Origin of the sequence: Salmonella enterica subsp. arizonae, from assembly GCF_008692845.1 — a bacterium.
Lineage (GTDB): Bacteria > Pseudomonadota > Gammaproteobacteria > Enterobacterales > Enterobacteriaceae > Salmonella > Salmonella arizonae.
The window spans coordinates 1-230,686 of the sequence record NZ_VXJW01000007.1 but is presented as its reverse complement, the minus strand read 5'-3'; the positions used below and the strand labels follow the sequence as shown (position 1 = coordinate 230,686).

Here is a 230,686-nt window from a genome sequence, read left to right as displayed (position 1 = left end):
GAAGTCGCCGCTTTCGACCAGGGCGCTCAGGTGACTTATCTCGGCCCAAGCGGCTCGCAGATTGGCCACAAAGAGTCCATGAAAGATACCGCTCGCGTCCTGGGACGGATGTATGACGGCATCGAATATCGCGGTTTTGGTCAACACATTGTGGAAGAACTGGGGGAATACGCTGGCGTTCCCGTCTGGAACGGCCTGACCGATGAATTTCATCCTACGCAGATCCTGGCCGATCTGATGACCATGCTGGAACATGCGCCGGGCAAAACGCTGCCGGAACTGAGCTTCGCCTATCTGGGCGACGCGCGCAACAACATGGGCAACTCGCTGATGGTGGGCGCGGCGAAGATGGGCATGGATATCCGTCTGATAGCGCCAAAGTCCTTCTGGCCTGATGCCGAGCTGGTCGCGCAGTGCCGGGAAATCGCCAGCGTTACCGGCGCTCGTATCACCTTAACGGAGAGCGTTGAAGACGGCGTTCACGGTGTGGATTTCCTCTATACCGACGTCTGGGTCTCGATGGGAGAGCCCAAAGAAGCCTGGGCGGAGCGCGTCAGTCTGATGACGCCATATCAGGTCAACCAGCAGGTGGTAAACGCTACCGGTAATCCTGATGTGAAGTTTATGCACTGCCTGCCCGCCTTCCATAACGAGCACACCAAAGTGGGACGCGAAATCGAAATGGCTTACGGCCTGAAAGGACTGGAGGTCACGGAAGAGGTGTTCGAGTCCGCAGGCTCGATCGTCTTCGATGAAGCGGAAAACCGGATGCACACCATCAAAGCGGTCATGGTGGCGACGCTCGGCGACTAATCCCACAGGATATGCGCCCTCGCGGCGCATATCCGTGATATCAGGAGAGAACATCATGGGTAAATTTAAATTTCCCACCGCTTATACCATCCTGTTTATTCTTATTGCCCTGGTCGCGGTGATGACCTGGATTGTGCCGGCGGGAAAATACCAAATGGCGATGAACGCCACGCTGGGAAAAGAGGTGCCGGTGGCGGGAACGTATGCTCCCGTGGACGCGCATCCGCAAGGGATTACCGCTGTTTTACTGGCGCCGATTGACGGCCTCTATAACCACGAAACCTACACCGCCGGCGCCATTGACGTCGCGCTGTTTGTCTTGATTATCGGCGGCTTTCTGGGCGTGGTGAATAAAACGGGGGCGATTGATGCCGGTATCGAACGGGTAACGGTCAGGCTCAACGGCAAAGAGGAGTGGATGATTCCCATTCTGATGGCGCTGTTCGCCGCAGGCGGCACTATCTATGGCATGGCGGAAGAGTCGCTGCCCTTCTACACACTGCTGGTGCCGGTCATGATGGCGGCCCGCTTCGATCCGTTGGTGGCGGCGGCAACCGTACTGCTCGGCGCGGGGATAGGCACGCTTGGTTCGACCATAAACCCTTTCGCCACGGTGATTGCCGCCAACGCCGCCGGCATCCCTTTTACCCAGGGAATGCTGATGCGCGTACTGCTGTTAATTATCGGCTACGTGCTGTGCGTGGTTTGGGTGATGCGCTATGCGCGCAAAGTCCGCGCCCATCCTGAGCTTTCTATCGTGGCGGATAAAATGGAGGAAAATCGCGCCCATTTCCTCGGCAATCGCGCCAATACACTGCTGGAGTTTACGGCTACCCGGAAATGGGTGCTGCTGATCTTCGCCGCCTCTTTCGCGGTGATGATTTACGGCGTGGCGGTACTCGGTTGGTGGATGGCGGAAATTTCCGGCGTCTTTCTGGCCGCGGCGATTATCGTCGGCGTGATAACGCGGATGGGCGAGGAAGCGTTCACCAGCACCTTTATCGACGGCGCGCGGGATTTACTCGGCGTGGCGCTAATTATCGGTATCGCGCGCGGCATTGTGGTAGTCATGGATAACGGAATGATTACCCATACCATTTTACAAAGCGCGGAAAATCTGGTTTTCGGTCTCTCTACAACCATTTTCATTAACGTAACCTACTGGCTGGAAGTATTGCTCTCCTTCCTGGTGCCCTCCTCTTCCGGTCTTGCTGTACTGACGATGCCCATTATGGCGCCGTTAGCGGATTTTGCCCACGTACAGCGAGATTTGGTCGTAACGGCCTACCAGTCGGCTTCCGGGATTGTAAACCTGATTACTCCCACCTCCGCCGTGGTGATGGGCGGTCTGGCGATCGCGCGGGTTCCCTATGTCCGCTATCTGAAATGGGTCGCGCCGCTGTTGCTGATCCTGACATTGCTGAATATGACGGTACTGAGCATCGGAGCGATGATGTAACGAGCCGGATGGCGACGCGTCTTATCCGACATGGCTGATAAACGCAACGCTATCAGGCACGCCGCCACCTTTTTTGATCGGCTTCTCATTTTCCTGCAAAACCGTCCAATTGATCCGCAATCAACGTGACAAATGTGATGAATTTCGCCAGTCCGTTGATATCAATAATAAAGATAAGGTGCATTTATGAAGGAATACGATGATTACTCCGCCAAAGAACAACAGCAACTGGCGGTTTGTCAGCGCCTGATTAGCGAAAAAAGTTACCTGTCCCAGGAGGAGATTCGCCGCGATTTACAAAATGAGGGTTTTGAAGGTATCAGTCAGTCTACGGTCTCGCGCCTGCTCAAGCTACTTGGTGCAATAAAAATCAGAAATACGAAGGGACAAAAGATTTATTCCGTAAATCCCCAGCAGCGTCCCTCGCCGGATGCCGGACGTTCAATAGCCGAAATGGTGGTCAGCGTTGAACATAATAGCGAATTTATCCTTATCCATACGGCAGCAGGCTATGGCCGTGCCGTCGCAAGGATTCTGGATTACCACGCATTACCGGAAATTCTGGGCGTCGTTGCCGGTAGCAGTATTGTCTGGGTCGCGCCACGGGTCGTTCAGCGCACGGCGCTGGTACACAAACAGATTAATTATTTGCTTAAAATGAATTTAAATTCATAAGAACCGTTTGCGATGAGTAAATCATGCATTAATCGCTTGATCCCAAAACAGAGCTGCGTATAATCGCGGGCAATTTGCCGGGAGGAAGCATGGTTCAGTGTGTACGACATTCTGTCTTACCGCGTCTGAAAAAGGACGCAGGCCTGCCGTTTTTCTTTCCGTTGAAAACCAATCCCAAGCCCCTCAATTGAGGGGCTTTTTTTTGCCCAGGCGTCAGGAGATAAACATGGCTAACCCGCTATATCAAAAACATATCATTTCCATAAACGACCTCAGCCGCGACGATCTTAATCTGGTACTGGCGACGGCGGCGAAATTAAAAGCCCACCCGCAGCCGGAGCTATTAAAACATAAAGTGATCGCTAGCTGCTTTTTTGAAGCTTCTACGCGTACTCGCCTGTCGTTTGAAACGTCGATGCATCGCCTGGGCGCCAGCGTAGTGGGCTTCTCCGACAGCGCTAACACGTCACTGGGGAAAAAAGGAGAAACGCTGGCCGACACGATCTCCGTGATTAGCACTTACGTAGACGCGATTGTGATGCGCCATCCGCAAGAAGGCGCAGCTCGTCTGGCGACAGAGTTTTCCGGTAAGGTACCAGTGCTCAATGCTGGCGACGGTTCGAACCAGCATCCGACGCAGACCCTCCTGGACCTGTTCACCATCCAGGAAACGCAGGGCCGTCTGGATAACCTGCATATCGCGATGGTCGGCGATCTGAAATATGGTCGCACCGTGCATTCGCTAACCCAGGCGCTGGCGAAATTTAGCGGCAACCGTTTTTATTTTATCGCGCCGGAAGCGCTGGCGATGCCGCAGTACATTCTGGATATGCTTGACGAAAAAGGGATGGACTGGAGTCTGCATGGTTCTATTGAAGAGGTTATGGCCGACGTCGACATCCTCTATATGACCCGCGTACAGAAAGAGCGTCTCGACCCGTCGGAATACGCCAATGTGAAGGCGCAGTTTGTTCTGCGCGCCAGTGACCTGAACGGCGCGCGTGAAAATATGAAAGTGCTGCACCCGCTGCCGCGTATTGATGAAATCACCACGGATGTAGATAAAACGCCGCATGCCTGGTACTTCCAGCAGGCGGGCAACGGTATTTTCGCTCGCCAGGCGTTACTGGCGTTGGTACTGAATAGCGAACTGAGTTTGTAAGGGAGAAATAGAGATGACACACGATAATAAACTGCAGGTAGAAGCCATTAAATGCGGCACCGTGATTGACCATATCCCTGCGCAGGTAGGCTTTAAGCTGCTGAGTCTGTTTAAACTGACCGAGACCGAGCAGCGGATCACTATCGGCCTGAATCTACCGTCTGGCGAGATGGGGCGTAAGGACTTAATCAAAATAGAAAATACCTTTCTCACTGATGAGCAAGTTAACCAGCTTGCTCTGTACGCGCCGCAGGCCACCGTTAACCGCATTGATAACTACGATGTCGTAGGGAAGTCACGCCCCAACCTGCCGGAACGTATTAATAATGTGCTGGTTTGCCCGAACAGCAACTGCATCAGCCACGCAGAACCGGTGTCTTCCTGCTTCGCAGTGAAAAAGCGCGCCAATGACATTGCCCTCAAATGCAAATACTGTGAAAAAGAGTTTTCGCATAATGTGGTGCTGGCCAACTAATTAGGGTTGGTTAACAATTACTGGCTCCCTATAATGACGGGACATCAGGCTGCGTCCCTTAATCATAGATGCAGTCTTACTTACCGCTGTAATTCAGGAGAAATCATGAGCAAAACTATTGCGACGGAAAATGCACCCGCAGCTATCGGTCCATACGTTCAGGGCGTAGATCTGGGCAGCATGGTAATCACTTCCGGCCAGATCCCGGTTGATCCGAAAACCGGCAGCGTACCGAAAGATGTGTCCGCACAGGCGCGTCAGTCGTTGGAAAATGTGAAAGCTATCGTGGAAGCCGCAGGCCTGAAAGTAGGCGACATCGTGAAAACGACCGTATTCGTAAAAGATCTGAACGACTTTGCGACCGTCAACGCCACCTACGAAGCCTTCTTCACTGAGCACAATGCGACCTTCCCGGCTCGTTCCTGCGTGGAAGTCGCGCGTCTGCCGAAAGATGTAAAAATTGAGATCGAAGCGATCGCCGTTCGTCGCTAAGCGATAAAAACGCCAGTGCCGGATGCGGCTTCGCCTAATCCGGCATTTGTAGGCCCAGTAAACGCAAGCGCCACCAGGCAACGATCACAATGGTTATTGCCAGCCATAACGCCGGCTATAAAACCCTTTCACTAGTTGGGTCAACGTCATATAGCCTGCCAGAATCGCAATCAGCCACGGGAAATAGCTTAGCGGCAGCGCCTGCAATTGCAGGTAAGACGCCAGCGGCGAAAACGGCAACGAGATCCCTACCACCATCACCAGCAGCGTCATCGTCATCAGCGGCCAGGCGGCACGACTTTGAATAAACGGCAGACGACGGGTACGGATCATATGCACAATCAGCGTTTGTGACAGTAACCCCACCACAAACCAGCCGGACTGGAACAAGGTTTGCGCTTCTGGCGTATTCGCATGAAATACCCACCACATCAGACAAAATGTCAGGATGTCGAAAATTGAGCTGATCGGACCGAAAAAGACCATAAAGCGCCCCAAATCCGCCGGATTCCAGCGCTGCGGTTTCTGAATTTGTTCTTCGTCGACATTATCAAACGGAATCGCCACTTGGGATACATCGTACAGCAGGTTCTGAATCAGCAAGTGCAACGGCAGCATCGGCAGGAACGGCAAAAAGGCGCTCGCCACCAGCACGCTAAATACGTTACCGAAGTTTGAGCTGGCGGTCATCTTGATATATTTCAACATATTAGAAAAAGTACGACGACCTTCAATGACGCCTTCTTCCAGTACCATCAGGCTCTTTTCCAGCAGAATAATATCGGCCGCTTCACGGGCGATGTCCACCGCGCCATCCACCGAAATACCAATATCCGCCGCCCGCAACGCCGGGGCATCGTTAATCCCGTCGCCCATAAAGCCGACCACATGCCCCTCGCGTTTGAGCAGAGTGACGATGCGCTCTTTATGCATCGGCGTCAAACGCGCAAACAACGTCGTACGGGCGGCCAGCGCCGCCAGCGCGTCGTCGCTTAACCCTTCGATATCGCTACCGATGACGACATCGCCCGCATCCAGCCCGACTTCATGGCAGACTTTCGCCGCCACCAGCTCGCTGTCGCCGGTGAGAATTTTCACCGTAATCCCGCTCGCCTTCAGCGCTTTTAGCGCTGGCGCGGTGGTCTCTTTCGGCGGATCGAGAAAAGCGATATAGCCTTCCAGAATCAGGTCAGACTCATCAATACGCTGGTAATCGCCTTCACGCGCAGGCAGGTATTTGGTCGCGACGGCAACCACGCGTAGCCCCTGACGGTTCAGCGTGTCGGTAACGCGTTTAACCCGACGCAGCATATTGTCGTCCAGCGGCACAATATCGCCGTTATGACGCACTTGCGTACACACATTCAGGATTTCCTGTAACGCGCCTTTACAGACCAGTTGATGCACGTTCGAATCTTCGGCGACCACCACCGACATCCGACGACGCTCAAAATCAAAAGGGATCTCATCAATTTTCTGCCAGCGTCCGGAGAGCTGACGCGCGTCGGTTTCGTCTACTCCTTCCAGTACCGCCGTATCCAGTAAATTTTTTAGTCCGGTCTGATAGTGACTGTTCAGCCAGGCGCAGTGCAGGACATGCCCGCAGGGCTTACCAGAAATATCCGTGTGATTCTCCAGCACAATTTTGTCCTGCGTCAGCGTGCCGGTTTTATCGGTACACAGAATATCCATCGCGCCGAAGTTCTGAATCGCGTCGAGGTGCTTCACAATAACTTTCTGTTTCGATAGCTTCACCGCCCCGCGCGCCAGGGTAGAGGTAACGATCATCGGCAGCATTTCCGGGGTTAGCCCTACCGCGACCGAGAGCGCAAATAGCGCCGCTTCCCACCAGTCGCCTTTGGTGTAACCATTAATAATCAGTACTATCGGCGCCATTACCAGCATAAAGCGGATCAGCAGCATACTGACGCGGCTAATCCCTTTCTGGAAAGCGTTCTGCTCGTTCTCTTGTTCCGAGACGCGTCCCGCCAATTGACCAAACCAGGTGTCGGCGCCGGTCGCCATCACGATGGCCTGCGCCGTTCCGCTTACTACGTTCGTCCCCATAAAGCACAGCGTGTCGCACTCAAGCGGATTGTTTTGCCGGGGCTCGCGGGTCGTGGCGACTTTCTCGACCGGCAGCGATTCGCCGGTCAGCGACGCCTGGGCGACAAACAGATCGCGCGCCTGGATAATCCGTAAATCTGCCGGGACCATATCTCCCGCCGCCAGCTTAATAATATCGCCGGGCACCAGTTGATCGATGGGTAATTCCAGCCAACCGTTTTCGCCATTTTCATTAATAACCCGCAGTACAGTGGCGGTATTGCTGACCATCGCTTTTAGCGCATCCGCCGCTTTCGTCGAGCGCGCTTCCTGCACAAAATTCAGCAGTGTTGAGATACAGACCATCAGGGCGATAACGCCTGCGGCAAACAGATCCTCCGTGGCATAAGAAATGCCGCCAAGAATCGTGAGTAAAATATTGAAAGGATTGCGATAACATACCCACAAATGAACCCACCACGGCGATGGTTTCTGTGCGGGAAGGCGGTTTTCACCATATTTTTCACGCGCGCGCGTCACCTCGGCGGCGTTTAATCCCTCCGGATGCGTATCAAAGACGCGCCAGAGAGCCTCCTGTTCCATTGCCGCGACTTTCAGGCAGCGTTCGCTCAGTGAAGGCGGGATAGGCGCGTTTACGGCGGTCTGCGCGCCGGGCAGCGGATCACGGTGAACCAGACGATAAGGCAAGTGCCGGTTAAGCCGGGCAAAAAGCTGGCGGGTAATGGTTTTTAGCATAGGTAATCCCTCCGCGCCGAAGTCAGGCGCAGAAAATTATTCAGGCGCGGCAAAGCCTTGCCCGATGAGCAATTTTTTAATAAAAACAGGGACGTTATCGTGTCACTGTCTTACAAACCGGTAAGACAGCAAAGGCAGACTTACCGGAAAAGGAAAACTCTCCATCGCGGGAGAGGGGTGGGTTCAGGGTCCATATCGCCTCCGGTAAGTAAATGATTTGCGACGCGGATTATATACATAAATCCATAAGTTTTGTGGCAATTATGGCGGTATCATATCGTTACGTAATTAAACAAAATATAAACCAGACTTTGCCCATTGCCCTTCGCTTGAGTAAAGTTACTCTTTTTATCACCATCAGCTTCGCGCCACGGGAAAACAGGATGGAAAATCGGCTCACTATCAAAGACATCGCCCGCCTGAGCGGTGTAGGAAAATCAACAGTTTCCCGCGTGCTTAACCATGAAAGCGGCGTAAGCGAACGTACCCGCGAGCGTGTCGAAGCGGTGATGAATCAATACGGTTTCTCCCCGTCCCGCTCCGCCCGTGCGATGCGGGGACAAAGTGATAAAGTGGTCGCGATCATCGTCACTCGCCTCGATTCGTTATCTGAAAACCTCGCGGTTCAAACCATGCTGCCTGCGTTTTATGAGCAGGGCTACGACCCTATTATGATGGAAAGCCAGTTCTCACCGACGCTGGTAGCGGAACATCTGAGAATGCTCAGGCGACGCAATATTGACGGCGTGGTGCTGTTTGGTTTTACTGGCATCACCGAAGAGCTGATCGCCCCCTGGAAAGCCTCGCTGGTGTTGCTGGCAAGAGAGGCGAAAGGTTTTGCCTCCGTCTGCTACGACGACGAGGACGCGATTCATATCCTCATGCGGCGGCTGTATGAGCAGGGGCACCGCAACATTAGCTTTCTGGGCGTTCCTCATAGCGACGTTACGACCGGCAAACGTCGGCATGACGCCTATCTGGCGTTTTGTAAAAAACATAAACTTCATCCCGTCGCCGCCCTGCCCGGTCTCGCCATGAAGCAGGGCTATGAGCATACGGCAAGCGTCATAATGCCGGATACCACCGCGTTAGTTTGCGCCACCGATACGCTGGCGTTGGGCGCCAGTAAGTATTTACAAGAGCAACGTATTGAGACGCTGCAACTGGCAAGCGTCGGGAACACGCCGCTGATGAAATTCCTGCACCCGGAGATCGTCGCCGTCGATCCTGGTTATGCGGACGCCGGACGACAGGCGGCTTCGCAGCTGATCGAACAGATCAATGGTCGCTGCGATCCGCGCCAGATCGTCATTTCTTCTACCCTCGCCTGAGTCGCTGATTAAATCGAATACTGCGGGTAATTTGTGATCGTCGCCGAATTCCGGGAACGTTCCTACTCTTAAGCGAACGTTGAAGAGATACTCTTGCGCCAACCAATAACATCTCTTGGCTTTACGATGAGCGAAGTAAAACAAGCCGATATCGACCGGCTGATTGAACGGGTCGGCGGGCGCGACAACATCGCCACAGTGAGCCACTGTATTACTCGCTTGCGCTTTGTGCTCCGCCAGCCGGCGAACGCCAGGCTAAAAGAGATCGAACAATTACCGATGGTTAAAGGCTGTTTCACCAACGCCGGGCCGTTTCAGATGGCGATCGGCACTGAAGTGGGCGATTACTATAAAGCGCAGCTGGACGCCACCGGTAAAGCGCATACTGATAAAGAACAGGCGAAAAAGCCGCTCGTCAGAACATGAAGTGGCATGAGCAGTTCATTTCCCACTTCGCGGAGATCTTCTTTCCGCTACTACCGGCATTGATCAGCGGCGGTTTGATCTTAGGCTTTCGTAACGTGATTGGCGATGTGCCGATGAGCAACGGCCAAACGCTGGCGCAGATGTATCCGACGCTAAAAACGCTTTACGATTTTTTATGGCTGATCGGCGAAGCGATCTTCTTCTATCTGCCGGTGGGGATCTGCTGGGCCAGCAAACGCCAGGCGTCTGGAACTTCGGCTTGTCTAGCATTGAGAAGGTGGGCTATCAGGCGCAGGTAATCCCGGCGCTACTGGCGGGACTGACGCTTGAGTTTATTGAAGCGCGCCTGAAGCGCATCGTGCCGGATTATCTCTACCTGGTTGTCGTCCCGGTCTGTTCGTTGATACTGGCCGTCTTTCTCGCCCACACCGTTATCGGCCCGTTTGGTCGTATGATCGGCGACGGTGTGGCCTTTGCGGTACGTTATATGATGACCGGCAGTTTCGCCCCGATAGGCGCGGCGCTGTTCGGCTTTCTGTATGCCCCGCTGGTGATTACCGGCGTCCACCAGACGACACTCGCTATCGATATGCAGATGGTACAGAGCATGGGCGGTACGCCAGTCCGGCCGCTGATTGCGCCGCGCAGGCCTCCGCCGTGGTGGGCATCATCATTTCCAGCCGTAAACACAATGAACGCAAGATCTCCGTTCCTGCCGCCATTTCCGCTTATCTTGGCGTCACTGAACCGGCAATGTACGGTATCAACCTGAAGTATCGTTTTCCGATGCTGTGCGCGATGATCGGCTCTGGCCTGGCAGGACTGCTCTGCGGCCTGAACGGCGTCATCGCCAACGGTGCCTGCAGGGCATCCTATCTATACCGCCGCGCTACTGGCAGGTGTACGGCATGGCGATGGTTATCGCAATCGTTATCCCAATGATTCTTACCGCCTTTATCTATCAGCGTAAGCATCGTCAGGGCACATTACAAATTGTCTAATGCTTCTTCTTCGGGGCGCAGTTGCAGGAAACTACAATGACTATTCCCCTCTGGTGGCAAAACGGCGTGAGTTACCAGATCTACCCGAAAAGTTTTCAGGATACCACCGGCAGCGGCACCGGCGATTTACGCGGCGTCACCCAGCGCCCTGGCTATCTACAGCAGCTCGGCGTGGATGCCATCTGGCTCACGCCATTTTATATTTCGCCGCAGGTGGATAACGGTTATGACGTCGCAAACTATACGGCTATCGACCCGGCCTATGGCACGCTGGATGATTTTGACGAGCTGGTGGCGCAGGCGAAAACGCGCGATATTCGTATCATCCTGGATAGGGTGTTTAACCATACTTCAACCCAGCACGCCTGGTTTCGCGAAGCGCTGAACAAAGAGAGTCCATACCGTCAGTTTTACATCTGGCGCGATGGCACGCCGGATGTCTACCCGAACAACTGGCATAACCAGAGCGAACAGTATTATTTACACCTTTTCGCGCCTGAACAGGCCGATCTGAACTGGGAAAACCCCGCCGTGCGCGCCGAGCTGAAAAAGGTTTGCAAATTCTGGGCCGATCGCGGCGTGGATGGCTTACGTCTGGACGTGGTGAATCTGATCTCCAAACATCAGGATTTTCCTGACGATCCGGCGGGCGATGGACGCCGCTTTTATACCGACGGGCCGCGCGCGCGTTTTTACGCGAAGTGAACCGTGACGTTTTTACGCCGCGTAATCTGATGACGGTAGGCGAAATGTCCTCTACCACCCTGGAAAACTGCCAGCAATATGCCGCGCTTAACGGCAACGAGCTATCAATGACCTTCAATTTTCATCATCTGAAGGTGGATTACCCCGGCGGTGAAAAGTGGACGCTGGCAAAACCTGACTACGCGCCGCCGGGCGCGATCCCTATGACCTGCTGGCCATTCTGGCCAGTAAATCCCGCGACAACAGCCGCAAGCCGATGCAATGGGATAACGGTAAAAACGCTGGTTTCACCCAAGGCGAACCGTGGATAAACCTGTGCAATAATTATGCGAATGTTAATGTCGCGGCGGCATTGAGCGATGAAAACTCGGTGCTCTACACCTATCAAAAACTGATCGCGCTGCGTAAAACACAGCCTGTACTGATCTGGGGCGATTATCAGGCTCTCCTCCCGGATAGCCCATCGCTATGGTGTTATCGCCACCAGTGACAGGGGCAAACTCTGCTGGTCGTCGCTAATCTGAGCAAAACGTGTCAGGAGTGGCATCCCCCGCATACTAAAGGACAGTGGCAGGCGCTAATGCACAATTATGGCGAGGTCGCCAGCCAGTTGCGATGACGCTCCGCCTATTTGAAGCCATCTGGTGGTTACAACGCTAGCACGTTGTCCATATACGGATAAACGCCGTAGCCCTATTGACACGGGCTGCGGCGTTGTTCCAACTTACTGCCTGTTTTTGTTGAATAATTAATCAGATTTTTCTTGCTATCTTTTACAAACGCTACAATGCCCGCCATCTGTACGCTCTGGTTTTTACCTTGTTCTACGTCAATAAAATTGCAAACATCCTTGATGCAAATCACTACATATAGACTTTAAAATGCACGCCGACCCAATATGTTGTATTAATTGACTACAATTGCTACAACACCCGTTCACCCGACACAAGGTGAATTGTGGATAACCTGGGTCAGGATTGCGGGAAGTTATTGGAAAAGAGATGAATAAACCTGTTATGACTTCCCCGGCCTCTGTGGATAACCTGTTCTTACAAATATGGAGTGATCATGACACCGCATGTGATGAAACGAGATGGCTGTAAAGTGCCATTCAAATCAGAGCGCATTAAGGAAGCCATTCTACGTGCAGCTAAAGCAGCGGGAGTCGATGACGCAGATTACTGTGCCACCGTCGCAGAAGTCGTTAGCAGCCAAATGAACGCGCGCAGTCAGGTCGATATTAACGAGATCCAGACTGCGGTTGAAAACCAACTGATGTCCGGCCCGTACAAACAGCTTGCCCGCGCCTACATCGAATACCGTCACGATCGCGACATTCAGCGTGAAAAGCGTGGCCGTCTGAACCAGGAAATTCGCGGCCTGGTAGAGCAAACTAACTCCGCGTTGCTCAATGAAAACGCCAACAAAGACAGTAAAGTCATTCCCACCCAGCGCGATTTGCTGGCCGGGATTGTCGCCAAACACTATGCCCGCCAGCACCTGTTGCCGCGTGACGTGGTGCAAGCGCATGAGCGCGGCGATATCCACTATCACGATCTCGACTATTCGCCGTTCTTCCCGATGTTCAACTGTATGTTGATCGACCTGAAAGGCATGTTGACCCAGGGCTTTAAGATGGGTAACGCCGAGATCGAACCGCCAAAATCTATCTCTACCGCCACTGCCGTTACCGCGCAGATTATCGCTCAGGTTGCCAGCCATATTTATGGCGGTACAACGATTAACCGTATTGATGAAGTGTTGGCGCCGTTTGTTACCGCCAGCTTCAATAAACACCGTCAAACCGCCGCGGAGTGGCAGATTCCGGATGCCGAAGGGTATGCGCGTTCCCGCACCGAAAAAGAGTGCTACGATGCCTTCCAGTCGCTGGAGTACGAAGTTAACACGCTGCACACCGCTAACGGCCAGACGCCTTTCGTGACCTTTGGTTTTGGCCTCGGCACCAGTTGGGAGTCGCGTCTGATCCAGGCGTCTATTTTGCGTAACCGTATCGCCGGTCTGGGTAAAAATCGCAAAACCGCCGTGTTCCCGAAACTGGTCTTCGCCATCCGCGACGGTTTGAACCACAAGTTTGGCGATCCGAACTACGACATTAAACAACTGGCGCTGGAGTGCGCGAGCAAGCGCATGTATCCGGACATCCTCAACTACGATCAGGTGGTCAACGTCACCGGTTCGTTCAAAACGCCAATGGGCTGCCGCAGCTTCCTCGGCGTGTGGGAGAACGAAAACGGCGAGCAGATCCACGACGGGCGTAACAACCTGGGCGTGATTAGCCTTAACCTGCCGCGCATCGCGCTGGAAGCAAAAGGCGACGAAACCGCATTCTGGAAACTGCTGGATGAGCGTCTGGCGCTGGCGCGGAAGGCGCTGATGACCCGTATCGCCCGCCTTGAAGGCGTGAAAGCCCGCGTCGCGCCTATCCTGTATATGGAAGGCGCCTGCGGCGTGCGGCTGAAAGCGGACGACGACGTGTCTGAAATCTTTAAAAATGGTCGTGCGTCCATCTCTCTGGGCTACATTGGTATCCATGAAACCATTAACGCGCTGTTCGGCGGCGAACACCTGTACGACAGCGAGCAGCTTCGCGCTAAAGGCATCGCGATTGTGGAGCGCCTGCGCCAGGCCGTGGATCAGTGGAAAGACGAAACCGGCTACGGCTTCAGCCTGTACAGCACGCCAAGTGAAAACCTCTGTGACCGCTTCTGCCGTCTGGATACCGCCGAGTTCGGCGTGGTGCCGGGCGTAACCGATAAAGGTTACTACACCAACAGCTTCCACCTCGACGTGGAGAAAAAGGTCAACCCGTACGACAAAATTGATTTCGAAGCGCCGTATCCGCCGCTGGCGAACGGGGGTTTCATTTGCTACGGCGAATACCCGAACATTCAGCACAACCTGAAAGCGCTGGAAGATGTCTGGGATTACAGCTATCAGCATGTACCGTATTACGGCACCAACACGCCGATCGATGAATGCTACGAGTGCGGCTTTACCGGCGAGTTCGAATGTACCAGTAAAGGTTTCACCTGCCCGAAATGCGGCAACCACGACGCCGCGCGCGTCTCGGTCACCCGCCGCGTGTGCGGTTATTTAGGCAGCCCGGACGCGCGTCCGTTTAACGCCGGTAAGCAGGAAGAAGTGAAGCGCCGCGTGAAGCATTTAGGAAACGGTCAGATCGGTTAATTTCGACAGTATTATTGCCCGGCGATGCGACGCTTTTCGGGCCATTTTTTCCGCAACGCAATTCACGTCATAGCAAGGCAGCAAATGAGTGGGTCCCGGGGAGCTTACATAAGTAAGTGACTCGGGCGCATGAATGCAGCTAACGCAGCTATGGCGCGAATTGATAAGCGGATGAGAAGCAAAAATGAGATTTCACCAATATTACCCCGTCGACATCGTCAACGGCCCCGGTACGCGCTGCACGCTATTTGTGTCAGGATGCGTGCATGAATGCCCCGGCTGCTACAACAAAAGCACCTGGCGGCTTAATTCCGGTCAGCCATTCACCAAAGAGATGGAAGAGCGGATCATTGCCGATCTGAACGACACGCGAATTAAACGTCAGGGGCTCTCGCTTTCCGGCGGCGATCCGCTCCATCCGCAAAACGTGCCAGATATCCTGAAACTGGTACTGCGTATTCGCGAAGAGTGCCCAGGAAAAGATATCTGGGTCTGGACCGGTTACAAAATGGCTGAACTCAACGCCGCGCAAATGCAGGTGGTGGATTTAATCAGCGTGCTGGTCGATGGCAAATTCATGCAGGATCTCAAAGATCCTATGCTTATCTGGCGCGGCAGCAGTAACCAGGTGGTACATTACCTGCGTTAGTCCAGCGTTCTAAAGCCGTTTGTCTGCCTGGCGATAACCGGCCGATTTCTCTCTCTTGCCGATAGTAATCACCACCACCAATACCACGTCGTCCTGCACCTGATACACTAAACGATAGCCTGAGGTCTTCAGCTTGATTTTGTAGCAATCTGGCAGTTCACGCAGCCGCGCAGACTCAACCCGCGGATTTGACAACACGTCGACAAGTTTCTTGCGGAACTGTTTTTTTACCGTTTCACCCAGCTTTTGCCACTCTTTTAGCGCGCGTGGATCAAACTCCAGCTCATAGGTCATCCAGACTAACTCTGATTCCTTTCTGTGGGTTAGCCAGTCGTTCCCGGACTGTCTGTAGCAATGCGTCTTCGCTGTCGCTAATCGTAACGGTTTTAACAGGCATACGCCCGTTTTCCGCCACATATTGAAACAACAGCCGGACAGCTTCTGTGGGGGTAATATTGAGTTTTTCCAGCACGGCATAAGCCTCGTTTTTGAGTTTGTCATCCAAACGGACGTTAAGTGTGGCCATTATGTCTCCAGAGTATAATATTATTGTAATGCATTATAGCATTACATATGCATTACATTCTATTCTGGAAAACGCCTCTCAAAAGCGGCTCACGCACTCCATCGCCACCGTTTTAAATTGCGTAAAATTCTGACATGCGCAGAGGCGCGTCATAGCGCGTTCGCGTAGAAACGTGACGAAAATATTGTAGATAGCCATCGCCTCTTCATATTCGCTTTTGCTGATGGCGAGTAAAAAAATAACGTGCGCCGTTTCGTCACCCCAGACAATCCCCTGCGGCGCGAGCACCGTATAAACCACCGTTTTCTTCGCCAGCAGCCCCAGCGCCCACCCCTACGCCGACCAGTACGCCGATAATGAGCGATTTAATTAGTATTATCAGGAACATAACTATGCCTTTTTAACAAAAATCAGCGTTTCGCGACGAAATCCACTCTGTCGAGATTGATGGCGGTCACGTTGACGGTCACATCCAGCTCCACGCTGTAGGTGCGTCGTTCCCGGCGCAAAAAGAAAAACAGAAAGGCCTCTTTACGCACCGATTCATGCGCCTGAACAATCCGCACATCCTGTGGCTCAATACGCAGTAAGATATGCGGCAACTCTCTCATCACCGCCGACTGAGCATGGTTCAGCGCATCGGCAAAGGCGCGTGCTTTGGCATCGCCCTTGCCTTTTACTCTCACCGTGGTGGTGAATTGCTCTTTCATCATCAGGCGCCGCATTTCTTTTGCCACGCCTGCACCAGGCGCTCGCCGAGCTCTTCTTTATCCATAAAGCCGAAACCCAACACGTTGCAGCCCTCATTGATAGCGGTGACGCCTTCATCCACTGACCGCATCCCATATTTGGCTTTGTAGCCATGCTTGTTTTGCGCGGTGATAGCGCCCGCGCCGCCCCTGCCGCTGCCGCTGCCGCAAAATGAAATGCCGAAGGTGGCGTTTTCCGCTTTCATCACATCGCCCAGCTTCATGTCTGCCGCGACGCCTGGTACAACAACCGCACATCCGCCCGCTTTTTCCACGCCTGCCGCCACTTTCTGGCCTTTACCCAGGCGATCGCCAATCACGACGGTAATCTGTTCCATTTTTTGCTCCTTAGAAGTTGTCTTTCGCGACTTCAAAATGTACCGATAATAGCCAGGCTTCTTCGTCAGGAAGGTTGCCAAACGCCGCCACGATTTCGCGGGCGAGCGCCATTGATTCGGCTGAGATTTCATCAAACAAGCTCGCATCGACTTCCGGCAAAGGCTCGCCGGTAATTGACCGATGCGCCATCGCGCGAACGTGAGAGGTCAGCATTTGCGTCTGTACCGCATTGGGGACAATGTGATGCCGCCCCAACAGGCCATCCTCCTGCGTTAACACCTGTTCAGCCAGTGCGTTAATTCGTTCCCCGGCGTTGTGTTTTACTGCTCCGTTATCCACGCGTCTCACCCCGTTAATGGCAATGAGATAAAACTAACGGCAGGGGTTAAATGTTTGTAGCGAGTTATTTTCCACCTCGAAGTGGAAAGGCGAGTGGGGAGGGTGATCTGTTACACAGAAAAGGCGGCATCGCGGGGTTATCGTCGGGAAAGTGTGAGGTGAATCGCGGCGTAAAGAGAAAATGGCATGTCTGAAATAGACAATGACGTTGCCGTATAAAGTGAGAAAGTGTGATGGGTACTACGTTTTGCCGGATGGCGGCCTACTGATAAGACAAAGCCGCCATCCTACAAAAATTAGCGATACTTCTTATGATACGTATTGCGGGTGTTTTTTAGCGCTTCCGCCGCCGCTTTCGCTTCTTTGACTTTACCGTCGTTCGCCAGTTTCAACGCGCCGTCAATTTGACCAACCAGGAGATCAAAACCGTGACGAAAATCCTTCATTTCCGGGCTATCCGGCGCTTTATCTTCCAGCTTCGGCGGCGTAGCTTTTTGGGCGTCCAGCGCGGCCGCGCGCATTTTGGTTAACGCCGCTTTCAGTTCAGGGGCGCTATCCGTTTTCTCAACGACTTTCAGGTTATCATTGAGAATATTCATATTATCTTCAAGATCGGCTGCAAACGCAGAAGAGCCAAGAGCCAGCGTTGAAGCCGCGACGAGCGCTAACAGGTGTTTACGCATTGCTCACTTCCTTTTTTATTATTAAAGAATTAATGCCTTAACAAGTATCTATTGCCCGGCGATTTTCATCTCCGGTAACAGTACCGAACCACACTGGATATTACTACGCGTTTCAATATCGTCACCGACGGTGACAATATTACGCCACATCTCTTTTAAGTTGCCGGCAATGGTGATTTCACTCACCGGATACTGGATTTCACCATTCTCAACCCAGAATCCGGCAGCGCCGCGGGAGTAGTCGCCGGTAATCCCGCTGACGCCCTGCCCCATCAGTTCCGTCACCACCAGGCCGGTGCCCATCTCTTTCAGCAACTGCTCAAAATTCAGCCCTTGCCCGGCGATACGCCAGTTATGGATGCCGCCCGCATGACCGGTACTTTTCAGCCCCAGTTTGCGAGCAGAATAGTTGGTCAACAGCCATTGGGTCAACACGCCGTCTTTCACAATGTCGCGACGTTCCGTGCGCACGCCTTCGCTGTCGAACGGTGAGGAGGCCAGCCCTTTTAGCAGATGCGGATGTTCTTCGATGGTCAGCCATTCCGGCAGAATTTGTTTGCCCAGCGAGTCGAGCAAAAACGTGGATTTCCGGTATACCGCGCCGCCAGCAATCGCCCCGACCAGATGACCAAATAACCCTGTCGCCACTTCATTAGCGAAAATTACCGGCGCTTTCATGGTGGAGAGCTTACGCGGCGCCAGGCGGGATAACGTGCGACGCGCGCACTCGGCCCCGACCCATTCCGGCGCTTGCAGATCCGCCATCGCCCGACCGATGGTGTAAGCGTAATCGCGCTCCATATCGCCGTTCTCTTCCGCGATGACGCAGCTTGAAAGCGAATGGCGCGTGGAGCAATATCCTTGCAACATACCGTGGCTGTTGCCGAACACTTTAATGCCGTAATGGCTGTTAAAGCTGCCGCCTTCGGTATTGGTGATGCGTTTATCGGCCTTTAGCGAAGCCTGCTCCGCGCGGGCGGCCAATTCAATAGCCTCATCCGGAGAAACGTCCGCCGGGTGGAACAGGTCCAGATCCGGCGCGTCAAACGCCAGCAGCTCTCTGTCCGCCACGCCTGCGCACGGGTCCGGCGAGGTATAACGGGCAATATCCAGCGCGGCCTGCACGGTGCGGGCAATTGCCTGCGGACTTAAGTCCGTCGAGGAGGCGCTGCCTTTGCGGTTCTGGTGATATACCGTAATCCCCAGCGCGCCGTCGCTATTAAATTCGACATTCTCTACTTCACCATAACGGGTACTGACGCTAATGCCGGTAGTCTTGCTTACGGCGACTTCCGCCCCATCTGATTTGCCCGAGGCTAACTCCAGCGCTGTCGAAACTGCTTCTTCCAGAATCTTACGCTGCGCTTCAACTTGTGAGATTACTTTCATTGCAAATGCCATAATGTAGAGAGAGTTTCTCTGAAGTCTAACAGAGAACCGTTTTTCAGTGCGCATCTTAACTGGTAACATTAGCCTCTTTTTTTAAGGAGCCTGACATGACAAAGCAGCCCGAAGACTGGCTCGACGACGTTCCCGGTGATGACATCGAAGACGAAGACGATGAAATTATCTGGGTCAGTAAAAGTGAAATTAAACGCGATGCCGAGGAATTAAAACGCCTGGGCGCGGAACTAGTGGATCTGGGGAGAAACGCGCTGGATAAGATCCCGCTGGACGCCGATCTGCGCGACGCCATCGAACTGGCACAGCGTATCAAAATGGAAGGACGCCGCCGCCAGCTACAGCTTATCGGTAAGATGCTGCGCCAACGCGACGTTGACCCTATTCGCCAGGCGCTGGACAAGCTGAAGAACCGCCATAATCAGCAGGTGGTGCTGTTTCACAAGCTTGAGCACCTGCGCGATCGCCTGATCGTCGAAGGCGATGACGCGGTAGCCGAAATACTGAACCTGTGGCCTAACGCCGATCGTCAACAGCTTCGTTCATTGATCCGTAATGCGAAGAAAGAGAAAGAAGGCAACAAACCGCCGAAATCGGCGCGTCAGATCTTCCAGTATCTGCGCGAGCTGGCGGAAAACGAAGGGTAATTTCGCACGTTGATAGCGCTTGCCAGATGGCGGCGCTGGCACCTTATCGGGCCTACGGCAAACAACATCGCAGGCCGGTAAGCGTAGCGCCACCGGGCGTTTTTTTACTCCGTAGCGTGCGCTTTTTTCGCCAGTCTATCCAGCAGTTTCTGATGGATGCCGCCGAAACCGCCATTGCTCATCACCAGAATATGGTCGCCGGGCTGTGCGGTTTTCACCACCATATCCGCCAGAGTATCGACATCCCCGCTCCAGTGAGCAGGCTGTACGCAGGCGTCCGCTACTTCTGAAACCTGCCACGGAATATGCGGCGGCTGCAGCAGGAAAACTTCATCCGCACGCCCTAACGACGGCGCCAGGTCATCCTTACATAATCCCATCTTCATGGTGTTAGAACGCGGCTCCAACACCGCAATGATACGCGCCGTACCGCCGACTTTACCGCGTAAGGCCGCCAACGTGGCCAGAATCGCCGTTGGGTGATGGGCGAAATCGTCATATACCGTTACGCCGTGAGCTTCACCGCGCAGCTCCAGGCGACGGCGGGCATTAATAAATGACCCCAGCGCGCTGGCCGCTTCAGCGGGCGCGACGCCAACGTGGCGCGTGGCGGCAATCGCCATCAGCCCGTTATGCATATTGTGCTCGCCCACCAAGCCCCATTTCACATCGCCGACTTTCTCACCGTCCAGCCACACTTCCCACTCGGAAGCATCGGTAGTCAGCTTCTTCGCCTGCCAGTGCCCCTGCTCGCCCACCAGCTCCTGCTCGCTCCAGCAGCCCAGCGCCATGGTCTGTTTTAGATTGATATCGTTTTCTGGCCAAATGATCCGCCCCTGCCCTGGCACAATGCGCACCAGATGGTGGAACTGCTTCTGGATCGCTTTCAGATCGTCGAAGATGTCGGCGTGATCAAACTCAAGGTTATTGAGGATCAGCGTTCGCGGACAGTAATGCACAAATTTAGAACGTTTATCAAAGAACGCGCAGTCGTACTCATCCGCTTCGATAACAAAGAATAGACTCTCGCCAAGGCGCGCGGACACCTCAAAGTTGCCAGGTACACCGCCGATAACGAAACCAGGCTTGTACCCACACGCTTCCAGTATCCAGGTTGCCATGCCTGCGGTAGTGGTTTTACCGTGCGTACCAGCGACTGCCAGCACCCAGCGATCTCGAAGTACAAAGTCGTGCAGCCACTGTGGGCCGGACATAAAGGGAATGTTTTTTTCCAGCACCGCCTCCACGCATGGATTCCCGCGCGTCATCGCATTGCCGATAATCACCAGATCCGGCTGCGGATCGAGCTGGCTGGCGTCATAACCCTGAATCAGATCAATCCCTTGCTTCTCAAGTAAAGTACTCATCGGCGGATACACATTGGCATCCGAACCCGTTACTTCATGACCAAGCGAGCGAGCCAGCATCGCCAGCCCCCCCATGAAAGTGCCACAAATTCCCAAAATATGAATGCGCATACGTCACTATCCTTTTTTTATCTGCGCGCCATTTTACGCACATGTCTGGCAAGTGAGAAACGCATTTCAGGTAAATCTGTACTTTGCTGGCGCGATTCACCTGAGCGCATCGTCTGAAATGTTTGTTAAGATTGTTACGGTCGCTTTACTCCAATCAATTGCAGGGAAAGTGTTATGAAAACGTTAGGTGAATTTATTGTCGAAAAGCAGCACGAGTTCTCTCAGGCTACCGGTGAGCTCACTGCTTTGCTGTCGGCAATAAAATTGGGCGCCAAGATCATCCACCGCGATATCAACAAGGCCGGTCTGGTCGATATCCTGGGTGCCAGCGGTGCTGAAAACGTACAGGGCGAGGTTCAGCAAAAGCTCGATCTGTTCGCGAACGAGAAACTGAAAGCTGCACTAAAAGCGCGTGATATTGTCGCGGGCATCGCGTCGGAAGAAGAGGACGAGATCGTCGTCTTTGAAGGCTGCGAACACGCAAAATATGTGGTGCTGATGGACCCTCTGGATGGCTCCTCCAACATCGACGTTAACGTCTCTGTCGGTACGATTTTCTCAATTTATCGTCGCGTGACCCCTGTCGGCACGCCAGTTACTGAAGAAGATTTCCTGCAACCCGGCAACAAACAGGTCGCTGCGGGCTATGTCGTGTATGGCTCTTCCACCATGCTGGTTTACACCACCGGCTGCGGCGTACACGCTTTCACCTACGATCCGTCGCTGGGCGTGTTCTGCCTGTGTCAGGAACGTATGCGTTTTCCAGAAAAGGGTAAAACCTACTCCATCAACGAAGGTAACTACATTAAGTTCCCTAATGGTGTGAAGAAGTACATCAAATTCTGTCAGGAAGAGGATAGTTCAACAAGCCGCCCTTACACCTCGCGTTACATTGGCTCTCTGGTGGCCGATTTCCACCGCAATCTGCTGAAAGGCGGCATCTATCTCTACCCGAGCACCGCCAGCCACCCGCAGGGAAAACTGCGTCTGCTGTATGAGTGTAACCCGATGGCGTTCCTTGCGGAACAGGCCGGCGGCAAAGCCAGCGATGGTAAAGAGCGTATTCTGGATATCATTCCGGAAAGCCTGCACCAGCGCCGCTCGTTCTTCGTCGGCAATAGACATATGGTTGAAGACGTGGAACGTTTTATCCGCGAATATCCGGACGCGTAACCCTTCCCCCTGGCGGGATAAAATGTGAAGCCGCCATCGGGCAATGAAATGCCGGATGGCGGCTTTGCCTTATCAGACCGGCTATTTTTCCGTTTCTTAACCCTGCCGGTTATTCTTCTCCACCAAGCGTCGGGCGAGGCAGAAGCGAAAACAAGCGAAGACTTTCAGCGTGAGTTGGCTATAATACTCGCCACTTGTTTGTCATAAATTCTAAGGAAACAGACATGAGCTTACTCAACGTCCCGGCGGGTAAAGAACTGCCGGAAGATATCTACGTCGTTATTGAGATCCCGGCTAACGCAGATCCGATCAAATACGAAGTTGACAAAGAGAGCGGCGCGCTGTTCGTTGACCGCTTCATGTCCACCGCGATGTTCTATCCGTGCAACTACGGCTACATCAACCATACCCTGTCTCTGGATGGCGACCCGGTAGACGTTCTGGTCCCGACGCCGTATCCGCTGCAGCCCGGCTCCGTCATCCGTTGCCGTCCGGTTGGCGTACTGAAAATGACCGACGAAGCAGGCGAAGATGCGAAACTGGTTGCCGTACCGCACACCAAACTGAGCAAAGATTACGATCACATTAAAGATGTGAACGACCTGCCGGAACTGCTGAAAGCGCAGATCGCTCACTTCTTCGAACACTATAAAGACCTCGAAAAAGGCAAATGGGTGAAAGTTGACGGTTGGGACAACGCCGAAGCCGCTAAAGCGGAAATCGTTGCTTCCTTCGAGCGCGCTGCGAAGAAATAAGTTCGCTTTCTAAGGTCAGCATAACTTATTGAAGCCCCTCACTTTATGAGGGGCTTTTTTTGATGCTACTCTAAACGAATAGTTTCAGTGCAGGCTTCGTTTCAAAGAAACATTCCTGCTCCTGAAAATCTATTAACCTACTAGCCCCTTCGGGTATTTTGGTTCTCGAAACCTTTACTCCTGATTTACAGGTTTCACACCAAATAACTTTCCATCCAATATCACTATTATCGAAACCAAAGTATTGATAAGAAAGTCCTTTTTTACCACATACTGGGCATTCACATGAGGTGTAACTACCATCATCTTTTGGTAAGTACTTCATCCATTCAAGATAGGTCAAAGAGTTCATCTATTTGTACTCCTCTAGCTTTCCAGTCTTATTATTGAGGTAAAATTGCCAAAAACTATCCTCAATACTATGGGCGGCTTTTTCATTCAATATCAATTCTCTATTCATCTTGATTGCATCATCAGCATATGTATTTGGATGCTTAAAGAGATAGATTTGCATAGTATGCGTTCTTTCATGGCCTAATGTTTTTATTAATTGCTCAATATCCGTAGAAGCATCTGGGTACAAATCAATATCACCATTAGGGTGAGTATAACCATAGATATTCTTACCTTTCAGGTCAGAATCCCTGATAATTTTCACTTTAACTCCCCCTAAGCCTACCCCACCTTCACGTGCAGCCTGTTCAACAAAGCGCATCTGCATAGGCACTTTTAGATCTGAAAAGACTTCAGTATTGCTAGTCCGACGATATAAATTATCAGCGGTGGCACTACGCCCTAATGATACGCCCTTGGTTTCAATCCGCCTCAGCTTTTCAAGACTTCTTATCGTCGAACTTAATCCCATCCTCCCAAGCCCATAACCTGCGGCAATTGAGGCCGCTATAATGGCAGTACTGACCGTTTTCTCATTAAGAATCTGATCGTAACCTTTGACGGCATCACCGCCCAGTTTTTCTGCAGTGTCCCTGAATCCCTCGATGTTGCCATTATAAATTCCTCCGGCCGCCAGCAGTCGGCCTACACCAGCGCTGTTAAGGGTTTGAGTCTGTGGTTTCGGCGCAGGAACAAACAGCTTATTGTACTCCGCAGGTAGAGCAAGATAACTAAACTCGGTATTACTTATCAGGTGTTTACTGAGGATATAATCATAATTGACAGATATTGTTTCTGTATGGATTTCGTCTTCTATAATGCGAAGCTGAATGCTTGATATTGAAGCACCTCTGAGCTGAATATAATAATACTTCTCCCATTGACCATATCTATTTATGCGGTAAAACCAAAACTCAAAAAACAGGTTCTCATTGTTATTAATAGCATTCATTAATAGCGGTGAGCTTTTATCTATTTGTTTACTGAATGTTAATCCCTGTAGGTTCGTACCTTTGCCTGTATTCGTTACCCCTGCCCCCAAAGAAAAAACAAATATTTCATTCACATGGTTCTGTTGCCAACGATTACCGACTGAAGCAATTGTGCCACCCCCATCAGAAATATCGCCTTGTTGTTCACCAATGAGTTTAAGATAAACAATATTACTCATTCCATTACTATCCTTACCTGGATAATTACTTTACAGAATGAGAATGCGACTTAAATAAAATAACTTCCGCTAGCGGGATCATATAATTCTATAATTACACAAAGTGATATTTTAAGAAAAATTATAATCACCACTAATTAGTGCTTCACTAAATAAGCATTTTAGCGCAATAGTAAAAAAGAGAAATGCGTCCTGATAACCCGGAATTAAAGCTGCCACTGCATAAAACAACGCCACCCGAAGGTGGCGTATTATACCTCTCGTCTTTCAAACTGCCTCGGTGTTGGCTTTCCTCGCTCCCCCCAGTCACGTACTGATGTACGCTCCTGGGGATTCTCTGCGTCGCCGCCTTGATGCAACCCGAAATCCATCAGGTATATGTTATATGTTAGTGCTGGTTTCTGTCTAACCAGTCACCGCTTTCAATCAGAGTTAAACCATCAACAGGACGTTGGTACACATACATCCATGCGCTGCCGTACGGCGTCTGGATTAACTGGCGTGCGTATTCACCGCCCCTGGTGCGCAAGGCATCAAGTTCGGCCAGCGTGGCGTTATCAATTCGATAAACTTCACCGTATACTGATCCGTTTCCCGGAACGGCACCTGGATAGTGGCCCAGACTATACAACTGGTAGTTATCGATACTGTAATCGCCAAGCAATTGAGCATTGGTCATCCAGTGACTGTTGCCTTGTTTCTGTCGTAAACTGCCGTAGACAAATATTCGCATTGCTAAAACTCAAACTGATAGAGCAAATCAAGTGCCTGATCTACGCCAGACACTGCTTCCAGATATAGCTTTGGCATCAGGCGATAACGTAACGTTAGCGTCGCCAGAGAGTCAAATATCCCTATACCATACTTCACCTGTAGACCTGGCAGTACATAGCCGCTGACCACGACCTGAGACGAATCGCCCACCCCTTGCGTGTCCAGCGCCAGATTACTTACGCCAAATGTCTCTCCGATTTTACCCACAACCTGACCACTTTGCGCAACCCCCAGGCCAATAAGCATGGAGGTCATTGCCGCGCTATCGCTCTGATTGCTGTCCAGCCCCTGTCCACGCAGCAGATAAGAGAGCGCTTCAGCCTGCGGCATCGCCGGATCGGAGAAGATTTCCGCTTTGGGTTCATCAGCAGTGCCCGTGACGCGCACACCCGCGATGACATCATCTTCGGTGGCGTCAGGGTTACGGATCGCTTCGATATTGAGTAGCGGCTGATCCGGCGGCCCGGAGAACAGCAGCTCGCCTTTACGGACAAGCAGATCCTGACCGTAAGCGCGGAATCGCCCGTCAGGAATATTAATTTGACCATTAAGCCCCAGCCCCTGTTTATCCTGCGCGACTTTTAAATCGCCGGTCAAACGCGCTTTAAGCCCGAAAGCGTCGATGCGCACATTGTTGCCGACGTGTACTGTCAGATTGCTGTTGATGGGGATAGAAGCCGTCTGCGGCGTTTCTGGTTGCAGGTTATTGTTGAGCATGACCACATCGCTGGAGACGCCGACCGCGCTTTCCGGCAACTCATGCACCACAATCCGCGCCCACGGAACGTCTACACGCCCATCCAACGTAAACAGCGAAGGTGTCGCATCAAAGACGACATCCGGCGAGACATCCAGACGCACCATCGGCGGAACGGTAATCCGCACCCGACTGCCTTTCGCCGTCACCCGCGCGCGCCAGTTATCAATCTGGCTCCAGTCGGCGTTGCCGTTCAGGTTAATTTGTCCTTGTTGCGTTCGCACAATACCGGCGAGCGTTGAGCGCGTACCGCTAAAGTTCATGGTGAGCTGGCTCGGCTGCATTTCAAACGGCATAAAGTTACCGTCAATATCCAGCGCGCTAAGTTGCAACTGACCAAACAACTGCGGGCTTTGCACATCGCCGCCCAAGCGTAACCTGGCGTTCAACATTCCCGCCGCTTTTTCGCCGCGCGAAAAGATGGGGTTGACCATCGCCAGATTGACATTACGCATGTTAACGTTACCGCCGAGATTGCGCCGCCCCTGAGGATCGCTTACCTGCACCTTGCCATCAAATTGACCATTGTTCGTCAGGCGAATCAGCCATCCCAGCTCGGCGCGATTATTGTGCAAATCGGCGCTGAGGTTCAGCGTCTCAAACGCGACCGGCAACGGTGCGTCATTGACAGTTTGCGTGACCTTCACGTTACGACCGGAAAGCGTGACGTTCCCCTGCGGCAATCCCTCTTTGGTCGTGTCCCATGAAACGTCCGCTTTTCCGCTAAAGATCCCGCTGGCCTGGGTGGTGTCAGGCATAAATGGCTTCAGCATCGCCAGATCAAAACGGTTGAGATTAACCACCGCCCGCCCTGCTGCGCCCGCATCAATGGTTTGCGGTACGCACAGCTCGGCGTTCGGGTTCAGCCAACAATGCGGACCGATACTGATTTTTTGTTCTTTATTGCGGTAGTCCAGCGTAATCGCGCGAGTCAACGACCATGGTCCCACTGGCGTCTGGAAGCGGGTGTCGCTTAACGTCCCTTTCCAGCGCTCCGCGCCGCGATCGAAACTGCCGTTCAGGGAGAGTTGGCCGGATACTGGTTCTCCCTGAACGCGTAGCTGTAGCTGATGCTTCTTCTCGCTGCCTTTGGCGTCGAGCGTCACCAAATTGATGTTAACGTCGGGCTGCGAAATCCGCTCTACGCGCACGTTGAGATGGCCCGCTATCTGATCGGTGGATTTAATATCGCCTTCGATGCGCGCCTGGGCGATAGACAACGCCTGCCAACGCAGACCGCGGGCGGTGATATCCGCCAGCAACTGCGGCGCTTCCACCGTACCGCGGACTTTAACGATTCCTTTTGCGGTGCCGCCCAGCCCCGGCAGCGCGTTATCCAGTCCTGGCGCATCGATTGTGGCGTCAAGATTCAGATCCTTAACGCCAAGCTCGCCTTTGACATCGGCGCTGTTTGGGCCCAGCGCAAGATGCAGTCCCGGAATCGTCCATTGCATGTAGCTGTTGCCTTTTAGCGTCCCGTTGACGTTAACGTTATTCTGCTTCACATTGCCGGTCAGTTTGAGCTCCGGAACGTCCATCTGCCAGGTGCCGCCGTAGAGACTGCCTTTGGTTTTCATCACACCGTTAAGCTTCGCAGGCCAGTCCGGGATCTCTTTAGCGGTATTGATGTCATTCAGCGTCAGTTCGCCACGCCAGCTAAACGCCTGCTGCCAGTCCACCAGCGCTTTCAGTTCAGTTTTGCCTTCCAGCGCGGCGACGGTGAGTTTGTCGAGATTGATCTGCCGCTCATTCCCTTTGGCATCCAGCGTGATGGTCGCCGGCGGGATATCTTGCCCTTTCACGGCGGTTCGCATCGACAGCGTATAGTCGGTCATCTTGCCGCTAAGTTTGAGCTTCAGATCGTCAGCCTGAAACTGTGTATTGCCCGTGAACGGCCAGGCAATGCGCTGACTGACGACTTCAAGATTGAGTGGTAAACCGGCCTCCGCCAGCCGCGTCTGGGCGCGAAGCGCGACATCCATCGGCCCGGAAAGGTTCACCCCGACCTCCAGTTGTTCGCGTAGCGCGCCGCCGACCTTGAGTTTTATCTTTTCACCCTTTAGCGGATCGATATTCAGCGTACTGTTGAGCGTAATATCGACCGGCCAGTTATTGGCGAGCTGCGCCGTACCGGAGGCTTTCACCGTACCCTGGTTGGCGTCGATATCCAGAGTATCCAGCTTCATATTACCGTCGATACTGCTGACTTTAAGCAGCATCGTGCGCACCGTCAGATCGGTATCGCCGGTGACGCGTAGCTGCTCGCCGCGAAATGACTCGATATTCAGATTGAGCGGCAGGTGAACATCGGTCATCTCCGGCATTACCGGTTTTGCAAACAGATCTTTTAGCGTTTCGCCAAGCGGCTTTTCATCCGGTTGAGGTTTCTCGATTTTGGGTTCAACCACCTCTTTCTGCGCCACATCAGCGACCTTCGGCAGCGCAATCAGCAATCCCTGAAGCCGCGTCGGTTTCAGGGTCAGGTTTTTATCCTGCCATGCCAGCCCGGAGGTAAAATCCAGCACCGAAACGGTAGTGTCATCAATCTTGATATTGATGTTATTCAGCGCCACGCGCGACAACGTGACGGGCCAGGGCGTAGAGAGGTTCAGCGGCCCGCTATCTTCCTCTTCTTGCGCCTGTTCGGAAGGCGGCATTTTTTTACTGTCGATAGCGACATTAATGTCTTTTAGCGCCAGGTCATTAACGCACAGGGTACTGTGCCACAAGCAATCAAGCCCGACAGCCAGATGAATTTCGCCCGCATTCACCGCGACGCCCGGCTGCTCATAGCGGATATTTTTTAACGATAAATCCCGCCAGCCGCCGGTGACCTGCCCAATCTCCAGCCCCGGCACCCAGCGGTTCGCCGCACTAAATACCAGATGCAGCCCCGTCATCGTCCCGACCAGAAACGCGACGCTCGCCAGTAGCAGCACAATGAAAATCAACACGCCGAGGCTTATTTTCTTCCATAAACTCATAATTCAGGCCCCAGACCGATGTAAAACTGTAAACCGTGTTCGTCTTTATCGCCAACCGGTACGGCAAAATCGAGTTTGACAGGCCCAACCGGCGACTCCCAGCGCACGCCGACCCCGGTCCCGGTTTTGAAATCGCTACGGCGAATATCACTCACCGCCTCGCCGCTATCGACAAACACCGCCCCCCACCATTTGCCGGTGACGTTATACTGGTACTCCAGCGATCCGGTCGCCAGTTTTGAGGCGCCTTTAAGATTGCCATCGCTATATTTAGGCGAAATGGATTTGTATTTATAGCCGCGAATACTGCGATCGCCCCCGGCGAAGAAACGCAGATCCGGCGGAACTTTGTCGAAATCACCGGTTTCGATCCAGCCCACATTGGCGCGCATCACAAAACGATGGCGATCGTACAAAGTACGAATCCAGACGTTTTGCGCCTGCAGCACGGAGAAATCCACGTCGGAACCCCAGGCCGTATTCGAGTAGTCCACCGAGTAGCGCTGCGAATCGCCCCAGGTCGGCATCAGCCCCCCTCGCGAGCGGGTTCGGCTGATCATCACGCCTGGGTAAAATAGCATGGTGGTATTGGTGACGTTCCCCTGGGTAAAGTGGTCGAAACTCCAGCGCAGGTTAATCGCGCGCTGCCAGCCGCTGGAAAGATCCCAGTAACGCGAAACGGCAAGTGTGGTCGAGTCCTGCTCCGTATCATTCAAATCGGTACGTTTAAAACCACCCTGTACCAGATAGTATTGCTCCAGCGGATTTTTCAGCAGCGGCATTTTATAACTAAAATCCAGCACCTGTTCCGGCGCAGAAATGCTGGTACTGGTGATCAGGCTATGACCGTAAGAATTCATCCACGGCTTTTTCCACGACGCTTTCACGCGCGGCCCGACGTCGGTAGAGTACCCCACCCCAGTTTCAATCGTGTTTTCGGTTCGCGGCGACACCACGCCTTTTAACGGCAGAATTTTCGTTTTACGGGATTTCTCAAATTCCGGCGCCACTACGACAGAATTGAACCATCCGGTGGCGGAAAGTCTGCGGTTTAGTTCCGCCAAATCTTTCGATTCGTACTCATCGCCCTCTTTAAACGGCAGCAGATTTTGTAAATATTCATCACGAATCTGCGAACCTTCGAAGGTGACATGTCCGAAGCGATAGCGCTCACCGCTATTATAATCAATATCCCAGAACGCCTGATGACGGCCCAGCGCAATTCCTAACTGGCTTTTAACGAATTCGCTGTCGAAATAGCCTTTACGGAGAGACACGCTGGTTAACGACTTTTTAAAATTGTCATAGTCTCCCTGGTTCAGCACGGTGCCGATTGCCGGTCGCGTTTTCAGTAACGCCAGATAATCTTTATCCGTACGCGCGCCGCCGCGTAAAATCACTTCTGTACCGCCAATCAGCACCGGCTGGCCGGGCGTAACTTTGGCGATTAATACCTGCCGCCCTTTCGCAGGCGGCGGAAGCAAGTCGAAATTGATGGTGGGTTCGTAATAGCCTAACGCTTTGAGCCCTTCGCGAATCGCATCATCAACCCGAGCGCGAAAACGCCGATCCGGCGTCACCTCATCGCTTTGAATCGTAGAAAGCTGCGCGCGAACGTTTTTTTCCAGCTCTCCGGATAGCCCTTCGACTTTCAGACGAACATTCGCGGCTACCGCAGAACTGCTCAGACACAGTAAGCTAACCCAACATAACTGACGGATTTGTGGCACATTTTCTCCTGAATATCCCCTATTCCCACCCCTGGAAAAAAATCACACTACCGCTCCGCGGCTTAACATAAAATCAACAATTGCGTTTGAAAAGCAGACGACCGCCCAAATATTTCTTATGTTTAGATCCAGATACATTAATGTTGTTATTGTGTGCAAAGATGCGTCTCGTTACAACCTTAACGCCAATTAACGCTTTCGGGAGAATCGCTCATGAGTTTATTTGATAAAAAGCATCTTGTTACTCAAGCAGATGCATTACCAGGACGTAATACCCCGATGCCGATCGCCACTCTGCATGCGGTAAATGAACACTCTATGACCAATGTCCCTGCCGGGATGGAGATCGCCTACTTCGCTATGGGCTGTTTCTGGGGCGTAGAACGTTTATTCTGGCAGTTGCCCGGCGTATATAGCACCGCGGCAGGGTATGCGGGCGGTTACACGCCTAATCCAACCTACCGGGAAGTCTGCTCCGGGCAGACCGGTCATGCCGAGGCGGTGCGGGTAGTGTACGATCCTGCCGTTATCAGTTATGAGCAGCTTTTACAGGTCTTCTGGGAGAATCACGATCCGGCGCAGGGGATGCGACAGGGTAACGATCACGGTACGCAATATCGTTCTGCGATTTATCCCTTAACGCCGGAACAGAGTACCGCTGCCCACGCCAGTCGCGAGCGCTTCCAGTCGGCAATGGCCGACGCCGGAGACGAGCGCCCCATCACTACGGAAATCGCCCATGCGACGCCGTTTTACTATGCCGAAGATGAACACCAACAGTATCTGCACAAAAATCCGTACGGTTACTGCGGGGTTGGCGGGATAGGCGTTTGCCTACCGCCTGACGCGTAACAGCGCGGGCAGGGAGGGCGTTTGCCGGGGTTGCAAATGAACCCTCTGGCGAGTTTACAGTAGCTTACGCTATACTAGCCCTGAACTTATCGGCTCACTGCTACGAGCCGATTTTCATTAAACATTACCACACGGATTTATAAACTTCCCTTCCGAGGATCTGGCGTTTCGCCGGATAAGATATGTTAAACAGTATATTCATTATATTCTGCCTGATCGCTGTAAGCGCGTTCTTCTCCATCTCCGAGATCTCGCTTGCCGCATCACGTAAGATTAAGCTTAAATTATTGGCTGATGAAGGCAGTATCAACGCACAACGTGTATTGAAAATGCAGGAAAATCCCGGCATGTTTTTCACCGTTGTGCAAATTGGCCTGAATGCAGTCGCGATTCTTGGCGGCATCGTCGGCGATGCGGCATTTTCGCCCGTCTTCTCCGCCCTTTTCTCGCACTATATGTCGCCTGAACTCTCCGAGCAGTTGAGCTTTATCCTCTCTTTCTCACTGGTGACGGGGTTGTTTATCCTGTTCGCGGATTTAACCCCGAAACGCATCGGTATGATTGCGCCAGAAGCTGTGGCTTTGCGTATCATCAACCCGATGCGCTTCTGCCTGTTCCTTTTTCGCCCACTGGTGTGGTTGTTTAACGGCATGGCAAACAACATTTTCCGCCTGTTCAAGATTCCAATGGTGCGGAAAGACGACATCACTTCCGATGATATTTACGCGGTAGTGGAAGCCGGCGCGCTGGCGGGCGTTCTGCGCAAGCAAGAGCATGAACTGATCGAAAACGTGTTTGAACTTGAATCCCGCACCGTACCGTCTTCTATGACATCGCGCGAAAGTATCATCTGGTTTGATCTGCACGAAGACGAACAAAGCCTAAAGAATAAGGTCGCCGAGCATCCGCACTCAAAATTTTTGGTATGTAATGAAGATATCGACCACATCATCGGCTATGTAGACTCCAAAGATCTGCTGAATCGCGTGCTGGCGAACCAAAGTATGGCGCTGAATAGCGGCGTGCAAATTCGCAATACCTTAATTGTACCGGATACGCTGACCCTTTCAGAGGCGCTGGAAAGCTTTAAAACGGCGGGCGAAGATTTCGCGGTCATCATGAATGAATACGCGCTGGTCGTCGGCATAATTACGCTAAACGATGTGATGACCACGCTAATGGGCGACCTGGTCGGCCAGGGGCTGGAAGAGCAAATTGTGGCGCGCGATGAAAATTCCTGGCTGATTGACGGCGGCACGCCGATTGACGACGTCATGCGTGTGCTGGATATCGACGAGTTTCCACAGTCCGGCAACTATGAAACCATCGGCGGCTTTATGATGTTTATGCTGCGTAAAATCCCGAAACGTACCGATTCGGTGAAGTTTTCCGGCTACAAATTTGAAGTGGTGGATATCGACAACTACCGGATCGATCAGCTGCTGGTAACGCGTCTCGACAATAAAAGCAACGTACCGGCGCCGAAACTGCCCGATGCGAAAGGGAAAGAAGACGGCGCGGCCTGAAATCTGTTTGCCAGAAACATCAACGGCCCCTGATTCAGGAGCCGTTTTTTTTTACTTTTTTAACCTACTGCATAGCACTTTGAGTTATGCCATCTCAGTTTGCAGACGCATAACCTGACGGTTAACTTCAGACATCACAGATAGATGCTGCTTGTCTCTCACTTTTGGGATAAGAATCTTCCCTTTATCGAACTCAAAAGCGCCAACATCCTTGATATATAACCGTCCACGGAACAGGATCTTCACGTACTTCGCCACCTGTAGCGGGTTGTAGCGTTGGAAAATTTTCATTGTTGTCTCCTGCTGAGTATTACGCCCTTGCGGTGCCACAATCGGCCCAACAGTTTTAAGGCGCAAATTTTAATGCCATATGACTATAGACCATATCTATGTCGTTTCCAGTATGCATAAGTATATTTACCTTTTGATTACAGTTATTCAGAATTATCTAAACATCAGCTCATTTTCGTCAGTATATGCCTTCATTTTTCACAGGAAGTGTGCGCCCGCCCGCAAACTGGCATTCCCTTTGCGGAAAAAGTCTCTATCGCACATATGATTAAATGTCGACCCAAAGTGGTCGGATCACCTGCAAAAAAATAAAGAAGGAATGACCATGATCCTACGTAAAATTCTGGCAATGTCGTGCCTGCTGCTCCCGATAATGACCTCCGCGCATAACCTTGAAGTTAACCAACGGGTTCCGCCGGTAGGCATTGCCGATCGTGGCGAACTGATGCTGAATAAGGATGAGTTTAGCTATAAAAACTGGAATAGCGCGCAACTTGCAGGAAAAGTGCGCGTCCTGCTGCATATTGCCGGGCGAACGTCAGCAAAGGAGAAAAACGCCACGCTGATTGAAACGATTAAATCCGCCAGGCTTCCGCACGACAGATACCAGACGACCACAATTGTAAACACCGATGATGCGATCCCGGGCTCCGGTATGTTCGTGCGTAGCAGCATAGAAAGTAATAAAAAACTCTATCCATGGTCGCAATTTATTGTCGACAGCAATGGCATAGCGCGCAACGCCTGGCAGTTAAAAGAAGAGGGGTCCGCCGTCATCGTGCTTGACAAAGACGGTCGGGTTCAATGGGCGAAGGATGGCGCGTTAACCCAACAAGAGGTACAGCAGGTGGCCGACCTGCTGCATAAACTCCTCAGTAAATAGTCACCCGGAAGCCGGGGTTAAGGAACGATTCACGAGGGGTATAATCCAGCGTTTTTCCCTGCCAGTCGTGAACGTGCGCCCCGGCAGCAACGGCAATGGCATGACCAGCGGCAGTGTCCCAAACGTTGGTCGGCCCAAATCTGGGATAAAGCTGGGCCTGACCTTCCGCCACCAGACAAAACTTCAGCGAGGAGCCAATAGAGGTCGTCTGATGTTCGCCGAGCTGTTGGAGATATTCGATGAGTTCATCATCGGTATGCGAACGGCTAATCACCACCAGCGGCGGGCGGGCATCCCGAACCTGAATCTGCTTACGCACCCCGCACTCTTCTTTCCAGGCCTTACCATCCGCTGCGCAGTACATCACTTTCAGCACTGGCGCATAGACTACGCCCAGCACTGGCTTTCCCTGCTCAATCAATGCAATATTGACCGTAAATTCTCCATTACGCTTAATAAATTCTTTGGTGCCATCGAGTGGATCGACCAGCCAATAACGCTGCCAGTGCTGGCGCACTTCCCAGGCGGGCGGGTCTTCCTCTGAAAGCACCGGAATATCCGGCGTGAGCGTACGTAACCCTTCGAGAATCACGGTATGTGCGGCGATATCCGCCGCAGTGACTGGAGAATCGTCCTGCTTGCGGACGTACTCCATCGGTTTGGCTCCATCATAAACCTGCATAATGGCATCGCCCGCGTTCCGTGCAAGCTGGCATACTTGTTCTAACATTCTCCACCTCTTTATGACAGGGGCGTTAACTCGTTGTTTTACTTATACCCGATCGTTAAGGGTTCCGACAACTGTGATACTGTCTGCAGTTTTGATAATACGTTTCATGGCATGATTCACCGTTCTGTGAACAATCGCAAAAAACCTGTCAGATGGGGCGGTTCCGCCTTCTCCGGCCAGATCGATTGTCAACCCGATATCGGGTTTCACTGTTTGTCATCGCTATTTTTCACTATCCGGCTTCTATATTGCGTTCTTAAAAGGTGCCTCTGATGATTAAGTTTAGTGCAACGCTTCTGGCTACGCTGATCGCCGCCAGCGTGAATGCGGCCACCGTCGATCTCCGTATCATGGAAACTACTGATTTACATAGCAACATGATGGATTTCGATTATTACAAGGATACCGCAACCGAAAAATTCGGATTGGTACGTACCGCAAGTTTGATTCAAGCCGCCCGAGATGAAGTCAAAAACAGCGTGCTGGTGGATAACGGCGACCTGATTCAGGGGAGTCCTCTGGGCGATTATATGGCGGCAAAAGGGCTCAAAGAAGGTGATGTTCACCCGGTCTATAAAGCGCTCAACACTCTGGATTACGCGGTTGGAAACCTCGGCAACCATGAGTTTAATTATGGTCTGAACTATCTGCATAACGCGCTGGCCGGCGCGAAATTCCCTTACGTTAACGCCAATATTATCGACGTTAAAACCCAAAAGCCGCTCTTTACGCCTTATCTGATTAAAGAGACGAACGTTATTGATAAAGACGGCAACCCGCAAACCCTGAAAATAGGCTATATCGGCTTTGTGCCGCCGCAAATCATGATCTGGGATAAAGCGAATCTGAGCGGAAAAGTCACCGTAAATGACATCACGGAAACCGCCCGAAAATATGTGCCCGAAATGCGCGAGAAAGGCGCTGATATAGTGGTAGTAATTGCTCACTCAGGCCTTTCTGCCGATCCGTACCACAGCATGGCAGAAAACTCGGTTTATTACCTCAGCGAAGTTCCCGGCGTCGACGCTATTATGTTTGGCCACGCCCACGCCGTCTTCCCCGGTAAAGATTTTGCCAATATTAAAGGCGCGGATATCGCCAAAGGTACGCTTAACGGCATTCCTGCGGTAATGCCTGGCATGTGGGGCGACCATCTGGGAGTGGTCGATCTGGTGCTCAATAACGACAGCGGCAAATGGCAGGTTAGGCAGGCGAAAGCGGAAGCGCGGCCCATTTACGACGCCGCCGCTAAAAAGTCGCTGGCGGCGGAAGACAGTAAGCTGGTCGGTATTCTGAAAGCCGACCACGATGCCACCCGCGAGTTTGTCAGCAAGCCCATCGGCAAATCCGCCGATAACATGTACAGTTATCTTGCTCTGGTGCAGGACGATCCTACCGTACAGGTGGTGAATAATGCGCAAAAAGCGTATGTGGAACACTTTATTCAGGGCGATCCGGATCTGGCGAAACTGCCAGTGCTTTCCGCCGCCGCGCCGTTTAAAGTAGGGGGGCGTAAAAACGATCCTGCCAGCTTTGTCGAAGTGGAAAAAGGCCAGTTGACCTTCCGTAATGCCGCCGATCTTTATCTCTATCCGAATACGCTGGTGGTGGTGAAAGCCAGCGGCAAGGAGGTAAAAGAGTGGCTGGAATGCTCCGCCGGGCAGTTTAAGCAGATTGATATTCACAGCAACAAACCGCAATCGTTGATCAATTGGGATGGCTTTCGCACCTATAATTTCGATGTCATTGACGGCGTGAATTATCAAATCGATGTGTCACAGCCCGCCCGCTATGATGGCGAATGCCAGATGGTGAATCCGCAGGCGGAACGTATTAAAAACCTAACCTTTAACGGTAAGCCTGTCGACCCGAACGCTACGTTCCTGGTCGCCACGAATAACTATCGCGCTTACGGCGGCAAGTTTGCCGGCACTGGCGACAGCCATATCGCCTTTGCGTCTCCGGATGAAAATCGAGCCGTGCTGGCGGCATGGATTGGCGCAGAGTCAAAACGCGCGGGCGAAATCCATCCGGCGGCGGATAATAACTGGCGTCTGGCGCCAATCCACAGCAATACGGATCTGGATATCCGCTTTGAAACATCGCCAGCCGATAAAGCTGCCGCCTTCATCAAAGAGAAAGGACAGTATCCGATGAATAAGGTCGCCGCCGATGATATCGGTTTTGCCATTTATCAGGTGGATTTAAGCAAGTAATGTTAGTGCCGGATGGCGCTGCGCTTACTCGGCCTTGCTTGCCGAGTAAGCGCTAACAGCCATCTGGCTGACGGTCCCGCAACGCCAATACCTGTGGCAAATTCAGTTCTATCCAGTCCGCCAGCGCGGCGACTTTATCGCTCACCTGCTCGCCAAGCGGCGTCAGGCTGTACTCCACATGCGGCGGAGCAACTGGATATGACACCCGGTTGAGAAATCCGTCCTGCTCAAGCGCCTGTAACGACTGCGCCAGCATCTTTTCACTCACGCCCCCCATCTTGCGGCGCAGGTCGCTAAAACGGTGTGTACCATCGCGTAACGCCACCAGGATCAGTACGCCCCAGCGACTGGTGACATGTTTTAACACTTCACGGGACGGACACTGTTCAGCAAAGAGATTACCTTCGCGCAACCGCCGGGAAAGAGAATGAGCGCGCATTGATACTTACCTTTTTGTACGTACTTACTAAAAGTAAGCTTAGGTGGTAGCGTAATAAAACACAAGACTAACACAGAGGAGCTCACCATGATTGCTATCACCGGCGCAACGGGCCAACTGGGCCAACACGTTATTGAAAACCTGCTAAAAACGACGCTCGCCAGTCACCTCGTCGCGATTGTCCGTAACCCGAAAAAAGCCGCCCCTCTCAGTCAGCGCGGGATCGCCGTTCGCCAGGCGGATTACGCTAACGAAGCTGCGCTGACCACCGCCTTACAGGGCGTTGATAAACTGCTGCTCATTTCATCCAGCGAAGTGGGACAACGCACCGCGCAGCACCGCAACGTTATTCAGGCCGCCATTGCCGCGAAGGTGAAATTCATCGCCTATACCAGCCTGCTACATGCGGATAAATCGCCGCTGGCGCTCGCCGATGAACATATTGAAACTGAACAGATGCTGGCTGAGTCAGGTATTCCTCACACTTTATTACGTAACGGCTGGTATACGGAAAACTACCTGGCGAGCGTCCCTGCCGCGCTGAAGCGTGGCGTCTTTATTGGCGCGGCGGGAGAAGGGAAAATCGCCTCCGCAATGCGCGCTGACTATGCCGCCGCCGCCGCGCGCGTCATCAGTGAAGAGGGTCACGCCGGGAATGTTTACGAGCTAGCGGGTGATGACACCTGGACATTAAGCCAGTTGGCGGATGAACTTACTCATCAGAGCGGAAAAAAAATCGTCTACCAGAACCTGAGTGAAAGCGATTTTGCCGCCGCGCTGAAAGGCGCAGGCCTGCCTGACGGACTGGCGGATATGCTGGCCAATTCTGACATTGGCGCGGCGAAAGGCGGCCTGTTTGATGACAGCCATACGCTGCGTAAACTCATTGGTCGCCCGACGACGACGCTCACAGAAAGCCTTCGCTCTGTACTGTAAGTGTTAAAATTTAGTTAATTTATGTGGCATCCTCATAGACCTTCTCTGATAATGACGGAACGGTTTATGAGGAGAATCTGATGATTAGCGGCGTGCTATACGCCCTGCTGGCAGGGCTAATGTGGGGATTGATTTTCGTCGGCCCGTTAATCGTGCCGGATTACCCGGCCCTCTTACAGTCAATGGGACGCTATCTGGCGCTGGGGCTGATTGCCCTGCCGATTGCCTGGTTAGGCCGCACGCGGTTACGCCAGTTGACGCGCAAAGACTGGTCCACCGCCCTGTCGCTGACCCTGATGGGCAATTTAATCTATTACGCCTGCCTCGCCAGCGCCATTCAGCGAACCGGAGCGCCGGTTTCGACGATGATCATCGGGACGTTGCCGGTTGTCATTCCGGTTTTTGCTAACGTTCTCTATAGCCAACGAGACGGCAGATTATCCTGGCTACGCTTGGCCCCCGCGCTGGCGTTTATCGGTTTTGGTCTGCTGTGCGTCAATATTGCTGAGCTTAGTCAGGGGTTGTCCAATGTTAGCGGCTGGCGCTATGGTTCAGGCATTGTGCTGGCGCTGATTTCCGTAGCGTGCTGGGCATGGTATGCGCTGCGTAACGCCCGCTGGCTGCGGGAAAATCCCGACAAGCATCCCATGATGTGGGCAACGGCACAGGCGCTGGTCACACTGCCGGTCTCGTTAATCGGCTATGCGGCGGCCTGTCTGTGGTTGAGTATCCAGAAACCGATGTTTACCCTGCCCTTTGGCCCGCATCCCGCGCTGTTTATCGGTCTGATGATCGCCATCGCGGTGCTGTGTTCCTGGGTAGGCGCGCTGTGCTGGAATATCGCCAGTCAAAAATTACCCACCGTTATTTTAGGGCCGCTGATTGTTTTTGAAACGCTGGCGGGACTGCTCTATACCTTCATTCTGCGCCAGGAAATTCCCCCATTACTGACGGTAAGCGGTATTGCGCTCCTGGTAGCAGGCGTGGTCATTGCCGTGAGAGCGAAACCGAAAAAAGCGACCGTCGTTCCGGTCACGAAACGCTAATCTCATGCTGGCTTAACTCACACGTGCCCCGAAAGAGTTATAGCTCGCCCTTAAAGATACATTTAAAATACACCTTATATTATGGCAAATGAGGTAACGGCTATGGCTTATCGCGATCAACCTTTAGGCGAACTGGCGCTCTCTATTCCACGCGCATCGTCGCTGTTTCGCCAATACGATATGGATTACTGCTGCGGCGGTAAACAGACGCTGGCGCGCGCAGCCGCGCGTAACGACGTCGATATTGACGTCATTGAAGCGCAACTTGCGCAGCTCGCTGAACAGCCCATCGAAAAAGACTGGCGCGCCGTTCCGCTGGCGGACATTATTGACCATATCGTTGTGCGCTATCATGACAGACACCGCGAACAACTGCCGGAGCTTATCCTGCAGGCGACCAAAGTGGAACGCGTTCACGCTGATAAGCCAAACGTCCCGCGCGGCCTGACAAAATATCTCACCGCGCTGCATGAAGAGCTTTCCAGCCATATGATAAAAGAAGAACAGATCCTCTTCCCGATGATCAAACAGGGTATGGGTCGCCAGGCAACGGGCCCGATAAACGTAATGGAAAGCGAGCATGACGAAGCGGGAGAGTTGGTGGACGTCATCAAACACGTCACCCAAAATGTGACGCCGCCGCCGGAAGCCTGCACCACCTGGAAAGCGATGTATAACGGCATTAATGAGATGATTGATGATCTGATGGAGCACATCAGTCTGGAGAATAATGTGCTATTCCCACGCGCATTAGCCGGGGAATAGCTGTTGCCGGATAGCGATGACCAATCTGCAAGCCCGGTAAGCGCCAGCGCTACCGGGCAAGACCATTAACGCATTCCCGCCATCCGTTTCTTACCTATTAACAGCCAGCCTAAACCCAACGCAATAAACCACAGCGGCGTCACCATCAACGCCTGACGCGTATCGTCTTCCAGCGTCAGCAATACCAGCACGAATACAAAGAACGCCATGCAGACCCAACACATCAGCTTACCAAGCGGCATCTTATAGATGGATTTTTCATGCAGATGAGGACGCTTTTTGCGGTATGCCAGGTATGAACACAGAATAATGGTCCAGACAAACATAAACAGGATGGCTGAAACCGTAGTGATCATCGTGAATGCGCCAATCACGCTCGGGTTGACCATCAGCATAACCACGCCGCCCAGCAGACAGATACAGGAGAAGGTCAGCCCTTTCGCCGGTACCGCGCGTTTTGACAGCTTAGCGAACGCTTTCGGTGCTACTCCCTCTTGCGCCAGGCCAAACAGCATACGGCTGGTCGAGAAGACGCCGCTGTTGGCGGAAGACGCCGCCGAGGTCAGCACGACAAAGTTGATCACGCTCGCGGCGGCAGGGAGCCCCACTAGCATAAACAGCTCAACGAAAGGACTCTTATTCGGCACGACCGAACTCCACGGCGTCACGGACATAATGACGATCAGAGCAAAGACGTAGAACATGATGATACGAATCGGAATCGAGTTAATCGCACGCGGCAACGATTTTTCCGGATCTTTGGTTTCTGCAGCGGTGGTACCGACCAGCTCAATCCCTACAAAAGCGAAGACCGCAATCTGGAAACCGGCAAAAAACCCGCTGATGCCTTTCGGGAACCAGCCGCCGTCATTCCACAGATGCGCGAAAGACGCTTCAACGCCGGTCGGCGACTTAAAGTGCATCGCAATCATCACCAGCCCGACCACAATCAACGCCACGATGGCGACGATTTTGACCATAGCAAACCAAAATTCCATCTCACCAAACATTTTAACGGTGGCGAGATTGAGGCTTAGCAGCAGGATCACCACCGCCAGCGAGGCGACCCAATCCGAAAGACCGGGGAACCAGAACTGCGCGTAGGCGGTAATCGCCACCACGTCAGCCATACCGGTCACTACCCAGCAAAACCAGTACGTCCAGCCAGTGAAATATCCCGCCCAGGGGCCAAGCAGGTCTGAGGCAAAATCGCTAAACGATTTGTATTCCAGATTCGAGAGCAGCAACTCCCCCATTGCGCGCATGACGAAGAAAAGCATAAAGCCGATGATCATATAAACAAAGATGATCGACGGTCCGGCGAGACTGATCGTTTTACCCGATCCCATAAACAGACCAGTACCAATAGCGCCGCCGATGGCGATAAGCTGTATATGACGGTTTGTAAGATTGCGCCGTAGCGACTGTTCAGCCGTAGCCTGTTCGTCGGCTGCGACTTTTACCTGATCTACCATGTGTTTCTTCCTGTACCTGTCTGTGTTGTGCGGGCTCTACGGCCTTTTGTCTATGATACGACGATCCTGTTATCAGGACTCATCGATATTAGGTAAGAATCGGCGGGATGAATACTAAGATTTAAATATAATGTTAATTATATGTTTAAAATGAGTGTCATATCACTTTGGTAACGCGAATTAGCTCACAAAAATACACATAACGACGACATTTTCAAAATAAAATATCGACATTAGTCGAATCAAGCCTGTTCCCCTTCACCAGAAGAGGAACAGGAGTCGCTGCTTAGAGAATTTCCAGCAGCTCCACCTCAAACACCAGGGTGCTGAATGGCGGAATAGATGCCCCGGCCCCACGCTCGCCATAGGCCAGCTCCTGCGGGATCGTCAGCTCCCATTTGGAACCTACCGGCATCAGAGTCAGCGCTTCAATCCAGCCGGCGATCACGCCATTTACCGGGAATTCAGCCGGTTCGCCGCGCGCAACGGAGCTGTCAAATACGGTGCCATCAATAAGTTTACCGGTATAATGCACGCGCACGCGATCGGTACGCGCCGGAATCTCACCTTCGCCCTGCGTCAGAACGCGGAACTGCAAACCGGATTCGGTGCTGTTCACACCGTCTTTTTCGCGGTTTTCTTCCAGATATTTCACCCCTTCGGCCGCCATCGCTTTGAAACGCTCACGACGCACCGCGTCCGCACGTTCATGAATTTCACGCAGCGCACGATGCACCACATCAACAGGAACCGCCGGGTGTTTACCTTCCAGCGCATCAGCAATACCTGCAACCAGCGCTTCAGGCAACAGCCCTTCAAGACCGGATTCGCTGAGTTGCTGCCCTACCTGCAAACCAATGCCGTAGCTCGCTTGCGCTTCGATAGTGTCAAAAGTCGGGGTGGCCATTATTTTTCCTTTATCGGATAACAAAAAAGTAGCGGGCAGCATAACAGCCACGCTTCTTCTGGTAAAACGTTGTCTCAGGGAGGATGACAAATCGCAGGGAAAAAGAAACAATAGATTATCCGTATTGACGTCACGAAAGCGGATAGCACGACCAGTATCATAGTTAGCCATCTATACTCTATGATTAAGGAGCGAGATGCGGAGCAGGAGGTAAACCATGCCCGGGCACTTTGAACTAAAACCAACCCTGGCGAAAATCTGGCACGCGCCGGATAATTTTCGCATCTTGGAGCCACTGCCGCCGATGCATCGTCGTGGCATTATCATTGCCGCTATCGTAATGGTGATTGGTTTCTTGCTGCCTGCCAGTGAGACCAGCGATGTGCCTGTCGTCACGCGGGAAGCGCAATTGGATCTGCAATCGTCTTCCCGGGCGCCTGACGAAGCGCAGATTCAGGCGCAACTGGTCGCGCCGCAAAACGCTCCGGATCAGGCGGCGCCTGTTGCGCCTGAGCCTATCCAGGAGGGCCAACCGGAAGAACAAAGCCAACCGCAGACGCAACCTTTCCAGCAGGATAGCGGCATCGGCCAGCAGTGGCGCTCGTATCGGGTAGAGTCTGGTAAAACTCTGGCGCAACTGTTCCGCGATCACGGACTGCCCCCGACAGACGTTTATGCAATGGCGCAGGTAGAAGGCGCTGGCAAACCGCTGAGTAATCTCAAAAATGGTCAAATGATTAAAATTCGCCAGAATGCCAGCGGCGTGGTGACAGGTTTAACGATAGATGGCGATAATGGTCAGCAGGTGCTGTTTACGCGTCAGCCTGACGGCAGTTTTATTCGCGCGCAGTAACGCCGACTGCGCCTTACCCCGCCTACACCGCATTCGTTCAGGTGAAGCATTACCGCTTCGCCTGATTTACCCACCAGATCCCTGAACATACCAGCACCAGCGCAACCATGTATTTCCACTGCAGAATATTCTCGCCGAGAAAAATAGCTGAAAGAGTCGCGCCGGACACCGGGATCAGAAAGTTAAACGGCGCAATCATCCCCACGCGATTATATTTGAGTAAAATGCTCCATAGCGCAAAAGCGACCGACGAGAGCAGCGTCAGGTAGCCCAAAATCGCCACCGACGAGAAGCCATGTATCGTCAGCGTACCGCCAAAAACGTAACCGCCAATGACCAGTACCAGACCGCCAATCCCCAATTGATAGCCAGTCATGACCATCGGATCGACCGTCTGCGAGAGCCGTTTACCATACAACGTGGCCACAGAAAGAATAAACGCCGCCAGTACTACGGAGCCCTCTCCCGGCAGATTAAAGCTGAAATCCAGGCCGCTACTGACGTTCACCGCCATGACGCCCGCAAAGCCCAGAATACAGCCGAGCGTTTTGTTGTAGCTCAGTCGGTCGTTCTGATAAATAAAGTGCGCCAGCAAAACGCTGAAGAATGTGCCCGTGGCGTTCATGATTGAGCCTTTCACGCCAGTGGTGAACGCGAGGCCGATATAGAAAAAGAGATATTGCAGCGACGTCTGGGTCAGCCCCAGTAACGTCAACTGACCAAACTGGCGCGGGCGAAACCGGCCAATCGGTTTACGCTGAAGCAGAGCGAACAGTAGCAGCAACCCACCCGCAAACAAAAAACGATAACCAGCAAAAACAATTTTAGAAGGGATATCGTCGGTGGCTATCTGAAAGAGGTCATAACCGCTTTTGATGGCCGGATAGGCGCTGCCCCACAGCAGGCAACAAAATGCGGCACACAAATAAACGACGTTTTTGCGGGCAAACGGAGAGGCCTGGCGTTGGGTATCCATTCTGTCACCAAGAAATTAAAATAATGTTTTATTTTTTGATTATCGCGAAAAGAGGGGGAGATAGCCAGTCGAAAAACGATAGGGTAAAAAAAGCAAAACGCCGGCGCTGGGCCGACGTTTCGTTGCTAGCAAAAACGAGAATGACTGATTACTCAGCAACCACGTTGATGATAACTTTAGCGAATACTTCGCTGTGAACCTGGAAGTTCACTTCGTGTTCACCAGTGGTACGCAGAACGCCGTTCGGCAGACGAACTTCGCTCTTAGCCACGTCAACGCCAGCCGCAGTAACAGCGTCAGCGATGTCGCGAGTACCGATGGAACCGAACAGTTTACCTTCGTCGCCTGCTTTAGACGCGATAGTAACGGTTTCCAGGGCGTTGATTTTCTCTGCGCGTGCATTTGCAGCAGCCAGAACGTCAGCCAGTTTAGCTTCCAGTTCAGCGCGACGTGCTTCGAAGTATTCAACGTTTTTCTTGGTAGCCGGAACAGCTTTACCCTGTGGTACCAGGAAGTTACGAGCATAGCCCGCTTTAACGTTAACCTGATCACCCAGGCTACCCAGGTTTGCTACTTTATCAAGCAGAATAACTTGCATTACCTTATCCTCTCAAAGTCGTATTAATGGACCGTGACCGATTACTGATGGCGATCAGTGTACGGCAGCAGAGACAGGTAGCGAGCGCGTTTGATAGCGCGAGCCAGCTGACGCTGGTATTTTGCACGGGTACCGGTGATACGGCTTGGGACAATCTTACCGCTTTCGGTGATGTAGTTTTTCAGCGTAGCGATATCTTTATAGTCGATCTCTTGAACGCCTTCCGCGGTGAAACGGCAGAACTTGCGACGACGGAAATAACGTGCCATATGGCTAGTCTCCAGAATCTATCAATTCAATCTGCTCGGCATGCAGAACCATTTTGCTCAGACCGTTCTTTGCCTTATGGCAAGAGATAAACCCCTGAACGGTTATGCGGCTGCCGACCGTTATACTGTGAGTAATGGCCTGGTTTTCGTGTCCGCTAACAATAACGGGCATTTGGCACCATGCCTGCCGGTGAAAGCCGGCTTCCTCTTGCACAGAACGATGCTCAAGCATGAACTGGCAATGCGGAATTCCTGATGGACTGACCTTTCGAAGGGGGGCCCTGCACACGGTGCCGGACAACGCCAGACGGTTGGTCATCAGAAATTACTCTTCAGAATCCCCAGCTTCAGCATCATCTGCGGTTTCGTTAGCGAAATCATCGCGACGCTCACGGCGCTCGTCTTTCGCTTTAACCATCGGAGAGGCTTCGGTAACAGCGTGCTTAGTACGCATAACCATGCTGCGGATAACGGCATCGTTGAAGCGGAAGGTAGTTTCCAGCTCATCGATAACTTCCTGCGGCGCTTCAACGTTCATCAGAACATAGTGCGCTTTGTGCAGTTTGTTGATCGGGTAAGCCAGCTGACGGCGGCCCCAGTCTTCCAGACGGTGGATCTTGCCTTCTGCGCCAGTGATGGCGGCAGAGTAACGCTCGATCATGCCCGGAACCTGTTCGCTCTGGTCAGGATGGACCATAAAAACGATTTCGTAATGACGCATCGAATTGCTCCTTACGGATTATTCAGCCTCCTGTCTGGGTCAGCCGCGGCCCATGGAGGCAAGGAACGTGTTAAAGGTCGGCTGAAAAATGACGCGTTATAATACTGGCGCCTGCGGGCAAACTCAAGGTGATTGTACAATTATTTATCGTGCCGAACGTAACGCCTATCCCGTCGCATTTTGCTGCTGAGATATTAACTTCATATCGCACACCACTATAAACGGCCTGTTCCGGCAGAGAAATTGACACTGTGGTCAGCGCACTTTTTTGCCACACAGGGTTTCTTAAACATAGCGGCATACATCAACGGGTTGTTAATCAGGCAAAAAACGACAATGCGATAATTTTTTGAACAACAGCATCAGAAAAGGTCGCCATCTCTGCGGCGGGTTATGGTTAAAATTAAACCAGAAGCGATTCACTAACGGGAGATATCGCCAACCAGACCGCGCTGCTGAGGAGGTACACTATGCGAGCCCGGATAATGCTATTTCTGGCTGCGCTTTTGCTTAGCGTAACGGCAACGGCAGCCATCGAGTTAAATAATCACCAGGCCAGAAATATGGATGATGTGCGCAGCTTAGGCGTGATCTACATCAACCATCACTTCGCCACGGAAAGTGAAGCCCATCTGGCGCTGAATGAAGGGGCCGAAGCGCGAAACGCAATGTATTATCACGTCATACTTATCCGGGAACCGGGTAGCAACGGCAATATACACGCCAGCGCGGATATTTATCGCTAGCATCAGGAAAACCAACGAAAAAGCCATAGTTTGATTTGCCCCCTGAACAGGGGGCTTTTTTCTCTGAAAGATGGCTCCGGAATTAGACCTGTGACATCCCGATAATATTCACATTCCGGAGCACATATTTCACTTTTGTCCGTAATACGCATTCGGGCCATGCTTACGCATGAAGTGTTTATTCATCAAATAATCGTCGATGGGATTGAGGTCAGGGTTAATACCGCGGGCAATCCACGCCATTCGCGCAACTTCTTCCATGACGACCGCGTTATGTACCGCATCGTGCGCATCTTTCCCCCAAGCGAACGGCCCGTGTTGATACACCACAATGCCTGGCGTATGCAGCGGTTCCACGTCACCCAGCGTTTCGATAATCACCTTGCCGGTGTTTAGCTCATATTCGCCCTGCACTTCCTCTTCGCTTAACGCTCGGGTACAGGGAATATCGCCAAAGAAGTAGTCGGCATGGGTCGTACCCAGCGCCGGAATCGCCTTCCCTGCCTGCGCCCATGCCGTGGCGTGGGTTGAATGGGTATGAACGACGCCGCCAAGCGACGGATAACGTTGATACAGCGCCAGATGGGTAGCGGTATCGGAAGAAGGACGATAACGCCCTTCCACTACTTTGCCATCCATATCTACCACCACCATGTCATCTACTTTCATGGTTTCATAGGCGACACCGCTTGGCTTAATCGCCACCAGTCCGCGTTGGCGATCGATAGCGCTGACGTTGCCCCAGGTAAACGTCACCAGTCCGTAACGGGGCAAATCCATATTAGCGTCAAATACCTGCTGCTTGAGCTTTTGCATTAGGCGGCCTCCACCAGACCAACGCTGGCCATGCGCGCTTTCACCCAGTCACGCGCTTTCGCTACCTCTGCTGCCGGGTTCTCTGCTGTTTCGCTCCACATCTCAATCAGGTATGGCCCGCAATACCCACTCTGCCTGAGCGTTGCAAAACAGCGTTCGAAATCGACAACGCCTTCGCCAAACGGCACATTCTTGAATACGCCGGGTTTAGCATCTTTGACGTGTACCGCGACGATATGGCCTATTCCGGCCTGCAGTTCCATCTGTACATCGTTATCCCATGCCGACAAGTTGCCGATATCCGGATAGAGCTGGAACCACGGGTTGTTCAGATAATGGGCGTAACCCAGCGCTTTACTGATGGAGTTCATCAATGGATAGTCCATGATCTCCATCGCCAGCGTCACCTGGGCACGGCTGGCCATATCAACGCTCTCTTTTAACCCATCGCGGAAGCGGCTGCGCGTTTCATCGTTGGCCTGCTGATAGTAAACGTCGTACCCCGCCAGTTGAATGACGCGAATCCCGACGTCTTGCGCAAACTGAATCGCTTTACGCATAATCTCCAGCCCCTGCGCCCGCACCGCGTCATCTTCGCTACCGAGCGGAAAACGACGATGCGCGCTCAGGCACATGGACGGCACGCGTACGCCGGTTTCAGCAACCGCGTTCACCAGCGCCAGACGCTGCTCGCGACTCCAGTCAAGCCGCGCCAGGCGGGCGTCGGTCTCATCTACCGACATTTCGACGAAGTCAAAACCCAGCGTTTTGGCCAACCGCAGGCGCTCCAGCCAGCACTCCCCGGCAGGGAGCGCTTTTTCATAGATGCCGAGCGGAATTTGTTTCGACAACATAGCCGCTCCTTAGCCCCACAACTGGGCAATGGAGCGTTTGAACTGACGCGCGGCTTCTACCGGAGATTCGGCATCGCGAATGCTACGGCCCGCGATAAAGACATGAATCGGGATGCCTTTGAACAGCGGCAGATCTTCCAGCGCCAGGCCGCCGGTCACGGTCACTTTAAAGCCCATATCAGACAAGCGTTTGATCGCGGTGATATCCGCCTCGCCCCACGCCACGCCTGCGGCCTGCGCATCGCGGCTACGGTGATAAACGACCTGCCCAATGCCCGCATCGCGCCACTGCTGCGCTTGTTCCCAGGTCCAGTAGCCTGTCAGTTCGATCTGCACGTCGCCATTGAACTCTTTCGCCACATCCAGCGCGCCTTTCGCGGTATTGATATCGGCGCAGCAAATGACTGTTACCCAGTCTGCATTGGCTTCGAAACACATACGGGAGAGGATTTTACCGGCATCGGCAATTTTAGCGTCCGCCAACACGATTTTATGCGGATAGAGCGCTTTCAGGTCGCGAACGGCACGTACGCCTTCGCCAACGCACAGAATAGTGCCCACTTCGATAATATCCACCTCTTCGGCAATCAGGCGGGTGGTTTCATAGGCGCTATCCATGGTCTGGTTATCCAGAGCGACCTGCAGCATCGGTAATGACATTTTGTTTCTCCCTTAAACAGCCGCCGCAGTGGCGTTATCAATTAAATCCAGTACATCCTGCTCGGTGCGGCAGGCGCGTAAACGGTCAAAATTGGCTTCATCTTCAAACAGATTGACGATCTGCATGATGCCCACTTCCTGATGGGTATTCGCGTCGACTGCCGCCATGGTGATCAGAATATCGACCGGATCGTTATCTTCGTGGTTAAACGCCAGCGGCTTTTTCAGCGTCACCAGAGCAAAACCGGTTTTCTTGACCCCTTCTTCCGGGCGGCCATGCGGCATCGCCAGGCCGGGGGCAATCACAAAATAGGGGCCAAACTGCTCAACGCCATCGAGAATGGCCTGGTAATAGCGCGGCTCCACCACGTCGGCAGCCACCAGCAAATCGACGCCGATCTTGACAGCTTCTTGCCAGGTGTCGGCTTCCGCCTGTAAACGAATGGAATGGTTTTGCGCCAGCGAATCACGTAATTTCATGTTGCGTCCTTACTTCTTCACGTCCTGTGGAAAATGCGCTCTGATCACTTCCAGCAGTTTTGGGCCAAAGTCAGCGGGCGATAGCATGTTACGCACGCCAACCACATATTTGTTGCCCGTCACGCTGATTTCGCCTGCAATGTGGGTGGAAGCGATGATGATGTCCGCGCCGTTCAGCTCACTTTTGTACTCGCCCACCGCGCAGCTATTTACCGTGTGGTCGATATTGGACTGGGTTAAAAACTGATCCACTTTCATTTTCATGATCATGGAACTGCCTTGCCCATTGCCACATACAGCCAGAATACGTACGGTCATAATCCAAACTCCTTATTGAGCAGAAACCTCTGCCAGTTGCTTTTCTGCATCTTCTTCAGCACGCAGCGCGCGTCCTGCGAAGACCATATAAACCAGTGCAATGACGATGATGACGGCTATAAAGACGATGCCTAGGGAGAAGAAGCCCTGCATCATCGGCGGCGCCAGAATCGACCAGTCCGCCATGCCCATCCAGGCGCTCATACCGGTGAGTTTTACCGCCCAGACGCAGCCAAAAATTTCAATCATACCCATCACCAGACAAATCTTGAGCGCCGCGCGCCAGCCGCCAAAGTGGTTGGCAAAGACGCCGATGGTCGCGTTAGAGAAGAACATCGGAATGAAACCAGGAATGATCAGAATGGAAGAACCGCAACCGACCAGGATGCCAACGGCAATCAGTTGTCCGATGGTGCCCCACATAAAACCCCAGACCACAGCGTTAGGCGCGAAGCTATAAATAGCGGCGCAGTCAATCGCCAGTACCGCGCCCGGAATCAGACGCTGGGAGATACCGTTAAAGGCCTCAGAAAGTTCGGCGACGAACATACGCACGCCCTGAGTAATGATGAAAATCGCCACGGCGAACGAGAAGCCGGTTTGCAGGATATAGATTGTCCAGTGGGTTTTACCCGCCATCGCCTGTACGGTATCGATACCAAAGGAGAGTAGGATCGCACCAAAGAAAATAGTCATCACAATCGCCGTAGAGACGATGTTGTCGTGGAAGATATTCAGCCAGCCCGGCAGTTTGAGATCTTCAACGCTCTCCTCTTTTTTGCCCAGATATGGCGCAACCTTGTAGGCAATCCAGGAAGCAAATTGCTGCTGGTGGCCAATAGAGAAACCGCAGCCATCGGTCACTTCCTGGGTGGGCTTATACATCATGTTGGAGGTGATGCCCCAGTACAGGGAAACCAGTATCGCCGTGCAGATAATGGTGGTCCACATGGAATAGCCGAAGATATAGAAAGAGACCGCAATCAGCCCCACCTGCTGGAACATGATGTGTCCGGTCAACATGATGGTGCGAATACCGGTAATGCGTCGCAACAAGACGTAACAAATATTCAGCGCCAGCGCGAGTAATACCGCGTAGCCTACCCAACTATACGCATCCCCCATCCGTTCGATCGTTGCCATCATCGAAGCATAGGTATCGGAAATCGCGCCGTTGATGCCATAGACCTCGGACATCTTCTCCACTACAGGCTTAAAGGTGCTGGTCAGAATACCGGACCCGGCCTGTAGCAGCATGAAGCCAATGATGGTTTTGATCGTTCCTTTGATGACCACGCTGACGCTTTTGCGCAGCAGGATATAGCCCAGACAGGTCACAATACCCAGTAATAGCGGGGCATTGGTCATTACCTGATTGAAGAAAACGGTAAAGATGTTGTAGAGGATCTCCATAACGATCTCCGGTAGACAAGGTTGCTGAGTCGCAGGCGCTCAGGATAGTGTCCCTTCACTGTAATTTTCAAAAGTAATCACGACAAGATTGAATTTGATTAAATGTGACGTAGCGCGCAAATAATTAGCGCACTTAATACATGGTTTACTTATAGATAACTCGTTTTTTCATTAAAATAAGTAAAATCATAAAGATATATACATCCACATGACGCCAGACCAGATTAAATTTTCTCCAGACTGCGTTCTCACCTGCCAAAAAGTCAAAAAATAGCCCATTGCCTTCTTGAAAAAATAGTGTCAGGATTAATCAAAACAAATCATAATCTGAACTATTTTGAACAAACATGAAGGTAAATGCGATGAGTAAAGTACAAAGCATCACGCGTGAATCATGGATTCTGAGCACGTTTCCGGAGTGGGGAAGCTGGCTGAATGAAGAGATTGAGCAAGAGCAGGTCGCGCCGGGCACGTTCGCCATGTGGTGGCTGGGCTGTACCGGTATCTGGCTAAAATCTGAAGGCGGTACTAACGTATGCGTCGATTTCTGGTGCGGTACCGGTAAACAAAGCCACGGTAATCCGCTGATGAAAACCGGCCATCAGATGCAGCGTATGGCCGGCGTCAAAAAATTACAGCCTAACCTGCGTACCACGCCGTTTGTTCTCGATCCTTTCGCTATCCGTCAGGTTGACGCCATACTGGCGACCCATGACCATAACGATCACATTGACGTCAATGTGGCGGCGGCCGTAATGCAGAATTGCGCCGATGATGTTCCGTTTATCGGCCCGCAGACCTGTGTGGACTTATGGGTTGGCTGGGGCGTCCCGAAAGAACGCTGCATCGTGGTAAAACCGGGCGATGTGGTGAAAGTAAAAGATATTGAAATTCATGCGCTTGATGCTTTTGACCGTACCGCATTAATCACACTGCCCGCCGATCAGAAAGCCGCAGGCGTACTGCCGGACGGCATGGATGTACGCGCGGTTAACTATCTGTTTAAAACGCCAGGCGGCAGTCTCTATCACAGCGGCGATTCTCACTACTCCAACTATTACGCGAAACACGGCAACGAGCATCAAATCGATGTCGCGCTTGGTTCCTACGGCGAAAACCCACGCGGTATTACGGATAAAATGACCAGCGCGGATATTCTACGCATGGCGGAATCGCTGAATACCAAAGTAGTGATCCCGTTCCATCACGATATCTGGTCGAACTTCCAGGCCGATCCGCAGGAGATCCGCGTGCTATGGGAAATGAAGAAAGATCGCCTGAAGTATGGTTTTAAACCGTTTATCTGGCAGGTTGGCGGCAAGTTTACCTGGCCGCTGGATAAAGACAATTTCGAATACCACTATCCGCGCGGTTTTGACGATTGCTTTACGATTGAGCCCGATCTACCGTTTAAATCCTTCCTGTGAGTCGATATCATGCCGGGATTACCCGGCATTTTTTCCCATTTACTTTAGTATTTCCAGGCTATTTCAAATATCATCTTTTCAAATCAATTTGTATCGGAATAGCTCATGACTGAAGCACAAAGACATCAGATACTGCTGGATATGCTGGCACAGTTGGGCTTTGTTACCGTCGAAAACGTGATTGAGCGTCTGGGGATCTCCCCGGCGACAGCGCGCCGTGACATCAACAAGCTCGACGAAAGCGGCAAACTTAAAAAAGTTCGCAACGGCGCAGAGGCCATCACTCAACAGCGGCCTCGCTGGACGCCGATGAATCTGCACCAGGCACAAAACCACGATGAAAAAGTGCGCATTGCGAAAGCGGCGTCGCAACTGGTGAATCCGGGTGAAAGCGTGGTGATTAACTGTGGCTCCACCGCCTTCCTGTTAGGGCGTGAAATGTGCGGGAAGCCGGTACAGATCATTACCAACTATCTGCCGCTGGCGAATTACCTGATCGATCAAGAGCATGAAAGCGTAATTATCATGGGCGGTCAGTACAACAAAAGCCAGTCAATTACCCTGAGCCCGCAGGGAAGTGAAAACAGTCTCTATGCTGGCCACTGGATGTTTACCAGCGGAAAGGGCTTAACTGCGGATGGTCTGTATAAAACCGATATGCTGACCGCCATGGCGGAACAAAAAATGCTCAGTGTAGTCGGGAAACTGGTCGCGCTGGTCGATAGCAGTAAAATTGGGGAACGCGCGGGAATGTTATTCAGCCGCGCCGATCAGATAGATATGCTGATTACCGGCAAAAATGCCAATCCGGAGGTTTTACAACAATTGGAAGCCCAGGGCGTGAGCATACTCCGCGTTTAAAGATGCTGTCGGAAAAACGTTACCGTCGCCGACAACGCTTCTGGCGTAATGCGGTGCCGGACGCCTGCGGCCCACAAACAGGTCACATGCTTATCCAGCTTCGCCCCGGCGAGTGCCTGCTGGAGCCGGAAGGTTTCGATAGCAGGCACCACGTCATCCTCCTGACCGTGCCACAACAGAAGCGGCCTGTCGGCCAGTCGCTCCAACTGGTGCGTAACTTCCCATTCACGCAGCGGCGCAATGATATTGTCGAATTCCGCCTGCTGCGCCGGGTTCTGCGGGGATAGCGGCGGGAAAAGCGTCCGGGCAAGCTCGGTAAAATAGCCTGACCCCATTAAACTGGCGCCGCATTTTACCTCACGGTGACGTGTCATAATGCCCAGCGCCGTCATACCGCCCATGGAAGCGCCGCCTACCGCCAGACGATCGTCAGGCAGCCAGTTTTCCGCCTGAATCGCCGCACGTAACGTCGCAAACTCCTGCATGTTTTGCTGCAGAATTTGCCAGAATCGGTGTATCCGTCCCTGTGAGTCGCCGCCGAAGCGAGCCCCATGTTCCGGCGCATCCGGCATGATCACCCGGAACCCTGCCTGCGCCAGGGCAACGGCAAAATAACTATAAACCAGGCTGGAGGAAGTGAAGCCATGATAGAACACCACACAGGGAAGCGGCGCGTCGCGGTTCCCTTCCGGGAAGGCGTGCAATACAGCGCGCCCGGCTAATTGTCGTGTTTCAATCGCTATCATTATTCTCTCCTTTTTATCCGGTATGCCACGGAGAAATACTTAACGCAAGTTTATGGATAGCGCAATAATTCATAATGTTTGAGAACTGGGTTACGCTTTCGCAACATTTTCATTCGAAAATCGCGTGACAGGTAACACTTCGGGAACATTCCCCCTAAAGGGAAATCAATAAGGCATTACACTATGATTATCAGGAAACGAGATAGAGTTATGCGTCGGTTTGCTTCATTAATAGCAGCACTGTTATTAAGCGCGTGTAGCGTGCTGCAAGGTACGCCGCAACCTGCGCCGCCTGTCGCCGATCACCCGCAGGAAATCCGTCGCGATCAAACGCAGGGACTACAGCGGATGGGAACCGTAAGCGCGCTGGTTCGGGGTTCCCCGGATGATGCAATAGATGAAATCCGCGCAAAAGCCGTCGCTGCGAAAGCCGATTATTACGTTATCTTAATGGTGGATGAAACGGTTGTAACCGGACAGTGGTATTCACAAGCCATTTTATATCGTCAATAACAGTAGATTGATTTTTAGTCAGTTTTACATTGCTTTGCGCCCCTATGCGTTTACCTGTGCACAATACACAAACAGGTTTACCGTGATGGAGCGTCCTGTTAACTGCGGGATATGTAATAAGGAGCTGACGATGAAACAAGAACTTGCCTTATCCTCACTGCTGCTTTCTGCCGGACTGGTGAGTACGACGGCACAGTCTGCCGAATTCGCCAGTGCTGACTGCGTAACCGGTCTGAATGAAATCGGCCTGATCTCGGTCAGTAATGTTGCAGGAAACCCACAGGATGTAGAGCGGATTATCGCCCTGAAAGCCGATGAACAGGGTGCGTCCTGGTACAGAATTATTCAAATGTATGAAGAACAACAGCCGGATAACTGGCGCGTACAGGCGATACTCTACGCCTGACTCGCGACGGAAGGCGGCTACCTCTTATTCGGCCTGTTGCGGTCTCATCCGGATCAGGTCGACACGTTCGCGTTGCCGGGTCAAATATTACCGCAATCCCCCTGTTGCCCGTAACAGTAAATCATTTTGCACCTGTGCGGACAACGGCATTTCGCCGCGCGTGTCCAGCATCATCTGACACCACGCCTGCGCCAGCGGCGGCGAGGCATGACGAAGCATTTCCGCCCCGCATCCCAGCAAGAAAAGCTGCTGCGTAATCTCTCTGCCCATGACTTCGTCCGGTTTGCGTAAACGTTGCTGTAGCTGGCGTACCGCACGGTCATAATGGCGATCCTGACCTTTGACTTCCGCAAAAACTTCACCCAACACGTCATAGACGCCATGTTGTTTTGTCAGCACCCGGAGTACATCCAGGCACATGATATTGCCGGAACCTTCCCAGATGCTGTTCACCGGCATTTCACGGTACAGACGCGGGAGTTCGCTCTCTTCGCAATACCCCATCCCGCCGAGAACCTCCATCGCTTCAGCCACAAAAGGAATTCCCTGCTTACAGATGGCGAATTTCGCCGCCGGTGTCAATAATCGCGCCCATAATGCCTCTTTCGCCTCGCTACGTTGCTCCCAGGCGCGCGCCAGCCGAAACAAAAGCGCCGTCTGCCCCTCCAGGCATAACGCCATACGGCTTAAGGTTTGCCGCATCAACGGTTGATCGATCAGCGGCTTACCAAAAGCCTGACGCTGATGAGCATGGTAAATCGCGACTGAAAACGCGCGTCGCATTAAGCCATGACTCCCAAGCGCGCAGTCAAAACGCGTCATACCGCCCATCTTTAAGATATGCCGAATCCCTTCCCCCTCTTCTCCCAGCAGCCAGCCAACAGCATCCTGAAACTCCACTTCGGCGCTAGCATTAGAGCGATTACCCAGTTTATCTTTCAGACGCTCAAGACGAACAGCGTTCCGTTGCCCGTCAGGCAGAAAACGCGGCACAAAGAAACAGGATACCCCCCCCTTTGCCTGCGCCAGCACCAGGTGCGCATCGCTTTGTGGTACAGAGAAAAACCATTTATGCCCCACCAGCCGATATGAACCATCCGCCAGTCGATCCGCGCGGGTTGTATTACTGAGCACGTCAGAGCCGCCCTGCTTTTCCGTCATCCCCATACCGATGAGCAGACCTCGTTTTTGCCCGCCCGGCAGCAAATGCGAATCGTAACGATCGCTGCGCAGCGGCGCGAGCCAGTCGTGGAATGTGGCGGGAAGCATCTGCAATAGCAACGGAGTCGCGGCAAAGGTCATCGTGACAGGACAGAGTGTTCCCGCTTCTACCTGAGCATGTAATACAAAACGCGCCGCCCTGGCGACAAAACTCCCCGCCCTTGCGTCCTCCGTCCAAGACAGATTATGTACCCGATTAGCGCAAAGTCCCTGCATCAGCAGATGCCAGGCGGGATGAAAGCGAACATCATCCAGACGCTGTCCCTGTGGATCATAACGCTGCAACTCAGGAGGATACGCGTTCGCCAGACGTCCCAGTTCCAGTGATTCCGCCGTTCCCAGTTGCTGGCCAATACTGGCGAGAAGGTCGCTGTCCCATCCCGCGCCTTCGCGGGAAACCGCTTCACACAGCGCGCCATCAGACAGGAATAAGTTACTGTTATTGAGCGGAGTCGGTTGATTAAAAACGGTATGTGTTTGCCAGGGCATGGTGTCTCCCTCCTTCAATGGCGGTGAAGTCAAGTATGGTCATGACCGCGCCATTAACGCCGGAGGAAGATCACAAAAGCATGATTAACCGGCAATATAATGTGGGACGAAACGGGAAGTGTTTTTGGTAATCAGCGTATTGTCCTCGCGAATCCCCATTCCGGAGGCTTCATCGTCAATGATCCAACTGCCAATCAGCGTATAGCTATCGCCAAAGCGCGGCAAAGGCTGAAACGCCTGGTAAATCATCGGCTCGTCAGCGTAGGGATGTATAACCTTACGCAGCCATAAATCAGCAACTGAATAACCAGCGCAATGCCGCCCCAGGCGAAATAGTCCGGAATGCTGACCGAGTTTATCGCCGCACTGGACAAGGGGATAACATAACCCAACAACGTACCGCTAAATGCCAGCGATGCCGCGGTATTGTTATTTTTTATCAACTGCCATTCATTATACGGCGTTATCTTTGAGTAAATAAAAAGGAATATAATAATCATTGCCGCGCCAATAAAAAGTTTCAAGGCTGGCTTTACGTTCACGTAAATCATTCAGCTTGTCATGGCTTAACTTCACACGCGCCAACAAATCCACTCTGGATTTACCTGCTTTATCCAGTTCGGCTTTTGCATCGCGAATATGTTGCTCCAGCATACGTACACCCTGCGCTTCATCAATGGCTTCTTCTGCCTGAGCAACGAATGATTTACCTAACGTGAACAAACTTTTTAAAATTCCCCTGAAGGCCGCCTGTATTATTCCTGAGAGTAATCTTGTATTATTTCAGCGACATCCAACGCATTTTCTACAAGCGTGGTGATTTCCAGTGTCACATCGTCAAGTGAAGAATTTAACGACAACGCGCCAAAAGCAACATAATATCCTTCCTGTTTCACCCAGGTAATACCCACCGAAGACAGCGGTAAAACCTTCTGATCTCTAAGCAAGTAAAGGTTAAATTCAGAAGTATTTCTAATAGCATTTACCGGACATGTATAAGCCTCGATAATTACTTATTGCGAGGTAAATAAAACAGTCACGAGTAAAATGTCATAATTATTCACTTTATTATTAATAAATATTTATTATATCAATATCTATTTCGGCGAGGTTGTTTAATGCATCAGCCAACGTCCGTGGAGTCCATGCCATATTCTTATCTCTATCTCATTTTTTATAAATAAAAGGAACTACAGGTAAGTTTTGCCTTTTATATTACCAGTCAAAGATAAAAAAAAACCATCCGATTATGGATGGTTTTTGTGAAAAAAATAATGTTAACGTCAGATTCGCTGGCGAACAGCTTCAAACAGACAAATCCCCGTCGCGACCGAGACATTCAGCGACGACACGCTACCAGCCATAGGAATACTGATCAGCTCATCGCAGTGCTCACGGGTCAGACGGCGCATACCTTCACCTTCTGCGCCCATGACCAGCGCCATACGGCCAGGCATTTTACTCTGGTACAGCGTATGGTCAGCCTCGCCCGCCGTCCCGACAATCCAGATATTCTCTTCCTGCAACATACGCATCGTGCGCGCCAGGTTAGTGACCCGGATTAGCGGCACGCTTTCCGCTGCGCCGCAGGCAACTTTCTTCGCCGTCGCATTGAGCTGTGCGGAGCGGTCTTTCGGCACGATTACCGCATGTACGCCTGCGGCATCGGCGCTACGCAGACAAGCGCCAAGGTTATGCGGATCGGTGACGCCATCGAGGATCAATAAAAAGGGGCGCTCATGCAACGCGATCAGATCCGGTAGATCGTTTTCCTGATATTGCCGGCCGGGTTTCACACGGGCGATAATGCCCTGGTGTACCGCGCCTTCGCTTTTCTCATCCAGAAACTGACGGTTTGCCAGTTGAATAACAACGCTCTGCGCTTCTAATGCATGGATCAACGGCAGCAGGCGTTTGTCTTCACGCCCTTTTAGGATAAAGACATCCTGAAAACGTTCAGGAGCACGCTCCAACAGGGCCTGCACCGCGTGGATGCCGTAAATCATTTCACTCATTGATGATTCTCATTCATGGCTTTTGCCGGGAGCGCTACGCTTACCCGGCTTATAAGGGGAAATTTACTCCGCGGATTTCTTTTTCGCGGCGCGTTTTGCTTTGGTAGCCGCGGCGATTTTTAGCGTTTTTGCCGATGGTTTTTTCGCTTTTTTATCGCCTTTTTTCTCTGCTTTCGGCTTTGCTTTACCTTTTTTCTCGCCGCGGAAAGCGCTATCAGGCTCGAAGTTAACTTTTTTACCGACCTGGCGACGCTTACCGGCATTTTTACTTTCGCCTTTTTTCGCTTTTTCACGCGCCGTTTTGCCGACGTTACGCGGTGCGCGCTCACTGGAGATCAGGCTAAAGTCAATTTTTCGCTCGTCCATATTTACCGCTTCGACGCGTACCTCGACCCGGTCGCCCAGACGATACGTTTGTCCGCCGGACTCGCCAATCAGACGTTGCCCGACCTGATCGAAGCGATAATAATCGTTATCCAGTGAGGAAACGTGTACCAGCCCATCAATAAACAGTTCATCAAGACGGACAAAGAAGCCGAAACCGGTGACGCTCGCAATCACGCCCTTAAAGACGTTACCCACCTGATCCAGCATAAAGTCACACTTCAGCCAGTCGGAGACATCGCGCGTCGCTTCATCAGCGCGGCGTTCCGCCATTGAACAGTGTTGGCCGAGCTGCAACATCTCTTCCATCGAATAGTGATAGCCGCCCGTTTCTGTAGTGTTACCCTTGTTCCCTTGTTCTTTCGCCAGCAGGTACTTAATGGCGCGGTGCAAAGAGAGATCCGGGTAGCGGCGAATCGGCGAGGTAAAGTGCGCATAAGACTGCAACGCCAGGCCAAAGTGCCCACGGTTTTCCGGATCGTAAATCGCCTGCTTCATTGAACGCAGCAGCATCGTTTGCAGCATTTCCGCGTCCGGTCTGTCGGCAATCGATTCAAGCAGTTCGGCATAATCGCGCGGCTCCGGTTTATTTCCGCCCGGCAACTCCAGCCCCAGTTCCGCCAGTACAGAGCGGAATGAGGTAATCGCTTCGGTGGTTGGCTTATCATGGATACGAAATAGCGCCGGCTCTTTGGCTTTTTCGACAAAACGCGCTGCCGAGATATTCGCCATGATCATGCACTCTTCGATAAGCTTATGCGCGTCATTACGCTGGGTCTGTTCGATACGCTCAATACGGCGTTCGGCGTTAAAGATAAACTTCGCCTCTTCGCTCTCAAACGAGATCCCCCCGCGCTCTTCACGCGCTTTATCCAGCACGTTGTAGAGGTTGTGCAGCTCTTCGATATGCTTCACCAGCGGCGCATATTGTTCCCGCAGCTCCTGGTCGCCCTGCAACATATGCCAGACTTTGGTATAGGTCAGACGCGCATGGGAGCTCATCACCGCTTCATAGAATTTGTAGCCGGTCAGCCGACCTTTCGCCGAGATGGTCATTTCACAGACCATACACAGCCTGTCAACCTGCGGGTTCAGCGAACACAGGCCGTTGGAGAGTACCTCCGGCAACATTGGGACAACCTGTGACGGGAAGTAAACCGACGTGCCGCGATTGCGCGCCTCACGATCCAGCGGCGTTGGCGGCCGTACATAATAGCTCACGTCAGCAATAGCGACCCACAAACGCCAGCCGCCGCCGCGTTTTTTCTCACAGTAAACCGCGTCGTCAAAATCACGCGCATCTTCGCCATCAATAGTGACTAGAGGTAAATCGCGTAGATCGACACGACCTGCTTTCGCCTCTTCCGGCACCTCTTCTTTCAGTCCGGCGACCTGTTGCTCTACCGCCTGCGGCCAGATGTAAGGAATTTCATGGGTGCGCAGCGCCATATCAACCGCCATACCGGTGCCCATATTGTCGCCCAGTACTTCAACGATTTTCCCTACCGCTTTGGTACGGCGGGTTGGACGTTGGGTCAGTTCAACCACGACCACGAATCCCATGCGCGCGCCCATGACATCTTCTGGCGGGATAAGAATGTCGAAACTCAGACGACTGTCGTCCGGCACCACGAAACCAACGCCCGCATCAGTAAAGTAACGCCCTACTATCTGGCTGGTTTTCGGCACCAGAACACGGACGATACGCGCCTCGCGGCGACCTTTACGATCGGCGCCCAGCGGCTGCGCCAGCACCTGATCGCCGTGTATACAGGTTTTCATCTGCTCGCTGGAAAGATACAGATCGTCTTTACGGCCTTCGACACGCAAGAAACCGTAACCGTCACGATGACCGATCACGGTGCCTTTCAGCAGGTCGAGGCGTTCCGGCAGCGCATAACACTGGCGGCGGGTAAAGACCAGTTGTCCGTCGCGCTCCATCGCGCGCAGGCGGCGACGTAAGGCTTCAAGCTGCTCTTCGCCTTCAATATTCAGTTCTATGGCCAGTTCTTCGCGACTGGCCGGTTTTTCACGTTTCGTTAAATGTTCGAGGATAAATTCCCGGCTCGGGATAGGATTCGCGTATTTTTCTGCTTCGCGTTCCTGGAAAGGATCTTGTGACATTGAGGTTCCTCCATTGTCATCTCTAATGAAGTTTACTTCACTCCACCAGTAATAATTTATAAAGTGGTTGATTCTCTTCAACCAAATCGGCAAGCGTGTAGTTATCCAGCTCCTTGAGAAAACTCCGCACGGCCTTAGAAAGCGCCTGTTTCAGACGACAGGCAGGGGTGATGTGGCAAAATTCGCTGCTACAGTTGACCAGTGATAAGGGCTCCAGCTCACGCACCACATCGCCAATACAAATAGTATTAGCCGGTTTACCCAGGCGGATACCGCCATTTTTTCCTCGAACGGCAGTGACAAAGCCCGCACGGCTAAGCTGATTGATAATTTTGACCATATGATTACGGGACACGCCGTAGACTTCTGTCACCTCAGAAATACTGGTCATACGTCCTTCGGGCAGCGACGCCATGTAGATTAGCGCACGTAATCCGTAATCGGTGAAACTCGTTAACTGCACATCAACCTCAGGAAAAGGGAAAACGGGATATAACTTATCTGTATTGATGATAAACCAGCCACCTGTCAGGCTGCTAATTTATTTCGGTTCAGGAAGGAAAAAAGCGAGGAACAATGACGCATTTGAGCCGGATGGCAATGCAAAGCATCTTATCCGGCCTACAAACGCGTACTCACCGTAGGCCCAGTAAGCATAGCGCCACCGGGCATAACCCATCAATTACGCGTCGAACGGGTCGCGCAGAATCATCGTCTCAGTACGATCTGGGCCAGTAGAGATAATATCAATCGGCACGCCGGTCAGTTCTTCGATGCGTTTGATGTAGTTCAGCGCAGCAGCCGGCAGACCGCTACGATCTTTCACGCCAAAAGTGGACTCAGACCAGCCAGGCATGGTTTCGTAAATCGGCTCGATGCCTTGCCAGTCGTCCGCCGCCAGCGGAGTGGTGGTCACTTCTCGGCCGTCCGGCATACGATAAGCCACACAAATCTTCACCTCTTTCAAACCGTCCAGAACGTCCAGTTTGGTCAGGCAGAAGCCAGACAGAGAGTTGATCTGCACCGCACGACGTATGGCAACGGAGTCCAGCCAGCCGGTACGACGACGGCGACCGGTAGTGGCGCCGTATTCATTACCCTGCTTGCACAGAAACTCGCCGGTTTCATCAAACAGCTCAGTCGGAAACGGACCCGCGCCTACGCGCGTGGAGTAGGCTTTGATGATACCCAGAACGTAATCTACATAACGCGGCCCCAGGCCGGAACCGGTCGCCACGCCGCCCGCAGTGGTGTTAGAGGAGGTGACGTAAGGATAAGTACCATGATCGATATCCAGCAGCGTACCCTGCGCGCCTTCAAACATCACGAAGTCGCCACGCTTACGCGCCTGATCCAGCAGATCGGAAACATCAACTACCATGCCGGTCAGGATGTCGGCAATCGCCATCACATCATCCAGTACTTTCTGATAGTCAACCGCGTCGACTTTATAGAAGTTCACCAGTTGGAAGTTGTGATATTCCATCACTTCTTTCAGTTTTTCAGCGAAGGTGGCTTTATCAAACAGATCGCCAACGCGCAGCCCACGACGCGCTACTTTGTCTTCGTAAGCCGGCCCGATACCACGACCCGTGGTGCCGATCGCTTTTGCGCCGCGCGCTTTTTCACGCGCATTATCCAGCGCAACGTGATAATCCAGGATCAGCGGACAGGCTTCAGACAACAGCAGGCGCTCACGGACAGGGATACCACGGTCTTCCAGTTCCTGCATCTCTTTCATCAGCGCGCTCGGAGACAGCACAACGCCGTTACCGATGATGCTGATAACATTCTCACGAAGAATACCTGATGGAATAAGATGGAGGACGGTTTTTTCACCGTTGATTACGAGAGTATGGCCTGCGTTGTGACCGCCCTGATAGCGTACAACATATTTAGCCCGTTCAGTCAGAAGATCGACGATCTTTCCTTTACCTTCGTCACCCCATTGGGTGCCCAGTACGACGACGTTGTTACCCATTTTTCAAAATCACCGTTTGCTTAAAAATGGATTCTACCATCGCTTTTTCAGATATACAGCACTTTTTGCACTCAATCTGCGGCAAACCCGACTACTTTTTGGTCAGCCAATCGTTTTCCTCAACATGTAGTAGACCACAACTCCCGCAACCACAAGTCCTCCGCCAAAACGACGTAAAATATTTTCCGGCAATTGCGCCAACGCCGAAACCATTTTTTTCCATGCGCCGGGATATAGCATCGGCCCCAGCCCTTCGAGGACTAACACCAGAGCAAGCGCCAGCCAGATTGTTGAATTCATTTATCGCCCTTATAAAAGAAAACCACCGGCATCTTCTGGATGCGGTGGTTTTGTTGGTCTAAAACCGCTGACGCTATTTTAGCGTGCCGTCGAACTCGGTGTCTTCATGTAGCGGAAGAAATCGCTGTCCGGGCTCAGTACCATGACGTCCTGATTACTTTCGAAGCTCTTTTCATAAGCACGCAGGCTACGAATGAACGCATAGAAATCAGGGTCCTGACTGAACGCGTCGGCAAACAGCTTCGCAGCTTCGGCATCGCCTTCACCACGCATGATACGCCCCTGACGCTCGGCTTCCGCCAGAGTTTTCGTCACTTCATAGTCGGCTGCCGCGCGCAGTTTTTCCGCTTCTTCCTGACCTTGTGAACGGTGACGACGCGCTACCGCTTCACGCTCGGCGCGCATACGGTTGTAAATCGCCTCAGAAACCTCGGTCGGCAGGTTGATCTGCTTAATACGCACATCGACCACTTCGATACCCAACGCCGCCATACTGTTCGGGTTGACGACCGGTACTTTACCTTTGGTTTCCGCCGTAACGCGTTCCGCCGCTTCGGCAATGGCGTCATCCGCCGCCGGGGTCGCCACTTCATCGTCCGTACCGGCTGAACCGGAGTTCAGCGCGTCGCGCACTTCCAAAGTCAGACGACCACGAGAATCGGTCACGATATCTTTTACGTCCAGGCGACCAATCTCAGAACGCAAGCGGTCCGAGAATTTACGTTTTAACAGCACTTCGGCTTGCGAAATATCACCGCCGCCGGTCGCCAGATAGTAACGGCTAAAGTCGCTGATACGCCATTTGATGTAGGAGTCGACAATCAGGTCTTTCTTCTCTTTAGTGACAAAGCGATCGGCCTGGTTGTCCATCGTCTGGATTCGCGCATCAAGCATTTTCACTGATTCAATAAACGGGATCTTAAAGTGCAGACCCGGCGCGTAAACCAGCGGCTTGTTCTCATCGTCACGCAGAACTTTACCAAAACGCAGCGTAATGCCGCGCTCGCCCTCTTTGACAACAAAGACGGACATGTAGAGCACTACCAGCACGATGATGATAATCGCAATAACTGACTTACGCATCGTTATTCCCCCTGACGCTGGTAGTCGTTACGCTGCGCATTCGCGCGGCGTTGGTCCATAATATCGCCCTGATTTGAGGACGACGTGTTGCTTGCTCCGCTGGCGTTAGACTTTGTAGACGGTGGCAGGCGCAGCAGATTACTGGCGCTATTGTCGCTCTTTGCCGCCGGCGTATTCCCACCTTTCAGCATCTGATCTAACGGCAGTACCATTAAATTACCGCTCTTGTCGTTAACCAGTACTTTACGGGTATGACTCAGCACTTTTTCCATCGTTTCAATATACAGACGCTCGCGCGTAATCTGCGGCGCTGCTTTATATTCCGGTAAAATCTTCGCAAACCGGGCGACTTCACCCTGCGCTTCCAGGATAGTCTGGGTTTTATACGCGCGTGCTTCTTCCAGAATACGCTGCGCCTGACCATTGGCACGCGGCTGAACTTCGTTGGTATACGCTTCCGCCTCACGGATGTACTGCTGCTCGTTTTCACGTGCGGCAATCGCATCGTCAAAGGCGGCTTTTACCTCCTCCGGCGGACGCGCAGCCTGGAAGTTCACGTCCAGCAGGGTAATCCCCATATTGTACGGTTTGATGGTTTCTTCCAGCTCGCGTTGGGTATCGCTACGAATAACGGTACGACCTTCGGTCAGGATGCGATCCATCGTGTATTTACCAATAACGCCGCGTAGCGCGCTGTCGGTGGCCTGACGCAGGCTATCGTCCGGGCTGGTCACGCTAAACAGATATTTCTGCGGATCGGTGACGCGGTATTGCACGTTCATTTCAACGCGCACGACGTTTTCGTCAGACGTCAGCATCACGCCTGACGCTGCCAGTTCTCGCACCGCTTCGACGTTCACCGGCGTGACGTTGTCAATAAATGTCGGCTTCCAGTTCAGACCTGGCTCTACCAGATGGCTGAATTTACCAAAACGCGTCACAACGCCGCGCTCGGCTTCTTTAATGGTATAGAAACCGCTGGCCGCCCAGATAATGACTATTGCCGCCACAGCGATAGCGACAATACGGCCGCCCAGTTGCGGACGCGGGCCTTGCGATGAGCTGCCGCTGCCGGAACCGGCGCCTTTACCGCCCCCAAAACCACCGAGTTTTTTACTCAGTTTACGGAAGATATCATCCAGATCAGGAGGTCCCTGATCGCGGCCACCTTTGTTTCCATTTCCCCCAGAGTTGCTGCCAGGCTTGCTGCTTCCCCACGGGTCGCGGTCCTGTCCGTTATTACCGGGCTGATTCCACGCCATGTTTGTGCTCCATATTTGTTATGCGGTGATCCCCGTTGTCTTTCGACTCCAGAGGATAAGGCGAAATTACTCCATGCTTCAGACGAGCCGCCGTTGCAGGCATCATCTTTCAGGCCGCTCCTTGAATGGCTGCGTCGTTACCCCAGTCACTTTACAGATGTAAGCTTCCGAGATTCTCTCAGCTACCGCTTCAATGCGACTTGAATGACTCTGCGTCTAGATCACGTATTCGATCAACGCCGGTTCTTGTTTACAGAGGCGACGCCAGTCGACAATCGGCATTCGTACCTGCAGACTGACGCTACCGTCTTCCTCCATCCACTCTTTTTCTATTGCCTGAAGCTGATAAAACCGACTTCTCAGACGCCCCTCCTGCGGCGGCAAACGCAGCGTGCGCTGCGCCACCTCGCCGGAAAGACGCTCCGTCAAAGCCTGAAAAAGCTGTGGTATTCCCACGCCGGTTTGCGCTGAAAGCCAAACGCGGATGGGTTTATTCTCTTCATCTCTGTCGATACGTGGTTCAAAGTTGTCCAGCATATCGATTTTGTTCATCACCATTAAGGTGGGGATTTCGTGAGCGTCAATCTCTTCGAGAACGGTATTTACCGCCTCAATGTTTTCCTGTACACGAACATCCGCCGCATCGACCACATGCAGCAGTAGCGTCGCCTGACGCGTCTCCTGCAGGGTAGCTTTAAAGGCAGCCACCAGATCGTGCGGTAAATGGCGGATAAAACCTACCGTATCCGCCAGCACCGTTTCACCGACATCCGCCACATCAATACGACGTAACGTGGGGTCCAGCGTCGCAAATAGCTGATCTGCCGCATAAACTCGCGCTTCAGTGATCTGATTAAAAAGGGTGGATTTTCCGGCGTTGGTATAGCCCACCAGCGATACCGTCGGAACGTCGGCCTTGATGCGCGATTGCCGCCCCTGCTCACGTTGCTTTTCAACTTTCTCCAGACGCGACTGAATCTGCACAATGCGATTACGTAGTAAACGACGGTCGGTTTCGAGCTGGGTTTCACCCGGACCGCGCAAACCAATCCCGCCTTTCTGGCGTTCAAGGTGGGTCCAGCCACGCACCAGACGCGTAGCCAGATGGCGCAACTGCGCCAGCTCAACCTGCAACTTACCTTCATGGGTACGCGCACGTTGGGCAAAAATATCTAAGATAAGACCGGTGCGATCGATAACCCGGCACTCGCACAAACGTTCCAGGTTTCGCTCCTGGGCTGGACTCAATGCATGATCAAACAATACGACCGCTGCGCCAGTCGCTTTCACGGCTTCCGCAATTTCAACTGCCTTACCTTCACCTACAAAATACTTAGGGTGCGGTGCTTTACGGCTACCGGTAATCACCTGCATTGCTTCGACACCGGCGGAAGAGACCAGAGATTCAAACTCCAGGAGGTCTTCCATATCTTTGTCTTGCGAAAAATAGATGTGTACCAGTACCGCCTGCTCACCGGCATCATAACGGTCAAACAAGCGTAAACCCTCTTAATAACCAGCGGGGGCGATTATCTGACGCCCCCGACATGGATAAACAGCGCGTGAAATTATTCAGTCTCTTCGCTGTCCTGTTGCGCACCAGAACCCTGCGCGTTGCTACCGTGATGGTAGTTATTGCTGGTGCCGCCACCAGCATTGTTGCTGTGATGGGAAACCGGGCGAGACGGGACAACAGTAGAAATCGCGTGCTTATAAACCATCTGGCTGACCGTGTTTTTCAACAGGATCACAAACTGATCAAAAGACTCGATTTGACCTTGCAGCTTAATACCATTCACCAAATAAATAGAAACTGGAACACGTTCCCGACGCAATGCGTTCAGGAACGGATCTTGTAAAGATTGCCCCTTAGCCATTCTCTTTTCCTTATATGCTTATTTGTACTTTGAACCTTTCGATTCTGAAAAATTGCGCACGATACGTCTCAATTGTACACATTCAGTCTGCGATAGCACCAACAACCTGTAATACTTCTTTTCGCGCCCGATCGGGATTTTCACTGTCAAGCCAGCGCACCCCTTCCCAACCGCGCAACCAGGTCATCTGGCGCTTCGCCAACTGTCTCGTGGCGCAAACACCTCTATAAACCATTTCATCATATGAAATTTCGCCTTCAATGTATGACCACATCTGGCGGTATCCCACACAACGGATGGAAGGCAAGTCCGTATGCAAATCTCCACGGGCAAAAAGCGCCCGGACTTCTGCTTCAAAACCTGAAGCCAACATCTGATGAAAACGCAGCTCAATGCGCTGATGAAGCAATTCACGGCTCGCCGGGGCGATAGCGAACTGATGCACCTGGTACGGTAGCGCGTCTCCTGACGTTTGCGTCAGCTCCGTTAAAGTTTTACCCGAAATGAAAAAAACTTCCAGTGCCCGGGAAAGTCTTTGCGGATCATTTGGATGAATTCGCGCGGCGGCAACCGGATCTATCTCCTGAAGTTGCTGGTGCAATACCTCCCATCCAAGCTCCGCTGCTTGCTGTTCAATCCGGGATCTGACCTCCGGATCTGCCGAAGGCAGCGGCGATAACCCTTCAAGCAATGCCTTAAAATACAGCATGGTACCGCCCACTAATAGCGGGATACGTCCCGCCGCGGTGATCTCCGCCATTTGCGCTAACGCATCGCGGCGAAAATCCGCCGCCGAATACGCCTGCGACGGATCGCGTATATTCAGCAATCGATGCGGCGCCGCTTTCAGCTCATCGGCACTCGGCTTGGCCGTACCAATATCCATTCCCCGATAAATGAGGGCGGAGTCAACGCTTATCAACTCTACTGGCAAAACTTTACGCAGTTCTATCGCCAGCGCCGTTTTGCCGGAAGCCGTCGGCCCCATCAAAAATATCGCCTTAGGCAGGCTCGCCTTACTTACATCATTCATGCTTCAGGGCGTTCATCGCCGAATGTAAATCAACAGGTTGTAACAGGCCGCCCGGCGGCGCTTTTACCAGTTGCGGACATAGCCGCTCAACATCCGCCAGGAGGGATATGGCCTGCGCCATCGACCACTGCGGATGTTCGCTCTGCACATTACGCGCTATCCACTGTGCAATATTGACCGTTGCAAATGTGGTCTGTTGCGCCAGGTAGCCTATCAGTTCAGGAATCAAGATTTGTAAATTTTGTTGTCGTAAGGGTAAAGGCACTGCACGAATGGTCACATGCTGCGCATCTGACTGAAATTCAATGCCTAATTCCCCTAACAAAGGTTGGGCTTTTTGTAGTGAGGCTTTTTCATCGGCGCTTACTTTTAAACGCAGCGGAATCAGCAGCGGCTGCGCGCAAACCGGACTTTGCCCCGGCGTAAGCTGCGCCTGACGCAGCCAGCGCTCCGCAACCGGCAGCGACAAGAGCTGAATATTCCCTCCGTGCTCCAGCAACGCGCAGTCACCGCCGACTATCGTCAGTACGCGGCCAAAACTCTGGCTATGTCCGTCAAGCACAGGCGCAACCGGTTCTGGCGTTGAGCTCGCCGCAGGCGTCTGTAAAAGCGCGCGGTAAACCTCGCCTTGCTGCTTCTTATAGCCCGGCTGCGCGTGAGACCAACCGCCAACGGACTGACGCCCGCCGCTACCGCCCGATGCGCCGCCGGAATAACGTGGTGTCGCGGGCTCGCGCGCCGCAGTTGGCACAACGGGCTCAGCAAAATGGTTACGCCCGGCGGCGATACGGTTTTCCGGAACATGCCGTGGCGCTGGCGCAATCTCCTCCAGCGGCAACGTCGTTTCCGTCTGCTGTTGCAGGACGCTCAATACCCCTTGATAGATGAAGTCATGCACCAGCCGGGATTGATGAAAGCGCACTTCGTGTTTGGCGGGATGAACATTGACATCCACCTGATGCGGATCAATCTCCAGATACAGTACAAACGCAGGTTGCTGGTCCGCGCCTAGTTTTTCTTCGCACGCCTGGCGGATAGCGTGGTTGATCAGCCGATCGCGCATCATACGCCCGTTGACGTAGCAATACTGAATTTCCGCCAGAGCGGTGGTGGTGTGATTCGGATCGGCGACCCAGCCGCGCAGGTTCAGATCGCCATGCTGCCATTCAATCGCCAATGCCTGTTCGAGAAACGGCGTGCCGCAGATAGCGCCTAATCGGCGCTCTTTTTGCCCATCCCTGGCGACAGCGCGATACTGCCGTACCAATTTGCCGTTGTGCGACAGATTGAGAGTGACGTCAAAACGGGCCAATGCAATACGACGGATGATCTCATCGATATGATTAAATTCCGTTTTTTCGGTACGCATGAACTTGCGCCGGGCGGGCGTATTATAAAAGAGATCCAGAACTTCCAGGGTAGTGCCAACCGGGTGCGCGGCGGGTTTTACTGTCACATCCATGTCGCGCCCTTCCGCATACGCCTGCCAGGCCTCCGACTGTTCCGCCGTGCGCGAAGTCAGCGTCAAACGCGAGACCGAACTGATACTCGCCAACGCTTCGCCGCGAAATCCCAGACTAATAATCGCTTCCAGATCGTCAAGCGAGGCGATTTTACTGGTGGCATGACGGGCCAGCGCCAGCGCCAGCTCCTCTTTTTTAATGCCGCAGCCATTGTCGCGAATGCGAATAAGCTTCGCACCGCCACGCTCGATGTCGATATCAATGCGGGTGGCGCCTGCATCCAGACTATTCTCTACCAGCTCTTTGACAACCGACGCAGGGCGTTCCACCACTTCGCCAGCGGCGATTTGGTTCGCAAGCTGCGGCGGCAAAACCTGAATCGGCATGAAATCTCCTTAATTCGCAGCGGTCATTCCGCCAGGCGAGTTCGTACTGGCCGTCTGGCCTGGGTCGCCCTGAGGCGCAGACTGAATCGGATGCGCTTCAAAGTACTTACGCAACCCCTTGTAAATGGCTTCAGCAAGCTGCTGCTGATAACGGTCGCTCGCCAGCAATCGCTCTTCGCCGTGATTACTGATAAAGCCCGTCTCCACCAAAATGGACGGGATATCCGGCGAACGCAGCACGCCCAGGCTCGCATGTTCCGGGAGGCGTTTATGCAGCGACCCCACGCCGTCCAGTTGGCTTAGCACGTTCGTCGCCACATCATACCCTACCCGCTGCGAATGACCGAATTGCAAATCCAGTACCGCCTGGCTCAGGTAAGGGTCTGACTGACTGTTCGCCAGGACATCGCCAGCGCCGCCTAACAGCTCGGACTGCTTCTCATGCTGCTCAAGCCAGTTTGCCATTTCGCTGTTCGCGCGACGATTGGACAATACCCAGACGGAGGCGCCGGTGGCATCGCGATTTGGCGCCGCATCCGCGTGAATAGAGACAAGGAAATTGGCGTTTTGCTTACGCGCCACGTCAGACCGCCCCATCACCGAAATAAAATAGTCGCCGTCACGCGTCAGCACGCCTTTAAACATTGGATCGTTATTCAGTAAAGTGCGTAACTTACGCGCGATAGCGATGGTGACATTTTTCTCGCGCGTACCGCCCGGGCCTATCGCGCCAGGGTCCTGACCCCCATGCCCGGCATCAATAGCAATCACTACTTTATCGCCAGCGCCTCTCGACGCGCGCGCCGCAGGCCGCGTGACGGTATTGCTGCTGATCACGCCGGTTAGGCGATCATGGGTAGATTTAAACGGATTACGGGCGGGCTCGGTCGGGCGAGGCGCGCTTTCAACCCGCTTAGCGACAACAGGCGGTGGCGGCGGAACATCGGCATTAATGGTGAAAATGACCGTATAGTTGCCGCCGTTTTGCCGCTTCACGGCCTCGGTTTTGCCATTTTCGGTCAGTTCGACAAGCAACCGTAAAGATTGCGCGTCTTTCGGCGTCCCGGCACGGATCGTTTTCACCAGATTGTTACCGCTAAACTGAAGCGGCAATCCCTGAATCACGCCGGTCTGCCTGATATCCAGCGCCACGGTGCGTTTGCCGTCCTGTGAGTAAGCATATTCCGGCTCGCCGATAAAACTGAACGTTATGCGCGCCTGCTGCTCGCCGTTGGAAACCTGAATATCGGAGAGACTGGCGGCGCCCGCCTGCGCGCACAACAGGATTAAGGCAGCTATCACGACATTTTTGATGCGATAAATCATCCCGCCACCTTTATAGCTAACCGGCTAAACGCGCCAGTAACGAACGACCCGATGGGGATACCGCGCTTACGCGCGCCTCACGCCCCTGCGCTTGGTAATCAATATGTATTTCGACGTCCGGGTCGGGCAGAACACCTTTACCTTGTTGCGGCCACTCCACCAGGCAGATGGCGTCGTTGGCGAAATAATCTCGGATGCCCATAAACTCCAACTCCTCCGGGTCCGCAAGACGGTACAAGTCGAAGTGATACACCATCATGTTATCAAGCGCATAAGGCTCTACCAGCGTATAGGTGGGACTTTTTACATTACCGTTATGACCTAACGCCTGCAAAAATCCCCGGCTAAACGTCGTTTTACCTGCGCCTAAATCGCCATACAGATAGATAACGGTCGCGCCATCGCAGGCGTTGGCCACCCGTTGCCCCAGGTCTAGCGTCGCCTGCTCGTCAGGTAGCGGAATTACTTGATTCATCATGGTTTACGTCAATCACATCAGGGTTAACAATACGCCGCAGCGTAGTAAAAAGATCGGTCGCCAGCATGCCGCGAGCGCCATAACGCGCTGCCAGTAAGTCCGCCGCCGCGCCGTGAGCCACACATCCCACACATGCCGCATCATACGGGGTAAACTTCTGTCCAAGCAATGCGCCGATGATGCCGGACAGTACATCACCCATCCCGCCGCTCGCCATTCCCGCATTGCCGGCGTCAATAATAGCCAAAGGGTGGTGTTCAGCGGCGACAATCGTTCCTGCGCCTTTTAACACAACCACGCCTCCGTACCGTTTTACCAGACGCTGCGCTGAAAGTAAGCGATCACTTTCAATTTCTGCAACAGAGCATCCCAACAGACGGGCAGCCTCTCCCGGATGCGGTGTAATCACGCGATTGTGACGTTTATCAGGATTGATTGCCAGTAAGTTCAGCGCATCCGCATCCCACAGCATGGGTTTACGGACGTTTTCTACTTTCTGTAAAGCTTTTTTGCCCCACGCCTGCTGCCCAAGCCCCGGACCGATGACCACTACATCAGCCCAGGTCAGGCTCTCTTCCAGAGACTGAGGCGTCAGTTCATGCGCCATGAGTTCCGGGCGGGCCGTCAGCAACGGCGCGATGTTTTCACCACGGGTCAGTACCCTGACTAACCCGGCTCCCGCACGCAGCGCCGCCTCGCCAGCCATCCGAATCGCGCCCGCAGTTCCCAGGTCGCCGCCGATAATCGCCAATCGACCATGCTCGCCTTTATGCGAGGTCGGTCGGCGCGGCATTAACCATTGCCCCAACTGTGTCGCGTCAAAACGCCGGAGCGGCGGCGTCTGGCTCGCCAGCCAGCCTTCCAGTCCCAACGCGTCATAATGCAGTACGCCGGTAACATCACGCGCTTTACCGGTCAGCAGGCCTGGTTTCAGGGCGATAAACGTGACCGTATGCGCGGCCTTCATTACCGCGCCAGGCGTGGCGCCCGTTTGCGCCAGCAGACCTGACGGGATATCGACGGCGACAACCGGCGCAGGATGGGCGTTAGCCTGTTCAATCAGACTGGCTACCGGGGGGCGCGGCGCCTGGGCTATGCCAGTGCCAAGCAGCGCGTCGATAATCAGATCCGTCGCTTCCGGCCAGATAATATCGGCTGCATGGATAATACCGCCGGCATTCAGCCAGGCGTCGCGCGCCAACGCCGCTTCTTCAGGCAGCGCTTTGTCGTTCTCCTGCGCCAGTAATGTCACGCTAATGCCCGCCGCTTGCGCTAGTCGCGCTACGACATAACCATCGCCGCCGTTGTTGCCATGACCACACAACACCAACCAGTGCCGAGCGTCAGGGTAAATGTCACGGGCTATTCGAAACGCCGCGTCGCCAGCGCGCAGCATCAATTCATAGAGTGTGAGTCCGAAGGCATCCGCCGCATCGCGTTCCAGCCGTTTGATGTCATCGGCGGGCCAAATGGAATGTGGTATACTTGCAGGGTTTTTCTTCATGTTATGGTCCATAATGTCAGAGCCCCTTGATCTCAATCAGTTAGCGCAAAATATTAAGCAGTGGGGGCTGGAGCTGGGCTTTCAGCAGGTTGGTATTACCGATACCGACCTCAGCGCCTCCGAACCTGCGTTACAGGCGTGGCTGGACAAACAATACCACGGTGAGATGGCGTGGATGGCGCGCCACGGTATAATGCGCGCCCGACCTCATGAGCTCTTACCTGGTACGCTACGTGTCATCAGCGTGCGCATGAACTATCTGCCCGCCAACGCCGCGTTTGCCAGTACGTTGAAGAATCCCACGCTGGGCTACGTTAGCCGATATGCGCTCGGGCGTGATTATCATAAGCTATTACGCAGCCGCTTAAAAAAACTGGGCGAGCGGATCCAGCAACACTGCGGTTCGCTGAATTTTAGACCGTTTGTCGACTCTGCACCTATTCTTGAACGCCCGTTAGCGGAAAAAGCCGGACTTGGCTGGACAGGTAAGCACTCACTTATTCTTAATCGGGACGCGGGATCGTTCTTTTTCCTGGGGGAATTGCTGATTGATTTACCTCTGCCTGTCGACCAGCCGATCGAGGAGGGTTGCGGCAAATGCGTCGCCTGTATGACTATTTGCCCAACCGGAGCGATTGTCGAACCGTATACGGTGGACGCGCGACGCTGTATTTCTTATCTCACTATTGAGCTGGAAGGCGCTATTCCAGTAGCATTTCGCCCATTAATAGGCAACCGTATTTACGGCTGCGATGACTGCCAGCTTATCTGTCCGTGGAATCGTTATTCACAGTTGACCGACGAAGACGATTTTAGCCCACGCAAGGCGTTGCGCGCGCCGGAGTTGATTGATCTGTTTCGCTGGAGCGAAACGCAGTTTCTGAAAGTTACTGAAGGTTCTGCGATTCGGCGCATTGGTCATTTACGCTGGCTGCGCAATGTTGCCGTCGCGCTGGGGAATGCGCCATGGAGCGATGCCGTTATTGCGGCGCTGGAAAGTCGTAAGGGTGAGCACCCACTTCTTGATGAGCATATCGAATGGGCGGTTGCGCAACAAATTGAAAAGCGGAACGCTTGCATCATTGAAGTGCAGCTACCGAAAAAACAGCGTCTGGTCAGAGTGATTGAAAAAGGGCTTGTGCGCGATGCCTGAATTATTCACAGGCTGTGTATAAAAATAAAAACACATTGCGATTCAAGAGGGAGACAAGGGGCAAGCAAGAACGCTAATATTTTAAATTTTAATTTTTATATAAATATCAATAAATTATATAATTTCCACTTGTTGCGTATGAATTTTTGCATTCCAGGAATAATAGGCCACCCTGTGGATAACTCTGTTCACAAGGTTCTGAAGAAAGCGGAACAAAACGTTCCCCAACGCGATATTCGTTGTGGATAATTTTACTGTAGATAAGAATTGGAGCGGGAAACGAGACTCGAACTCGCGACCCCGACCTTGGCAAGGTCGTGCTCTACCAACTGAGCTATTCCCGCTTGGGTGCGTCTGTGCTTAACAAGCACTTTCAAATTTGGAGCGGGAAACGAGACTCGAACTCGCGACCCCGACCTTGGCAAGGTCGTGCTCTACCAACTGAGCTATTCCCGCTTGGGTGCGTTTGTACTTAAAAAGTACCTTACAAATTTTGGAGCGGGAAACGAGACTCGAACTCGCGACCCCGACCTTGGCAAGGTCGTGCTCTACCAACTGAGCTATTCCCGCAAATCTGTTGCTATCGTAATTCGCATTTCTGCGTCGTTACGGGAGGCGCATTATACGAGAAATCCATTTAGCTGCAAGCCCCCGAACGCATTTTTTCGCGATTTTTGTTTGAATGCTGATTAAATCACCAAACAAGACAAAAAACGAGCAAAGCGTGCGCTATTCAACAAAAAACTTTTCACGCAACGCCTAAAAGCACAAAATCAGAATAGCACCCTGCGCCAAAAAAATAATAGCAAGGTGTATGCGCCTCATCATTTACGCAATATCACGGCAGCATAAAAGCAATCATCAGGAGCATCGATAACGATGCGACTGGCGTGTCTTAAGCCAGCCGCCACAAGACCGCTTAAAGGGCGAAGCGCATCGGAACCACCACAACATCCAATCGATATCAGGGTTCAAGATGAAAAAAAAGCTTATTGCCATGCTGTTAGCCAGCCTCTCCGTTCACGCCGCTTCCGTTTCCGCAAAAACATTACATTTTGGCACCTCCGCCACCTATGCGCCCTATGAGTTCGTGGATGCCGATAATAAAATTGTCGGTTTCGATATTGATGTCGCCAACGCGGTCTGCAAAGAGATGCAAGCGGAGTGTTCATTCACTAACCAGAGCTTTGATAGCCTAATCCCCGGTCTACGCTTCAGGAAGTTTGATGCGGTGATTGCCGGCATGGATATAACGCCAAAACGTGAACAGCAGGTCTCGTTTAGCCAACCTTATTACGAAGGTTTGTCGGCGGTCGTCGTCACGCGTAAAGGGGCTTATCACACTTTTGCCGATCTGAAAGGTAAAAAAGTCGGACTGGAAAACGGTACAACGCATCAGCGCTATTTGCAGGATAAACAAAAAGCGATCACGCCAGTCGCCTATGACAGCTATCTGAACGCCTTTACCGACCTGAAAAATAACCGCCTTGAGGGCGTGTTTGGCGATGTCGCCGCGATTGGCAAATGGCTAAAAAACAATCCTGATTACGCCATCATGGATGAACGCGCCAGCGATCCTGATTATTACGGAAAGGGGTTAGGCATTGCGGTACGCAAAGGCAATGACGCGCTATTGCAAGAGATCAATGCCGCGCTCGACAAGGTGAAAGCGTCGCCGGAATATGCGCAGATGCAAGAGAAATGGTTTATGCAGTAACCCTGCGCCGGGATAGTTGCCGGATGAGACGCCCTTGCGTCGCCATCCGGTATGTCGCGCGTCACAGCTTAATGAAATGCTCGCGGTAGTAGGCCAGTTCCGCCACCGACTCGCGAATATCATCCATCGCCTGGTGCGTGCCCTGCTTGGTAAAGCCAGCCAGAATCTCCGGCTTCCAGCGGCGCGCCAGTTCTTTGAGCGTACTGACATCCAGATAGCGATAGTGGAAGTAAGCCTCCAGTTCCGGCATATATTTAAACAGGAAACGCCGATCCTGACCGATGCTGTTACCGCAAATCGGCGACTTCCCCGCAGGCACCCACGTTTTCAGGAATTCAATCGTCGCCAGTTCAGCGTCACGTTCGCCCATCGTACTTGCCTTAACGCGATCCACTAGGCCGCTGCCGGTATGGGTGCGCACGTTCCAGTCATCCATTAACGCCAGTTGCGCATCGGATTGATGTACCGCAATAGTCGGCCCTTCCGCCAGAATATTCAGACTGGCATCCGTCACCAGCGTGGCTATCTCAATAATGCGATCGCGCTCGGGGTCCAGACCTGTCATCTCCAGATCGATCCAAATCAGGTTGTTTTCATCGGCACTCATGCTATTTTCCACCCTTCAGGGGTCACATTCACTGTGACTATATTCATCTACAATTGCGTGTATCATAGATGTTTTGCCCACTATGGGCGACCAGGAGCCAATACGATTGAGCAAAAATAAACTCTCCAAAGGCCAGCAGCGCCGTGTGAACGCCAATCACCAGCGTCGTTTAAAAACGTCCGCGGAGAAAGCCGACTACGATGACAACCTGTTTGGCGAGCCTGCAGAAGGTATCGTCATTAGCCGTTTTGGTATGCATGCCGATGTGGAATCTGCTGACGGCGAGGTTCACCGTTGCAATATCCGCCGCACCATTCGCTCGCTGGTGACGGGCGATCGCGTCGTCTGGCGTCCGGGCAAAGCCGCCGCAGAGGGCGTCAACGTAAAAGGCATCGTTGAAGCGGTGCATGAGCGCACCTCGGTATTGACGCGCCCGGACTTCTACGACGGCGTGAAGCCTATTGCCGCCAACATTGACCAAATCGTTATCGTCTCCGCGATTTTGCCGGAGCTGTCACTGAATATCATCGATCGCTATCTGGTCGGCTGTGAAACCCTACAGGTTGAGCCGCTTATCGTACTGAACAAAATTGATCTGCTGGATGACGAAGGCATGGACTTCGTTAATGAGCAGATGGATATTTACCGCAATATCGGCTATCGCGTGCTGATGGTCTCCAGCCATACGCAGGATGGCCTGAAACCGCTGGAAGAGGCGTTAACCGATCGCATCAGTATTTTTGCCGGACAGTCCGGCGTCGGAAAATCCAGTCTGCTAAACGCCCTGCTCGGCTTACAGGACGAGATTCTGACGAACGATGTGTCGAATGTCTCCGGTCTGGGTCAACATACCACTACCGCTGCTCGTCTGTATCATTTCCCGCATGGCGGCGATGTCATTGACTCCCCTGGCGTGCGCGAGTTCGGCTTATGGCATCTGGAGCCGGAACAAATCACGCAGGGCTTTGTCGAATTTCATGACTATTTGGGACATTGCAAATACCGGGACTGCAAGCATGACGCCGATCCAGGCTGCGCCATTCGCGAGGCGGTAGAGAACGGCGCTATAGCGGAAACCCGTTTCGAAAATTATCACCGAATTCTTGAAAGTATGGCGCAGGTAAAAACGCGTAAAAACTTTTCTGATACGGACGACTGACAGATACGCTATGCGTCGTTAGAATCGTCCCTTTTTTTTCAGGATGCCGGTATAACTGCCGGTTCAGGAACAACAATGGCCTGGAGGCTACCTTGTTAAACTCATTTAAACTTTCGCTACAATACATTCTGCCGAAACTATGGCTCACTCGCCTGGCGGGCTGGGGCGCAAGCAAACGAGCAGGATGGCTGACGAAACTGGTTATCGATCTCTTTGTAAAGTATTACAAAGTCGATATGACAGAGACGCAAAAACCGGATACCGCCAGCTATCGTACGTTCAATGATTTTTTCGTGCGCCCGCTGCGTGATGACGTGCGCCCGCTCAATACCGATCCTAACATCCTGGTTATGCCTGCCGACGGCTTGATTAGCCAGTTGGGCCGTATCGAAGAAGATAAAATTTTGCAGGCCAAAGGCCATAATTACAGCCTTGAGGCATTACTGGCGGGTAACTACCTGATGGCGGATAAGTTCCGCAACGGCACGTTTGTCACCACGTATCTCTCCCCTCGCGACTACCATCGCGTGCATATGCCATGCAACGGCATCCTGCGCGAAATGATCTACGTACCGGGCGATCTGTTCTCCGTTAACCATTTGACTGCGCAAAACGTACCCAACCTGTTTGCCCGCAACGAGCGCGTTATCTGTCTGTTTGATACCGAGTTCGGCCCTATGGCGCAGATTCTGGTGGGCGCGACTATTGTCGGCAGTATCGAAACCGTCTGGGCGGGAACCATTACGCCGCCGCGCGAAGGCATCATCAAGCGCTGGACCTGGCCTGCCGGCGAAAACGAAGATTCTGTCGCCTTGCTGAAAGGCCAGGAGATGGGGCGCTTTAAACTGGGTTCCACGGTCATCAACTTATTTGCGCCAGGTAAAGTGGATCTGATCGAGTCGCTTGCAAACCTGTCCGTCACCAAAATTGGCCAACCGCTGGCAACCTCGACCGAAGCCTTCGTTGCGCCGGAGGTGGAGCCTGTTCCACTGCCGGAAGAAGAAATTAAAGCCGAACACGACGCCAGTCCACTGGTTGACGATAAAAAAGACGAAACCTAATCAAGAGAGAACGCTGACGTGCGCCTGATTATCGCTTTTCTGATGGCCTGGTGCCTCAGCACGGGGGCGTTCGCCGCAACGGCCCCCGACGCCAAACAAATCACGCAGGAACTGGAGCAGGCAAAAGCGGCGAAGCCCGCTCAGCCGGAAGCCGTTGAGGCGCTCCAGACTGCGTTAAACGCGCTTGAAGAGCGAAAAGGCTCGCTTGAGCGCGCGAAACAATATCAACACGTTATTGATAATTTCCCTAAGCTATCCGCCACCTTGCGCGCCCAGTTGAATAATCTGCGCGATGAGCCTCGCAGCGTACCGCCAGAGATGTCCACCGAAGCGTTAAATCAGGAGATCTTGCAGGTTAGCAGCCAGCTACTGGATAAAACCCGCGAGGCGCAACAGGAGCAGGAGCGCGTCAGGGAGATCGCCGACTCGCTCAGCCAGCTTCCCCAACAGCAAAACGACGCCCGCCGCCAGCTTAATGAGATTGAGCGACGGCTCGGCGCCGCAGGCGGAAGCGCTTCGCTTAGCCAGGCGCAAAGTCTCAGTATGCAGGCGGAGTCCGCCAAACTAAAAGCGTTAGTCGACGAACTGGAGTTGGCGCAACTGTCCGCCAACAACCGGCAGGAACTGGCTCGTCTGCGTTCCGAGCTGGCGGAAAAACAGAGTCAGCAATTAGATGCTTATCTTCAGGCGCTGCGCAATCAGCTTAACAGCCTGCGTCAACGTGAAGCGGAGCGCGCGCTGGAAAGCACCGAGCTGCTGGCCGAAAACAGCGCGGGTCTGCCGAAAGGCATCGTCGAACAATTTAAAGTCAACCGGGAGCTGTCACAGGCGCTCAATCAACAAGCGCAGCGGATGGATCTGGTCGCCTCGCAACAGCGACAGGCCGCCAGCCAAACGTTACAGGTGCGTCAGGCACTCAATACGCTGCGGGAGCAGTCGAAGTGGCTTGGCGTTTCCAACATGCTTGGCGAAGCGCTGCGCGCGCAGGTCGCCCGCCTGCCGGAAATGCCTAAGCCGCAGCAGCTTGATACGGAAATGGCGCAGCTACGCGTTCACCGTATGCGCTATGAAGAGTTACTTAATAAGCAGCCGCAGCTACGGCAAATACGTCAGGCCGATGGACAACCGCTAACCGCCGAGCAAAACCGGATCCTTGACGCCCAGCTTCGCACGCAGCGTGAACTCCTCAACGCCTTGTTACAGGGCGGCGACACGCTGATCCTGGAGCTGACCAAACTGAAAGTTTCCAATAGTCAACTGGAGGATGCGCTTAAAGAGGTTAACGAAGCCACCCATCGCTATCTTTTCTGGACCGCCGACGTCAGCCCGCTATCACTCTCCTGGCCTGTTGATTTAGTGCAGGATTTACGGCGACTTATCTCATTAGATACGTTTAATCAGTTAGGTAAAGCCAGCATTATGATGCTGACCAGCAAAGAGACGCTACTGCCGTTATTCGCCGCGCTGGTGCTGGTCGGGTTTAGCCTCTATTCGCGCCAACACTTCAACCGCTTCCTTGAGCGTTCGGCCTCGCGCATCGGGAAAGTCACCCAGGATCACTTCTCGCTGACGTTACGGACATTGTTCTGGTCGATTCTGGTCGCCTCGCCGCTGCCCGTCTTGTGGGCGACGCTCGGTTATGGTCTACAGGAAGCCTGGCCGTATCCGCTGGCCGTCGCCATCGGCGATGGCGTGACGGCGACAGTACCGCTGTTGTGGGTAGTGATGATTTGCGCCGCTTTTGCCCGCCCTGGCGGCCTGTTCGTGGCGCATTTCGGCTGGCCGCGAAACCGGGTAGCGAAAGCGATGCGCTACTACCTGATGAGCATTGGACTGATCGTGCCGCTAATTATGGCGGTGATCATGTTTGATAATCTTAACGATCGGGAGTTTTCCGGCTCGTTGGGCCGCCTTTGCTTCATCCTGATATGCGGCGCGCTGGCGCTGGTCACTCTGAGTCTGAAAAAAGCGGGCATCCCGCTCTATCTCGATAAAGCTGGCAACGGCGACAACATGGTCAACAGCCTGCTGTGGAATATGTTGATGGGCGCGCCGCTTATCGCGATTCTGGCGGCGGCGGTGGGCTATCTGGCCACGGCGCAGGCGCTACTGGCGAGACTGGAAACCTCAGTCGCCATCTGGTTCCTGCTGCTGGTCATTTATCACGTCATTCGCCGCTGGATGCTGATCCAGCGGCGACGACTGGCTTTTGACCGCGCCAAACATCGTCGGGCGGAAATGTTGGCGCAGCGCGCGCGCGGCGAAGAAGAACCAGCGCACGCCTCCAGCCTTGAAGGCGCGGTCGACATCGATGAAAGTGAAATCGATCTTGACGCCATTAGCGCCCAGTCGTTGCGTCTGGTTCGCTCGATTCTGATGCTTATTGCCCTGCTATCGGTAATCGTACTGTGGTCGGAAATCCATTCGGCGTTCGGCTTCCTGGAGAATATTTCGCTGTGGGATGTCACCTCTACGGTGCAAGGCGTGGAAAGCCTGGAGCCGATTACCCTCGGGGCGGTGCTCATTGCGATTCTGGTGTTTATCATCACCACGCAGCTTGTGCGTAATCTACCTGCGCTGCTGGAGCTGGCGTTATTACAGCATCTTGATTTAACGCCGGGCACCGGTTACGCCATCACCACCATCACCAAATATTTGTTAATGCTGATTGGCGGACTGGTTGGCTTCTCGATGATCGGCATTGAGTGGTCGAAGCTACAGTGGTTGGTTGCTGCGCTCGGTGTCGGGCTCGGTTTCGGTCTGCAGGAAATTTTCGCCAACTTTATCTCCGGCCTGATTATTTTGTTTGAAAAACCAATTCGTATCGGCGATACGGTGACGATCCGCGATCTCACCGGCAGCGTGACCAAAATCAATACCCGCGCCACCACTATCAGCGACTGGGACCGTAAAGAGATTATTGTGCCGAATAAAGCGTTTATCACCGAACAGTTTATTAACTGGTCGTTATCTGACTCCGTGACGCGCGTGGTGTTAACCATCCCAGCGCCGGCGGATGCTAATAGCGAAGAGGTGACGCAAATTCTGCTGACGGCGGCGCAGCGCTGTTCTTTGGTACTTGATAACCCGCCGCCTGAAATCTTTCTGGTGGATCTCCAGCAGGGTATTCAGATTTTCGAACTGCGTATCTATGCTGCGGAAATGGGACACCGTATGCCGTTACGCCATGAGATCCACCAATTGATTCTGGCGGGCTTCCGCGAGCACGGTATTGATATGCCGTTCCCGCCGTTCCAGATGCGTCTGGAGAGTCTCGGCGGTAAACAAACGGGGAGAACGTTAACGTCAGCTGGTAAAACCAGCCGCCCGGCGGGCAGTTTGTAGCGCATGATCCAGGCAAGAAATGCCGGATGCGACCCGGCGGGTCTTATCCGGCCTACGGGCCTGCAATTAACCTGTAGGCCCGATAAGCTTGCGCCATCGGGCATTTCCTCGCAGATCACAGACATTTTCGGACTTATTATGCGTCCAGATCGGCAACAGGCAGGTTAATTTCGCTATAGCGCATTCGGAATAAATCGCCGTAACCCACCAGTTCTCCGCGAAATACGAGGCATCTTATAACATACGCACAATAAATATCCGACACATGTTTCCACTTATCCTCATCGCGATCCCTTAACGTGCCAATAGACATTCCACTACCATGGCAACCTTTCGACGTGTAACATGAACGGAAGAAAGAATAACCTTTTCTATTTCAAGGATATCCTCCGGAGTAAAATTGAGTGCCCTAACCTCATCTTCCGTGATAATCGGGTCTCTCGAACTATCATTCATAACGTTCTCCATCAGGCAATAAACGCCGGATGCGACCCGTTGGGTCTTATCCGGCATACGGCCTTTACTCCGCCGCCCACTCCGGATCAGCGCTCATGCGGCTGCTGTAATTCTGATAAATCGCCATCGCCAGCAGCGAGAAGAAGATCGGGCCGCCGATCATCCACAAGGCGCTGTCCCAGTCCCCAGCTTCAATCACCGGCTGGATGATGGTAAAGACGTTGGCAAACGTCACCACCAGCACCACAACCCCCGTCGCGACCAGGGTAGAGGCTTTGGTTTTGAAGAGAACAAATGGCCGCTCCAGATCCTGACGCGCTTTAAAGAAGGGAAATGCCAGCGCAAGGAACAGGTATGGTAACGTCATTGAGACATTCGCCATCAGCGTGAGTTTGTTATAAAACGCCGACGCGGTATCGCCGCCAAAAGAGACCAGCAAAATAAACAGGCTCACCAGCACGCACTGTAGACACATGGCGGTCGCCGGCATACCGTTAGCGTTCAGTGTCGTCACCGACGCGGGCCACAACGCTTTTGGCGTCCCCTGAATAATGGCTTTCAGCGGTGAATAGCTCAACGTAAAAAACGCGCCGGTATAAGCCAGAAACATAGAAAGGCCGGTGATACGCGCAAACCAGACGCCCACCGTCATCGCCGCTTCCGGAGAAAGGTTTAACGCGTTACCTAATGTCGTGCCTAAACTCGACATCAGAATATAGGTGATATTCCCTAAGTTAACGGCGCTATTACTTAATATCTGTTGCCAGTTAGTGCTGACGCCCCATAAAAAGATCGCCAAAGAATAACCAATTGAAATCACAATAGCCGCGAAGACAATACCTTTCGCAAAATTCTTTTCCGGTTTCTCGGTTTTATCCACCAGTCCGCCGACGGCTTCAATACCACCGTAAGCAAAAATAGCAAATACCACAAAGGAAAGCATCGCCAGACCGGAGTGATAACCCGGATTCGGTGACGAGGTAAAATTAATCTCTTGTGCAAAATGTCCACCATTTAATAACAAAATAGCGACACTCGTTAGCAATAAAACCAAATTAAGACACATCACGGCAATACCGCCTACCGCCGTAATTCGCGCAATTTTATTAATCCCTCTGACGGCGACACACGTCACCAGAATCATCCAGCCAACGGCCAGCAGCCCGACAACCTGGGTGGGTTCAAGCCCGGCGAAACGCCAGTGCTGCGTCATATCAGCGCCAAAAACAAAAGTCGAAAACGGTACCCAGACTTTTGCCGCCGTACTTACCATCCAGATCACATAAGATGAAAACCACATAAACGTGCCGATAAACGCATAGCGTGGCCCTACGCTGTTATTCATCCAGGAATAGATCCCGCCCTCTTCTTTTCGATAAGCGGAACCCATTTCAGCCATCATTAAGGCGAATGGAATAAAAAACAGTAATGCAGAAAATATATACCAGGGAATCGCGCTATAACCCATTAAATAAAACGCCGAAGGGCTATTCGCAAAACCAAAAACAGAAGTAAAAATCATCAGGATAAGCCCAATAAGGCTCATCTTTTTTATAGTGTGGGTCATTCAACCATCCCTTACGTTCGAGCACGTTTGCCAGACGCCGCTCACCGATTGGCGCCGCCTTCTTTTTGCAAAGGTCAGCGATAAACAAATCAATACAGGATTGATACCTGAATAATACAAAATATCCAGCCCTATATTGTGGCAACAAGAGGATAATTGAAAAAAGATGCTACAAAATGGCGCTTATTGCGCCATTTCATCTCGCAGAAGAGTAAATTTCAGATTTACGCCCGATCGACCGTAAAAGCAATCACGTCCGCCAGCCTTTCCGCTCCCAGCGCCAGCATCACCAGACGATCAACGCCCAGCGCCACGCCAGAACAATCAGGCATTCCCGCCTTGAGAGCGTCCAGCAGATGATTATCTATTGGTTGCTGCGGCAGCCCTCGCGCGGCGCGCTTACGATTATCCTGTTCAAAACGCTGTTGTTGCTCGCGTGCGTCCGTCAGTTCGTGGAAACCATTCGCCAACTCAATACCTTTGTAGTACACCTCAAAGCGCTCAGCGACGCGATGATCTTCCGTACTGATTTGCGCCAACGATGCCTGGCTTGCCGGAAAGTGATAAATAAAGGTCGGCTTTTCTTTGCCTATATGCGGCTCTACACCCACCGTAAACAGCAGTTGCAGCAGCGTATCCCTGTCTTCTTCCGTATCGGCGATATTGCTTACATCAAGCTTTGCCGCCGCTTCACGCAGTTGCGTTTTGTCTGCTGATAATGGGTCAATCTCCAGATGGCGCTGAAACGCCTGTTGATAGGAGAGACTTTCCGCAGGTTGACAATCCAGCACTTGCTGAAGCAAATCATCAACTTCATTCATCAGGCGGTACATATCGTAATGCGGGCGATACCACTCCAGCATCGTGAATTCCGGATTATGATATCGTCCCATTTCTTCATTGCGGAAGCTGCGGCATAGCTGGAAAACCGGACCGCACCCTGCCGCCAGCAGGCGTTTCATATGATATTCCGGACTGGTCATTAAATAGAGGTTCATCCCCTGGGAATGGCCAGGTCCGACGAAACGCGTTTCGAACGGGAACAGATGGATGTCTGTGACCGTCGCCTGACTCATGCAGGGCGTCTCAACCTCAAGCACTCCACGATCGGCAAAGAAACGACGGATTTCCGTCATAATCGCCGCGCGTTTTAATAAATTGGGGACGGACGCGCTCGGCTGCCAGGTTGCCGTTTCGCTCATGATTCTTTCTCCAGTTTAAGACAAGGTCACGAAGTCTACTCGCAACGCGCGAGCGAAACAAATTTTGCGCGGGCGCATCGGTTCCCTTCTGGAGGGTAAAAAAAGTGATTTCAGATGGTTTAGTAATTAAATTAATCAAAAACAATGATAATTCATCCCTCTGATACGCTAAAAAAATCGAACACGTCAAATTTCCCTGACATCCCTGAGACTATACTGTTGTACCCATAAAGGAGCAGTGGAAACGCATTCATACTCCGCAGAACCCAGAGGCTTTATCTGGCTGCGCGAGGATGAAATTACAATAATCTGGAGGAATGTCGTGCAAACCTTTCAAGCCGATCTTGCCATTATAGGCGCCGGTGGCGCGGGATTACGTGCTGCAATTGCTGCCGCACAGGCGAATCCCAATGCTAAAATCGCACTGATCTCAAAAGTGTACCCGATGCGCAGCCACACCGTCGCTGCCGAAGGGGGTTCAGCCGCTGTCGCCCAGGATCATGACAGTTTTGACTATCATTTTCACGATACGGTAGCAGGCGGAGACTGGCTATGTGAGCAGGATGTCGTAGATTACTTTGTCCACCATTGTCCCACTGAAATGACGCAACTGGAGCAATGGGGCTGCCCGTGGAGCCGCCGTCCGGACGGTAGCGTTAACGTGCGTCGCTTCGGTGGTATGAAAATCGAGCGTACCTGGTTCGCCGCGGATAAAACCGGCTTCCATATGCTGCATACCCTGTTCCAGACTTCCCTGCAATTCCCACAAATCCAGCGCTTTGACGAACATTTTGTGCTGGACATTCTGGTTGACGACAACCATGCGCGCGGCCTGGTGGCGATGAACATGATGGAAGGTACGCTAGTGCAAATCCGCGCCAATGCCGTGGTAATGGCGACAGGCGGCGCAGGCCGCGTATACCGCTATAACACCAACGGCGGTATCGTCACTGGCGACGGGATGGGCATGGCGCTGAGCCACGGCGTTCCGCTGCGTGATATGGAATTCGTTCAGTATCACCCGACCGGCCTGCCAGGTTCCGGCATCCTGATGACCGAAGGCTGCCGCGGCGAAGGCGGTATTCTGGTCAACAAAAATGGCTACCGCTACCTGCAAGACTACGGCATGGGCCCGGAAACGCCGCTGGGCGAGCCGAAAAACAAATATATGGAACTGGGGCCACGCGACAAAGTGTCCCAAGCTTTCTGGCACGAATGGCGTAAAGGCAACACTATCTCCACACCGCGCGGCGATGTGGTTCACCTTGACCTGCGTCATCTCGGCGAGAAGAAGCTGCATGAACGTCTGCCGTTCATTTGCGAACTGGCGAAAGCCTATGTTGGCGTCGATCCGGTTAAAGAGCCAATTCCGGTACGCCCGACCGCGCACTACACCATGGGCGGCATTGAAACCGACCAAAACTGTGAAAGCCGTGTCAAAGGGCTGTTTGCCGTTGGCGAATGTTCCTCTGTCGGTCTGCATGGCGCGAACCGCCTCGGATCCAACTCACTGGCGGAGCTGGTGGTGTTTGGTCGTCTGGCTGGCGAACAAGCGATGGAACGCGCTGCTACGGCAGGTACCGCAAATAGCGCCGCGCTCGACGCCCAGGTTGCCGACATTGAACAACGTCTGAAAAATCTGGTGAACCAGGAAGGCAATGAAAACTGGTCGAAGATCCGCGATGAAATGGGTCTGTCTATGGAAGAAGGCTGCGGTATTTACCGTACGCCGGAACTGATGCAGAAAACCCTCGATAAGCTGGCCGAGCTTCAGGAACGCTTCAAGCGCGTACGTATCTCCGATACCTCCAGCGTGTTCAACACTGACCTGCTGTATACCATCGAACTGGGTCATGGCCTAAACGTGGCGGAATGTATGGCGCACTCCGCGCTGGCGCGTAAAGAGTCCCGTGGCGCGCATCAGCGTCTGGATGAAGGCTGTACCGAGCGCGACGATGTGAACTTCCTCAAGCACACCCTCGCCTTCCGTGATGCTGATGGCACGACCCGACTGGAATATAGCGACGTGAAAATCACCACCCTGCCGCCAGCTAAACGTGTTTACGGCGGTGAAGCGGAAGCAGCCGATAAGAAGGAGAAGGCGAATGGCTGAGATGAAAAACCTGAAAGTTGAGGTGGTGCGCTATAACCCGGAAACCGATACCGCGCCGCACAGTGCTTTCTATGAAGTTCCTTATGATGAAACAACGTCGCTATTGGATGCGTTAGGCTACATCAAAGATAACCTGTCGCCAGACCTGAGCTACCGCTGGTCCTGCCGTATGGCGATCTGCGGCTCCTGTGGCATGATGGTCAACAACGTCCCTAAACTGGCGTGTAAAACCTTCCTGCGCGATTACACTAACGGTATGAAGGTGGAAGCGCTGGCGAATTTCCCGATTGAGCGCGATCTGGTTGTTGATATGACGCACTTTATCGAAAGCCTGGAAGCTATCAAACCGTACATTATTGGCAATTCTCGCACGCCGGCTCAGGGGCCGAACGTCCAGACCCCGGCGCAAATGGCGAAGTATCACCAGTTCTCCGGTTGCATCAACTGTGGTCTGTGCTACGCCGCATGTCCGCAGTTCGGTCTGAACCCTGAGTTCATTGGACCGGCTGCGATTACGCTGGCGCATCGCTATAACGAAGACAGCCGCGACCACGGTAAGAAAGAGCGTATGGCGCAGTTGAACAGTCCGAATGGCGTATGGACCTGTACTTTCGTGGGCTACTGCTCCGAAGTCTGTCCGAAACATGTCGATCCGGCTGCGGCCATTCAGCAGGGTAAAGTGGAAAGTTCGAAAGACTTTCTTATCGCCACCCTGAAACCACGCTAAGGAGTGCAACATGACGACTAAACGCAAACCCTATGTGCGGCCGATGACGTCCACCTGGTGGAAGAAACTGCCGTTTTATCGCTTTTATATGCTGCGCGAAGGCACAGCGGTGCCGGCAGTCTGGTTCAGTATTGAACTGATTTTCGGTCTGTTTGCGCTCAAACACGGCGCGGAATCCTGGATGGGATTCGTCGGCTTTTTACAAAACCCGGTGGTAGTGATCTTAAACCTGATCACCCTGGCGGCCGCGCTGCTGCACACCAAAACCTGGTTTGAGCTGGCGCCGAAGGCTGCCAATATCATTGTAAAAGACGAAAAAATGGGGCCAGAGCCAATTATCAAAGGGCTTTGGGTGGTCACTGCGGTAGTCACCGTAGTCATTCTGTATGTTGCCCTGTTCTGGTAAGGAGTCCCGGATGATTAATCCAAACCCAAAACGTTCTGATGAACCCGTATTCTGGGGACTGTTTGGCGCAGGCGGTATGTGGGGCGCGATCATCGCGCCGGTGATCGTGCTACTGGTTGGCATCATGCTGCCGCTGGGGCTATTTCCGGGCGATGCCCTGAGTTTTGAGCGCGTACTGACGTTCGCCCAAAGCTTTATTGGCCGCGTGTTCTTGTTCCTGATGATCGTGCTGCCGCTATGGTGTGGCTTACACCGTATGCACCATGCGATGCATGACCTGAAAATTCATGTGCCCGCGGGCAAATGGGTCTTCTACGGTCTGGCGGCAATCCTGACCGTTGTGACGGCGATTGGCGTTATCACTCTCTAAGTTGCTGCTCCGCCTTCTTATCTACCCGGTAAGAAGGCGTTTTTACTTTTTCTGCCCCTCATTTTCCCGCCAGGTTCTACACTTAGAAAAAACACTGGAAGGAAAAAACCTATGCGCTTACTGCCCGTCGTTGCTGCGGTTACTGCGGCATTTTTGGTTGTCGCCTGTAGTTCGCCTACGCCGCCTAAAGGCGTTACCGTGGTAAATAACTTTGATGCCAAACGTTACCTCGGCACATGGTATGAAATCGCACGCCTCGATCATCGATTTGAGCGTGGACTGGAGCAAGTCACTGCCAGCTATAGTCTGCGTAACGATGGCGGGCTTAATGTCATCAATAAAGGCTATAACCCGGATCGGGGGATGTGGCAAAAAACAGAAGGCAAAGCGTATTTTACCGGTAGTCCAAACCGCGCCGCGCTTAAAGTCTCTTTTTTCGGCCCGTTCTACGGCGGCTATAACGTGATTGCGCTTGACAGGGAATACCGTCATGCGCTGGTGTGCGGCCCGGATCGCGACTATCTGTGGATACTTTCTCGCACGCCAACCCTCTCTGAGGAAATAAAGCAACAGATGCTGGCCGTCGCGACCCGGGAGGGGTTTGACGTCAATAAATTAATTTGGGTAAAACAATCAGGTTCGTAGCGATATCAGCTACAAATTAATGCGTGCTGAGTTTTAGCCCAATAATACCCGCGACGATCAATCCGAGACTGAGCAAGCGCGTCGGTGAGGCTGACTCGCCAAGCAGAAGGATACCGGTGATTGCAGCCCCGACGGCGCCGATGCCGGTCCAGATAGCGTAAGCCGTTCCAACAGGCAGCGTTTTCATCGCCCAGGAAAGTAACGCCATACTGATAATCATGGCAGTAATGGTGATAATACTGGGTGTCAGACGGGAAAAACCGTGGGTATACTTCAGGCCGACAGCCCATACCACTTCAAGTAAACCAGCGATTAATAAAATAATCCAGGACATAGCAGGCTCCAGATAATTAATGGGGCCGTCCCCGGTGAGAATGGCGTTTACAGGTCGTCCTGTAACGTATACAGATGAAAGGCCATTTTTGCCTGAGAGAAAAAGAATTTCAACCTTTTTATTTTTTCTTCCTAAAGGCGGGAATTAACCCTTTTAAGCCACGTAATTTTCGCATTTAGCGCCAACAGGAGTTCTCTATGATGGAACGCTTTCTGGGATCAGAAAGTGCTTTATCTACTTCTGGGTGCAAAAAACCATGTTGAAAATTTTAGTGATAGACCGATGCCATTTTACCCGCACGGGAATAGAGGCCTGGCTTAATCACACTGATGTGCTCAGTTCTTCACTGCTGGTGTCCGGGATGAATAACCTTATACTGGCGAAAGAACATATTCTGCAATGGAAGCCCCATCTGGTTATCGCTGACTTATATGGTTTTCTCAACGATGCCTTGCCCACACAGCCTATCAATGCGTTTTTTGCCGCCTGTGGGATGACGCCATTGTTATTATTACAGTCAGGAAATATGCCGTACAGGTCACAATATGCCAGTCATGCAGTGTTATCCAAACACACGCCTTTACATGAGATTGCCCAACGAATTAAAGGCGCGCTGTGCACTCATCCATTGCAGGAAGCACCGGAAAACGCCACGGCATTGCTTTCTCCGCAGGAGGAAAAGGTGCTCGCGATGTGGACAGAAGGCACCAGCAACAAAGAGATTGGATATGCGCTCGGCATTCACGGGAAAACGGTTTACACCTATAAACGTAATATCCGTATGAAACTTCATATGGATAATCGATATTCTCCCTTTCTAATGCTCCCGAAGAGAATTGATTAACGGTACGGCACCATGCCGTACCGTTGATGATTACTGCTGAGCTCTGGTTGCAGCGCCAGAGATCGCATTACCACCGTCCGAGATGTCCTCGCCCACACCGCGCGTCGTATTACAAGCAGTTAACACAGTGGAAAGTACCAAAACAGAAAAAATCGCTGCAATTGTCTTTTTAACCATAATGTCTTCCTTTTCTAGCCAATGTTGTTTGTGTATAGCAACTTAATAATAGACAACATCCCAGAAAATGACGGGCGATCGACGAATTTTAGGAAGACGAGAAGTGATTAGCTGGCTGCGCGGAGATGGAGAATGACCGGGATGCTGAATATCTTCGTCGGGTATGACACGCTGTGAATAATGTACCAGTAAGAAGAACCAGCGCGACAAGGCTAATAAAGCATTCCAGTATTGATGCGCGAAAAATACGATGGCGCAGCATACGCTGCACCATACTTCGCGGTAACGTAAATTATTTTACGCGGGATACATATTCACCGGAACGGGTATCGACTTTGATCACCTCACCAATCTGCACGAACAGCGGAACTTTAACCACTGCGCCAGTAGACAGAGTCGCAGGTTTACCGCCAGTACCTGCGGTATCACCCTTCAGACCTGGATCAGTATCAACAATTTCCAGTTCAACAAAGTTTGGCGGGGTGACAGAGATAGGCTGACCGTTCCACAGGGTCACAATACATTCCGCCTGATCCAGTAGCCATTTTGCGTTGTCGCCAATAGCTTTGGCATCTGCCGACAACTGTTCGAAGGTTTCGTTGTTCATGAAATGCCAGAACTCACCGTCGTTATACAGGTAAGTCAGGTTCATATCGACCACATCCGCGCCCTCTGCGGAATCGGTCGATTTGAAGGTTTTCTCTACGCGCGTGCCGGTCAACAGGCGGCGCAGCTTAACGCGGGCAAACGCCTGGCCTTTACCCGGCTTCACGAATTCACTGGATTCAACCGCATAAGGTTCGCCATCCAACATGATTTTAAGACCGGAACGAAAATCGTTGCTATAGTAAGTCGCCATAAGGCCCTCTGAAATTGTTAACTGGTAGCTAAGCCACAAAATGGCGCATATTGTAACCCTAAATACCCCATTGCGAGAAGATTGGTTAGCGCAACTTGCCGATGTTGTGACCAATCCCGATGAACTGCTGCATCTTTTACAGATTGAAGCGAATGAAAAACTCCGGGCAGGACAGGACGCCAGGCATTTGTTCGCCCTCCGGGTGCCGCGCGCTTTTATTGCGCGCATGGAAAAGGGCAACCCTGACGATCCGCTTTTACGTCAGGTACTGACCTCCCAGGACGAATTTATTGTCGCCCCTGGCTTCTCCACCGACCCGCTGGAAGAACAACACAGCGTGGTGCCCGGATTATTGCATAAATACCAAAACCGGGCGCTATTGCTGGTAAAAGGCGGATGCGCGGTAAATTGCCGCTACTGTTTCCGTCGTCACTTCCCGTATGCGGAGAACCAAGGCAATAAGCGCAACTGGAAAGTCGCGCTGGAGTATATTGCCGCGCACCCGGAACTGGATGAGATCATCTTTTCCGGCGGCGATCCGCTGATGGCGAAAGATCATGAGCTGGACTGGCTGCTCACGCAACTGGAAGCTATTAAGCACGTCAAGCGGCTACGCATCCACAGCCGGTTGCCTGTCGTCATCCCGGCGCGTATTACTAACGAACTGGTCGCTCGTTTTGACCAGTCGCGTCTGCAAATTTTGCTGGTGAACCATACTAACCACGCCAATGAAGTGGACGAGGCGTTCTGCCTGGCGATGAAGAAACTGCGCCGTGTGGGCGTAACGCTTCTCAACCAGAGCGTCCTGCTGCGGGGCGTGAATGATAACGCGAAAACGCTGGCGAATCTGAGCAACGCGCTGTTTGACGCCGGAGTGATGCCCTATTACCTGCATGTGCTGGATAAAGTGCAGGGCGCAGCGCATTTTATGATCACCGATGACGAAGCCCGGCAAATTATGCGCGAACTGCTCACGCTGGTATCCGGCTATATGGTGCCGAGACTGGCGCGTGAAATTGGCGGCGAACCTAGCAAAACCCCCCTGGATTTACAACTTCGACAGCAATAATCCTCGCGGGCACGTCAGGGACGACGAAAAATAGTACCGCGCAATATAACGAGGAGATTCGTCCCGCGATTCTCCTCACTATCTGGCGACGGTAGAATAACGTTTATTAAACACGCCATTCCAACATCCTCTTTTCAAAAAAGTCCGTTTTAGGACTCGCTTAGCGAGTACTGCATTTTCGAATTATACTGGTTCTCCTTTTATAAGGCAGCATAAACAATTTATATATTAAATACATTGCAGTTAAATATTTAACTATTTTATATTTTGGAAAATTGACATGGCCTTAACGGTTAAGGCACTAAATACCGGCGTTATTCGTCACAATGATAAGTTTATCGCGCTGGCGCTTAAGGTGAAGTCACTAAGAAATAAAGAAACTCTGCTTTTCTTTCCTGTACTCGCGCTGCGCGATCTGTTGATCGGCCTTGAACAGAGACTCTATTTACAACACTCGCTTGCGGAACAAGAAGAGAAAAACGTCAGAAAACCAAAATCAGCCATGTGCGTAAAATGCACGAGAACATTCCGGCAATAGCTCGTGAAGAGCTGGAAAACGCCGATATTAATCAGCGTGTTGAATCTTTAGCGCTTAGCGATAATTCAGAAGACGTATTAACTTTTTCGTTAAATCTGCACAATGGTAGCCAACTGGATTTACAGATCGGTGAGTGGCAGGTTGAAGTTCTGGTGATGGCTATTATTCATGCCATTAATAATGCCGAAATGCGAGAGCTCGCATTGCGTATTTCTTCAATGCTGGACTTTTTACCATTATACGACGCTGACTGCCTGGAAAACGGCAATCTGGAATTCTATACCTATAACCAGCCCAACTGGAAACATAATCTGTATAACCATTATCTGGCGCTCGTTTATCGTTACACGGATGAATCAGGGCAATCACATGATTGCGGCACCATCATTAAAACCCGCAGTCCGTCAGGTTCTAAAGAAGCTGAAGCGATATCACGCCGTTTGCTAAATTTCAGTCCGCGCCTTAAAAAGCTGGTGGGAAAACCGTGTAAGATTTTTGTCAGAACGCCTGGAACCGGTAAAGCAGCGCGTCTGACGCAGGATCAATGTATGCGTGCGTTGCATAATCTACGCATGGCGTATCGCAGGAAAAACGTTAACCATATCGCCCTCTGAATCGTTCAGAGGGCGTTACGATTCAGGCATATCAGTTCGGGCATTTATAAACCTGGCCGTTCATCTCGCTGGCCGTCGGGACAAAGCTGGACAACATTCCCTGAGACGGACTGCTTACGCCATACAGGACGTTTCCGCCCATCGCAGCAGCCTGATTACGCAGATCATTCGCTGCACCGCGCATTGACCCACCCTCTTCGCCATGCTGACCAGAAAACCAGTTACTCTGTTTACCGGTTGCCGTACCAATCAACTGGCATTCCGCGCCAGGCTTGTCTTCGACAAAGCGCACATTTTGGCCGGCAGCGGTGAGTTCGTTGCTGGAGCTACAACCCGCCATCAGCAACGCGGCGCCAACGATCCCTGCTAAATATTTTACGTGCATGTTATTCCCCATAATCAATGAGCTGGACGCCTGTCATGTCGTCCGTGTGAGAATCTTATACTAAAAAGAGGCTCAAAAGAAAAACCTCCAGACATTTCTGCCCGGAGGTTTCTCATTTTTCGCGAGATACGTATTTAATCAAATCATTCAAGTTGCAGGCAGGCGGCAAGTTCATGCCCCCCCAAGAGCTCACATAAGTAAGTGACTGGGGTGAATGAACGCCGCCAACGAACCTGCGGCTTGAAGTATGAAGATTAAATTACATCATGCCGCCCATACCACCCATGCCGCCCATACCGCCAGCAGCACCTAAATCAGGCGCATCGCTTTTCGGCAGGTCAGTCACCATGCACTCGGTGGTGATCATCAGGCCAGCCACAGAAGCCGCATACTGCAACGCAGAACGGGTTACTTTGGTTGGGTCCAGGATACCCATGTCGATCATGTTGCCGTATTCTTCGGTCGCTGCGTTGTAACCGTAGTTACCGTCGCCGCCTTTAACTGTGTTAGCCACGACAGACGGCTCTTCGCCGCAGTTCAGCACGATCTGACGCAGCGGAGCTTCCATTGCGCGCAGCGCAACTTTGATACCCACGTTCTGGTCTTCGTTCTGACCTTTCAGGTCGGCAATTTTGCTTGCTACGCGAATCAGCGCAACACCACCACCAGCAACCACGCCTTCTTCTACCGCAGCACGGGTCGCGTGCAGAGCATCTTCAACGCGGGCTTTCTTCTCTTTCATTTCAACTTCAGTCGCAGCGCCAACTTTGATAACCGCAACACCGCCGGCCAGTTTCGCTACGCGCTCCTGCAGTTTTTCACGATCGTAGTCAGAGGTCGCCTCTTCAATCTGCTGACGAATCTGAGCAACACGGCCCTGGATGGCCGCTTCTTCACCCACGCCATCAATGATGGTGGTGGTATCTTTGTTGATCACAACACGTTTTGCCTGGCCCAGATCTTCCAGGGTCGCTTTTTCCAGCTCCATACCGATCTCTTCAGAGATTACGGTACCACCGGTCAGGGTAGCGATATCCTGCAACATCGCTTTACGACGATCGCCGAAGCCTGGCGCTTTAACCGCGGCCACTTTCACGATACCACGCATGGTGTTCACTACCAGGGTAGCCAGCGCTTCGCCTTCAACATCTTCAGCGATGATCAGCAGCGGTTTGCCTGCTTTCGCAACGGCTTCCAGAACCGGCAGCATTTCGCGGATGTTGGAGATTTTCTTATCAGCCAGCAGGATGAACGGGCTTTCCAGTTCTACTGCGCCTGTTTCCGGCTTGTTGATGAAGTAAGGAGACAGGTAGCCGCGGTCGAACTGCATACCTTCAACCACGTCCAGTTCGTCCTGCAGACCAGTACCGTCTTCAACGGTGATCACGCCTTCTTTACCGACTTTATCCATCGCTTCCGCGATCAGTTTACCTACGGTTTCGTCGGAGTTAGCGGAGATAGTACCTACCTGAGCAATCGCTTTAGAGTCGGAACACGGTACGGACAGCGCCTTCAGTTCTTCAACCGCAGCAGCAACCGCTTTGTCGATACCACGTTTCAGATCCATCGGGTTCATGCCCGCGGCAACGGCTTTCAGACCTTCAGTGATGATAGACTGCGCCAGTACGGTCGCGGTGGTAGTACCGTCGCCTGCAGCGTCGTTCGCTTTAGAGGCAACTTCTTTCACCATCTGCGCGCCCATGTTTTCGAACTTGTCTTCCAGTTCGATTTCACGCGCTACGGAAACACCATCTTTAGTGATGTTCGGCGCACCGAAAGATTTATCCAGAACCACGTTACGGCCTTTCGGGCCGAGGGTGACTTTCACTGCATCTGCCAGTACGTTTACGCCGCGCAGCATTTTCACACGAGCGTCATTACCGAATTTTACGTCTTTAGCTGCCATTTTCTCTTTCCCTTAAATTCGTATGTTCAGTGTCGTTCGCGGATTACGCTTCAACAATTGCCAGAATGTCGCTTTCAGACATGATCAACACTTCTTCATTGTCGATCTTCTCAGATTTCACACCGTAGCCATCGTTAAAAATCACGATGTCCCCGACTTTCACGTCCAGCGGCTGTACAGTACCGTTGTCCAGGATGCGACCCTTACCGACAGCGATGATTTCGCCACGAGTTGACTTACCCGCTGCGGAACCGGTCAGTACGATGCCGCCAGCTGATTTGGACTCAACTTCTTTACGTTTGACGATCACTCGATCATGTAATGGACGAATACTCATTGATAGCTCTCCTTTGAGAAAGTCTTTATCAGTTATGGGTTACGCCGGCCCGTAAACAGTTTCCCGGCGGGTGACCAGAGAGATGGGGATGGGGTTTTGTCCCTTCAAGGGGGGAGATGAAAAAAAATTCTTCTGAGCGAAAAAAGCTGTAAAAACGTTACTTATCTCACGTTTACCCGAGGTTTAGAACATCCTGCTAAAAGAAAATGTGTGTGTGATACGCTTAAAAAGGTCTGTCGTCGCCTGACGTTACAATACCGCCGGATAAATAGCTTATGAATGAACTAAAAAAAGATCTCGGGCTGGTTCAGGGCGTTATCTTGTTAACAACGTCATTATTAGGGACTGGCGTTTTTGCGCTCCCGGAACTGGCTGCGTTGGCGGCAGGCAACATCAGCCTTTGGGCATGGCCGCTGCTCATTATTTTGATTTTCCCTATCGCCATTGTTTTTGCTGTGCTGGGTCGTCATTTTCCACACGCTGGCGGCGTAGCGCATTTTGTCGGAATGGCATTTGGCCCGCGTCTGCAGCGGGTGATCAGTTGGTTATTTTTATCAGTAATTCCTGTTAGTTTTCCCGCAGCCTTGCATATTGCGGTTGGCTTCGGTCAGGCTCTGTTTGGTTGGCGAAGCGAGCAACTCTTATTCGGGGAACTGGGTACTATAGGATTACTATGGTTTATGGGATCTCGCGGCGCCAGCTCTAGCGCCAACCTGCAAGCCATTATCGCTGGATTAATCATCGCGCTTATTGCCGCCATTCTGTGGAAAGGCGCGTTTAACCCCACAAATATCACCTTTCCAACCGCGAGCGAAATCACATTTTCCCAACTGTGTACCGCCCTGGCGATCATATTCTGGGGATTTGTGGGAATTGAGGCATTTACGCATTTATCGTCTGAATTTAAAAATCCTGAACGTGATTTTCCGCGCGCATTGATCATTGGTCTGATGCTGGCTGGCTCCATTTATTGGGCCTGTACAGCCGTCGTACTACATTTTGGCGTTTATAGCGAAAAGATAGCGGCGACAGCTTCGTTACCGATTATTATTGTTCATCTCTTCGGTATCCAGGCGTTGTGGGTAGCTTGCATTATTGGTTACCTCACCTGCTTTGCCAGCCTGAATGTGTATGCGCAGAGTTTCGCGCGCCTGATATGGACGCAAATGCAATATAAGCCCGATCACTATCTGGCTCAACTATCTTCCGGACGCCTCCCCTTGCACGCATTAAACGCCATTCTGGCCTCTTGTTGCGTGAGTTCCCTGGTCGTCTACGCACTGAGAATTAATCTCAATGCTCTGATCGTTTATGCTAACGGTATTTTTATTATGCTCTACCTACTTTGTATGCTGGCGGGCTGTCGGCTATTGAAAGGGCGCTGCCATGTACTGGCGGTGACGAGTTGTCTACTGTGTCTATTGTTGCTGGTAATGGTGGGATGGAAAAGCTTGTATGCCATTATTATGCTGGTAGCACTATGGCTATTTTTACCGAAGCGGAAACGGATGGCGTGAGAAACATCCGTCGGCCGGATAGCGCCGCTCACGCGACTTATCCGACCTGCATATCTACCTTTAATCCTGACGATCATCTTTATGTTTAATACGATCGCGATCGTCGTCTTTACGCTGATACTCGCCGTCAAATGTTTCGCCACCGCCTGTACCAGCGCTAAACCCGCCGCCCGGCATCCGGGAAAAACGTAAATGCGGCAGCAACTTCAGCGTCAAATGTTTTTGCACTGGCGGTAATAAAAGTAGAAGGCCGAGAAAATCGGTGAAAAAACCCGGCAACAGGAGCAGTAAGCCTGCGATGATCAGAGATACGCTCTTAATCATTTCTGCCGCTGGGCTCTCACCGGCCGCCATTTTTTGTTGCATCAGCAAAAAGTTTTTAAAACCTTGGTTACGTACCAGTGATATACCGATAACCGATGTAAACATTACCAGGATTAGCGTCATCAGGACGCCAAGCACATGGGCGACCTGGATAAAAATAGAAATCTCAATATAAACATAGAGAAAGACGGCTAAAAAGGGTATCCAGCGCAAAGGACTCTCCTGTAAGTCATAGCCGTCTGCGACGACCATTTGAATGGGTTTGCGATTCGCATTGATCCGATATGGTGGTGCTTAGCAAAATTTCAAGCAGTTTGTACACTTATTTTAAGTAGTAATCCTAAAGCGGTGACCTATTTCACAAAATAATAAATAAGGGGTAAATTCCCACACTTTAAGTGATCCAGATTACGGTAGGAATTCTGAACCAGCATATGATCTCGTTTATCAGGCCGATGGAGGGGATAATCGTCGGTCAGAAAACATTCGAAATCACATATATCCTGTGTGTTTTAAAGTAAAAATCATTGGCAGCTTGAAAAAGAAGGTTCACATGTCAAACAACATTCGTATCGAAGAAGATCTGTTGGGTACCAGGGAAGTTCCAGCTGAAGCCTACTATGGTGTTCACACTCTGAGAGCGATTGAAAACTTCTACATTAGCAACAACAAAATCAGCGATATCCCTGAATTTGTGCGTGGCATGGTTATGGTGAAAAAAGCGGCGGCGCTGGCCAACAAAGAGCTGCAAACCATTCCTAAGAGTGTGGCGAATGCCATCATTGCCGCATGTGATGAAGTCCTTAATAACGGCAAGTGCATGGATCAGTTCCCGGTAGATGTCTACCAGGGCGGCGCGGGCACTTCCGTCAACATGAATACCAACGAAGTGCTGGCCAATATCGGGCTGGAACTGATGGGTCATCAGAAAGGTGAATATCAGTACCTGAACCCGAACGACCACGTGAATAAATGTCAATCGACTAACGACGCCTATCCGACAGGCTTCCGTGTGGCGGTTTACGCCTCTATCGTCAAACTGATCGATGCCATCAACCAGTTGCGTGAAGGCTTTGAGCGCAAAGCGGTTGAATTCCAGGATATCCTGAAAATGGGTCGTACCCAGTTGCAGGACGCCGTACCGATGACGCTTGGTCAAGAATTCCGTGCTTTCAGCATTCTGCTGAAAGAAGAAGTGAAAAGCATCGAACGTACTGCTGAACTGCTTCTGGAAGTGAACCTTGGCGCAACGGCAATCGGTACCGGTCTGAACACGCCGAAAGAATACTCTCCGCTGGCGGTGAAAAAACTGGCTGAAGTGACTGGTTTCGCCTGCGTTCCGGCTGAAGACCTGATTGAAGCGACGTCTGACTGTGGCGCGTATGTCATGGTTCACAGCGCGCTGAAACGCCTGGCTGTGAAGATGTCCAAAATCTGTAACGATCTGCGCTTGCTCTCTTCTGGTCCTCGTGCCGGCCTGAACGAGATCAACCTGCCGGAACTGCAGGCGGGTTCTTCCATCATGCCAGCAAAAGTGAACCCGGTCGTACCGGAAGTCGTCAACCAGGTATGCTTTAAAGTCATCGGTAACGACACTACCGTTACAATGGCGGCGGAAGCAGGTCAGTTGCAGTTGAACGTTATGGAACCGGTTATCGGTCAGGCGATGTTCGAATCTATTCACATTCTGAGCAACGCGTGCTACAACCTGCTGGAAAAATGCGTTAACGGTATTACCGCGAATAAAGAAGTGTGCGAAGGGTATGTTTATAACTCTATCGGTATCGTCACTTACCTCAACCCGTTCATCGGTCACCACAACGGCGACATTGTCGGTAAAATCTGTGCCGAAACTGGTAAGAGCGTGCGTGAGGTTGTGCTGGAGCGCGGCCTGTTGACGGAAGCCGAGCTGGACGATATTTTCTCCGTACAGAACTTGATGCACCCGGCTTATAAAGCTAAACGTTATACTGATGAAAGCGAACAGTAATCGTACAGGGTAGTACCAAAGAGGCACGTCACGATGACGTGCCTTTTTTCTTGCAATAAGTTACCAAATAACAACAATTTAATATCAACTTGTTAAACAACAAGGAAGGCTAATATGATAGTTGTCGAACTTATCATTGTTTTGCTGGCAATCTTTTTGGGTGCCAGACTCGGGGGCATCGGTATTGGATTTGCAGGCGGGCTGGGTGTGCTGGTACTTGCCGCTATCGGCGTGAAGCCAGGGACAATTCCATTCGATGTCATCTCCATCATCATGGCGGTTATCGCCGCGATCTCTGCCATGCAGGTAGCGGGCGGTCTGGATTATTTGGTAAACCAGACGGAAAAACTGCTGCGTAAGAATCCGAAATACATCACCATCCTCGCGCCGATTGTGACCTATTTCCTGACTATTTTTGCCGGTACCGGGAACATTTCCCTGGCAACGCTGCCGGTCATTGCTGAAGTAGCAAAGGAGCAGGGAATCAAACCTTGCCGTCCGCTCTCTACCGCCGTGGTATCCGCGCAGATCGCGATTACTGCCTCGCCGATTTCTGCGGCTGTAGTGTATATGTCTTCTGTCATGGAAGGTCATGGCATCAGCTACATTCACCTGCTGTCCGTGGTTATCCCTTCTACGCTGCTGGCGGTGCTGGTAATGTCCTTCCTGATCACTATGTTATTCAACTCCAAACTTTCTGACGATCCTATTTACCGCAAGCGTCTGGAAGAAGGACTGATTGAACTGCGCGGCGAAAAACAGATTGAAATCAAACCGATGGCAAAAAACTCCGTCTGGCTGTTCCTGTTAGGCGTCGTTGGCGTGGTGATCTATGCAATCATCAACAGTCCGAGTCTCGGCCTGGTTGAGAAACCGCTGATGAACACCACCAATGCTATTCTGATCATCATGCTGAGCGTCGCAACGCTAACCACCATCCTGTGTAAAGTGGAAACTGACGCCATCCTCAACTCCAGCACCTTTAAAGCGGGGATGAGCGCCTGTATCTGTATTCTGGGCGTAGCGTGGCTGGGCGATACCTTCGTATCCGCTAACATCGACTGGATCAAAGATACTGCGGGCAGCGTCATTCAGGGTCATCCGTGGCTGCTGGCCGTCATCTTCTTCTTTGCTTCCGCGCTGCTCTACTCTCAGGCGGCGACGGCGAAAGCGCTGATGCCGATGGCGCTTGCGCTGAATGTCTCTCCGCTGACGGCTGTCGCTTCCTTCGCCGCCGTTTCCGGTCTATTCATTCTGCCGACCTATCCGACTCTGGTTGCGGCAGTACAGATGGATGACACCGGTACAACCCGTATTGGTAAATTCGTCTTTAACCATCCGTTCTTCATCCCAGGCACCCTGGGCGTCGTTCTTGCCGTCTGCTTCGGCTTTCTGCTGGGCAGCTTTATGCTGTAAGTATTTCCCCCGCGGGGCGTATCACGCCTCGCATTCTCCCGACCTTTGACTAACATCCTGCCCTCGTCCATTGTATAGTGACCATTCACTTGCGGGTCTTTTTGTTTTTTCGAGGTGTTTATGCTTGATGTTAAAAGTCAGGATATTTCCATCACCGAGGCCGTTTTGATGCTTTGTACCGCCCCGGATGAAGCAACCGCCCAGGATCTGGCCGCCAAAGTGCTGGCGGAAAAACTGGCCGCCTGCGCCACCCTTCTCCCCGGAGCGACATCGCTGTACTACTGGGAAGGTAAGCTGGAACAGGAATATGAAGTTCAGATGATTTTAAAAACCACCGTTTCACATCAGCAAGCGCTTATCGACTGCCTGAAGTCTCACCACCCGTATCAAACACCCGAACTTCTGGTTTTACCTGTTACTCACGGAGATACTGATTACCTCTCATGGCTCAACGCATCTTTACGCTGATCCTGCTGCTGTGCAGCACATCCGCTTTCGCCGGGTTATTTGACGCGCCGGGTCGCTCGCAGTTCGTCCCTGCCGACCGGGCGTTTGTTTTTGATTTTCAGCAAAATCAACACGACCTTACCCTCTCCTGGCAGGTAAAAGAGGGTTATTACCTTTACCGTAAACAAATCAGCATCACACCGACGAAAGCGGATATCGCCGCAGTCCAACTCCCAGCCGGCGTGTGGCATGAAGATGAATTTTACGGGAAAAGCGAAATCTACCGTAAGCAGCTAAACGTTCCGGTAACGGTTAGTCAGGCGACGGCAGGCGCGACATTAACAGTAACGTACCAGGGATGCGCCGATGCAGGATTCTGCTATCCGCCGGAAACGAAAACGGTGCCGCTAAGTGAAGTCGCCGCGGCAACAGACACCACGCCGGCGCCTGCTGTCCCCCAGGCGAATGAAACGTCAAAACCCGCCGCCCAGTTGCCTTTCTCCGCGCTCTGGGCGTTGCTGATCGGTATCGGCATCGCCTTTACGCCCTGCGTTTTACCCATGTATCCGCTGATTTCCGGTATTGTCCTGGGGGGAAGGCAATGTTTGTCGATGGGGCGCGCATTGCTGCTGGCCTTTATTTATGTACAAGGGATGGCGCTGACCTATACCGCGCTGGGTCTGGTCGTCGCCGCTGCGGGATTACAGTTTCAGGCGGCGCTGCAGCACCCTTATGTATTAATCGGCCTTGCCGTAGTGTTCACCTTGCTTGCGTTGTCGATGTTTGGCCTGTTCACACTACAGCTTCCCTCTTCACTGCAAACCCGGCTGACATTAATGAGCAATCGTCAGCAGGGCGGTTCGCCCGGCGGCGTCTTTGTTATGGGGGCGATTGCCGGATTAATTTGTTCTCCCTGCACTACAGCGCCGTTAAGCGCGATTCTGCTCTATATTGCTCAGAGCGGGAATATGTGGTTGGGCGGCGGCATACTTTATCTGTATGCGCTTGGTATGGGCCTACCGCTGATTCTGGTCACCGTGTTTGGCAACCGTCTGCTGCCAAAAAGCGGCCCGTGGATGTCGCATGTCAAAACCGCTTTTGGTTTCGTGATCCTCGCGTTACCGGTCTTTTTACTGGAGCGGATTATTGGTGACGTTTGGGGCTTACGCCTGTGGTCGCTGCTGGGTGTCGCTTTCTTTAGCTGGGGGTTTATTACCAGTCTGCAGGCAACGCGAGCGTGGATGCGCATTGTACAGATTATCCTGCTGGCTGCAGCGCTTGTTAGCGTACGACCTTTACAAGATTGGGCATTCGGATCGCCGTCCGCGCAGACCCAGGCACACCTCAATTTCACGGCTATTTCTACCGTGGACGAGCTCAATCAGGCGCTGGCACAGGCCAAAGGCAAACCCGTTATGCTGGATTTCTACGCCGACTGGTGCGTGGCCTGTAAAGAGTTTGAAAAGTATACCTTCAGCGATCCGCGGGTCCAACAGGCGCTCGACAACACGGTGCTCTTGCAGGCTAACGTCACCGCTAACAATGCGCAGGATGTCGCGCTGTTAAAGCATCTGCAAGTCCTCGGGCTACCCACCATTCTGTTCTTTGATGCTCAAGGTCAGGAACAGCCGCAAGCGCGAGTCACCGGCTTTATGGACGCCGCAACCTTTAGCGCGCATTTGCACGATCGCCAACCGTGAGCGACACTTGCAAAAGCAAAGACGGAGGAGAATACCGTGCAACGTGAAGATATTCTGGGAGAAGCCCTGAAATTACTGGAGACGCAAGGGATAGCCAATACTACGCTGGAAATGGTGGCGGAGCGCGTAAATCACCCACTCGACACATTACAGCGTTTCTGGCCAGATAAAGAAGCCATTTTGTATGACGCGCTACGTTATCTTAGTCAGCAGGTAGATATCTGGCGACGCCAGCTTCTTGATGAGACCCTTTCTGCTGAACAAAAGCTGCTGGCACGCTACAGCGCGCTCTCGGAATGTGTCAGTAATAACCGTTATCCTGGTTGCTTGTTCATTGCCGCCTGTACGTTTTATCCCGATCCAGCCCACCCTATTCATCAACTGGCCGATCAACAAAAACGTGCGGCACATGATTTTACCCATGAGCTACTGACCATGCTGGAAATTGACGATCCGGCGATGGTCGCGAGGCAGATGGAACTGGTGCTGGAAGGCTGTCTCAGCCGAATGCTGGTCAACCGCAGTCAGGCTGATGTAGATACCGCTCAACGGTTGGCGGAAGATATTCTGCGCTTTGCACAGTGCCGCCAGGGTGGCGCGCTAACCTGACGGAGTACTGATTTTACGCATTTTGCCTGAAAAGCAGGCAGTCAACGCGCTTTTATCACTTTTTTCGTGTAAAGCCGTTGACGACCGAGCCCCTTTACGGTTTAATGCGCCCCGTTGCCCGGATAGCTCAGTCGGTAGAGCAGGGGATTGAAAATCCCCGTGTCCTTGGTTCGATTCCGAGTCCGGGCACCAAAATTTTGTTCCATGACGTCCCAGTGCGTCCTGAAACGTCAAAAAATCAGTAAGTTAATCAAACCCGGTAGTGCAGTAAAGTACTACCGGATTTTTTGACATCCGTAGTTTTTGGGGGCCTTCCGGTTCGATAAACTATGGAGCCCCCACATGCCACTCACCGATACCGCCATCCGCAACGCGAAGCCGCTCGATAAGCCTTACAAACTCAGCGACGCGCAGGGCCTGTACCTGCTGATTAAACCTAACGGTTCTAAACTCTGGCACCTCAAGTACCGCTTTGGCGGTAAAGAGAAAAAGCTGGCGTTTGGCGCTTACCCGACCGTGACGCTGGCGAATGCGCGTAAGCTGCGCGAGGAAGCCAGAGCCGTACTCAGCGCAGGCGACGATCCAGGGGTGAAGAAGCAGCAGGAGAAGCAGGCGAAGAAAAGCGGTAATACGTTTGAGGAAGTCGCCCGTAGGTGGCTGGCAGGGAATATCCGCTGGACGGAGCATCACGCGGCGAAGATCCTGCGCTCGCTGGAGCTGCACGTATTCCCGCTGATCGGCAACATCCCCGTCGCCGACCTGAAAACCGCCGACCTACTGATCCCGCTGCGGGTGGCGGAGAAGAAAGGCAATCTGGAGACCGCCGCTCGGAGCCAGCAGCGCACCACGGCGATCATGCGCTACGCGGTGCAGGAGAGCCTGATCGCCAGCAACCCGGCCAACGATCTGACGGGTGCCATCGCGCCGCCGCCGAAAAACCACTACCCCGCCCTGCCGCTGGAGCAGATACCGCAGTTGCTGGAACGGCTGGAGGGCTACTCCGGCAGGCTGTTAACCCGGCTGGCGGTGCAGCTTAACCTGCTGATCTTTATCCGCTCCAGCGAACTGCGTTTTGCCCGCTGGACGGAGATCGATCTGGATGGCGCAATGTGGACGATCCCGACGCAGCGTGAGTCCATTCCGGGCGTGCGCTATTCAGAGCGTGGCGCGAAGATGAAAACGCCGCATCTGGTGCCGCTGTCAAAACAGGCGGTGACGGTGCTGAAACAGCTAAAGCTGCTGTCCGGCAACAGTGAGCTGTTATTTCCGGGCGACCACGATCCTCGTAAGCCTATGAGCGAAAACACCATCAATAAGGCGCTGCGGGTGATGGGCTATGACACGAAGGTGGATGTGTGCGGTCATGGCTTCCGCACAATGGCCTGTAGCGCGCTGATCGAATCCGGGCGCTGGTCGAAAGATGCGGTTGAGCGGCAGATGAGCCATCAGGAACGTAACAACGTTCGCGCCGCGTATATCCACAAGGCAGAGCACCTCGACGAGCGCACGCAGATGATGCAGTGGTGGTCGGACTATCTCGACGCCTGTCGGCAAAAGTTTGTTGCGCCATACCGGTATGACAGACAGGTTCAGGTGGCCTGAGCCATTCAGCGAGTCACGCAGGAAAGCAGATCTCAGGGGATCTGCTTTTTTATTTGCATCAGCGGCGAAATCCATTTCGCTGCGCCAGTTCCGGCCCTTTCAGCCCTTTGGCCTTTCCGGTCTGGCGCTGTTACCCTTAGCGCTCCTTTACCCTTCGGCCTTTTACTTTTCATGATTACACCAGAACAGGAAATTATGCCTCTTCCCGTCGCCCGTAAACCTGCACCACATACCACCCACGTCCGTCACCGTGGCCCAAATCCATTGAGGTCAGCGCCAGCGCTTCCCGGTCACTAAATCCCTGCGCCAGATAATGGCGGAGCGCATCCTGCGTCCACGCATAGCGTAATGAGTGTGGGGTATAAATCCCCGTCAGCCCGGCCTGCGCGATTTCTTTGCGCCAGTAATTCATCGCTTGCTGTAGGCTGGGCAGGTCAATCAGCCTGCCGTTACGTTGCTCTGCGACAGCCAGGGCATTATCCAGCGCTTTTTTAACTGCGCCAGTATCCTGAATAATGGTTTCACGCGGACGATGGCCTTTGGTGCCAAACACTACAGTCAGTCGGGTTTCGCCGCGTTCCAGCGCCTGCTTCCACGTTTTTAATGACTGACAGCACTGTACCGCCTCCTGCGAACGCAGCCCCATCAGCCTTGCCAGCTCCAGCGTCGCCGCCAGCTCCTGCGTCTTTGTCGCGGGCAGCCTCCAGCACCTTGCAGTAATACTCCGGCGTGATGGCCCGGTTGGTGCCGTTGCGGGATGCGCCAGACAGCCCCAATGATTTATTGGTCATCCGCTCATGTTCTGCCACCTGCTGACGTCCGGCCTGTTGCAGCACGCTACGCAGCGCGGCCCTTTCATTTTGCAGCGTCCGTTTACCGATCTGCTGCGCCAGCCGCGCCTGAATACAGCATTCGATATGACGAACCTTGATCTGCGCCACCCGCTGGATCTGGATATTCAGCGCACGTAAATGCTTACTGAACCGCTGCACGATGTGAATGCGGTTATCCACCGTTTGGTAACTGCCGCCCGCCTTTTTCGCCAGCGCCTTCATTTCACTGCCTAATTTGCCCATAGCTCCCCCTTGCCGCTCAATAAAAAGCACAATCTGGCCCCGGCGTATGCTTTTTGGCTGCGCCAGAACGATACCTTCACGCCGGGGTGGCAGGTTGTTGAGGTCCAGGGAGTTTCAGACTGTACGCGGTACAGGCTGCCTGCGTGAGCAGGAAATTCTCCGGGGCGTCATGCCCCCCTCGGTATCTATCTTTTTCTCCTTTTCTGAACCGACAGCGACCTGAAAACAGCGTGTCAGTGTGGGGGATTGAGGGCGCAGGCCAGACGTCTCATGGCCTGCGTCGGCGTGGTGGAACGGCGTCACTTGCGCCCGTAATACGGGACTCAAGTGACGCCCCGGTCAGGAGTCGTGCTCCGGAAGAGCGCATTCTGGTGCAGCTTTACGGCCACGCGGCAGCAAAGCCGGACGTCTTTGCAGGCCGCAGCCCGTAACGTAAAGAGTGCTGGTGTGGCAGCAGGTGCAGGATTTACCGGAAAGTTTCCGGCGCAGAGCAGCATTGACCAGATATCAGGCGCAGATAAAAAGCGCTGACAATCAGCAAGTACAGATGAGCCGGAAAATCGTGAGACTTCCGGTCAGATGAAAACATAGCCAGCGAACTGGCGCAGTGAAAGGATGTAGCGTGTATAACTCTCAACCTCTGCCGCGATGCTTTGCGACCCGGCATTTTTGCAGAGGTCCTGCCGGTAAAATGGCAACCATCTCCTGACGAGTCAGGCGCTTCTTTCAGGTCATGAAGCATTGGGGGCTGCCGGAGCAGCATAGTGCAGGAAGGAGATTACCCCCGGTTTACGCGGATGAAAAGGGGAAACCTTTTTTATGGAAATTGAGTTGTTTTTGGATTTTTTCGTCATTTTGTGAATGACAGTCTGCCGCGCTTGGCTCCTCCCCACCTTCCGCCAGCTTTTGCTGGCGGAAGGTGGGGAGAGTCTGTTTTAACGCGGTCTGAGATAGCGGGAAGGCCAGATTTTTTCAGGCGCAACGCCCAGCGCGTCGGCGATCAGTCGTTCGCCTTTGGGCCAGCGGCGATTAAGGGCGTTTGCCAGCGTGGAGGAGGCCAGCCCTGACCGACGGGAAATGGCAGCCAGCGACGTGCCTCTCTTCTTCAATCCGGCAATGATATCCGCCGGATGCCAGTCCGGTTGCATCATGCTCATGCCACCACCTCGTCAATAAACTTTACGCCGTCGGCGGTGCGCAGCCAGCGCGGGGCGTTGAGTTCGGCGGCGAAATACCAGACCAGTTCACACAGTAATCCGGTCAGCGTCCGTTCCATTTTCGGCAGTAGCGCCCGTCCCGTAAGAAGCTGCGCCAGCGTAAGTGAGTAGTCGCAAAGTAATTCGGAACCGGGTTCAAAGCGGGGATGAGTGGCAGGAAGAAAATCAACGGTCAGGCTTTCGATCAGGTGGGGCGGGATGGGGTCGTTCAGCGTGGGCCGCAGCAGCGAGAGGCAGGCGGCAAGCCGTCCGCAAAGCGCCAGCCGCAGCGCCGGGTCGTCGCTTTCCATCAGGGTTTCGGCGAAGTTTTCGCAGTGAGTGGCAAGGACGGTGAAGTCCGTGGTGGCATTAAAGGGAACGGAAAGTAACGGGTGTATCTGAGCGGGGATCGTAGCCATAGTGGCAGCCTCCAGTAAGTGATTGTTTGAACCACCACCGGAGAGGCTAATCTCACGGGTGGCGGAACCGGACGGGGTTAGCCTTACCGGCCTTACTGGACACCGGCGCGTCTTGCGACGCCCCCGCCCGGCCCGCCATTGAGGTGTAACCGTGCGCACGACATAAAAAAGACGCTAAGCGCGCCATATGTCGCCAGTAAGGAATATCTTCAGGAGGCTAATCCCGGCACCTGATTTTGCAGGTTCCGGGAAAAGATACCGCTATTGGTAACAGATGGCAAGAAATTTTTAGCCCCTTATTTAATTATTCTCCACCCGTCTACATTATTATTCTTTAAAGTATAAATCCCATATATCTCCAGCCATTTATCACCATCGAGATCAATAGGACGCATTGAGTGAATATTCTTTTCACCGGTAACAACCCAAACTATATTCAATTCATTTTTTAATAAAAATTGCTCTAGTTTATCTTTATCAACAATGAGTGCTGATTTATTTTCATTGTGAATAGACGGATCCAAAAATATAACATCGCCATCACTATCCAACCATTCTCCTGTATTTTCAGAATAATTCAACTTCATACCATGATACATAAATTCGCAAGGTGCCAGATATGATAGTTCATTATCACCGGACGAATCAGACTCCCAATGATGACTTTCAGATGTCAGACAAATCGTCGCAATGGGTTCTCCCTGCTTTTGCCAATCAGTATAAATATTCTGCCATCCCTTATCTCCGTAGTACGGGTCGTCAAAATATTGATATGCAGGCGACCAGTAATACTCTCGGCTAAAGACTCGGTATTGATCATGCGATTCTGGTAAATTTCGGATTAATGGCAGATCTTTATTCAAATTGGATATTAGCGTTGGTAATTCATCTTCTTTTAATAAATAACTTCTAATATGATACCAAAGGTGTTTTTTTGCATAGCCATATTCGTCCTCACCAAGAGGAAGTGGCTCATCCCATGTAAAAAAGCCATCAAGTAATAAATATTTTTTATCATCAGCAGACAGAACTGATATCAGTTCAAGTGGATCAGGTAAATTAGCCTCTCTCTTCAACCAATCATTAATAGTGCTATCCCAGTCATTATATGGATTTTCATTATTCCAGAAGCTTTTTTGTCTTATAATCTCTTTGCTATAAGATGGCGTGGTTGGATCTATTTTTCTGACAAACAATTCCCAGGGCCCCTGAAACCAGACATAATTTTTCGACTCTGACCAGAGACTGCCCCCTTCGACCACCTGATGATTGTCCGCAATACGCGCCAAAACCTCATACAATGCAATCCATTGGTATTTTTTACCTATTCTTTCTTTTTTGTTCCTGCTTCTATCCCCCTCACTGGCGTATCGATCAAACTGTCCATGCTTCTCAACATCATAGCCATATTTCTCAAAAATCAGTTTACAGGCATAGTTACTTAGATCATTAGGGTCAAAATCACACCATCCAGATAATGCACTCTGAAAAGTATAACGTCCGAAATCACCATAGCTACAGATCCCCCGTCCATACTCAGTAACCATGGAGCTTAATATTGTATTTTGTCCCCAATAGTAATCTTTAAAATCCGCAGCATTATAATCATATTTATACGCATCAATTTCCTCATTGGTTGGGAAAGTCGTTGGAAAATCACTTCGATATGGAGGCCGAATAATATCAACATTATCCATTTGATATACTTTTTTATATAAAGCATATTCTATTATATTTCTGGCATAATCCCTGACAAGAACATTAGGATATACTTCTTTAGCTTCAAAAATAGTGGCAACAATATTTTCAGACAGTTTATCTAAATCATCCAGAGTAACAGAATTTAAAACCGCGCCATAAGAGGCCGCCAGGATCCGCTCCAGTACGTAAGGATCATTAACATCTTTAAAGCTGTCTATGAGCGCCGTAATCGTTTTAATACTATTTTTCAATAAATTGGCTAACGATTTCGTTGCGCTATCTCGTAATTTGATATTCGTGCTCGTCAGTAGCCATGACAACGCCTTAGCAGCCAGTAATCTTGAGTCATCCGATAAATAAAACTTATCCTCTTCCGCGCCAGCCCAGTCAATTAAACGCTGCATCGAAGAAGTTTCGTAATAATCTAAATTATGGAGATACTTCGTCCAGAATGAATCTCTGATTGCCATTGAATGTTTTGAAAGAAATTTGTGTAACTTGTCTGCATTATAAATATGTTCGGGGTCGGAGGATACGGTATAAACCATTTGCATAAAGGCATCAAAGCCGTTATCAAATGGAATGATATATTTATTAATATATTCAAGCGTCTTTTCCTCAATATTATCAGGCTTACGCCAGATAAGACTTGAGATAAATGCACGAATAATACCATCATGTTTTTTATACTCAATTTCAACCAATTCATAAAGCTCTTTGCCAAATCTCTCAGGCAACTGAATAGAAAGTGATTCAATTATACCCTGATAAAAATAGTTCGATTTTATATATTTATATAACTCACCATTCTCTTTAAAAAAAGAATCTAGTGCATCATTATTATTTATTGAATATTTATCTAAAAGAAAAGATACTGTCAGATGGTCTTCAAATCGTTCATAAGCCAGATATACCCCTTCTTCATAATTATCTTTCGAATTCCAATAGATATTCTTTGACAATATCCCTTCTGAAATTAATTCATCGAGGAAACGACGTCGATCACTATATCGACCAATCATTTTCTCTGCAATATCAAATGCCGCTTCATACGGAATAAAACTCAAGTCATTATTTAGCTTATATTCTATTAATTCATTAATGGTTTTTTCTATAAGCTTAAAATTTTCAGGGTAATTGAAAGAGGAAGGTCTCGATAACTTAACCTCAATACTGTTTATGAAAAATGAAATGATATTACTTATCCCAGAATATCCTTTCGGAATTTTATTTAATCCAGAACGATATAGACCTTCGCAAAAAATTTTAAGAAAAAGTGGATTACTGAATTCAGGATGTAATATCGGGACTCCCGGTTGCTCTATACCATATTGAGAAAAGAAGAACTTAGATGCCTGATATTCGACACTCCCAAAACCAGAATGAGCAATTCGTGTTATTTTATTTTCATCGAAAAAGTCTTTGGGGACAATTAATTTTTCATATGAGCTTCTGATACTCAAAACAAGCCCAAGCCAAGGATATTTAGAGAACTGATTTATCATGCCGACTATATAATCGGGCCAAAAATACCGTCCTTTCTCTTCATTGATTGCATCAATAATAAATAGCAGACGTTCTCCCTGAGCCTCAGCTCTGGCATTCAATGCCCCTAATAAGACATTTTCTTTACCATCAACACGCAGAATATTTCTTAGTATTTGTGTCCATGGTGACTCTTCTGATACAAAGTTTTGCCCCAGAAGTAATAGGCAAGGAATCCTACTTTTTATTCGATGGTTTGCTATATCCGCTAATAAATGAGATTTTCCAATCCCGGCCTCCCCTGACAGAATCATTAGAGGGCTATTTGCTAATTTCAACAGTGGGCCCTTGATAAAGTCTGAAAAGTCAGAAATTGCCTGCCAGACATTATTAACCTGATACCTCAGATCGTCATTTTTCTTGTCACTATTAACAATAAATTCATGTTCAAAATCAGATAAGTACTTACTAATATTATCTATGTGACTCAACAATAAATTTATATCAAACTGTTCCAATCCACGGCCTTCGGGAACAAAGCTGTCTTTAACTTCAGAAATCCAGCGCTTAAATTGTTCGGATGTGTTATTACCAGAATAATGAATAGCTCTATCTGTAAACTTGTTAAGTTTTGCAAGAAAATCATGAAAATATTTATGTGCTACCTTATAAAAATCACTATTTCTGCTGATTGCATCAAAATTTCTGGCAATATCCAGTTCGACATTCAGTTCAGGAGTATATCGCTTGCCAAGGTTTTTAGTACTCTCTTCTATCTGTTCGCTAAACCAACGAGTGGTAAACTCTTCCGCTGAAAACCAAAAATGTAACCGGCCAGCATTATTCTCTTGTGATAACCGATGGGTTAGTTCCGAGCTTCCCCAATACTCAATACTGATATTTCTTCCTAGTCCCTTAGCGTATTGAGTCCATTCTGCAACCTTTTTATTCCATTTATCCATAAACCAATCCTGATCCTTTCTACGAGGATCCTGTCGATCTAACGGAATACAGATATAATATTTGGTAAGGTTTGGATGGGTTTTTAAAGCAGTTTCAAATGATTCTTTTAACTGTTTCCACTGAGCATCACCCATACTAAAAAAATACTTTGCCTGCCAGCCATATTCAGTACCATCATCCAGTACACAATAAGCTTCAACGCCACCATCTGGTGCTGCCACACGGCGAAAATCTATTTTGTTAATAATAGGTTCTTCTCTTGCTAACTGACAAATCAGTTCTTCAAAAGCATTATTTTGAGAATTATTGAACGTCCTGATGCTTTCCCATCTTATCGACATATTAATTCCTTACGATGTGTGTTCAAACTCAACGACACGAGGCGCATATTTATTGAATATCAAAAATCTTACGAATGTTATGGACCAGATATAGTATCAAACCGCACTATACCCCTGCTTAGGGTCATTCTTATACTGCGGAAACGCCAGTTTCAGTTCCCCTTGCTCCACCAGCGGTTTCAAGTACTGCTGACGCAGCGCATTAGGGTTACGACTAAGGATCTGCCCCAACGCAGCAACGGAAATATACTGCCCCTGACACACATTCAGGATCACACTCTTCATCAGCTCCTTATCCCCAAGACGCAGCCTTTCACGCGGAACCGCTGCTAAAGTAAACAACGAATCCCTGAAAGCTTCGGTGAGATTATCAACATCATCAATATAGGGTCTGTCGATAAAGCGGTTAAGCAAACGTCCATACTCATCCCGGGACGCGGGTTGATCGTCCCCGGCGTTATAAGTGGAGTTTTCCTCGTTATGTGTGGACCTCTTCTCGTTATATGTGGAGTTACCCTCGTTATGTGTGGACCTCTGCTCGTTATATGCGGAGTTCCCCTCGTTATGTGTGGAGCTCACAACCGCCCCCAACGAGAAAACTTCATCCGGCGTCATGACCGATACGCCGGGCAAGGTGTAATATTTGCTTTTCTGCTCCCCCCCCCTGCGACCAGAAAACCTTTACTTTCCAGTCGGGGAAGTGTCAGCGTGACTTCGCGGGAATGACGGGTTGTTAACTGGCAAGCGCGTTCATGGTTAACCCAGCCTTCAATCGCCGCCGTTGCAACAATCACCTGTTCAAAATCATCAAGCTGATCGAAGGTTTCACCAAACCGCTGATGCAAATCATCCAGAACATGCTGCGGGATCAGGCTAGCCGTAGAAAGCTCTAATAGCGTCTGTGCAGGAAACGTCTTTCCCAAAGTTTGGGGTTCGCCAGTTAGCCGATTTCCAGCCGCTGAAAATCTTCGGCATCCCTGAACCTGCTTTCTCACCCAGACCAATCAGCAAAAACATCTGGTGTAGCAACCTGTTGCGGCAATCACTGACGCCGCCCGCAATCACATCCTCCAGCGGCAGGCGCATCAAGCCGGGGTTGCGAAAGCCAAACATATCGGGACGTTTGACGATCAGAATAGAAACCCGATCGGTAAAATCAGCATGGACCAGCGTGTTGACCAGCGCTTCACGCAGTGCGATATGTACTGGCGTATCCGTTCTGCGCTGACCCTCTTCAAGCGTAAAGGGGACTTTAAGATCGGCGACCAGCTTTTGGTATACCTTGCGATAAAAATCAAACAAGTTCCCTGACCATGTACCGTCCGGGCATACCCGATCCACCCAGCGTAATTCTGTTTTAGCTTCGGGGCGTTCCTGATAATCCACCATGTAGTTAGGCGCTGCGGCAATAATCGCATCCCATTTTCCAAACATGAGAACGCCAGCCAGCGTAATCCCTTTTTTCCCGGTTTCTCTGTCTTTACGCCACCCACCAACCATTTTAAATAATTCAAACGGCTCACAGGCCAGATAAGGATGCTGCGGGTTATTTGCCGATAGCAGATTGCGATAGACTTTCAGGCTGTCCAGATCGATGTCGTCCTGAAAGGTGTAGTGTTCGGAAAGCACTTCATTATCGCGGCTGTCGTGGATCTGCTCTGCAAGCATCCGCTTGACGGTCATATCATCACAAACGCGATCGCCTTCGTGCAGACGTTGATAGGTGTTACCAAATGGGGACTTTTTCAGGTGAACCGGCTTTTGTTTGCGCATCGCCTGTGGAATATGGATCGCCAGAACGTCCGTTCCCTGCAAAGAGACCTGTTGCACATCGTTTTCTGATCTCAGCACATTCGCACTGACCCGATCGCGATCGTTTAACTGATTAAACAGATCGGCCTTAATCTTTTCGGGATCAACAATACCAACTGGTATAAATTTTCCAGCCTGTTCTTTTACACCGAGAACTACCCAACCGCCCCGACCATTCGCCATTGCGGAATAGGTGGGCCAGAAGTCTTTCGGTAACTCGCCTTTGCCGTCTTTCCCCCCCCCTGCCAGCTTGAACTCTACCTGTTCCGACTCGACAAGGGTTTGCAGATCTATAATGTCTTTTATTTGCAAAGGCATAGAGGTTCCTCTGGCTGAAAAATGTTCTGCTATATGATACCGCATCTACCGAATATCCGGTAGGTTGTAAGGGATAAGACAAAATTCAGATCATGAGAAGTTTATTAAGAAGCTTACGACTTTCCGAGAGCGCTTCAAACTGACAGTCTATCTGCGTCAGTTGTTCCCGCACTTTAGTTTTCAGTTCCTCGCAGGGTTCCATTCCCGAATGTACGCAATTCAACAAACGACGAACAACCGGTAGGGTGAAACCTGCGCCATTCAGAATGAGTATTCGTCTGACAATATCCACATCTTCTGACGTGAAACTGCGATAGCCTGCGTCGGTTCGCGCAGGATGAAGCAAGCCGGCACTTTCGTAATACCGTAGCATTCGTATGCTCACGCCGGTCAGCGCCGCCAGTTTTCCAATTTGCATAACGTCCTCTTGACTATGACAACGCTGTCAGAGTGTAAGCTTTGAGTTCCCGAAATAACAGGAATAGCGACATGTTAAAATTAATTATGTGTGTCAAAAGACGTACCCATTTAACGCGGGAAGAGTTTGATCATTACTGGCGCAACCATCATACTCTATTGGTGATTAAACACGCCGAATGCCTCGGCATCCGTAAGTATGTCCAGACTACGCCCATTGCAAACAATGCAGCGCAATCAGCACTTCAGCAGACAAGAAATTCAGCACCCGTCGATTTTGACGGTTGCGCCGAATTATGGTGGGACCTGGAATCGCATCTTGTGGCCCGAAAAACAACGGAAGGTTTAAGCGCCCTTCGGGAGCTTATGATGATGAGGGTAAATTCGTGGATTTGGAACAGTCGCAACTCTGGTACGGCGAGGAGTTGTGTGTGATTTCTGAGTAAAAGAAATAGCGGTTTGAAAATTTTGATTTTTGTCCATCCAAAGGCGACTTTGGGATAAAAATTTAAACTGACAAATTCAGGTGCCAAAATAACATTTTTCGTGATGAACATCACAAAAATAAAGCGATTTGTTATGGGGGCCTTAGTGAGGGCGCTGTTTGTGAGAAATATCAACAAAACCAATAACAAACAGCATGTTAATCGTGGATATGATTCCGAGTCCGGCACCACTATTCAAAGCCGGTTGGTCAGATTTGCAAGATGCAATCCTGACGGACAGGAAGGCGAGCCAGTAAAAACACGATGTAACGCTGTTACTTGTTGTTGGAAGAAAGGCTCTTGAAAAACAGACTTGTTCGCGCAAGTCTGTTTTTTCGTGCGTGATCTTTACAGATATTTGTTGTTAATGTCAAATTGTGTCAGCGCTATATTCATCAGGCTGCTACATCAACTCCGTTTCCAGTATATCCCGCAGGCTATCAACACTTTCATCAATGTATTCCAGCGTCGATGTGATGCTGACATGACCCAGCAGTTTCTTCACCGCGTATAAAGGCGTACCTCAGTCGGACAGCTTTGCGAAGTACGCCGCGGCTTTTTTAATATGTCCCGTTCGTCAGTAACCCGCTTCAGCTCTTTCTGGAGCCGGCGGAGCCCGGCCTGAGCATCTGACTGTTCTTTATTAATGGATGAGTCCGGACCGTACTTCTTTATCCAGGCGTAAAGGCTGTGGGTGGTGATATCGAGACGTGTTGCAACGCTGGAAACAGAATGACCGCGATCAACAACCTGTTTGACTGCTCCAATTTTAAACTCTTCGGGATAATGCTTACCGCTCATGGCGCCTCTCATCAAGTCATTTTAAATGACTCTGAGGTGTCTGTTAAACCCGTGGCGATTCAGACATCTATCTGCCGATAGTATACCTTTACCGCTTTGTATCCTCTTTCTTAATCAAGAACGTTAATATTTAAGACTCAGAAAAAACTTATCATAAATTAATACCAGAATTTGTATCCCCCACAAAAAAATTAAGTATAGTTATTACTTAATTCAAATCTAAAGGAGATAACTTGATAAGAATATGAGCCAATCCTTGTAAATTTCCATCTTTTTTTTATACGCTGGATGGTTTTTTAACGATACTATAATATATAGCAACAAAATATATATACCGATTTTCATAAAAAATTGAAAATTTAATAACTAAAACCTTAAGATAGCTAACACATATAACTATATATCCACCGTTCTCGTTTAAAATATTTGCAAGAATAAATTGTAATTTACACACATTGAATAAAAGGAAATTATCATGCTAAAAGTCTTCAATCCCTCACCTGTCCCGGTGGGGAACGTTGAATTTTTACAATCAGCACAAAGCTGGCAGAGGAAGACCTTATCACTTCAGGGATTAAATTTAGTGCAGTCAGTGCTCATCAAGCTCACTACGGGTAAAATTACAATTACGACATCGTCCGGAGAACATATTACGATAATAGGGCCAATGTTAATATTTTTAGCAAAAGAGCAAACCATTCATATCATCCAGGAAGAGACCAATGAAAAGTTAAATTATAATTTAATTGAACTAGATTCCGCATCAATCAAAAATACTTATAATTTTTTTCTGTATGAACATGCAGAGTTTCATGCCCCCCTAACAAAACCGACTACAAAACATTTATTAGCGCCAATAGAAACAGGAGTAGCACGAGTATTCGATCTTTTATACACTTCAAATAAGAATCAGAAATTGCCACAAGATAAAAAACAATATTTAATAAGATTTCTACTTTCAGAGTTCATTTCTGAACCTGAGGCATTTTCTCTCTTTAGAGAACTATCGCAAAATTCAGTAGCCGAAAATATCTATAATATTATTATAAGTGACATAAGTCGAAAATGGACACTCAAGGATATTTCTGATTCACTTTATATGAGTTGCTCCACATTAAAAAGGAAACTAAAACAAGAGAACACCTCATTCAGCGAGGTTTACCTTAATGCGCGAATGAATAAAGCGGCAAAGCTTCTACGCAATAGTGAGTATAATGTTACTCGTGTGGCGTATATGTGTGGCTATGATAGTGCTTCTTATTTTACATGTGTTTTTAAAAAACATTTTAAAACAACGCCCTCAGAATTCCTATCTTTTTTGTCTTCCTCTCAATATCAATTTGTCAACTGAGATATATAGCAATGCAGTATAAGAATAAGTTAAAGCATATTAATATAAAAAATGGCATCCTCTTACTCGCTGAAAAGTTTAATTTAACGTTGAGCGAAAAAAAGGTTATTTATTATATCGCAGCAGGGTTATCGGTAAAAAGCTGTTCAAACTTATTAGATCGAAACATCAAGACCATTTCAACCCAAAAAAGATCAGCTTATAGAAAAATGGCTATCACTACTGATGTGGAACTAATTCATTTAATGTTAACTGAGTTTTCTATTTCAATAGAGATAACTTGATTTGATCATAACATTCAGAAATACCATGATTAAAATAGACTAACAGTAAAGTACTGGTCACATAGTAACGTTCTATTGGAGGTGCAGTCATGTCAGTAATCTTACAGTTTCAGATATTATGATTTCACTACAATAGTTATTTATAATATAGGTTTTTTCGTGACGTCAATAGATTCATTGAGCCAGAAAATGATCAAATAGTTTTATAAGCGGTAATATTCATATCACCGCTTTACATATTGTATATAATCTGGCTTAAATCGCCACTACCAAAAACACTACCGTTTTAATCCCATACATACTAACCTAAACCTTTTCATCCATTCAGTTTCATTTTCGGAATACTTATCGTTGTATTACAACTTACAGTTCTTAAATGTTCATGTGAGAGTTCAATCTTTCGAGTAAATAACCTTTGTAGTGATATATCATGGGTCGCAAAAATGACAATACTATCTGAGTAAAGATGTTTTATTCTTTCCAGAAAATCTAAAGCGTCAGCGGTTGAAAGATAAGATGTCGATTCATCCAAGAACACCATCTCCGGTTTTTTAAATAATGCCAGACATAATAAAATTTTTTGTTTTTCCCCATTGGAAAGGTTTAGCTCATCAACAAATTTTTCGTCTACGTTTTCTTTCGAAAGAATAAGATTTCTACAGCATAAAGTTAATATCTCTATGATATCACTATCATCAACAACACCATATATCATGAAATTTTCACGAAGCGAGCCCTTTATAAAAGAGCTGTTTGTAGAGTGATAAGCGATACAGCTCTGTATATACTCTTCAGAAATGTGTGTTATATCAACATTATTTAGCTTAACTGACCCTGTATAGCAATTAATAGAGTTTGACAGTGCTTTAATTAAAGATGATTTACCCGCTCCTGATGCACCAACAATGCCAATAAAATCTCCAGGAACAGCCGTAAATGAGAGCGGTTCGATCAGTTTTCGTTCGGCAAACGAAATAGATAATTTTTCAACTGATAGTTGTTGAATCCGTGATATATATATACCGCTATGCGATACAAATGTATCTTTATCTTTTAATAGCTCGCTTAAACTATTCATGATGTGAAACGAATGTAATCGTGATAAATATAACTTATTAACGCCCCCAACTAAAGCCCCTGAGAGCCGAGAGTTGATAATCATAATGGCAATAATAGAGGCTGTCGTCAAACTACCATTGACGACAGCAAAATAGGATGAAATAAACATCACAATCATAGAAACAAAAGAGTTAGCCTTTATCATTTCAGCCCAATGATGATTTTCAATATTCATTTCCATTTTGGTATATTCGTCACGATTAGTTTTATCCATCAATAGCTTTTCAAAAAAGGTGCTGCGTAGAAACTTCAACTCTTTTCTTTTTGCTTCTAATGATATTAATGTAGACATTTTTTCATAACTGGCGGTATTCGTTTGCAGCGTTTTTTTATAGGCAGAAAAACGGATGTAAACACAAAGAAAAGTTAACACCATATAATAGATAAACAGTGGGAAAGCATAAACTCCCATCATAACAAAAAGGCATACTATAAAAAGAAAAGTTAATGAGAAATCTACTGAAATTAAAGGATAAGATTCCCAGAATGATGCTACAGAAGATTCAATAGTGCGTATCTTTACTGCCGCATTTCTGCAGTTTGAAACTTTTAAAGCATATAAAAAAAAAGCATTGCATTTTATATTGTTACTTCTAATCTGAGATGACGTTTTGTCATAGATAATACTTTTTAAAATGAGTTCAAATATAACAAAAATTATAAATATTCCAGTAACAAAGAAAACTGAATGATAAGAATCACTGTAAATTAAGCGTGTGTTAAACAGGTTTGAATAAAGTGGCGTCATCAAGGCAAAGAAAACCAAACCAAGAGAAAAATAACTCGCTCCAGGCGTCATCTTTTTGATAGCATCGAAAACATCCACATCGTTTATATTTTTTAATTCCTTGGATAAATAAAATACTCGCTTGCTAAGCAACTCATCCTGTGTGACGATATCTGTAGATGTTAAATTAATCAGCTTATTCTTTTCTTTTTGTAAAATTAAAAAATAAGATTCTGTCCACTCTACTATAAATGTTTTTGGTAAATTGGCATAATCGTAAGAGTTATCTGTCGTTATTTTATAGTCAAAGAAGTTATTATTTATATAATCATTAAAATTCTGTAATACATCACACATCTCTTTGCTTTTATTTTTAAAAACAAAATCAATTTCTTCGACAAGACAATATTTTCTAATAATTTCAAAAAAGTTATTATTCATTTTTTTACTTCTTCTACAATACAAGTATTCTTTTTATTTTCATATATCGGTTGCTCTACAATAATTTTTTTATCTCCTAAGGCTGATTTGGCAACGATATAATTATAAGTGGTGTATTTTTTGGCCACCTCGAGACTTAAATTATTACCATATGTACAATATAGTCTGACTGCAGCATCAGATGAACGTAACGGCAAGAGATCCTTGACTGACAAAGAAAATCCTTTACCCATGACAACGTCAGTCTGATCTTTATTATCAGCTTCATAGGTTAGATTTGCCGAATCAAGCTTATTGTCTTTCGTTATAGCTACAGATAGCAAATTAGCTAATAATACAGACAGTAATAATATCATTACTGCCACAGCGGAAGATAATGCAGAAACAAATCCAAGCATAGTTTACGTTACCATACATTAAATACAATATTATCGCCGACTAACGCTGTAATGTAATTTAACAGAGTCACTTTCTTACTTAGCGCATATACATTAACCTGGACACCCTCTAACTCAGGAGGGACTATGATTTTATCATCTGGCTTTATTTCAACTTTGTAATAACGTTCAGCACCATTTTTTTCATCATCTGAGAACGAATCAGCACTTATCCTCGTAATTTCACCTGAGAGTGTTTTTTTATAGCCAGGTGAATTCACAGTAATTTTTGCCGTTGTGCCCATAAAGATAAAAGGCCTGTATTTTGCTAAAATACGAGCATCAATGACTTTACTTTCATTACTTTTCTTTATTGTCATTACTGGCTGTGAGTTTTCAACATAAGAACCCTTCTCAAAGCTACGTTCAATACTTAATATTATGCCATTCGTCGGTGATAAAACACTATTAGCCTTAATTTTATTTCTTAGTAGTTCCAATTGTCCCCGATTTTCAAGACGTTCTCTACGTAACTGTTCCAGTTGTTCAGCATTGTTATTGAGTTGCTCAAGGACGCTACTACGAAACCTATTGTTTGCCAGCTTAATGTCATTCTGTAATGAGAGTAAACTGATCTCCCCTGTAGTTATTTGAGATATAATTTGACTTATTTCAGTTTTATTATTTATTATCTCTATTTCTGGCGCACGGGCCGATTTAAGTAAATTTCCTTTCCTTTTCAAAAGAAGCAATCGATCGTGAAGATCGTTTTTTTCTTCAATCATCTTCTCCTCTCTGAGCTTTAAATTCTTTTCTTCATTTCTTAAAGAAAAATACTCATTCAAAAGCTTATAAGCACTAAGTTCCTGACTGAAGAAATCTTTATTTTCCGTACTAAACTCACTTTCCTCGGATATTTCTCCAGCCAGGAGTATTTTAAGCAATCGCTGATCCTCTTCCAGGCTAACGATCCGTCTGTCTGCAAATAATACTAACTCATTAAGTGTTTTTTCCTGGTGAAAGACATCAAGGTTCGTATACGAAAAAAGTATATCTCCGATATTAACCTTTGAGCCAGTTCTTAAATCAAATTTATTAATAAATCCTGAATCAGGACTGACTATTACTAGTTTATCTGAAGCACCGGTTATCACGCCAGTACCAGGAGAGACAATATCAATTTTCGCCACACAAATATAAACAATCAAAGCAGCAACGGTCATAAAGACCGCTAACATCTTTCGCGATAGTAGGTTATTGTTCATATCACAAACTTAACAGTTCGCCAGATACCTGTAGCAAAGATATCTTGTTGATAGCATCACTAATTTTCATTTCAACCATTTTCCGCTCTAATGCAAAATAGTCGTATTGCGTGTTTAACATTTCATAATAAGATGATTGTGAGATATTATATTCTCTTTTCTGATTAGCTAAAATCACTTCTGTAGTTCTGCTTTGCTCTTCTAATCCTTTAAGTTCCTTTTGATTAGAATTTATCGTCAGTTGTAATGATTTCATTTTTGCCAACAATTCTTTATATTTAAAATCCATCCTTGTCTTTAATACCTGGTATGATTTTATACCGGTTTGACTGGCAATCTTTTTATCATAATCAAATAGATTTACCGAAACCTGAATGCCCCCCCATGAATCTTTATCAATCCTTTGACTATTATTATATCTCTCCTCTGCGACCAGACTAACCTGAACTAATGAATCTTGCTGCCAGGCGTTAAATTTTGCAGCATTAGCCTGTTCGTTCAATAATTTATAATCAATATTATTATAAATTTCTTTCTCGTTAATATTATAGCCGTTAATTTTATTAATTATACTATCGGGTAAGTTAACACCCCGCTCAGGAAAAGCAATGCCGGTGGCTAATTCTATATTAGACTTAAGTAGTTCAATCTCTTTATTAATACTTTCTGACTCAGTCTTTATTTTCTGGATCAAAAGACGCGCCTGCTCAACATCGCTTGCTTTAGCGATGCCGGATAGATATCTCCCCTCAATTTGACGGTATAAATCAATGGCTGTCTGTTCTAATTTACTCGCCTTTACTTCAAGGTCATCATAATATTTTATGCCAATTAAATTTTCTATTAACGATTTATATAAGGTCTCTTTTTCCTTCAGAAGTGACAATTCAGCACTATGAATTCGACTATTTTTCTCTTTAAAACGCTCAACAATTGTTGTGCTAAAAATCAAAGAACTCGCAGTTATTTTAGAATCAGTTATGTCACCGCGGGAAGTATCTGATTTATATTTACTTTCTGCGGAAATTTTAGGCATAAAATAGAGATCAGTTTGTTTCGCACGTAACAACTCGGATTCAAGCTCCAGGGCCTTAGCCTTGATCATATCTGATTCTTTATACATCTCATTAATAAAATCTGCATAGTGTAAAGTGTCCTGACCAGCCAAAGCTAATGGGCTAAAAAACAGAAACCCCATGATGATGAAATTAGTTTTCATTAGTCAGTACCTCTACAACCTGTCTCATTTTATTCTTAAACTTATACTGTTCATGGAAATAGCTTTCCTGCCTGTCAATAATGACTTTAAGCTGCTCAGATTTCTTATTTTCCATTTCCTCGTTAAATTCAGAGTTTTTCTTCATTAATGCCAGCAATGCGTTAACACCAACATTTAAATCCATTAAATGCTCATTACCAGCGACAATTTTTTCATTAGCTACCATATTGCTTTGATTAACATCCATTAGTGATGTATTAATACTAACAAGCGCACTGTCACTTATCTCAGTAAATGCTTTTGTTATTTTTTCAATATTTTTAATAGTGGTGTTTATTTGTATCAAATTCTCGGCCATGGCATTGTTGTTTACCACTAATAACTCTGCCAGTTCTGTATTTTCTGGAATATAAATCAGTTTGTTTGCGATATTGGTATTAATTTCTTCCAGCAACGTTATTCTATTGAGTAACGCATTAAGCTCATTTTCTGAAGGTATATTCCCTGACATTTTTTCAGCATTATTCTCCGTCTCGTAGTAAAACTCCCAAAAGTTTAGGCTTACCAAAAGTAATACTGATACCGTAACACCTAATATAGATGTCAGGAACGCAAATGACATTGCTGTAAGTGCCGATGAAATGGATGAAATCATTGCCCCCATTTTTGCCGCAAGATCGCCTTCTCCCCCTAGCGAACCTGAAATGGCTGAAACCATGTCGGTTAACCCCATAAAGGTACCAATCAGGCCTAAGGAGACGGCCACCGAAGCTGCCAGTTTGGTTTGCGTTGCTAGTAGGGTGTAATATTTCCTTGCCTTTAGTCTGAATACCCAATGCGTTAAAAAAAGGAGCAGCGGTAATATAAATAATACTCCACATGCATACGTAATTTGCGGTGCCAGAAAAGCGGCCTGATTGACCATATTTTTAATGGCAGGAAATAATAAGTAGCATACCGCTGTTAATATATAAAAAATTAGACCAAGAAAATACATTTATTTAATTACTCCAGTAAATACAAGATAGACTTTTTTCACATGCAGACGAATCCCCTTCTTTGAACTCCACTTCTATATCAGAAGGTAATTTTAAGTCTGTATAAATCTTCAATAAATTAAACGTGTTTTTTGCTTTATGGTTTTCTACAGATTTAGATACTGCGCCATAGAGCGTGATTTTCTTTTTCCCTGAGTCAACTAAGTGCTTGCGGGTTTGATAAAGATCAGACGATGAAAGTGAAACAGCGCCACTATAGTAAATGGTATTTTTACTAAGATTAGTAAATGAGTCTCTGAACTTTAATGCTCCACCATCAGATGTCACAATTGAATCAGTGCTTGAGAGTATGAATACTGTAGAAACAAGTATCAGAATACAAAGCGCTCCGCTTAGCCCATCAACCATTGGCGCCAGTTCTTCATCACTATTATTTTCTTCTGCACTCATAGCTTTTTCTTGATATTGTTGGACATGATTTAATTATAATTAATAAGTACTATTCAGACATATAAGCATAGGCCTGACATATTATAACTTTAGACCATTGGCATATTGCTTGATTTATTTCGAACTGGCAGAAATGTAAAATTAAACTTCGCTAAAAACAAGTTAGCACACTATTAAAATCATTATTTTTTCAGCTACCCGTTCAACTATCATTAGGAAATAGGCAGTATGACAATGAAAGAAAACACCTCCTCAACAGATAATACCAACCTTAAGCCAGAAACTATTTCTGATATAAAATCATACAAAGTAAGTGGTTTTGACTTGATAGTTACGACCTCTAATGGTAATACCACAACTTTAAAAGATGGCTTAACCAACCTGGTTTTGGGGAATGTTGAGTTACGTGATACCACGGGAAAAACAATTAATCAGGATCATATTATCTCTTCTATAAAAACTTATCAGCTTGGGTTAGATACAGTCTACCTGGCTGACAAGTTAGTAAGCGATGAATCCACACCAGAAACTACAAAGGATGAGTCAGAACAACAGGTAAAAGATACTTTTGCTGATATAAATAAAGCTCTGGAAGAATCTTTACAGCAAAAAATTAAAGAGTATGAGGAACTCCTCAAACAGCAGACTACAGATTTAAAAGAAAATATACAGCTCGAAAAAAACGAACAATTATCACAAAAGAAAGAAATTATTGACAAAAAAGCAAAGCAAGAACTTTCTAAAAATTTAAAGCCTGCTGAAGAAGAGGTCGTGAATAACGTCCCCGCACCACCCGCTACACCGCCAGTCCCACCGGCGTCATCAAGTTCTTCATCAAGCGAGCAGGCAGAAAAGGCCCTGGAGCCATTACCTACGCCAGAGGTTCCTCTTTTTATTACCGGTCAACTGGATGCGAAGGCCGATTCCGGCAAAACAGGAGACGGTATTACCAATATTACTACACCAACCTTTACCGGCAATGCTACGCCAGGCGCGACGGCAAGCCTTATAATAGACAAGACGCACTACCCGTTAACCGTTGATAAAGATGGTAAATGGACCTTACAACTCTCTTCTCCTCTACCAGATGGTCAGTATGAGATAAACTTTACTATCACCGATAGCGGCGGCAAAACGGTGACATCTACTACCACCGTCGTAATAGATAGTGAAGTTTCCGGGCTCACAGCCTCACTTGATCCTGCCTCAGACTCCGGTGTTGTTGGTGACTCTATAACGAATAATCCTAAACCTGTACTTCAGGGTACCTCCGAACCGGGTTCCATCATTAATGTCATTATTGGCGGGATGGCGTTAACCACTGTCACTAACGCAGACGGTCAGTGGTATTTATCTCCGGGTTCGAATTTGCCAGATGGTGTATACCATTATCAGGTCACCGCTACCGATGAGGCAGGGAATACCGCAACGGTGAATAACACCGTGACTATTGATACGACTGCGCCTGACGTTACATTTGCGCTATCCGCCGCCACGGATTCCGGGCAGCAGGACGATTTTTTAACGAATATTCCTCAGCCAGTATTGACCGGAAAAACGGAACCCGGCGCATACGTTATTTTGACCCTCAATGGCAACGTTTATGAAGCCACCGCCGATCGACAAGGGCAGTGGGAACTTGAAATCACTCCGGCGCTCAACGACGGTAGCTATGAATTTACCGTTGAAACGACCGATATTGCCGGGAATACCGCTACGCAAACCGGTAAAGTGACAATTGATACCCAGCCTCCGACAATAACGGCAACATTATCGACAGAATCAGATACAGGTAGCAGCAACACTGACGGCGTTACCAATAACCCACATCCCCTGTTAACCGGAAATACCAAGCCTTTAGCGATCATTACCGTTACGCTGGCCGGTAAATCGTTCTCTGTCCAGGCTGATGAAAATGGGCTATGGACCTGGAAAGTGCCAGAAGACCTGGTATTAGATGATGGCGAGCATGTTTATACGCTTTCGGTAACGGATGCCGCAGGTAATAGTGCTTCCTCGCCATTAGAAGGTAAATTTACGCTTGATACCACCCCTCCATCTGCCCCCACGGTGTACCTTGACGCCGATAGCGATTCCGGCGATTCAGGCGACAGCATCACCAATATTACTACCCCAACTCTGAGCGGAAAATCAGAGCCTCATACGGAAGTGTTCGTCACTATTGATGACCATATTTATTCTCTTCAGGCTGATGAAAATGGCGACTGGCAGCTCACTTTGGATACGCCGCTGGCAGATGGCCGCTATGACGTTACCGTGGCCGCAAAAGATAATGCGGGAAATATGAGCGAAACCACGGGGAATATGACGCTGGTTATTGATACCAGTATCCCGGAAATCACCGTAAGCCTGCATGAAAGCGATGATAGCGGCGTGAGTAACAGTGACGGTATCACACACATTAATCAGCCAACCTTCCACGGTACAGCAACGCCAAATACCTCCGTGGTGTTGACCATCAATAATGTGGAATATCATGCCGCCGCCGATGCAGACGGTAACTGGTCTTTAACGCTCCCGGATGCGCTTGCGGATAAAACATATGAATATACGGTAAAAGTTGAAAATGCGGTGGGCACCAGCGCGACGGCATCAGGCAGCATTACCGTGGACACTACCCCCCCTTCATCTGAAGCAAGTTTAGACGAAGCATCGGATAGCGGACGAAATAATCAGGACAACATCACGAATGTTATCCGCCCCATTCTTACCGGTACGACAGAACCCGAAGCTGACATAGAAATTATGTTTAACGGCGTGAGCCATACATTGAAAGCTGGGGCTGATGGTACCTGGCACTATGCGATACCGGACGACCTTCCTGATGCAACATACACTTATACGGTCACCACTACGGATAAAGCGGGCAACACCTCAAGCAGCGAACATCAGTTTTCTGTAGATACCGTTTCCCAACTCAGCGGCGGGCTTGATCTTTCCAGCATAATGGAAGGTACGGCGGGGAATAATACAACCCAGCTTGTCCGCCCGATGCTCAGCGGCATGGCGGAACCTGGAAGCCTTGTCACAGTAGCCATTAAAAACATGACCTATACGGCCTCCGTAGATGACACGGGGAGGTGGAAACTGACCTTGCCCAAAGATGCGGAACCCGGCCTGAATGAGTATACCGTAACCTCAGAAGATCTCGCCGGAAACACGGCAACAATTACAGGTAATTTTAATTATGTCCCATCAGGCGTAGTACCGCCTAAAGTTACAGCGCAGTTGGATGCTGATAGCGACAGCGGCATCAAGGGCGATAATATTACAAATGACAATACGCCGAAAATTGTCGGACAGGCCACGCCGGATACGGTGATCGTCCTGACCATCGCCGGGCAAAGTTATACCACAACGGCGGCGGCTGACGGCAGTTGGTCCATTGATGTAACCCACGCACTGAACGAAGGGTTTAGCGAATATACGGTGACCGCAACGGATACCGGTACCGGGTTATCCGCCATCACCACGAATAATATTTTTATTGATACCCTTAACCCCCTATCTACCGTGGGATTAACGAGCGATTCTGATACCGGCATCAAAGGGGATATGATCACTAAAACGACCCGGCCCGTTTTTACCGGCAAAACCGAACCAGGCGCTACGATCACCCTGCATATAGATGGTCAGATACGACACACCACGGCAGATCATAACGGAGACTGGACGTTGCAGGGCCCGACCTGGGGTTTGCCGCCGAATTATACGGCCGGTTATACGATTATCGTCACGGATAAAGCCGGAAACCAAACCACCACTAAAGGGAATATTACTACTGATAATAAAGCGCCGACGCTGACAGGATCTGAGCTGGACAGCAGCAGTGATACGGGCGATAAAGACAGATACTGGACTAATGACCTTACCCCCACTCTCACAGGTAAAGCCGAAGCTGGCTCAAAGGTGACCATTCGCATTAATGATAAAACCTATAACGTCACAGATATCGCCAGCAACGGAACATGGAAATTTACCCTCCCCACGGGACTAATTCAGGATAACGGTAATTATCACACCATTCGTTTTTCTGTCACGGCGACCGATGCGGCCGGTAATACCGCCACTACGTCTGACGCCATCTATATCTGTAAGCGAAAACTGACCATCACTAGTGGACTCTCTGACGAGACGGATAGCGATACCAAAGGCGATAACCTGACATCAGTAACCAAACCGACGCTGGAGGGCACCATTGCCGGAGGCCACGCTAACGATAATCTGCGCGGCACTATTACCATCGGCGGTAAAACCTATCCGTTAACGATTACCGCCGGGGGAACAAAGTGGTCGTTTACGGTGCCTGACAGCGCGCCGCTGAATTCAGGCACACATGATTATACGCTAACTTTCAAGGATAAATTTGGTACAGAAACCACCCATTCCGCCACGGTGACAATCAGTACTCTGGTCGGATTTCTCTCCCCAGAAGATGATACTGGCTCAGTTGGCGATAACCAGACGCAAAATACCTCACCATCATTAAGCGGCAAAGCGAGTATCGGCTCCACGTTACGTATTGAGTTTAATGCGCAGGAATATACTATTCCGGTTAATGCCGATGGCACCTGGACGTTTACATTACCGGGAGGGCCGTTTGTTGAAGGGGAATATCACTACAAACTGACTGAGATTGTCGGACACTCGGTCACGACATTTAACGGTTCCTTCACCATAGACCATACGCCGCCGGAAATTACCGGGGGACTTAGCGCTAGCGATGCAACGCCTAATGATCCTTCAGTCTCCCGCTGGTCTAACCCCACTTTCAATGGAAAAGCAGAACCCAATAGGGAAGTCATCGTAGAGATTAACGGCAAACGTTACTCAACCACTTCAGATGATAATGGTAACTGGCAAATCTTGTTGCAGGACGTCAATCTTCTTCCTGACACACGTTATGATTACACCATAACGTCTACCGATGCTGCAGGAAATAGCGGCGTATTTCATGGCGCCATTAGCAACGTTGTCGCCGCGCCTAATGCACAATTTGGCGGACATGAAGATTATCTCGTTGGCGCCGCTGGCTCAACTAACAGTATTTTCTATAAAGACGCCTCGCCGGTTATCGTCGGACGCGGTAATCCTGGCGATACGATCACCATCAGAAAGAATTCAGGCGGGTCAGGCCCTTTAACCACCGTCGTTGACGCGGATGGCAACTGGAAAATCCATTTGCCTGCGTCAGAATTCCCGGCAAACACGCCCCAGGGCGGATACTACACCTGGAGTCTTACCGTAACCAATAGTTATGGTTTGGAAACCACTTACACCGTTAGAATCACCCGCGACTCTGTTCCTCCGAGGCTGACCGGTGGGCTTGACAACGCCAGCGATACCGGTGTTCAGGGCGATAACATTACTCACAACTCCACGCCTACGTTTAGCGGAAGCACGGAAGCCGGTCTGAAAGTCACGATTACGCTTAATGGGCAAAACTACACCGTGACCGCCAATAACGCCGGTAAATGGAGCTTTACCGTGCCGGAAACGTTGCGGGACGGTAATTATGACTACAGCATATCGACTGTCGATAAGGCGGGTAATCTTTCCCCTACGATTACAGGAACGCTTACCGTAGATAACTCCAGCGTAGCGCTAACAGGCGGGCTGGATACCACTGCCGATCCGAATATTGCCAATGGCTGGAGTAATAATAACGATCAAACGTTAAAAGGCACGGCAACACCAGGCGCAACGGTGATAGTGACAATCAACGGCATGACTTATACCCCCATCGTTACCGCTGATGGCAACTGGACGCTGGCGCTACCTGACCTGTCAAACAATAGCTACAGCTACACCGTGACAGCGACTAACACAGCGGGAACATCATCGACCATTAGCGGGCAATTCGTCATTGATAACACGCCGCCAACCACAACGGTAGGACTCAGCGCTGCTACGGACAGTGGGGTATTAGGCGATTTTATCACTAACAATGAAACGCCGGTTTTTACAGGCAAAACAAAACCTGGCGCCACGATAACGCTCACGATTGGCGGGCAAACGCATACGGTGGTAGCGGACAACCAGGGGAACTGGGAAGTCGCTGTCAACACGCCATTAAATACTGGTACGCATAACTATACTGTTTCCATTACTGACCTTGCGCAAAACGTCAGCACGCCTGTCAACGGCGAGTTGAATATTCAGAGTGGAAATATGGCGGGCTTAGTGACTGGCGGCCTGGATATTGACAGCAATACTGGCGATACCGGAGATACCATCACCAGTAATACAAAACCTAACTTTTCCGGTACGGCGCCAACTGGCGTCACGGTTATCGTCACGATTGGCGGCAAAACTTATAAAACCGTTGCCGATCAGCATGGTAACTGGAAACTCGCCATTACCAGCCCATTACGCGATGGCGATCATGATTACTCTATCTCACTCGAAGATATAGCCGGTAATCAATCCCCCCCGATAAGGGGGAAGATCACTATCGACAGTGAATCGCACCTCCAGATAAATGGACTGAGTGACGATACAGACTCCGGCGCTAAAGCGGACAATATCACTAACAATACCATGCCCACACTCATGGGAACCGCTGAGGCCAATGCCACGATTACGCTCACGATTGACGGTAATCGGTATACCACCACAGCTAACGTAGACGGAACATGGACGATACCGTTGACTCATGCCTTAACGGATGGGGATTATCATTACACGGTCACTGCCACTGATAGCGCAGGCAATACGACATCCTCTACGGCGACCATCACGATTGACACCACTGCTCCCGATTATTTAACCGGCGGACTGGATATCGCCAGCGAAACCGGGGCGGTCGGCAGCCATCTTACGAATCAGGCTACGCCGACGTTTAGCGGCGCCACCGAAAGCGGCGCGACCGTCACGTTAATGATTAACGGTAAAACGTATACCGCTATTGCAGGCGATAATGGTAAATGGAGCATAACCCTGCCGGAGGGCGGTAAATTAGCAGATGGTAGCTACCCATACACGATTACAGTGACGGATGCCAGCGGTAACGTAAGCGGCGTACAAGTGAACGGTAATGTTACCGTTCAAAATACGCCGCCCTCAGCAAATGCGGGATTACACGCCGGAAGCGATAGCGGGGTTACGGGCGATCAGATAGCCAACAACACCCAGCCCACGCTGTCGGGCAAAACCGCGCCCGGCGCATCTATTGTCGTTATTTTCGCAGGCACTACTTATCCTGTGGCAGTCGATGCGTCTGGAAACTGGGCATTCCGTCTCCCTGGTACACTAACGGATGGCAGCTACTCTTATCAGGTTTTGGCAACGGACAACGCCGGAAACGAAACACGCTATGACGGCGATTTTACTGTTGATACTTCCCCTCCGGACGCTCCTGTCGCCGCTCTGGCGGAAAGTGCGGACAGTGGCGTCACAGGCGATGGTATTACGCATATAAAGAATCCGACCTTTACAGGAACAGCGGAAGCGAACGCTACCGTGATCTTGACGATCAACGGGAAAGACTATACGGCCAAAGCCGGGAGCGACGGTGCCTGGACAATAACATTACCTGTGGGTCATTCGCTGCCAGACGGAACGTATCAGTACACTGTTTTAGCTCAGGATACCGCCGGGAACATATCAGCGCCCACCGCCGGATCGGTGGCGATTAATACCACTGCGCCAACTATCCCTGGCGGAGGTCTCGACGCCACTACCGGCACAGATAATATTACCAACGTAACGACACCGACGTTTAGTGGTAAGGCTGACCCCAACAGCATCGTTATTCTACGTATCAATGGTAAAGCGTATGAGATCCAGGTAGGAAATGATGGCGCCTGGAAATTCACGTTGCCAGCAGACGATACCCTCACCGATGGGACTTACGCCTATACCTTACAGGGCAAAAACGCTATCGGAAATACATCCGCAGAACAGTCAGGTTCGGTCATTATTGATACTATGCCGCCAACAGCTCCCACTGCCGGGCTTGCGCCCGGTTATGACACGGGAGTGGCGGGCGATAATATCACGCGCATTACAACCCCCAAATTCACTGGAAAAGCGGAACCAGGAACGACTATCACGCTTTCTATTAACGGCAAAATGTATGAATGTCCTACGGCGACCGACGGTACATGGGCCTTTACTTTACCTTCGGCCGATGCGCTGGCAACCGGTAACTATGCCTATACAGTGTTAGCCACAGACGCCGCCGGAAATGTTTCCGCAACCACTAACGGTAATATCACAATCGATCTCGCCCTTCCTGCCATTCCAAATGGCGGGCTTGCTACCGAGTCTGATACGGGTACGGCCGGTGATAATATTACCAATGCGGATCTTCCCACCTTCAGCGGTACGGCAGAACCTAATATCACCGTTATTCTGACCCTCAACGGTAAACGTTACGACGTACCGGTCAATAATGATGGCACATGGCGTTTTACCTTACCTGCTGGAGATAAACTGAATGACGGCTCTTATGACTTCACGCTACAAGGCCAGAACACGGCAGGTACGACATCTGACGCCTTTAAAGGATCAATAACTATTGATACGACACCGCCCGATGCGGCTGTCGGGAAACTAACTGCCGATACGGATACGGGTATCGCTGGCGATAATATCACCAGCGTGAGCACCCCGACTTTTACCGGTACGACAGATCCCGGCGCAACCATTATTTTCACTATTAATAGCAAAACGTATGAATTTCAGGCCGACAGCAGCGGTGTATGGCGCTTCACGTTACCGACGGAAGATGCTCTGCCTGACGATACGTACATTTATACAGTACAGGCCAAAGACGTCGCAGGAAATGCGTCTACGCCGACCAGCGGTTCGCTCACCATTGATTCTACCTCACCCGCGCCTACCGTTGGCGCGCTTACCGAAGATTCAGATACTGGCGACAAAGGAGATAATGTCACTCGTGATAAAACGCCGACATTCACTGGCACAACAGAACCTGGAGCGACCATTATTCTGACCCTCAATAAGGAAACACATACCTTCCAGGCGGGGAATGACGGTAGATGGCGCTTTACCTTACCGGCTGCTAATGCGTTAGATGATGGTATTTATCAATATACCGTACAGGCAAAAGACATAGCAGGAAACACCTCTTCGTTGTCTACCGGTTGGCTAACGATCGACATTACGCCGCCAGTGCTTTCCCTGGAAGATAACAGCGATACCGGGACGGCAGACGATGATATCACCAGCATCAATACGCCAACCTTTACCGGTACTTCAGAAGCCAATGCGACGATTACACTGAACATCGACAGTAAGGTGTTCACCACAACCGCTGACAACACCGGGAAGTGGACAATTACTCTTGACCAGCCCCTCAATGATGGCGCTTATGAATATACCCTTACCGCTAAAGATGCTGCCGGTAACGAAAATACGCTGAACGAGCGGCTGACTATCGATACGCAACCGCCCGCCGAGCCCACACTGGGATCGACGGCTGACGGTGTTGATAGTGCCGTCACCCTCCAGGGAACGGTGGAGGCGAATCAGGATATTCAGGTGAAGGTCACGGTTAACGGTACGGAATATCCCGCTAGTGTCGATAATGATTCTGGTGACTGGCATGTATCTGTTCCACAATCCATTATTCTGTCGGGGGAGAATCAATACACCCTAACGGCCACCGATCCCGCCGGTAATAGTGCTGTTGCCAGTGGAACATTTACGGGTACATCGCCAACGGAAAATCCAGTTAACAAGAGTTCCGGCGCAGATGAAATGATTTCGCTTAGTGAGGCGACTTTGCATTCGGTAAGCGTTGAGGAAGAATATTATGCCTTATAACTAAATATCACTATGACGAGGCCTCTTCGGAGGTCTCCTGAGAAAAACAGAATAATAATATTTATTGTCTGTTAATTATTGCAGAAGACAGTTAGTTTATTAAAAGAATAAAAAAAGCGGCAGACTACGCTGCCGCAAATATGAGGAGGACAATTACCGTTACGCTACACCACAAAGTAATCCGTTACTGAAGCAAGTAAAACATAACCTCCCCCAACAATGAATCAACCAATCTGCAAATCATGGCATCAATAACCTTGTTCCGTTTTATCGTGATGTGACAGCAAAAATAAATCTTGATCATGCTGCGTATCACGGGAAAATTTATAAAAGAGGTTCGGTTCACTCACAATATAGAGGTTATCGTCGTCGTCCATGGCAATTCCTTCGGGCTGGGGAATATCTTCTCTGAGCCCTGACCACTCCGCCGTCAGGAATAGTCGATCACGCACCCGCCACTCGGAACTGACCTCCAGAATCATTTTTGACTCATCCGACAACACCAGCAGCGAATCCGTCGGGGCATAATATTCCAGCCCGGAGACATCGCTAATGCTCGCGGTAACGGTAGAGGGCAACACACTAGTGACACCATTTTTTCTCATATCTACTTCTTTGATCACAATGGGTTTTCTTTCTTTTGCGACATACAACCTCTCATTTTTCGCATCCCATGCCGTACCTTCCAGCCCTTTATTTTTTGCTTTATTATAACCCTCAAGCTTAACCATGGAGATTATCTGCATGGCACCGCGCAGAGTATCCACCTGCGTTTTATATACTGCGCCATCTTTCTCACTGCCTATCATGAACTGGTTGCCCCCACTCCACGCAATAGATTCCGGGTCATGAATACCCTGGAGCGGCATCCGTCCCACTAATTGTCCTTCTGTAGTCAACCAGACCAGTTCAGGGGGATTATTAATAACGGCGAAAAGCATCCTGTCCTCGGCGGAGTAGGTTAGACCTGAAAGGTTACTCTTAATTCCTGCGACTGGTCTTTCCTGAATAACCGCTTTATAGCCACTCAGTATTAGTGCCGAGGGTTTATCACCATATTTCAGAATCAGTTGATAAACATAGCGAATATCGTCCCTGACCATAAATAAAATCACGCCAAAGAGTACAACCACAATACAGCGTTTTAGGAATCTCATAAAAAATCCATAGCAGATCACGTCACGACTGATGCCGTAACGCATTTCTTAAAAATGAAGCCGATGCCCGATAGCATCGTTATCGGGTTATGGCGAGCGCCACTAGCATAGACAAAATGGAATAGTGAGCGTTATCACAAAAAGACCTATTTTAATCACTAACGTATCTTTTTTGTAAATTTACAGAATCGAGAGAATGGTCGTTTCGGCTAATTAGTTAAATAGTGAGACAGTAAATTAAATCCTCTATACAGGGCGAATAACAAAAACTGATAATTAATGATATGTAACACCGCGATCTGATCTGCTATTGCTGCTCTTACTCCTATTCAACCGGACAGCAAAAAATGAAACTCAATATTATTACCGCCAGCCTGGCTATGCTTGTTGCTGCTAGCACATTCCCGGCCCATGCCGGTCCTCAGGCGCATGTCGTTTGCGGCTATCACCACACGCTGGGTGATGACGCGATTATGATGTTTGGTAAAGCGAATCAGGCGATGTGGCATGATTTTTTTGGCAACACTCACACCGACGCGGTCTCCACCTACCAGACATTGCGCGCGCAGCCAGATACAACCTGCGATAATAAAGCCGACAGCTCCGCTTACTGGGCGCCATCCATGAAATTACCCGATGGAGAAATCGTAAAACCGGCCTACCAAAAGACCTATTACCAATCCACAAACGTAGCGCAATACCCTCTCCATCCGTTCCCGGCTGGGCTGGAATTACTGGCAGGCGATCATCACGGAACCGACCCCAGCTCTGCCATTACTTTCTTATGCGCCAACGGCAAAGGTTACACCAACAAAGTCGGCGAAATATGCGGCCTGCGTAAAGCGGGCGATGCCGTTCAGTTTAATATCGGAATTACTTTCCCCAACTGTTGGGATGGCGTCAACCTGAAACCGACCCATAGTCACAATAATGCGACCTATGCCGACCACGGGAAATGTTCCGCGGAATATCCGGTCAAAATCCCGACGGTCAACATGAATATCGCCTGGGTGTTACCGCAGATCTCCTCGCTGGATACGTCCAAAGTGGAACTGTCGATGGACCCGGTGATGCATGGCGAAACGCGGGAAGAACGCTGGGGAAGCCTTTATACTGCCCATGCCGATTTTATGAATGGCTGGACGGAAGATGGCGCGCAGTTTATGACGGATCTGTGTATGGATCAGGGGCTGGATTGTGGCACTACAGTTCCGTATGCCTACAGTAAAGCGGAAGAAAATACCTGGGTAAGTAGCGAAGACGACAAGCCTCATGCCGGCGTCGATACCTTATACGTACAGGATGACTGGACAAATGGCGGACGCACGCAGCATCCGGAAACGCTCACGCTGGTGAAATTTAAGATTCCGTCCCTGCCTGCCAATATGGACGCTTCGCTATTCAAATATCGTATTCGCCTTTTTGGCGGCAAAACGGAAACGAACGGCGCCGATCAGATCTTCTTTTATCCTACCAACAACGACTGGCACGTCAGTACCGTGTCATGGAACAATAAACCGGCGATCACCTACCGTTCCGATACCGTGTTGTATCTAAATCATTCTCATGAGTATCGCATGGTTGATGTTGATAAAGCGGTGCGCAAAGCGCTGGCGGAAGGGAAAACGGAAATATCCTGGTATATCGGCGGCGACCGCCAGGGAAATCACTACGATTTCACGCCAGCGGACTCAAAGCAGAGCCTGGTGCTGATGCTAACCGGCTTTAAAAAGACGCCGGAACTGTAATATCCGACGGTGCCCGCTGGCGCGACAGCGGGCACGATTGCTACACAAGCATTACGGTGCGTCATCAAAACCTGATAGACGCCTTTGACCGACTACCTCAGAAAAACAACCGTTTAGTCGCAGGCTGCAGCTCTTGTTGTTGCTGTACATCCTGCAGATAGCAGATCGCCACGACGGCAAGCCGGGCATAGAACACGCTAACGGTATTACGTTGCAGCAGCTCCAGATAGCGGAATCCCCAGGGTAGCAGATGCGCCTCCAGTAACCGGTTGGCCGCCGCGTTGTCGCCTCGCGCCAGTAGATCGCTACAGGCTAATAACATCAGGCCAAACTGATCTTCCGGCTCGCGTTCACAGTCAGTGAATACCATTCCCTGCGACTGTAAAAAAGCCCGATAATCGGCGGTGGTTTCCCCCATCAGCAAATTATCTTTTTCCAGATAGACCGAACCCCAGGGCGGGACGGGCATCTCTCCCTGGCCTTCAAACAACACGGAAAATTGCCATGTAAGCGAGTCATCATCCGGCAGCGGCCATGATGCACACAAGGATTCAATATGTCCGCGATCCCGCCATGGGTAAAGCTCAGGCAACGTTGGCAGACAGTCGAACAACGCTTTCACCTCCGGCCTCTCAGGGGAGTAGTAAAACAGTGCGCCGAGGATACGCGGCAAAACAGCACGGGAAAGCATAGCAATCACTCCTGAAATATTTTGCCTGATGGCGCTGCGCTTATCAGGCCTACACGCCACAAAGCGGGCAAAAAACTACATTGGCAGCGTCCACAGATTGTAAAACGCGATCCTACCCACTAACTCCGCCGCGATAACGACTGTTGCCGTCATGGCCAGCACTGCGGCGCTCGATTTCATACGCGCGCAAACCACTACCCCGACCACGCCCGCCGCCAGTAATACCGACTGGGCAGTAAACCAGCTATGTTGCGCGGCGGTCAGCGCACTATCGGCGCTCATCAGCGTCGCCATATAGCCCGGACGCAGACAAAAGCTCACCAAAATCGCCAACACGCTGACCAATAACCCCAGACGACGCACGCCAAACAGCGCCGCCAACGCGCCGCCGCCAATCAACGGCGTCAATATCATCATTGCCGTGGTGTAAAATGAACGCCAGGTCGCCACCGTCGGCAGTTGGTAAATCTGCGGAACGGCGTATAAAAAGACCACCCCAACTATCGCCGCCAACCATACCAATGCGTTACACAGCGGCGCCGCGCGATTCAGCAACAGACCTAGTGCGCCCAGACCGCCGAGCGCCGCAAAAGCCGCCGACAACACAATCTCGTTGCTCATCGGCGAATGTCCAACGCGCAACAGCATATTCAGCGCGCGCAGCGGTTGTCCGACATGGAAAAGACCGACAATGACGCCAATCCCAAACAGGCACATCACCGAGAACAGGCCGATAGCCTTGCGCCGCAGCGCCACCAGTCCCATTGCGCCGCCAATCAGCAGCAAAATAAACGCACCGACCGCGATCTGGGTAAAGACCGTAAAAAAGACCAGTGGTAACTCATGCATGGCGTACCTCCCGAATGTTCATGATTGCGCCTTCCGTATCGCCCGTTGGCCTCGCTTTCGGATGCGGCTTAATAATGAGGTTAGGATGGGTGAACGACGCCGCAGGCAGCGGCGCGATTTGATTCTCCGTCCCATATTTTGCGCGTAATTCATCAATTGGGCCGAAATCCAGCGCCCGTTGCGGGCAAGAGTCAACACAGACAGGACGCAGATTTTTCTCCAGTCGATCGAGGCAACCGTCGCATTTACGCATCACGTTCGCCTGCGCATCAAACTGCGGTGCGCCATAGGGGCAGCGCATTTCGCAATAGCGACAGCCGACGCACACGCTGCCGTCCACCAGTACCAGACCATCGTCTTTGCGTTTATGCATCGCCCCGGTCGGACAGCCGGAGACACATACCGGCTCATCGCAATGGTTACAAGCAATAGAGAGGTAGTAGGTAAAGGTGTCGTGATGCCAGCTTTCCCCCTCTTTCACCCAGCTTCCGCCGCCATATTCATAGACGCGGCGCAGTTTCGGGCCGACCTCCAGATCTTTATTATCCTTGCAGCTTACCTGGCAGGTTTTACAGCCTGAACAGCGCGAGGAGTCAACATAAAAGCCATACTGTTTCATCGTGCATCACTCCTTAAACGCGTTTAATTTCAACCAGATTAGTATGCTGAGGATTGCCTTTCGCCAGCGGCGAAGGGTGGTGGCTGGTCAGCGTATTAATGCAGCCGCCAACATCAATGCCGTTGTCGTCAAGCCGCGTCCACGCACCCTGCGGCATCGCCGCCACGCCGGGTAAAATGCGCTGGGTAACTTTACAGGGAAGCTCCACCACGCCGCGGTCGTTAAATACATGCACCCGATCGCCGGACTTTAGTTGGCGGGCGCTGGCATCTATCGGGTTAATCCAGACTTCATCTGGCACCGCCTCATGCAACATCAGCACATTGCTATAGGTAGAGTGGGTATGGCCTTTGGTATGAAAGCCGCTTAACTGCAACGGATACTTCGCGGTCAGCGCTTTGTTAAGGTGCGACTCTTTCGCCGGACAAAATTCCGGCAATGCAGGAATACGCTCGCCTTCCGGCAAGGTCCACGTTTGCGCCAGATCGGCCAGCGCCTGGGAGTAAATTTCAATTTTGCCCGACGGCGTGGAGAGCGGATTGGCCTCGGCGTCGGCGCGGAAATCGGCAAACGCGAGGCTCTGTTGTTCAGTGGCGATACGCTGGTCAATCACGCCCATCTCTTTCGCCACACGCCACTCCGGCAGGTACGGACGTTTTTCACGGATCTGCTGATAATGCATCTCCGCCCACTGCGCCTGAGTTCGACCCTCGGTATATTGCTCGCGCAGTCCAAGATGCCCGGCGATATCCGCACAGATGTCATACGTGCTGCGTACTTCCCACATCGGTTTAACGGTTTTCTGAATCGCAATGATATAGTTATGCGATCCCGCCGCATATGAGCTATCCACCAGGTCTTCCGCCTCAAGATAGCTGGTCTCAGGCAATAGCAGATCCGCATACTTCGCGCTGGGCGTCATATGGTTTTCAATTACGATAATGGTTTCGCACAGTGATTCATCAGCGAGAATTTGGCGGGTGCGGTTCGTTTCGCCGTGCTGATTCAGCAAGGTATTACCGGCCTGGTTGAATAACAGCTTAATCCCGGTTTTTAGCCTGTCCGCACCTTTCACGCCCATCGTCGTCGCAGTCATTTTCTCCGGATGCTGAATAGCGTCCGTCCACAGATAGCAAGGAATAGAGGTTTTGATCGGATTTTTACCGACAGGCAACAATGGCACGCCATACGGCGTACCGTAAGGCCAGTTGCCATTGTTGGTGCCGGGCCGTCCGAAGTGACCGGTTAAGGCAGGCAGCGTCTGAATAGCACGCACGGTTTGTTCGCCGTTGGCATGACGCTGCGGCCCCCAGCCCTGGCAAATATAGCAGGCGCGCGCCGACGCGATTTCGCGTGCCAGTTGGCGAATACGCGTTGCCGGAATACCAGTGATATCCGCCGCCCATTCCGGCGTTTTCGCAATACCGTCATCGCCCGTGCCAAGGACATAATCTTTATAGCTGGCATTAGGCGCAGCCGTTTCCGGCAATGTGCTGCGATCATAGCCGACGCAATAACGATTTACGAACGCCTCGTCGATAAGCTGTTCGCTAATCAGCGTATACGCTATGCCAGCGACTAACGCGGCATCCGTGGTTGGACGAATCGGTAGCCATTCGGCGTGTTCAGTAATGACCGAATCGGTATAGCGCGGATCGATAATAATAACCCGGGCTTTTGAAGCCTCCAGCGCCCGACGCAGCTCTTCAACCTGACCGCCGCCGGACATCCGCGTTTCTGAGAGATTCAGGCCAAACAGCACCACCAGATCGGAATGCGCGATTTGCGTAAAATGGCTGCCGACATACGTACCATGCATATAAGGCGTTGCCGTCGCGATTTGCGCGGTCGAGTAGGTATTATGGTAATTTAAATAGCCGCCAGTAAGATTTAACAACCGTTTCCAGGCTGGCGATCCCTGCGTATGATAATATGCGCCGGATTGATAATTATAATAAATAGCTTCCCGGCCATATTGTTCGCTGACACGCTTTAATTCCGCCGCAATAAAGGCTGTAGCTTCATCCCAGGAAATACGTTTAAATTTTCCTTCGCCGCGTTTTCCCACTCTTTTCATCGGATATTTAATGCGATCTGGGCTATAGACGCGCCAGCGGCTGGAACGCCCACGCAGGCAGGGACGAATCTGATGCTCGCCAAATACCGCGTCATCTTTCGCGTCTTCCGGCTCAATACGCACAATGCGATTGTCTTTCACAATAACCTTGAGCGGGCAACGGCTGCCACAGTTGACCAGACAGGCGCTGTGCCTGACAATTTCGCCATTCGCTTCCTTCGATATCGTTGTGGCATCCTGCGCCCGGGCTGTGGTAGCAAAAGGCAGCGTAATCGCCTGGCTTAGCGTCACCGCCGCGCCTACTTTTACGGTAGCGGCAATTGCATCACGTCGGGTTATTGTTGTGCTCAGCCATTCTTTTATTTCCATTTTCTTATTTCTCACATTGCTTCCATAAATATCAGTAATATGTAATGAAAACTAATCATAATAGATTAAATATCAGCGCTGATTGATTGTGATCAATCGCATTCTGAACGTTAGTTAAAATAAAATGTGATACTGCATTCATTATCATAAAAATTAATAAAAAAGTATTTTATGCAATTCTGATGAAAATAAATTACTCATCACGGTATATGACGATATTAATTAACGATATGACGTTTGCCAGTCGACGTGAGCAAGTAAAACGCCCTACAAAGCAAGACTGGCTTTTCAACGTTTGTGCGAAGTCGACTACTACCTTTGAATTAGAGGTTTCATCAGGGATAATAGCCCTACGATTCGTCAGTTCAGGTCCGCTATGAAACACTCCCTGCCATGCCGGGCGTTACGCAAACGCCCCATGAAACTCGGCACGACCGTCATTCTGATGGTCAGCGCCGTCTTGTTCTCGGTGCTCGTCGTGGTCCATCTGATCTATTTTTCGCAAATCAGCAGTATGACGCGCGACGCGCTGGCAGATAAAGCGCTGGCGGTGGCCCGCTCGCTGGCGGACTCTCCGGTGGTTCGCGAGGGGCTGAAAAAACCGCCGGTGGAAAGTGGTATTCAGACGCTCGCCGAAGCGGTGAGCCAGCATAATGGCTTTTTATTTATTGTGGTAACGAATATGCAGGGTATCCGTTATTCACATCCAGAAGCGCAGCGAATCGGTCAACCATTCAAAGGCGATGATATTCTGCTCGCGCTGCAGGGAAAGGAGAACGTCGCCATCAATCGTGGCTTTCTCGCCAAAGCGCTGCGCGTTTTCACGCCGGTTTATGATGAACATCATCGACAGATCGGCGTTGTGGCAATCGGCCTGGAACTCAGTCACGTTACGCAGCAGATCAACAGTAGCCGCGGCAGTATTATCTGGTCCATTTTGTTCGGCGCTCTGGTGGGGTTATTAGGCACATATGCGCTGGTCAAGGTGCTAAAACGTATCCTGTTTGGCCTTGAACCCTATGAGATCTCTACCCTTTTTGAACAGCGTCAGGCAATGCTGCAGTCGATCAAAGAAGGCGTTATCGCCGTCAATGATAGCGGCGAAGTTACGTTGATTAACCACGCGGCGCAGGCGCTGCTCGATTACCGAAAAACGCAGGATGACGCCAAATTATCCACCCTGAGCCATGCCTGGTCGCAGGTGGTAGACATTCGCGAAGTGTTGCGTAGCGGTACGTCGCGCCGCGATGAAGAGATCATCGTTAAAGGCCGTCTGTTGCTTGTTAATACCGTTCCGGTGCGCAGTAACGGCGAGATTATCGGCGCAATATCCACCTTCAGGGATAAAACAGAAGTTCGCCAACTGATGCAGCGGCTGGATGGGATGGTGAACTACGCGGATGCGCTCCGTGAACGATCCCACGAATTCATGAACAAATTACATGTGATTCTGGGATTATTGCACCTGAAGAGTTATAAGCAGCTTGAAGCGTATATTATCAAGACGGCTAATAACTATCAGGAAGAGATCGGTTTGCTGCTCGGTAAAATAAAGTCGCCGATTATTGCTGGCTTTTTGCTCAGTAAGATTAATCGCGCCTCTGATTTAGGACACAGCCTGGTGATAAGCAGTGACAGTCAATTACCGGATAGTCACAATGAAGATCAGGTCACGGTGCTGATTACGGCGCTGGGTAATTTGATTGAAAACGCGCTGGAAGCGCTGGGCCAGGAATCCGGCGGTGAAATCAGCGTCTCGTTACACTACCGTCATGGCTGGCTGCATTGCGAAGTCAGCGACGATGGTCCCGGTATCGAATCTGAAAACATCGACGCGATTTTTGAAAAAGGCGTCTCGTCAAAAGGTGCCGGGCGCGGTGTCGGTTTAGCGTTGGTTAAACAACAGGTCGAAGCGCTTGGCGGCGTAATTTCCGTGGAATCTGAACCTGGGATCTTCACACAATTTTTTGTACAGTTACCCTGGGATGGGGAAAGGACCAGCCTATGATCAATGTATTAATTGTCGATGACGATGCGATGGTCGCGGAGCTAAATCGCCGCTACGTCGCGCAAATCTCCGGTTTTCATTGCTGTGGAACCGCTTCAACGCTGGAAAAAGCGAAAGAGTTTATCTTCAATAGTGAAAATCACATTGACCTGATCCTGCTGGATATCTATATGCAGCAGGAAAATGGACTGGATCTGCTGCCTGTCCTGCACAGCGCAGGCTGCAAAAGCGACGTTATTGTCATTTCGTCTGCCGCTGACGCCGCCACCATTAAAGATTCGCTCCACTACGGCGTGGTGGATTATCTGATCAAGCCTTTTCAGGCCACGCGCTTTGAAGAAGCGCTGACCGGCTGGCTACGTAAGAAAACGGCGATGGAAAAACGTCAGTATTACGAACAGTCTGAGCTTGACTTGCTCATTCACGGCAATTTATCCAGTGAACAAGAGCCTCGCCGACTGCCAAAAGGGCTGACGCAGCAAACGCTACGCACATTGTGCCAGTGGATCGATGCGCATCAGGATCAGGAATTTTCTACTGACGAGTTGGCCAACGAAGTGAATATCTCGCGCGTCTCCTGCCGCAAATATCTTATCTGGCTGGTGAACTGCCATATCCTGTTTACCAGCATTCATTACGGCGTGACCGGCAGACCGGTTTACCGTTACCGCGTTCAGCCGGAACATTACTCGTTACTTAAACAATATTGTCAGTAAGGATACAGTATAACTTCGACGTTAAGCGTTATATATTGGTAACAATTATTATAACAATACAGATAAAAACGCTATCACATTAATAACAAACCAAGGAAGTTGTGTCAGATCAAATATGCTCAATGCAGACCTGTTAACGCTATTTTCTATTATTACAACTCCATGCGCTGTTTTTAATTTCAAAACGCTAACAAAAGTTAATTAAGTATTATCCCATACAGAGAGTGTGTATTTTTATTAAAAAATGGATATGTCAGGAATTTTCCTGACACTTAAATAAAATTACGTTTGTAGCAATGGAGCTTATGCTACGCCCATGGACAATACGCATATTTGTGAGAAGATACGAGCCTTCACACGCCGTACTAATAATTTTAAAAAATGGCGTGACAATGATCACATAAATCACATTTTGTTCGATTTCTTCCGTGATTTATATGATGGCAAGACGCAAAAAACAAACAAATTTTGCCTGTTTTTCAAACAGATAAATCACAAATCCCTGTTCTCATTTACTGCACCTGCCCATCGCCAGAGAGTGACATCCTCTGAACATCGCTATCGCAAGAAAATAATTACTTAAAGCAACTCTGTAAAACGCTTAATCGTTAATCGTCGCTGTTGGCGCATTGCATATTCGCTACTTCCTGATGTTCATTCATACAAATCAGAAGATGGCTGTGATCCATTTATCAAAATTGACTGGGTTTATCGCGAGGGTAAATAAAAATGTTATTTAGTATACAGCTTCTCATAATATTAATATGTCTGTTTTATGGTGCCAGAAAGGGAGGGATCGCGCTCGGATTGTTGGGCGGTATCGGTCTGGTCATTCTGGTGTTTGTATTCCATCTCCAGCCGGGTAAACCGCCCGTTGACGTCATGCTGGTGATTATCGCGGTAGTCGCCGCGTCGGCAACGTTACAGGCTTCAGGCGGTCTGGATGTGATGTTGCAGATTGCCGAAAAACTGCTGCGCCGCAATCCAAAATATGTCTCTATTGTGGCGCCGTTCGTCACCTGTACCCTGACGATTCTGTGTGGTACGGGCCATGTGGTCTATACCATTCTGCCGATCATCTACGACGTAGCAATCAAGAATAATATCCGTCCGGAACGTCCAATGGCGGCCAGTTCTATTGGCGCGCAAATGGGGATCATCGCCAGTCCGGTTTCCGTCGCCGTTGTTTCTCTGGTGGCGATGCTGGGCAATGTAACATTTGACGGAAGACATCTGGAATTCCTCGATCTGCTGTCTATCACCATCCCGTCTACCCTGCTCGGCATCCTGGCAATCGGTATTTTTAGCTGGTTCCGCGGTAAAGATCTGGATAAAGACGAAGCATTTCAGAAATTTATTTCCGTGCCGGAAAACCGTCAGTACGTGTACGGCGATACCGCGACGCTGCTGGATAAAAAACTGCCGAAAAGCAACTGGCTGGCGATGTGGATCTTCCTAGCGGCTATCGCCGTGGTCGCTATCCTGGGGGCGGATTCCAGTCTGCGTCCTACTTTCGGCGGCAAGCCGCTGTCGATGGTGCTGGTCATTCAGATGTTCATGCTGCTGACTGGGGCGCTCATTATCATTCTGACCAAAACCAATCCTGCATCTATCTCAAAAAACGAAGTCTTTCGCTCCGGTATGATTGCGATTGTCGCGGTATACGGGATCGCCTGGATGGCGGAAACCATGTTCGGCGCGCACATGTCAGAAATTCAGGGCGTGCTGGGCGAAATGGTTAAAGAGTATCCGTGGGCTTACGCCATCGTTTTGCTGCTGGTCTCTAAGTTTGTTAACTCCCAAGCAGCGGCGCTGGCGGCGATTGTCCCCGTCGCGCTGGCTATTGGCGTCGATCCGGCCTATATCGTAGCCTCCGCGCCGGCATGTTATGGCTACTACATCCTGCCAACTTACCCAAGCGATCTGGCGGCGATTCAGTTTGACCGTTCCGGCACGACCCATATTGGCCGCTTCGTCATTAACCACAGCTTCATTCTGCCGGGTTTGATTGGCGTGAGCGTCTCCTGCGTCTTTGGCTGGATCTTTGCCGCAATGTACGGATTTCTGTAAGAGCAGCGCGCGCCCGTTTACGAGCGGCGCGCGCCTTAATACATCTATTTACTCGTAGGCTGGAAGCATATGTCGAAAAAAGAGTTTATCTATCAGGCGCCTTTCCCGATGGGAGAGGACAAAACCGAGTATTACCTGCTCACGTCCGATTATGTCAGCGTCGGTAGTTTCGAAGGCGAATCAATTCTGAAAGTCGAGCCGCAGGCGCTAACGCTGCTGGCGCAGCAAGCCTTCCACGATGCATCTTTCATGCTCCGCCCTGAACACCAGCAGCAAGTCGCCTCTATTCTCCATGACCCCGAAGCCAGCGAAAACGATAAATACGTGGCGCTGCAATTTTTAAGAAACTCCGATATCGCCGCCAAAGGCGTTCTGCCGACCTGTCAGGATACCGGCACGGCGATTATCATGGGTAAAAAAGGCCAACGCGTCTGGACCGGCGGCGGCGATGAAGCGGCGCTCTCCAAAGGCGTGTTTAACACCTATATTGAAGATAACCTGCGCTACTCGCAGAACGCGCCGCTGGATATGTACAAAGAGGTCAATACCGGCAGCAACCTGCCAGCGCAAATCGATCTTTATGCCGTCGATGGCGACGAGTACAAGTTTCTCTGCGTGGCAAAAGGCGGCGGTTCAGCGAACAAAACGTATCTCTATCAGGAAACCAAAGCGCTACTCACCCCAGGCAAGCTGAAAAACTTTCTCGTTGAGAAAATGCGCACGTTGGGCACCGCGGCCTGCCCACCATACCACATCGCATTTGTGATTGGCGGCACTTCGGCGGAAACCACGCTGAAAACCGTTAAACTCGCCAGCACCCACTATTACGACACGCTGCCGACAGAAGGTAACGAACACGGCCAGGCATTCCGCGATCTCCAGTTGGAACAGGAGCTGCTGGAAGAAGCGCAAAAACTGGGCCTCGGCGCGCAGTTCGGCGGGAAATATTTCGCCCACGATATTCGCGTGATTCGTCTGCCGCGTCACGGCGCTTCCTGTCCGGTAGGAATGGGCGTTTCCTGCTCGGCAGACCGTAACATAAAAGCGAAAATCAACCGTGAAGGCATCTGGATTGAAAAACTGGAACATAATCCGGGCCAGTATATTCCGTCAGCGCTGCGTCAGGCGGGCGAAGGCGACGCGGTAAAAGTCGATCTTAACCGCCCGATGAAAGAGATCCTCGCTCAGCTATCACAGTATCCGGTCTCGACTCGCCTGTCGCTGACGGGCACCATTATCGTGGGTCGCGATATCGCCCATGCGAAGCTAAAAGAGCGTATCGAATCCGGCGAAGGACTGCCGCAGTACATTAAAGATCATCCGATCTATTACGCGGGCCCGGCGAAAACGCCAGCGGGCTATCCCTCCGGTTCACTGGGCCCGACCACCGCAGGCCGCATGGATTCTTACGTCGATCTGCTGCAATCCCACGGCGGTAGTATGATCATGCTGGCGAAAGGCAACCGTAGCCAGCAGGTCACGGATGCCTGTAAAAAACACGGCGGCTTTTATTTGGGCAGTATCGGCGGCCCGGCGGCGGTACTGGCGCAACAGAGCATTAAGCATCTGGAGTGCGTTGAGTATCCGGAGCTCGGCATGGAAGCTATCTGGAAAATTGAAGTAGAAGATTTCCCGGCCTTTATCCTGGTGGATGACAAAGGCAACGATTTCTTCCAGCAGATTGTCAGCAAACAGTGCGCTAACTGCGAGAAATAACCTCTCCGGCCCAGTGATCTTACTGGGCCGTTCCGATCCAGACGTTGAATTTTTATCGTGCGTAGTGAATAGTCATCTTTTCCATAACTTTTATCATCACCATGATCCGTACACTGCCCCCTTCACTACTGAACTCTGGCGCGCTAATTCTGTCGCTCCTTCTATTTTATACTGGCTTGATGTCGGGCGACAAAATAACCTGGCTGATGGAAGTGACGCCGGTGATCATTGTGGCGCCACTGTTGTTAGTCACCGCCAGACGCTATCCGTTGACGCCGCTGCTCTACACGTTGATTTTCTTTCATGCCATCATTTTGATGGTTGGCGGGATGTATACCTACGCCAAAGTGCCCATCGGTTTTGAGGTCCAGGAGTGGCTGGAGCTAAGCCGCAATCCATATGACAAACTGGGACACTTCTTTCAGGGGCTGGTGCCGGCACTAGCCGCGCGTGAGATCCTCGCACGCGGGCAAATCGTCCGTGGACGAAAAATGCTGGCTTTTCTGGTCTGCTGCGTGGCGCTGGCGATTAGCGCAACTTATGAGCTGATCGAGTGGTGGGCGGCCCTGGCAATGGGCCAAGGTGCAGACGATTTTCTGGGCACCCAGGGCGATCCGTGGGATACGCAGTCAGATATGTTCTGCGCCCTGCTCGGCGCGTTAACCACGGTCATTTTACTGGCGCGCGCGCATTCCAGACAATTAGAGCACTACCAGTTAATTGGCTGATAATATTGGCTTAACTGGCCTGCAAAGAAGGGAAAATAAACACATTGCAGGTCAGATAAGCGACCAGGTAATTCACCCCTGGTGATATTTCATCACCAGCATCGGCAATTATGTGGAATTGCAAGTAACACTGTCATGCTAATGAGGTGAACCTCATCTGGCTACAATATTGATATCGTCCCCCTGTGGCACAAGATATTGAGGGCTACTATTTCATTAACAAAGCCCAATATGTCATGACGCGTTACTCAGCAGATGACCTTCAACTGTCATTTGTGAGGCGCTATAAGCCTGGCGATAGTCGTTGAAAGAGTGCAGCTTTCCATCGCTTATTACCAAAAAACGTTTGCAGACCTTTTCAATAAGACTACGATCGTGCGATACTAGAAGCACAGTGCCGTTAAACTCTTCTAACTGACGTTCAAGGGCCTTTTTACCTGATATATCCAGATGGTTAGTGGGCTCATCCAGCAAAAGCAGATGACTGTTGATGAGGGATATACCTGCAAATAATAATCTTGCTCTTTCTCCCCCACTCAATGTTTTGACTTTACTCTGCAGACGTTCCCAGGGGAATCCGGCTTTAAGTAACGCCTGCTTCAACTGCTCATTATTGGCATTCACGCGCGACGTACTGCAAAAACTGGATAATGCATTTATAATATCCAGCTCGCTATTCACACCATTTTGTAGCTGATCGTAATAGGCCATTACCGTCGAGTCATGCAGTGTAATGGCCCGATCCCGATCCCGATAACTCTTCCAGATAAGCTGCAGCAGAGTCGACTTACCCATGCCATTAGCACCGATTAAAGCAATTTTTTCTCCTGGCTGAATCAACAGCTCATCTATTGTGTACAGGATATTAGTCTGCCTCGGTGCCCTGACCACAACCTCGTTGCAAAACAGAAGTCGTTTTGCCGGCAGCATTTGGCCGGGAAAGGAAAGATTCCAGGGATAAGGTTCTGGTAAGGTATTTTGCTCAAGCTTGAGTTTATCTACACGTTTGAACATGGACTGCGCTTTTCTTGCCGAGCTTTTACTATGCTGATCTTTACCCCACACCGCCAACTGACGCGCGCTGGCTTCGATGCGCTCAATTTCGTTTGCCTGATCCTGATATTGCTGCTGGCAGGCAAGATCGCTTTGTTCGTGCTGCACTAAAGCTTGCGTGCAGGGGAGTCGATATTGATGCACGCCGCCATTAGCGATAATCCAAGTACTGTTGGTGACAGTATCGAGCAAGCGGGTATCATGGGAAACCAGAATTAAGCTTCCACGCCAGTCTGCTAAAAATGCTTCAAGCCAGATTAACGTCGGCAAATCAAGATGGTTTGAAGGCTCATCAAGTAAAAGAACATTGGGAGTAGAGAGCTGCGCTCTACCCAGTAACAGGCGCGTCTGCTGGCCACCGCTAAGTTCTGAACATGGAGTATCATGCTGGGTAAACCCTATACCAATATTTTCAAGAATAACTTCAGCGCGCCAGCTTTCACTTATGCGCTCATCTGTTTCTAAAATATCGAGAAGAGCCTCTTCTGGCGTTAAAGATAATAAGTGCTCTGGAAAACGCTGTTCCACAAGGTAATAACGTAACGATTTGGGGTGAGTAACCAGGCCTGAACTTGGCTCCAGATTCTTAGTCAACAGTTGTAGCAGGGTGGACTTACCGGCACCGTTGAATCCAACTAAGCCCACCTTTTCAGTGGAGTTTAATGAAAGAGAAACATCGTTAAACAACAGATTTGTTGTATTATGGTAACTCAATTGATTAGTTGAGAGAAAAACTTGATCTTTACGACTCACGATGTTCCCCTTTACGATAAAAAAGCACAATAACAATGCCCGCTAGCGCAAGAACCGACTGAGCCAGGTAAACTCCCTGAGAGGATAAGCCATTCCCTTCTTTTGCCATAAGAAGATATATGGCAAGAATAAATATTCCCGACAGGCCGTTAAAAGTAGCCTGAAGTCTTCCCTGATACTCAGGCGCACAATGAAGTTGTGAAAGAGATATCGACAGGGCCCAACTGGAAATACCAAAACCAATAAGAAAATAAATCGGGAATACCAAAATAACAGCATCATTAACAGAGAGTATATATAAACCGCCAGCCATAACCAATAAAAGCAAGGCAAGCGTTTTCCTGATGCTGATTTTTTTACAAAGCACAGGTGATAAAAAGCCACCTGCTAAAACCCCCAATGAATACAGAGCTTCATAAAGCGCAAATACCCGGGTGCTCGCATGCAACACTTCACGTGTATAAGGGACTAAAATAATAGGAATAGTCATCAAAAGAACCATGATTATCATCTGGCTCATATAAGGCATAAAAAGTGCAGGCTTACTTTTAAAGTATCTCAGCGAAGAGGTATAGTTGTACCACCAACTTCCACTTTGTTTATTTGCATTTTCTGACATTACTACCGTACGCATGGCAAGGTTGAAAAGGCCAGCGATAATAAAAAGTATACCACCGATAAGTAGCGTGCCTTTGATACCTACTACAGCCAGTATGAAGCCACTTAATCCCATTCCCACAATAGTGCCAAATTCGTAAACCATATCAATGGTTGCATTCGCGCTAACAAGATCCTCTTCAGACACGATACTTTGAATAAAAGGCACCGCGGAAGGCATGTAAAATGAAATAAATACCCCAAGTAGAGAGCACAGAATCATCAGGTCTGGCTCAATATTCATTTCCCACATCAGTACCCATGCAACGATAACTATCCCCCTGACCAGATTTGAGATAATGATTTGTGCTTTACGATTGTAACGATCGGCAAGCAGGCCAAATAAAGGAGCGAAAAGGATACTGGGCATCCAGATGCAAAACATCATTATCGCTACACCTTTAACTGAATCGGTTTTGTTATAGGCCAACCAGGAAAGCGCAATATAATTTAATCCATTACCAAAAGTGGCAAAAAGACCACTCACGGTGAAAAGAAAAAAATTCTTGTTTTCAAACAGTGCCAGCCGTTCCTTTACTTCTGCTCTAAACATTCTCTTATCCCAATGACCTGAATCCATTACACAACCACTTAATTCTGTAGCCGAAATAGCCCCGTTTTTTCGCCGCTGACTGCACTCTTTGTATCAAGGCTGGCATTTGAGAAATGGCATCATCCAAAAAAGCGGTCATATTGTACAGATTTACTGTACTATGAATGAAGCTCACCGAGCACTCAATCGTTTTTGCCTGATGCCACCAGTGCGCAGGAAAGTAAAGAAAATCACCTGGATGAAGCACCACGCACTCAAAAGGGATACCAAGTGTTTCGAGCTCGTATGTGCTGTAAAATTTACCCTCTTCAAGCGCATACTGCGGTGCAACTAACGTAAATTCTTTCACGCCCTGCAACTGCCCAACAATACCGTTCACGCTGAGCATATCCTGATGCATGTTGGTGACTGTTTCAGTTGCAGACATCAAAATCCAGGGTGCAAGAACCAGTTCGCCTACTAACGATTTCTCAATATTATTTAATGTAATAGCTTCGGGTACAGTGAAACTATTGTTAAGTGATTTTGCGTGGGAAAGATGCGGCTGCCATGACCAGTTACCCATGCCTTTAACGCCAGACTGAATGCGCTTAATATAATCACTCACCGTAACTTCCACTCTGCCCGATTTATTTATTCCTTCCTCAATAAATATCTTATCGCTACCGAAATTTTCCTCAATGGAATAAAAATTTCCCTGCGTAAACAATGGCCACTGAAAGCAATATCCATGAATAAGAAAACATGTACCCGTCAAATCATTAACACGGCAGTATTCCAAAAATGCTTGCTCATTTTTAAATAATTGCACTGACTGAATCCTCTTTTTGAAATTGAGATAAGACCAAACTCATTTCTTCTGCCATGCTACTGCCTTGTACCGTAAGGCAATTCTTATGGTCAAACTGCGCCAGTGTCTCCTTCAATAACAGAGATGCCTTATTAAGATTGACAGCAGCAGGCAGCTTATATACTCCTGAGAAAGTAAGGTTGTGCATATAAAAAATAATGCGACTTAGAACAAAAGCAGCATGAAAGACCCCATTTGCAGGACGGGGTTGATCACGAAAAGGACTTTTCAGGTAAATTCCTGTCGATACAAGGGGATCGAGTAGTTGCTTAATATAGAGTTCAATGTGAGACATCTCATGAATAATATTTTCGATATAATCAAATAGAGTCCAGTTTTCTTTAGGCGAGATAACGATAAGTCCTAAAAAAAGCACGGAACTGGTTGCTATAAGTGAGTCACAACTGACGATAACAATACGCCCAATAATATTCCTCAAGGTGTAATCCATCACAGCACTGTTTGTTGAGAGCAACTCAATTGCTTCCAGAATATTTTCTCTATAACTGTTCATTACAGAGTAATGTATTTCTGAAAAATCTTCATTTTGACGTTGCATTTCCACAGCGACTGATTTCAGAACTGCCTGATAATCCTCACGATTATCGGGCTGATAGCAAACAACTTTTTCTGGCCAGGAAGCGTAGGAATGGTTTTCTGTAAGGAAATTAAGAATTGTTTGTTTTTTATTACAGGCAACAAATTGCCGCCATAGTGCACACTCTTGTTCTATGACTTCCCTGTTTAAAAATATGGAAAAAATATCTTTATTAGTTATTGTCATAGTATATTTCCCTCATTGTAATCATGCTGACAGGATTGTATATTTTTCTCACATTAATCAAGTCGGGTTTGCTAAAAGGATAAAAAAAGCTGGTAATATTGTTAGCCAATATTGCACTTAGCAGTAAATTAGTGGATGCGATAGACCCTGTTATAGGTTTTGTTACTGCATAAGAACTCCTCTGCAAAAGGCGATGGAATGTGGCTTTGGCCGTCTCAGTGGTTAACAAAGGACCTGCTGTAATAGTATCGTATCCTGCAGCTCCAAAGATAACCGGGACTTTGTGGCGCATAGCATATTCAACGATGTAGAGAGATGACTTAACGGCCGGAGTATCAATAGCTGATACCAGTAAACTAACATCATTAGAAAGGCAATGCAGATCTTCTGAACAGGTAATTTTACGTTCATATAAAGAAATGTTGACATCAGAATTTATTCTAAGCAATTTATCTTTTAAGCACTGTGCCTTACTTTTGCCAATATCAGCGGAATCATAGGCAAACTGGCGGTTCAGATTACTTATCTGAATTCTATCATAGTCGATTAAAGTGAATTTTTTGATCCCCGATGAGGCCAGACACAGCCCTATATTTGATCCTGTTCCACCACATCCAATAAGGGCGATGTGGATATCATTCTCAAAGCTAAACGGTGAGTGTAATGTTCCTAAATGAAAATTTAGGAAATCATAGGTTTTTTCTAAAACGGTTCCTCCATATTTATTTTCTGACAGTACCAGCAAATTCAACTCGGACATTTTTTTATAAAGTGCATAACAGCTATCATCTTTAAGCCACGACTGCAATTCTGTCTCGTCCAGACCAGTTTCAAATTTGGTTAAAAAATTGTCCGCCTCAGGGCCAATAATATCGGTCATCTGGTAATTTTTTTTACCCAAAAATATGATTTTATCATCTGTTCTTATGATCGAGGCATTTAGTTTAATTTTCACTCACCGCTTCCTTTATGAGAACCTTACGTCCCGGAGCATATAAGGTGTTTTCCAGAATTGAACTGTGACAAAAAAAACCAGTAGGAAAAATAAATAAAGGGAGACTAAGGCAATGATCTCGCAAATAAAAATCAATAACCTTGAATATTTCTGGTTGCTGAGATGATAGCGCTTCAGTGAAGAGCATTGAATACAGTTTTTTTATTTTCTCAAATTTCGCATGACTCGTAGATATATTACTCAAATCAGATCGAATGATTTGCACAGGATTTCGCTGAGGAATTTTGCGAATCTCAAAGCGTAGATGGGATTCAGAAAGCCAGTAGCCATATTTATCCTGATGTTTGCGGACTTCAATATTAAAACCAGAGAGTTGTTTAGAAATATCTTCAAGAATTTCATCATTTGGATAGAAATCTTCATAAGATATGTCGATAATAAAACTACTTTTTTTGTAGGCGATAGCATCCCTAAGCGGATAATAAGAACCATCAAAATACATAGACATCCATGATGCAACCGGCTTTAATATATTATCGTAACGTGCCGAAATTGTATTGCGATTAATTTTAGAAGTTAAAATTTCTTTGACGTGGTTTGGCAGTTTATCAAATTTTATTCCGGGAGAGAGCATCATCATTAAGTTACCTTCAGCAGCCACAAAATTTTTCTTAGCCGTAAAGATGCGATAATTTTTCAAGTTGACGGCAGTGTTACAACTGACATGCACTTTACCATCAAAAAAGGCCTCGCCGTTCGGATCTTTTTCAACCAGAAGGTAATTGATTTTTTCCACAGCGGGAAAGTTCTTATCAAGCATAAAATATTTATTAGCAATCAGTTGATAAAGGTTATCCTGTTTTTTTACTAGAACATAAGGTCCGGCGAAAACGTCATCATCATGCTCGTGTTTGGGAGAAAAATTTAATAAAGACAAATATTGAGTAATAAATGGATCATACCATGAAGTTTGAATAGTAAAGCTATGGTCATTATGGATTTCTGTTTCTAAACCCAGTTTTGCTACAGATGCAAGGAGCTTATTATAACGATTATTCTCATCATAACAGATGTGTTTGATCGCCCGCACATAATCCACAGCTTTCACATTATCACCATTACTCCAGAATAAATCTTTTCTGATATTTATTCGGAATGAGTCAACTGTCTGTTGGAAGGATTCGGCACCTAAGGGCTTAATTTCGTCCTTTTCCAAAGAGAACAACGGAAGCGCAAGTTTGCTGTAAATTTGCTCTCCACTGTAATCACAGATCGACCAGATATCTTCTTTATAAGGGAAAACATCAATAGCGACATTTAAATTATTCATGATGTTCAGGCCAGTTACCTAAGCAGTTTTCTTAATAATCTCTTCATACACTTTATTTTTTCTAAGCAAGATCTCTATTTTTTCTTTGGTGTAAGCGACCTCCTCTATAATAGAATCCCTGACTTCATCCGAGATTTTGAATTTATCTTCTGTAAGCGCTTCGAGATAATCATTGAAAGCAATGTCACTCTCATTTGAATCTCTGGAGATATAGGAGTGATAATTTTTATAAAATCTTATGGCATGCTGTCTGGAAGTAAAACCACCTGTCACCATAATATTATCCGTGTCATTACGGATTTCATGTACCCATCCAGTCGGCACGTAGAGAATAGTCCCGGGAGTAAGGGTAAATTCAAAAATCTCAACATTTAATTTATCCAGATGTGATACGATGCCTTCATTAAATAATGAAGACCCCATCTCAATGTGATGACGATGAAGTGGAGATATAGCACGGAATGTTTTTTGACCTTCAATCATCAATAACCATGCGCTGGTTGAAAAACAGTCAATGTGAAGATCGCAATTTATTCCTTTTTTTCCAAAAAACACCCATCGTCTGCGGAATTGCATTCTTTTTGGCAAACGATCGATGAAATCATCCGGATGGAATTTTGGAAAAAAGATATCGTCGTCCAACTCAGGCAAGATTTTTTGATAACTCCAGCCTGTCATATAGGGGCAATGTTCGCCATTTTTCATAAGATCAATATATTCAGATATTGAAATCTTTCTGGTGATATTTGCCGGATCCTCTAAGTTATCACTTACCTGACATAATACATCGCTACAGCGAGCTTTAAAAAATTCAAAACTCCATTTTTTATAGGCAGGCATGTCGCTGTTCAAATTTGCATACTGCACGGGTTGGGTTTTATTGAAAAATGTTTCTTCAAAATGATTGTTTTCAACATTTTCGACATTTTCGACATATGGCCGGAATACGCTCATAGAGAATTCTCACGATAAGTTCCAAATTTTAGTTCTGGGGTTACCCCCAGAACCCGATGATCTTATTAGCAGCGGTGAGTTGCTAATAACAGTTCATTATCCAGTTCAATCTCAGCCAGCTGTACATTTTCAATTTTGAATTCAACATCAAAATCTTGAGTCTCAGTTGGAGATACATAAGAACGAAACTCTTTGCTTTCGAAATCATTCATGGTTAGTGCTCCTGTAATTTGACTTGGATTGTTGTTAAACAAAAATTCAAACGCAGTGATCTTCAATTAATTTAAAAAAAGTTAAGTAAATGTCGCTTGCGATTTAAAAGTAATGCAGTATGTAAATTTATGTTATTTTATTCTTATGTAAGTGTGACTGGATTCACAAAAAATCATTGGTTATTGATTAATAAAACGAAGTGCTCAAGAGAAATTAATGGCTTTTTTAATGAAATGGTCGCCCCCTATATCTTGTGCCACAGTGGGGCGATAAATCGTCAATACTTGAGCGGAGCGGACATCATGAACGTTAAGACTATCGGCATCGATTTTGTAAAAGAGGATTTCTATGTCCACAGAATTGACAAACACGGTTCGCCACGCTGATGGCCATATCGTCAATCAATACGCTATAAATCAGTCACATCACCAGCCCGCAGACAAACATCACGTACATCAGAACAGAAATTCCCTGTGTTACGAGTGGTAATAACCTCAATCGCCAGGGGCAAAAATGGCAGCGTTAGTCAAGGCTGCCGCCAGGTAGGCAATCAAGGAAATCCACGTCATGATTACGCCTTTACATCGCCAGCCGCTACCGTAGAAATCGTCGGGTTATCCGACTGTTCGACGAATGACGGCGCTTTCCGGTATTTATCCAGCAGATGGATCTGAATCTTGCGCAGCATATCGCCATTCAAACGGTAGTACCGGAAGTAGAGAACCAACATCATCATGAAAAACAGTATCGGCAGGACAATCATAATAAACTGCATCCCCTGCAAGGTTTGCGCAGACTGCGCCACATTCGGCGTGTAGCCAATCAGCCCCAGCACCAGAGCGATAAAGAACGCCGCAAACGCCGAGCCGCCCTTCACGACCATCGTCTGTACGGAATAAGCGATACTCTCGCAGCGAATATTGAGCTTAAATTCCCCATAATCGACCGTATCCGCCACCATGATCACCTGCAGCACCCAAAAGAGCGCGGTCCCGATATTAAGGAAAATACCCGCCGCCACGATTAACGCGGCATTATGGATGTCCGCTAACGCCATCGCAAAAAGTCCCGCGCAACTCAGAACGGGCATCACAGAGGCGCCCGCCCACAATATCCGCCGCGATAACATTTTCACCAGCCGGGGGAAGACAACCAGCGTCAGTAGATTCGCCGCGCCGGCATAAGAAAGGTAATAGGGAAAAAGATCGGCATCGCCAATCACATAGGTGAAGTAGTAGATAGCAAAGCCATTGATAATATTGGAGGCAATGTTATACGCCAGCGCCATTCCCAACAGACAGGAGAGTTGATCGTTTTTGTATATCAATCCAACGATGGTTTTTAACGTCAAGTGTGGGCGGCCCGCCGTTACGCCGTTGTCGGAAGAGTACACCTCATGTACGTTGCGTAATGTCACGATGGTCGACGCAATAAAGAACGCAATCAGCACCAGCGTGAACATCTGAAAGCCGAACCCGCGATCCGCGCCGCCAATGTATTTCACAAACGGCAGCGTCATACCCGCAGTGACGAAGCCAGCCAGACTGGCGAAAAAACGCGGGAACGGCACCAGTTGTTCGCGCTCGCGCTTGTCAAGCGTAATGGTCGGCACCAGTGACCAAAATGGGATATCCATAATGGTATACGTCATGCCCCACAGGATGTAGGTCACGCAGACAAAAACCACCTGCGCGGTCCCTTCAAAAAGATGGGCGCTGAACAGCAGGAAAAGCACCAGCGAATTGGTTAAAGTGCCGATCAATATCCACGGCTTAAATTTCCCCCACCGCGAACGCGTGGCGTTGACAATCCAGCCCATAATGGGATCGTTTATCGCATCCCAGATTCGCGCGACCAGAAAGAGGGTGCCGACGAGGCCGACCGAGAGTCCCACCACATCGGTGTAGTAATACATCAGGTACATATACACAATGCCGATGGCGAAATCCTTACCAAACGCACCGAACCCGTAACTTAGCTTTGTTGTCAGAGAGATGCTCATAGAGTACCGGGTCGCTGTTACCAGCGCCCGCCTTCTGTTAGTAGAGGTTAAACGCCGGATCTGCCGTCCAGCGCGGCTGGAGATTAACGGCGTAACCAGGCCGGAAGCCAGTCGCCATGCGCGGCGATCAAATCGTCAACCAACGCATAGATTTCTTCTATACCCAGCACCGCCGCGGTATGAGGGTCCATCATCGCCGCGTGATACACGCGATCGCGGTTTTCCGTGAGGATGGCTTCGGTCAACAGCGTTTGCACGTTGATGTTGGTCTGCATCATCGCCGCCAGATGAGAAGGGATCGTCCCCACCTTCGTCGGCTGGATGCCGTTGGCATCCACCAGACAAGCCACTTCCACGCAGCTTCCCTGCGGCAGATTATCAATCAGCCCCTCATTACGCACATTGCCGTAAATCACGCTCGGCTCGCCAGTCCACAGAGCGTTCATAATGGTGCTGGCGTACTCGCGGGACGGTTTGATGTCGATACACTCGGCGGTTTTATACTCCTCCAGCTCTTTATGCCAGTTCGCCAGTTGTTCTACGCAGCGTTTCGGGTATTCATCCAGCGGCACCTTGTAGCGCGCAATCAGATCCTCGCGTCCCGGTTTAATAAACCACGGTGTGTACTCGGCAAAATGCTCTGATGACTCGGTGACGAAGTAACCCAGCTTTTTGAACATCTCGTAGCGCACAATGTTCTGGCAGCGTTCATTGCCGTGAATATTGGGCTTCGGCGCCTGTCCGGCGTCATAAGCCGCCAGCAATTCAGAATAGAGATTGACATAAGTTCCGTCAGCCGTTTTGCGCTCCAGTTCCAGGTAAAACGCCATATGGTTAATTCCGGCGCAGCGGTAGCGCAGCGAGGCGGGATCGATATTCAGGTCGCGCGCCAGTTCTTCCGCCGTTCCCTGTACAGAGTGGCACAGGCCGACCTGTTTGATATGCGGATAGCGGGCATACATCGCCCAGGTGTTCATCGCCATCGGGTTGACGTAATTGAGCATGGTGGCCTTCGGACAGACTTCCGTCATGTCTTCGCAAATCCGCCACAGATGCGGGATGGTCCGCAACGCGCGCATAATGCCGCCCGGCCCCAGCGTATCGGCGATCGTCTGTTCCAGGCCATGACGTTTACAGACCTCAAAATCGGTCACGGTGCAGGGTTCATAGCCGCCAATCTGGAAGGCGACGACCACGAAATCCGCATCCTGCAGCGCCGCTTTTTGGTTGGTATGGCAGGTAATCCGGCCAGAAGCGCCCGCAGAGTCCATCAGTTTTCGTACCACAATGTGCGACTCTTCAAGCCGGGTTTGGTCAATATCCATCAGGGCGACATGCGCTGACTTTAGCGCCTCGCGGTGAAACACATCGCCGAGGATATTTTTAACGAAAATCGTCGAACCTGCGCCGATAAAGGTAATTTTGGGTGCCGTCATCATGACTCTCCAGAACAGTAGTGAACACCTTCATGGTGGCACGCGTTCCCGGTGGAAACCTCCGTCTTCCCCGATGAGCCTTCCCGAAAACTCAGATCGTATGCTGACGAGCGGAAGATCTGAGTTTTTGGGACAAAATCGCGTAAAAAGCAGAGTATTCGGCCTGATAATGAGACTACGCTCTACAATATCGATGGATTCTGTGCCCGGATTCCCGGTTTCCTCCCTGCTAAACGCGCATAATTCTGATAATTCAGGAAACGGAGTGACGATGAGTACGCAGCCAATAACCTTTCTCCCGCCCGACCCGCACATGTGCAACGGCGATGAAAAGCAAACCCGTAGCCCGCTGTCGCTCTATTCTGAATATCAACGGCTGGACGTTGAATTAAGGCCGCCGCACAGGATGGCCAGCAGTCACTGGCATGGGCAGGTGGAAGTCAATGTTCCGTTTGACGGCGATGTGGAGTATTTAATCAACAATGAAGTCGTACAGATAAAACAGGGGCATATCACTCTGTTTTGGGCCTGTACGCCGCACCAGCTTACCCGCGCCGGCAATTGCCGGCAGATGGCGATTTTCAGTTTACCGATGCACTTGTTTCTCTCCTGGCCGCTGGATCGCGACCTTATCAACCACGTCACGCATGGGATGGTGGTTAAATCGCTGGCGACCCAGCAGCTTAGCACTTTTGAAGTGCTGCGCTGGCAAAAGGAAACAAGCAGCCCGAATGAACAAATTCGTCAGTTGGCGATCGATGAAATCGGCCTGATGCTTAAACGCTTTAGTTTTTCCGGCTGGCAACCCATTTTGCTCAATAAAACATCACGCACCCATAAGAACAGCGTTTCACGCCATGCGCAGTTTTACGTAAGCCAGATGCTGGGATTTATTGCCGACAACTACGATCAGGCGCTAACCATTAACGACGTCGCGGAGCATGTCAAACTCAATGCTAACTACGCGATGGGGATATTCCAGCGGGTCATGCAATTGACGATGAAGCAGTACATCACGGCGATGCGCATCAATCACGTACGTGCCTTATTGAGCGATACTGACAAAACGATCCTCGATGTCGCTCTGACCGCCGGATTCCGATCCAGCAGCCGTTTTTACAGTACTTTCAGCAAATTTGTCGGCATGTCGCCACAACAATACCGCAAGCTAAGCCAGCAACGACGCCAGACGATGTCCGGCTAAAAACTGATACCACTATCAGCCAAAAAAATAATTCACCTGTCGATAAACGGCAGGTGAAATCGCTCAATATCAATAATTAACTCATTGTTTATTAAAATATAATATCAACAACTGACCATTATTCAATCACTTTACACCCCCTATTTGACGGGGTAATACTTGCCCACGTCACATTCATACGGCGGGTCGGCAAGGCGTAAATTGCACGGCCTCCACAACCGGGTAAAAGATGATGAAAGTATTAATTGTTGAAAGTGAGTTTCTGCATCAGGACACCTGGGTTGGCAACGCGGTTGAGCGTCTGGCGGATGCCTTAAGCCAACAAGATGTCACCGTCATTAAATCGACATCCTTCGATGACGGTTATGCCATCTTGTCCGCTAACGAAGCCATTGACTGTCTGATGTTCAGCTATCAAATGGAACAACCGGATGAACACCTGAGCGTCAGGCAATTGATCGGTAAACTTCACGAGCGTCAGGAAAACGTGCCCGTTTTCCTGTTAGGCGACAGGGAAAAAGCGACGGCATCGCTGGACCGCGACCTGCTGGAGCTTGTCGATGAATTCGCCTGGATTCTGGAAGACACCGCTGACTTTATCGCCGGACGCGCCGTTGCCGCCATGACCCGGTATCGCCAGCAACTGTTACCGCCGTTATTTAACGCGTTGATGAAATACAGCGACATTCATGAATATTCATGGGCGGCGCCGGGACACCAGGGCGGCGTCGGCTTCACTAAAACGCCTGCCGGTCGCTTTTATCACGACTATTATGGCGAAAACCTGTTCCGTAGCGACATGGGGATTGAACGTACCACGCTCGGCTCGCTACTCGACCATACTGGCGCGTTTGGCGAAAGCGAGAAAAACGCTGCCCGCGTATTCGGCGCCGACCGCTCCTGGTCCGTGGTTGTCGGAACCTCCGGTTCTAACCGCACTATTATGCAGGCCTGTATGACAGATAATGATGTCGTCGTACTGGATCGTAACTGCCATAAATCCATCGAGCAGGGGCTGATCCTCACCGGGGCTAAACCGGTCTATATGGTGCCAAGCCGTAACCGTTACGGCATTATCGGGCCAATCTACCCGCAGGAAATGCAGCCTGAAACCTTGCAGAAGAAAATCAGCGCAAGTCCGCTGACCAAAACCAAAGCCGGACAGAAACCGTCTTATAGCGTGGTAACTAACTGTACCTATGACGGCGTATGCTATAACGCCAAAGAGGCACAAAATCTGCTGGCGAAGACCAGCGATCGTATCCACTTCGACGAAGCATGGTACGGTTATGCGCGCTTCAATCCGATTTATTGCGATCACTACGCAATGCGCGGCGAGCCTGGCGACCATAACGGTCCAACCGTTTTTGCCACCCACTCCACTCATAAACTGCTGAATGCGCTTTCACAAGCATCTTACATTCACGTTCGTGAAGGCCGTGGCTCGGTGAATTTCTCCCGCTTCAACCAGGCGTATATGATGCATGCCACCACCTCTCCGTTATATGCCATCTGCGCATCCAACGATGTGGCGGTATCTATGATGGATGGCAACAGCGGTCTGTCGCTCACCCAAGAGGTAATTGACGAAGCGGTCGATTTCCGTCAGGCGATGGCGCGTCTTTATAAAGAGTTTACCGATGAAGGCGACTGGTTCTTTAAACCATGGAATAAAGACGTCGTTACCGATCCGCAAACCGGTAAAACCTACGACTTCGCCGACGCGCCGGCAAAACTGCTGGCAACCGACCAGAACTGCTGGGTCATGCGACCCGGAGAAACCTGGCACGGCTTTAAAGACCTGCCGGATAACTGGAGTATGCTGGACCCGATTAAAGTCAGTATCCTGGCACCGGGTATGGGCGACGATGGTGAACTGGAAGCATCCGGCGTACCTGCTGCGCTGGTCACGGCATGGCTTGGCCGCCATGGTATCGTACCGACCCGCACCACTGACTTCCAGATTATGTTCCTGTTCTCTATGGGGGTCACTCGCGGGAAATGGGGGACGCTGATCAACACACTGTGTTCCTTCAAACACCATTACGACGCGAATACGCCGCTGGAACAGGTAATGCCGGAACTGGTGCAAGATTATCCTGACACTTACGCGAACATGGGTATTCATGATTTGGGCGATAAAATGTTTTCTTGGCTACGTGAAAATAACCCTGGCGCCCGTCTCAACGCCGCCTATTCCACCTTGCCGGCCGCGGAGATCACCCCGCGCGACGCCTATAATGCGATCGTAAACGACAATATTGAAATGGTGGCGATTGAAAATCTACCGGGTCGCATTGCGGCGAACTCCGTTATTCCTTACCCGCCAGGAATTCCGATGCTGCTCTCCGGCGAAAACTTTGGCGATGAAAACAGTCCGCAGGTGGGTTACTTACGCTCGCTGCAATCCTGGGATCATCACTTCCCTGGATTTGAACATGAAACCGAAGGCACGGAAATTATTGACGGCGTATATCACGTTATGTGCGTGAAAGCCTAATCACAGATAGTCTTTTTTTGAGGATGGCACGTATTCCCTGAGTATTGCTGCAAAACAATAATACTGTCATACCTTTTTGCGCGGGCCCCATCCCGCGCTTTTTTTATACAAAAATTACAGGTTGCCACTCGCGTACAACTTTTTGTACACCCTAATTCATCGTACAAATATTGTAATATTATTCAGGAAAGTTATTTTAATGAAGTTTCAATTCATCACACAATTGACTCAACCCCCGTTATCTCACCCGTTTGGCGAGATCCGGTCTTTTATGTTCATATTCCAGGAGTTCGGGTATGAGGATTTGCAGCAACGAGCCTTGCATAGTGGTATTAACCGAAAAAGACACATGGTTACGAGTAAATGGTAAGGAGCCGGTCAGTTTAAAAACGAATCATATGGCCATTCTGGCTTGCGAAAATAACATTATCGAGATTTCATCATTAAATAGTGTGCTAGTAATACAAGTGAGTCGCAATAATATTAAAGATTACTTACAATTCCTGAATAAAGATCTTTCACATCTTCCCGTCTGGCAACGCAACGACGCTCCTTTATTAACCGCCCCCTGCCTGACGCCGGATATTTTCAGAGTCGCCGCCCGCTACAGCGCGATGGAAACAAAGGATGAAATTACTATTGAACGCACCCGTTCTCTCCTTTTCACCGTTTTATCCCGCTTTCTTGACCATAAAAAATTTATTTCCTTGTTAATGCATATGCTACGCAGCCGTATCAGCGATAGCGTTTATCACATCATTCAGAGCGATATTCATAAAGACTGGAATCTGAGCGCCGTCGCCAGCTGCCTATGCCTGAGCCCAAGCTTGTTAAAGAAAAAGCTCAAAAATGAGAATACCAGTTATAGCCAAATAATCACCACCTGCCGAATGCGTTATGCCGTAAATCAATTATTAATGGATGGAAAGAATATCTCGCAAGTCTCACAGCTCTGTGGGTATAACAGCACGTCGTACTTTATTTCCGTGTTTAAAGAGTTTTATGGTATGACCCCTCTTCATTATGTTAGCCAACATCGGGAACCATCAGCCGCCTAATTTTCACACACTTAACGATAAGACACGATAATATCAGCATTGGCGATAACCCGTCTCCGATATAATTCAACAGCATTCTGAGGGGGTATGATACGACGTAATTTATCGTAACGAAGTCACCTTTTCAGGAGTCTAAATTATGTCTTCGGATGCTGATGCTCACAAAGTGGGTCTAATCCCCGTCACCTTAATGGTCTCAGGGAATATTATGGGTTCAGGGGTATTCTTACTCCCTGCCAACCTGGCGGCTACTGGCGGGATTGCAATCTACGGATGGCTGGTCACTATCATCGGCGCCCTGGCGCTGTCGATGGTGTATGCCAAAATGTCGTCCTTAGATCCCAGTCCCGGCGGTTCCTATGCCTATGCACGCCGCTGCTTCGGACCGTTTTTAGGCTATCAAACGAACGTGTTGTACTGGCTGGCATGCTGGATCGGTAATATCGCCATGGTCGTTATCGGCGTCGGCTACCTGAGCTATTTCTTCCCGATTCTGAAAGATCCGCTGGTATTAACGCTTACCTGCGTCGCTGTGCTGTGGATTTTCGTTCTGTTGAACATCGTCGGGCCGAAAATGATTACCCGCGTACAGGCCGTCGCCACCGTACTGGCGCTGGTACCTATCGTAGGGATTGCGGTCTTCGGCTGGTTCTGGTTTAAAGGCGAAACCTATATGGCAGCCTGGAACGTGAGCGGCATGAATACCTTCGGCGCGATTCAAAGCACGTTGAACGTCACTCTGTGGTCATTCATCGGGGTAGAAAGCGCCTCCGTTGCGGCCGGGGTGGTGAAAAACCCAAAACGCAACGTGCCTATCGCCACCATCGGCGGGGTACTGATCGCCGCCGTCTGCTACGTGCTCTCCACGACGGCTATTATGGGGATGATCCCCAATGCGGCGCTGCGTGTATCGGCATCGCCTTTCGGCGATGCGGCGCGTATGGCACTTGGCGATACGGCAGGGGCTATCGTTTCCTTCTGTGCGGCGGCGGGTTGCCTGGGTTCTCTCGGCGGATGGACGCTTCTTGCCGGCCAAACCGCAAAAGCGGCGGCGGATGATGGCCTCTTCCCACCGATCTTCGCCCGGGTTAATAAAGCCGGTACGCCAGTGGCCGGGTTGCTTATCGTCGGCGTGTTGATGACCATCTTCCAGTTCAGCAGCATGTCGCCGAACGCCGCGAAAGAGTTTGGTCTGGTCTCCTCCGTGTCGGTCATCTTCACCCTGGTACCTTATCTTTACACCTGTGCCGCGCTGTTGCTGTTGGGCCACGGTCACTTTGGTAAAGCGCGCCCGCTGTATCTGGCTATCACGTTTATCGCGTTTATCTATTGCATCTGGGCGGTCGTCGGCTCCGGCGCTAAAGAAGTTATGTGGTCATTCGTCACGCTGATGGTTATCACCGCGCTGTATGCCTTGAATTACAACCGTATCCACAAAAACCCGTATCCGCTGGATGCGCCGGTTAAGCAGGATTAACCACGTCGTTAATGTTATTGCAACAGGCCGGATAGTGAAGGTTATCCGGCCGCCACCAACATTAAGTTCTTAAGGTTTGCTTAATTTTACTTTGTCACGATTAGCGCCACTGAATCGATGGACACATCAATATGTTAACGCGCTTTCTTAAAAGACCTGTTCTTGGGCAAATCGCCTGGCTTCTGCTTTTTTCCTTTTATATTGCCGTCTGCCTGAACATTGCGTTCTATAAGCAGGTACTGCAAGACCTACCGTTAAACTCGCTACGCAATGTACTGGTGTTTATTTCCATGCCGGTCGTCGCATTCAGCGTGGTCAATAGCGTGATAACGCTGGCCTCTTTTATTTGGCTAAACCGACTGCTGGCCTGCGTTTTTATTCTGGTCGGCGCTGCCACGCAGTATTTTATTTTAACTTACGGCATCATCATCGATCGTTCCATGATCGCCAATATGATGGATACCACTCCTGCGGAAACCTTTGCGCTAATGACGCCGCAAATGGTGCTGACGCTGGGATTAAGCGGCATTCTGGCGGCAGTGATTGCCTGCTGGATCAAAATCCGCCCCGCGACGTCGCGATTACGTAGTGGGCTTTACCGCCTGATCAGCGTTCTGCTCTCTATCTTATTTATTATTCTGGTCGCCGCCTTTTTCTATAAAGATTACGCTTCGCTATTTCGAAATAATAAACAGTTGATTAAAGCATTAAGCCCATCAAACAGTATTGTCGCCAGTTGGTCATGGTATTCGCATCAACGGCTGGCGAATTTGCCGCTGGTACGCATTGGCGAGGATGCCCATCGCAATCCATTAATGCTGAAAGGCGATCGCAAAAACCTGACGATTCTCATCGTTGGCGAAACCTCGCGCGGCGATGATTTCTCTCTTGGCGGCTATCCGCGTGACACCAATCCGCGGCTGGCAAAAGACGATGTGATCTACTTTCCGCATACCACATCTTGCGGTACGGCGACCGTGATCTCCGTTCCCTGCATGTTCTCTGATATGCCACGCAAACATTATGACGAAGAACTGGCGCATCACCAGGAGGGGCTGCTGGATATTATCCAGCGTGCGGGAATTAACGTGCTGTGGAATGATAATGACGGCGGCTGTAAAGGCGCATGTGATCGCGTTCCGCATCAAAATATCACCGAACTAAACTTGGCTGGACAGTGTATCGACGGCGAGTGCTACGATGAGGTGTTATTTCACGGTCTGGAAGACTATATCAACCATTTGAAAGGCGATGGCGTTATTGTGTTGCATACCATAGGTAGCCACGGCCCAACGTATTACAACCGTTATCCGCCGCAGTTTAAAAAATTTACCCCAACCTGTGACACCAATGAAATTCAGAACTGTTCCCAAGAGCAGTTGGTCAATACTTATGATAACACCGTGCTGTACGTGGATTATATTGTGGATAAAGCCATTAACTTGCTGAAATCACATCAGGATAAATTCACGACCAGTCTGGTCTATCTTTCCGACCACGGCGAATCTTTGGGCGAAAATGGCGTCTATTTACACGGTCTGCCGTATTCTATTGCGCCGGATACGCAAAAACATGTCCCGATGCTTATTTGGCTTTCCAAAGATTATCAACAACGTTATCAGATAGATCAGTCCTGTTTGCAAAAACGGGCGAGCACGCTGGATTATTCACAGGACAACCTTTTCTCAACCATGCTGGGATTAACCGGCGTACAAACGAAGTATTACCAAGCCGCAGATGATATTCTGCACCCGTGCAGGAGACTAAGCGAATGAAGATTCTGATTGTTGAAGACGACACGCTATTATTACAGGGGTTAATACTCGCCGCGCAAACCGAAGGCTATGCGTGTGATGGCGTTTCGACAGCGCGAGCCGCCGAGCGCAGCCTGGAGTCAGGTCATTACAGCCTAATGGTGCTGGATTTAGGGCTGCCCGATGAGGATGGCCTGCATTTTCTGACGCGAATGCGGCAGAAAAAATACACCCTGCCGGTACTCATTCTGACCGCCCGCGATACGCTCAACGACCGCATTACTGGGCTGGATGTCGGCGCGGATGATTATCTGGTTAAACCCTTCGCCCTGGAGGAGTTGCACGCCCGTATCCGCGCACTACTGCGCCGCCATAATAATCAGGGCGAAAGTGAACTGGCGGTCGGCAATCTGACGCTCAATATGGGACGACATCAGGCGTGGATGGACGGACAGGAGCTGACCCTGACGCCTAAGGAGTACGCGCTGCTCTCACGGTTGATGCTCAAGGCGGGCAGTCCGGTACACCGGGAGATTCTTTATAACGATATCTACAACTGGGATAACGAGCCCTCGACCAATACTCTGGAAGTGCATATTCATAATTTGCGCGACAAAGTCGGCAAATCGCGCATTCGTACGGTTCGCGGGTTTGGCTACATGCTGGTTGCCGCTGAGGAAAGCTAAGTGAGGCTAATGCGTTTTCGGCAAAGAGCGATGACCCTTCGCCAGCGTTTAATGCTGACAATCGGGCTTATTCTGCTGGTGTTTCAGTTAATCAGTACCTTCTGGCTATGGCACGAAAGCACCGAGCAAATCCAACTGTTCGAGCAAGCATTGCGGGATAATCGCAACAACGATCGCCATATCATGCACGAAATTCGCGAGGCGGTCGCCAGTCTGATCGTCCCCGGCGTATTTATGGTTAGCCTGACGCTACTGATTTGCTACCAGGCGGTACGGCATATTACCCGTCCACTCGCCGAACTGCAAAAAGAGCTTGAAACGCGGACGGCGGATAATCTGGCGCCGATCGCGATTCACAGCTCCACACTTGAGATTGAGTCCGTCGTCTCCGCGATCAATCAACTGGTTACGCGGTTGACCACCACGCTCGACAATGAACGTCTTTTTACGGCCGATGTGGCTCATGAGTTACGCACGCCGCTGGCGGGGGTGCGTTTGCATCTGGAATTACTGTCAAAAACCCACAATATTGATGTCGCGCCGCTTATCGCCAGGCTTGATCAGATGATGGATAGCGTCTCCCAGCTTCTGCAACTGGCGCGCGTGGGCCAGTCATTCTCTTCCGGAAATTATCAGGAAGTGAAGCTGCTGGAAGATGTGATCCTTCCCTCCTACGATGAGCTAAATACCATGCTGGAAACGCGCCAGCAAACTCTGCTGCTGCCGGAAAGCGCGACGGACGTGATGGTACGAGGCGACGCGACATTACTGCGTATGCTGCTGCGAAATCTGGTGGAAAATGCGCATCGCTATAGCCCTGAAGGAACGAAGATTACTATTCACATTAGCGCCGCCCCCGACGCCATTATGGCGGTCGAAGACGAGGGGCCGGGGATTGATGAAAGCAAATGCGGGAAGTTAAGCGAGGCGTTCGTGCGGATGGACAGCCGTTATGGCGGCATCGGACTGGGGCTGAGTATCGTCAGCCGCATCACCCAACTGCATCAGGGACAGTTTTTCCTGCAAAACTGTACAGACAGAACAGGCACCCGCGCCTGGGTGCTATTGAAAAAGACATAAACAGGCGTTTAATACGTAGTGACCCACACATAGATAAAACTGCTGACAATCAGCAAACTACACAGGGTCGTCAAACTTGTATAAATATAGCTTTTCATGACGCTCTCCTCCAAAGGTATGGAGGAGAGCGTGCCAGCAAGAGATTAAGCGAACCTTAAGCACGACATTTATTCATCAATGCGCGGATGTTGTTGCACCAGACGCGAACGTTTAACCTGCAACTCCGCGATCTCCTGATCGATATCGTCGATTTTCTGCTCAATATTATCGTAATGCTCACCCAGAATTTCCTTCGCTTCCTGGATGTCCGACGCCGCTGGCGTTGCGCCTTTTAGCGGACGATTGGCCGTCTCTTTCATGGAGATACCGGTAATCAAACCTATGACTGCAATGACCATCAAATAATACGCAGGCATCATCAGATCCTGCGAACTTTCCACCAGCCAGGCAGCCAGCGTCGGCGTCAGCCCGGCAATCAACACAGAGATGTTAAAGGCCGCCGCCAGCGCGCTATAACGAATATGCGTCGGGAACATCGCCGGCAACGTCGAGGCCATCACTCCGGTAAAGCAATTCAGAATCACCGCCAGCATCAACAAACCGGCAAAAATCAGGCCAATAATATTACTGTTAATCAGAATGAAGGCCGGAATCGCCAGTGCGAACAGTGCGATACTGCCCATAATGACAAACGGACGACGGCCAAAACGATCGCTTAACAGCCCCATCACTGGTTGCACAAACAGCATCCCAATCATAATGGCGATAATAATCAACACGCCGTGATCTTCAGAATAGCGCAGGTTATGCGACAGATAGCTCGGCATGTAGGTGAGCAGCATGTAGTAGGTCACGTTGGTGGCAATCACCAGCCCGATACACGACAACAGGCTACGCCAGTGTTTACCGGCGATCTCTTTAAAGGAGACTTTCGGCCCATCCTGCAACCCTTCGCGGTCGCCCTGTTCCAGTTTATCCACGTGCTGCTGAAACGCTGGCGTCTCTTCCAGCGCATGGCGTAAGTAGAGACCGATAATCCCCAACGGCAGGGCGATAAAGAACGGAATACGCCAGCCCCATTCCAGGAAATTCTCCTCGCCGACAATCGTCGAGATTAAAACCACCACGCCCGCGCCCAGTACGAAGCCTGCGATGGAACCAAAATCCAGCCAGCTTCCCATAAACCCACGTTTACGGTCCGGCGAATATTCAGCGACAAAGATCGACGCGCCGGTATATTCCCCGCCAACCGAGAAGCCCTGTGCCATTTTACACAGCAACAATAGTATCGGCGCCCAGATACCGATCGTCGCATAAGAGGGAATTAACCCGATACAAAAGGTACTGATCGACATAATTACAATCGTGATCGCCAGGATCTTCTGGCGCCCGTATTTATCGCCGAGCATACCAAAGAATAAACCGCCAAGCGGTCGAATCAGGAAGGGAACGGAAAACGTAGCCAGCGCGGCAATCATCTGTACGCCCGGATCGGCGCCGGGGAAAAAGACTTTACCCAACGCATAGGCAACAAATCCATAAACACCAAAATCAAACCACTCCATCGCGTTGCCCAGCGAGGCGGCAGTTATCGCTTTGCGAAGTTTCCCGTCATCAATGATGGTCACATCGCCCAGCGTAATCGGTTTTATTTTTTTCCTTTTCAGCATAGCTGTCCTCATAGGCTAAGCCCTGTAGCGCTATATACGGCGGGCACTGGCGTACCGCGCCAGCGTCGCCGTCGAGCGGAGGGAGAGCGCGAACGCTATCTCTCATACAAGCGTAGCAGGTTTACTTACACTGTCCGGTTACGGACTATACAACCGAACCTGTTGACGCCTGAATGGGCAGTTAATGTCCTCTTTACCCTAACAGGGTTTAAATATGTGATCAACTTCACACATATATGTCAATCTTATCAAAAGATGTAAATAAAAAGCGGCTTATCTCCTGTACGCCTCGTAAAAAAGCGATGATTCTGGTGTAAACCATGGCTGACTATCGTTGCGCCAAAGCATTGCGCAGCCGCTTTTGTAAAAGCGGCAATAGTCCCGACAATGCTAAGGATTTTGTGTATAATTGCGGCCTTTTTCGGCGATCTGCCATTTTGGGCACATTTGCCCCCCGCTGACTTTTTGAGGAAACCAACATGTCATTACCCCACTGCCCGCAATGTAACTCCGAATATACCTACGAAGATAACGGCATGTTCATCTGCCCGGAATGCGCTCACGAATGGAACGATGCGGAACCCGCTCTGGAGAGCGATGAACTGATCGTTAAAGACGCCAACGGCAATCTGTTAGCGGACGGCGATAGCGTCACCATCGTGAAAGATCTGAAAGTAAAAGGCAGCTCTTCCATGCTGAAAATCGGCACCAAGGTGAAGAATATTCGTCTGGTTGAAGGCGACCATAACATCGACTGCAAAATCGACGGTTTTGGCCCAATGAAACTGAAATCCGAATTCGTGAAAAAGAACTGAGTTACCTTGTCATTGCCCGGTGACACTACGTTTACCGGGCCTGAGCGCCCTCTCCTCCCACAAAATTATACAAATTTTAAACTACACTTAACGAGCGTCTCTTACCTGAGGTAAACATCATGCCGTTAAGTCCCTACATCTCTTTTGCCGGCAACTGTGCCGACGCTATCGCGTACTACCAACACACGTTAGGCGCAGACCTGCTCTATAAAATCAGCTTCGGTGAAATGCCCCCATCGGCGCAGGATAGCGAAGAGGGCTGCCCGTCAGGAATGATCTTCCCCGATACCGCGATCGCCCACGCCAACGTGCGCATTGCGGGTAGCGACATCATGATGAGTGATGCTATCGCGTCGGGAACAGCGCATTATTCCGGCTTTACGCTGGTGCTTGATACACAAGATGTGGAAGAAGGTAAGCGCTGGTTTGATGACCTTGCCGCGCAAGGACAAATCGAAATGGACTGGCAGGAGACCTTCTGGGCGCATGGCTTCGGAAAGGTCAGCGATCGGTTCGGCGTGCCGTGGATGATTAATGTTGTTAAACAGCAACCTGCCACCTAACTCCCTAGGAGGCGCAGCCTCCCGCGGTGTCATCAAATCTCCCTTAACTCTTCATCTTGAAGTAACCAACCATTAACCAGAGCGTCACATAAATTCGTCACGATAGGGCCACTTTTTTAGGGAGGCCGCAATATGCAAACGATTATTCGTGTCGAGAAACTCTCCAAAACATTTCAGCAAAATCGGGCGCTTAATGCGGTTGATCTGAATATCGCCGCTGGTGAAATGGTCGCTCTGCTTGGCCCATCCGGTTCCGGCAAATCCACCCTTTTACGTCATTTGAGCGGGCTTATCACAGGCGATAAAACGCCGGAAAGCCGTATTGAGCTACTGGGCCGCACCGTCCAGTGCGAAGGCCGACTGGCGCGCGACATCCGTAAGAGCCGCGCCCATACCGGCTGTATCTTTCAGCAATTCAACCTGGTCAACCGTCTGACGGTGCTGGAAAACGTGCTGATTGGCGCGCTCGGTAGTACGCCGCTCTGGCGTACCTGTGTTCGCTGGTTCACCCGGCAACAGAAACAGCGGGCATATCAGGCACTGACTCGCGTCGGTATGGCGCACTTTTCGTATCAGCGCGTCTCTACACTCTCCGGTGGTCAGCAGCAGCGCGTCGCTATCGCCCGCGCCTTAATGCAACAGGCGCAAGTCATCCTCGCCGATGAACCCATCGCTTCGCTGGACCCGGAGTCGGCGCGCATCGTGATGGACACGCTGCGCGATATCAATCAGACCGACGGCATTACCGTGGTCGTCACCCTGCACCAGGTGGATTACGCCCTGCGCTACTGCGAACGCATTGTCGCGCTGCGGCAGGGAAACGTCTTTTACGACGGCGGCAGCCAACACTTTGATAACGATCGATTTGACCATCTTTACCGCAGCATTAATCGCGTCGAACAGAACGCGCAGGCTGCTTAACATCCCAAACGAGGAATGGAAATGAACTACAGAACGGTTGCTGCTCTGGCGTTTACCAGCATGTTTAGCGTCAGTGCTCTGCTCAGTCCCGCACTTGCCAAAGAACAGGAAAAGGCGCTGAACTTTGGCATTATCTCGACCGAATCGCAGCAAAATCTGAAGCCGCAGTGGGACCCGTTCCTGAAGGATATGGAAAAGACGCTGGGCGTGAAAGTGAACGCCTTCTTCGCCCCGGACTACGCGGGTATTATTCAGGGAATGCGCTTTAACAAAGTCGATATCGCCTGGTATGGCAATCTTTCTGCGATGGAAGCGGTAGATCGCGCCAACGGCCAGGTGTTTGCTCAGACCGTTGCGGCGGACGGATCGCCGGGTTACTGGAGCGTGCTGATCGTCAACAAAGACAGTCCGATCAACAACCTCAGCGATCTGATCGCCAAACGTAAAGATCTCACCTTCGGCAACGGCGATCCTAACTCCACCTCAGGCTTTCTGGTTCCCGGCTATTATGTCTTCGCCAAAAACAATATTTCTACCAGCGACTTCAAACGTACCGTTAATGCCGGACACGAAACCAACGCGCTGGCGGTCGCCAACAAGCAGGTAGATGTCGCCACCAACAACACTGAAAACCTCGACAAGCTAAAAACCTCTGCGCCGGACAAGCTGAAAGAGCTGAAGGTCATCTGGAAGTCGCCGTTGATCCCTGGCGATCCTATCGTCTGGCGCAAAAATCTCTCCGATGCCACCAAAGACAAGGTGTACGACTTCTTTATGAACTACGGCAAAACGCCGGAAGAGAAAACCGTGCTTGCGCGTCTGGGCTGGGCGCCGTTCCGCCCCTCCAGCGACCTGCAACTGCTGCCGATTCGCCAGCTAACGCTGTTTAAAGAAATGCAGAGCATCAAGGACAACAAAGGACTGAGCGAGGAAGAGAAAGCCAGCAAAACCTCGGCGCTGAAAGCGCAGCTTGACGATCTCGACCGCCTGACCGCCGCGCTCGGCGCGATGACCAGCGTCACCAAAGCCGTGCAGTAACCCGTAGGTCGGATAAGCAAAGCGCCATCCGGCATGAGCGCCCTGCCGGATGGCGATGCCAAAACGTCTTATCCGGCCTACAGCGCAAACACACGTTCCTGTGGAGCCAAATATGCAAACCATCACCGTCGCCCCGCCAAAGCGTAGCTGGTTCTCGCTGTTGAGCTGGGCCATCCTGCTCGCCGTGTTGGTCGTATCGTGGAAGGGCGCTGAAATGGCCCCGCTCACGCTGATCGCGGATTCCGGCAATATGGCGACCTTCGCCGCCGACTTCTTCCCGCCGGACTTCAGCCAGTGGCAGAACTATCTCAGCGAAATGGCCGTGACCCTGCAAATCGCCGTCTGGGGCACCGCCCTGGCCGTCATTCTGTCGATTCCTTTTGGCCTGATGAGCGCCGATAACATCGTACCGTGGTGGGTTTACCAGCCGGTACGCCGCTTGATGGACGCCTGTCGCGCCATTAATGAAATGGTCTTCGCCATGCTGTTTGTCGTCGCCGTCGGTCTCGGCCCGTTCGCGGGGGTGATGGCGCTGTTTATCCACACCACCGGCGTGCTCTCCAAACTGCTTTCCGAAGCGGTCGAAGCCATTGAGCCCGGCCCGGTTGAAGGTATTCGCGCTACCGGCGCCAATAAGCTCGAAGAAATTCTTTTTGGCGTACTGCCGCAAGTACTGCCGCTACTGATCTCCTACTCGTTATACCGTTTTGAATCTAACGTCCGCTCCGCGACGGTGGTCGGAATGGTCGGCGCAGGCGGCATCGGCGTCACTCTGTGGGAAGCGATTCGCGGCTTTCAGTTCCAGCAAACCTGCGCCCTGATGGTGTTAATCATTGTCACCGTCAGCCTGCTGGACTTCCTCTCTCAACGTTTACGTAAACACTTTATCTAATTAACGAGGCACTGCTTGCCATGCACTTCGATACCACTACCCGCCAGCGCTGGATGCGAGCGCTGGCTTACAGCGATGCCGATGCGCTAAACACCCGTATGCAGGCGTTAAAACTGGCTCCAACCTACGAACTGATTCGCGCCCCGGAAACCGGACTGATGCAGATTCAGGCGCGAATGGGCGGCACCGGCAGCCGCTTCTTTGCCGGCGACACTACTCTGACGCGGGCAGTCGTGCGCCTGAAAAGCGGCACGCTGGGCTACAGCTATCTGCTGGGACGCAACAAACCGCACGCCGAACAGTGTGCCGTCATCGACGCCCTGCTTCAGGAACCGTCCCATTTTCAGACTCTGATGGAAACCTTAATTGCCCCGCTGGAGGCGGAACGCGAGGCGCAGATACGCGCTCGCGCTGCCGAAGTGAACGCCAGCCGGGTCGACTTCTTCACGCTGGTACGCGGAGATAACGCATGACACGATCCACGGCACTACAGACCGCCTTTAACCTGCCCGTCCAGGACGCGCAACAGAGCTTTCGCCGCCTGCTGAAAGCGATGAGCGAACCGGGCGTGATGGTTGGCTTGCATCAACTGAACCATGGCTGGCAGCCGCTAAATCTTGCCACGACCAGCGTCCTGCTGACGCTGGTTGACGGCGACACCCCGGTCTGGCTATCGCCTGCCGTTAATAACGATATCGCCCGCCAGAACCTGCGCTTCCACACCAATGCGCCGCTGGTTGAACAACCGCAGCAGGCTACCTTCGCCGTCGCCGACGCGCGCATCAGCGGCGAGCAGCTTAACGCGCTTTCCGCCGGATCCGCCGTCGCACCGGAAACCAGCGCCACGCTGATCGTCCAGCTTTTCGCTCTGAGCGGCGGCCGGATGCTACGCCTGACCGGCGCAGGCATCGCCGAAGAGCGGATGATTGCCCCGCAGTTGCCGGACTGCCTGCTTCACGAACTGACCGAGCGTCCGCATCCCTTCCCGCTGGGAGTCGATTTACTCCTCACCTGCGGCGAACGGCTGCTGGCCATCCCGCGAACCACCCACGTGGAGGTGTGCTGATGTACGTCGCTGTCAAAGGGGGCGAAAAAGCGATAGCCAACGCCCACGCCTTACAGGAGAACCGCCGCCGGGGCGACAGCGCCATCGCCGAACTCAGCGTGGCGCAAATCGAGCAGCAGATGGGCCTCGCCGTAGATCGTGTGATGACCGAAGGCGGCATTGCTGACCGCGAGCTGGCGGCGCTGGCGCTGAAACAGGCCAGCGGCGATAACGTTGAGGCTATTTTTCTGCTGCGCGCTTATCGCACCACTCTGGCGAAGCTGGCGGTGAGCGAGCCGATGAATACCGCAAACATGCGCCTGGAACGCCGCATCTCCGCGGTCTACAAAGATATTCCTGGCGGGCAGTTATTAGGCCCAACCTATGATTACACCCATCGTCTGTTGGATTTTACGTTGCTGGCGAATGGTGAAACGCCGCCGCTACGCACCGCCGATAACGCGCCAGAAGCCGCTCCGCACGTCTTTTCACTGCTGGCGAATCAGAACCTGGCGAAGCGTGAAGAAGATAACGGCGCAGAGCCGGATGATATCACCCGCACGCCGCCGGTTTACCCCTGTTCCCGCGCCTCGCGTCTGCAACAGCTCATGCGCGGCGACGAAGGTTACCTACTGGCGATGGCTTACTCCACCCAGCGCGGCTACGGGCGCAACCACCCGTTCGCGGCGGAGATCCGCAGCGGTTACGTGGCGCTGGAAACGGTAGCAGAAGAGCTGGGATTTGCAGTAAACGTCGGCGAAGTGCTGATGACAGAATGCGAAATGGTGAACGGCTTTGTCGCGCCGGAAAACGACACGCCGCATTTTACCCGCGGCTACGGACTGGTCTTCGGCATGAGCGAACGTAAAGCAATGGCAATGGCGCTGGTGGACAGAGCCCTACAGGCGCCCGACTACGATGAAGCGGTCACAGGCCCGGCGCAGGACGAAGAGTTCGTACTGGCGCATGCGGATAACGTCGAGGCGGCGGGTTTTGTTTCGCATCTCAAACTCCCCCATTACGTCGATTTCCAGGCCGAGCTGGAACTGCTCAAACGCCTGCAACAGGAGGCCGTCCGTGACCACTAATCTCTCTGGCTACAACTTTGCCTATCTGGACGAGCAGACTAAACGCATGATCCGCCGCGCGATTTTAAAAGCGGTGGCGATTCCCGGCTATCAGGTGCCGTTTGGCGGCCGCGAAATGCCGATGCCTTACGGCTGGGGTACTGGGGGTATTCAGCTAACCGCCAGTGTGATTGGCGAAGCGGACGTGCTGAAAGTGATCGACCAAGGGGCGGACGACACCACCAACGCGGTGTCTATCCGCAACTTCTTCAAGCGCGTCACGGGCGTAGCTACGACGGAGCGCACCGAAGACGCGACGCTGATCCAGACCCGTCATCGAATCCCGGAAACACCGCTGGCGGAAGATCAGATCCTGATCTTCCAGGTGCCGATCCCAGAACCGCTGCGCTTTATCGAACCCCGTGAAACGGAGACCCGCACCATGCACGCGCTGGAAGAGTACGGCGTGATGCAGGTGAAGCTGTATGAGGATATCGCCCGCTTCGGCCATATCGCCACTACCTACGCTTACCCAGTAAAGGTTAACGGGCGCTACGTCATGGACCCGTCGCCAATCCCGAAATTCGATAACCCGAAGATGGACAGGATGCCCGCGCTGCAACTGTTCGGCGCGGGCCGAGAGAAACGCATCTACGCCGTCCCGCCGTATACGCGGGTGGAAAGCCTCGATTTTGATGACCATCCGTTCCGCGTACAGAGCTGGGACGAACCCTGCGCCATCTGCGGTTCAACTCATAGCTATCTCGATGAAGTGGTACTCGATGACACCGGCAAACGGATGTTTGTCTGTTCCGATACCGACTACTGCCGCCAACAGAGCGAGGCCCTCAACAAATGACGCAACCGCTGCTTTCAGTCAACAACCTGACCCATCTCTACGCGCCGGGCAAAGGCTTCAGCGATGTCTCTTTTGATCTGTGGCCTGGCGAAGTGCTGGGTATCGTCGGGGAGTCCGGTTCCGGCAAGACCACGCTGCTGAAGTCGATCTCTTCACGTCTGACGCCGCAGTCGGGCGAGATTCGCTATCAGAACCGTTCGCTGTATGGAATGAGTGAAGCCGAACGCCGTCGTCTGCTGCGTACCGAATGGGGCGTGGTGCATCAGCATCCGCTGGACGGCCTGCGCCGCCAGGTCTCGGCGGGCGGCAATATCGGCGAGCGTCTGATGGCGACGGGAGCGCGTCACTACGGCGAAATCCGCGCTACCGCCCGGCGCTGGCTGGAGGAGGTTGAAATTCCCGCCTCGCGCATCGACGACCTGCCCACCACCTTCTCCGGCGGGATGCAGCAACGTTTGCAGATTGCCCGTAACCTGGTCACTCACCCCAGTCTGGTATTTATGGACGAGCCCACCGGCGGGCTGGATGTCTCCGTGCAGGCCAGACTGCTGGACCTGCTGCGTGGTCTGGTGGTGGAGCTGGATCTGGCGGTAGTGATTGTGACCCATGATTTAGGGGTAGCCCGCCTGCTGGCGGATCGTCTGCTGGTGATGAAACAGGGGCAAGTGGTGGAAAGCGGGTTAACCGACCGGGTGCTCGACGACCCGCATCACCCGTATACCCAACTGTTGGTGTCATCGGTATTGCAGAACTGATTTTTTGTTTTGCCGGATGGCTGCTGCGCCTTATTCAGCCTACAGGTGCGCTTTTTGTAGGCCGGGTAAGCGAAGCGCCACCCGGCGATAAGAACTAAGAGGCCAACATGATTCGCGTTGAAAACGTCAGTAAAACCTTTGTATTACATCAGCAAAACGGCGCGCGTCTACCTGTGCTGCAAAACGCTACGCTGGAAGTGAAAAATGGCGAATGCGTCGTGCTGCACGGTCACTCCGGCAGCGGCAAATCGACGCTGCTGCGCTCGCTGTTCGCCAACTACCTACCGGATGAAGGACACATCCACATTCGTCACGGCGATGAGTGGGTGGATCTGGTACAGGCGCCGGCGCGTAAAGTGCTGGAAGTCCGCCGTACCACCATCGGTTGGGTAAGCCAGTTTCTGCGCGTTATTCCCCGAATTCCAACGCTGGAGGTGGTAATGCAGCCACTGCTGGATCTGGGAGTCCCACGCGAACAGTGCGCCGCCAAAGCGGCCAGCCTGCTCATCCGCCTTAACGTGCCGGAGCGTCTGTGGCACTTGGCGCCATCGACCTTTTCCGGTGGCGAACAGCAGCGCGTGAACATCGCGCGCGGATTCATCGTCGATTACCCGATTTTATTGCTGGATGAACCTACCGCCTCGCTGGACGACAACAATAGTGCCGCCGTGGTAGCGCTGATTACCGAAGCCAAAGCGCGCGGCGCGGCGATCGTCGGCATTTTTCATGACAAGGCCGTGCGCGACCGCGTAGCGGATCGTTTGCATCCGATGGGAATAACAGCATGATTATCAATAATGTAAAGCTGGTACTGGAAGATGAAGTGGTGCAGGGATCGCTGGAAATGCAGGACGGCGTTATCCGGAATGTCGCCGATAGCCAAACTCGTCTCCCCGCCGCGCTGGATGGCGAAGGCGGCTGGCTGCTGCCGGGATTAATCGAGCTGCATACCGACAATCTCGACAAATTTTTCACTCCGCGCCCGAAAGTAGACTGGCCTGCCCATTCAGCGATGAGCAGCCACGATGCGCTGATGGTCGCCAGCGGCATTACCACCGTGCTGGACGCCGTCGCCATTGGCGATGTGCGCGACGGCGGCGACCGTCTGGAAAACCTGGAAAAGATGATCAATGCCGTGGAAGAGACGCAAAAACGCGGCCTCAACCGCGCCGAACACCGTTTACATCTGCGCTGCGAGCTACCACATTACACCACCTTGCCGCTGTTTGAAAAGCTGGCCGATCGCGACGCGGTCACTCTGGTTTCGCTGATGGATCACTCGCCGGGCCAGCGTCAATACGTCAGCCTTGAGAAATATCGCGAGTATTATCAAGGAAAATATCATCTGACCGACGATGAAATGGATCGTTTTGAAGCGGAACAGAGAGCATTGGCCGAGCGATGGTCCACCCCGAATCGCCAGTCCATCGCCGCGATGTGTCAGGCGCGTCATATCACCCTGGCAAGCCACGATGACGCCACTTACGCACATGTGCGCGAATCGCACCTGATGGGCAGCGTGATCGCCGAATTTCCTACCACCTTCGAAGCCGCACAAGCCTCACGTCAGCATGGGATGAATGTACTGATGGGCGCGCCGAATATCGTGCGCGGCGGTTCGCACTCCGGCAACGTGGCGGCGCATAAGCTGGCTGAGCTGGGGCTGCTGGATATTCTCTCTTCCGACTATTACCCTGCCAGCCTACTGGATGCGGCGTTTCGCGTGGCGGATGATGCCAATAACACGTTTACCCTGCCGCAGGCCATTTGTCTGGTAACACTCAACCCCGCGCGGGCGCTCAGGCTGGATGACCGTGGCGTCATCGCGCAAGGAAAACGCGCCGACTTGGTGTTGGCGCACCATAAAGACGATCACGTCCATATCGATCATGTCTGGCGTCAGGGAAAAAGGGTGTTTTAACGATGGGGAAACTGATCTGGTTAATGGGGCCATCCGGCTCCGGTAAAGACAGTTTGCTGGCGGAGCTTCGTCAGCAGGAACATGAACAGTTGCTTATCGCTCACCGCTACATTACGCGTGCGGCGAATGCAGGTAATGAAAACCATATCGCATTGAGTGAACAAGAGTTTTTCATTCGCGCGAAACAAAATCTGCTGGCGCTGAGCTGGTACGCTAACGGCTTTTATTACGGACTCGGCATTGAAATAGATCTCTGGCTACACGCTGGTTTTGACGTGGTGGTCAACGGTTCGCGAGCGCATTTGCCACAGGCGCAGGCGCGCTACGGTACTTCTCTATTACCTGTCTGCCTGACGGTTTCACCCGATATTTTACGCCAGCGTCTGCAGACGCGCGGGCGAGAAAATGACGCCGAAATCGCCGCCCGTCTGGAACGAGCGGCGCATTATCCGCCGTTTAACTGCCATACAGTTAATAACGACGGAAGTTTGCTACAGTCTGTCGAAAGACTGCTCATTCTGATGGGACGTAAGGAGGAACATTATGCCAGTCTGTGAATTACGTCGCGCAACGGCAGAGGATACCGATTCCGTTTACGCGCTTATCTGTGAGCTAAAGCAAGATGAAGTTAATTATCAAGCCTTTAGCAAAGGATTCGCCGCTAACTTGCAGGCCCCCCATTTTCGATATCATTTAGCGCTTTACAATGGAGAGGTGGTCGGCATGATCGGCCTGCATATGCAGTTTCATCTTCATCATGCGAACTGGATCGGCGAAATTCAGGAGCTGGTGGTAATGCCGCAGGCGCGCGGGTTGAAGGTGGGGAGCAAACTGTTGGCTTGGGCGGAAGAGGAAGCGCGTCGGGCGGGCGCGGAGATGACGGAGCTTTCCACCAGCATCAAGCGCCACGACGCTCATCGATTCTATCTACGCGAAGGTTATTCGCAGAGCCACTTCCGCTTTACCAAAATGCTGTGAGGCATTGATGAGTTTGAGCATTACGCTGACAGGCACCGGCGGCGCGCAGGGCGTACCGGCATACGGCTGTGACTGCCCTGCCTGCCGTCGGGCGCAAATGCAGCCCCGGTTTCGCCGTCGCCCCTGTAGCGGCGTGGTCAAATTCAACGGCGCCGTAACCTTGATCGATGCTGGTCTCCACGATCTGACAGATCGCTGGCCCGCCGGATCGTTCCGGCAGTTTTTGCTCACCCATTATCATATGGATCATGTGCAGGGATTGTTTCCGCTACGCTGGGGCATGGGACCATCGATCCCGGTTTATGGCCCACCGGACGAGCAGGGGTGCGACGATCTGTTTAAGCACCCCGGTATACTTGATTTCACCTATACCGTTGAGCCGTTTGTAACGTTTGATTTACAGGGATTGCAGGTAACGCCACTGCCGCTCAACCACTCAAAACTGACCTTTGGCTACCTGCTGGAATCGGCACACAGCCGCGTGGCATGGTTATCTGATACCGCAGGCTTACCCGATAGCACGCTAAAATTCCTCCTCAACAATTCCCTACAGGTAGTGGTGATCGACTGTAGCTATGAACCACGCTCCGTGCCGCCGCGTAACCACAGCGACTTAAACAGAGTTATTGCCATTAATGAGATGGTTCGCTGCCCGCGGGTCATTGTTACTCATATCAGTCATCACTTTGATACATGGATGATGGCGAACAACCTGCCTGACGGTATTGAAGCAGGTTATGACGGGATGGAAATCGTTCTGGAGTAAGCCCGCTTGTCGGCCTCAGGTATACCTTGTTTCGCCACGATCTGAAAAAGCGACTTTTTGCTTTCACGCTTTAATCTTAAAAATAAACACTCTCTGTGTTGGTATTAATCCGCCAATATACATTTAATATAAAAATAATATAAAGCTTTAATTTTTTACCTTATAAATGATTTAACAGACAGTTAATTACTGTTGCGCACAAATACCTAAGAGAAATAGTTATCCAGATCACATTTGTTATTCTAAAAATAACAGATTCGGTTTTATGATAGCAGGCAACATCAGACCGTATTTCCTTCAATAAAAATATTCACTACACAAATAGTAAATGGAGATTTATATGAATAACGAGAAGTTATTCCGTTTAAGCAGGATGTTTATTGCTATTACCACCGCATCTGGTCTTTTTATTCATACCGCTTTCGCGGCTGAATCAGCAAAAGATGCCACACAATACACTCAGCAAATTAATCAGCAGTACATAAAAAACCTACCGTTTAGCGATCGTCAGGATTTTGCCGATGCGCAGCGTGGCTTTATTGCGCCGCTGCCAGATCACGGCATTCTTAACAATACCGATGGTAAGCCCTATTACCGCGCTGATGATTATAAATTTGATATCAACGCGTCAGCCCCGCAAACCATCAACCCCAGCCTGTGGCGCCAGTCGCAACTCAATGGCATTTCCGGCCTGTTTAAAGTTACCGATCGTATGTATCAGGTACGCGGCCAGGACATTTCCAACATCACTTTTATTGAAGGGAAAACGGGCCTGATTGTTATCGACCCGCTGGTCACGGCAGGCGCGGCGAAAGCCAGCCTCGATCTTTACTATCAGAACCGTCCGCATAGACCGATCGTCGCGGTCATTTACACCCATAGCCACACCGATCATTACGGCGGCGTTAAAGGCATTGTTTCCGAAGAAGAGGTGAAGTCCGGCAAGGTGCAAATCATAGCGCCTGAAGGTTTTATGGAAGAAGCGATAAGTGAAAACGTGCTGCTTGGCAACATCATGAGCCGTCGTGCGCTCTACTCTTATGGTCTGTTACTACCTCATACGCCCCAGGGTAACATCGGCAATGGTCTGGGCGTTACGCTCACGACTGGCCTGCCGACTATTATCGCCCCTACGAAATTGATCACCAAAACCGGTGAAAAAATGACCATCGACGGTCTGGAGTTCGAGTTTCTGATGGCGCCGGGCAGCGAAGCGCCGGCAGAAATGCACTTCTACATCCCGGCCCTGAAGGCGCTGTGTACGGCAGAGAACGCCACGCACACACTACATAACTTCTATACTCTGCGCGGAGCAAAAACACGCGATACCAGCAAATGGACGGAATATCTGAACGAAACGCTGGATATGTGGGGCAGCAAGGCCGAAGTTCTGTTTATGCCGCACACCTGGCCGGTGTGGGGCAATCAGCATATTAACGACTATATAGGCAAATATCGCGACACCATAAAATATATTCATGACCAGACGCTACATCTGGCCAATCAGGGGTATACGATGAATGAAATCGGCGACATGATTAAGCTGCCGAAGAATCTGGAAAATAACTGGGCCAGCCGCGGCTACTACGGTTCAGTCAGCCATAACGCCCGAGCTGTCTATAACTATTATCTCGGTTATTACAATGGCAACCCGGCAGACCTGCACCCTTATGGTCAGGTTGAAATGGGCAAACGCTATGTGAAAGCGTTAGGCGGCTCTGCACACGCCATCAACCTCGCCCGTGACGCCTACCGCCAGGGGGACTATCGCTGGGCGGCGGAACTTCTCAAACAGGTAATTGCCGCGAATCCTGGCGATCAGGCAGCGAAAAACTTGCAGGCTGACACCTTCGAACAACTGGGTTATCAGGCCGAATCCGCCACCTGGCGCGGTTTCTACCTGACCGGTGCGAAAGAACTGCGTGAGGGCGTACATAAATTCAACCACGGCACAACCAACTCTCCGGATACCATCAAAGGGATGACGGTAGAAATGCTGTTTGATTATATGGCAGTTCGCCTGGATAGCAGCAAAGCGGCAGGGAAAGATATCAGTCTGAACTTCAATCTGAGCGATGGCGATAACCTGAACCTGACTCTGGAAAACAGCGTACTTAACTATCGCCAGAGCCTGCAGCCGAAGAGCGATGCCTCGTTCTATATGAGTCGTACCGATCTCCACGACGTTCTGACCGGTCAGGCGAAAATGGCCGATCTGGTTAAAGCGAAAAAAGTGAAAGTGATTGGCAATGCAGTGAAATTGGATGAGATTATTGGCTGTCTGGATAATTTCGACCTGTGGGTGAATATCGTTACCCCAAATTAATGGCGCTTGCGTCCGGAGAAAATCATCTTCGGGCGCATTTCAATTCATATTAAAAATACAATAAAATGAAAAATATAAATTACAAATAAGTTATAAATGCGGTAGAAAAATAAAGCTATTTTTATCCTTCTGAAAAATAGCCATACTGTGACCCCCAATTCTATTTCACATTCACCCCGGATATTGTTCGCAATAAACAGGATGTATTTTATTATGCAAATAGTTAAATCCAGGATTGTGATGCAGCTAAAAAAACGTAGCTTGCTCTTTTCAGCCGTATTACTTACGGGGTGCTCGTTGCCTCCGGCTATTCCCATTATTGGCGCCTATTATCCCGACTGGCTTTTCTGCATTATTGCTGGCGTCATTCTCACGCTCGTCACACGGCGGATCCTACTACGTAAATATCAAACGCCGCCGTTGGCGGGCGTCATATATACCGCCCTTTTTGCTCTCTACTCCATGCTGTTCTGGCTGGTATTTTTCTAATTCATATTGAGATGCGCTCATGGAAAGCTTGCCGAAAAAAATTCCTCATAACAAAGTTCCCGCCCTGGTTCTGGTTCTGCTCGCGCTGGCCGTCATGGTGTTTGTCATCTGGCGGGTAGACAGCGCGCCCTCGACAAGCGATGCCTATGCATCCGCCGACACTATTGATGTGGTTCCAGAGGTGAGCGGCCGTATCGTCGAGCTGGCGGTGGTGGATAACCAGCAGGTGAAAAAAGGCGATCTCTTGTTCCGTATCGATCCCCGTCCCTACGAAGCCAGCCTCGCTAAAGCGGAAGCCTCGCTCGCCGCGCTGGATAAACAGATTATGCTGACCCAACGTAGCGTTGACGCGCAAAAATATGCCGCCAGTTCCGTTGAAGCGACGGTCGCCAAAGCGCGTGCGGCGGCGAAACAGGCCAGTGATACCCTACGCCGTACCGAGCCGCTGCTGTCGGAAGGATTTGTCTCGGCGGAAGATGTCAATCGCGCCAGAACTGCGCAGCGCGCTGCCGAAGCGGATCTGAATGCGGTTTTATTACAGGCGCAACAAGCTGCCAGCGCGGTGAGTGGCGTTGATGCGCTGGTCGCGCAGCGCGTTGCGGTACAGGCGGATATCGCTCTGACTAAACTGCATCTCGAAATGGCGACGGTACGTGCTCCCTTTGATGGCCGCGTGGTGTCCTTAAAAACCTCGATTGGTCAGTTTGCTTCCGCGATGAAACCCATTTTCACGCTTATTGATACTGACCATTGGTACATTATTGCCAACTTCCGCGAAACAGAGTTGAAGGCCATTCAAGCCGGCACGCCCGCCGCCATCCGCCTGATGAGCGACAGCAGTAAAACATTCCAGGGGAAAGTAGACTCCATCGGCTTTGGCGTACTGCCGGACGATGGCGGTATGGTGATTGGCGGCCTGCCGCGCGTATCGCGTTCCATCAACTGGGTACGCGTGGCCCAGCGCTTTCCGGTGAAAATCATGGTCGAAAAACCCGATGCATCGCTATTTCGCATTGGGGCATCGGCGGTTGCCACCCTTGAGCCGCAATAATGAACGCGCTTAATTACCTGCCGCTATCGGTCGTTAAATTGCTGGCTTTTTTTCATGAGGAGCTTAGTGAACAGCGCCCTGGCCGACTCACACAGGTAGGTCAGTTGTGGATCGGTTGTCTACTGGTCGTACTGATCTCTATGACCTTTGAGATCCCGTTTCTGGCTATCTCTCTGGCAGTGTTGTTTTATGGCGTACAGTCGAACGCGTTTTACACCAAATTCGTGGCAATCCTGTTTGTGGTCGCGACGGTGCTGGAAATCGGCAGTCTGTTTCTGATCTACAAATGGTCCTATAGCTATCCGCTAATGCGCATGATTATCGCCAGCGCGGTAGTGCTGGTTTGCATGTTTATGATGCGTACCCACCGTCTGGGGCTGCTCTTTTTCGCTGTGGCTATCGTCGCCGTATACGGGCAAACCTTCCCCGGAATGCTCGACTATCCGGAGGTAGTGGTTCGTCTCACGCTGTGGTGTATCGTTGTTGGACTCTACCCAACGCTGCTGATGGTACTGATCGGCGTGCTGTGGTTTCCCAGCCGCGCGGTAACTCAAATGCGGCACGCGTTGTGTGCCCGGCTAGACGACGCCGTTAGCCATTTGTTGAGCGACGTCGCGCCGCAAGCGGAAAAATACATTGAGCGGAACGTGCTGGCGCTACAAAAGCTAAATGTATTTTGCCTGGCCGATGATGCCGACTGGCAGGCGCGTAGCACGTGGTGGCAAAACTGCGTTTCCACCGTCACTTATCTGTACACTACGCTCAACCGTTATTCTGCCGACGCCGCGTCGCAATATCCGGCGCTGGTGCAAAAGATACGAAATGAGATCGCTTCGCTGCAACAGGCGGTCGCCCAGGGCGAACCCTGGCAGAGTACATGGTCGCTCAGCGCGCAAGAGCGCGTCGCCGCCCGGGCGTGCGGGCTGGAAACTATCTGCGACCAACTGCGCCAGCTTGGAGAGATGTCGCCCGATACGCCGCCTGCGCCTGCCGCCAGGCCCCCCGCCATGACGCCGGATGCCTTCAGTAACCCGGTCTACATACGCTACGCGCTGAAAACGCTGCTGGCCTGCATGATTTGCTACGTCTTCTATTCCGGCGTCGACTGGGAAGGCATTCACACCTGTATGCTGACATGTATTATCGTGGCCAATCCAAGCATCGGTTCGTCATATCAGAAAATGTCGCTACGCTTTGGCGGCGCGCTTTGCGGCGCGCTACTGGCGCTGCTGGTCGCCATTTTCGCCATGCCCTGGCTGGATAACATTGCCGAACTGCTGTGCCTGCTAGCGCCTGTCTTCCTGCTCGGCGCCTGGATAGCCACAGGATCGGAACGATCGTCCTATATCGGCACACAAATGATTGTCACCTTTGCCCTGGCGACGCTCGAAAACGTCTTTGGCCCGGTTTACGATCTGGTAGAAATTCGCGATCGCGCGATGGGGATTTTAATCGGCACTGCAGTTTCCGCCGTCATTTATACGTTTATCTGGCCGGAAAGCGAAGCGGACACTCTGCCGCAAAAACTGGCTGGCGCGTTAGGCATCCTGGGCAAGCTATTGCGTATCCCGCGCCAGCCTGACCCTACGTCGCAACGGACATACCTTCAGCTACGTATCGGTTGCCATGCGGCATTTAATGCCTGCGAAGAGATGCGCGAACGCGTCGCGCTGGAATACCAACTTAGCGCCAAAGAGCGCGCGCGTCTGCTCGCCGACAGCCAGGCCGTCATCGATCTGGGGCGTGAAATGCTCTATCGCTGGGATACGACCTGGAATAGCGCTCTCCCTTCGGATCACGACGCGCAGCAAACGCAGGCTGACTGCATTGCGCAAGCATTAGAACATTATGCTGCCGGCCTTGCGAGCCGTACCAGCCGCGCGCCTGCGCTCGATTTGACGGTGTCGCCCACATTACCTGAACAGGAACAAGGTATCGTGCGCCTGATGTCTTGCTTACCAGACTGGACGGCCCCGGAACACACGCCAGCCGAAACTCCGCAGCAAGGAACTACCCCATTATGATTCGAACCTCTTCACGCCTCCTTCTTTGCTGCCTGCTTGGCAGCGCCACAGCGCTTTCTGGCTGTGCGCTTATTCGCGAAGATACCGCCGCCCATCAGCAGCTTCAGCCGGAAAATAGTCAACTGGCCAATGATATTCATCTGGCAAGCTCCGGCTGGCCGCAGGCGCAGTGGTGGCGACAATTCAACGATCCGCAGCTCAATGCGCTTATTCAGCAGACGCTATCCGGCTCTCATACCCTTGCCGAAGCTAAGCTGCGTGAAAAGAAATCGCAATCACAGGCGGAATTGCTGGAAGCAGGATCACAGCTACAGGTCGCCGCGCTGGGTATGCTTAATCGCCAGCGGGCATCGGCGAATGGCTTTCTCGGCCCCTATGCGCTGGACGCGCCGAAGCTGGGTATGGATGGCCCGTATTATACGGAAGCCACCATTGGTCTGTTCGCCGGGATTGATCTCGATTTTTGGGGCGTACATCGTTCCGCCGTCGCTGCGGCTATCGGCGCGCAAAACGCCGCGCTTGCCGAAACCGCCGCCGTGGAGTTGTCGCTTACAACCGGCGTTGCGCAGCTTTACTACAGTATGCAGGCCAGCTATCAGATGCTCGATCTGTTACAGCAAACTCGTGATGTTGTTGACTACGCGATACAGGCGCATCAGAGCAAAGTGGCGCACGGGCTGGAAGCGAAAGTGCCCTACCACGGCGCAAGAGCGCAGATGCTGGCGGTCGATAAACAGATCGCCGCAGTAAAAGGGCAAATAAAAGAAACGCGCGAGTCGCTACGCGCGCTGATGGGAGTGGAGGCGATGCCGGACATCAAACCCGCTTCGCTGCCGCAAGTCAATACCGGTATACCTTCAACGCTCTCTTATGAACTGCTCGCCAGACGCCCGGATCTGCAAGCGATGCGCTGGTATGTTCAGGCGTCGCTGAACCAGGTTGACGCCGCCCGCGCCCTGTTCTATCCCAGCTTTGATATCAAAGCCTTCTTTGGCCTCGATTCGATCCATCTGGATAGTTTGTTTAAAAACACCAGTAAACAGATCAACTTTATTCCGGGCTTACGCCTGCCGCTTTTCGACGGCGGACGTCTTAATGCCAACCTGGCAAGCACCAGGGCCGCCAGCAATATATTGATTGAACGTTATAACCAGTCTGTACTCAACGCCGTGCGCGATGTGGCGATAAATGGCGCCCGTCTGCAAACGCTTAATGATGAGCGCGACATGCAGGTACAGCGGGTAGACGCCACACGTTATACCCAGGCCTCCGCCGAGGCGGCGTTAAAACAGGGACTGGGAAGCAGACTACAGGCCACCGAAGCCAGACTCCCTGTGTTAAGTGAACAAGTTTCGCTGCTGATGTTGGATACCCAGCGCATTATTCAGAGTATCCAGCTTATCAAATCACTGGGGGGCGGCTATCAGGCCGCATGAAAATGTCATGTGGCATTTTCTTTCGACACGTCAAAACTGACGACAGCCTGTTTTTCGTCAGGGTTTTGAACAAAATTCGCCCGTAATATCAGGGTAAGTCCACCCTAAAAAAGTGGCATAAAACATGCATACTGAGGGCGACAGCGCGTATGCGCGATTTGATTAACTGGAGCGAAACCGATGAAAAAAGTCGTCACGGTTTGCCCATATTGCGCATCAGGTTGCAAAATCAACCTGGTGGTCGATAACGGCAAAATCGTCCGGGCTGAGGCGGCGCAGGGGAAAACCAACCAGGGTACCCTGTGTCTGAAGGGCTACTACGGCTGGGATTTTATTAATGATACCCAGATCCTGACCCCGCGTCTGAAAACCCCAATGATCCGTCGCCAACGTGGCGGCAAACTGGAATCTGTTTCCTGGGATGAAGCGCTTAATTACGTTGCTGAACGTTTGAGCGCCATCAAAGCGAAATACGGTCCGGATGCAATCCAGACGACCGGCTCCTCTCGCGGTACCGGAAATGAAACCAACTATGTAATGCAAAAATTCGCGCGCGCCGTTATTGGTACCAATAACGTTGACTGCTGCGCTCGCGTCTGACACGGCCCATCGGTTGCAGGTCTGCACCAATCGGTCGGTAACGGCGCAATGAGTAATGCAATTAACGAAATTGATAACACCGATTTAGTGTTCGTCTTTGGGTATAACCCGGCGGATTCCCATCCTATTGTGGCGAATCACGTGATTAATGCTAAACGCAACGGGGCGAAAATTATCGTCTGCGATCCGCGCAAAATTGAAACCGCGCGCATTGCTGACATGCATATCGCGTTGAAAAACGGCTCGAATATCGCGCTGCTCAACGCCATGGGTCATGTCATTATTGAAGAAAACCTGTACGACAAAGCGTTTGTCGCCAGCCGTACCGAAGGTTTTGAAGAGTACCGTAAGATTGTTGAAGGCTATACGCCAGAGTCCGTCGAAGAGATCACTGGCGTTAGCGCACAGGAAATTCGTCAGGCTGCGCGTATGTATGCCGGCGCGAAAAGCGCGGCGATCCTGTGGGGCATGGGCGTGACCCAGTTCTATCAGGGCGTCGAGACCGTGCGTTCACTGACCAGCCTTGCGATGCTGACCGGCAACCTCGGCAAACCCAGCGCGGGCGTGAACCCGGTTCGCGGCCAGAACAACGTTCAGGGCGCGTGCGATATGGGCGCTCTGCCGGATACTTATCCAGGCTACCAGTACGTTAAGTTCCCGGAAAACCGCGAGAAATTCGCTAAAGCATGGGGCGTAGAAAGTTTGCCTGCGCATACCGGCTATCGCATCAGCGAGCTGCCGCACCGTGCGGCGCATGGCGAAGTGCGCGCGGCGTACATTATGGGTGAAGATCCGCTGCAAACTGATGCGGAACTCTCTGCGGTACGTAAAGCGTTTGAGGATCTGGAACTGGTCATCGTGCAGGACATCTTCATGACCAAAACCGCGTCGGCGGCGGATGTGATTTTACCGTCTACCTCGTGGGGCGAGCATGAAGGCGTCTTCTCTGCGGCTGACCGTGGTTTCCAGCGTTTCTTTAAAGCCATTGAGCCGAAGTGGGATCTGAAAACCGACTGGCAGATTATCAGTGAAATCGCCACCCGGATGGGCTACCCGATGCACTACAACAATACCCAGGAGATCTGGGATGAGTTACGTCATCTGTGCCCGGATTTCTACGGGGCCACTTACGAGAAGATGGGAGAACTGGGCTATATCCAGTGGCCATGCCGCGACACGTCGGATGCCGATCAGGGGACCTCATACCTCTTTAAAGAGAAGTTCGATACCCCGAACGGCCTCGCGCAGTTCTTCACCTGCGACTGGGTAGCGCCTATCGATAAGCTCACCGAAGAGTACCCAATGGTACTGTCGACAGTGCGTGAAGTCGGCCACTACTCCTGCCGCTCAATGACCGGTAACTGTGCGGCGCTGGCCGCGCTGGCGGATGAACCCGGCTATGCGCAAATCAATACCGCCGACGCTGCGCGTCTGGGCATTGAAGATGAAGCGCTGGTGTGGGTTCATTCGCGTAAAGGCAAAATCATCACCCGCGCGCAGGTCAGCGATCGCCCGAACAAAGGAGCGATTTATATGACTTACCAGTGGTGGATTGGCGCCTGTAATGAGCTGGTGACTGAAAACCTAAGCCCGATTACTAAAACGCCGGAGTACAAATACTGTGCCGTGCGCGTTGAGCCGATTGCCGATCAGCGAGCCGCCGAACAGTATGTCATTGATGAGTACAACAAGCTGAAAACCCGCCTGCGCGAAAGCGCAATGGGATGATCTGCCGGATGGCGGCGTCAGAATGCCTTATCCGGTTTACGATCTGTTTCCACTGTAGGCCTGATAAGGCGCGTTAGCATCGCCATCAGGCATTTTCCTGTCAACGGCCTCCCTCGCGGAGGCTGTTTTTTTATCCATACGATCTCTTTATACTGTTCACTCCGTACCCTAAATAAAATTCAAAATGAAACAACTGCTTGCATTGATGTTTTTGATAACATTTTTTGCCCATGCCGCCGCCCCTGAGCCGGGTAGCCAGTACCTGAAAGCGGCAGAAGGCGGAGACCGACGCGCGCAGTATTATCTTGCCGATAGCTGGTTTAGTTCCGGCGATTTAGGCAAGGCCGAATACTGGGCGCAAAAAGCCGCCGATAATGGCGATGCCGACGCTTGCGCGCTACTGGCACAAATCAAAATCACTAATCCGGTAAGCCTGGATTATCCCGGCGCAAAAAGGCTGGCGGAAAAGGCGGCAAAAGCGGGTAGTAAAGCGGGGGAAATTACGCTGGCGCGGGTTCTGGTCAACGCTCAGGCCGGACGCCCGGACTATCCGAAAGCCATCTCGCTGCTGCAAAACGCCTCTGAAGATCTGGATAACGATTCCGCGGTGGATGCGCAAATGTTGCTTGGCCTGATTTACGCCAATGGGGCGGGCATTGCCGGCGATGATGAAAAAGCCGCCTGGTATTTCAAACGTAGTTCCGCCATTTCCCGTACTGGTTATTCAGAATATTGGGCGGGAATGATGTTTTTAAACGGTGAACCGGGTTTTATTGAAAAGAATAAGCAGAAGGCGCTGCACTGGTTGAATCTAAGCTGTCTGGAAGGGTTTGATACCGGTTGCGAAGAGTTTGAGGCGTTAACGAACGGGTAACGGTTTGCATTGCCGGATGGTGGCACAAGCGCCTTATCCGGCAACCCGTTAAACGTTACTGTGCGGTCTTATCAAATTTACCCAGCATCTCACGCTCATAGGCCAGCGCTTTTTTGCGGTCAAACTTGTGTTCCCACTTAGAAATAACCAGCACCGCCAGCGCATTCCCTACCACATTTAGCGCAGTACGCGCCATGTCCAGGATACGGTCAACACCGGCGATAAACGCCAGCCCCTCCAACGGGATGCCCACGCTGCCCAGCGTCGCCAGTAACACCACAAAGGAAACGCCCGGCACGCCGGCAATCCCTTTCGACGTCACCATCAGCGTCAGCACCAGTACAATTTCCTGCCACAGCGACAGATCGATGCCGTATAGCTGCGCGATAAAAATGGCGGCGATGCTTTGGTATAACGTGGAGCCGTCGAGGTTAAATGAGTAACCGGTCGGCACCACGAAGCTGGTGATCGAGGCTGGCGCGCCGTAAGCCTCCATCTTCTCGATAATGCGTGGCAGCACGCTCTCGGAGCTGGCGGTCGAGTACGCCAGAATCAATTCGTCTTTCAGGATGCGAATCAGTATCCAGATACTTAACCCGCACAGGCGCGCCACGATGCCCAGCACCACCAGTGCAAAGAAGATAATCGCAAAGTGTACCAGTAGCACCAGTTTCGCCAACGGCCACAGCGATGCAAAACCAAAATTCGCCACCGTGACGGCGATCAGCGCAAAAACGCCCACTGGCGCATAGCGCATCACCATATGGGTGACTTTAAACATGGTTTCAGAAATGGAACGAAACACAGTAACCAGCGGTTCGCGGTGCGTTGCCGGCAGGGACGACAACCCCAGCCCAAACAGGACCGAGAAAAAGATAATCGGCAGCATATCCCCTTTGGCCATCGATGCGATGATATTGGTCGGCACCAGCGACAGTATCGTCCCCATCAGCCCATGCGCATGACTTTGTACTTCCGCCGTGGTGTTCTGGTATTTCGAAATATCGACGGTCGCCAGTTGCGACATATCAATGCCTGAGCCTGGCTGAAAGACATTCGCCAGCGTAATACCGAGGATAATCGCCACCGTGGTGATCAGTTCAAAATAGAGAATGGTTTTTGCGCCGATACGGCCTAGCTGTTTCGCATCGCCAACGCCGGCGATGCCGACAATCAGAGTCGAGATCACGATCGGCACGACGATCATTTTAATCAGATGGATAAAGATATCGCCGGCAGGCGACAACAGATTGGCAATCAGCCATTCACGGCTGTCACTGTGATAATGCAGATAGCTGCCCAGCAGAATGCCCAGCACCATAGCCAGCAAAATTTGCCAGGCCAGGCTGACTTTCAAGTTTTTCATAACAACAGACTTCCTCGATGAAGCGTTGCTCTCCGTCAAAAGCATGAGAGCAATACATACTGAAAGGGTATGATTTGTGTTGCGTTGGTTTGTAGAGTTTTTTAACGCGCATAATCAGTATCATTTGCATAGCGTCTTGCGCAACCCTTTCATAACAGGGCTTTTGGCTGCTTTTATGCATAATAACGCGAGTTTATGGCGTTAATGATGAATAACCATTTGTTATGGAAAGCTTTTTATTTCGACAAAAACGATTAATACACTGAGGTAATTAATTTTTATCCGTGATTCATTCGCCGTTTTTTTAAACAGCGCGCACGACGCAAATCACAAAAAAGAAAAAATTATTTCTGCCGATTTTGTAACAATTTTGCCAAATTAATGGCCTCTACCAGTTGCGCACGGTTCACTCGCGGCGAGTTTGCATCCAGTAAGGTTTGCCACAGCGACACGGCTCGCGCATAATCCGCCTGCATAAACGCATCCGCCGCCAGCAGCATCTGCGCAGTCACTTCTGCCGCATCCAGCGCTAACGCTTTGTTAATCATTTCACGAGTCGCAGGCGTCATATGTTGCCCGGACTGGTAATACAGCACCGTTGCCAGCGCGGCGAAAAGTTGCGCGTTATCTCCTCGCAGACGCAACGCCTGACGATATGCCAACAGCGCATTGTCATACGCATTGCGATAGAGATAATACTCGCCCAGCCGCGCCCATTGCTCGCTATCCTGCGGATTGGCGCGGATTTTTTCTTGCAGCCTGGAAAGCTGCGCCTCTGGCGTTTGCGGGTTCGTAAAGTCACGTAGCGGATCGGCCAGACGCTGATGCTCGCTACGTACAGCCTGCCATTTCGGCGTCAACATATAGCCGCCGACGCAGGCAGCCACCATCAACACCGCCGCAGCCGCCAGACGCTTTACAGGCGGCGGGCGTAATGGCGTCGTGACGTTCGCTGGCAAACTCATGTTTCCTCCTTCTCTGTACGCTGACAAATGCCGGCTCGCCAGAGAATAATACCCACCAGCAACAACATCAGACACGGCAGCGCCCATAGCAGAAGCGTTTGCGCGGTCAGCGGCGGATCATAGCGAACAAAATCGCCGTAACGCCGGGTCATCCAGGCGGTGATGTCCGCTTCATCTTTACCTTCCGCCACCATGGTATAGACCTGATGGCGCATACTAACCGCGACCGGCGCATTGGATTCCAGTAAGTTTTGATTCTGACACTGCGGGCAACGTAACTGTCTGGCAATGCGCAGGGCTTTATCCTGCTGTTGCGTGTTTTCGAAGCGCCAGGTGTCCACCACCTGAGCATGGGCAGTGAAAGCGAAGAAAAACAAGACACAGATGAAAAGTAAACGCGTTTTGCCGGATAAGGCGTCCGCGACGCCATCCAGCAACGCTGTAATTAACTTACACATCATGTCTCCTCCCTCGCCAGCCGCTCAGCAATGCCCCGACGATCATCAACAGCCCGCCGCCCCAGATCCAACGAACGCCAGTCTGCACATAAAAACGCATAGCATACCGCTCCGCTCCCGTTTTCTCGCCCATCACCGCATACCAGTCATGTAGCAGGTTCCAGTGAATCCCCGGCTCCATCATTTGCTGGCGCCGCGCGACATAAAAGCGCCGCTCCGGCGCAAGATAGCCAATCACCTGGTCATCTTTCGAAAGGGTAATCAACGCTTTCTCGGTGGTGTAATTCCCGTGGGCCGCCAGATCCAGACGCTCGAAACGAAAGGTATAGCCCGCCAGCGCCACCTGCTGACCAGGGCTGAGGTTAAGGCTGATCTCATGTCGACTGCCGCTGGAAACCATAATCCCGGCGGCGAAGATAAATACGCCCGTATGCGCCAGCAACGCCGGAAGCTGACGATGCAGAGAACGTGTCCGGCGGCTTACCGTCGCAAGCACGATAACCACCAGCATCAGCAGGCCAAACGGCAGCGTGACGCGATTAAAATAGGGCGCGCCCACCGAAAGCCTTCCCCAGCCCATCAAACCATAAATCATGGGGTAGAGCGTCCCGACCAGCACGATCAACAAGACGGCGCTAAAGAGCAGCAGCGTCGCCAGAATGAGCGTTTCGCGCTTTCCGCCGCCCAAACGCGTCGCCGGATACGGCTCCCGCGCCCGCCAGCCGTACAGAGCAAGCGATGCCAGACTTAACGCGGCAAAAAGGGTAAACAGCGGCACCGCGCGCACATTATCTAACGCAAAAGCATGGACGGAGAGCAGAATGCCGGAACGCACAATCAGCGTTCCCAGCAACGAGAGGATCAGCATCAGTATCGCCAGCAGCAACGACCAGTGACGGAAGCTCCCGTGCTGGCGGCTGACATACAGGCTGTGCAGCAACGCGCTGGCGGCAAGCCACGGCAACAAAGAGGCATTTTCCACCGGGTCCCAGAACCACCAGCCGCCCCAGCCCAGTTCGCAATACGCCCACCACGATCCGAGAATGATACCCAACGTCAGAGCGCACCAGCCGGGTAACGCCCAGCGCCAGCAAACCCAGGCGGTTGCCGCGTTAAAGCCGCCACACAGTAGCGAGGCCAGTGCTACGCTCGCCGCGGTCATCAGTCCGCCATAACCCAGATAGAGCAGCGGCGGATGTAAGATCAGCCCCAGATGTTGCAGCATGGGATTAAGGTCGCGCCCTTCAATGGCGGGAGGAAAAATACGCAGGAACGGATCGGACCACAGCACGATAAACAACAGCAGCGAGGCCATAATGAGGGACAAGATGCTCAGGGCCAGCGGAAAAAGCGCGTCAGATTCATGCCGGGAGCGCCAGGCGAATAACGCCGTCCACCCCGAAAGAAGCAGCGCCCACAGCAGGAGCGAGCCTTCATGACCGCCCCATACCGCCGCCAGTTTAAGTCCCCATGACAACTGGCTATGGCTATGCTGCGCAACATAAACAACCGAAAAGTCGCTGATCAGAAAACAGCTAACCAGAATCGCAAACGCCAGTAGCAGCAGCGTGAACGCCGTCCACGCGCCGCAGGTCGCCAGGCGCATAACGCCACGCCAATGCCGACCAATCCCGCACCATGTCGCCAGCGGGGTCAACACGTTGACCCCGAGACTCAACAACAGCGCCAGAAACCCGGCTTCAGGAAGAAAGATGTCCAGATTATGCAACCGTTAGCTGTCCCGCATAAAGAATGAAAAAGCGCAGCAGCAGCACGCCGGTCAAACTGGCGCCGCAAACGGCCAACACGCCGTGAAACGTTACGCTACGGTTTGCCCAGGGTTTCAGCAGCATAGGGATAATCAATCCCAGTCCTACGACGCCAAGCCAGAACCACCAGCTCCAGAAGCCGCCGCCCAACGCGGCCGCCAGCGCGCGCATTTTGCCGTCATCGCCCAGCGCCAGCCCAATAAAAAAGGCCGCCAGCAGGAAGATCTCCAGCCATACCACTGGGGTTTCCATGCGATGTACAAAGCGCGCCTCGGTGCTGTGCGGGTTGCTACGATGGCGTAACGCCATCGCGATCAGCGCTACCGCCGCGCCGGAGGAGATGCCGGAGAACAGAAACAGCGCCGGCAGAATCGGGTTATTAAGGAGCGGATAGGATTTCAGCGCCGACAGCAGAAAGCCGGTATACGCGCCGAGCAGTACCGCCAGTACCAGCATCACGGTCTCAAGGGCGCGATGGAGCGGCGTCAGCAGGGTTAACACGCTTTGTACCAGACCCAGCCGCGGCAGCCAGCGCTGTTGCAGGGCAATAACCTCTTTTTCAAAGATTTTCGCCAACCACAGTATCAGTACCACCATGTAGAGCTGGAACAGCATCACGCCCATCGACATCACCGAGGTAAAACTGTAGTGAAACATCAGCTTCCAGAAGGTCCACGGGCGCGTCAGGTGGAAGACCAGAATCAGCAGACCAAGAATAATCGCCCCCGGCCCTAACACCAGCGTAGTGCGCAGCAGCGTGCTGTCCGAACCGCCCGCCTCCGGATGGAAGCGGCGCAGCAGAATCGCCAACGTAACCAGTCCGGCGGAGATGCCAATCAGAAACAGATAGATGGCGATGGGCCAGTCCCACACCAGTGATGCAAAATGAAATGCAGACGCGTTGGTCATTGGCTCACCTCCCCATAGTTAAAGGGCACGCGATACACCTTCGGTTTCGTCCCCAGCGCCAGCTTGTAGCGATAAGTCGGTTTCTCGCGCAGCAGACGGGAGATCTCACTATCAGGATCGTCCAGATTGCCGAAGGTCAGGGCTTTGGTTGGACAGGATTCGACGCAGGCAGGCAATCGGCCCTCTTTTAGCCGGGTTTTCCGGCAGAAATCGCACTTATCCGCCGTCTTACTGACCGGATGGATAAAGCGCACGCGGTAAGGACACGCGGCGATACAATACTGGCAGCCGACGCAAAGGTCCGGGTTCACATCGACAATACCGCTGGCGGCATCGCGGAATGATGCGCCGGTCGGGCAGACGTCAACGCAGGGCGCATGGTCGCAGTGCTGGCATGAGTGACGAAAGAAACGGTACTTCACCTCCGGAAACGTCCCCAGCGGCTCACTGCGGATAATGGTCAGGCGCGATACGCCCTCCGGTACCTGATTCACTTCCCGACAAGCATCCATACAGGCGGTACAGCCGATGCATAGCGATTCGTCATGCACCATGCCATAACGCACGCCGTTAATATTCAACGTGTTCGCTACAACGCGTCCTGCCATCCCACTGACCGCCGCCAGCGCGCCGACGCGGGTAATAAATTGACGTCGGGTGCAACTCATGGCTGCTCCTTAAGCAACGGAACGGACGCCGGATTAAAGTGCGGGTTAGTACGCTGATCGCTATGGCAATCCACGCATATTTTGATCCGCCCTTTCTCGCTTAGCGTCTGCATCGTATCTTGCTGCGGATGCAGGGAATGGCAACTGGCGCAGGTCACTTTAGTAACATGAACATCGTGCGGCCAGAACGCTTTTTGTAGTTGTTCAGGCAGATGGCAGGACATGCAGACGCTGTTCTGCTGCTCCAACGTATACATCGGGTCGTTAAAACGCATCACATCTTTCACCCCTTCACGGTGATGAAGCGACGGTTGGCCGTGGCAGTTGGTGCAAGTTACCGGTAATTTGTTGTTCGGGTTGATAGCGCCCGTATGCTTACCGTGCATACCTTCAGTGTCCGGCTTGTGGCAGTCCAGACAGGCAGCATCCGGATTACGCTGCTGGGTGACTGTCCAGCGTTGTTCAGGTAGCTGGGCGGCGGGGACGGCAGTTATCCCATTCAGGCTCCAGAACAGGCCTGACGCCAGCACCCCAGCAGTTAATAACGAACGTAATACGCTCATATTCACTCCATTGCGTTATCCGCCCCTTACGGGGCGGAATGGGGTTATTGGCTTAACAGACTGTTTTTACGCGCCTGATCTTCCCACTGCGGTACGACCGTTTTCAGGAAGTCCTGCTTCTCGGCGTTGATTTGTTGCATATTCAAACCAATCGCTTTCTGCGCCTTCTCTTTCGTCGAAATATCCGGCAGCGGAATTTCATGGGTAATGCCTTTGGTCGCCAGCAGTCGCGCCAGTTTAGTGCGGGCATCCGCGGCTTTATCCATCGCGCTGCCTAACATCCGCAGACCTTCCTCCGGGGCATGCATATGAATACCGTGTGACGCAATCGCCAGATCCCAACGCCACTGCGCGTGGCGAATATCGTTCAGAATCGGTTTCATTTCCGCGTCTGTCGCCCCCGCCTCCCACGCGGCTTTCGCCTCAAAATGGGCATGAACCAGTTGATCTTCTACTTTGATTTTCAGATCGTGAATCGCCTGCTTGCGTTCCGCCACCACGTTTTGCAGCGTGGTTTTATCCTGGGTATGGCAGTTAGCGCAGGTCTGGGCGAAATTATCGAACGGGTTGCCGATTTTATGGTCGGTGTAGAGCTTGCCGTCGGCGTTCTGTACTTTCGGCATGTGGCAGTCAATACAGGTCACGTTATTCTTACCGTGAATGCCCGCGCTCCAGGTTTCATATTCCGGGTGCTGCGCTTTGAGCATCGGCGTTTTCGACAGCGAGTTTGTCCAGTCGGAGAAAGCGATAGCGTCGTAATATTTCTCCATACTTTCGACCTTCATACCTTCGTCCCACGGGAATTTAACGGCTTTATTTTTACCCTCAAAGTAGTACTCGACGTGGCACTGTCCGCAAACCATCGATTGCTGATCAAACCGTCCCGCTTTATCAAACGGTTTGCCGATAGCCTCCATTGCCCGTTCGGCATAGGGGCGCGACAGAGTTAACGCAGGCTTTCCCTGGGCGAAATCGTCCGAAGCGGTGTTATGGCAGTCGGCGCAGCCCAAATCGTTGACAATTTCCGGGCCGCCGCGCGCCCATTTGCCATGAAAGTAGCCATCTTCGCCCTCTTGCTGAATAAGGCGCGCGACGTCAGGGCTTTTACAACTCCAGCACGCCATTGGCAGAGGGCCCTCTTCCGCCGTTTTTGGCGCGCCGGTACGCAGCGTTTCGCGCACGTCAGTTACCGCATACGCGTGACCGCGTGGTTTGTTGTAATCACGGGAGAAGGGATATCCCGCCCACAGGATCACCAGACGTGGGTCTTCCGCCAGCGCATCTTCACGGGCAGACTGTTCTGATGTCGCTTTCCATGACTGATATTGGTCGGGGTGTTGAGGCGAGAACGTTTCATTTTTCGCTTCAACAGTAACAGTTTTTGCAGATACGGACGTTTGCTCAGCGTAAACAGAGGTCATAAAGAAAAAAGGAAATATAAGGCTGAAGAAACGGCGTGCGCGTAATGTTTTCCTTGCCATAGAGGTCTCATCCAGATTGCGCCACTATCTTCAATGGCGATTTTTTATCGTTTTCCATAACAGCAACCGCACAAATACTGTTATTACATTGCTCCCCTGTATGTGTAACAAATAACCACACTTAAAATGTTGTCTTTAATCAATTGTAAGTGTATGTAAAATACCACTTTAGAGTTAGCAGCCTGTATATCTCCTCTTCTCTTTTATGATTTCCGGACACGGATCACTTTTTTAAAAAAATTCATATAACGTCATGTTATCCCAATAATTTATTTAATTTTGCGGGACACAATCAAAAAACAGATTGCTGCTTATTTGCACAGTTCCCTTTTTGCGTGATCTGTCGCCCAAATACTAAACAAAACTTATTAAGACCCTACATTTAACGTTTATGCGACATATTATTAACATCACACAAGGAGAACAACAGCATGAGCCAAACACATAAACACGCTATTCCCGCCAATGTTGCGGATCGTTGCCTGATAAATCCAGAGCAGTATGAGGCTAAATATCAACAGTCTATTAACGATCCCGATACGTTCTGGGGCGAACAGGGAAAAATTCTCGACTGGATCACGCCGTACCAAAAAGTGAAAAACACCTCCTTTGCGCCAGGCAATGTATCTATTAAATGGTACGAGGACGGCACGCTGAATCTGGCGGCAAACTGCCTTGACCGCCATTTACAGGAAAATGGCGATCGCACCGCCATTATCTGGGAAGGCGACGACGCGTCGCAGAGTAAACATATCTCTTATCGCGAGTTACATCGCGATGTCTGCCGTTTCGCGAATACGCTGCTGGATCTGGGCATTAAAAAAGGCGACGTGGTAGCGATTTATATGCCGATGGTGCCGGAAGCGGCGGTGGCAATGTTGGCCTGCGCCCGCATCGGCGCGGTGCATTCAGTGATCTTCGGCGGTTTCTCGCCGGAAGCCGTTGCCGGACGCATTATCGACTCCAACTCGCGGCTGGTGATCACTGCCGACGAAGGCATACGCGCCGGACGCAGCATCCCACTGAAAAAGAATGTCGATGACGCGCTGAAAAACCCGAACGTCACCAGCGTTAAGCATGTAATCGTCCTGAAGCGCACCGGCGGCAACATTGACTGGCAAGAAGGCCGCGATCTGTGGTGGCGCGATCTGATTGAAAAAGCCAGCCCTGAACACCAGCCTGAAGCGATGAATGCCGAAGATCCGCTATTCATCCTTTATACCTCCGGCTCCACCGGCAAGCCGAAAGGCGTGCTGCACACCACCGGCGGCTATCTGGTCTATGCCGCGACCACCTTTAAGTATGTCTTTGATTATCACCCTGGCGATATTTACTGGTGTACCGCCGATGTGGGTTGGGTGACGGGGCACAGTTATCTGTTGTATGGTCCGCTAGCCTGCGGCGCGACCACATTAATGTTTGAAGGCGTACCGAATTGGCCGACGCCCGCTCGCATGTGCCAGGTGGTCGACAAACACCAGGTCAACATTCTCTATACCGCCCCGACGGCAATCCGCGCGCTGATGGCGGAAGGCGATAAAGCCATTGAAGGCACCGACCGTTCTTCACTGCGCATTCTGGGTTCCGTCGGCGAACCGATCAACCCCGAAGCGTGGGAATGGTTCTGGAAGAAGATCGGCAACGAAAAATGCCCGGTCGTCGACACCTGGTGGCAGACTGAAACCGGCGGTTTCATGATCACGCCGCTACCGGGCGCGACCGAACTGAAAGCCGGTTCCGCCACCCGTCCTTTCTTTGGCGTGCAGCCTGCGCTGGTGGATAACGAAGGCCATGCGCAAGAAGGCGCGACGGAAGGCAATCTGGTCATTACTGATTCCTGGCCGGGCCAGGCGCGCACTCTGTTCGGCGATCATGAGCGTTTTGAGCAGACCTATTTCTCTACCTTCAAAAATATGTATTTCAGCGGCGACGGCGCGCGCCGCGATGAAGATGGCTACTACTGGATCACCGGTCGTGTGGATGACGTACTAAACGTCTCCGGCCACCGTCTGGGCACGGCGGAAATCGAATCGGCGCTGGTGGCGCATCCGAAGATCGCCGAAGCGGCGGTGGTGGGTATTCCACACGCTATCAAAGGTCAGGCGATTTACGCTTATGTGACGCTCAACCACGGCGAGGAGCCGTCGCCAGAACTGTACGCGGAGGTGCGCAACTGGGTACGTAAAGAGATTGGCCCGCTGGCGACGCCGGACGTGCTGCACTGGACCGACTCACTGCCAAAAACCCGTTCCGGCAAAATTATGCGCCGTATTTTGCGCAAAATCGCGGCGGGCGATACCAGCAATCTGGGCGATACCTCGACCCTCGCCGACCCTGGCGTGGTAGAGAAACTGCTCGAAGAGAAGCAGGCCATCGCGATACCGTCATAACCATAAATGCCGGATGGCAACGCGAAAGCGTTTTATCCGGCCTACGACCCTACCCCTGCCCTCTCTCAAACCGGGAGAGGGAAATATAAAAAAACCCTCCCCCAAAGGATTTCGTGTTACAGGAAGGCGGCAAGCGAGCACATCCCCAGCAGCATAGTTCACTATGTGACTGGGGTGCGCGAGTGCGGCCAACGCGCCTGTAGCGCGAAAGACGCAGGGGGACCTCTGGAGAGCTCTGTGATGAATGACCAAATTTATCAGCGGATAGAAGACAGTGCGCGTTTCAGGGAATTAGTCGAAAAACGGCAACGGTTTGCCACGATTCTGTCAGTTATCATGCTGGCGGTTTATATCAGCTTTATTTTACTGATCGCCTTCGCGCCTGGCTGGCTGGGCACGCCTCTACATGCGGGAACCCGCGTCACCCGAGGAATTCCCATTGGTGTCGGGGTGATTGTGATTTCTTTTGTGTTGACCGGAATTTATATCTGGCGGGCGAACGGCGAATTCGATCGTCTTAATAACGCCGTACTGCATGAGGTGAAAGCATTATGAAGAGAGTTCTGACGGCGCTTGCCGCCGCACTCCCCTTCGCCGCTCATGCGGCGGATGCCATCAGCGGCGCGGTTGAACGCCAGCCCACCAACTGGCAGGCGATTATCATGTTTTTGATTTTCGTCGTGTTTACGCTCGGTATTACCTACTGGGCCTCTAAACGCGTACGTTCCCGTAGCGACTACTATACCGCAGGCGGCAATATCACCGGGTTCCAGAACGGCCTGGCGATTGCCGGTGACTATATGTCCGCCGCGTCATTTCTCGGCATTTCCGCGCTGGTGTTTACCTCCGGTTATGACGGACTGATCTATTCGCTGGGCTTCCTTGTCGGCTGGCCAATCATCCTGTTTTTGATTGCCGAGCGCCTGCGTAATCTGGGACGTTATACTTTTGCGGATGTTGCCTCTTATCGCCTGAAACAGGGGCCAATTCGCATTCTTTCAGCCTGTGGATCACTGGTGGTGGTGGCGCTTTATCTCATCGCCCAAATGGTCGGCGCCGGTAAACTGATTGAACTGCTGTTCGGTCTGAACTATCACATTGCCGTGGTTCTGGTCGGCGTGCTGATGATGATGTATGTACTGTTCGGCGGGATGCTGGCGACAACGTGGGTGCAAATTATCAAAGCCGTCCTGCTACTGTTTGGCGCCAGTTTCATGGCCTTTATGGTGATGAAACACGTCGGCTTTAGCTTCAATAACCTGTTCACCGAAGCCATGGCGGTACACCCGAAAGGCGCGGCGATTATGAGTCCGGGAGGACTGGTGCAAGACCCGATTTCGGCGCTGTCATTGGGTCTGGGACTCATGTTCGGCACCGCCGGATTGCCGCATATTTTGATGCGTTTCTTTACGGTCAGTGATGCCCGCGAAGCGCGCAAGAGCGTGTTCTACGCCACCGGTTTTATGGGCTATTTCTACATTCTGACCTTTATTATCGGGTTTGGCGCCATCATGCTGGTAGGGGCGAATCCAGCCTATAAAGATGCCGCGGGCGCGCTGATTGGCGGCAATAACATGGCGGCGGTGCATCTGGCCAACGCGGTAGGCGGCAACCTGTTCCTCGGCTTTATTTCGGCAGTGGCGTTTGCCACCATTCTGGCGGTCGTCGCCGGCCTGACGCTGGCGGGGGCATCGGCGGTATCGCATGATTTGTACGCCAACGTGTTCCGCAAAGGCGCAACCGAACGCGAAGAACTGAAGGTATCGAAAATCACCGTACTGGTGCTGGGCGTTATCGCCATTATTCTCGGCGTACTGTTTGAGAACCAAAACATCGCCTTCATGGTCGGCCTCGCGTTTGCCATCGCCGCAAGTTGTAATTTCCCTATCATTCTGCTTTCCATGTACTGGTCGAAGCTGACCACGCGTGGTGCGATGATGGGCGGCTGGTTAGGTTTACTGACAGCGGTGGTGCTGATGATTCTTGGACCTACCATTTGGGTGCAGATCCTCGGCCACGAAAAAGCGATCTTCCCGTATGAGTATCCGGCGCTGTTCTCTATCAGCATGGCGTTCCTCGGGATCTGGTTTTTCTCGGCCACCGATAACTCGGCAGAAGGCAACCGTGAACGTGAGCAGTTCCGCGCTCAGTTTATCCGCTCCCAAACAGGATTCGGCGTAGAGCAAGGGCGCGCGCATTAATCTTACCGTTTCCTCCGGCCCTGTGGGTCGGAGGAAAATCAGAACATCACCATCGCCACCAGAGGGGCTGCCAGAACCATCACCACGCCGGACAGCATCATGACCAGACTGGCGACAACGCCCTCCTGCTGACCAAGCTCATAGGAACGCGCCGTGCCCGCCCCATGTGACGCCGCGCCGAACCCCGCTCCTTTTGCCATGCCTTCCCGAATAGGGAGACGCAAAAACAGCGCGTCGCCGACCGCCATGCCGAACACGCCAGTGACGACCACGAACAGCGCCACCAGATCCGGCTGCCCGCCCAGGGCTTCTGCCGCCGCCAGCGCAAACGGCGTGGTAACGGAGCGTACCGCCAGACTACGCTGGATCTCATCCGACAATGTGAACAAACGCGCCAGCCAAACGGAACTGGTGACAGCCACCACCGTCGCCGTCACCACGCCAGCGGTGAGCGACATCCAGTGGCGTTTGATAATCGCGAGGTTATCGTACACCGGCACCGCAAAAGCAATGGTCGCCGGGCCGAGCAGCCACAGCAACCAGTGCGATTCGCCAATGTAGTTTTGCCAGGAGATATGACCGAACACCAGCATTAGCACCAGCAGCGCAGGCGTCAGCACTAACGGCATCAGCGGTAGTTTGCGAAAACGGCGATACAGGCGCTTATTAGCGGAGTAAATCCCCAGCGTAATAATCAGGCACAGAACGCTTAACTGAAAGTTACTCACGGTTTAGCCTGCTCATCTCATAGCGATACACTTTCTCCACCACCCACGCCGTCGCGCCAAGTACCATAAGGGTACTTATCGCTATCACCGAGAAGATGCGCCAGCCGTCCGCCAGCAGCAGATGAGTGTAGTTCACTACCGCCACTACAGCGGGAACAAAAAATAACAGCATCTCCGCCAGCAGCCAGCGCGCGCCTGCGCGCACCCAGCTAAGCGGAATAATCCGGCAAACGATCAGCGCCAGCATAAGCACCATGCCGACCAGATTCGCGGGTAACGGCAGGCGCAGCCAGGAGACAAGATATTGGGAAAAAATGAATAAACCTGCATATAGCAGTACCTGAACCGGTACCTGGAGTCGTTGCACAACGGCAGGCGTAACGCGGCTTATCGCCACAGCCATGAGGGAATGTCCTGAAAAATAATACGGAGCGCCAGTATAGATAACCTCCGTCACGGGCAGAAATGAATTAAAATCATTGCAGGCATAGTTGGAAGGAATAATCATGGATATCAGAACGCTGCGTTATTTTGTCGAGGTGGTGCGCCAGCAAAGTTTCACCCGCGCAGCGGAGAAATTATTTGTCACCCAGCCCACCATCAGCAAAATGCTGAAAAACCTTGAAGATGAGCTTAACTGTACGCTACTGATCCGCGACGGACGCAAGTTGCTGTTGACCGATACCGGACGCGTGGTGTTTGAACGCGGCCTGGCGATCCTCGCTGAGTTTCATCAGTTAGAGGCCGAGCTGAGCGATATTAACCATCTGAATAAGGGTTTGCTGCGGCTTGGTATTCCCCCAATGGTCGGCATGTTGATGGCCGGGCCAATCAGTCTGTTTCGCCAGCGCTACCCTGGCGTTGAACTCAAAATTTCGGAGTTTGGCGGTCTGACGGTGCAGCAGGCGGTAATGAACGGCGAGCTGGATATCGCGATGACCGCGCTTCCGGTGGATGAAGCGAGCGGGCTGTCGACGTTATCGCTGTTCAGCCATCCGCTGTGCGTGCTGGTCCCCCGCTCCGGTCAGTGGACAACGTGCGACGCCATCGCGCCTGAGGCTCTGGCGGAGCATCCTCTTCTTATCTACAACGAAGACTTTGCCCTGAGCCGCCAGTTGATGACCTTATTTAGCCAGCATGACGTAAAACCACGGATTGCAGTCCGAAGCGGGCAATGGGATTTTCTGGCCGCCATGGTGCAAGCGGGCGTCGGCATCGCCATTTTGCCGGAGCCGATTTGTCAGCGCCTGGATAAGGCCACGCTACGCTGGCTGCCGCTGGAAAGCGTTCTACGCTGGCAGTTGGGCATGATTTGGCGAGAGGGCGTGTATCTATCGCACAGCGCCCGGGCATGGTTAACCTGTTGCGAAGGGTTTTGGTTAAAATCATAGTCGTGCTCCCAGGCCCGCTAAGCATAGCGCCACCGGGCCACAAGGACTATTGATTTTCTATCAGCAGCGCTTCCATCAAATCCAGGTCATGCAGCAGCTTTTGCAATGTTTCATTGCTGATTTCTCGCGTGGCGCGCAGATGATACAACTCGGCGCGTTCGGAACGCAGCGCGGCAAGACGGAAACGCCGCTCCAGATTTTCTTCCTGTATGGAGCTTTCGACATCGTTTCGCCCATCGGCCCGGCGACGTAAGTTACCAATGACGCGAGAGCTTACTTCGGTAAGCAGTTGATTATCTATGTTTTCTTCGGTATCCGCCGCCAGACGCTCCTCCATTTTTTGAATGGTAACAATCGCCGCTTCCGCCGTCGCCGCGCGAGCGATACGTTCCTCTTTCAACTGTTGCGCATGATCGGCGACTTCCAGGTGTTGCAGCAACAGCGGCAACATGACGACACCGACAAATAACGAGAACAAAATGACACCAGCCGCCAGGAATACCAGTTCATAACGCGCCGGAAACCCACTGCCATTCGGTAAAAGTAACGGTATAGAGAGCACACCAGCCAATGTGATCGCCCCACGAACGCCAGCGAAGGAAGCAATCAGAATTTCACGCGACGTCCAGGTGGCAAACTCCATCGGTTTCTTCTTCAAAAAGCGCAGGCTGAACTTTTTCATGGTCCACAGCCAGCCGAAGCGAACCAGCATTAATGCCGCATAAATCAGCACGATATCGGTAAAGAGCATCCAGGTTTCGACATTCGGGTCAGCTTCCGCCGCCGCCAGCGAAGATTCCAGAATACCCGGCAATTGCAGTCCCAACAGCAGAAAGACCATGCCGTTGAAGACAAACTCCAGCATCGCCCAGGTACTGTTAGCACGCAAACGCATTGCCAACGGCGCGCGGCGCATGACGCCGGAACGGGTGATGGTCATCCCAGCGGCAACCGCGGCCAGGATGCCTGATAAGCCAACATGCTCGGCAATCAAATAAGACGCGAAGGGCAGCAGAAACAGCAAGACGATTTGCGTCGCGGGCTCATCGCCGCCCCAGCGGCTCAAAAAACGTAAGGATCGGCCATACAGCCAACTGACCACAAAACCCGCCAGAATACCGCCGATAGCGACCTTAAAAAATTCCAGCGTCGCGCCGCCGACGGTAAACACCATTGTCCCCATCGCAACCGCCACGGCGAATTTCAGCGATACCAGACCGGAGGCGTCGTTCATTAACGCCTCTCCCTGCAGGATGCCCATGATTTTTTTCGGGATACGCCCCTCGCCCACAATACCGGAGAGCGCCACCGCATCGGTCGGCGACAGCACGGCGGCCAGCGCAAAAGCGGGGATCAGCGGAATGCCAGGCACCAGCCAATAAATGAGGAATCCAATCCCAACGACCGTCACCAGCACCAGCGCCAGCGCCAGGCCGAAAATCTCTCGTCCATGTTCAAGAAATTCACGGGTCGGCGTTTTCCAGCCATCCGCAAACAGCAGAGGCGGAATAAACAGCACGAGGAAGAGCTCCGGGTCGAATTCCACATGCAAACCAAACGTCGGCCACGCCAACAGCGCGCCAGCGGCGATCTGCATAAGGGGTAAAGGAAGCTGGAAGGGTAATACACGCGTAAATACCCCCGACAGCGAGACCACAAGGGTCATGATGAGTATTGTAAAGAAAATTTCCATGCGTTCCCTGTTTGCGATGTTTTTTATGATGGAGAGAGGCATCATGCCTCGGTTTCACCTTCTTCAGATTAACGCAAAAGGTAACGTGATGTGTCCTGAAAATGAAAACGGGCGGCCAACGCCACCCGTTTTTCAGAACGAAGGTAGAACTAGATAGCCCAGCCGCCAGCATAAAAAGCGACCAGCGCGACCGCAATGACGACAGTCCCGATATTCAGTTTACGCCATTCGCCGGAAACCACACGCCCGACGACCAGCGTGGCAAAGCCGATCATAATCCCGGTGACAATGTTACAGGTCAGTACAATAAATACGGCTGTCACCAGCCCCGCCATCGCATCGACGAAATCAGCAAAATCGATTTTCGCCACGTTGCTCAGCATCAGCAGACCGACATACATGAGCGCCGGGGCGGTTGCATAGACGGGAACGAGATAAGAGAGCGGCGAAAGAAACAGGATCAGTAAAAACAGCACGCCCACGGTAATCGCCGTCAGGCCCGTTTTGCCGCCCGCCGCCGTACCGGCCGCAGACTCAATATACACCGCGGCTGGCGCCGCCCCGACCAGGCCGGAGAAAACGCTACTCAGGGAGTCGGTGGTTAGCGCTTTACCGCCATCGATAATTTGTCCGTCTTTGTCCAGCAGATTAGCCTGCCCTGCGACCGCACGGATCGTCCCGGTCGCATCAAATACCGCCGTCATCACCAGCGCCAGTACGCTTGGCAGGACGACAGGGTTTAACGCGCCCATAATATCCAGGCTGCCGATCAGCGAGTTGCCGTTTTCATCGCTCAACGAAGGCATGGCGAAAATGCCGGAAAAATGGACGCCAGGATCGAAGAGCAAACCCACAATAGAAATGCCAATAATGGTCAACAGAATGCCGCCGGGGACTTTCAGTTTTTCCAGACCGAGAATAACGGCCAGCCCCACTAACGACATGATCACCGGGAAGGTGTCGAAATCGCCCAACGCGACCGGCAGGCCATCCAGCGGGTTTTTAATGACCAGGCCCACGCCGTTGGCGGCGATCAGCAGTAAAAACAGGCCAATCCCGATACCTGTTCCGTGGGCCACGCCCTGCGGCAAATTACGCAAAATCCAGCTACGAATGCCGGTGGCAGAGATAATGGTAAACAGCACGCCCATCAGGAATACGGCGCCAAGCGCGACCGGAACGCTAATCTGCTGCCCCAATACCAGGCTAAACGCGGTGAACGCCGTCAGCGAGATAGCGCAACCGATAGCCAGCGGCAGATTCGCCCATAGCCCCATAACAATAGAGCCGACGCCTGCGACCAGGCAGGTCGCCACAAAAACGGCGGCAGGCGGGAACCCGGCTTTACCCAGCATCCCCGGCACCACGATGACGGAGTAAACCATCGCGAGGAACGTCGTTAAGCCAGCAACGACTTCCTGACGAACGGTGCTCCCGCGTTGTGAAATTTTAAACCAGGCGTCGAGTGAACCGCCGGTACGCGCTGAAGGCGTAGACATAGAAAACATCCCCTGAGAATTTATTTTTCGTCGGTATGCGTGGGAGATAATCCACTAACAGCGCAACGTTATCTCCTTATGCTACGTTTACGACAACCGGGGCGCAGCAAAAAAGCAAACGTTTAGCTCCACGCATACAAAACGGGTGGCAAAAAAAAGCAAACGATTATCCAGCGATCGTAAACGCTTTTTCAACTGAACTTTGCCGCTTTTTATGCTTTTCTTTTTATTATGCTCAATAAATCGCCAGACGATGCGCAAACGTTATCGTCACTGCGCAATCCGGCAACAATTTTTCGCATCATTGTTAGCAAATTTGTTGCGCAAACGGCTCACAAAAACGTCATTATTCACCGGGGATAGCAAACGGACCGCCCTGCTGAATCGCTCGCTGCCGGGCAGGACGCCTTTCTACCCGCGCTTTCCATGCGCCGATATGGTCGAGATTAGCGATCCCGCCTTGGGCAAGCAGCGCAAACAGCGGGAAACTCATCTGAATATCCGCCATACTTAACTGCTCCCCGACGAACCAGGGGTGATTTGCCAGATGCCCGGCAATAAAACGCGCATGGATTTCTAGTTGCGGATTGATGTACGCTTTTTGCACGCCCTTGCCGATGACGCCGCCCAACGTTCGCAGGCCTAACGGCACCGGCGGCTTACCCAAAACGAGGTAAAGAGCAGCTTCATCAGTAGCAATGGCATTAGCGACCCCTCAGCGTAATGTAGCCAGAATCGATAATGTTGTTTTCTCTGCGCATTCGCAGGCTTAAAGCGCCCGATACCGTCGTAAGTTTCCTGCAAATATTCCAGGATGACGCCCGACTCCGCAATAATCATACCGTGTTCTTCGATAACCGACGACTTGCCCAGCGGATGCACTTTTTTCAATTCAGGCGGCGCCAGCATCGTCTTTTCACGCTGCTAGCGCACAATCTGGTAAGGCAACGCCAGCTCTTCCAGCGCCCAGAGAATGCGTTGCGAGCGAGACTGATTTAAATGATGCACCGTCAGCATGAGTGTCTCCTGTAAGGTATGCCAACTAACTATAGAAAATTATGGCAGTTGCCGTAAAAATTTCGGCTAAAAATTCAGCATTTCGCTGGTGAACAGGGCGCCGTCGCTTACACTACAGTATCAACACAAACCGGAGCCTCCACCATGTGCTCAATATGAGGAGTGTGGACGTTGGGTGAAACCCTACTGTAAATCAGCGGGATAGAGCGAAAGATAAAGACCGGAAACAAACTAAAGCGCCCTTAGCGACGCTTTAGTTTTAGGGGGATTATCTGATGGCCTGTTATGTTCTGCGCCATCTGGGTTAATCATCTTCAAGCAGCCGGGCGCCCGTACCTTGTTCGCCAAGCCTGTCGCCCGGATTTCGCAGCGGACAGTCGCTACGAGATAAACAACCGCAGCCGATACAACCATCCAGCTCATCACGCAACGCTACCAACGTATGGATACGCCGATCTAACTCTTCCCGCCACTGCGAAGAGAGCTGCCTCCACTCTTTTGCACTCAATGTATGCCCTTCCGGCAATATACCGAACGCTTCACCGATAGTTGCCAGCGGAATGCCGATACGCTGGGCGATCTTGATAATCGCGACATAACGCAACACATCACGCTTGTATCGTCGCTGGTTGCCGCGATTACGGATACTGGTAATTAACCCTTTGCTTTCATAAAAGTGCAGGGCGGACACGGCAACGCCGCTACGTTTTGCGACGTCACCCGGCGTAAGTAAGGCTTTTAAACGGGGGGATTTTTTTTCCATAAATCGCTTTACCTCAAGTTAACTTGAGGAATTATACTCGCCCACAGATAAAACGACGAATCGAATACGGTTTAAGAGGCAGCAATATGTCGCATCAGCAGATAATTCAGACCCTTATTGAATGGATTGATGAACATATCGACCAACCGCTAAACATTGATGTAGTGGCAAAAAAATCGGGTTATTCTAAGTGGTATTTGCAGCGGATGTTCCGAACGATAACGCATCAAACCTTAGGCGAGTATATTCGCCAGCGCCGTCTCCTGCTGGCGGCCGTTGAACTACGGACGACCGAGCGTCCGATTTTTGATATCGCGATGGACCTGGGCTACGTATCGCAACAAACCTTCTCGCGTGTATTCCGCCGCGAGTTCGATCGTACCCCCAGCGATTACCGTCACCGCCTGTAGGGCATCTGCCCGCGTATCGTCAGAGGCGCGGGCGTTTGTTGTAGCCAGACGATGAATTCATGCGGCGGCAACACTTTCGCATAGCAGGCTGGAAGCCAAATATTGTTTTGATAATATCAGAATTATGCCCAGGTAAACGGCGGGCTATAAATTTTTATCCATTTCTTTTGATAAATAACTTGATATTTCTATCCGGTCTAAATTTCACGGCAAAAATAAAAAGTTGTAATAATACATCTTTACTTTCTGACGGTTTCTCTTCGGACGTTCAGAAAGTACATAAAAGGTATGGTTATAAAACGCACAAAAAATACGTTGTTGATCTGGTGAACAATCATTCTTATGTGATATAGTTCACAAAATCAATGAAACAGAAACAGTGTTTCATTCGATATTGATGTGACGTCCGTTGAGAGCCAGAATGTCCCACGCTTCTTGGGAGCAACGCCGCGCTGTCCTGGACAAAAGCCTATTCAGAGGAAATGTTTCATGGCTACCATAACCACTGGTGTCGTTCTTCTTCGTTGGCAACTGTTGAGCGCAGTGCTCATGTTTTTAGCCAGCACACTCAATATTCGTTTCCGTAAATCAGATTATATTGGTCTGGCGGTGATCAGTAGCGGTCTGGGCGTAGTATCCGCCTGCTGGTTTGCCACAGGTTTACTCGGTATCACTATGATGGATCTCGCCGCAATCTGGCATAACATTGAAGCCGTTATGGTCGAAACGATGAGTCATACCCCGCCAGAATGGCCGATGGTGCTAACCTGAAGCACTATCGCTGCCCGGTAAAGTCGCCCAAAGCGGATTTTCAACGCCTCCCTTTGCTAAACGATGGTGTGCTCCCTGGAGGGCATCATCGAAAGCGACTTATCCTAACTTCACGCTTTATTTATATCAAAATCTTATGTTTCGCTTTGACTGTAACGTAATAATAATGATAAGGAACACCATAAAACATCAATAATAGACATATATTATATATTATTGTGCCACCCACCATTTTTTTACTTTTAGTTCACAGCAGTTGTCCTATATTATAACACCATATATTTTTATGGTGAGCCTGAAACAGGCTGTTCATGCACAGTTTTTGATAGTATTACAGGAATAATCTAAACCGTTATTTTTAACATCGCGGTTTTGATCCCCTAACATATTGCTTCCTAACGAATTCTGAGAAGATCCCGGATAATAATTATAGAATTTTAAAGTATTAGTTGTTCTGTATATGCAAATGTTTTCAAAATTAATTGACTACTATTTTTTAATTAATAAGGCATGTGGACATGTTAAAGAGGATAAAAAATAGTAAGTCCATAATATTAAATCGATTAAAGATGGAGCTGGGCTGATAGCGCTGGCGTAATAAAGGTAACAGACTTACAATGAAAGACAAGGTGAATAAAAATATCCATTCCGCTACCAGCAGTCATATTTCCACGATAGGTATGACCACGAATTCTTCTGGATACACAAGATCCAATAAAATAGTGGTTGTTGGCCCCTGTGAAGCGGAAGTAATCGGCATTATAGCATTATTACAACACGATGGCTTTCAGGTATGTCAAGGAAAAGGGGTTAAGTTGGATGCTGGCGATTTACTTATAGTCACTTTGAGTACCGTTCCGCTACTAGGTTGGTGGAGACATCTGGAATATCTTCATATTTTAAAACGTAAAGGGAAATATCAGATGTTGGCTATTATTCCAACTGATTTGAAAGAAATCATGTTACGCCAGAGTATCTGCCCAATAATTGAGGGGGGAGAAACACTGGCCCAACTACATAATGCTTTACTCGTAGCAGCAGAAACATGGAAAAAAGGCTCCCTCCCAAGAATTAACCGGAGAAAAAATACTCCAGACCGCAAGTTAACGGCAGGGCAAGCCCGTGCAATATATAATCTTCTTGAAGGGGAATATATCGACAGTAAAACTCAATATAGCCAACGTTATCTTGCCCTTGAACGTCTTGGCTTTTCTGGAACAGCGCAATTTTCATTATTTACAGCAGGAATTGGTAACGTAATTCAACGTCATAATTTTATTTTTTAAAATATATCGCTGTCAGTGAAATATAAATTCACCACGCAATAAAAATAATAATATTTATATTAGTTTATAAAAATATATTTACTTGTGGGGTTGGTGTAAATGAGTCTTATTCCCCATTAAGAAAAAATGATGGTGATTATGCTGCTTATTGCCCACTAAATTTTCCGTATGTTATCTGGTTTACACACTCCAGTTATTTTTCATATTTCAAAGGATATCTGACAACCTAAGATATTAGGCCGAACGGTAATTATGTCTTACTTATACAATTATACCTCCACACTATACACACCTGCATGTAAATAATATAATTATAAATTTCATGGACTTACAATGAAAGACATGCCATAGCTGGCAGGTTATATTTACTCACTTCAAAATATAGTCACTGGTGCCACTAGTGGTATTAAATAGCATCCCGAGATAATCTTTTTCGCAGCTTTTTTAGATGTCTATATTTTATATTTTTATGTCCTTCTCTCTCTTTTCACGTTAAAAATAAGCGGTGTAAAATGCAATTCGTTATTTTAATGTGTAAAATTTTAAAATAATCTAATCTATAAAATAAGATTGTGTCAATATTAAACTAAGCAAATAACCAAATAATATAGTTAGCACGCTTATCAAAAAACACACACCATCACAAAAAAAGCATTGAGATTTATAATTTATATAATTCTTCATTATTTCTATATTATCCAACATATTTATTATTGACACTCCTCTAAATGAATGTAAGAAGAGAATAAGATGTCTAAACAAAATGAGCATTTTGTAAAACAAGTTTCAACAGGTATTTTTGACGATAAGATGACAAACCTTGAAATATCGTTACCTTTTTGTTTTTTTTTATACACTAAGGATAGACCTTTTTATATATCTTTCAGTGGTGACATATTAAAAATCAATAAAGGGCAGGCGATTTTTATAAAAAAGTCTGTTCCTTTCTCTGTATTGTTGAATTGGGGGAAAATGGAAAATGGACTCGTACGTAATGATATTGTGTCGTTAAAAATACCTCAGCAAGCAATAATAGAGTATAATCGACACTATATTTATAAAGATCAAAATGAACCAAGGGCTTGGGCATCCAATGATTATATCATAATCAACTTTTCACATGAGCAAACTGAGGATTACACATTAATTAATGCATTAATTGAAAGTTTCCCAGTCACAGCAACCGGAGAAATATTATATGATCATGTCGATGAAGCAAAGTACATGCTAATATTATCTTTAATCAAGCAAAAAAATGCGGCATTAGAAGATATGATTTTATCTTACTCTTCCTTAACAACTTCGGAGAAAGTAGCCAGCTTAATAATGAGCGATTATAGCAAAAATTGGCAAAGTAAAGACCTGGCAATGCAAATGAACATGAGTGTATCTACTTTTAAGAAAAAAATGTATAAGGATACCGGTTCTGTTAGTTCTTACATAACAAAAATAAAAATGATTGAAGCATTACGGCAGTTAAGACGTACTAACCGTCCAATAAATTCTATAGCTATTTCCCTTGGCTATACATCATCTTCTTACTTTACCAGTGTATTTAAAAAGCACTTCAAGATTTTTCCTTCGGAGGTAAGGAAGAATGATGGTAACCCGACAGAAGGTAGTACTGAAAATTATCCTTGAACAAGTGGCTATATCTATAGGCTTAATCATGCACTGATATTTCATCGAGCCTGATATATCAAAGATATTTTTGGAACGTTACACCATGCTAGCTTTTTTATTTATCGCTGGCTAACTTGGATCATTATCTCGACTCGTTACAATTGGGTAATAGCAATAGAATTATTCAAAACAGGCCAGATCAATAGAATTGATATGGCCTGTTTTATAAAAATAATTTTTCTATCGCTAAAAATGGAATATTGTATTTAACCCATTAATTTTTCAGGAGTGCAATCCCGAATCACTTTTCCCCCTTTCATCACCAATACTCTATCAAAGTATTTTATAAGATAACGACGGTGAGTAATCATAATGAGTGTGTTCCCTTGAATAAACTCATCCAGGTTATCAAAAATTTGTTTTTCTGTGTTCTCATCCAAATTTGATGTTGGCTCATCCCACAAAAACACACTAGCATCACTACTTAAACTACGAGCTAATAATAATTGCTGTTGCTGGCCAGACGAAAGGTTTTTAGCCATAAAGTTTACAGGAAACTTTAACCCCATAGGATGCTGTAAAATGAAACCACAATTCGTTATATGAAGAGCTTTCAATACCCGTCCCCTGTCATTTTGTGGTTTTAATGCAAAATTACTTTCAACAGTCCCAGTAAACAAAACATCATGGGTTGTAACGACACTTAAATGTTGTGAGAAAAAATTCTGGGAGAGGTGCCCTAGATTATACCCATCGTACAAAATGGCACCATCTGTAGGTGAAAGGTAGCCAGATAACAGCCCCAATAATGAACTTTTCCCTGCGCCACAATCACCTATAATTGCAACTCGTTGTCCGGAAGGAATGTCTATAGATAAACGGTTAATAATAACTGAAGATTGCGCATCATATTGGTAGCTAACACCACGAATAGAAATCTCACCCTCACACTTTGAAATTGACTGTAACGCTGGTGTCTTTTCTTCCTGATCTTCATCAAAGAAAGAAAGCAAGTCCTTACCCGTTTTTTCTGCTGACAATATAGAGATTAATGTAGATGAAAAGTTGGAGGTGATCCCCGAGATACGTCCAGAAACGATAACTGAAGATACAATTGCACCAGTGGTAATATCACCTTTAATTACCATAAAAAAAGCTATTATCATTATTGTTATTTGAGTAATAGATGACATACTTCCTAATATTGATTGATAGATAAGATTTAGCTTTCTTATCTTAAGATTAAGATATGACTGTTCGTTTGATGTATTAACCCAATCAAATAGTAAGCCCTGATTGTTTAATGTATGGATCATTTTAATTGATAAAAACACTTCCGATATGAAAACATTTCTGTTCTTTTGGCCTTCTTTTTGTTTATTCATCAACTCATTGGTATAATGATGGTTAACAATGGACAAAATAATAGAGATTATAAAAACAATAATGGGAACAACCACTACCCATCCTAAATTCACATAAATAACAGCGATAAATATCAAAAAAATTGGGATATCGGCTATACGTTGAAAAACAGAATTCAATAAAATAGGTTTAACCTTCTGAAACTCATTCCACAGAACAAATGCTGATGACATTGATTTACCGTTTTTCTTTTTACCATAAAGCACCGCCTCGAGAAACGAGATATCAATATCGACGTCATCTTGTCTGGCCGTTATAGATTGGTAAATATCTTTTGACGTACGTAGAATAAACTCAAAAACGATAAATACAGCTACAATAATAGCGACACCAAATAAAGACGAAACAGAAGCACTTGGAATAAGCTTGTCATAAAACAAATTACTAAAAACTGGAATTGTCAGCGCAAAAATTGCCATAAACAAAGATGAAAAAAAGTATTTTGTATAAAAAACCTTGTTCATTGATAAAGAGTTTTTAATAATATTATTCACTCTTATACTATCAACAACTTTATTTAAGGGAAGTATACTAAATGCAGATAGTTTTTTTAGATACTCATCAGGTATCTCTACATAACACAGTTCCCCTCGGGCATTTACTAATTTAATTTTTTGCCCACCGCTGATACATACCATCCATTTCATTTCAGGGGTCAGTAGTAAAATGGGCATAGGTTCATTTAATAGATCTTCGCCACTACTAAATAATATATCCTGTAAAGAAAGTCCTAATGACAAGAAAAAATTCTTCATTTGTATTGAGTCATCGGTATTATTTCTATCATATTTTTTAAATCGAATATTTATATCTTCCTCTTTAATGTCTATTTTTATATTGAATTTTTTTGAAACTATAGACAATGCATTTTCTGCACTTAAATAATATGGTTCTAGCTTTGTATCCATAAATAGATCATTCCCCTCACCTGACGGTGAGGGGCCTCATTATGTTATGCGTGTTCTTCTTGATTATCTACAGGGAGACTTACTTCACTAATAGTGAATATCTCAACAGCACCATTATTATGGTGTGTTACAGCACTTTCTGGGGCTGAGACGTTAACTTCATCCTCGGTGTTGCTTCTTTCACCCATGGAATTAACTATATCTGCCGAAGAATGATCAACTGAGAATGTTTTTTCCTTAATCAGATAATCAGCATCTTTATCGATGAATTTCACATCTATAGTATACTCACCATCATTCAAAGGTACTGGCACCTCAAATATTGCCTTCTGATTATTAATCGGCAAATCAATCTCTTCTCCTTCGAACATAACACTAACATTCACAATATTATCAGGTACTGATATTGCAAAAGATGGTGTCTGACTAATAGAACGTTCAGTTACATCACCAGACTCGGTATTTAATAATACGATGTTATAGGCATCCTCCTGCGCAGCCACTTCTCCAACCGCAGACATCATTGAAAACATAGCTGGGCTATGATTTTTTTCACTTTCAATGCTGACCATTTCAGATTCCGGTTGAGCTACATCGGTTGCCATGGCGAACTCACTAACATCGCCTGCCTCAACAGGCGCTGTCGCTGTTATAGTAGAATCAACCGTCACCGTCAGCGATGATGACTGCTGCGTGTTCCCCGCACCGTCCACCACCGTCACACTCAGCGTGTAGTTACCATCACTCCAGGCTGCTGACGGACTGAAGCTCCAGCCATCATCCCCCTTCGTGACCGGATAGGTGTCGGTGGTTCCGTTATGCGCCACGCTGACGGTCACTCCGGTCACATCCGCGTCAATATGCTGCAGGGTAAACTTCGGCTGGGTGTGATTCGTCACGTTATCGCTGTCTGGCGCGCCGGTATCCTCACCTGCCGCCAGCGCAATCTCCGGCACCTTCAGCGTACTGTCGATCGTGATAGTAATCGGTAACGAGTTTTTCTGATTACCCGCCGCGTCATTCGCAGTTACCGATATCGTATAGGTACCATCAGCTAAAGCTATATCTGGCGTAAAGAACCAGACGCCATCCGCTCTTTTTTCAGCATTATATGCTATCCCGTTAATATCTATTTGAACGTTAACGATATCGCTTTCTAAATTTCCGATAATAAAGGTAGGTTGTTTATCTTGCGTAATATTGTCATTTTTAGAACCACTATTCGAATCTACCGCTAACGAAATAGTCGGTATCTCTCTTATTAAATCGACAGAGACAACATCACTGGTGTTACCAATTCGATCTGTACTTGATATAGTAAATATCCCTTCTGATGGATAAGGAATAGCCATACTCCAGTTCCCGTTATCAGGAACGGTTAATATATATATATTTCCCTCGCTGTCAGTTATCGTTAATTTTGATTTTGCTTCGCCCGTCCCTTTCATAATGACGAGATCATCGACAATGTCCGAATATGTTATAGCAGGGACTGCCGGTGCAACGCGATCGATGAATATTTCACGGATCTCTTCTCTCCTGTTTCCGGCGTTGTCCTCAATACTCAAAGTGATATCGTATTTCCCTTCCGGAAGCCGATCGGTCGACAGTTCCCACTTACCATTAGCCGCAACGACTGTCGTTGCCAATGTGACACCTGCCAGCACTAGTGATACCGTCGCGCCAGCCTCTCCCAGACCTCTCATAGTGATAAGGGTATTATTACTCCACCAGTCATTTTGCGACGATGATTTATTGTCATCAAGTTCACTGGTAAAGTCCTCAATCATCGTGTCCACCCAGATAGAGAAACTTTTCTCGTTTACATTACCTCCACGGTCCGTAGATTTTATTTTTATCTCCAGAAGACCTTGAGAGAGATAAACAGGGTTGACTGGCATCTGCCATTCTCCTGTCTTACTAACCAAAACTTGGCCTACGTTTAGCCCATTGATAGTTAAATCCATTAAACTATCAGGCTCCGCACTTCCGCGAAAAATTATATTATGAGTAGTATCTGTTATATATATTTTACCATCGCTGCCGGTCATCTCCGCTAGTGTATGACCATCAATGGACTCTATCACCACAGGGGTTTTATTCGATGTATCTATTGAAAAATCTAGTGTTTTAGATGTTGCAGTGTTACCTGCCTTATCGGTAATGACATAATAAATATTATGAGAACCGTCACCCAATGGAGCCACAGGTTGATAAACCTGGTTTTTGTCTGTCACAGTGACCGTATCGACTAGCTTGCCATCAATGTAAATTTGGACACTCTGGTTAAACTCACCGTTGATACTAAACTGAGGTCTGGTTTGACTTGTTACGCCGTCGTTAATATACATACCATTATCAGATCCCGCTGTCAGCGTAGGAGGTTCAATGTATGTACTGGTATCTATCGTAACGATTAAGCGAGGTGATTCCGCCCTGTTACCAGCGGTATCTTCCGCAACAACACGAATGGAGTATTCACCATCTTTCAGAGAATTATCAAATTGATATGACCATCTTCCATCATCTTGAACGAGGATATTTGCCACAATTTTTTCATCAACATAAAAATGGATTGTAGCACCCGCTTCCGCAGTACCAACAAAGGATGGCGTATTATGATTAGTAATCAGATCGTCAACCAGACCTGAGTTACTCGAATCTTCAAGGGTTATTGTTGGAAATTCGGTTGATGAATCGACATCGACACTGAAATTTTTGCTCGCCTGGGTGTTTCCAGCAATGTCAGTAATGCTGAAATGAATCTTAAACGTACCATCATCTTGCAGCAATATCGGAGCACGCCAGGAACCATCAGCCTCAACCATGACCACATTGACCAGCTTATTATCGACAAAGATGCTTACCTGAGCGCCTGCCTCACCTTGCCCAGCGACTGATAATGCCCGACTATTTGATATAGTCGGTAATGAACCTTCATCAATAGTAAACACAGCAATTTCAGAATCGATCGTCACTGTCGCAACAGCAGATTCAGTTCGGTTGCCGGCTATATCGGTAGCAACAAATTGCACATGATAGTTACCATCGGCGCTATTCGCTGGCATGGTATAACTAACATTACCTGCAGAATTAGCTTCTACCGTAGCTTGCAATACATCATTAATATAAACCTGTACTGTTGCTCCAGGTTCGGTCATTGCGACTAGCTCTGGCGATTTATCGTTGGTAATGAGATCATATTTATCACCACTATTACTATCTCGGCTTAAAGAAATAGCACTGATTTCGATCTGCGTGTCATATTCTACTAAAAGTTCTTTTTGTTGACTATTGCCCGCTTTATCTACTGACTCAACAACAAAGATATTATTACCGTTACTCAGATCTAACTCTGCACTCCAATGTCCATCACTTCCTACTTCAAAAGTAGTAACAACGACTCCTCCCTGAGTTTTAATAGTTAAGGTACTTCCTGCCTCCGCAGTACCATCTATATTTACATGTGATTTATTGGTGATCCAGTCTCCCAGTTTACCCGAATCATCAACTTCTCGCAGTGTCACTGTTAACGGTTCAATTACCGTATCCAATGTTATTTCCTGAGGACCAAATTCTTTAACATTTCCTGCAATGTCTTCAACTTTGAACGTTAATACGTAATTACCATCATTCCCTAAAGTAGGTAATATAACGCCCCAATGCCCGCCTGCAGTAGTATAAGCAGCAGCCTTTTCAACCCCATTAACAAAAACCGTAATTTTACTGTTTGGTTCGCTTATGCCACTAATCTCCGGCGTTACAGTATTAATATATTTGTCTTCATGTATCCCAGATATATGCCATTCAAGGTCAGCGACCTGAGTATCAATAACGAGGCTAACGGCTGCTGAGCGAATTTCTTCATTGACGCGTGGATTTAATATACCAACTTCCACAACGTACGTCCCGTCAGGCTGTTCCTGCATCTGGAAGGCATATCGACCTGCGGTATCCGATGTTGCCTCGCCAACTTTCTTACCGTCGATATAAATGCTGACAATAGTATTGGGTAATGTGCTCCCAATAAGAGTCGGCGTTTTATCGTTAGTAATAAAGTCCCCCAATGCCCCGCTATCACTATCATCACTTAGCTTAATCGTAGGAGGGGTTACATCAATAACAGGTATTACGACTGGAAAGTCAACTTGTGACGATTCATTACCCGCTTTATCTTTGGCAACGATACTAATGACATAAGAACCTGGTGTTAATATTGATGGGGGAGTCCAACTCCATTCGCCATTCGAATTCGCATTGGCTGAGCCGATAACTTTGCCATCCCACTGGATCATAATCGTTGAGAATGCTTCAGCGATCCCCTTGAACTCAGGTCGCAGGCTGGTAGCTTCATGCATATCATCAATTGATGAATCCGTAAGCTGAATTGTTGGATCGGGCGTTACCGTATCGATAGTAAATCTATCTTGCGCCTCCGCTGTATTTCCTGCAACGTCTGTTGAGACAACTTTAATTGTGTAGGTACCATCTGCCAGGGCATCTGGCGTCATACTCCAGTTACCATCAACACCAACCGTGACCAGTTTTTTCAACACCTCATGACCTGATGTATCATCGATAATGGTAATAACAAGTTTTGCATCCGGTTCCGCAGTACCGCCGAATTTAGGACTTTTTCTGTTAGTGAGATTATCACTATTAGAACTTCCCGTATCTGATGTGGGATCCATTCGAACACTAACACTTGTTGCCGTATCAATGGTAAATGGTAGTTTCGTCTCGGATATATTACCTGCAAGATCTCTGAAGACGACAACCGCTTCGTAGACACCATCTTTTAGCGCCACAGGAACCTGGAATGTCCCGGTGTTACTGCCATCCAGAGTAATAGGATAAGAGACACCGTTAATTTTTATCGTAACAGTGTCAATATCGGTAGGAATATCACTAATAATGAAACGTGGTTTAGTGACATTGGTAATATTATCTACAGCGCTTTCACCGGAGTCATCGGCATCCAACAAATCAACATCAGGCACAGGTACAGTCGTATCTATAGTGAACGATATCTCCTGGTTAATAGTATTGCCAGCAATATCTTCAGCAGTGACCTCTAGTTTATAATGTCCATCAAGTAATGGTATTTCGGGAGTGTATATCCACTTATTACCCATCCCTTTGTTGAGAGTGGTGACGTTCCCATTTAACGTCACCGTTACAACCTGTAGCGATTCTCTGGCTGAGATTTCAAAACGCGGCGATGTAATATTGGTTATACGGTCTGCCGCGTCATTCCCTGTATCATCCAGCATGGTAATGTTAAGGCCATCAACATGTGTATCCACCGTAAATGCAAGACTGGAATTAGCCGTATTTCCTGCCCGATCCGTTGCCTGCACATGGAGTACATAATGACCTTCTAATAGAGCGCTACCCGCCGTAAAGTCCCACTGTCCGGCTGCATTCTTACTTGCCGGGCTCCAGATAACACCGTCGAAAGAAACCAATACTTTGGTCACATCATCAGGTGTTACAATATTAAACGATGGACGAGCAACATTAGTGATTCTATCGCTATCATTAACACCACTATCGGTTGTTAATGAAACCCTGTCAATTTGTACCTGGGTATCTATTTCAACCTGCAGTTCAGATGATGTTTTTGTATTACCCGCAATATCTGTCACTGTAACAGTAAGCGTATGATGACCATCTGTCAGCGGCTTATCTGGTGTAAATGTTAATTTAGCACCATTATTTTCGATGATATAATCCCGACCATCAAGATGAATAACGATATGTGACACATCATTATCCACATTGCCAATAATAAATGTCGGCTTATTAATATTAGTAATATTGTCATTACTGTCATCGCCAGTATCCTGCGTAGGGTCAAGCACAATATTTGGCTCACGCAGCGTGGTATCAACCGTAAAATTAAGCGTTTGTTGTGCAACGTTACCGGCAACATCGACAACTTCCACTAATAGTGAATGTTGACCGTCAGGTAATGCAGTTCCTACATTAAATTCCCAGTGTCCTTCAACACTCTGCGTTAAATCAATCCAATTACCCGTATTATCGATTTTAACGCGTACCTGTACAGTATCATTAGCAGCCACAATTTCAAACTGCGGCTTGTTTACGTTGGTTATATTATCTGAAGAGCTATCACCGCTATCTGTTAATAGCGTTACGCTATTAATTTCGGCTCTCGTATCTACCATTATAGATAACGGTTGAGATGTCGCTATATTCCCTGCTTTATCCTCAATAGTAACGCTCACATTATAAGAACCATCAGGAATCGCATTATCCGGTCTGAACTCCCATGCCCCCCCCACTTTAGTAGCGTTATAAGTATTGGTACCAATAGTTACCATTACCTTAATAACATCGGCATCAACATTGCCAATAACAAAAGTGGGCCGTGAAATATTCGTAATATGGTCGGAAGTATTCGCTCCAGTATCCTGTCCGGCCCCCAAAGCAATTGTCGGAATCTGTAAGTGAGTATCGATATTAAAGACTAAATCTTTGCTCGCAACGTTACCTGCTGTATCTGTAGCCTCGATACGAAGCGTATGTTGCCCATCAGTCAGATTATTTGTGCTTGCAAAAATCCACTGTCCATCCGCATTTCGCCGTATCGGAATCCAGGTTGTGCCGCCATCAAGAGTAGCGCGCATCTGGGCAACATCCGCAGGAACCTCAACTCTGAATGATGGTTTAGCGTTATTCGTTAATTGATCACCGAGAACGCCAGTGTCATTAAGCAACACGATATTGTTGATAGTGGTCGTAGTATCAATACGGACATCTAATGGCGCAGATTCTTTTACATTCCCCGCCCGATCTTCTACAACAACAGCTAATTGATATAAGCCATCCGCCCAACTCACAGAAGGACTGAAACGCCATTTACCATTGTTAAATACCGCCGCTTCCTCATGAGAGCTACCGTTATGAGTAACCCTGACCATAACGTGCAAGGCATCAGAATCAATATGACTCAAGTCAAATACCGGATGATCGTGGTTAGTAAGCTGATCGCCAACCACGCCGCTGTCTTCGCCATTAGCCAACGCAATTACCGGGGTACTCAACGTACTATCTATCGTTACCGTTAAAGGAGCGGATGTCGTTTTGTTACCCGCCGTATCAGTTACCGTCACGGTCAATTTATAACTACCATCGTTTAATGCCGCGTCAGGTCGATAACGCCATCCATCAGCCGATTCGGTTAAAATAATGTTTTTAAATGTACCGTTATGCTCAATCTGTAATTCAACTCTTTGGACATCATTATCGATATGGCCCAAAACAAAAACCGGCTGAGTTAAACTGGTCAGATTATCATTCTTACTTTGCCCGGTATCCTGATCTGGCGCTAATTCAATGGTTGGCGTTGACAGCGTGGTGTCAATGGTGAAATCCAGCGTCCGCGTCGCCGTATTGCCCGCAATATCGGTCGCCTCCACCGTCAGCACGTGCGCGCCTTCGGTCACATCGGACGACCAGGTATAACTCCAGACGCCTGCCGATGCCTTCGTCGCATCCATCCACGTCTTACC

At 50.3% G+C, this 230,686-nt stretch carries 194 protein-coding genes, 4 tRNA genes and 16 pseudogenes (1 of these 214 cut by a window edge); 98 read left to right on the top strand and 116 right to left on the bottom strand.

Features of this window, described 5'->3' with window-relative positions; genetic code table 11:
• The 3 genes from argF to F4V61_RS15135 all read left to right on the top strand — a co-directional run.
• Positions 1-813, top strand: the 3' portion of a protein-coding gene (gene argF, locus F4V61_RS15145) for an ornithine carbamoyltransferase (RefSeq protein WP_058344583.1). It extends 192 nt beyond the left edge of the window; the window shows 813 of its 1,005 coding nt (coding positions 193-1,005); its start codon lies beyond the left edge, outside the window; its stop codon occupies positions 811-813.
• Positions 814-868: 55 nt separating this feature from the next.
• Positions 869-2,272 (top strand): YfcC family protein, encoded by a 1,404-nt coding sequence (locus F4V61_RS15140; protein WP_080161067.1) that lies wholly within the window; start codon positions 869-871, stop codon positions 2,270-2,272.
• 186 nt (positions 2,273-2,458) lie between these two features.
• Entirely contained in the window at positions 2,459-2,947 is a 489-nt protein-coding gene (locus F4V61_RS15135) for an arginine repressor (RefSeq protein ID WP_023182627.1), read from the top strand.
• On the opposite strand, the gene F4V61_RS15130 is transcribed toward F4V61_RS15135, so the two are convergent.
• Positions 2,917-3,057 (bottom strand): hypothetical protein, encoded by a 141-nt coding sequence (locus F4V61_RS15130; RefSeq protein WP_077906751.1) that lies wholly within the window; start codon positions 3,055-3,057, stop codon positions 2,917-2,919. The two genes, F4V61_RS15135 and F4V61_RS15130, sit on opposite strands and share 31 nt — an antisense overlap.
• Between F4V61_RS15130 and pyrL the strand changes: the two genes are divergently transcribed.
• The 4 genes from pyrL (at position 3,037) to ridA (ending at position 5,076) form a co-directional block, all read left to right on the top strand.
• Complete coding sequence (pyrL, locus tag F4V61_RS15125; RefSeq protein ID WP_024132039.1) at positions 3,037-3,138, top strand: pyr operon leader peptide; 102 nt, start codon at positions 3,037-3,039, stop codon at positions 3,136-3,138. The two genes, F4V61_RS15130 and pyrL, sit on opposite strands and share 21 nt — an antisense overlap.
• Before the next feature lie 35 nt (positions 3,139-3,173).
• Positions 3,174-4,109, top strand: a complete 936-nt coding sequence (pyrB, locus tag F4V61_RS15120; RefSeq protein WP_080161068.1) for an aspartate carbamoyltransferase — start codon at positions 3,174-3,176, stop codon at positions 4,107-4,109.
• A gap of 13 nt (positions 4,110-4,122) precedes the next feature.
• Entirely contained in the window at positions 4,123-4,584 is a 462-nt protein-coding gene (gene pyrI, locus F4V61_RS15115) for an aspartate carbamoyltransferase regulatory subunit (RefSeq protein WP_079799562.1), read from the top strand.
• 105 nt (positions 4,585-4,689) lie between these two features.
• On the top strand, positions 4,690-5,076 hold the full coding sequence (gene ridA / locus F4V61_RS15110) for a 2-iminobutanoate/2-iminopropanoate deaminase (protein ID WP_080161069.1): 387 nt from the start codon (positions 4,690-4,692) through the stop codon (positions 5,074-5,076).
• Positions 5,077-5,169: 93 nt separating this feature from the next.
• On the opposite strand, the gene mgtA is transcribed toward ridA, so the two are convergent.
• Positions 5,170-7,878, bottom strand: a complete 2,709-nt coding sequence (gene mgtA, locus F4V61_RS15105; RefSeq protein WP_000920852.1) for a magnesium-translocating P-type ATPase — start codon at positions 7,876-7,878, stop codon at positions 5,170-5,172.
• Positions 7,879-8,018: 140 nt separating this feature from the next.
• Positions 8,019-8,072 (bottom strand): mgtA regulatory leader peptide MgtL, encoded by a 54-nt coding sequence (gene mgtL / locus F4V61_RS22855; protein WP_226998816.1) that lies wholly within the window; start codon positions 8,070-8,072, stop codon positions 8,019-8,021.
• A 189-nt stretch (positions 8,073-8,261) separates the two neighbouring features.
• On the opposite strand from mgtL, the gene treR reads away from it, so the two are divergent.
• The 5 genes and pseudogenes from treR to nrdG all read left to right on the top strand — a co-directional run bounded on the left by treR (position 8,262) and on the right by nrdG (position 15,197).
• Positions 8,262-9,209, top strand: a complete 948-nt coding sequence (gene treR / locus F4V61_RS15095; protein WP_079828030.1) for a trehalose operon repressor TreR — start codon at positions 8,262-8,264, stop codon at positions 9,207-9,209.
• A 126-nt stretch (positions 9,210-9,335) separates the two neighbouring features.
• Positions 9,336-10,636 (top strand): annotated as a pseudogene (gene treB / locus F4V61_RS15090) (PTS trehalose transporter subunit IIBC).
• A gap of 36 nt (positions 10,637-10,672) precedes the next feature.
• A pseudogene (locus F4V61_RS15085) lies at positions 10,673-12,001 on the top strand (alpha,alpha-phosphotrehalase).
• A gap of 408 nt (positions 12,002-12,409) precedes the next feature.
• Complete coding sequence (gene nrdD, locus F4V61_RS15080) at positions 12,410-14,548, top strand: anaerobic ribonucleoside-triphosphate reductase (protein ID WP_000187814.1); 2,139 nt, start codon at positions 12,410-12,412, stop codon at positions 14,546-14,548.
• 184 nt (positions 14,549-14,732) lie between these two features.
• Positions 14,733-15,197, top strand: coding sequence for an anaerobic ribonucleoside-triphosphate reductase-activating protein (gene nrdG, locus F4V61_RS15075; RefSeq protein ID WP_079828005.1), 465 nt, complete (start codon positions 14,733-14,735; stop codon positions 15,195-15,197).
• A gap of 9 nt (positions 15,198-15,206) precedes the next feature.
• Here nrdG and F4V61_RS15070 read toward each other — a convergent pair whose 3' ends face one another.
• The 8 genes and pseudogenes from F4V61_RS15070 to pmbA all read right to left on the bottom strand — a co-directional run bounded on the left by F4V61_RS15070 (position 15,207) and on the right by pmbA (position 19,234).
• Entirely contained in the window at positions 15,207-15,491 is a 285-nt protein-coding gene (locus F4V61_RS15070; RefSeq protein WP_079828004.1) for a type II toxin-antitoxin system RelE family toxin, read from the bottom strand.
• Complete coding sequence (locus tag F4V61_RS15065; protein ID WP_023182636.1) at positions 15,481-15,723, bottom strand: type II toxin-antitoxin system RelB/DinJ family antitoxin; 243 nt, start codon at positions 15,721-15,723, stop codon at positions 15,481-15,483. Before F4V61_RS15065 ends, F4V61_RS15070 begins: the two co-directional genes overlap by 11 nt.
• 78 nt (positions 15,724-15,801) lie before the next feature.
• Positions 15,802-16,050 (bottom strand): annotated as a pseudogene (locus F4V61_RS15060) (transcription antiterminator BglG); the annotation flags it as partial.
• An 83-nt stretch (positions 16,051-16,133) separates the two neighbouring features.
• The gene (locus tag F4V61_RS15055; protein ID WP_079828029.1) at positions 16,134-16,436 is read right to left on the bottom strand and encodes a DUF4312 family protein; all 303 of its coding nucleotides are present in this window, start codon (positions 16,434-16,436) and stop codon (positions 16,134-16,136) included.
• Positions 16,436-16,810 (bottom strand): SFCGS family glycine-rich protein, encoded by a 375-nt coding sequence (locus tag F4V61_RS15050; RefSeq protein ID WP_079828003.1) that lies wholly within the window; start codon positions 16,808-16,810, stop codon positions 16,436-16,438. The genes F4V61_RS15055 and F4V61_RS15050 overlap by 1 nt, the downstream gene beginning before the upstream one ends.
• A 10-nt stretch (positions 16,811-16,820) precedes the next feature.
• Positions 16,821-17,159: a glycine dehydrogenase gene (locus F4V61_RS15045; RefSeq protein ID WP_072209869.1), complete on the bottom strand. Its 339-nt coding sequence runs from the start codon at positions 17,157-17,159 to the stop codon at positions 16,821-16,823.
• A gap of 287 nt (positions 17,160-17,446) precedes the next feature.
• Positions 17,447-17,833, bottom strand: coding sequence for a cytochrome b562 (gene cybC, locus F4V61_RS15040; RefSeq protein WP_038397074.1), 387 nt, complete (start codon positions 17,831-17,833; stop codon positions 17,447-17,449).
• Between the two features lie 48 nt (positions 17,834-17,881).
• Positions 17,882-19,234 (bottom strand): metalloprotease PmbA, encoded by a 1,353-nt coding sequence (gene pmbA, locus F4V61_RS15035; protein ID WP_038397075.1) that lies wholly within the window; start codon positions 19,232-19,234, stop codon positions 17,882-17,884.
• A 95-nt stretch (positions 19,235-19,329) separates the two neighbouring features.
• On the opposite strand from pmbA, the gene yjgA reads away from it, so the two are divergent.
• Positions 19,330-19,881: a ribosome biogenesis factor YjgA gene (gene yjgA, locus F4V61_RS15030; RefSeq protein WP_000166292.1), complete on the top strand. Its 552-nt coding sequence runs from the start codon at positions 19,330-19,332 to the stop codon at positions 19,879-19,881.
• A gap of 104 nt (positions 19,882-19,985) precedes the next feature.
• Here yjgA and mpl read toward each other — a convergent pair whose 3' ends face one another.
• The gene (gene mpl / locus F4V61_RS15025) at positions 19,986-21,359 is read right to left on the bottom strand and encodes a UDP-N-acetylmuramate:L-alanyl-gamma-D-glutamyl-meso-diaminopimelate ligase (protein WP_001219821.1); all 1,374 of its coding nucleotides are present in this window, start codon (positions 21,357-21,359) and stop codon (positions 19,986-19,988) included.
• Between the two features lie 174 nt (positions 21,360-21,533).
• Here mpl and fbp point away from each other — a divergent pair, with 174 nt between their 5' ends.
• Genes fbp through ppa form a run of 3 tightly spaced genes read left to right on the top strand, consistent with a single transcriptional unit; the run spans position 21,534 to position 23,287 of the window.
• Positions 21,534-22,532, top strand: coding sequence for a class 1 fructose-bisphosphatase (gene fbp, locus F4V61_RS15020; protein ID WP_000853765.1), 999 nt, complete (start codon positions 21,534-21,536; stop codon positions 22,530-22,532).
• A gap of 24 nt (positions 22,533-22,556) precedes the next feature.
• Positions 22,557-22,739 carry a hypothetical protein gene (locus tag F4V61_RS15015; RefSeq protein ID WP_012210633.1) on the top strand — a complete coding sequence of 61 codons (183 nt, stop codon included), beginning with the start codon at positions 22,557-22,559 and terminating at the stop codon, positions 22,737-22,739.
• Between the two features lie 17 nt (positions 22,740-22,756).
• A complete protein-coding gene (gene ppa, locus F4V61_RS15010) occupies positions 22,757-23,287 on the top strand; it encodes an inorganic diphosphatase (protein WP_000055080.1) in 531 nt (176 codons plus the stop codon).
• 70 nt (positions 23,288-23,357) lie between these two features.
• Here the strand turns inward: ppa and F4V61_RS15005 are convergent, their stop codons facing one another.
• The 5 genes from F4V61_RS15005 to tamA form a co-directional block, all read right to left on the bottom strand.
• The gene (locus F4V61_RS15005) at positions 23,358-23,639 is read right to left on the bottom strand and encodes a hypothetical protein (protein ID WP_080161070.1); all 282 of its coding nucleotides are present in this window, start codon (positions 23,637-23,639) and stop codon (positions 23,358-23,360) included.
• Complete coding sequence (tssD, locus tag F4V61_RS15000; protein ID WP_080161071.1) at positions 23,640-24,851, bottom strand: type VI secretion system tube protein TssD; 1,212 nt, start codon at positions 24,849-24,851, stop codon at positions 23,640-23,642. It lies immediately after the preceding gene.
• A gap of 388 nt (positions 24,852-25,239) precedes the next feature.
• Positions 25,240-25,584, bottom strand: coding sequence for a gamma-glutamylcyclotransferase family protein (locus tag F4V61_RS14995; protein WP_001219170.1), 345 nt, complete (start codon positions 25,582-25,584; stop codon positions 25,240-25,242).
• 2 nt (positions 25,585-25,586) lie between these two features.
• Positions 25,587-29,366, bottom strand: a complete 3,780-nt coding sequence (gene tamB, locus F4V61_RS14990; protein WP_079828002.1) for an autotransporter assembly complex protein TamB — start codon at positions 29,364-29,366, stop codon at positions 25,587-25,589.
• Positions 29,363-31,096 (bottom strand): autotransporter assembly complex protein TamA, encoded by a 1,734-nt coding sequence (gene tamA / locus F4V61_RS14985; RefSeq protein WP_001135638.1) that lies wholly within the window; start codon positions 31,094-31,096, stop codon positions 29,363-29,365. Before tamA ends, tamB begins: the two co-directional genes overlap by 4 nt.
• A 213-nt stretch (positions 31,097-31,309) precedes the next feature.
• Here tamA and msrA point away from each other — a divergent pair, with 213 nt between their 5' ends.
• Both msrA and F4V61_RS14975 read left to right on the top strand, forming a co-directional pair.
• On the top strand, positions 31,310-31,948 hold the full coding sequence (gene msrA, locus F4V61_RS14980; protein WP_000051474.1) for a peptide-methionine (S)-S-oxide reductase MsrA: 639 nt from the start codon (positions 31,310-31,312) through the stop codon (positions 31,946-31,948).
• 182 nt (positions 31,949-32,130) lie between these two features.
• Positions 32,131-33,474 (top strand): hemolysin family protein, encoded by a 1,344-nt coding sequence (locus tag F4V61_RS14975; RefSeq protein WP_000934975.1) that lies wholly within the window; start codon positions 32,131-32,133, stop codon positions 33,472-33,474.
• An 84-nt stretch (positions 33,475-33,558) separates the two neighbouring features.
• Here the strand turns inward: F4V61_RS14975 and F4V61_RS14970 are convergent, their stop codons facing one another.
• Positions 33,559-33,765, bottom strand: coding sequence for a DUF1107 domain-containing protein (locus tag F4V61_RS14970; protein ID WP_000689229.1), 207 nt, complete (start codon positions 33,763-33,765; stop codon positions 33,559-33,561).
• Between the two features lie 325 nt (positions 33,766-34,090).
• Between F4V61_RS14970 and F4V61_RS14965 the strand changes: the two genes are divergently transcribed.
• Positions 34,091-34,648: a YtfJ family protein gene (locus F4V61_RS14965; protein WP_038397080.1), complete on the top strand. Its 558-nt coding sequence runs from the start codon at positions 34,091-34,093 to the stop codon at positions 34,646-34,648.
• Here the strand turns inward: F4V61_RS14965 and cysQ are convergent.
• Positions 34,638-35,378, bottom strand: a complete 741-nt coding sequence (gene cysQ / locus F4V61_RS14960) for a 3'(2'),5'-bisphosphate nucleotidase CysQ (RefSeq protein WP_058819176.1) — start codon at positions 35,376-35,378, stop codon at positions 34,638-34,640. The genes F4V61_RS14965 and cysQ overlap by 11 nt on opposite strands.
• A 272-nt stretch (positions 35,379-35,650) precedes the next feature.
• On the opposite strand from cysQ, the gene cpdB reads away from it, so the two are divergent.
• Positions 35,651-37,594 (top strand): 2',3'-cyclic-nucleotide 2'-phosphodiesterase, encoded by a 1,944-nt coding sequence (cpdB, locus tag F4V61_RS14955; protein WP_038397082.1) that lies wholly within the window; start codon positions 35,651-35,653, stop codon positions 37,592-37,594.
• A gap of 52 nt (positions 37,595-37,646) precedes the next feature.
• On the opposite strand, the gene F4V61_RS14950 is transcribed toward cpdB, so the two are convergent.
• Positions 37,647-38,033 carry a winged helix-turn-helix transcriptional regulator gene (locus tag F4V61_RS14950; protein ID WP_079828000.1) on the bottom strand — a complete coding sequence of 129 codons (387 nt, stop codon included), beginning with the start codon at positions 38,031-38,033 and terminating at the stop codon, positions 37,647-37,649.
• An 87-nt stretch (positions 38,034-38,120) separates the two neighbouring features.
• On the opposite strand from F4V61_RS14950, the gene F4V61_RS14945 reads away from it, so the two are divergent.
• The 3 genes from F4V61_RS14945 (at position 38,121) to ytfE (ending at position 40,780) form a co-directional block, all read left to right on the top strand.
• Positions 38,121-38,969 (top strand): SDR family oxidoreductase, encoded by an 849-nt coding sequence (locus tag F4V61_RS14945; RefSeq protein ID WP_079827998.1) that lies wholly within the window; start codon positions 38,121-38,123, stop codon positions 38,967-38,969.
• An 80-nt stretch (positions 38,970-39,049) separates the two neighbouring features.
• Positions 39,050-40,015, top strand: a complete 966-nt coding sequence (locus tag F4V61_RS14940) for a DMT family transporter (protein ID WP_058344569.1) — start codon at positions 39,050-39,052, stop codon at positions 40,013-40,015.
• A gap of 102 nt (positions 40,016-40,117) precedes the next feature.
• Positions 40,118-40,780, top strand: a complete 663-nt coding sequence (gene ytfE / locus F4V61_RS14935) for an iron-sulfur cluster repair protein YtfE (RefSeq protein WP_000331477.1) — start codon at positions 40,118-40,120, stop codon at positions 40,778-40,780.
• 65 nt (positions 40,781-40,845) lie between these two features.
• On the opposite strand, the gene cycA is transcribed toward ytfE, so the two are convergent.
• Positions 40,846-42,255, bottom strand: a complete 1,410-nt coding sequence (cycA, locus tag F4V61_RS14930; RefSeq protein WP_000228329.1) for a D-serine/D-alanine/glycine transporter — start codon at positions 42,253-42,255, stop codon at positions 40,846-40,848.
• Positions 42,256-42,541: 286 nt separating this feature from the next.
• Complete coding sequence (fklB, locus tag F4V61_RS14925) at positions 42,542-43,162, bottom strand: FKBP-type peptidyl-prolyl cis-trans isomerase (protein WP_000235162.1); 621 nt, start codon at positions 43,160-43,162, stop codon at positions 42,542-42,544.
• 217 nt (positions 43,163-43,379) lie between these two features.
• Between fklB and F4V61_RS14920 the strand changes: the two genes are divergently transcribed.
• A complete protein-coding gene (locus F4V61_RS14920; RefSeq protein ID WP_001117717.1) occupies positions 43,380-44,015 on the top strand; it encodes a LysM-like peptidoglycan-binding domain-containing protein in 636 nt (211 codons plus the stop codon).
• 49 nt (positions 44,016-44,064) lie between these two features.
• Here F4V61_RS14920 and F4V61_RS14915 read toward each other — a convergent pair whose 3' ends face one another.
• The 6 genes from F4V61_RS14915 to F4V61_RS14890 form a co-directional block, all read right to left on the bottom strand.
• Positions 44,065-44,991: a DMT family transporter gene (locus tag F4V61_RS14915; RefSeq protein ID WP_080161072.1), complete on the bottom strand. Its 927-nt coding sequence runs from the start codon at positions 44,989-44,991 to the stop codon at positions 44,065-44,067.
• A gap of 148 nt (positions 44,992-45,139) precedes the next feature.
• Positions 45,140-45,589, bottom strand: a complete 450-nt coding sequence (gene rplI / locus F4V61_RS14910; RefSeq protein ID WP_001196065.1) for a 50S ribosomal protein L9 — start codon at positions 45,587-45,589, stop codon at positions 45,140-45,142.
• 41 nt (positions 45,590-45,630) lie between these two features.
• The gene (gene rpsR, locus F4V61_RS14905) at positions 45,631-45,858 is read right to left on the bottom strand and encodes a 30S ribosomal protein S18 (RefSeq protein ID WP_000135199.1); all 228 of its coding nucleotides are present in this window, start codon (positions 45,856-45,858) and stop codon (positions 45,631-45,633) included.
• Positions 45,859-45,862: 4 nt separating this feature from the next.
• Positions 45,863-46,177 carry a primosomal replication protein N gene (gene priB / locus F4V61_RS14900; RefSeq protein WP_038397084.1) on the bottom strand — a complete coding sequence of 105 codons (315 nt, stop codon included), beginning with the start codon at positions 46,175-46,177 and terminating at the stop codon, positions 45,863-45,865.
• A gap of 6 nt (positions 46,178-46,183) precedes the next feature.
• Positions 46,184-46,579, bottom strand: a complete 396-nt coding sequence (gene rpsF / locus F4V61_RS14895; protein WP_001216673.1) for a 30S ribosomal protein S6 — start codon at positions 46,577-46,579, stop codon at positions 46,184-46,186.
• A 70-nt stretch (positions 46,580-46,649) separates the two neighbouring features.
• Complete coding sequence (locus tag F4V61_RS14890) at positions 46,650-46,856, bottom strand: hypothetical protein (protein ID WP_077916586.1); 207 nt, start codon at positions 46,854-46,856, stop codon at positions 46,650-46,652.
• Between the two features lie 193 nt (positions 46,857-47,049).
• Between F4V61_RS14890 and yjfY the strand changes: the two genes are divergently transcribed.
• A complete protein-coding gene (yjfY, locus tag F4V61_RS14885; protein ID WP_038397086.1) occupies positions 47,050-47,325 on the top strand; it encodes a DUF1471 family protein YjfY in 276 nt (91 codons plus the stop codon).
• Between the two features lie 129 nt (positions 47,326-47,454).
• Here yjfY and F4V61_RS14880 read toward each other — a convergent pair whose 3' ends face one another.
• The 6 genes from F4V61_RS14880 to ulaA are packed head-to-tail and all read right to left on the bottom strand — an operon-like array spanning position 47,455 to position 51,866.
• Entirely contained in the window at positions 47,455-48,141 is a 687-nt protein-coding gene (locus F4V61_RS14880; RefSeq protein ID WP_038397087.1) for an L-ribulose-5-phosphate 4-epimerase, read from the bottom strand.
• Positions 48,141-48,995 carry an L-ribulose-5-phosphate 3-epimerase gene (locus F4V61_RS14875; RefSeq protein ID WP_058344566.1) on the bottom strand — a complete coding sequence of 285 codons (855 nt, stop codon included), beginning with the start codon at positions 48,993-48,995 and terminating at the stop codon, positions 48,141-48,143. The genes F4V61_RS14880 and F4V61_RS14875 overlap by 1 nt, the downstream gene beginning before the upstream one ends.
• Before the next feature lie 9 nt (positions 48,996-49,004).
• Positions 49,005-49,655, bottom strand: coding sequence for a 3-keto-L-gulonate-6-phosphate decarboxylase UlaD (ulaD, locus tag F4V61_RS14870; protein WP_000056750.1), 651 nt, complete (start codon positions 49,653-49,655; stop codon positions 49,005-49,007).
• Positions 49,656-49,667: 12 nt separating this feature from the next.
• A complete protein-coding gene (gene ulaC, locus F4V61_RS14865) occupies positions 49,668-50,135 on the bottom strand; it encodes a PTS ascorbate transporter subunit IIA (protein WP_080152581.1) in 468 nt (155 codons plus the stop codon).
• Positions 50,136-50,144: 9 nt separating this feature from the next.
• On the bottom strand, positions 50,145-50,453 hold the full coding sequence (ulaB, locus tag F4V61_RS14860) for a PTS ascorbate transporter subunit IIB (RefSeq protein ID WP_000218354.1): 309 nt from the start codon (positions 50,451-50,453) through the stop codon (positions 50,145-50,147).
• 12 nt (positions 50,454-50,465) lie between these two features.
• On the bottom strand, positions 50,466-51,866 hold the full coding sequence (gene ulaA, locus F4V61_RS14855; protein ID WP_038397090.1) for a PTS ascorbate transporter subunit IIC: 1,401 nt from the start codon (positions 51,864-51,866) through the stop codon (positions 50,466-50,468).
• 362 nt (positions 51,867-52,228) lie between these two features.
• On the opposite strand from ulaA, the gene ulaG reads away from it, so the two are divergent.
• Positions 52,229-53,293 carry an L-ascorbate 6-phosphate lactonase gene (ulaG, locus tag F4V61_RS14850; protein WP_038397091.1) on the top strand — a complete coding sequence of 355 codons (1,065 nt, stop codon included), beginning with the start codon at positions 52,229-52,231 and terminating at the stop codon, positions 53,291-53,293.
• A 105-nt stretch (positions 53,294-53,398) separates the two neighbouring features.
• Positions 53,399-54,154, top strand: a complete 756-nt coding sequence (gene ulaR / locus F4V61_RS14845; RefSeq protein WP_000133621.1) for an HTH-type transcriptional regulator UlaR — start codon at positions 53,399-53,401, stop codon at positions 54,152-54,154.
• Here the strand turns inward: ulaR and yjfP are convergent.
• Entirely contained in the window at positions 54,151-54,900 is a 750-nt protein-coding gene (gene yjfP, locus F4V61_RS14840; protein ID WP_000560314.1) for an esterase, read from the bottom strand. The two genes, ulaR and yjfP, sit on opposite strands and share 4 nt — an antisense overlap.
• 183 nt (positions 54,901-55,083) lie before the next feature.
• On the opposite strand from yjfP, the gene bsmA reads away from it, so the two are divergent.
• A complete protein-coding gene (gene bsmA, locus F4V61_RS14835; protein ID WP_000586836.1) occupies positions 55,084-55,413 on the top strand; it encodes a biofilm peroxide resistance protein BsmA in 330 nt (109 codons plus the stop codon).
• A 130-nt stretch (positions 55,414-55,543) separates the two neighbouring features.
• Positions 55,544-55,819, top strand: coding sequence for a DUF1471 family protease activator YjfN (gene yjfN / locus F4V61_RS14830; protein WP_001664967.1), 276 nt, complete (start codon positions 55,544-55,546; stop codon positions 55,817-55,819).
• An 87-nt stretch (positions 55,820-55,906) separates the two neighbouring features.
• Here yjfN and F4V61_RS14825 read toward each other — a convergent pair whose 3' ends face one another.
• The 19 genes and pseudogenes from F4V61_RS14825 to nnr all read right to left on the bottom strand — a co-directional run bounded on the left by F4V61_RS14825 (position 55,907) and on the right by nnr (position 74,760).
• On the bottom strand, positions 55,907-57,529 hold the full coding sequence (locus tag F4V61_RS14825; RefSeq protein ID WP_080152580.1) for an isovaleryl-CoA dehydrogenase: 1,623 nt from the start codon (positions 57,527-57,529) through the stop codon (positions 55,907-55,909).
• Between the two features lie 84 nt (positions 57,530-57,613).
• A pseudogene (locus F4V61_RS14820) lies at positions 57,614-57,793 on the bottom strand (glutathionylspermidine synthase family protein); the annotation flags it as partial.
• Positions 57,778-58,080 (bottom strand): annotated as a pseudogene (locus F4V61_RS14815) (DUF350 domain-containing protein); the annotation flags it as partial. The pseudogenes F4V61_RS14820 and F4V61_RS14815, both read right to left, overlap by 16 nt.
• Positions 58,049-58,285: pseudogene (locus tag F4V61_RS14810) on the bottom strand (PspA/IM30 family protein); the annotation flags it as partial. The pseudogenes F4V61_RS14810 and F4V61_RS14815, both read right to left, overlap by 32 nt.
• Positions 58,285-58,681: pseudogene (locus tag F4V61_RS14805) on the bottom strand (DUF2170 family protein). The pseudogenes F4V61_RS14805 and F4V61_RS14810, both read right to left, overlap by 1 nt.
• Before the next feature lie 131 nt (positions 58,682-58,812).
• Positions 58,813-59,544: a 23S rRNA (guanosine(2251)-2'-O)-methyltransferase RlmB gene (gene rlmB, locus F4V61_RS14800; RefSeq protein ID WP_080161074.1), complete on the bottom strand. Its 732-nt coding sequence runs from the start codon at positions 59,542-59,544 to the stop codon at positions 58,813-58,815.
• A 63-nt stretch (positions 59,545-59,607) separates the two neighbouring features.
• Entirely contained in the window at positions 59,608-62,052 is a 2,445-nt protein-coding gene (rnr, locus tag F4V61_RS14795; protein WP_038397095.1) for a ribonuclease R, read from the bottom strand.
• Positions 62,053-62,089: 37 nt separating this feature from the next.
• A complete protein-coding gene (gene nsrR, locus F4V61_RS14790) occupies positions 62,090-62,515 on the bottom strand; it encodes a nitric oxide-sensing transcriptional repressor NsrR (protein ID WP_001177646.1) in 426 nt (141 codons plus the stop codon).
• A 219-nt stretch (positions 62,516-62,734) separates the two neighbouring features.
• Positions 62,735-64,033 (bottom strand): adenylosuccinate synthase, encoded by a 1,299-nt coding sequence (purA, locus tag F4V61_RS14785; RefSeq protein ID WP_000527941.1) that lies wholly within the window; start codon positions 64,031-64,033, stop codon positions 62,735-62,737.
• Positions 64,034-64,135: 102 nt separating this feature from the next.
• On the bottom strand, positions 64,136-64,333 hold the full coding sequence (locus F4V61_RS14780) for a DUF2065 domain-containing protein (protein ID WP_001089289.1): 198 nt from the start codon (positions 64,331-64,333) through the stop codon (positions 64,136-64,138).
• Between the two features lie 78 nt (positions 64,334-64,411).
• On the bottom strand, positions 64,412-65,416 hold the full coding sequence (gene hflC, locus F4V61_RS14775) for a protease modulator HflC (RefSeq protein ID WP_001232422.1): 1,005 nt from the start codon (positions 65,414-65,416) through the stop codon (positions 64,412-64,414).
• Positions 65,417-65,418: 2 nt separating this feature from the next.
• Complete coding sequence (gene hflK / locus F4V61_RS14770; RefSeq protein WP_038397096.1) at positions 65,419-66,678, bottom strand: FtsH protease activity modulator HflK; 1,260 nt, start codon at positions 66,676-66,678, stop codon at positions 65,419-65,421.
• Between the two features lie 216 nt (positions 66,679-66,894).
• On the bottom strand, positions 66,895-68,175 hold the full coding sequence (hflX, locus tag F4V61_RS14765) for a ribosome rescue GTPase HflX (protein WP_000460335.1): 1,281 nt from the start codon (positions 68,173-68,175) through the stop codon (positions 66,895-66,897).
• Positions 68,176-68,246: 71 nt separating this feature from the next.
• The gene (gene hfq, locus F4V61_RS14760) at positions 68,247-68,555 is read right to left on the bottom strand and encodes an RNA chaperone Hfq (protein WP_001051878.1); all 309 of its coding nucleotides are present in this window, start codon (positions 68,553-68,555) and stop codon (positions 68,247-68,249) included.
• An 82-nt stretch (positions 68,556-68,637) separates the two neighbouring features.
• Complete coding sequence (miaA, locus tag F4V61_RS14755; protein ID WP_058344559.1) at positions 68,638-69,588, bottom strand: tRNA (adenosine(37)-N6)-dimethylallyltransferase MiaA; 951 nt, start codon at positions 69,586-69,588, stop codon at positions 68,638-68,640.
• Positions 69,581-71,437, bottom strand: a complete 1,857-nt coding sequence (gene mutL, locus F4V61_RS14750; RefSeq protein ID WP_080161075.1) for a DNA mismatch repair endonuclease MutL — start codon at positions 71,435-71,437, stop codon at positions 69,581-69,583. The genes miaA and mutL overlap by 8 nt, the downstream gene beginning before the upstream one ends.
• A 9-nt stretch (positions 71,438-71,446) precedes the next feature.
• Positions 71,447-72,763, bottom strand: a complete 1,317-nt coding sequence (gene amiB, locus F4V61_RS14745) for an N-acetylmuramoyl-L-alanine amidase AmiB (RefSeq protein ID WP_079781484.1) — start codon at positions 72,761-72,763, stop codon at positions 71,447-71,449.
• Between the two features lie 16 nt (positions 72,764-72,779).
• Entirely contained in the window at positions 72,780-73,241 is a 462-nt protein-coding gene (tsaE, locus tag F4V61_RS14740; protein ID WP_000981884.1) for a tRNA (adenosine(37)-N6)-threonylcarbamoyltransferase complex ATPase subunit type 1 TsaE, read from the bottom strand.
• Entirely contained in the window at positions 73,213-74,760 is a 1,548-nt protein-coding gene (nnr, locus tag F4V61_RS14735) for a bifunctional ADP-dependent NAD(P)H-hydrate dehydratase/NAD(P)H-hydrate epimerase (protein WP_024132046.1), read from the bottom strand. The genes tsaE and nnr overlap by 29 nt, the downstream gene beginning before the upstream one ends.
• Between nnr and queG the strand changes: the two genes are divergently transcribed.
• Positions 74,759-75,898: a tRNA epoxyqueuosine(34) reductase QueG gene (gene queG / locus F4V61_RS14730; RefSeq protein ID WP_038397102.1), complete on the top strand. Its 1,140-nt coding sequence runs from the start codon at positions 74,759-74,761 to the stop codon at positions 75,896-75,898. The genes nnr and queG overlap by 2 nt on opposite strands.
• Before the next feature lie 268 nt (positions 75,899-76,166).
• Here the strand turns inward: queG and F4V61_RS14725 are convergent.
• The 3 genes from F4V61_RS14725 to F4V61_RS14715 all read right to left on the bottom strand — a co-directional run bounded on the left by F4V61_RS14725 (position 76,167) and on the right by F4V61_RS14715 (position 76,468).
• A tRNA-Gly gene (locus F4V61_RS14725) sits at positions 76,167-76,242 on the bottom strand.
• 36 nt (positions 76,243-76,278) lie between these two features.
• Positions 76,279-76,354: transfer RNA gene (locus F4V61_RS14720), tRNA-Gly, on the bottom strand.
• Positions 76,355-76,392: 38 nt separating this feature from the next.
• Positions 76,393-76,468, bottom strand: a tRNA-Gly gene (locus tag F4V61_RS14715).
• A gap of 406 nt (positions 76,469-76,874) precedes the next feature.
• On the opposite strand from F4V61_RS14715, the gene F4V61_RS14710 reads away from it, so the two are divergent.
• Positions 76,875-77,615, top strand: a complete 741-nt coding sequence (locus tag F4V61_RS14710; RefSeq protein WP_058819844.1) for an arginine ABC transporter substrate-binding protein — start codon at positions 76,875-76,877, stop codon at positions 77,613-77,615.
• Between the two features lie 61 nt (positions 77,616-77,676).
• Here F4V61_RS14710 and orn read toward each other — a convergent pair whose 3' ends face one another.
• The gene (orn, locus tag F4V61_RS14705) at positions 77,677-78,222 is read right to left on the bottom strand and encodes an oligoribonuclease (RefSeq protein WP_001271546.1); all 546 of its coding nucleotides are present in this window, start codon (positions 78,220-78,222) and stop codon (positions 77,677-77,679) included.
• Positions 78,223-78,328: 106 nt separating this feature from the next.
• On the opposite strand from orn, the gene rsgA reads away from it, so the two are divergent.
• The 3 genes from rsgA to mscM all read left to right on the top strand — a co-directional run bounded on the left by rsgA (position 78,329) and on the right by mscM (position 83,787).
• Positions 78,329-79,381: a small ribosomal subunit biogenesis GTPase RsgA gene (rsgA, locus tag F4V61_RS14700; protein WP_000041944.1), complete on the top strand. Its 1,053-nt coding sequence runs from the start codon at positions 78,329-78,331 to the stop codon at positions 79,379-79,381.
• Between the two features lie 92 nt (positions 79,382-79,473).
• Positions 79,474-80,442 (top strand): archaetidylserine decarboxylase, encoded by a 969-nt coding sequence (gene asd / locus F4V61_RS14695; protein ID WP_079827987.1) that lies wholly within the window; start codon positions 79,474-79,476, stop codon positions 80,440-80,442.
• 18 nt (positions 80,443-80,460) lie between these two features.
• The gene (gene mscM, locus F4V61_RS14690) at positions 80,461-83,787 is read left to right on the top strand and encodes a miniconductance mechanosensitive channel MscM (RefSeq protein WP_079827984.1); all 3,327 of its coding nucleotides are present in this window, start codon (positions 80,461-80,463) and stop codon (positions 83,785-83,787) included.
• 136 nt (positions 83,788-83,923) lie between these two features.
• On the opposite strand, the pseudogene F4V61_RS22440 reads toward mscM, so the two are convergent.
• From F4V61_RS22440 to epmA, 3 genes and pseudogenes are all read right to left on the bottom strand, one after another.
• Positions 83,924-84,243, bottom strand: a pseudogene (locus F4V61_RS22440) (hypothetical protein).
• Between the two features lie 64 nt (positions 84,244-84,307).
• On the bottom strand, positions 84,308-85,810 hold the full coding sequence (gene yjeM, locus F4V61_RS14680; RefSeq protein WP_038397106.1) for a glutamate/gamma-aminobutyrate family transporter YjeM: 1,503 nt from the start codon (positions 85,808-85,810) through the stop codon (positions 84,308-84,310).
• A gap of 224 nt (positions 85,811-86,034) precedes the next feature.
• Positions 86,035-87,012 (bottom strand): elongation factor P--(R)-beta-lysine ligase, encoded by a 978-nt coding sequence (epmA, locus tag F4V61_RS14675; protein ID WP_000004801.1) that lies wholly within the window; start codon positions 87,010-87,012, stop codon positions 86,035-86,037.
• Between the two features lie 322 nt (positions 87,013-87,334).
• Here epmA and frdA point away from each other — a divergent pair, with 322 nt between their 5' ends.
• From frdA to F4V61_RS14650, 5 genes are all read left to right on the top strand, one after another.
• Positions 87,335-89,125 carry a fumarate reductase (quinol) flavoprotein subunit gene (gene frdA, locus F4V61_RS14670; protein WP_024132047.1) on the top strand — a complete coding sequence of 597 codons (1,791 nt, stop codon included), beginning with the start codon at positions 87,335-87,337 and terminating at the stop codon, positions 89,123-89,125.
• Positions 89,118-89,852 (top strand): fumarate reductase iron-sulfur protein, encoded by a 735-nt coding sequence (gene frdB, locus F4V61_RS14665; protein ID WP_000829508.1) that lies wholly within the window; start codon positions 89,118-89,120, stop codon positions 89,850-89,852. The genes frdA and frdB overlap by 8 nt, the downstream gene beginning before the upstream one ends.
• 10 nt (positions 89,853-89,862) lie before the next feature.
• A complete protein-coding gene (frdC, locus tag F4V61_RS14660; RefSeq protein ID WP_000208749.1) occupies positions 89,863-90,258 on the top strand; it encodes a fumarate reductase subunit FrdC in 396 nt (131 codons plus the stop codon).
• Between the two features lie 10 nt (positions 90,259-90,268).
• Positions 90,269-90,628, top strand: coding sequence for a fumarate reductase subunit FrdD (gene frdD, locus F4V61_RS14655; RefSeq protein WP_000609650.1), 360 nt, complete (start codon positions 90,269-90,271; stop codon positions 90,626-90,628).
• Between the two features lie 111 nt (positions 90,629-90,739).
• The gene (locus F4V61_RS14650; protein WP_001238394.1) at positions 90,740-91,273 is read left to right on the top strand and encodes a lipocalin family protein; all 534 of its coding nucleotides are present in this window, start codon (positions 90,740-90,742) and stop codon (positions 91,271-91,273) included.
• Between the two features lie 16 nt (positions 91,274-91,289).
• On the opposite strand, the gene sugE is transcribed toward F4V61_RS14650, so the two are convergent.
• Entirely contained in the window at positions 91,290-91,607 is a 318-nt protein-coding gene (gene sugE, locus F4V61_RS14645; RefSeq protein WP_000118467.1) for a quaternary ammonium compound efflux SMR transporter SugE, read from the bottom strand.
• 256 nt (positions 91,608-91,863) lie between these two features.
• Between sugE and F4V61_RS14640 the strand changes: the two genes are divergently transcribed.
• Entirely contained in the window at positions 91,864-92,451 is a 588-nt protein-coding gene (locus tag F4V61_RS14640) for a response regulator transcription factor (RefSeq protein ID WP_012210657.1), read from the top strand.
• 30 nt (positions 92,452-92,481) lie between these two features.
• Here the strand turns inward: F4V61_RS14640 and ecnB are convergent, their stop codons facing one another.
• Positions 92,482-92,628, bottom strand: coding sequence for a lipoprotein toxin entericidin B (gene ecnB / locus F4V61_RS14635; protein ID WP_000239597.1), 147 nt, complete (start codon positions 92,626-92,628; stop codon positions 92,482-92,484).
• Positions 92,629-92,920: 292 nt separating this feature from the next.
• Positions 92,921-93,487: an elongation factor P gene (gene efp, locus F4V61_RS14625; protein ID WP_000257282.1), complete on the bottom strand. Its 567-nt coding sequence runs from the start codon at positions 93,485-93,487 to the stop codon at positions 92,921-92,923.
• A gap of 40 nt (positions 93,488-93,527) precedes the next feature.
• On the opposite strand from efp, the gene epmB reads away from it, so the two are divergent.
• The gene (gene epmB, locus F4V61_RS14620) at positions 93,528-94,556 is read left to right on the top strand and encodes an EF-P beta-lysylation protein EpmB (protein ID WP_000940492.1); all 1,029 of its coding nucleotides are present in this window, start codon (positions 93,528-93,530) and stop codon (positions 94,554-94,556) included.
• 280 nt (positions 94,557-94,836) lie between these two features.
• Positions 94,837-95,708: pseudogene (gene yjeJ, locus F4V61_RS14615) on the top strand (YjeJ family protein).
• 31 nt (positions 95,709-95,739) lie between these two features.
• Here yjeJ and F4V61_RS14610 read toward each other — a convergent pair.
• The 3 genes from F4V61_RS14610 to F4V61_RS14600 all read right to left on the bottom strand — a co-directional run bounded on the left by F4V61_RS14610 (position 95,740) and on the right by F4V61_RS14600 (position 98,336).
• Positions 95,740-96,093 carry a DUF4156 domain-containing protein gene (locus F4V61_RS14610; RefSeq protein WP_000558210.1) on the bottom strand — a complete coding sequence of 118 codons (354 nt, stop codon included), beginning with the start codon at positions 96,091-96,093 and terminating at the stop codon, positions 95,740-95,742.
• Positions 96,094-96,352: 259 nt separating this feature from the next.
• A complete protein-coding gene (groL, locus tag F4V61_RS14605) occupies positions 96,353-97,999 on the bottom strand; it encodes a chaperonin GroEL (RefSeq protein ID WP_000719109.1) in 1,647 nt (548 codons plus the stop codon).
• Between the two features lie 43 nt (positions 98,000-98,042).
• On the bottom strand, positions 98,043-98,336 hold the full coding sequence (locus tag F4V61_RS14600; RefSeq protein ID WP_000027827.1) for a co-chaperone GroES: 294 nt from the start codon (positions 98,334-98,336) through the stop codon (positions 98,043-98,045).
• Between the two features lie 275 nt (positions 98,337-98,611).
• On the opposite strand from F4V61_RS14600, the gene yjeH reads away from it, so the two are divergent.
• Positions 98,612-99,853, top strand: coding sequence for an L-methionine/branched-chain amino acid transporter (yjeH, locus tag F4V61_RS14595; protein ID WP_001004175.1), 1,242 nt, complete (start codon positions 98,612-98,614; stop codon positions 99,851-99,853).
• Between the two features lie 60 nt (positions 99,854-99,913).
• Here the strand turns inward: yjeH and F4V61_RS14590 are convergent, their stop codons facing one another.
• Positions 99,914-100,390, bottom strand: coding sequence for an FxsA family protein (locus tag F4V61_RS14590; RefSeq protein ID WP_001267293.1), 477 nt, complete (start codon positions 100,388-100,390; stop codon positions 99,914-99,916).
• Positions 100,391-100,730: 340 nt separating this feature from the next.
• On the opposite strand from F4V61_RS14590, the gene aspA reads away from it, so the two are divergent.
• The 7 genes from aspA to F4V61_RS14555 all read left to right on the top strand — a co-directional run bounded on the left by aspA (position 100,731) and on the right by F4V61_RS14555 (position 107,941).
• The gene (gene aspA / locus F4V61_RS14585; RefSeq protein WP_000069440.1) at positions 100,731-102,167 is read left to right on the top strand and encodes an aspartate ammonia-lyase; all 1,437 of its coding nucleotides are present in this window, start codon (positions 100,731-100,733) and stop codon (positions 102,165-102,167) included.
• A gap of 114 nt (positions 102,168-102,281) precedes the next feature.
• Complete coding sequence (dcuA, locus tag F4V61_RS14580; RefSeq protein ID WP_000637592.1) at positions 102,282-103,583, top strand: anaerobic C4-dicarboxylate transporter DcuA; 1,302 nt, start codon at positions 102,282-102,284, stop codon at positions 103,581-103,583.
• A 120-nt stretch (positions 103,584-103,703) separates the two neighbouring features.
• The gene (cutA, locus tag F4V61_RS14575; protein ID WP_000887834.1) at positions 103,704-104,051 is read left to right on the top strand and encodes a divalent cation tolerance protein CutA; all 348 of its coding nucleotides are present in this window, start codon (positions 103,704-103,706) and stop codon (positions 104,049-104,051) included.
• Positions 104,027-105,730, top strand: coding sequence for a protein-disulfide reductase DsbD (locus F4V61_RS14570; protein ID WP_079953665.1), 1,704 nt, complete (start codon positions 104,027-104,029; stop codon positions 105,728-105,730). The genes cutA and F4V61_RS14570 overlap by 25 nt, the downstream gene beginning before the upstream one ends.
• A 36-nt stretch (positions 105,731-105,766) precedes the next feature.
• The gene (locus F4V61_RS14565; RefSeq protein WP_079827975.1) at positions 105,767-106,339 is read left to right on the top strand and encodes a transcriptional regulator; all 573 of its coding nucleotides are present in this window, start codon (positions 105,767-105,769) and stop codon (positions 106,337-106,339) included.
• Positions 106,340-106,455: 116 nt separating this feature from the next.
• A tRNA-Phe gene (locus F4V61_RS14560) sits at positions 106,456-106,531 on the top strand.
• Positions 106,532-106,681: 150 nt separating this feature from the next.
• Entirely contained in the window at positions 106,682-107,941 is a 1,260-nt protein-coding gene (locus F4V61_RS14555) for a tyrosine-type recombinase/integrase (protein WP_001131487.1), read from the top strand.
• 193 nt (positions 107,942-108,134) lie between these two features.
• Here F4V61_RS14555 and F4V61_RS14550 read toward each other — a convergent pair.
• The 8 genes and pseudogenes from F4V61_RS14550 to F4V61_RS14525 all read right to left on the bottom strand — a co-directional run bounded on the left by F4V61_RS14550 (position 108,135) and on the right by F4V61_RS14525 (position 117,670).
• A pseudogene (locus F4V61_RS14550) lies at positions 108,135-109,017 on the bottom strand (integrase domain-containing protein).
• 935 nt (positions 109,018-109,952) lie between these two features.
• On the bottom strand, positions 109,953-110,168 hold the full coding sequence (locus F4V61_RS14545) for a helix-turn-helix domain-containing protein (RefSeq protein WP_024132048.1): 216 nt from the start codon (positions 110,166-110,168) through the stop codon (positions 109,953-109,955).
• A gap of 2 nt (positions 110,169-110,170) precedes the next feature.
• Positions 110,171-110,632, bottom strand: a complete 462-nt coding sequence (locus tag F4V61_RS14540; RefSeq protein ID WP_000201245.1) for a hypothetical protein — start codon at positions 110,630-110,632, stop codon at positions 110,171-110,173.
• 296 nt (positions 110,633-110,928) lie between these two features.
• A complete protein-coding gene (locus tag F4V61_RS14535; RefSeq protein WP_000027912.1) occupies positions 110,929-115,122 on the bottom strand; it encodes a hypothetical protein in 4,194 nt (1,397 codons plus the stop codon).
• Between the two features lie 96 nt (positions 115,123-115,218).
• Complete coding sequence (locus tag F4V61_RS22675; RefSeq protein WP_012210665.1) at positions 115,219-115,737, bottom strand: hypothetical protein; 519 nt, start codon at positions 115,735-115,737, stop codon at positions 115,219-115,221.
• Positions 115,734-116,045: a hypothetical protein gene (locus tag F4V61_RS22670; RefSeq protein ID WP_306293678.1), complete on the bottom strand. Its 312-nt coding sequence runs from the start codon at positions 116,043-116,045 to the stop codon at positions 115,734-115,736. Before F4V61_RS22670 ends, F4V61_RS22675 begins: the two co-directional genes overlap by 4 nt.
• Complete coding sequence (locus tag F4V61_RS22665) at positions 115,996-117,252, bottom strand: RNA-binding domain-containing protein (RefSeq protein ID WP_306293679.1); 1,257 nt, start codon at positions 117,250-117,252, stop codon at positions 115,996-115,998. The genes F4V61_RS22670 and F4V61_RS22665 overlap by 50 nt, the downstream gene beginning before the upstream one ends.
• Positions 117,253-117,337: 85 nt before the next feature.
• Positions 117,338-117,670 carry a MerR family transcriptional regulator gene (locus tag F4V61_RS14525; protein WP_001165470.1) on the bottom strand — a complete coding sequence of 111 codons (333 nt, stop codon included), beginning with the start codon at positions 117,668-117,670 and terminating at the stop codon, positions 117,338-117,340.
• Between the two features lie 71 nt (positions 117,671-117,741).
• On the opposite strand from F4V61_RS14525, the gene F4V61_RS14520 reads away from it, so the two are divergent.
• Positions 117,742-118,104 carry an EthD domain-containing protein gene (locus F4V61_RS14520; protein ID WP_012210668.1) on the top strand — a complete coding sequence of 121 codons (363 nt, stop codon included), beginning with the start codon at positions 117,742-117,744 and terminating at the stop codon, positions 118,102-118,104.
• A 556-nt stretch (positions 118,105-118,660) separates the two neighbouring features.
• On the opposite strand, the pseudogene F4V61_RS14505 reads toward F4V61_RS14520, so the two are convergent.
• Positions 118,661-118,955: pseudogene (locus tag F4V61_RS14505) on the bottom strand (transposase); the annotation flags it as partial.
• A gap of 475 nt (positions 118,956-119,430) precedes the next feature.
• On the opposite strand from F4V61_RS14505, the gene F4V61_RS14500 reads away from it, so the two are divergent.
• Positions 119,431-120,306, top strand: a complete 876-nt coding sequence (locus tag F4V61_RS14500; protein WP_000921668.1) for an AraC family transcriptional regulator — start codon at positions 119,431-119,433, stop codon at positions 120,304-120,306.
• A complete protein-coding gene (gene rtsB / locus F4V61_RS14495; RefSeq protein ID WP_072160230.1) occupies positions 120,303-120,590 on the top strand; it encodes a transcriptional regulator RtsB in 288 nt (95 codons plus the stop codon). Before F4V61_RS14500 ends, rtsB begins: the two co-directional genes overlap by 4 nt.
• A 316-nt stretch (positions 120,591-120,906) precedes the next feature.
• Here rtsB and F4V61_RS14490 read toward each other — a convergent pair whose 3' ends face one another.
• The 6 genes from F4V61_RS14490 to F4V61_RS14465 are packed head-to-tail and all read right to left on the bottom strand — an operon-like array spanning position 120,907 to position 127,186.
• A complete protein-coding gene (locus F4V61_RS14490) occupies positions 120,907-122,877 on the bottom strand; it encodes an ATP-binding cassette domain-containing protein (RefSeq protein ID WP_079829248.1) in 1,971 nt (656 codons plus the stop codon).
• Positions 122,874-123,275 (bottom strand): hypothetical protein, encoded by a 402-nt coding sequence (locus F4V61_RS14485; protein WP_227005870.1) that lies wholly within the window; start codon positions 123,273-123,275, stop codon positions 122,874-122,876. The genes F4V61_RS14490 and F4V61_RS14485 overlap by 4 nt, the downstream gene beginning before the upstream one ends.
• A gap of 8 nt (positions 123,276-123,283) precedes the next feature.
• Positions 123,284-124,477 (bottom strand): HlyD family efflux transporter periplasmic adaptor subunit, encoded by a 1,194-nt coding sequence (locus F4V61_RS14480; RefSeq protein WP_223232409.1) that lies wholly within the window; start codon positions 124,475-124,477, stop codon positions 123,284-123,286.
• Positions 124,478-124,520: 43 nt separating this feature from the next.
• Complete coding sequence (locus F4V61_RS14475; protein ID WP_000855875.1) at positions 124,521-125,738, bottom strand: TolC family protein; 1,218 nt, start codon at positions 125,736-125,738, stop codon at positions 124,521-124,523.
• Positions 125,728-126,735 (bottom strand): hypothetical protein, encoded by a 1,008-nt coding sequence (locus tag F4V61_RS14470; protein WP_079781948.1) that lies wholly within the window; start codon positions 126,733-126,735, stop codon positions 125,728-125,730. The genes F4V61_RS14475 and F4V61_RS14470 overlap by 11 nt, the downstream gene beginning before the upstream one ends.
• A gap of 4 nt (positions 126,736-126,739) precedes the next feature.
• A complete protein-coding gene (locus F4V61_RS14465) occupies positions 126,740-127,186 on the bottom strand; it encodes a hypothetical protein (RefSeq protein ID WP_001271664.1) in 447 nt (148 codons plus the stop codon).
• 228 nt (positions 127,187-127,414) lie between these two features.
• Between F4V61_RS14465 and F4V61_RS14460 the strand changes: the two are divergent.
• Together F4V61_RS14460 and F4V61_RS22435 are read left to right on the top strand one after the other, a co-directional pair.
• Positions 127,415-136,849: pseudogene (locus F4V61_RS14460) on the top strand (Ig-like domain-containing protein); the annotation flags it as partial.
• Between the two features lie 12 nt (positions 136,850-136,861).
• Positions 136,862-136,999, top strand: a pseudogene (locus tag F4V61_RS22435) (hypothetical protein); the annotation flags it as partial.
• Between the two features lie 248 nt (positions 137,000-137,247).
• Here the strand turns inward: F4V61_RS22435 and F4V61_RS14455 are convergent.
• A complete protein-coding gene (locus F4V61_RS14455; protein ID WP_080161077.1) occupies positions 137,248-138,201 on the bottom strand; it encodes an SdiA-regulated domain-containing protein in 954 nt (317 codons plus the stop codon).
• A 302-nt stretch (positions 138,202-138,503) separates the two neighbouring features.
• Between F4V61_RS14455 and F4V61_RS14450 the strand changes: the two genes are divergently transcribed.
• Positions 138,504-139,904 carry a DUF7594 domain-containing protein gene (locus F4V61_RS14450; RefSeq protein WP_080161078.1) on the top strand — a complete coding sequence of 467 codons (1,401 nt, stop codon included), beginning with the start codon at positions 138,504-138,506 and terminating at the stop codon, positions 139,902-139,904.
• A 97-nt stretch (positions 139,905-140,001) separates the two neighbouring features.
• On the opposite strand, the gene F4V61_RS14445 is transcribed toward F4V61_RS14450, so the two are convergent.
• From F4V61_RS14445 to F4V61_RS14430, 4 genes are all read right to left on the bottom strand, one after another.
• Positions 140,002-140,595: a TorD/DmsD family molecular chaperone gene (locus F4V61_RS14445; RefSeq protein ID WP_000952254.1), complete on the bottom strand. Its 594-nt coding sequence runs from the start codon at positions 140,593-140,595 to the stop codon at positions 140,002-140,004.
• A 75-nt stretch (positions 140,596-140,670) separates the two neighbouring features.
• A complete protein-coding gene (locus tag F4V61_RS14440) occupies positions 140,671-141,444 on the bottom strand; it encodes a dimethyl sulfoxide reductase anchor subunit family protein (RefSeq protein WP_000544909.1) in 774 nt (257 codons plus the stop codon).
• Entirely contained in the window at positions 141,437-142,063 is a 627-nt protein-coding gene (locus tag F4V61_RS14435) for a DMSO/selenate family reductase complex B subunit (RefSeq protein WP_080161079.1), read from the bottom strand. The genes F4V61_RS14440 and F4V61_RS14435 overlap by 8 nt, the downstream gene beginning before the upstream one ends.
• 13 nt (positions 142,064-142,076) lie before the next feature.
• Positions 142,077-144,509, bottom strand: coding sequence for a DMSO/selenate family reductase complex A subunit (locus F4V61_RS14430; protein WP_000403107.1), 2,433 nt, complete (start codon positions 144,507-144,509; stop codon positions 142,077-142,079).
• 376 nt (positions 144,510-144,885) lie between these two features.
• Here F4V61_RS14430 and F4V61_RS14425 point away from each other — a divergent pair, with 376 nt between their 5' ends.
• The 5 genes from F4V61_RS14425 to F4V61_RS14400 all read left to right on the top strand — a co-directional run bounded on the left by F4V61_RS14425 (position 144,886) and on the right by F4V61_RS14400 (position 151,747).
• A complete protein-coding gene (locus F4V61_RS14425) occupies positions 144,886-146,517 on the top strand; it encodes a sensor histidine kinase (RefSeq protein WP_038397137.1) in 1,632 nt (543 codons plus the stop codon).
• A complete protein-coding gene (dcuR, locus tag F4V61_RS14420) occupies positions 146,514-147,233 on the top strand; it encodes a two-component system response regulator DcuR (RefSeq protein WP_000611305.1) in 720 nt (239 codons plus the stop codon). The genes F4V61_RS14425 and dcuR overlap by 4 nt, the downstream gene beginning before the upstream one ends.
• 729 nt (positions 147,234-147,962) lie before the next feature.
• A complete protein-coding gene (dcuB, locus tag F4V61_RS14410) occupies positions 147,963-149,303 on the top strand; it encodes an anaerobic C4-dicarboxylate transporter DcuB (protein WP_012210673.1) in 1,341 nt (446 codons plus the stop codon).
• Between the two features lie 69 nt (positions 149,304-149,372).
• Positions 149,373-151,019, top strand: coding sequence for a class I fumarate hydratase FumA (gene fumA, locus F4V61_RS14405; protein ID WP_058344527.1), 1,647 nt, complete (start codon positions 149,373-149,375; stop codon positions 151,017-151,019).
• A gap of 101 nt (positions 151,020-151,120) precedes the next feature.
• Positions 151,121-151,747 (top strand): DUF2238 domain-containing protein, encoded by a 627-nt coding sequence (locus F4V61_RS14400; RefSeq protein WP_058819334.1) that lies wholly within the window; start codon positions 151,121-151,123, stop codon positions 151,745-151,747.
• 234 nt (positions 151,748-151,981) lie between these two features.
• Here F4V61_RS14400 and F4V61_RS14395 read toward each other — a convergent pair whose 3' ends face one another.
• The 10 genes from F4V61_RS14395 to melA form a co-directional block, all read right to left on the bottom strand.
• On the bottom strand, positions 151,982-153,553 hold the full coding sequence (locus F4V61_RS14395; protein ID WP_079781951.1) for an ABC-F family ATP-binding cassette domain-containing protein: 1,572 nt from the start codon (positions 153,551-153,553) through the stop codon (positions 151,982-151,984).
• A complete protein-coding gene (locus tag F4V61_RS14390) occupies positions 153,543-154,790 on the bottom strand; it encodes an MFS transporter (protein ID WP_211359255.1) in 1,248 nt (415 codons plus the stop codon). The genes F4V61_RS14395 and F4V61_RS14390 overlap by 11 nt, the downstream gene beginning before the upstream one ends.
• Positions 154,768-155,574, bottom strand: coding sequence for a JmjC domain-containing protein (locus F4V61_RS14385; RefSeq protein ID WP_001175888.1), 807 nt, complete (start codon positions 155,572-155,574; stop codon positions 154,768-154,770). The genes F4V61_RS14390 and F4V61_RS14385 overlap by 23 nt, the downstream gene beginning before the upstream one ends.
• A complete protein-coding gene (locus F4V61_RS14380; RefSeq protein WP_000156602.1) occupies positions 155,561-156,397 on the bottom strand; it encodes an aKG-HExxH-type peptide beta-hydroxylase in 837 nt (278 codons plus the stop codon). The genes F4V61_RS14385 and F4V61_RS14380 overlap by 14 nt, the downstream gene beginning before the upstream one ends.
• The gene (locus F4V61_RS14375) at positions 156,384-157,352 is read right to left on the bottom strand and encodes a ThiF family adenylyltransferase (protein ID WP_052043321.1); all 969 of its coding nucleotides are present in this window, start codon (positions 157,350-157,352) and stop codon (positions 156,384-156,386) included. The genes F4V61_RS14380 and F4V61_RS14375 overlap by 14 nt, the downstream gene beginning before the upstream one ends.
• Positions 157,342-158,682: an ABC transporter substrate-binding protein gene (locus F4V61_RS14370; RefSeq protein WP_080161080.1), complete on the bottom strand. Its 1,341-nt coding sequence runs from the start codon at positions 158,680-158,682 to the stop codon at positions 157,342-157,344. The genes F4V61_RS14375 and F4V61_RS14370 overlap by 11 nt, the downstream gene beginning before the upstream one ends.
• An 18-nt stretch (positions 158,683-158,700) precedes the next feature.
• Positions 158,701-159,636 (bottom strand): cupin-like domain-containing protein, encoded by a 936-nt coding sequence (locus tag F4V61_RS14365; RefSeq protein WP_038397144.1) that lies wholly within the window; start codon positions 159,634-159,636, stop codon positions 158,701-158,703.
• A 65-nt stretch (positions 159,637-159,701) separates the two neighbouring features.
• Positions 159,702-159,848 carry a hypothetical protein gene (locus tag F4V61_RS22075; protein ID WP_153810780.1) on the bottom strand — a complete coding sequence of 49 codons (147 nt, stop codon included), beginning with the start codon at positions 159,846-159,848 and terminating at the stop codon, positions 159,702-159,704.
• Positions 159,849-160,420: 572 nt separating this feature from the next.
• Positions 160,421-161,851: a melibiose:sodium transporter MelB gene (melB, locus tag F4V61_RS14360; protein WP_079799527.1), complete on the bottom strand. Its 1,431-nt coding sequence runs from the start codon at positions 161,849-161,851 to the stop codon at positions 160,421-160,423.
• Positions 161,852-161,934: 83 nt separating this feature from the next.
• Positions 161,935-163,290 carry an alpha-galactosidase gene (gene melA, locus F4V61_RS14355; protein ID WP_079827966.1) on the bottom strand — a complete coding sequence of 452 codons (1,356 nt, stop codon included), beginning with the start codon at positions 163,288-163,290 and terminating at the stop codon, positions 161,935-161,937.
• A 268-nt stretch (positions 163,291-163,558) separates the two neighbouring features.
• Here melA and melR point away from each other — a divergent pair, with 268 nt between their 5' ends.
• The 7 genes from melR (at position 163,559) to pmrB (ending at position 173,046) form a co-directional block, all read left to right on the top strand.
• Positions 163,559-164,491, top strand: a complete 933-nt coding sequence (melR, locus tag F4V61_RS14350; RefSeq protein WP_058819327.1) for a transcriptional regulator MelR — start codon at positions 163,559-163,561, stop codon at positions 164,489-164,491.
• A gap of 232 nt (positions 164,492-164,723) precedes the next feature.
• Positions 164,724-166,991, top strand: coding sequence for an arginine decarboxylase (adiA, locus tag F4V61_RS14345; RefSeq protein WP_103143107.1), 2,268 nt, complete (start codon positions 164,724-164,726; stop codon positions 166,989-166,991).
• 296 nt (positions 166,992-167,287) lie between these two features.
• Complete coding sequence (locus F4V61_RS14340; protein ID WP_012210677.1) at positions 167,288-168,049, top strand: AraC family transcriptional regulator; 762 nt, start codon at positions 167,288-167,290, stop codon at positions 168,047-168,049.
• A gap of 139 nt (positions 168,050-168,188) precedes the next feature.
• Positions 168,189-169,526: an arginine/agmatine antiporter gene (adiC, locus tag F4V61_RS14335; RefSeq protein WP_038397150.1), complete on the top strand. Its 1,338-nt coding sequence runs from the start codon at positions 168,189-168,191 to the stop codon at positions 169,524-169,526.
• A 131-nt stretch (positions 169,527-169,657) separates the two neighbouring features.
• Positions 169,658-171,301, top strand: coding sequence for a phosphoethanolamine transferase EptA (eptA, locus tag F4V61_RS14330; RefSeq protein ID WP_079799568.1), 1,644 nt, complete (start codon positions 169,658-169,660; stop codon positions 171,299-171,301).
• Positions 171,298-171,966 (top strand): two-component system response regulator PmrA, encoded by a 669-nt coding sequence (pmrA, locus tag F4V61_RS14325; protein ID WP_000697903.1) that lies wholly within the window; start codon positions 171,298-171,300, stop codon positions 171,964-171,966. The genes eptA and pmrA overlap by 4 nt, the downstream gene beginning before the upstream one ends.
• Positions 171,967-171,975: 9 nt before the next feature.
• The gene (pmrB, locus tag F4V61_RS14320; protein ID WP_038397152.1) at positions 171,976-173,046 is read left to right on the top strand and encodes a two-component system sensor histidine kinase PmrB; all 1,071 of its coding nucleotides are present in this window, start codon (positions 171,976-171,978) and stop codon (positions 173,044-173,046) included.
• An 8-nt stretch (positions 173,047-173,054) separates the two neighbouring features.
• Here the strand turns inward: pmrB and pmrR are convergent, their stop codons facing one another.
• Positions 173,055-173,144, bottom strand: a complete 90-nt coding sequence (gene pmrR / locus F4V61_RS14315; protein WP_000844408.1) for an LpxT activity modulator PmrR — start codon at positions 173,142-173,144, stop codon at positions 173,055-173,057.
• A gap of 69 nt (positions 173,145-173,213) precedes the next feature.
• Complete coding sequence (gene proP, locus F4V61_RS14310; RefSeq protein WP_038397153.1) at positions 173,214-174,716, bottom strand: glycine betaine/L-proline transporter ProP; 1,503 nt, start codon at positions 174,714-174,716, stop codon at positions 173,214-173,216.
• Positions 174,717-175,195: 479 nt separating this feature from the next.
• Here proP and F4V61_RS14305 point away from each other — a divergent pair, with 479 nt between their 5' ends.
• The 22 genes from F4V61_RS14305 to yjcO all read left to right on the top strand — a co-directional run bounded on the left by F4V61_RS14305 (position 175,196) and on the right by yjcO (position 196,864).
• Entirely contained in the window at positions 175,196-175,531 is a 336-nt protein-coding gene (locus tag F4V61_RS14305) for a zinc ribbon domain-containing protein YjdM (protein ID WP_038397154.1), read from the top strand.
• 119 nt (positions 175,532-175,650) lie between these two features.
• Positions 175,651-176,094, top strand: coding sequence for a VOC family metalloprotein YjdN (gene yjdN / locus F4V61_RS14300; RefSeq protein WP_038397155.1), 444 nt, complete (start codon positions 175,651-175,653; stop codon positions 176,092-176,094).
• Positions 176,095-176,226: 132 nt separating this feature from the next.
• On the top strand, positions 176,227-177,015 hold the full coding sequence (phnC, locus tag F4V61_RS14295; RefSeq protein WP_079799567.1) for a phosphonate ABC transporter ATP-binding protein: 789 nt from the start codon (positions 176,227-176,229) through the stop codon (positions 177,013-177,015).
• A gap of 21 nt (positions 177,016-177,036) precedes the next feature.
• Positions 177,037-178,053, top strand: a complete 1,017-nt coding sequence (phnD, locus tag F4V61_RS14290) for a phosphonate ABC transporter substrate-binding protein (RefSeq protein ID WP_001109548.1) — start codon at positions 177,037-177,039, stop codon at positions 178,051-178,053.
• Between the two features lie 112 nt (positions 178,054-178,165).
• On the top strand, positions 178,166-178,945 hold the full coding sequence (gene phnE / locus F4V61_RS14285) for a phosphonate ABC transporter, permease protein PhnE (protein ID WP_077946144.1): 780 nt from the start codon (positions 178,166-178,168) through the stop codon (positions 178,943-178,945).
• Between the two features lie 20 nt (positions 178,946-178,965).
• Positions 178,966-179,418, top strand: a complete 453-nt coding sequence (gene phnG / locus F4V61_RS14280) for a phosphonate C-P lyase system protein PhnG (RefSeq protein WP_000545348.1) — start codon at positions 178,966-178,968, stop codon at positions 179,416-179,418.
• Positions 179,415-180,011: a phosphonate C-P lyase system protein PhnH gene (phnH, locus tag F4V61_RS14275; RefSeq protein WP_038397157.1), complete on the top strand. Its 597-nt coding sequence runs from the start codon at positions 179,415-179,417 to the stop codon at positions 180,009-180,011. Before phnG ends, phnH begins: the two co-directional genes overlap by 4 nt.
• Positions 180,011-181,078 (top strand): carbon-phosphorus lyase complex subunit PhnI, encoded by a 1,068-nt coding sequence (locus tag F4V61_RS14270; RefSeq protein WP_000289063.1) that lies wholly within the window; start codon positions 180,011-180,013, stop codon positions 181,076-181,078. Before phnH ends, F4V61_RS14270 begins: the two co-directional genes overlap by 1 nt.
• A gap of 46 nt (positions 181,079-181,124) precedes the next feature.
• Complete coding sequence (gene phnJ / locus F4V61_RS14265) at positions 181,125-181,916, top strand: alpha-D-ribose 1-methylphosphonate 5-phosphate C-P-lyase PhnJ (RefSeq protein WP_048908650.1); 792 nt, start codon at positions 181,125-181,127, stop codon at positions 181,914-181,916.
• A complete protein-coding gene (gene phnK, locus F4V61_RS14260; protein ID WP_000193408.1) occupies positions 181,913-182,671 on the top strand; it encodes a phosphonate C-P lyase system protein PhnK in 759 nt (252 codons plus the stop codon). Before phnJ ends, phnK begins: the two co-directional genes overlap by 4 nt.
• 107 nt (positions 182,672-182,778) lie before the next feature.
• Complete coding sequence (gene phnL / locus F4V61_RS14255) at positions 182,779-183,459, top strand: phosphonate C-P lyase system protein PhnL (protein ID WP_000621683.1); 681 nt, start codon at positions 182,779-182,781, stop codon at positions 183,457-183,459.
• Positions 183,456-184,592, top strand: a complete 1,137-nt coding sequence (gene phnM, locus F4V61_RS14250) for an alpha-D-ribose 1-methylphosphonate 5-triphosphate diphosphatase (protein ID WP_080161081.1) — start codon at positions 183,456-183,458, stop codon at positions 184,590-184,592. The genes phnL and phnM overlap by 4 nt, the downstream gene beginning before the upstream one ends.
• 2 nt (positions 184,593-184,594) lie before the next feature.
• Positions 184,595-185,149: a ribose 1,5-bisphosphokinase gene (gene phnN / locus F4V61_RS14245; RefSeq protein WP_038397160.1), complete on the top strand. Its 555-nt coding sequence runs from the start codon at positions 184,595-184,597 to the stop codon at positions 185,147-185,149.
• The gene (phnO, locus tag F4V61_RS14240; protein ID WP_038397163.1) at positions 185,136-185,570 is read left to right on the top strand and encodes an aminoalkylphosphonate N-acetyltransferase; all 435 of its coding nucleotides are present in this window, start codon (positions 185,136-185,138) and stop codon (positions 185,568-185,570) included. Before phnN ends, phnO begins: the two co-directional genes overlap by 14 nt.
• A gap of 7 nt (positions 185,571-185,577) precedes the next feature.
• Entirely contained in the window at positions 185,578-186,336 is a 759-nt protein-coding gene (gene phnP, locus F4V61_RS14235; RefSeq protein WP_079799565.1) for a phosphonate metabolism protein PhnP, read from the top strand.
• Between the two features lie 340 nt (positions 186,337-186,676).
• Positions 186,677-188,662, top strand: coding sequence for an alkyl/aryl-sulfatase (locus F4V61_RS14230; protein WP_080161082.1), 1,986 nt, complete (start codon positions 186,677-186,679; stop codon positions 188,660-188,662).
• A 213-nt stretch (positions 188,663-188,875) separates the two neighbouring features.
• Complete coding sequence (locus F4V61_RS14225) at positions 188,876-189,151, top strand: YtcA family lipoprotein (protein ID WP_024132053.1); 276 nt, start codon at positions 188,876-188,878, stop codon at positions 189,149-189,151.
• Between the two features lie 19 nt (positions 189,152-189,170).
• Complete coding sequence (gene mdtN, locus F4V61_RS14220) at positions 189,171-190,202, top strand: multidrug transporter subunit MdtN (RefSeq protein ID WP_000445024.1); 1,032 nt, start codon at positions 189,171-189,173, stop codon at positions 190,200-190,202.
• Entirely contained in the window at positions 190,202-192,226 is a 2,025-nt protein-coding gene (gene mdtO / locus F4V61_RS14215) for a multidrug efflux transporter permease subunit MdtO (protein WP_079799564.1), read from the top strand. The genes mdtN and mdtO overlap by 1 nt, the downstream gene beginning before the upstream one ends.
• Positions 192,223-193,662, top strand: a complete 1,440-nt coding sequence (locus F4V61_RS14210) for an MdtP family multidrug efflux transporter outer membrane subunit (RefSeq protein WP_206437199.1) — start codon at positions 192,223-192,225, stop codon at positions 193,660-193,662. Before mdtO ends, F4V61_RS14210 begins: the two co-directional genes overlap by 4 nt.
• Before the next feature lie 180 nt (positions 193,663-193,842).
• Positions 193,843-195,990 carry a formate dehydrogenase subunit alpha gene (gene fdhF / locus F4V61_RS14205; protein WP_077905510.1) on the top strand — a complete coding sequence of 716 codons (2,148 nt, stop codon included), beginning with the start codon at positions 193,843-193,845 and terminating at the stop codon, positions 195,988-195,990.
• A 184-nt stretch (positions 195,991-196,174) separates the two neighbouring features.
• Entirely contained in the window at positions 196,175-196,864 is a 690-nt protein-coding gene (gene yjcO, locus F4V61_RS14200; protein WP_038397169.1) for a Sel1 family TPR-like repeat protein YjcO, read from the top strand.
• Positions 196,865-196,919: 55 nt separating this feature from the next.
• Here the strand turns inward: yjcO and gltP are convergent, their stop codons facing one another.
• The 7 genes and pseudogenes from gltP to nrfA all read right to left on the bottom strand — a co-directional run bounded on the left by gltP (position 196,920) and on the right by nrfA (position 205,043).
• Positions 196,920-198,230 carry a glutamate/aspartate:proton symporter GltP gene (gene gltP, locus F4V61_RS14195; RefSeq protein WP_000793281.1) on the bottom strand — a complete coding sequence of 437 codons (1,311 nt, stop codon included), beginning with the start codon at positions 198,228-198,230 and terminating at the stop codon, positions 196,920-196,922.
• 344 nt (positions 198,231-198,574) lie between these two features.
• Positions 198,575-199,195 carry a heme lyase NrfEFG subunit NrfG gene (nrfG, locus tag F4V61_RS14190; protein ID WP_058819887.1) on the bottom strand — a complete coding sequence of 207 codons (621 nt, stop codon included), beginning with the start codon at positions 199,193-199,195 and terminating at the stop codon, positions 198,575-198,577.
• Positions 199,192-201,382, bottom strand: a pseudogene (nrfF, locus tag F4V61_RS14180) (heme lyase NrfEFG subunit NrfF). Before nrfF ends, nrfG begins: the two are co-directional and overlap by 4 nt.
• Entirely contained in the window at positions 201,375-202,331 is a 957-nt protein-coding gene (gene nrfD / locus F4V61_RS14175; RefSeq protein ID WP_038397173.1) for a cytochrome c nitrite reductase subunit NrfD, read from the bottom strand. The pseudogene nrfF and the gene nrfD overlap by 8 nt, the downstream one beginning before the upstream one ends.
• Positions 202,328-202,999: a cytochrome c nitrite reductase Fe-S protein gene (gene nrfC / locus F4V61_RS14170; RefSeq protein ID WP_023249495.1), complete on the bottom strand. Its 672-nt coding sequence runs from the start codon at positions 202,997-202,999 to the stop codon at positions 202,328-202,330. The genes nrfD and nrfC overlap by 4 nt, the downstream gene beginning before the upstream one ends.
• Positions 202,996-203,562 (bottom strand): cytochrome c nitrite reductase pentaheme subunit, encoded by a 567-nt coding sequence (gene nrfB, locus F4V61_RS14165; RefSeq protein WP_079827952.1) that lies wholly within the window; start codon positions 203,560-203,562, stop codon positions 202,996-202,998. Before nrfB ends, nrfC begins: the two co-directional genes overlap by 4 nt.
• 44 nt (positions 203,563-203,606) lie before the next feature.
• Positions 203,607-205,043, bottom strand: a complete 1,437-nt coding sequence (gene nrfA / locus F4V61_RS14160; protein ID WP_079827950.1) for an ammonia-forming nitrite reductase cytochrome c552 subunit — start codon at positions 205,041-205,043, stop codon at positions 203,607-203,609.
• Positions 205,044-205,474: 431 nt separating this feature from the next.
• Between nrfA and acs the strand changes: the two genes are divergently transcribed.
• From acs to actP, 3 genes are all read left to right on the top strand, one after another.
• Entirely contained in the window at positions 205,475-207,433 is a 1,959-nt protein-coding gene (gene acs, locus F4V61_RS14155; protein WP_079827948.1) for an acetate--CoA ligase, read from the top strand.
• A gap of 240 nt (positions 207,434-207,673) precedes the next feature.
• Entirely contained in the window at positions 207,674-207,988 is a 315-nt protein-coding gene (locus F4V61_RS14150) for a DUF485 domain-containing protein (protein ID WP_038397176.1), read from the top strand.
• Complete coding sequence (actP, locus tag F4V61_RS14145; RefSeq protein WP_038397177.1) at positions 207,985-209,634, top strand: cation/acetate symporter ActP; 1,650 nt, start codon at positions 207,985-207,987, stop codon at positions 209,632-209,634. The genes F4V61_RS14150 and actP overlap by 4 nt, the downstream gene beginning before the upstream one ends.
• Before the next feature lie 38 nt (positions 209,635-209,672).
• Here actP and F4V61_RS14140 read toward each other — a convergent pair whose 3' ends face one another.
• Together F4V61_RS14140 and F4V61_RS14135 are read right to left on the bottom strand one after the other, a co-directional pair.
• Positions 209,673-210,362: an LrgB family protein gene (locus F4V61_RS14140; protein ID WP_079827946.1), complete on the bottom strand. Its 690-nt coding sequence runs from the start codon at positions 210,360-210,362 to the stop codon at positions 209,673-209,675.
• A complete protein-coding gene (locus F4V61_RS14135; protein ID WP_079828025.1) occupies positions 210,355-210,765 on the bottom strand; it encodes a CidA/LrgA family protein in 411 nt (136 codons plus the stop codon). Before F4V61_RS14135 ends, F4V61_RS14140 begins: the two co-directional genes overlap by 8 nt.
• Positions 210,766-210,868: 103 nt before the next feature.
• Here F4V61_RS14135 and F4V61_RS14130 point away from each other — a divergent pair, with 103 nt between their 5' ends.
• Positions 210,869-211,753 (top strand): LysR family transcriptional regulator, encoded by an 885-nt coding sequence (locus F4V61_RS14130; RefSeq protein ID WP_038397180.1) that lies wholly within the window; start codon positions 210,869-210,871, stop codon positions 211,751-211,753.
• Positions 211,754-211,799: 46 nt separating this feature from the next.
• Here F4V61_RS14130 and F4V61_RS14125 read toward each other — a convergent pair whose 3' ends face one another.
• The 4 genes and pseudogenes from F4V61_RS14125 to soxR all read right to left on the bottom strand — a co-directional run bounded on the left by F4V61_RS14125 (position 211,800) and on the right by soxR (position 216,725).
• Positions 211,800-213,446: a Na+/H+ antiporter gene (locus F4V61_RS14125; RefSeq protein WP_000402187.1), complete on the bottom strand. Its 1,647-nt coding sequence runs from the start codon at positions 213,444-213,446 to the stop codon at positions 211,800-211,802.
• A 149-nt stretch (positions 213,447-213,595) separates the two neighbouring features.
• A complete protein-coding gene (gene ghxP, locus F4V61_RS14120) occupies positions 213,596-214,945 on the bottom strand; it encodes a guanine/hypoxanthine transporter GhxP (RefSeq protein ID WP_000106909.1) in 1,350 nt (449 codons plus the stop codon).
• A gap of 346 nt (positions 214,946-215,291) precedes the next feature.
• Positions 215,292-215,962, bottom strand: a pseudogene (locus F4V61_RS14115) (glutathione S-transferase family protein).
• A 304-nt stretch (positions 215,963-216,266) separates the two neighbouring features.
• Positions 216,267-216,725: a redox-sensitive transcriptional activator SoxR gene (gene soxR / locus F4V61_RS14110; protein WP_038397181.1), complete on the bottom strand. Its 459-nt coding sequence runs from the start codon at positions 216,723-216,725 to the stop codon at positions 216,267-216,269.
• A gap of 86 nt (positions 216,726-216,811) precedes the next feature.
• Here soxR and soxS point away from each other — a divergent pair, with 86 nt between their 5' ends.
• Entirely contained in the window at positions 216,812-217,135 is a 324-nt protein-coding gene (gene soxS / locus F4V61_RS14105) for a superoxide response transcriptional regulator SoxS (protein ID WP_000019482.1), read from the top strand.
• Here the strand turns inward: soxS and F4V61_RS22430 are convergent.
• Positions 217,123-217,218 (bottom strand): annotated as a pseudogene (locus tag F4V61_RS22430) (hypothetical protein); the annotation flags it as partial. The gene soxS and the pseudogene F4V61_RS22430 overlap by 13 nt on opposite strands.
• A gap of 406 nt (positions 217,219-217,624) precedes the next feature.
• Between F4V61_RS22430 and F4V61_RS14100 the strand changes: the two are divergent.
• The 3 genes from F4V61_RS14100 (at position 217,625) to F4V61_RS14090 (ending at position 220,833) form a co-directional block, all read left to right on the top strand.
• The gene (locus F4V61_RS14100; RefSeq protein WP_000201428.1) at positions 217,625-217,906 is read left to right on the top strand and encodes a YjcB family protein; all 282 of its coding nucleotides are present in this window, start codon (positions 217,625-217,627) and stop codon (positions 217,904-217,906) included.
• 617 nt (positions 217,907-218,523) lie between these two features.
• Positions 218,524-219,192, top strand: a complete 669-nt coding sequence (locus F4V61_RS14095) for a hypothetical protein (RefSeq protein WP_079827944.1) — start codon at positions 218,524-218,526, stop codon at positions 219,190-219,192.
• A 750-nt stretch (positions 219,193-219,942) separates the two neighbouring features.
• Positions 219,943-220,833 carry a helix-turn-helix transcriptional regulator gene (locus tag F4V61_RS14090; RefSeq protein WP_080161083.1) on the top strand — a complete coding sequence of 297 codons (891 nt, stop codon included), beginning with the start codon at positions 219,943-219,945 and terminating at the stop codon, positions 220,831-220,833.
• 248 nt (positions 220,834-221,081) lie between these two features.
• Here F4V61_RS14090 and F4V61_RS14085 read toward each other — a convergent pair whose 3' ends face one another.
• The gene (locus F4V61_RS14085; RefSeq protein ID WP_000379943.1) at positions 221,082-223,148 is read right to left on the bottom strand and encodes an ATP-binding cassette domain-containing protein; all 2,067 of its coding nucleotides are present in this window, start codon (positions 223,146-223,148) and stop codon (positions 221,082-221,084) included.
• Positions 223,149-223,192: 44 nt separating this feature from the next.
• A partial coding sequence (locus F4V61_RS14080; RefSeq protein ID WP_211359254.1) for an Ig-like domain-containing protein occupies positions 223,193-230,686 on the bottom strand: 7,494 nt, incomplete at its 5' end.

Excerpts from the sequence above, each read along its gene's own strand:
- F4V61_RS15140 (WP_080161067.1), top strand. The coding sequence starts at position 869 with ATGGGTAAATTTAAATTTCCCACCGCTTATACCATCCTGTTTATTCTT.
- F4V61_RS15135 (WP_023182627.1), top strand. The coding sequence starts at position 2,459 with ATGAAGGAATACGATGATTACTCCGCCAAAGAACAACAGCAACTGGCG.
- pyrL (WP_024132039.1), top strand. The coding sequence starts at position 3,037 with ATGGTTCAGTGTGTACGACATTCTGTCTTACCGCGTCTGAAAAAGGAC.
- F4V61_RS15130 (WP_077906751.1), bottom strand. The coding sequence starts at position 3,057 with ATGTCGTACACACTGAACCATGCTTCCTCCCGGCAAATTGCCCGCGAT.
- pyrB (WP_080161068.1), top strand. The coding sequence starts at position 3,174 with ATGGCTAACCCGCTATATCAAAAACATATCATTTCCATAAACGACCTC.
- pyrI (WP_079799562.1), top strand. The coding sequence starts at position 4,123 with ATGACACACGATAATAAACTGCAGGTAGAAGCCATTAAATGCGGCACC.
- ridA (WP_080161069.1), top strand. The coding sequence starts at position 4,690 with ATGAGCAAAACTATTGCGACGGAAAATGCACCCGCAGCTATCGGTCCA.
- mgtA (WP_000920852.1), bottom strand. The coding sequence starts at position 7,878 with ATGCTAAAAACCATTACCCGCCAGCTTTTTGCCCGGCTTAACCGGCAC.
- treR (WP_079828030.1), top strand. The coding sequence starts at position 8,262 with ATGGAAAATCGGCTCACTATCAAAGACATCGCCCGCCTGAGCGGTGTA.
- nrdD (WP_000187814.1), top strand. The coding sequence starts at position 12,410 with ATGACACCGCATGTGATGAAACGAGATGGCTGTAAAGTGCCATTCAAA.
- nrdG (WP_079828005.1), top strand. The coding sequence starts at position 14,733 with ATGAGATTTCACCAATATTACCCCGTCGACATCGTCAACGGCCCCGGT.
- F4V61_RS15070 (WP_079828004.1), bottom strand. The coding sequence starts at position 15,491 with ATGACCTATGAGCTGGAGTTTGATCCACGCGCGCTAAAAGAGTGGCAA.
- F4V61_RS15065 (WP_023182636.1), bottom strand. The coding sequence starts at position 15,723 with ATGGCCACACTTAACGTCCGTTTGGATGACAAACTCAAAAACGAGGCT.
- F4V61_RS15055 (WP_079828029.1), bottom strand. The coding sequence starts at position 16,436 with ATGATGAAAGAGCAATTCACCACCACGGTGAGAGTAAAAGGCAAGGGC.
- F4V61_RS15050 (WP_079828003.1), bottom strand. The coding sequence starts at position 16,810 with ATGGAACAGATTACCGTCGTGATTGGCGATCGCCTGGGTAAAGGCCAG.
- cybC (WP_038397074.1), bottom strand. The coding sequence starts at position 17,833 with ATGCGTAAACACCTGTTAGCGCTCGTCGCGGCTTCAACGCTGGCTCTT.
- pmbA (WP_038397075.1), bottom strand. The coding sequence starts at position 19,234 with ATGGCATTTGCAATGAAAGTAATCTCACAAGTTGAAGCGCAGCGTAAG.
- yjgA (WP_000166292.1), top strand. The coding sequence starts at position 19,330 with ATGACAAAGCAGCCCGAAGACTGGCTCGACGACGTTCCCGGTGATGAC.
- mpl (WP_001219821.1), bottom strand. The coding sequence starts at position 21,359 with ATGCGCATTCATATTTTGGGAATTTGTGGCACTTTCATGGGGGGGCTG.
- fbp (WP_000853765.1), top strand. The coding sequence starts at position 21,534 with ATGAAAACGTTAGGTGAATTTATTGTCGAAAAGCAGCACGAGTTCTCT.
- ppa (WP_000055080.1), top strand. The coding sequence starts at position 22,757 with ATGAGCTTACTCAACGTCCCGGCGGGTAAAGAACTGCCGGAAGATATC.
- F4V61_RS15005 (WP_080161070.1), bottom strand. The coding sequence starts at position 23,639 with ATGAACTCTTTGACCTATCTTGAATGGATGAAGTACTTACCAAAAGAT.
- tssD (WP_080161071.1), bottom strand. The coding sequence starts at position 24,851 with ATGAGTAATATTGTTTATCTTAAACTCATTGGTGAACAACAAGGCGAT.
- F4V61_RS14995 (WP_001219170.1), bottom strand. The coding sequence starts at position 25,584 with ATGCGAATATTTGTCTACGGCAGTTTACGACAGAAACAAGGCAACAGT.
- tamB (WP_079828002.1), bottom strand. The coding sequence starts at position 29,366 with ATGAGTTTATGGAAGAAAATAAGCCTCGGCGTGTTGATTTTCATTGTG.
- msrA (WP_000051474.1), top strand. The coding sequence starts at position 31,310 with ATGAGTTTATTTGATAAAAAGCATCTTGTTACTCAAGCAGATGCATTA.
- F4V61_RS14975 (WP_000934975.1), top strand. The coding sequence starts at position 32,131 with ATGTTAAACAGTATATTCATTATATTCTGCCTGATCGCTGTAAGCGCG.
- F4V61_RS14970 (WP_000689229.1), bottom strand. The coding sequence starts at position 33,765 with ATGAAAATTTTCCAACGCTACAACCCGCTACAGGTGGCGAAGTACGTG.
- F4V61_RS14965 (WP_038397080.1), top strand. The coding sequence starts at position 34,091 with ATGATCCTACGTAAAATTCTGGCAATGTCGTGCCTGCTGCTCCCGATA.
- cysQ (WP_058819176.1), bottom strand. The coding sequence starts at position 35,378 with ATGTTAGAACAAGTATGCCAGCTTGCACGGAACGCGGGCGATGCCATT.
- cpdB (WP_038397082.1), top strand. The coding sequence starts at position 35,651 with ATGATTAAGTTTAGTGCAACGCTTCTGGCTACGCTGATCGCCGCCAGC.
- F4V61_RS14950 (WP_079828000.1), bottom strand. The coding sequence starts at position 38,033 with ATGCGCGCTCATTCTCTTTCCCGGCGGTTGCGCGAAGGTAATCTCTTT.
- F4V61_RS14945 (WP_079827998.1), top strand. The coding sequence starts at position 38,121 with ATGATTGCTATCACCGGCGCAACGGGCCAACTGGGCCAACACGTTATT.
- F4V61_RS14940 (WP_058344569.1), top strand. The coding sequence starts at position 39,050 with ATGATTAGCGGCGTGCTATACGCCCTGCTGGCAGGGCTAATGTGGGGA.
- ytfE (WP_000331477.1), top strand. The coding sequence starts at position 40,118 with ATGGCTTATCGCGATCAACCTTTAGGCGAACTGGCGCTCTCTATTCCA.
- cycA (WP_000228329.1), bottom strand. The coding sequence starts at position 42,255 with ATGGTAGATCAGGTAAAAGTCGCAGCCGACGAACAGGCTACGGCTGAA.
- fklB (WP_000235162.1), bottom strand. The coding sequence starts at position 43,162 with ATGGCCACCCCGACTTTTGACACTATCGAAGCGCAAGCGAGCTACGGC.
- F4V61_RS14920 (WP_001117717.1), top strand. The coding sequence starts at position 43,380 with ATGCCCGGGCACTTTGAACTAAAACCAACCCTGGCGAAAATCTGGCAC.
- F4V61_RS14915 (WP_080161072.1), bottom strand. The coding sequence starts at position 44,991 with ATGGATACCCAACGCCAGGCCTCTCCGTTTGCCCGCAAAAACGTCGTT.
- rplI (WP_001196065.1), bottom strand. The coding sequence starts at position 45,589 with ATGCAAGTTATTCTGCTTGATAAAGTAGCAAACCTGGGTAGCCTGGGT.
- rpsR (WP_000135199.1), bottom strand. The coding sequence starts at position 45,858 with ATGGCACGTTATTTCCGTCGTCGCAAGTTCTGCCGTTTCACCGCGGAA.
- priB (WP_038397084.1), bottom strand. The coding sequence starts at position 46,177 with ATGACCAACCGTCTGGCGTTGTCCGGCACCGTGTGCAGGGCCCCCCTT.
- rpsF (WP_001216673.1), bottom strand. The coding sequence starts at position 46,579 with ATGCGTCATTACGAAATCGTTTTTATGGTCCATCCTGACCAGAGCGAA.
- yjfY (WP_038397086.1), top strand. The coding sequence starts at position 47,050 with ATGCGAGCCCGGATAATGCTATTTCTGGCTGCGCTTTTGCTTAGCGTA.
- F4V61_RS14880 (WP_038397087.1), bottom strand. The coding sequence starts at position 48,141 with ATGCAAAAGCTCAAGCAGCAGGTATTTGACGCTAATATGGATTTGCCC.
- F4V61_RS14875 (WP_058344566.1), bottom strand. The coding sequence starts at position 48,995 with ATGTTGTCGAAACAAATTCCGCTCGGCATCTATGAAAAAGCGCTCCCT.
- ulaD (WP_000056750.1), bottom strand. The coding sequence starts at position 49,655 with ATGTCATTACCGATGCTGCAGGTCGCTCTGGATAACCAGACCATGGAT.
- ulaC (WP_080152581.1), bottom strand. The coding sequence starts at position 50,135 with ATGAAATTACGTGATTCGCTGGCGCAAAACCATTCCATTCGTTTACAG.
- ulaB (WP_000218354.1), bottom strand. The coding sequence starts at position 50,453 with ATGACCGTACGTATTCTGGCTGTATGTGGCAATGGGCAAGGCAGTTCC.
- ulaA (WP_038397090.1), bottom strand. The coding sequence starts at position 51,866 with ATGGAGATCCTCTACAACATCTTTACCGTTTTCTTCAATCAGGTAATG.
- ulaG (WP_038397091.1), top strand. The coding sequence starts at position 52,229 with ATGAGTAAAGTACAAAGCATCACGCGTGAATCATGGATTCTGAGCACG.
- ulaR (WP_000133621.1), top strand. The coding sequence starts at position 53,399 with ATGACTGAAGCACAAAGACATCAGATACTGCTGGATATGCTGGCACAG.
- yjfP (WP_000560314.1), bottom strand. The coding sequence starts at position 54,900 with ATGATAGCGATTGAAACACGACAATTAGCCGGGCGCGCTGTATTGCAC.
- bsmA (WP_000586836.1), top strand. The coding sequence starts at position 55,084 with ATGATTATCAGGAAACGAGATAGAGTTATGCGTCGGTTTGCTTCATTA.
- yjfN (WP_001664967.1), top strand. The coding sequence starts at position 55,544 with ATGAAACAAGAACTTGCCTTATCCTCACTGCTGCTTTCTGCCGGACTG.
- F4V61_RS14825 (WP_080152580.1), bottom strand. The coding sequence starts at position 57,529 with ATGCCCTGGCAAACACATACCGTTTTTAATCAACCGACTCCGCTCAAT.
- rlmB (WP_080161074.1), bottom strand. The coding sequence starts at position 59,544 with ATGAGTGAAATGATTTACGGCATCCACGCGGTGCAGGCCCTGTTGGAG.
- rnr (WP_038397095.1), bottom strand. The coding sequence starts at position 62,052 with ATGTCACAAGATCCTTTCCAGGAACGCGAAGCAGAAAAATACGCGAAT.
- purA (WP_000527941.1), bottom strand. The coding sequence starts at position 64,033 with ATGGGTAACAACGTCGTCGTACTGGGCACCCAATGGGGTGACGAAGGT.
- F4V61_RS14780 (WP_001089289.1), bottom strand. The coding sequence starts at position 64,333 with ATGAATTCAACAATCTGGCTGGCGCTTGCTCTGGTGTTAGTCCTCGAA.
- hflC (WP_001232422.1), bottom strand. The coding sequence starts at position 65,416 with ATGCGTAAGTCAGTTATTGCGATTATCATCATCGTGCTGGTAGTGCTC.
- hflK (WP_038397096.1), bottom strand. The coding sequence starts at position 66,678 with ATGGCGTGGAATCAGCCCGGTAATAACGGACAGGACCGCGACCCGTGG.
- hfq (WP_001051878.1), bottom strand. The coding sequence starts at position 68,555 with ATGGCTAAGGGGCAATCTTTACAAGATCCGTTCCTGAACGCATTGCGT.
- miaA (WP_058344559.1), bottom strand. The coding sequence starts at position 69,588 with ATGAATGATGTAAGTAAGGCGAGCCTGCCTAAGGCGATATTTTTGATG.
- mutL (WP_080161075.1), bottom strand. The coding sequence starts at position 71,437 with ATGCCGATTCAGGTTTTGCCGCCGCAGCTTGCGAACCAAATCGCCGCT.
- amiB (WP_079781484.1), bottom strand. The coding sequence starts at position 72,763 with ATGATTTATCGCATCAAAAATGTCGTGATAGCTGCCTTAATCCTGTTG.
- tsaE (WP_000981884.1), bottom strand. The coding sequence starts at position 73,241 with ATGATGAATCAAGTAATTCCGCTACCTGACGAGCAGGCGACGCTAGAC.
- queG (WP_038397102.1), top strand. The coding sequence starts at position 74,759 with ATGTCAGAGCCCCTTGATCTCAATCAGTTAGCGCAAAATATTAAGCAG.
- F4V61_RS14710 (WP_058819844.1), top strand. The coding sequence starts at position 76,875 with ATGAAAAAAAAGCTTATTGCCATGCTGTTAGCCAGCCTCTCCGTTCAC.
- orn (WP_001271546.1), bottom strand. The coding sequence starts at position 78,222 with ATGAGTGCCGATGAAAACAACCTGATTTGGATCGATCTGGAGATGACA.
- yjeM (WP_038397106.1), bottom strand. The coding sequence starts at position 85,810 with ATGACCCACACTATAAAAAAGATGAGCCTTATTGGGCTTATCCTGATG.
- epmA (WP_000004801.1), bottom strand. The coding sequence starts at position 87,012 with ATGAGCGAAACGGCAACCTGGCAGCCGAGCGCGTCCGTCCCCAATTTA.
- frdB (WP_000829508.1), top strand. The coding sequence starts at position 89,118 with ATGGCTGAGATGAAAAACCTGAAAGTTGAGGTGGTGCGCTATAACCCG.
- frdC (WP_000208749.1), top strand. The coding sequence starts at position 89,863 with ATGACGACTAAACGCAAACCCTATGTGCGGCCGATGACGTCCACCTGG.
- frdD (WP_000609650.1), top strand. The coding sequence starts at position 90,269 with ATGATTAATCCAAACCCAAAACGTTCTGATGAACCCGTATTCTGGGGA.
- F4V61_RS14650 (WP_001238394.1), top strand. The coding sequence starts at position 90,740 with ATGCGCTTACTGCCCGTCGTTGCTGCGGTTACTGCGGCATTTTTGGTT.
- sugE (WP_000118467.1), bottom strand. The coding sequence starts at position 91,607 with ATGTCCTGGATTATTTTATTAATCGCTGGTTTACTTGAAGTGGTATGG.
- F4V61_RS14640 (WP_012210657.1), top strand. The coding sequence starts at position 91,864 with ATGTTGAAAATTTTAGTGATAGACCGATGCCATTTTACCCGCACGGGA.
- ecnB (WP_000239597.1), bottom strand. The coding sequence starts at position 92,628 with ATGGTTAAAAAGACAATTGCAGCGATTTTTTCTGTTTTGGTACTTTCC.
- efp (WP_000257282.1), bottom strand. The coding sequence starts at position 93,487 with ATGGCGACTTACTATAGCAACGATTTTCGTTCCGGTCTTAAAATCATG.
- epmB (WP_000940492.1), top strand. The coding sequence starts at position 93,528 with ATGGCGCATATTGTAACCCTAAATACCCCATTGCGAGAAGATTGGTTA.
- F4V61_RS14610 (WP_000558210.1), bottom strand. The coding sequence starts at position 96,093 with ATGCACGTAAAATATTTAGCAGGGATCGTTGGCGCCGCGTTGCTGATG.
- groL (WP_000719109.1), bottom strand. The coding sequence starts at position 97,999 with ATGGCAGCTAAAGACGTAAAATTCGGTAATGACGCTCGTGTGAAAATG.
- F4V61_RS14600 (WP_000027827.1), bottom strand. The coding sequence starts at position 98,336 with ATGAGTATTCGTCCATTACATGATCGAGTGATCGTCAAACGTAAAGAA.
- yjeH (WP_001004175.1), top strand. The coding sequence starts at position 98,612 with ATGAATGAACTAAAAAAAGATCTCGGGCTGGTTCAGGGCGTTATCTTG.
- aspA (WP_000069440.1), top strand. The coding sequence starts at position 100,731 with ATGTCAAACAACATTCGTATCGAAGAAGATCTGTTGGGTACCAGGGAA.
- dcuA (WP_000637592.1), top strand. The coding sequence starts at position 102,282 with ATGATAGTTGTCGAACTTATCATTGTTTTGCTGGCAATCTTTTTGGGT.
- cutA (WP_000887834.1), top strand. The coding sequence starts at position 103,704 with ATGCTTGATGTTAAAAGTCAGGATATTTCCATCACCGAGGCCGTTTTG.
- F4V61_RS14570 (WP_079953665.1), top strand. The coding sequence starts at position 104,027 with ATGGCTCAACGCATCTTTACGCTGATCCTGCTGCTGTGCAGCACATCC.
- F4V61_RS14555 (WP_001131487.1), top strand. The coding sequence starts at position 106,682 with ATGCCACTCACCGATACCGCCATCCGCAACGCGAAGCCGCTCGATAAG.
- F4V61_RS14545 (WP_024132048.1), bottom strand. The coding sequence starts at position 110,168 with ATGATGCAACCGGACTGGCATCCGGCGGATATCATTGCCGGATTGAAG.
- F4V61_RS14540 (WP_000201245.1), bottom strand. The coding sequence starts at position 110,632 with ATGGCTACGATCCCCGCTCAGATACACCCGTTACTTTCCGTTCCCTTT.
- F4V61_RS14535 (WP_000027912.1), bottom strand. The coding sequence starts at position 115,122 with ATGTCGATAAGATGGGAAAGCATCAGGACGTTCAATAATTCTCAAAAT.
- F4V61_RS22675 (WP_012210665.1), bottom strand. The coding sequence starts at position 115,737 with ATGACGCCGGATGAAGTTTTCTCGTTGGGGGCGGTTGTGAGCTCCACA.
- F4V61_RS22665 (WP_306293679.1), bottom strand. The coding sequence starts at position 117,252 with ATGCCTTTGCAAATAAAAGACATTATAGATCTGCAAACCCTTGTCGAG.
- F4V61_RS14525 (WP_001165470.1), bottom strand. The coding sequence starts at position 117,670 with ATGCAAATTGGAAAACTGGCGGCGCTGACCGGCGTGAGCATACGAATG.
- F4V61_RS14520 (WP_012210668.1), top strand. The coding sequence starts at position 117,742 with ATGTTAAAATTAATTATGTGTGTCAAAAGACGTACCCATTTAACGCGG.
- F4V61_RS14500 (WP_000921668.1), top strand. The coding sequence starts at position 119,431 with ATGCTAAAAGTCTTCAATCCCTCACCTGTCCCGGTGGGGAACGTTGAA.
- F4V61_RS14490 (WP_079829248.1), bottom strand. The coding sequence starts at position 122,877 with ATGAATAATAACTTTTTTGAAATTATTAGAAAATATTGTCTTGTCGAA.
- F4V61_RS14485 (WP_227005870.1), bottom strand. The coding sequence starts at position 123,275 with ATGCTTGGATTTGTTTCTGCATTATCTTCCGCTGTGGCAGTAATGATA.
- F4V61_RS14480 (WP_223232409.1), bottom strand. The coding sequence starts at position 124,477 with ATGACCGTTGCTGCTTTGATTGTTTATATTTGTGTGGCGAAAATTGAT.
- F4V61_RS14475 (WP_000855875.1), bottom strand. The coding sequence starts at position 125,738 with ATGAAAACTAATTTCATCATCATGGGGTTTCTGTTTTTTAGCCCATTA.
- F4V61_RS14470 (WP_079781948.1), bottom strand. The coding sequence starts at position 126,735 with ATGTATTTTCTTGGTCTAATTTTTTATATATTAACAGCGGTATGCTAC.
- F4V61_RS14465 (WP_001271664.1), bottom strand. The coding sequence starts at position 127,186 with ATGAGTGCAGAAGAAAATAATAGTGATGAAGAACTGGCGCCAATGGTT.
- F4V61_RS14455 (WP_080161077.1), bottom strand. The coding sequence starts at position 138,201 with ATGCGTTACGGCATCAGTCGTGACGTGATCTGCTATGGATTTTTTATG.
- F4V61_RS14450 (WP_080161078.1), top strand. The coding sequence starts at position 138,504 with ATGAAACTCAATATTATTACCGCCAGCCTGGCTATGCTTGTTGCTGCT.
- F4V61_RS14445 (WP_000952254.1), bottom strand. The coding sequence starts at position 140,595 with ATGCTTTCCCGTGCTGTTTTGCCGCGTATCCTCGGCGCACTGTTTTAC.
- F4V61_RS14440 (WP_000544909.1), bottom strand. The coding sequence starts at position 141,444 with ATGCATGAGTTACCACTGGTCTTTTTTACGGTCTTTACCCAGATCGCG.
- F4V61_RS14435 (WP_080161079.1), bottom strand. The coding sequence starts at position 142,063 with ATGAAACAGTATGGCTTTTATGTTGACTCCTCGCGCTGTTCAGGCTGT.
- F4V61_RS14430 (WP_000403107.1), bottom strand. The coding sequence starts at position 144,509 with ATGGAAATAAAAGAATGGCTGAGCACAACAATAACCCGACGTGATGCA.
- F4V61_RS14425 (WP_038397137.1), top strand. The coding sequence starts at position 144,886 with ATGAAACACTCCCTGCCATGCCGGGCGTTACGCAAACGCCCCATGAAA.
- dcuR (WP_000611305.1), top strand. The coding sequence starts at position 146,514 with ATGATCAATGTATTAATTGTCGATGACGATGCGATGGTCGCGGAGCTA.
- dcuB (WP_012210673.1), top strand. The coding sequence starts at position 147,963 with ATGTTATTTAGTATACAGCTTCTCATAATATTAATATGTCTGTTTTAT.
- fumA (WP_058344527.1), top strand. The coding sequence starts at position 149,373 with ATGTCGAAAAAAGAGTTTATCTATCAGGCGCCTTTCCCGATGGGAGAG.
- F4V61_RS14400 (WP_058819334.1), top strand. The coding sequence starts at position 151,121 with ATGATCCGTACACTGCCCCCTTCACTACTGAACTCTGGCGCGCTAATT.
- F4V61_RS14390 (WP_211359255.1), bottom strand. The coding sequence starts at position 154,790 with ATGGATTCAGGTCATTGGGATAAGAGAATGTTTAGAGCAGAAGTAAAG.
- F4V61_RS14380 (WP_000156602.1), bottom strand. The coding sequence starts at position 156,397 with ATGACAATAACTAATAAAGATATTTTTTCCATATTTTTAAACAGGGAA.
- F4V61_RS14370 (WP_080161080.1), bottom strand. The coding sequence starts at position 158,682 with ATGAATAATTTAAATGTCGCTATTGATGTTTTCCCTTATAAAGAAGAT.
- F4V61_RS14365 (WP_038397144.1), bottom strand. The coding sequence starts at position 159,636 with ATGAGCGTATTCCGGCCATATGTCGAAAATGTCGAAAATGTTGAAAAC.
- F4V61_RS22075 (WP_153810780.1), bottom strand. The coding sequence starts at position 159,848 with ATGAATGATTTCGAAAGCAAAGAGTTTCGTTCTTATGTATCTCCAACT.
- melB (WP_079799527.1), bottom strand. The coding sequence starts at position 161,851 with ATGAGCATCTCTCTGACAACAAAGCTAAGTTACGGGTTCGGTGCGTTT.
- melA (WP_079827966.1), bottom strand. The coding sequence starts at position 163,290 with ATGATGACGGCACCCAAAATTACCTTTATCGGCGCAGGTTCGACGATT.
- melR (WP_058819327.1), top strand. The coding sequence starts at position 163,559 with ATGAGTACGCAGCCAATAACCTTTCTCCCGCCCGACCCGCACATGTGC.
- adiA (WP_103143107.1), top strand. The coding sequence starts at position 164,724 with ATGAAAGTATTAATTGTTGAAAGTGAGTTTCTGCATCAGGACACCTGG.
- F4V61_RS14340 (WP_012210677.1), top strand. The coding sequence starts at position 167,288 with ATGAGGATTTGCAGCAACGAGCCTTGCATAGTGGTATTAACCGAAAAA.
- adiC (WP_038397150.1), top strand. The coding sequence starts at position 168,189 with ATGTCTTCGGATGCTGATGCTCACAAAGTGGGTCTAATCCCCGTCACC.
- eptA (WP_079799568.1), top strand. The coding sequence starts at position 169,658 with ATGTTAACGCGCTTTCTTAAAAGACCTGTTCTTGGGCAAATCGCCTGG.
- pmrA (WP_000697903.1), top strand. The coding sequence starts at position 171,298 with ATGAAGATTCTGATTGTTGAAGACGACACGCTATTATTACAGGGGTTA.
- pmrB (WP_038397152.1), top strand. The coding sequence starts at position 171,976 with ATGCGTTTTCGGCAAAGAGCGATGACCCTTCGCCAGCGTTTAATGCTG.
- pmrR (WP_000844408.1), bottom strand. The coding sequence starts at position 173,144 with ATGAAAAGCTATATTTATACAAGTTTGACGACCCTGTGTAGTTTGCTG.
- proP (WP_038397153.1), bottom strand. The coding sequence starts at position 174,716 with ATGCTGAAAAGGAAAAAAATAAAACCGATTACGCTGGGCGATGTGACC.
- F4V61_RS14305 (WP_038397154.1), top strand. The coding sequence starts at position 175,196 with ATGTCATTACCCCACTGCCCGCAATGTAACTCCGAATATACCTACGAA.
- yjdN (WP_038397155.1), top strand. The coding sequence starts at position 175,651 with ATGCCGTTAAGTCCCTACATCTCTTTTGCCGGCAACTGTGCCGACGCT.
- phnC (WP_079799567.1), top strand. The coding sequence starts at position 176,227 with ATGCAAACGATTATTCGTGTCGAGAAACTCTCCAAAACATTTCAGCAA.
- phnD (WP_001109548.1), top strand. The coding sequence starts at position 177,037 with ATGAACTACAGAACGGTTGCTGCTCTGGCGTTTACCAGCATGTTTAGC.
- phnE (WP_077946144.1), top strand. The coding sequence starts at position 178,166 with ATGCAAACCATCACCGTCGCCCCGCCAAAGCGTAGCTGGTTCTCGCTG.
- phnG (WP_000545348.1), top strand. The coding sequence starts at position 178,966 with ATGCACTTCGATACCACTACCCGCCAGCGCTGGATGCGAGCGCTGGCT.
- phnH (WP_038397157.1), top strand. The coding sequence starts at position 179,415 with ATGACACGATCCACGGCACTACAGACCGCCTTTAACCTGCCCGTCCAG.
- F4V61_RS14270 (WP_000289063.1), top strand. The coding sequence starts at position 180,011 with ATGTACGTCGCTGTCAAAGGGGGCGAAAAAGCGATAGCCAACGCCCAC.
- phnJ (WP_048908650.1), top strand. The coding sequence starts at position 181,125 with ATGATCCGCCGCGCGATTTTAAAAGCGGTGGCGATTCCCGGCTATCAG.
- phnK (WP_000193408.1), top strand. The coding sequence starts at position 181,913 with ATGACGCAACCGCTGCTTTCAGTCAACAACCTGACCCATCTCTACGCG.
- phnL (WP_000621683.1), top strand. The coding sequence starts at position 182,779 with ATGATTCGCGTTGAAAACGTCAGTAAAACCTTTGTATTACATCAGCAA.
- phnM (WP_080161081.1), top strand. The coding sequence starts at position 183,456 with ATGATTATCAATAATGTAAAGCTGGTACTGGAAGATGAAGTGGTGCAG.
- phnN (WP_038397160.1), top strand. The coding sequence starts at position 184,595 with ATGGGGAAACTGATCTGGTTAATGGGGCCATCCGGCTCCGGTAAAGAC.
- phnO (WP_038397163.1), top strand. The coding sequence starts at position 185,136 with ATGCCAGTCTGTGAATTACGTCGCGCAACGGCAGAGGATACCGATTCC.
- phnP (WP_079799565.1), top strand. The coding sequence starts at position 185,578 with ATGAGTTTGAGCATTACGCTGACAGGCACCGGCGGCGCGCAGGGCGTA.
- F4V61_RS14230 (WP_080161082.1), top strand. The coding sequence starts at position 186,677 with ATGAATAACGAGAAGTTATTCCGTTTAAGCAGGATGTTTATTGCTATT.
- F4V61_RS14225 (WP_024132053.1), top strand. The coding sequence starts at position 188,876 with ATGCAAATAGTTAAATCCAGGATTGTGATGCAGCTAAAAAAACGTAGC.
- mdtN (WP_000445024.1), top strand. The coding sequence starts at position 189,171 with ATGGAAAGCTTGCCGAAAAAAATTCCTCATAACAAAGTTCCCGCCCTG.
- mdtO (WP_079799564.1), top strand. The coding sequence starts at position 190,202 with ATGAACGCGCTTAATTACCTGCCGCTATCGGTCGTTAAATTGCTGGCT.
- F4V61_RS14210 (WP_206437199.1), top strand. The coding sequence starts at position 192,223 with ATGATTCGAACCTCTTCACGCCTCCTTCTTTGCTGCCTGCTTGGCAGC.
- yjcO (WP_038397169.1), top strand. The coding sequence starts at position 196,175 with ATGAAACAACTGCTTGCATTGATGTTTTTGATAACATTTTTTGCCCAT.
- gltP (WP_000793281.1), bottom strand. The coding sequence starts at position 198,230 with ATGAAAAACTTGAAAGTCAGCCTGGCCTGGCAAATTTTGCTGGCTATG.
- nrfG (WP_058819887.1), bottom strand. The coding sequence starts at position 199,195 with ATGAGTTTGCCAGCGAACGTCACGACGCCATTACGCCCGCCGCCTGTA.
- nrfD (WP_038397173.1), bottom strand. The coding sequence starts at position 202,331 with ATGACCAACGCGTCTGCATTTCATTTTGCATCACTGGTGTGGGACTGG.
- nrfC (WP_023249495.1), bottom strand. The coding sequence starts at position 202,999 with ATGAGTTGCACCCGACGTCAATTTATTACCCGCGTCGGCGCGCTGGCG.
- nrfB (WP_079827952.1), bottom strand. The coding sequence starts at position 203,562 with ATGAGCGTATTACGTTCGTTATTAACTGCTGGGGTGCTGGCGTCAGGC.
- nrfA (WP_079827950.1), bottom strand. The coding sequence starts at position 205,043 with ATGGCAAGGAAAACATTACGCGCACGCCGTTTCTTCAGCCTTATATTT.
- acs (WP_079827948.1), top strand. The coding sequence starts at position 205,475 with ATGAGCCAAACACATAAACACGCTATTCCCGCCAATGTTGCGGATCGT.
- F4V61_RS14150 (WP_038397176.1), top strand. The coding sequence starts at position 207,674 with ATGAATGACCAAATTTATCAGCGGATAGAAGACAGTGCGCGTTTCAGG.
- actP (WP_038397177.1), top strand. The coding sequence starts at position 207,985 with ATGAAGAGAGTTCTGACGGCGCTTGCCGCCGCACTCCCCTTCGCCGCT.
- F4V61_RS14135 (WP_079828025.1), bottom strand. The coding sequence starts at position 210,765 with ATGGCTGTGGCGATAAGCCGCGTTACGCCTGCCGTTGTGCAACGACTC.
- F4V61_RS14130 (WP_038397180.1), top strand. The coding sequence starts at position 210,869 with ATGGATATCAGAACGCTGCGTTATTTTGTCGAGGTGGTGCGCCAGCAA.
- F4V61_RS14125 (WP_000402187.1), bottom strand. The coding sequence starts at position 213,446 with ATGGAAATTTTCTTTACAATACTCATCATGACCCTTGTGGTCTCGCTG.
- ghxP (WP_000106909.1), bottom strand. The coding sequence starts at position 214,945 with ATGTCTACGCCTTCAGCGCGTACCGGCGGTTCACTCGACGCCTGGTTT.
- soxR (WP_038397181.1), bottom strand. The coding sequence starts at position 216,725 with ATGGAAAAAAAATCCCCCCGTTTAAAAGCCTTACTTACGCCGGGTGAC.
- soxS (WP_000019482.1), top strand. The coding sequence starts at position 216,812 with ATGTCGCATCAGCAGATAATTCAGACCCTTATTGAATGGATTGATGAA.
- F4V61_RS14100 (WP_000201428.1), top strand. The coding sequence starts at position 217,625 with ATGGCTACCATAACCACTGGTGTCGTTCTTCTTCGTTGGCAACTGTTG.
- F4V61_RS14095 (WP_079827944.1), top strand. The coding sequence starts at position 218,524 with ATGAAAGACAAGGTGAATAAAAATATCCATTCCGCTACCAGCAGTCAT.
- F4V61_RS14090 (WP_080161083.1), top strand. The coding sequence starts at position 219,943 with ATGTCTAAACAAAATGAGCATTTTGTAAAACAAGTTTCAACAGGTATT.
- F4V61_RS14085 (WP_000379943.1), bottom strand. The coding sequence starts at position 223,148 with ATGGATACAAAGCTAGAACCATATTATTTAAGTGCAGAAAATGCATTG.